The sequence below is a fragment of the Rhizobium sp. 10PS4 genome (assembly GCF_032464805.1).
Taxonomy (GTDB): domain Bacteria; phylum Pseudomonadota; class Alphaproteobacteria; order Rhizobiales; family Rhizobiaceae; genus Rhizobium; species Rhizobium laguerreae.
In genome coordinates this window covers 114,710-337,542 of the sequence record NZ_JAWDIW010000007.1, presented here as the reverse complement: position 1 = coordinate 337,542, position 222,833 = coordinate 114,710, and the positions used below count along the sequence as shown (strand labels likewise).

The following is a 222,833-nucleotide window of genomic DNA, read 5'->3' as shown; positions in this document are numbered from 1 at the left end:
AACATCAATACGCTGCTGGCGAGCGTCGATGCCGGCATCGGCGAGACCCGCCGCGTCATCGCAAGCCTTGCCGAAGGCGACCTCACCCAGACGATGAGCGGCAACTTCCAGGGCGCCTTCGCCGAGCTGCAGCAGAACGTCAACAATACCTTCGTCACCCTGCAGGCGACGATGCGCGAAGTGCGCGAAACCACGGAAGCGATGAACGGCAACACCGCCGAGCTGCGCAATGCCAGCGACGACCTGTCGAAGCGCACCGAGCAGCAGGCGGCCGCCCTCGAAGAGACCTCGGCAGCCCTCGACGAGATCACCGCCGTCGTCCAGAATTCCACCGAGCGGGCGCATGAAGCCACCATTATGGTGTCCGAAGCCAAGGAGAATGCCGGCCGCTCCGGCGTCGTTGTGGGCAATGCCGTCGAGGCGATGGGCCGCATCGAGCAGGCCTCGCGCGAAATCAGCCAGATCATCAACGTCATCGACGAGATCGCCTTCCAGACCAACTTGCTGGCGCTGAACGCCGGCGTCGAGGCGGCCCGCGCCGGCGATGCCGGAAAGGGTTTTGCGGTGGTCGCCCAGGAAGTGCGCGAACTCGCCCAGCGCTCGGCAAAGGCCGCCAAGGACATCAAGGCGCTGATCACTAAGTCAGGCAACGAAGTGCAGGTTGGCGTCAAGCTCGTTCAGGCGACCGGCGAGGCGCTGGCCGAAATCGGCACCCGCGTCATCGCCATCAACGACCATATCCATTCGATCGCCACGGCTGCGACCGAACAGTCGACGGGCCTTAAGGAAGTCAATACCGCCGTCAACCAGATGGACCAGGTGACCCAGCAGAATGCTGCGATGGTGGAAGAGACCTCCGCCGCCACGCACAGGCTTTCAGCCGAAGCCGGTGGCCTGGTGCGCCTCATTGCCCGCTTCAAGTTGTCCGATGATGCGCCGGCACCTGTGGCGCTCGTCCGCAACGAGCCGCAAAGGCCGGTTGCTTCGCCCGCCCGCCGGGCGATCGCCAAGGTCGCCCGCGCCTTCGGCGGCAATGCCGCTCCGGCCGAACAGAGCTGGGAAGAGTTCTAAGCTTTACTGATCACGCGCCTTTTAACGCCGCCTCCGGGCGGCGTTGGTTTTTTCTGCCCGGTCCGCGCCGGGCAAAGACCCCTCCCCAAACCCCTCCCCCCAAGGGTGAGGGGTTTAACCTGTCGCACTGGCGCATCCCACTTCGTCGTTTCATCCGCGGAAAGGCTGATATTTGCTGCGCGGGCGCCGCAAATTAGTCCCTCTCCCTTGTGGGGAGGGGTTGGGGAGGGGCCTTCCTCCTCTCGGGCGGCGTTTCTTTGTGACGACGTAACGCTGCTCGCAAAGATTTGAAAGCGGAGCATCTTGGTCTAATATAGAGCTCAACGGTAAGGGCGGCTGAAGTGCTGCCGATCGGGCGAGACGAGAATGCCGATAAGAGACCAGGGCGACAATCCTTCGGCGGAAATCCCGGCGGCCGGCGAGGCCGTAAGGGCGCGGTGCCCGCCTGCCCGGATGTTCGGCGGCCTCTCCGGCAAGCTGCTCTGGCTCACCGTCTTCTTTATCATGCTCGCCGAAATCCTGATCTTCTTTCCCTCGGTTGCCAGCATGCGCTTGCGCTGGCTGCAGGACAGGCTGAACACCGCCGCTGCCGCCGCCATCGTCATCGATGGGCTGCAGCCCGTCGAGCTGCCGCGGGCGCTGCAGAAGGAGACGCTGGAGGCGACCGGCACCAAGGCCATCGTGCTGCGCAAGGAGGGCACCTCGCGGCTCTTGGCGACGACCGATATGCCGGCCTCCGTCGATGAAGCCTATGATCTCACCGACGTGCCGCCGGTGACGGCGATACGCGACGCGCTCGACACATTGATCTTCGGCGGCAGCAGGATAATTCGGGTCTATGGCCCCGTCGGTGACACCAACACCGGCGTCGAGGTGGTGATGAAGGACAGGCCGCTGCGCACGGCGATGTTCGCCTATTCCCGCAACGTCCTCTTGCTTTCGGTGCTGATCTCGCTGTTCACGGCGACGCTGATCTTCTTTGCGATCAACCGTATCCTCATCGGCCCGATCCGCCGACTGACCGGCAGCATGCAGCAATTCTCCTCCGATCCCGAGAACCCCGCCCATATCTATATCGGCGACGGCGGCCGCGACGAACTGGCGGTCGCTGGCCGCAACCTCACCTCGATGCAGATGGAGCTGCAAAAGACGCTGAAGCAGCAGAAGAACCTTGCCGCTCTCGGCCTCGCGGTCTCCAAGATCAATCACGACATGCGCAATATCCTGGCCTCTGCGCAGCTGATGTCAGATCGGCTGGTCGATGTCGACGACCCGATGGTGAAAAGCTTTGCCCCGAAACTCTTGCGTACCATCGACCGCGCCGTCGGTTACACCACCGAGGTGCTGTCCTACGGAAAGGCGAGCGAATCCGCGCCGCGCCGCCGCCATATCCGCCTGTTGGAACTCACCCAGGACGTCAAGGACATGCTGGCGATCGATCCGCAAAGCGGCATCGAATTCGCAGAGCAGATCGGCGCCGAGCTTGAGGTCGATGCCGATGGCGAGCAGCTTTTCCGCGTCATCCACAATCTCTGCCGCAACGCGCTGCAGGCGTTGACATCAGGCGAGGGCGCTGCCGGCAGTGCCCGACGCATCACCGTTTCCGCCCAGCGCGTCGGCAGCGTCGTCAGCATCACGGTGGATGATACCGGCCCCGGCATGCCGCTGAAGGCGCGCCAGAACCTCTTTGCCGCCTTCCGCGGCTCCGCCCGTTCCGGCGGCACCGGCCTCGGCCTCACCATCGCCCGCGAGCTCGTGCTCGCCCATGGCGGCACGATCGCGCTGGTGGAAAAACCGACGGTCGGCACGCAGTTCCGCATCGAGATCCCCGATCGCCCGGTTTCGCTGGAGGATTACCGCAGCCGGACGCATATTGAAAAGTGACGGGGTTTGGCAAGGCGCGGCCGCGGGCAGACAAAGACGCGATTTTTTCAGAAATGCTCTTGCATTGTCCTGAAGGACGTTTTAGAGGATCGCCACGCAAGCGGCACCGCCGCATTTTGCACGCACCCGTAGCTCAGCTGGATAGAGCACCAGACTACGAATCTGGGGGTCAGGAGTTCGAATCTCTTCGGGTGCGCCATTCTTTTCCATGCAAAACCGGGCACTCCTGCCGCAGCCGCTCCGCTCATCGAGACGCTCCAGAACGTCCCGCCTTTCGCGGGTGCGGATTTCATCGACTTCGACCTGATCGATAACGGAGCGAAGATAGGCAGAAAGATATCGTCCTTGCGTTGCCTTCTCCCGCATGAGGCGGGGCGAACGCGTCGATCTTCTCCTCAGTCATGCGCGTGTCGGGGCGCAACTCGGCGAGCGCTCGCTCCAGCGCGGCCTTCGCGTGACCGCGCTCGTCCTTCAGCGAAGCGAGGCGGCCCTTTGAGAACCGTCAGCCGCCCTCACAAATAGCATCTTCAGAGTGACGATCGCTTGCACGAAGAGAAGCGGGCCTCTGGAATATACCCACTAAAGCAAGGGCTGCCCGTCTGTATTGCCGTCGCTCTCATCGGTGAGGCGATGGGGCGGCTCCAGACGAAGTGGAGGCCGGCGGACCGCCAACTGACGGACCGTCTCAATATTCACGCATTTATGAGCTGTAGTGATAACCGCTTTCCCAATTTCAGGACTAGTCTGAAGGATCGCTGCACACTAATTTTGGCAGTGCCGGCTTTGTGCCAAGCCCGTTGGGAGACTGAAATGCAACGCAAGCTCGCGGCAATCATGGCCGCTGATATCGTCGGCTATAGCCGGCTGATGGCCGAGGACGAGTCTTCCACCTATGCGGAGCTGCGCACTGTTTTTGACCACCTGATCGACCCCACTGTCGCCCGCCATGGCGGAACCACCTTCAAAACGACGGGTGACGGCTTCCTTGCGATGTTCCCGAGCGTCAACGCGGCCGTTGATGCGGCACTTGCCATCCAGCAAGGTTTTGACGACGGGCCTTTCAAGCTGCGTATCGGCATCAACCTCGGTGATGTCATCGAGGATAATGGCGATGTCTATGGCGATGGGGTGAACGTCGCGGCCCGGCTTGAGGCCATGACCGAGCCCGGCCAGATATTCGTCAGCGGCGCTGTGGTGATGGCCGCCGAGCGCAACCGCGGCGACCTGTTCGCTCGAGTCGGCCGCAGGCGCGCCAAGAATATTCCCGAGCCGCTTGAAGTGTACCGCGTAAGGCGGGCGGGCTCTCCCTGGTCGATCTGGCGGCAGGTGCCACATATCCTGCGCTGCAGCGCGGCGCGCTGGTCTTATGGCATTGCTGCCATCGCTCTCATTCTCATCGGCACCCAGATTTCACCTCTTCCGCTGGCAGCGATGGTGAGCGGCATCCCGGCTGCACTCTCTCTAGATCAGACCCGTGGAGACCCCAGGCCCTCGATTGCCGTCATGCCGTTCGCAACCATGAGCGGCAGCGGCAACCAGCCTTACTTTGCGGACGGACTGACCGAGGACGTGACCACGGCGCTCGCTCGTAATCCCGAGCTTCAGGTCATCGCCCGCGATTCCACTTATGCCGTGCGCAGTCAGGAGACGGATGTGCGTAAGCTCGCGGCAAAGCTTGGCGTTGATTACGTGGTTGAAGGCAGCGCGCGCCGGGAAGGCGACCAGCTCCGCGTTTCGGCGCAGCTCATTGATGTAGGCACGGGCGCGCACTTATGGTCGCGCAGCTTCGACAAGAAGGTTGCTGACGTTTTCACCGTCCAGAGCGAGCTCACCACGGAAATCGTCGCGCAACTCGCGCCCTATATCGGCCGAAGCGAAGCGGCAGCGGCGGCGCTGCGGCCGACGGATAGTCTGCAGGCCTATGATCTCGTCTTGCAGGCGCGCGACCGTTACCGGCACGGCGCCGCTGACCAGAACGCTATTCTCGTTGCCCGTGGCCTGTATCAGCGCGCCCTCGAAATGGACCCGGCTTATGCCGCAGCCCGCGCAGGCCTTGCGTTGACCTACATAGGCGAAGTGGCGCAAAGGTCCGGCAGTCAGGCCGCCGCGCCCGAACTAGATTTGGGTCTCAGCGAGGCGCGGCAGGCCGTGCGCCTCGATCCCAATCTCGGTTTTGGATATCAGGTAATCAGTTTCGGACTTGCGCTGCAGGCGGACTATTCCGGCGGACTTCAGGCGGCGCAGCGTGCGGTCGAACTGAATCCCAACGATCCCGACAGTATGATTGCGCTGGCCAAAGCGCAGGTCCGGTTCGGAGACTATCCGGACGCTGTCGCCAATGCGGAACGGGCGCGCCGACTGCATCCCATGGCACCGGAATACTATGCCTATGTGCATGGCCAGGCGCTTTATGCCGATGGCCGCCGCCAAGAGGCGGCCACGGTCATCAGCGAGTGTCTTGTCAGAGCGCCCCGCGATGAGAATTGCCTTCTCATCCAGGCCGCGTTGCAGGGTGGAAGCGGGGAGCTTGAAAAGGCGCAGGCTACCATGGCGAGCCTTGTCGAAGCCCACCCGGCATTCTCGCTGGAAGCGGAAAGGGCTTATCGCCGTTTTGGCGACAAGCCCTTGATGGAAGAGTTCCTGCAGGACCTGGCAAGAGCCAAAGCCCCGGAGGCGGCTTGACGTTCCTGGCGTCAATCTGGCCGTGCTTGTCAAGTCTGTGGAGGCAGCATTGTCGGGCCATTATGATGGCTGATCGCCTATAATCTCTTCATCACGCTGGATGGCGGGCCGAGATGACCGCTCGCCGTCCAGCGCCAGATAGGCGCCGCGCGGAGTTGTGGCCCTATTCCTTAATCGGGATTCCGGCTTCGATCGCAGCATCGATGAACGCCTGCCGCGCCTCTTCCCGGTTTCGTTTTCCTGCCATGACGTCGGCGCAAACCGTACAGGCTCTATCCAAGGCGGGCCCCTCTTCGGTCGGCCAGTCTTCGACCAGCGCCCATGTTGCGGCCTGGGTGGTCTGGATCACCACCCACTGATCCGGGCCTTCAAGGGCGAGCGTTACCGGCTTCTTCCAAATGGTTTGCATGATCTCAGGATCTCCGCTGCGTGCTTTCTGTAGGCTGCTCACATAACGCGGTTCATCCAGCGTGGCGAGGTGAGGGGATGAACGAGATGCTTTTCTCGAAGCAGTGAACTGCTGGGATGTGCTTTTCGAAAAGGGTTTCATGCCGCCGTTTTGCGCGCTTATGCGGAGCCTCTTAGAATTCCTGAACGAATTCATACGCCAGCAAGGTTTTGCCGGGCAGGCGTCTCCCTGGCGAGCAACGATGGAGACTTTTCCGGGTCCGGCCATACCGGGTTCTGGCTGCAGATCTGCCGGAAGCTCGCGTGAATAGCCCTTGCTACCCAAGGTTTAATCTCTCAGCTTCACTCTTCTCTTCCGTCTGGCCGTACTGATGGGTAGGATGAGTGGTATCGGATGCCGAGACGGAGATATCACAGGGCCGATCCGAGGGCAGGAAAGTCATGATCGCAGCCTATATCGATGAAATCATCATGTTTTGCGCCGGCCTATGGATGACATCCGTCGGCTTTGGTTATCTGCCATATCCAGGCAAGCCGGCACACCGGCCGCCGGTGGTTCGCCACTTCAAGTGGATGGGTCCTTTGCTGCTCGCGATCGCCGTCATTCTGGCCGCCGCCTCATAAGCCGCGTGCTCATGCTCGAGTGAAGCAATGACCAATATGTTGGCCTGCCCGTCCTGCGGATTTGACAAAACAGAATCGATGGTCCACCGCGGTTCGTACATTCTTCGATGCGCCGCCTGTTCGACCTTTATCGATCAGGGTCCCGGAAAACGGCCTCCGCCGGAGACGCTATCGCGCGTGGGCCACTCCGGCTGATCTCAACGGCCATCAGTGCTGTGGCGCGTAACGGAACTCTGGTCCTTCTGATTTCTAAAGCCAAGGAAGTCCCCCTTGGCGTTGGTTTACTCGTTTTACTTTACCTCTGGCTAACGAGCCAGAGACCCGAAGATGCGCCTTCATGGGCGCAACCGACAACTGGCTGCAGGGAGGACCAGCTGATCCGCCATCGAACCTGCTTCAGGTTTTCAAGATCGAGATCGGGAGATCAAGGTCATCGGCCGCTCCAGTTTCTGCCCCAAGGCGGCGTAACGAAGAACTATTGCGCGGTAGGGTAGTCTCTTGAATATGCTTCCCGTTCTTCCTTCCCGAACAAGGCTGAGTAATAGCCGCTGCAAACCAGATATGAGCACTCATCCGGGTTGCCCGTTTGCCATCCCGGCTGGCAGAGTACAACGCGATGGAATTTGGCGTTGCAAAGTCCGTGGTTTGCCAGCAGCCGCGGATCGTTTCCGAAATACGCGCTTATGGCTTTCTCGCGAGTCCATGCAGGCACGACTTTCCAATCAGCGTCGCCGCCCTCATCGGTCACGTTGGCGATCGCACAGAACGACCAGTTAGATATCATGATCGGCTGATCGCAGGAAAAAGCCGGGACGGCGCTTGCCAGTAAGATCGAAACCAATGCCGACAATCGCCGGACGCAAACGACCACGCTCTTCTCCCCCATACCGATTATTCGCATCGCGCTTCTACCCCAAGATTCATTGCAGGGATCCTAGCAGAAGGGACTGGATAATAGAAGATCATAACTAAGAATATTTTCCTAGTTCATGGATCGTTCTTGCGCTAGGTTTGCCGCCATTGCAACCACGGACTGTTAGATGCTGAGCAAATTTTTTCTCAGAGATGAGGTGATGGTGTGGACGAGCTTTGGCCGTCACGCGCTGCATGAACGGAGTTCCCGCAACAGGCTCGGGAGGGCGGGTGGATACCGACTGACAACGCGGGCGAGGGGCTGATGGCGGAATTCAATCCTCGCGACAAAGCCGAACCAGTCAGGGAAAGACGCGGGCGATGGTGCGCAAGCATACCGCTCCGCCGGGCGCGGCGGATGACAGCAGCCTTCGCTGGCAATGGTTCACCATTCAGTTGCTGGAATCCCCGGCCTTCACCACATTGAGTGCGAATGCTTGCCGCGCCTTCTTCCGCATCGTCATCGAGCACACGGTCCACGCCGCCTTGGAAAACGGCAAACTGATCGTGACCCATCCTCAGTTCGTGTCCTACGGCGTGACCGGCGAATATGTGGCCGATGCGATCGATGAGCTCGAATATAAGGGGCTGATAAAAGTTCGCCGCGGCCGGGCCGGCAGCGGTGTTGCGCATCCCAACCGGTTCACGCTGACTTTTGTCGGTGACCATGAGGGTGCGCCACCAACGGATGAGTGGAAACGGTGCACGGCGGAAAGATGCCGGAAATGGTCCGAGACCGACCGCAAGATTGCCGCCGACAAACGCGGTCGCGTCGGCAGGAAGAAAAAAGTCCCACTTCGGAATCCCGAAATCCCCCGCTTCGGGATTCCGAAATTCGCCGCGCTTCGTAAGGTGTGCAGGTGAAGAAACGTTGAATGATTTCAATGCCGCAACCAATTTCGGGATTCCGAGGTGCTATATAGATCTTGGTGGGGGAGTGCCCGGCATGAACCAAGGAAGCATTGCCTGGGACACATCCAGCTGCAGTCAGAACACGGTGTATCCAGGCGTCAGTGTGGCGAGCGGGTCGTAGCGCTGCTTGGCGTCATGGAGCAGCGACCATCTCGGCCCGAAATGATCCTTCCAGTCGTTCTGCGACATGGAAAACGCACTCACCGGATAGAGGACGCCGCCTGCGTCGCGAAGGCGCTCGTAAAGCGCACGGTTGCTGATGACCATGTGTTCCGCCTTGGCCGCATCCTTCGATGCCGGGATGCGAATGAGATTGAACGGGAAGGCGATGCTCTCATCCGGCATCCGGATAAGGGGCGTATGCAGCGCCTTTGTGAACATCGGGTAATAGGTAATCCGTCCGAAAGGACCGACATCCGAGTTTTTGAGCCCGGCCAGAATGTCGCCGGCAAGCTGCTCGGCGTTGGAGCCGCGCAGGAATGTCAGCAGCCACGGATGAGGATGAAACCATTGGCCATTCGAACGGAGCAGGCTTTCCAGGCGCGCAAACGCGCTGAGATCCTCGCTATAGGTCAGATCGGACATCACCGCCGCGCTGCGCTGATCCGACAAGCCGGCGAGCACGGCATCATTGTCGGGAGCCGCCTGGCCGTCGTAGTGGACGGCGCTCTCGAGCTGATATCGCCACGCGCCGGCGCCGTCGGGCAGAATGGCGCCCTGCAGTTGATCGAAACGGCCGTCGGTGAGCACTGTCCGCTGATCGGCCGTCAAGGAGCGCAAGTCGGTGTAAAATAGGTTGAACCGCCGAACCCGTTGCGGGGCTGGCACCAGACGCAAGATGGCCCGCGTGACGATGCCGCACTGGCCAAGCCCCGCACGGATGGCGTCGAAAAGATCCGGATTTGAGTTTGGCGAACACGTGAGGTGACGACCGTCACCGGTCACTACATCGAGGGCGAGAACATTGTCGGTCTGTATGCCGTATCGGAATGTCGTCGGGCCTATGCCGCCGACAGCAAGCGTGCCGCCCACGGAGAGTTCAAGATAATTCGTGAGCACCGGCGGCGTCAGCCCATGCGGCAAGGCGGCGTCGAGAACGGCGCTCCATGTCGCGCCGGCATCGACACTGATGCGATCCGGCTGGACATCATGGATCGTGCGCATCGATGTCATGTCGAGCACGACGCCGCCCTCCGCCATCGCCCGGCCGAAGACCGAATGGCCCTGTCCACGGGCCGCGACCTTCAAACCCCGGCTCGCTGCCCACGGCATCAACTCGGCGATATCGGCCGCCGATACCGGTTTGAGAACGGTCTGCGGTTTCCTATGAATGAGGTGGCCGAAATCCTCTGCCGCTGCGGTGACGGCGTCGCCGGCGACCGAGGGGGTCTCTTCCGCCTTCGCGGCCGCTGCCAGACCGGTGGCCTCTGCCGCCAGCGCTGCGGTCGCGGTGAGGCCTGCATGCAGCAGTGTCCGCTTGTTCGTGGTCATGATGCGCTCCTCTCTTGGATGACAGGCAAAAAGCGCGGCGGCACCAACCTTCCATTCTATATCGGGTGGCCGCCAGCCGAGACAACCGGCTGTGATTGACATAGACTCTTCCGAAGATCGGGAGAGTTTCGATGGACCGGTTGGATGATCTTGCAGCCTTCGTGGCGATTATCGAGAAGGGTAGCCAGACGGCCGCTGCCCGCGACTTGCGCCGGTCGCTGCAATCGATCAACCGGTCGCTGACGGCGCTCGAGCGCGGCGTGGGGATCGCCTTGATAAACCGCACGACGCGCCAGTCGACCCCCACCGAAGCCGGGCTTGCCCTCTATCGCCGCATCAAGCCAGCCCTGATCGAGATCAACGATGCCAAACGCGAAGCCGCCGACAAGCGCGCCGAACCCTCAGGCCTGTTGCGTGTCGGAGCCCCGGTCCTGTTTGCGCCCGCCTTCGTAGCGCCGGTGGTTTGCGATTTCCTGGAGCGGTATCCGGCGGTCGAGGTGGAGCTCAAGGTCTCGGATCGCCAGGTCGATCTGCTGGAGCAGGGACTTGATCTCGCCGTGCGTATCCGGGAGATGCCCGACTCCACGCTCAAGGCCAGACGCATCGGCGAATTGCGTGTCGTTATATTTGGCGCGCCAACTTATTTCGCCCGGTACGGCCGCCCCGGACATCCAGATGATCTCGAAAACCATCACTGCGTTCTTCACGCCGCCGATGATCCGGACATCGAGAAATGGCCGTTCCGTGTAGCAGGGAAGCATAAGAGCGTCCGCGTCCGTGGGCGCTTCAGGACGGATAGTGCGGCTGCCGCCCATGTTGCCGTCGCGCGCGGGCTTGGACTGGGCCGCGCGCCGCTCTGGCAGATCCGCCGCCTGGTCGACGACGGCGTCGTGGAGGTGGTACTCGCGGACTTCGAAATCACGAGGATTCCAATCCACGCCGTCTGGCCATCCACAAAGATACCCCTTGCGAAAACAAAATTGTTCACAGACGTCCTGGCCACCCGATTAAAGAGCGCGGACTTCTAATGCATGTCGCTCAAAAGTCTGCAGCGGTCATCCAATAGAGAGACCTAATGCGAAGAGACCGATCTGCTTTGGCCACGGCACTTGGCCACGATCAGGAACTCCGTCTCCCGACCCCCGATCTTGCCGGCTGAGGTCGTGCGAAGCAGAAGACCGAAAGCTTCATAGAGCCAATAAAGCGGGGGAATTCTATCCTTGAGCGCATGCACCTGCGTCGACACATATTCGCCGACAAAGACGACATCCATGCCGAGGTCTTTCAATGTCCCGGCAATCTCCGAATGGGATGCCTCCGCGGCGTGCTCGACGCGGAATGGGGCATAACCCGGCTTTCCGGCGTTTTTCTGCCGCAACACGTAGCGATAGAACAAGACGTGTGTCCACCAGGGCGTCAGATCGGTGAAGATCCCCTTGGCTGAATTCAGGATCGGACCCTTGACGAACACCAGGCCACCGGGAGACAGGGTATCATGGGCTCTCAACAAGGCAGAGCGCGGGCTTTCCAAATGCTCGAGAACGTCCCAGAAGACGCAGGCGTCGAAGTGACGATCTCCATAGTCGATGGTCTGAGCATCGCCGAGGATCCTCTCAGCGGCGTCCTGGTTCTTTTCGAGTTGCTCTTTGGAGATGTCGACAACGGTATATCGCGCTCCTTTCAAGGGGATATGCGTGCGAGAGCCGCCTCCGACCTCAAGGATATTTGTATCAGTCTTGCTGGAAAATGCTGATTGTGCGTGCGAGAGCGCGTCGTTTACCCACGGCGAAGCCATAATCTTTCCCTCCCGAAAGATTAGCGTTTACGACTATAAGTAAGCATTAATATAATATTTTAGCAATATTTCAACATGACTAGTCAAGTGGCGCGTCCGGCCGGAATGGCAGGCAAGCCCATCAGCCTAGTTTCGCGCAACCTTCCTGATGTATCCGCAGGTCTGATGATCTTTAAGGCGCTTCAGCCGGAGGAATGCATGGCGGTGGGAATTTTTCGAGCTCTGGCTGCCCTGGCGATGATGACGGGTCTTGGCGGCTGCATCGACCATGCCAATGATCCCGTGCTCCTGGCGGTCGGCGTGCCGGTCAATCCGCCGGTCGTTGCGCACGGCCTTTGCATGACCGACGGCAACGCCATGTATGACGAGGCGAGAAAGCAGTATCAGCTGCGCGCCCAGCTGACCGGCTATGCCGGGGCGGATGAGTTGGAAGCCGAAACCACGGCGCGCGCTGCCGCCCATCGCCAATATGTCGCTTGCCTCTCCGGCCAGGGTTACCGGACATTATACGCGAATTGAGAACAGAGAATTCACGTTTCGTCACCAGCGCCGTTCGAGCTCTTTGCTGATTGCGAATTTTCACGTTTTTCGGCGATTTAGTCACGCCGGATCGCCTGCAATCACGAGTTTTGGAATTGCATGTGAGCCATGGAACTCCGCTCGTCTGAAAGGCATTTTCCTAAGATAAATCCATAAGGAGGGTTTATCATGAAGATGTTCAGGCTTGCCCCATCCACCGCCGTGCTCGGCGCCCTTCTCGCCCTCACGTCGATCATCCCCGCGCAGGCAGCACCAGTTCAGACGGCTCGACCGCCCGCTGTCTCGGATGTAAAAATGGTGCAATATAAATCACATGCCGGGTCCTGGCATGGTTATCAGGGCTTTCGCACGGAGCGCCCCGGCACCCGCCGCCATTCCGATGGCTACTGGTATCCGCTTGCCGCCTTCGGCGTCGAGGCCGGCACCACGGGCTCCATCGTCCGCCAGCCGGTGAACAGGACGGCAGCTCGGGAAATGTGCAACCCTACGTTTTCCGGATCGATCGGCCCCGGCAGCATGCCTTGCGATAACGGCTATTGAGCCGGCAAATGAAAGAGGCGGCGATGAGCCGCCTTTTTCTTGATCGGGCCGCTGCTCACATGTCTGTGATGGCCGTTGCGGCGCCGTAGTATGTGACAGATCCGCTTCCTAACTCCGGGGCGTAAATTCCACGAATCCTCCCAAGGAGACGATTATGACCACGACTTTCAAGACCGGCCTGATGGCCGCTGCCTTCGGCGTAATCCTCGGCCTTTCGGCCTTCTCGGCCATGGCAGCTCCCCTCCAGTCGAGCGCGACAGAGCAAGGTTCAGCCGAGCGTCCGGTTGCCCAACAAGAAACCACGGTTGAGCATGACAGGCGCACCACCGGTTCGATCGGTGAGCGCGGCTCGGAAACCTCAGGTCGGATGACGCCTTACATGATGAACCCGAAGAAGCCCCTCAAGATGGATTGCAAGCTCGGCTTCAACCCGGGGAGCGGCTCCAGCTGCAACTATTGAGGACGCCTCGGCATCTCGCGATTTGAGCAGGGGCGGCTTCCGGGCCGCCCCCTTTCGCGTGTCGATTGGCAATCTTGCATTGACTGCAAAAATGCATTAGGTATAAATACTCGGGACGTGGCGGAAAAATCTGGGAAACGCCGCTCAGGCAAGCGATTGACGCCTCTGCCTTGGAATTGCCATGCTCGCCGCGATGGTCGCTTTTCATAATCAATCGAATTTCAGACGGGTGGGATAGTCATGACTGCAAAGGCCGCATGCTCCGATTTCCTGCATTTTTTTCGCTCCTGGGTCAGCAACCCGCTTCGGGTCGCGGCCATCGCGCCGTCGGGGGATTCGCTTGCCAGGATCATGACCAGTGAAATTGCCGCACTCGACGGGCCGATCATCGAGCTCGGCCCGGGAACCGGCGTCTTTACCCGGGCGCTGCTGGCGCGCGGGGTGAGTGAAGCGGATCTGACGCTGATCGAGTACGGTCCGGAGTTCATCTCATCGCTGCAGACGCGTTTTCCGACCGCGCGTGTGTTGCAGATGGATGCCGCCCATCTCGCCCATGCCGATATCTTCGAAGGCGAACCGGTCGGCGCGGTTGTCAGCGGCCTGCCACTTTTGTCCATGTCGCCGCGCAAGATCGCCTCGATCCTGGCCGGCGCCTTTGCCTATATGCGTCCGGGCGGCGCCGTCTACCAGTTTACCTATGGTCCGCGCTGCCCGGTGCCGCGGCCGATCCTCGACCGTCTCGGTCTGAAGGCAGTGCGCATCGGCGGCACGGTGCGCAACCTGCCGCCGGCCTCGGTCTACCGGATTTCGCGCCGCAAGCCGCTGGAACTGTCGCGCGAGCGCTTCAGTTATCGCCAGAGCGCGGCAGACATCGACGACGTCGCCGCCTTTTCCAACGAAACCGGCGGCTGAACGATGATGCCGGGCCGGAATGGCTAAGAACAAGCGGGCGGAAACGACGGAAGGCAGGCGGGAACGCAAGCGGCGGCAGACGCGCGAGCGCATCGAGCAGGCGGCGATGACCCTCTTCCTGCAGCGCGGCTTCGAGGCCACGACGATCGAGGACATCACCGAGGCGGCCGATGTCTCCAAACGCAGTTTCTTCGATTATTTCCCCTCCAAGGAAGAGGTGGTTTTCGCCTGGCAGGATGCCTTTGCCGATCGCCTGATGGCTGCAATCGCCGCAAGGCCGGCGAAAGAAACCTCCGTCGCGGCGGTCGAGGCGGCGATCACCGCAACCGTCATCGCGTCCGTCGATGAGCCTGGCCTGGCGCTTGGCGAACTCATCCATCGCACGCCGGCGCTGAAGGCCCGCGACCAGCTGAAATACGCCAAGCTCGAACAGAAGCTCGCCGAGGCGCTGCTGCTGCGCAAGGGAGGTGATCCGCTTGAGCGGCCCCGCATGCGCGTCCTTGCGGCCATCGTCATCGGTGCGCTGCGCGTCGGGGCTGAGCTCTGGCAGCAGCGCCCGCCAAGCGTTTCGCCGCAGGATTTCGCCCGGGAGATTTTCACCGACCTTTGGAAGATGCTGGCGGAATTGGGCGACGAGGCAAAGACCAGGCGTTGACGCGGGGGCCGCCTGCGCCTCCGTGTGCACTTCCGACCAGATCAGCTCGATGTCGATGTTTCCGCTCCATCCCTGTGATCAGGCCCTGTTATCGGAACCGGGCCGTCCTATATCTGCAAGCGTCGTAGCGGCCACATTCTGATGATCCCCGCGAGCAGATCTTCACCATGCCGGGCATCGCTTTCGATCAGGGCAGACATTCGCGCTCGAAGGCATCTCCGAAAGCCTCGGCATCCGTGCCGCGGCTGTTCAACCGCCTCCGACCGTTCCACCGATTTCAATATTTGATTGATAAGAGAGGAAAGACCATGTCCAGTCACAACGCAGCCCAATACAACGCAGCAAAGTCAGGCACCTTCAAGATCGGCGGCCATATCGAGGTCAACCGCCTCGGTTTTGGCGCCATGCGCGTCACCGGCAAGGGCATCTGGGGCGAGCCTTCCGATCATGCCGAATCCATCCGCACGCTGAAGCGCCTGCCGGAACTCGGCGTCAACTTCATCGATACGGCCGATTCCTACGGCCCCGATGTCTCCGAATGGCTGATCAAGGAAGCCCTGCATCCCTATGGCGGCGAGTCTGTCATCGCCACCAAGGGCGGCCTGACCCGCCACGGCCCCGATATCTGGCTGCCCGTCGGACGTCCGGAATATCTGATCCAGCAAGTGCATAAGAGCCTGCGCAATCTCGGCGTCGAGCAGATCGATCTCTGGCAGCTGCATAGGATCGATCCGAAGGTGCCGGCCAAGGAACAATTCGATGCGATCAAATCGCTGCTCGATACCGGCCTCATCCGCCATGCGGGCCTGAGCGAAGTATCCGTTGCCGATATCGAAGCCGCCTCGAAGCATTTCAAGGTCGCGACCGTCCAGAACCGCTACAATCTCGTCGACCGCACCAGCGAGGACGTGCTCGATTATTGCGCCAAGCACAATATCGGCTTCATCCCGTGGTACCCGCTCGCCGCCGGCGACCTCGCCAAACCCGGCTCGCTGCTCGATACCATCGCCAAAAAGCACAATGCAGCCCCCAGCCAGATCGCGCTCGCCTGGGTGCTGAAGCGCAGCCCGGTGATGCTGCCGATCCCCGGCACCTCCAAGGTCAAGCATCTTGAGGAAAACGTCGCCGCCGTCGACATCACCCTCTCGAACGAAGAATTCTCCGCCCTCGACGCCGAGGGCAGCAAGGTCTTCAAGGCTGCTTGACGAGGCGAGGAGCGGAAAGATTGCGGCATATCCTCTTCTCCCCTCGGGGAGAAGGTGCCGGCAGGCGGATGAGGGGCAAGCCCATCGCGATCCCCGAGGTCGCAATTTTCGGCATAATTTTGACCATCTGGTCAAACATGCTGCAAAATGAGGCGGTGGCGTGCCGCTTAGAAGGCAAGCATTGCGCTCAGCGCATTGCTGCATTGCGGTATTTTCGCTATTCCGAATCAAAAGAATTGGCTATACCTATCTTCGTAAGCAGCGCACTCCTCCTCCCAGCGCTCTTACATCGGACTGACAACACTCCTCCTCCCAGTTGTCAGTCAGGATCAAGAGCCCGGCGCACCTCCTCCCGCGTCGGGCTTTTTTCTTTTCCCCAATATCTCCAAGTCGAAATCGATCAATTGCCGATCCGGGCAACGCCGGTCCTGCCGTTGTCTCGGGTCCATTTAATCGTGTTGGCGCCGGCGCGTTCGAGTTCGAAGCACATCGGCTTGCCCTTGTTCCAACTCTGGAATTTCTGGCAGAGGCGGTTGGCGTCGATCCACCATTGGCCGGTATCGCTGGGTTTGACATAGCGGCCAAGGCCGATCGCCTGGCCGTTGCCGTCGACCTTGCCGGACGAGCGGAAGATCAGCGGCAGTTCACCGCCGAGCGGTGTGGAGAGGTAGACCGTCTTGCCGATGATGTCGCGGCGGATATCGGCCTCGCCAAGCGTCTCCGTCGAGCCGAGCGAAGGCATCAGCATCAATGTCGATAAGCATGTGATCCCGAGTAATTTCATCACCGTGATCCATCGATTGAACCTGATCGGGCAAAACGCCGCGGATAGCGGAAAAGTTTCAGGCGCAATTCCAGCAAAAGCGCGCAGTGGTTTTCGCAGGGGATTGCTCTTGTCCATCTCCCGAGGTTTGACTCGGCAAGCCTCGTCGGACTATTTGGACGGGCGCCGCCTGTCCGGTGGGTGAACCGATTGGAGTTTGGTCATGATCGGCAAAAGACGCGGCTTGCCCGCGGCTCTGACAGGTCTTCTGATTGCAACGATGGCGCTCGCCGGCTGCGGCGGCAGGCCGGTCGGTGTCATGCAGGCGGCCGGCACCGTGCCGGCCGGCACGTCGAAGGTCGATCTTCTCGTCGCGACGACGCGCGCTGCCGACGACAATCCTGCCGTGCTTTTCTCCGGCGAACGCGGCACCGGGCTCGCCGTCAATGCCGTCGACGTCTCGATCCCGCCGGAAGCCAATCGCAAGGTCGGCCAGGTGCAATGGCCAAGCCGCCTGCCGGCCGATCCGCTACGCGATTTCGTCACCGTTTCGGTCGATCCCTTGGAAGGCGAGCGGGCCGGCGAGACCTGGCTGAAGACCCATATGCCGAAGAGCCGCCGGGTACTGGTCTTCGTCCACGGCTTCAACAATCGTTATGAGGATGCCGTCTACCGCTTTGCGCAGATCGTCCACGATTCGCATGCCGACGTCGCCCCCGTCGTCTTCACCTGGCCGTCGCGCGGCAGCATCTTCGATTATAATTACGACAAGGAAAGCACCAACTATTCCCGCGACGCGCTGGAGGAGCTGCTGACCCGCACCGCCGCCAATCCGGCTGTCAGCGACATCACCATCATGGCCCATTCGATGGGCACGTGGCTGACGGTCGAAGCGCTCAGGCAGATGGCGATCCGCAAAGGTCATGTCGCACCGAAGATCAACAATGTTATCCTTGCCTCGCCGGATCTCGATGTCGATGTCTTCGGCCGCCAGTTCGCCAGCCTCGGCAAGGAAAGGCCGCACTTCACCATCTTCGTCTCGCAGGACGACCGGGCTCTGGCGCTGTCACGGCGCATCTCCGGCAATGTCGACCGGCTGGGCCAGATCGATCCCTCTGCCGAACCTTACCGCAGCAAGCTCGAGGCGGCCGGCATCACCGTGCTCGACCTTACCAAGCTCAAGGGCGGCGACCGGCTGAACCACGGCAAGTTCGCCGAAAGCCCGGAGGTGGTGCAGCTGATCGGCGACCGGCTGATTGCCGGCCAGACGATCACCGATTCCAATGTCGGTCTCGGCGAGGCCGTCGGCGCGGTGGCGATGGGCGCTGCCCAGACCGCCGGAAGTGCTGTCAGTGTCGCCGTCAGCACGCCGATTGCGATCTTCGATCCGCGCACCCGGCGCAACTACGACGCCCAGCTGAAACGTCTCGGCCAGTCGATGAACAACACCGTCGGTTCGGTCGGCGACAGCGTCGGCGCCGGCCTGCCGGAAAGCCAGTAAAAATTCCACAGAGCAATTCCAGCAAAAGTGCACAAAGAAATAGAGAATTTCCGTGATTCGGAGAAAACGGAAATTCTCTAGGCATTGCATCTTGATGTGATATATCAGATTCACGACGGCACTTCTGTCTGCCGTGCGATGGGTTGATGGCATGGCGGATGAGACGAAGAAGAGGGTAGCGGTCGTCGGCGCGGGCGTGATCGGCGCCTCGATCGCTTTCGAGCTGCAGCGGCGCGGGTTTGAGGTGACGCTGATCGACAAGGGCGAACCAGGTCGCGGCACCTCTTTCGGCAACATGGCAAGTATCGCGCTCGATTTTGCCGCCGGCTCCGGCCCTTCGACCTGGAAGAAGATTCCCGGCTGGCTGCTCGATCCGGAAGGTCCGGTCTGGCTGCGGCCTTCCTATGCGGCCAGGATGTTGCCTTGGTTCCTGCGCTTCCTCGCCGCCGGTCGGCCCTCGCGTCTCCGAGAGATCGAGGATGCCGGCATGAGCCTGTCGCACCGGGCGCTCGGTGACTTCAGAGAGATGCTCGAGGCGATCGGCGCACCCGAATTGATGACCGAGGAGGGCTGTCTGGCGATCTACGAGACTGAGGCGGAATTTGCTGCCGATCGCGGCCATCTCGCCATGATGCGGCGCTACGGCCTCGAATTCGAGGTTTTGAGCAATGGCGCCATCCAATATTACGAACCCACTCTGTCGCCGGCGATCGCCAAAGCCGTGTTGCTTCCCGACAACAAGTCGATCCGCGATCCCTACAAGCTGGTGGTGAAACTCACCGACGCCGCAAAGGCTGCCGGCACGACTTTCGTTTCCGGCACTGTGCGAAATATCGAGCGCAGGGGTGACGGCACCGCCGTCGTTCTCCTCGATGATGGCAGCCGCATCGAGGCGGGTTCGGTCGTGCTTGCCGCCGGCGTCCACACCCGCTTCCTCGCCGAAAAGCTCGGTGAGCCGATCCCGCTCGAAACCGAGCGCGGCTATCACACGCAGATCATGAAGCCCGGCATCGCGATGCGCTATTCGGTGATCTGGCCGCATCGCGCCTTCATGGTGACGCCGACGGCGGGCGGCATCCGGGTCGGCGGCAATGTCGAACTCGCCGGCCTTGATGCTGCTCCGGATTTCCGCCGTCCGCGGGTGCTGGTGCGCCATGCCCAGCGCGCGCTGCCCGGCCTCAAGGTCGAGGAGACGACGGAATGGATGGGTCATCGTCCGGCGCTGCCCGATACGATCCCGATCATTTCGCCGTCGTCGAAACTGCAGGGCGTTTTTTATGCGACCGGCCACGGCCATCTCGGCCTGACCTTTTCGGCAACGACAGCGCTGGTGATCGCCGATATGGTGACCGGGCTCAAACCATCCGTCGATATGACCCCGTTCCGCATAGACCGTTATTAGGAGGTCCCGATGTCCGAAACCACCAAACCCGTAGCGCTGATCACCGGCGGCGGCCGCGGCATGGGCGAGGCGATCGCCCGCGAGCTCTCCGCCCAGGGCTATCAGCTGGCGCTGATGTCGCCGTCGGAGAGCTGTGAAAAGCTCGCGGCCGAACTTGGCGGCGTCGCCTCGCGCGGCGTGGCCGAAAAGGCCGAGGATCTCAAGGCGATCTTCGACCTGACGATGAAGACCTATGGTCGCATCGACGCCGTCGTCAACCTGAGCGGCCATCCGCCGAAGGGCGACCTGCTCGATATTTCGGACGAGAACTGGACGCTCGGTTCCGACATGATGATCCTGTCGCTGGTGCGCGTGGCGCGGCTGGTGACGCCGGTCATGCTGAAACAGGGCAAGGGCGCCTTCGTCAACATCACCACCTTCGCCGCCTACGAGCCGACGCTGGTCTTCCCGGTTTCCTGCACCTACCGCGCCGCTGCCGGCGCCTTCACCAAGCTTTATTCCGATCGTTATGCGGCCGACAATATCCGCATGAACTGCATCCTGCCGGGTTATATCGACAGCCTCAACCACAAGCCCGGGACCGCCGAGACGGTCCCGATGAAGCGCATCGGCCATGTGGAGGAGATCGCCAAGACCGCGGCCTTCCTGCTCTCCGATGGCGCCGGTTATATCACCGGCCAGAATATTCGCGTTGATGGCGGCGTCACCCGTCACGTCTGATCTGGAGTTTTCGATATGAGATGGAAGCGCACGATCCAGCTGTTGGATGTCCATGCCGAAGGCGAGATCGGCCGCGTCGCTATCGGCGGCGTGCCGAAGATCCCCGGCGATACCATCGCCGCCCAGCTGCATTGGCTGAACACCGATCCGAAGGGCGACGAACTGCGCCGCTTCCTCTGCCTGGAGCCGCGCGGCGCGCCCATCGGCTCGGTCAACCTGTTGTTGCCGGCACGGCACCCGGAGGCGGACGCCGCCTTCATCATCCTGCAGCCCGACCAGGCGCATGCGAGTTCCGGCTCGAACTCGATCTGCGTCACCACGGCGCTTCTCGAATCCGGCATCGTCGAGATGAAGGAGCCGGAGACGATCGTCACGCTCGAAACCGCCGCCGGCCTCGTCAAGGCGACGGCGACCTGCCGCGACGGGCGCTGCGAAAAGGTCAGGCTGACCATGGTGCCTTCCTTCGTGCATGAACTCGATGTCGCAATCGACACGCCGCATTGGGGAAGGATCAAGGCCGATATCTGCTATGGCGGCATCTTCTATGCCCTCGTCGATGTCGGCCAGATCGGCCTGACGATCGAGAAGGCCAATGCCGCCGGCCTCGTCCAGGCGGGCATGATCCTCAAGGAGCTGATCAACCGCGACATCAAGGTCGTCCATCCCGAGATCCCGGCGATATCGGGCGTCGCCTATGTCATGTTCCGTGATACCGAAGCCGACGGCACGGTGCGTACCTGCACCACCATGTGGCCGGGCCGGGCCGACCGCTCGCCCTGCGGCACCGGCAATTCCGCCAATCTCGCCACGCTTTATGCCCGCGGCAGGGCCAAGGTCGGCGATACCTTCACCTCGAAATCGATCATCGGCTCCGAATTCGAAGTCGGCCTTCAGGCAGTGACCGAGGTGGCCGGCCGCCCCGCCGTCATCCCCACCATCACCGGCCGCGGCTTCACCTTCGGCCTGACCCAGGTAGCGCTGGACCCTTTCGATCCGCATCCGAACGGTTTTGCGCTGACGGATGTGTGGGGACCGTCGGCTGGGGAGATTTGACTGCGAGGGGCATGATGCCGGAAAGTGCGAGCGGTTTTCGGACGGTTCGCGTCGTTGGCTGCCCTCACTTTAGCTGTCCTCCGGCCTCGCCGAGGAGAAGAGGGAACCAGACGGCGGCATCCTCCAACGCTCCTCATCCTGAGGTGCGATCCGCAGGATCGCCTCGAAGGACACGTCACAACGCCGCTCCTTGCATCCGACTGACACCAGCGCGTCCGCCTCGTCCTTCGAGGCCCCTTCGGGGCACCTCAGGATGAGGCTCTCTTGAATGCCGGCGCTCCCGCGATGCTACGAAACTACCGCGACCGACTGATCAAAGCTGACGCAGGAGCATCCGCGTAACGATATTCGAAACGCGATCAGCCTCGCCTGTGCTCAGCATCCCCGGTTCGAGTGTCCCAACCCAGGATGGCCAGTTCGGCCACTGCCTCCAGTTCGCCGCGGGTCGCTTCGTCGCGGGCCAGGATCGACATGCCGTTCTGAACGGTCTGCACGAAGCGGGCAAGCGCGTGGACGTCGGTCGAGACCGGAATTTCGCCTGCTGATATCGCCTGGTTCAGGCGCAGCTTCAGGCGGTCGAGCGTGATGGCGCGGGCAGTTCGCACGAGTTCGCCGAGGTCCGCGTGGCCCTCGCTGCCGACCGAGGAGAGCGTCACCATGCAGCCGCGGGGAATATCCGCGACACAGCCGGTCAGGGCAGCGGCCGAATCCATCAGAAACGACATCACCGCTTCACGCGCCGTGCCCGCGGAAAAGAAGCCTGCCCAGACGAGCGCCTCGTTGTTGTCGCGATAGTGGCGCAGCGCCTCGGCATAGAGCGCCTCCTTCGAACCGAATGCCGCGTAAAGGCTCGGCGATCCGATCCCCATCGCCTCGGTGAGGTCGGCGATCGAGGTCGCCTCGAAGCCCTTGATCCAGAACAGCCGCGTCGCCTGCGCCAAGGCTGCTTCCCGGTCGAACGCCCGCGGCCGCCCGCGACTGCGGGCAGGGGTTTCATCGACGTTCGACATCTCGTCCGATTTTTGCATCGATCATTATATAAACCCATTGACACCCTATCGCAACGTGCCTAGCTATTTATGTGTCGATCACTATAGAAAGAGAAGATCATGACAGAACTGGCTGGAAAGCGTGCCCTCGTCACAGGCGGCTCGCGCGGCATTGGCGCCGCCATCGCATTGGCGCTTGCCGACAAGGGCGCCGATGTCGCCATCACCTATGAGCGTTCGGCCGACCGCGCCGCCGAAGTCGTCCGGGCGATCGAGCGCAAGGGCCGCAAGGCGCTTGCCATCCAGGCCGACAGCGCCGATCCGGCGGCGGTGAAGCGTTCGGTCGACGAGGCGGCCCAGGCACTTGGCGGTCTCGACATTCTCGTCAACAATGCCGCAATCGCGCTTTATGGTGCGATCGCCGACGTCAGCGTCGAGCAGATCGATGCGCTGCTTGATGTCAATGTGCGGTCGCCTCTGCTCGCTTCGCAGGCCGCCATTCCCTATCTGCAGGCGGGAGGCCGCGTCATTACGATCGGCTCGGTCGGCGCCGAACGCATCGTCGGTGACACCGGCACGGTCTATTTCATGACAAAATCCGCGCTCCACTCGTTTACCCGCGGCCTCGCGCGGGAACTCGGATCTCGCGATATCACCGTAAACCTGGTCCAGCCGGGTTCGACCGACACCGATATGAATCCCGCCGATGGCGACTTCGCCGATTTCCAGCGTGCCCTCATTCCACTTGGACGTTACGGCGAGCCGGAAGATGTGGCGGCGGCCGTGGCTTTCCTCGCAAGCCCTGCTGCAAGGCACATCACCGGAACCATCCTCACGGTGGATGGCGGCTTGAATACCTGAACCGGGACATGTTGCCGCGGGGCTGCGAAAAGACAGGGATCGACAGATATCGGTCCTTTTCTTTCGCGCAGGGGGCAGGGGTTGGGGGATATCGAGCCGTATCCGTGGTCTGGAGCAATCGACGAAGTGACGGACCCGCCAGCCCACGCACTAGCCGCACGGGGTGACGCTAGATCGTATCGGCGAGCCGGTGGCCGGGCGTGGCGGTTGCGTGCAATGCACGCTCCGCGTAGCTGTGCAGCAGCGCGGGATCATCGATCACATGTGCGGGAACGGCGTAGTAGCGGCGAACCGTGACCGTCCGGCCGGCAGCGCGGTAGCTGAACGGCTCGCAGCCATCTGCCTCGAACTCCGCGCCCATCGCTGCGTCGACGCGGAGATACAAAGTGCCCTTCATGACGAACCCTAACTGCGCGCCGTTTCGAACCAGGGCGGAGCCGCCGAAGAAGCGCCTGATATCGATGCATCCGGCTGGGGCAATCTGGCTCGCAAAGTCGAGCGCCAGCTGGCGTGTCGCCTCGCTATTCATGGTGCTGCTCCGCCAGAGGATCGAAGAAGCCGGTGATCGCGCCGAGCCGGCCATCGGAAATCACCCCGAAGCTCGTGCCGGTCTGCAAGACCCTCTCGTCTTCCTGGCGCAGTGCCCAGCGCGCCAGCGAACGGTCATTATGGTGGAGGACGCTCAATATCTTGAACCAGCCTCCCGGCATGCTCTCCTTGAAGCCGGCCATGTAAGCCGAGAGACCGGCGCGCCCGGCGATCGTTCCATTCGGGTCGCAATAGGTCACATCGTCAGCGAGGCAAGCCAGCATTTCCGGCTCGCGAGCGGAAGCATCCAGCGACCAGATGGCTGCATATCGATTCCAGAGGGCCTCAGGTGTCATAACATCGTCTCCAATTGATTGAATTCGTCTTCTATCGCCTGCCGCAGCCCGGCCTTGTCGTCACCGCCGCGAATGAGCACGAGAAGACCCTGATAGAAGGCCAGAAGGCGGGTGGCTGTTCTGTCCGCCTTGGCGCCATCGGCGTCCCGAACGAAGGTCGATGCCTCGGTCAGCCTTGAGCGGAATGTGGTGCGAAGGAGGCCGAGCGCCGCCTCGACACGGGGGTGCGGATCGGCACCACCGCCGAATTCCACCGCCATATTGGTGATCAGGCAGCCGAGCGAGCCATCGTCGGGCTCATGCAGGAGCGAAAGGAACAATTCGCGCAAGCCTTTAAGCCCGCTTCCCGGCGGCGCAAACCGCTCGATCCGTCCCTCCAGCACCGTGCAGTTGTAATGCCCGAACGCCGCGTCGAAGAGGCCGGCCTTGTCGCCGAAAGCGTGATAGATGCTTCCGCCTTTGAGCCCGGTCGCCTCCTCGAGATCCCGGATCGACGCCCCTTGATAGCCGTGCTTGCGAAAGATGTGCATCGCCCCCTTCAGCACTGCCTCCTCATCGAATTCCCGCGTTCGGCCCATTGTCGCCCCGATTCTTTATCAATTGTTCTAGAATGACTGCTCAAGAATGGAAATGCAACGGTCTCGGTGACTTTCGGCGAAAAATCTCGGCCCGGTCGAGTTCGGTCATCGCCGGCGAGCGCGGGATCGGCATGTAGCGAGGAGCGACTCGGGCTCATGACGAAGTTTGAAGTGAGAATAGACCATCCCGACCGTGGTGATCTTTGCACCCTTCCTGGCTCGAGCGATCCGCGTACCAGCCTGCGGGAGATGGTGTTTGATTCGGCTGAGAAAAATTCCGCTTGACAACTTTGATGACGAGTATCATTAATCCTATTATGATGACAGTTGTCATTAAAATGTAGAGCGACCGAAGCTGGGTGCTTTCTCTCCGACCCAGCCCTGCCGGTTCGGGCCGGATATTGGAGTAAACGATGAACACTTCTGTAAGATATCTTCGGTCTGCGACGTGTTATGCCGAGGCGCCCAACCTCTGGATCAATGTTGGGGAAACCCCTTTTGCCTATCGCGACCTTGGCCCCCAGGGTGGCGTGCCGATCATTCTTCTCAACCATTGGGGCGCGGTGTTGGACAATTTCGATCCCCGCATTGTCGATGGTCTCGCCACCAGGCATCACGTAATCGCCACCAATTACAGAGGTATCGGCGCCTCAGGCGGTACGGCCCCTCTGACCATCGACGAGATGGCACGCGACACGATCGCGTTGATCCGAACGCTTGGGTTCAAAAAAGTCGATCTGCTTGGATTTTCTCTCGGGGGATTTGTCGCGCAGGACATCACGCTGAAAGCCCCCGATCTCGTGCGCAAACTTATTTTAGCCGGTACCGGTCCCGCCGGAGGCCGGGGCATCGAGAAGGTGGGAGCGATATCCTGGCCACTCATTATCAAAGGTCTGCTGACGTTGCGCGATCCAAAAACCTATCTGTTCTTCACGTCCACCGCCAATGGTCGCCAAGCCGCGAAAGCCTTTCTGGATCGGCTGAAAGAGCGGAAGGCGGGAAGGGACAAGGGGCCAACTCCAAGGGCTTTCCTGCACCAACTCCAGGCGATCAAAGCCTGGGGGCGGCAGGCGCCTCAGGATCTCGGCCGTATCACTATCCCGGTCCTGATCGCCAATGGCGACGATGACATCATGGTTCCGGCCGTCAACAGCGCCGATATGGCTCAGCGCATCCCCGAAGCAGAGCTGGTTGTCTACAAGGACGCCGGGCATGGTGGGATTTTCCAGAACTACGCCGATTTCGTGCCGAAGGCTTTGTCCTTCCTTGGCGCCTGATACCGCAATAGACTTCGAATTGGAGAAAGCCTCGTGAGGGCATTCGTCGTTGATAAGTACAAGAAGAAGGGCGCTTTGCGTCTGGCCAACCTGCCCGAACCGGAATTGCAGGACAATGATGTCCTGGTCCGGATTCAGGCCACGGCCGTAAACCTCCTGGACTCCAAGGTCCGGGATGGAGAGTTCAAGCTTATCCTTCCCTATCGCCCACCCTTCGTCCTGGGGCACGACGTTGCCGGAACGGTCGTCAAAGCCGGATCCGGCGTCAGGCGGTTCAAGGTGGGGGATCAGGTCTATGCACGGCCGCGCGATCATCGGGTCGGCACATTTGCCGAATTCATTGCCGTCGATGAAGCCGACGTGGCGCTGAAGCCGAACAACCTCAGCATGACGGAAGCGGCGTCCATCCCGTTGGTGGGGCTGACCGCGTGGCAGGCGCTGGTCGAGGTGGGCAAGGTAAAACCCGGCCAGAAGGTCTTCATTCAGGCCGGCTCCGGCGGGGTCGGGACTTTCGCCATTCAGCTCGCCAAGCATCTTGGCGCGACCGTCGCGACGACGACGAGCGCTGGCAATGCCGAGCTGGCCAGAAGCCTCGGGGCGGATGTGGTGATCGATTACAAGACACAGGATTTCGAGAAGGTCTTGTCGGGTTACGATCTCGTGCTGAACAGCCAGGATCCAAAGACGCTCGAAAAATCCCTGGCTGTGCTGAAGCCGGGCGGCCAGCTCATTTCCATTTCCGGTCCGCCCGATCCCGCTTTCGCCGGGAAGCTCGGCCTGAACCTGTTTCTGAAACTGGTGCTGCGCCTGCTGAGCCGAGGAGTCCGAAAAAAAGCCAAGCGTCTCGGCATTCGCTACTCGTTCCTGTTCATGCGCGCCGAAGGGCAGCAATTGGATCAAATCACCTCGCTGATCGAATCGGGCGCGATCCGCCCGGTCGTCGACAAGGTGTTCCCGTTTGAGAAGACCGGGGATGCGCTGGCCTATGTCGAGACCGGGCGTGCGAAGGGCAAGGTGGTCATCACGGTCGCAGACTAGAACCCTTGGAGAGCTCAGCGGCTCACCGGATTTTCATGACCTCTGCGACGCTGGCCCCTTCCCAGCCGACTTTACGCCTATCCAGCAACACACGCGTTCAACGCAATTCAAGGAGCTGACAGCATTGCATATATTAAGAAGGTCCACCGTTTTCGCACTCACCGTCGTTGCGGCCCTCATGTCATCGGCGGCATGGGCTGACAATAGCTCGCCTGTTGGCTTGTGGCGGAATGTCGATGACGTCAGCGGCAAGCCGAGGGCCTTGATCCGAATTACCGAGTCAAATGGCACATTGCAGGGCAGGATCGAAAAAGTCTTTCTCGCCGCGAACGAAAGCCCGACCTGCGCGAAATGCGAAGGCGCGCTCAAGAACGCGCCGGTCGTTGGCTTGGTCATCCTGAGCGGCCTGAAGAAGGACGGCGACGAATATACCGGTGGCCAGATTCTCGATCCGGACAATGGCAAGGTCTACAGCAGCAAGATTTCCGTCACCAACGGCGGCAAGAAGCTCAACGTGCGCGGCTTTATCGGCGTGTCATTGCTCGGACGTTCACAGGTCTGGGAACGTCAGCAATAATTTCTAACTCCTTGTGAAAGTGACACATGACCAGCAAGATACTCTTTGAGCCCTCGGTGCTCGGCTCCCTCACGCTCTCCAACCGCATCGTCATGGCGCCATTGACGCGCAACAGAGCGGGCGCCGGATTTGTGCCGGGGCATCTCATTGCCGAATATTATGCGCAGCGGGCCTCGGCAGGACTGATCATCTCGGAGGCGACCCAGATTTCGCAGCAGGGTCAAGGCTATCAGGACACGCCCGGCATCTACACAGAGGCGCAGATCGACGGCTGGCGTAAGGTGACCGACGCGGTGCATGCCAAGGGCGGCCACATCTTCCTGCAGCTCTGGCATGTCGGTCGGGTATCGCATGTCGACCTGCAGCCGGATGGGCAGCCCCCGGTGGCGCCTTCCGCCATCAGGGCCGCAACCAAGACGTTTGTGAACAACGCCTTCGTGGATGTGTCGGCACCTCGGGCGCTCGAACCGGGCGAGATCCCCGGCATTATCAAGGATTTCCGTGGCGCCGCCGCCAATGCGATCGCCGCCGGTTTCGATGGCGTCGAAGTTCACGGCGCCAACGGCTACCTGCTCGACCAGTTCGCCAGGGATGGATCGAACACCCGAACCGACGCTTATGGCGGCTCGGTCGAAAACCGCGCCCGGCTGACGCTGGAGGTGACGGCCGCGGTCATCGAGGAAGTTGGAGCGCAGCGAACCGGCGTTCGGATTTCGCCGGTGTCGCCGGCCAATGGGATATCCGTAACCGATCCGCAGGCGCAGTTCAACTACATCGTCGAGCAGCTCGACGAGATGGGCATTGCCTACCTCCATGTCGTCGAAGGCGCGACGGGCGGGGCGCGCGACGTTGCACCGTTCGACTATGAGGCGCTTCGCCGCAGGTTCAAGAACACTTACATCGCCAACAACGGCTACGATCTGGAACTCGCGACGGCAAGGCTGGAGCAGGGACTGGCGGATTTGTTCGCCTTCGGCAGGCCGTTCATTGCCAACCCGGATTTTGTCGAACGCCTGAAGGCCGGTGCACCGCTGGCCAATCTCGATATGGCGACGCTCTATGGCGGAGGTGCTGCGGGCTACACCGACTATCCCGCCATGGCCGCGCCGGTCGACGCCTGACTGCATAGGGCCGCGCATGCGCGGCCCTATTGCTTGCGCGCGTGATTTCCGATGGCGTCACGGCAGTCGGCCCGGCAGGCATCCAGGATTTCATCCGCCAGGGAAGAATTGTCCGGGCAGGCTCTCGAAAGGACGATGGCGCCCACGGCCTGAGCAAGGAGGCTGATGGTCAGCGCGCGCGATCCGGCGCCGGAGGCGTGATCGCGCGCCATGTCGCCCTCGAACGTGCTGAGCAGGTTTTCGATTCCTGCGGCAAAAGCCGATCTCGTCTCATCCGGCAGCCGTGCTGCTTCGCAACTTAGTGCCGCAGCGGAGCATCCCTGGCCGCGCGCATCCCGGTGCTCGCGCGAGATATAGGCTTCGATGGCGGCAAGCGCATCATATCCTGCGTAGCGTTCCGCGGTCTCGCCGAAACCCCTGGCGGTCGCCGCTGCGATCAGCTCCTCCTTGGATCGGAAGTGGTTGTAGAAGCCGCCATGAGTGAGCCCGGCACGCTCCATCAGTTCCGCCACCGCCACGCCATCGTACCCGCGCTCGCGAAACAGTTCGGAAGCGATGGTGATAATCCGCTCGTAGTTTTCCTGCTTTTTTTCCTTGGTGATCCGCACTTCGCAGCCCTTTCGACGGCCATGCCCAAACTATGATGTCGTGCGTCATTATAGCTTGACTTATTGATGACGTATATCATTAATAATGTCAACCAATATAAGGATTACATCAGGGCAAGACGGACCTCACGGCATCCAACCCGCTGCAGAGGCGTCACAATCGTCGCGAAACGGGGAGCGAAGTATGTTTGAGGGTTTTGAAAGCGGCCGGATTGCCGTCGATAGCGTGGAGATCGCTTATGTCGCCGCGGGTGCGGGGGAGCCGCTGCTGATGCTGCATGGATTTCCGCAGACCAAGGCACTTTGGGCACGGATCGCACCAGAGCTGGTCGCGCTCGGCTATCGGGTGATCTGTGCAGATTTGCGCGGCTATGGCGCCTCCGACAAACCACCGGCTGGCGCTGATCTGACCAATTACAGCTTCCGCGCCATGGCAGCCGATCAACTCGGTTTGATGAAAGCGCTTGGACACGAGCGGTTTCACCTCGCGGGTCACGACCGCGGCGCCCGGGTGGCGCACAGGCTGGCTCTCGACCATCCTGCTGTTGTGGCGAGCGTCACTCTGATGGACATCGTGCCGACGGCCGTGATGCTGGGCGACCTGCGCCGCGAGGTCGCTCAAAGCTATTGGCACTGGTTCTTCCTCGCTCAACCCGCGCCGTTCCCGGAGCGAATGATCGAAGCCAATCCCGATCTCTTTTATGAAACCTGCCTGTTTGGATGGGGCGCGGCAGGCCCGCAGGATTTCGACGCCGAACAGCTCGCGGCCTATCGGGCTTCATGGCATGATGCCAAGGCGATTGCCGGCGGCTGCAACGATTACCGTGCGGCGCTGGCCGTCGATCTCGCCGACGATCTGGCGGAGCAAGGGAGACGTATATCGGCGCCTGCGCTGATCCTGTACGGCACCGCCGGCGCGATGGCCAAACTCTATGATCTCCCAGCCACCTGGGCGGATCGCTGCACGACCATGGACGCTCGCGCTGTACCAGGCGGACATTTTTTCCCGGACTCCGCGCCGGTCGAAGTTACAGAACAAGTGGCTGCGTTTCTTGGGCGTCATCCTTTTACCCCTGTGTCGGAGTAACGTCCGGACGATTGCACCGCCGCGCCGTCACGCTGTAAAACTTTGGACTGCTGCCTCGAGCAGCTCTCCGAGCGCCTGCGATATCACGCTTCAGTGGAACGGCCGGTCGGCCAGGGTGGACAGGGCTTGCTCGACAACGGCGACATACCGCAGGCATCAACCGTGTTGCAAAATCCTGGCGCTGACCTGGCCTGCGGCAAGCTCCTCGGCCGGCGCTGGCCTGCCAAGCAGATAACCTTGGCCGATATCGCAACCCAGGTCCTGAAGCCGCTGAAGCTGGCTCTCCTCTTCGATACCCTCGGCGGTTATCGTCACGCCAAGTCCCACACCGAGAGCGATGATCGCCCTGATCACCTTGTCTTGCTTATCGTCGGTTTCGAATGAAGAGACGAAACTCCTGTCGATCTTGATCTTGTCGAACCGGTAATTGGATAGTTGTGAGAGGCTGGAATAACCAGTTCCAAAGTCGTCGAGAGCAATCCCGACCCCGGCATTCACCAGATCATCGAGAACGATTCGTGCCGTAACGGCGTCCTGGATGATGGCGCTCTCCGTCACTTCCAGCTCGAGCCGGTGCGCGGGCAGACCGACATCGCCCAATATCTTGAGAATTCTGAGCCCCAGTAACCGATCGCTCAGTTGGATCGGAGAAAGGTTGAATGACAGGACGAGCTCACTTGGCCAGGAAAGCGCATCGGTGCAGGCGTGGCGAAGCAGTTGGTCGGTCAATTCGACGATCAGACCGGCTTCCTCCGCCACCGGAATGAATTCGTTCGGTGGGATGAATTCGCCGGAGGCCGTCTTCCAGCGTGCCAGCGCCTCGAAGCCGATAATCCTATTCGTTTTCAGGTCCACGAGCGGTTGATAGTAGGGAACGATCTCAGCCTTCTTGATGGCTGCTCTCAGATCAGCTTCCACCCGGACCCGCTTCGCCAACTCGTCCTGCATCGAGGGCACGAAGGGCTTCACCAGATTGCGCCCCTGCTTTTTGGCGACATACATCGCGCAGTCCGAATGTCGGATGACCTGGCTTAGGTCATCGCCGTTCTCCGGATAAAGCGCGAAGCCGACACTGGCGCCGAGGTCGACGGCGACACCATTGAATGTGAACGGCTTGCCGATCACGGTCACCATGCGGTTCCCCAACGCGACAAGATCGGGATTTCCGGTGCGCCGCGCCAGAACAACGAATTCGTCTCCACCAAGGCGGAAAACGTGTTCACGGGGAAAGAGGGAAGAGAGCCGCTGAGCAACAGTCTTCAGCACCGCATCACCGTGATCGTGCCCCAGGAGGTCATTGACCTTCTTGAAGCCGTCGAGATCGATGCTGAAAACGGCGTAGGTTTCTTCCCTTTGATCGGTCGTCGCCTGCGCGCACACGGAATCCAGAAACCTGCGGTTAGGCAGTTCGGTCAGCGTGTCGTGACAGGCAATCCAGTCTACGTTCTTTTCGGCCTGCAGCCGGCGATTGACCTCCCTCGAAAGATCCCGGATTCTCAGCGCGGAATAAATGAGCCCGAGAAACCCGGAGATATTGAGGGCGAGGAGGGCGTGGTCCAGCGGATAGTCATGATGCTTCTCGATGAACCGATCCAGCCCTTCATGCCATTGGAGGAACCAAGATAGGCAGAAGAGAACCAGGAAGACCGCGAGCCAGGCAACGATCTCCATCTGCGGTCTGGTTGGTTGGATGCGAGGCATATGAACAGGCTCCTGTTGTGTGAAGAGCCGTCATGGCCAGCTCGAAGGACCGCATCGTCCCCGACATGCTTTCAATCAACAGCCCACATGGCTGATGCTCGTGTCATCGAATGCCGCGTCGGGCATTGCAGTCGTTGATCAAGCTGCGCAGCACCGACAAGTCCGTAAGATCGTCCACCTTCGATGGTTAATGTCGCGTTTGCATTGACGAAGGTGCGGGCGTTTCGCTGCGTGAATTGGATATCTTTCCCGTAAATCGGATGAGGCTTCGATCCGATGGTGTCTGCCGGTCGCCGCCCCGCGTCTTTTCAGCATCCGCGCGTCGCCGGCGACCGCGAGCCGGCTCCGCAGTCTCGCCAGGGTAGGGCGCATCCCGGAGCCGATCAACCCGCCAGCATGGTGTCCGCCAGGCTGTAGCAGTGGCTTGCCTGATAGGCGTTCCGACCTCGGTTCATGTGCGTCACATTGAAAGTCCGGATGGCGCGCAGGATGCGGCGCTCCGCCAGGAATTTCCGGATCGAGGCCGAGCCCTTCACAGTGATGCCGAAAATGTCCTCGCCGCGCGGAAAAAAGTAACCGACGTCTTCGGGCGTCGTGACGCAGTCCTCGAGAAAGGCCTCGTCCACATCGCCCTGCGCCGGTGAATGATCCGTGGTGAAGTCAGAAAGATGCACCAGGAATCGTGCACGCAGACCCTCGCCGTCGGCGTAGAGCGTGAAAAGCTCCATCCAGCTCGCATTGACGCGGATGAGCGGCTTGTCGGAAGTCGAGGGCAGGCACGAAACCGACCAGTAGTGCCGCTCTGTCTTGCGCGGGATGGGGATGCAGGTTTGTCCGTATGCCCCGAGAATTTGCAGAAGGTCTTGCGCCTGCGGGCGACGAAGCAGCTTCTCGAACCGTGCGACGTACTTGAACCGCTGTTCCAGGGACTCCACGCGCTCTTCGGCGTCGATCAAGTCCGCCTTGCCTTCTATCCAATCGCGCTGCTGCTCAGGATCCAGAAACTTGCGCAAACCGGTGGTGCTGCGACGAGGAGTCGCGCTCATGTCAGGTGCCATGTGATCCGTGTCCTCATCGCTTCACCGGCTAATCCCGCACGTGCCCATGCAGCCGCTCGACGTCCGCTCCTGGTGTTGAGGTGCCGTTCGCAGCACTTGGCTTAACGAGCGATTTGGCGGCCTGGCCGACAGGACGCCAACGCACCGACCGCACCATAACATCTATCGAACGAGTGGCGAAAGTCGCCTGGGCGTCCGCCTCCTTGGGTAGATCATACCCTTGCGCAGGTTGGCATAAAACTTGGGCCGCCGGTCTGGATTACCGCATAGGCGGTCTTCACCGGCTGCCAATCCCGGCCGACGAGCGGCAGGCCTCCTTATGGCAAGGCCTCAGGCTGCTTCGGCGCCGATCCTGAACGGGTTTTGCCAATCGGTCGTTTTAAAGTTCCGCCGCTCGCAGCAGCTCGTTCAGGCGGGTGGCCCATTCCTTGTTGTCATCCCTGAACGGACCAAGCGCATCGCCGGCGGATTCGGAAAGGTCGCTGGCAGCCGCAGCAAAGCGGCGGGCCTGTTCACGATGTCCCGCGGCCATATGGCAGCACGCCTGAATGCGCAGAAGCGCCGGCCAGTCAGGCCGCGCCTTTAGCGCCGTACGTCCCGTTTCGAGTGCGCCCTCGACGTCGCCCGAAAAGAACAGTGCAAGCATCAGAAGGCTGAACCAAACCCCATTCTGCGGGTCATGGGGGTTAAGTTCGAGGCCGCGAGCCAGGGGCTGCCGCGCGCCGGCCGCATCCCCCGAAAAGAGACTGGCCATGCCGAAGACGAGATACCCCAAGGCGAAACTCGAACCGAGTTCGATGGACCGTTCCGCTGCGAGGATCGCTTGGTCAGCCCTGCCTGTGTAAGCCGACACAATCGCCAGCGCATAGTGCGAGTACGGGTTCCGCGCATCGAGATAGATCGCCCGAAGGGCCGCATCCAATCCTTCCTTCCCGTCCGCGGTGGGGTTATCAGTCCAGCCGTAGCCAATGAGGCCCGCATTGACCCGCGCCCGCCAGATCTGCGCCTCTGGAAGCATGGGATCGAGTTCCGCAGCCTCGCGGAAGAATCGCCGGGCGACAAGGTGAGTGGGCTGGGTGACCTTGTGGAAATTGAATGTACCTTGCCTTACAAAGTTCCAGGCAGTGATGTTGCCGGTGTGCGGAGCCATCGGAAGCCCATGACGCAACAGCAGCTCGGGCTCCACCGCTGCTGCGATCCGCTCGGCGATGGCGTCTTGCACTGCAAATACCTCGGCCACCTGAAGGTCGTAATGTTCGGACCAGACGGTGGCGCCTTTCACTGCGTCGGCGAGGTGCACCGATATCCGGATCTGATCGCGGGTATACCGGATAGCTCCATCCACCAGAAAATCGACGCCAAGTTCGCGCGCGATAGATTGCGGATCCCTCGAGCCATCCTTCCTTGTGAAACTCGCCCCACGTGAGGCGACGCGGAACCATCTGAAGCGAACGAGGGCCATGATCAGGTCGTCGGTAATACCGTCGGCCAGATACTGTCTTTCAGCATCACCGCCGAGATTTTCGAATGGCAGTACCGCAATCGCCGGCATCGAACTGGTCTGCGCATGCCATCCGCTTTCGGCTGCGTCGGTCCGGCTCTCCACAGGACCGGAAAATCGGTATCCGACCCGCGGAACCGTGACGATCCATTCGCTGCCGTCTGATGCAGGGCCGAGCAGCTTGCGAAGAGCGGCAATCTGAACGGAAAGATTGCTTTCCTCAACAATCAATCCCGGCCAAACCGCATCCATCAGGGCCGACTTGGAGACGACACCTCCCTGTGCCGAAAGCAGAGCGGCAAGCAGGGAAGCACCTCGGGCGCCGATAGCGACAGGCCTATTGTCGCGAAACAGGCATCCGTTCTCGGCAATGAACTCGAAGTGGCCGAAGGCAAGGTGCTGGGTGTTCATGGCCGAGATGATACGCGATTTCGCAACTTTTCGGAATTTTTCGGCCCCGCTTCAGGACTTGCGCCGGCCGAGCGCGCAGAGTCTGTTCCAGTGCAGCGGCTGAAGTGGTGAGAGCGATGAAGAACGAAGCAACGCACCCGAAAAATCCCCACGGATTAACCGCGAAAGTCGTACGCGGGAGCGGCAGCCATGTCGCCGAGCAAGGGTCGGTCTATCGCTCGGGCATCTCGGCACAAAGCGTCGGATCAAGCATGCTGTGGCTGGGGATGATTTCGCTACCGGCAGGCAGACGAACCAAGGCCCATCGCCATGAGGGACACGAGACGGCCCTTCTGATGACTGCGGGCCAAGAAATCGAGATCTGGTCGGGGCCGGAGCTCGAGCGGTGCGAATTGGTCCACGCCGGTGACTATCTGTTCATTCCGGCCGGCGTTCCCCACGTGGCCGTCAATCGCAGCACCGAAAGCGCCGAGTTCCTCGGTGCCCGCAACGACCCCGCAGCCAACGAGAGCGTCGTTCTGATGCCGGAGCTCGACAACATCGTACCTTAACCACACCGGGAGGTGCACCATGGCCATCATCGAACAACGTCTGGCCGAAATGGGTCTGGAATTGCCCGAACCTTTGAAAGTTCGCGAGGGGCTGCATATGCCCTTCGCCTGGGTTCGCTTGCGCGGCAGCCGCGCTTACATCTCGGGTCACGTCGCGTGCAACCGCGATGGGACATTGGCAGACCCGCTTGGCAAGGTCGGAGCGGATGTTTCGGCAGAGCAGGGTTACGCGTCAGCCCGGCTCGTTGCCCTGGCCCATCTCGCCAGTCTCAAACGTGCTGTCGGAGACCTTGATCGGGTCACGGCTTGGCTGCGCGTCTTCGCCATGGTGAATGTTGCTCCGGGTTTCAATGAGACGCCGCTGGTCACAAACGGCTATTCCGATCTGATACTGGAGCTGTACGGCCCCAGCGTTGGCGCCCACGCCCGCTCGTCCATCGGCATGGCCATCCCTTTAAATGCGCCCGTAAACTGTGAAGCGGAAGTCGAAATAGACGGGTGACCGCTAGAACAGGATGGTTTTAGGCCCGGTCGGCCCAAAATCCGAATCTGTTCTACATTATAGTTAGAGCATGATGTCGTCCGATAACCGCTCACACTTTCGGCATCATGCTTTAGTAGACGAAGGGATCAACCTCGGCATGGGCGTCCGCCTCCTTCGGATAGATCACGCCCTTGCGCAGGATGATATTGGCATAGAGCCTGGGCTCGCCGGTCTGGATCACCGCATGGGCAGTCTTCACTCGTCCGTAGAAATCCTGGCCGATCAGTGGCACCACCTGCCGGTGCGGTTCGTGGCGGGCGCAGCAGTCGATCATCTCCTCATGCACGGGGTCGAGCCTGTCGCGCTCGGCCTTGACGGTCGAGCGGAAGATCGCCTCCGCCACGAAATCGTCGATCGGCAGCACGCTGAGCACGGCGTTGAGAACCGGGATGAGGCGGTGGCCGTCGAGCCGGATCAGCCGGCGGGCATGTTCGACGCCCGGGTAATTGCCGTCGACGATCGCGATCTCGTCGCCGTGGCCCATGGCGCGAAGCGTCAAAAGCAGCTCCGGGCTCAACAGCGGATCAAGTCCTTTCAGCATGGTCTACCTCCTTGAAGAGTACGTTCTGATCGGTGAGGTAACGCGCGAAGATCGGCAGGCTGGCGCCGCCGATGGCGCGTGCCTGGGCGCCGACCGCGCCCTCGATGATTTCGGGCATGACGACGCCCTGCAGGTCGAGCTTGGCCGCTTCGTCGATGGTGGCCTGCACCACGCGGCTGCGCACCCAGCTGGGAAAGCCGCCGTCGATCACGGCCGCGCTGAAATCGAGGATCGAGGCGGCGGCAACGATCGCCTGCGCCAGCGCTTTGGCGCTGTCCTGGATCCAGGCTTCCATCGGCTCGCCGAAATCCACCCAGTCGTCGGCCGAATACCAGAGCGGCTCGGGATCGATGCCACGCTCGCGCAGCATGTTTTCGAGCACGAAGATCGAGGCGATTTCGAGCAGCTGCTTCGTCTCGCCGTTCTTGCCCCGCACCGGCAGCGGCCCGATCGCGCCCGCCGTGCCGGTGCGGCCGGAAAAAATCGCCGAATTGAGCACGATGCCGCCGCCGATGAAGGAGCCGATGAAGAAATAGACGAAATCCGGATAGGATGGCCCGACGCCGAAGACCAGTTCGGCGCCGCAGGCGCTGGTCGCATCGTTCTGCATGAAGACCGGATGGGAGACGCGGGAGGCGATGTCGGCCTGCAGGTCGATCTCCCGCCAGACCTCCATGGCGCCGGCCGGCGCGCCGACCTCTTCGGCCCAGTTCCAGAGCTCGAAAGGCGCGGCGATGCCGAGGCCGGCAATGCGGCCGCGCTGCTTGTCGTCGAGCCGTTCTTCGAGTTCGCGGATGCCTGATGTGACGAAGGCGAGGATTTCATCCGGCAGCGGATAGGCATAGGTCTTATGCAGCTGCATGCGGATGCGGCCGACGAAATCCATCAGCACCAGGTCGGCGCTGCGCCGGCCCATCTTCAGGCCGAAGGAATAGACGGCGTCGGGGTTGAGATGCATCGGGATCGACGGCTGGCCGACACGGCCGCGCACCGGTTCTCCCCGCGACAGCAGCCCTTCCTTTTCCAACACCCGCATGATGACGGAGACGGTCTGCGCCGACAGCCCGCTGCGGCGCGCGATATCGGCCTTCGACAGCGCGCCGTAGAGACGCACCAGCGACAGCACGAGCCGTTCGTTATAGGCTCGTACCCTGACCTGGTTTGCACCGCCGGCCGGATTCAGAATTGGTGGCGGGACCGGTATGTTTGCCGGTCCATCCAAGGACGACATGGCCGCTCCTCCCGATTGTTGGCCTATGCCCTAATTCGATGGAGCATGCCACATCGAATTAATAATTCAATTGGATTTATTTATTGACAAGCCAATTTCTTTTCGCTCTTAATTGCCGTCGTCAAGGGCACGGGACCGCTGGGAGGCATTAGCGATCCACGGCGAAGTGTCATATCTTAAGCTTCCGGCCCCGCAGGGGCGGCGCCGGCAAACTCTGGGAGGAGTTCCATGAAGAAATCTGTTCTCGCTTTCGGCGCGCTCGCGCTTGGTGTCACCTTTTCCGCTCCGGCGATGGCGGCTGACATTTCCGCCTGCCTCATCACCAAGACCGACACCAACCCCTTCTTCGTCAAGATGAAGGAAGGTGCGACGGCTAAGGCCAAGGAACTCGGTGTCTCGCTGAAGTCCTATGCCGGCAAGGTCGACGGTGACAGCGAAAGCCAGGTGGCCGCGATCGAAAGCTGCATTGCCGACGGCGCAAAGGGCATCCTGATTGCTGCTTCCGACACCAAGGGCATCGTGTCTTCGGTCAAGAAGGCCCGTGATGCCGGCCTGCTGGTCATCGCTCTCGACACGCCGCTTGAGCCGGCCGATGCCGCCGACGCCACCTTCGCCACCGACAACCTGCTCGCTGGCAAGCTGATCGGCCAGTGGGCCAAGGAAACGATGGGCGACAAGGCCAAGGATGCCAAGGTCGGCTTCCTCGACCTGACCCCGTCACAGCCGACGGTCGACGTTCTGCGCGACCAGGGCTTCATGATGGGCTTCGGCATCGATCCGAAGGACCCGAACAAGATCGGCGACGAGGACGATGCTCGCGTCGTCGGTCATGACGTGACCAACGGCAATGAAGAAGGCGGCCGCAAGGCCATGGAAAACCTTCTCCAGAAAGATCCGAGCATCAACGTCATCCACACGATCAACGAGCCGGCCGCGGTCGGCGCCTATCAGGCGCTGAAGGCCGTCGGCATGGAAAAGAACGTGCTGATCGTCTCGGTCGACGGCGGTTGCCCGGGTGTGAAGTCGGTCAAGGAAGGCGTCATCGGCGCCACCTCGCAGCAATATCCGCTGATGATGGCAGCCCTTGGCGTCGAAGCGATCAAGAAGTTCGCTGACAACGGTGAAAAGCCGAAGCCGACCGAAGGCAAGTCCTTCTACGACACCGGCGTCTCGCTCGTCACCGACAAGCCGGTTTCCGGCGTCAAGTCGATCGACACCAAGGAAGGCACCGACAAGTGCTGGGGCTGAGCCCTGATTGTTGAAAGCAGACCGGCCGGGGCTTGATCCCCGGCCGTTTTCGACGGACGATGTGCCGTCGCCTCACGAACCGGCTCAGCAAAGACCGGATGGATATCGGTGACGGCCCCCGCGCGAGTTCGGCGCGCGGTTGCGGAGGAGGAACCATGACCGGAACACAGGAATTTGAACGCGTCCTCGACGACAGCGACAAGAGCGTCGCCTCCTTCGAGCACGAGAATATCTCGCTGATCAAGCGCGCGCAGCATTTTCTCCACTCGACACCGGCCGCCGTGCCGCTGATCGTGCTGGTGCTGGCGATCATCATCTTCGGGCTCACCATCGGCGAACGGTTCTTCTCGTCCTATACGCTGACGCTGATCCTGCAGCAGATCGCCATCGTCGGTATTCTCGGCGCCGCCCAGACGCTGGTCATCCTGACCGCCGGCATCGATCTTTCGATCGGCGTCATCATGGTGATCTCGGCGGTTATCATGGGCAATGTCGCCATCACTTACGGCATACCGACGCCGATTGCAGTGGTCGCCGGGCTTGTCGTCGGCGGCCTTTGCGGATTGCTGAACGGCTTCCTCGTCGCCTATATGAAACTGCCGCCCTTCATCGTCACGCTCGGCACCTGGAACATCGTCATGGCGACGAATTTCATCTATTCCGCCAATGAGACGATCCGCGATACCGACGTCGACGAAAAGGCGCCGCTGCTGCATCTTTTCGCCGTGAGCTTCAAGCTCGGCAGCGCCGTGCTGACCCTCGGCGTCATCGCCATGGTGCTGCTCGTCTTGGTGCTCTGGTATGTCCTCAATCACACCGCCTGGGGCCGGCATGTCTATGCCGTCGGCGACGATCCGGAGGCAGCCAAGCTCTCCGGCATTCAGACCAAGAAGGTGCTGCTCACCGTTTACGCCATATCAGGCGTCATTGCCGGCTTGGCCGCCTGGGTCTCGATCGGCCGCAACGGCTCGATCTCGCCGTCCTCGGCGGTGACCGATTTTAACCTCCAGGCGATCACCGCGACGGTGATCGGCGGCATCTCGCTGTTCGGCGGCCGCGGCTCCATTCTCGGCACGCTCTTCGGTGCCATGATCGTCGGCGTCGTCTCGATGGGCCTCAACATGCTCGGCGCCGACCCGCAATGGAAAGTCCTTTTGACAGGCGTGCTGATCATCGCCGCCGTCGCCATCGATCAGTGGATCAGAAAGGTTTCGGTGTAATCATGGCTCGCGAACCCCTTCTCACCGCCCGCGGTCTCGTCAAGCGTTATGGACGCGTGACCGCGCTCGATAATGCCGATTTCGACCTCTATCCGGGTGAAATCCTCGCCGTCATCGGCGATAACGGCGCCGGCAAATCCTCGCTCATCAAGGCGATATCGGGCGCCGTCACCCCGGACGAGGGGGTGATCACGCTGGAAGGCCGGCAGGTGCAGTTCCGCTCGCCGATGGAAGCGCGCGACGCTGGCATCGAGACCGTCTATCAGAATCTCGCCTTGTCGCCGGCGCTGTCGATCGCCGACAACATGTTCCTCGGCCGCGAGATCCGCAAACCGGGCGTGCTCGGTTCCATGTTCCGCATGCTCGACCGGCCGGCCATGGAAAAGCTGGCGCGCAACAAGCTGTCCGAACTCGGCCTGATGACCATCCAGAACATCAACCAGGCGGTGGAAACGCTCTCCGGCGGTCAGCGCCAGGGTGTCGCGGTCGCCCGCGCCGCCGCCTTCGGCTCGAAGGTTATCATCATGGACGAACCGACGGCAGCGCTTGGCGTCAAGGAAAGCCGCCGCGTGCTGGAGCTGATTCTCGACGTGCGCGCCCGCGGCCTGCCGATCGTGCTGATCTCCCACAACATGCCGCATGTCTTCGAAGTGGCCGACCGGATCCATATTCACCGCCTCGGCCGGCGGCTGACGGTGATCGATCCGAAGGAATACACCATGTCCGACGCCGTCGCCTTCATGACCGGCGCCAAGGCGGTGCCGACGGAGCCGGTCGCCGCATGAACGCACGCATCGATGAAATCGCCGGCGAGGTGCTTGACCGCGCCGGCCATTCCAGGCGTTTCCTGGTCGCGATCGCCGGACCGCCGGGTGCCGGAAAATCGACCATGGCCGACAATCTGGCGGAAGCGCTGAAGGCCAGGGGCGAAAGCGCCGAAGTCCTGCCGATGGATGGCTTCCACATGGACAACGCCATCCTGATCGAACGCGGCCTGCTGGCGCGCAAGGGGATCCCCGAGACTTTCGATGTTCGCGGTTTCCTCGATATCATCCGCGCCGTCCGGCTGGCCGATCAGGAGGTTCTGGTGCCGGTCTTCGACCGCTCGCGTGAACTCGCCATTGCGTCGGCCCGCCCTGTTTCCCCCGATCACCGCTTCATCATCGTCGAGGGCAATTATCTGCTTTTTTCGCTCGGCAAATGGGCCGAACTCGAAGGCGTCTTCGACTTTTCGATCATGCTCGCGCCGCCGATCGAGGTGCTGGAGGAGCGGCTCTGGGCGCGCTGGCGCGGTTACAACCTGACCGAAGAGGCCGCCAGCGCCAAGGTCTACGGCAACGACCTGCCGAACGGCCGGCTGATCCTCGAAAACCGCCGCCCGGCCGATGTGACGCTGGAGATCGCGCTGGCGTGATGTCGCGGCGATTGTTTTCATGTAAAAGATAGTGTTATCGAGGCCGCAGACGCATCGCTTCGGAGGCCTGCCATGCAATCGATCACCATCCGCCGTCCTGATGACTGGCACCTGCATCTGCGCGACGGCGCCATGCTGGAAGGCGTGATCGCCGATACGAGCCGCACCTTCGCCCGCGCCATCATCATGCCCAATCTCGTGCCGCCGGTCGTCACCACTGCTGACGCCAAGGCCTATCGCGAGCGCATCCTCAAGGCCTTGCCGGAAGGCGATCATTTCCAGCCGCTGATGACGCTTTACCTCACCGAACATACCAGTCCCGATGACGTGGAGGAGGGGAAGAACAGCGGCCTCATCACCGCCGTCAAGCTTTATCCCGCCGGCGCCACCACCAATTCGCATGGCGGCGTCCGCGACATGGAAAAGGCGATGCCGGTGCTGGAGCGCATGGCAAAGATCGGCCTGCCGCTCTGCGTCCATGGCGAGGTGACGACGCCGGAGGTCGATATCTTCGACCGCGAGGCCGTCTTCATCGAGACCGTACTCGATCCGCTGCGGCAGCGCCTGCCGGAACTGAAGGTGACGATGGAGCATGTGACGACGTCCGATGGCGTCGATTACATCAAGGCGGCCAAGGGCAATCTCGCCGGCTCGATCACCACCCACCATCTGATCATCAACCGCAACGCCATCCTCGTCGGCGGTATCCGGCCGCATTATTATTGCCTGCCGGTCGCCAAGCGCGAAAACCACCGGCTGGCCTTGCGTGCAGCGGCCATCAGCGGCGATCCGCGCTTCTTCCTCGGCACGGATTCCGCCCCGCATGTCGATCCGCTGAAGGAATGCGCCTGCGGCTGCGCCGGCATCTATACTTCGGTCAATACGATGAGCTGCCTCGCCCATGTCTTCGAACAGGAGGGCGTCCTCGAGCGGCTCGAAGCCTTCGTGTCGCTGCACGGGCCGGCCTGGTATGGGCTTCAGCCGAACGAGGAGCGCATTACCCTGTCGCGGCAGGCCGAGCCGGTCGCCTTTCCCGCGAGGATTGAAACCGGCGCCGGTCCCGTGACGGTGTTCGATCCGATGTTTCCCCTGCATTGGCAGGTGATGCAGCAGGCGTAAGCTTTCAGTTTTCAATTTTAAATAGAATATTCATTTAAAAGTTCGACGCGATGTTAAACGCGTAGCATTTGCATTGTGCAGTGCATCATTTGTTAACGGATGCATAAGACATTCCTCCTCGCGGACCGATAAGCTGCCATTCGAAGCGACAATAGCTGCGGAGACTGAAAGCATGATGCTTGACTATAACTCCCTGTTGATGGCGCTCGGCGTCTCCGCGGCCTGCCTTGCGGTGACGCTGATGGGCAGCTGGCTTGTCCGTCGTTCGGAAACCGTGCTGTTGACCGCCACCGTCGGCCTTGTCCTCGTCGTCAGCGGCATTTTCGTCTATAGCGCCTATGTCAGCATGCCGGAGAAATGGCTCGGCATCGGCAATTTCGTGCTGTTTCATGCCGGTTTTGCCACCATCTGGGGGGCAGGCAAACAATTCCTCACCGGCCGCGTGTCTCTCATCGCCATCGGGATCCGTGCGCTTGCGGCGATGATCTTCTCCGTCGTGCCGATGTTGTCAGGTTATGACGGCCTGGCCTTCATCGCCGACAATCTCGCCATCGCCCTTTTGCTCTTTGCCACCGCCCGGCAATATTGGCTCGCCCGTGCCGAAGCACCCGCACCGCTCCTCGGCATCACAGCGCTTTATACGTTGACGGCGATCTCCTTCGTTCTCTGCGCCGCCGTGCTGATATCAGACGGCAAGCTGGTGCTCGGCAAAGCCCCCAGCAACTGGGCCGAAGATCTGAGCCTTGCCGTCTGCATCGCCGGCATGACCGGGATCGGCGCGCTGTCGCTGGCGCTGCATCAATGGCGGCTCGCTGCCCGTCACCGTCTCGATGCGATCACCGACCCGCTGACCGGCCTGCTCAACCGCCGCGCCCTCTTCGACCAATACGGCACGCGCCCGATGGGAACGACCACGGCCGTCATCGTCTTCGATATTGATCATTTCAAATCCGTCAACGATCGCTTCGGCCATGCCGCCGGCGACCGCGTGCTCACTGTCTTCGCCGGCGAACTTTCGGCCCATTGCCGCGCCGGCGATACCGCTGCCCGGTTCGGCGGCGAGGAATTCGTGCTGGTGCTGAAGGAGATCATGCCCGGCCGGGCGGAACTCACGGCCGAGCGCATCCGCCGGGCGTTCGAAGCGCGCGAGATCCATATCGACGACGAGGTGCTGACATGCACGGTCAGCGTCGGCGTCGCCCCCGGCCGCTCGAAGAGCTTGGATTTCGACGCCATGCTGAGTGCCGCCGACAAGGCTCTCTACGTCGCCAAGCGCGCCGGCCGCAACCGGGTCGAACTTGCCAGTTACCTCACGGCGGTTCCTGTCGAGGCAACGCGCACCGCGTCTTGATTCCTGATAAACCCTCTCATATTATCGTCTTCGGCCGGATGCGGCCAGCCGCCCCGCGACGCTTCTGCGTTATGGTGAATGCATCCAGACAACATCCTTCACATCCCTTGCCGTTTGGCGATCGATGGCGAACGGGTCAGCAGACGCGGGCACTGATCTTCCTGTTTGCCGCCAACGGAAGGATGACATCATGCGCGATTTTCGCGATGCCAAGCTCATGGCAAAGACACTGCGGCAGGCCCTTGCCGACTGCGATATTTCGCTGACCCACAGCGAGACGCTCGAAATCGTCGCCCGGCAGTTCGGGCTCGATCAATGGAATATCCTCTCGGCGAAAATAGAAGAGGCAGGCACCTCCCGCTCCGCGATCGGCATCGAACCGCCGATGCCGATCTTCCGCATCTTCTCGGTCGAAAAGGCCATGGAATTCTATTGCGGCTTCCTCGGCTTCCATCTCGATTGGGAGCACCGCTTCGGCGAAAACTTCCCGCTCTATTGCCAGGTCTCGCGCGACGGCATGGCGCTGCATCTGAGCGAACATTCCGGCGACGCCAGCCCCGGCGCCAAGGCCTTCGTCCGCGTCGCCAATGTGCGGGCCTATCACGCCGAACTCTCAGGCAAGGACTACCGCTACATGAAGCCCGGCGTCGAGGAAGCACCCTGGGGCCTCGAGATGACCGTCACCGACCCCTTCAGCAACCGCATCGCCTTTTGCCAGCAGACGTAGACGGTCAACTCCCCTTTCACCGCGCGTCGGCTAATGAGAGCCGCGGCACCTCCAATGTACAAGGATGAGGCTCTCTTGATTGCCGGCGCTCCGGGACGCTGGCGTGGGATGGCGCCATGTCCCACCCTCATTCCTGTGCTCGTCACAGGAATCCAGCAACCGCGCGTCCGCGCGGTGAATAACTCTGCGGCCGTTCCAAGTGTCTCCCGTGCCCAAGGACTTGGACACACTGGATTCCTGTGACAAGCACAGGAATGAGGGTGGGTGACCGCCTCCGTTCCCCGTATCCCGTTGCGCCGGCGACGAGTTTGGCTGGAACGTCACCGCGCATTCCGTCATTCTTGGCGCTAGCCATAGCTATCCAGTCTAGACAAGGACGCAACGCCGGAGCCATGGGGTCGCGGGCATGCCTGCCGAGAGGAGCAAAATGAAATACCTTCCAGTCTTCGTCTTAACGCTTCTGTCGATTTTTTTCGGATGGCTGTTCTATGAAAGGTACTGGAAGTTCCGAGATTGCATATCGCAAGCCTTATCCAGCTGCCTCACTCCCGAGGGTGACAACCTGACGCAAGGCGGTTCTCTGTGGGCTGGTTTGGCAGGCTTGTTCTTGCTGCTCGCCGTGATCTCCGCCTGGCGCGCTTTCCGGAGCCGGTGACCGAAGCGGGAGCGAAGCTGCGCCCCTCCAATTTGCCTCATCCAAGGCGCGATCCGCAGGATCTCCTCGAAGGACACGCCGCCACGCTGCTCCTTGAATGCCTCCGCCTTCCTCAGACGATCATCAACGCCCGCACGAAGGCCACCGAGGCAAGCAGCGAGGCGATGGTCCGCACATGGTTCCACCACGTCCAGTCCCTGAGATAGGTGGTCCAGAGCTGAACCGCTTCCGTCCCGTTGCCGCCGACCTTTGCCAGCGCATCGTTCATCGGCACGTTGAAGATGATGGTCGAGAGGAAGGCGGCGAAGATATAGAGGCCTGCACCCGCCAGCATCAGAAAGGATGCCCCGCCGCGCCAGTCGATCAGGGTGAGCACGGCGATGACGAGGCAGAGGATCGCCGTCGGCACGAAGAGGCCCATGAAGGGCGAGCGGACGATCGTCACGTTGATCGAGTTCATCGCCGCGATGCCTTGCTCCGTCGGGATGCGCGAGAAGGCGGTCATGATGAAGGTCGAGAAGGCGAAGAAGATGCCGGCGACGAGGCCGCTGCCGATCGCCGCGGCAACGAGTGAGGGGATGAGAATGATCTGCATGGTCAGGCGCTCCAGAGTCCGGTTGCCGCGGTCCGGCGGGCATATTCGCTGAAATCGGTGGCGGGACGGCCTAGAATTTCGGCGACACCGCCCATCACGCTGGAATTGCGCCCATCGAGCACCTGACCGAAGAGCTCCTCCAGAAGATCGACCAGGCCCTGCGGCAAGCCGGCATCCGCAAGCCCGCCGGTGAAATCCGCCATCGACACCTGCACATATTCGATCGGCCGCCCAGTGGCCGCGGCGATTTCGGCCACCGCCTCGCGAAATGTCAGCGCTCGCGGGCCGGTCAGTTCGTAGGTCCTGTTGCGATGGCCGGGATCGGTCAGGGCGGCGACCGCGGCCTCGGCGATGTCGTCGACATCGATAAAGGGTTCGCTGATCTCGCCCGCCGGCAATTGCAGGCGGCCCGCGAGGATTTGATCCAGGAAGGCGCCCTCGCTGAAATTCTGGCAGAACCAGGAGGCGCGCAGGATGGTGGTGTTTATGCCGGAGGCCTTGAGTGCCGCTTCGCTCCGCTGTGCGCCCTCTTCTCCGCGGCCAGAAAGCAGCACGATATGCTCGAGACGGCATTCCACAGCGACCTTGGCGAGCGCTTCGATCGCTTCCGCCGCCCAGGCGACGGCAAGATCCGGCTGGAAGGCGACATAGGCGCTCGATGCGCCCTCAAGCGCACCGCGCCAGGTCGACCTGTCCTCCCAGTCGAACGGCCGTGCGCTGGAGCGCGATGCGGCGCGGACGGTGAGGCCGCACTCTTCAAGGCGTTTGATGATGCGGCCGCCGGTCTTTCCCGATCCACCGACGAGGACGATTTCGGAAGTCTGCATGTCAAAACTCCTCCCAAACTTTGAAAACAAGAGAAACTCTCTCATTTGCAAAATGAGATAATGTCTCTTATTTTGTTTGTCAACGTGGAAAGGAGAAAGCATGTCGGAACAGCCGGTCGCGACGCGCAGGCGTCAGCAGGAGTCCACCGGCCAGCTGCGCCGCATCCCCAGCCAGCAGCGCGGCCGCGAGCGCTTCGAAAAGATCCTCGCCGTTGCCTCGCAGTTGATCGAGAGCCATGGCAGCGACGGCCTGAAGATGAGCGAGATTGTCGAGAAAGCCGGTCTCTCCTTCGGCGCCCTCTACCAATATTTCCCGGACAAGACCTCAATCATCCGCACATTGGCTGAGCGCTTCAACGAAGAGGGCAGGCGGTGCGTCGAAGAGGAACTGGCGAAGGTGACCGACGCTGCGGCCCTGCAGGGCGCACTCGCCAATATCGTCGACGAATATTACGCCTTCTTCCGCCGCGAGCCCGTCATGCGCGACATCTGGCATGCGACGCATACCGACAAGCTGCTGCAACAGGTCGATGCCGAGGACATGGAATTCCATGCCCAGGCATTTCTCGCGGTCCTTATCCGCCTATGGCCGGATCGCGACCGGAAGGAACTGCTCGCGATCGCCCGGCTGACGATGCAGCTGCTTGCTGCCGCCGTGCGTTATGCCGTGTCGCTGGATGCGGAAGAGGGCGCTCAGGCAGTCGCTCTGTTCAAGAAGATGCAGATCGTTGATATCGGCCGCCTGCTGCAGCAATAGCCCCGCCTTTCGTCTGGAAACGGCGGGCTCTTGCTGCTATTCCCGCAAGGATCCAAGCCAAAGGAGAGCCGCATGATCCAGACCACATTTCCCGACCGCGCCGTGATGGCCGAATTGCTGGCCAAGATGCTTTGGGAGATCAAGGCGGTGCATTTCAATGCCGCCCAGCCCTATAAACTCTCTTCCGGCATGGCGAGCCCTGTTTATATCGATTGCCGCAAGCTGCTCTCCTTCCCGCGCATCCGTTCGACGGTGATGGATTTCGCCGCCAGCACCCTGCTGCGCGATGCCGGCTTCGAGCAGTTCGATTGCATCGCCGGCGGCGAGACTGCCGGCATTCCCTTCGCCGCCCTGCTGGCCGATCGTCTCGGCCTGCCGATGATCTATGTCCGCAAGCAGCCGAAGGGCCATGGCCGCAACGCCCAGATCGAAGGCAATATGCCGGAAGGGTCGAGGGTGCTGGTCATCGAAGACCTGACGACAGCAGGCGGCAGCATGTTCAAGTTCATCGATGCCATCCGTGCCGCCGGCGGCATCGTCGATCACGGCATCGCGCTCTTCTTCTACGGCATCTTCGGCGAACAACGCTTTGCCGACGGCAAGGTCCGGCTGCATCACATCGCCACCTGGCGGAATGTTCTGGCCGTCGCCAAAGCGCAGAAGCTCTTCGACGACAAGACGCTGTCGGAGGTCGAGGCCTTCCTCGATGCGCCGCTGGCCTGGTCGGGAAGGAATGGTGGGGTTAGTGAGCTTTCGCTCTAGCTAGTTGACAAAAGCTCGCTTAATCGGTTGATGAACGTGGAAGTCCTGTTGGGAGGAATACGATGATTTTGTGCTGCGGCGAAGCCTTGATCGACATGCTGCCGAGAGATACCACCCTCGGCGAAAAGGGCTTTGCGCCTTATGCCGGCGGCGCGATCTTCAACACCGCAATCGCGCTCGGCCGCCTCGGCATCCCCACCGCCTTCTTCACCGGCATTGCCGATGACATGATGGGCGAAATCCTGCTCGAGACGCTGAAGGCGAGCAATGTCGATTACAGCCCATGCGCCATCACCCCGCGTCCCTCGACCATCGCCTTCGTCAAGCTGGTGAACGGCCAGGCGACCTATGCCTTCTACGACGAGGGCACTGCCGGCCGGATGATCACTACGGCCGACCTGCCGGATCTCGGCGATGATTGCGAAGCGCTGCATTTCGGCGCGATCAGCCTGATCCCCAGCCCCTGCGGCGAAACCTATGAAGCCCTACTCGACCGCGAAGCAGCTCACCGCGTCATCTCGCTCGATCCGAATATCCGTCCCGGTTTCATCAAGGACAAGCCGTCGCATATGGCCCGCATCAAGCGCATGGCCGGCAAATCCGACATCGTCAAATTCTCCGACGAGGATCTCGAATGGTTCGGCCTGCAGGGCGATCACGATACGCTCGCCGCCCATTGGCTGAACCACGGCGCCAAGCTCGTCGTCATCACCAAGGGCGCGGAAGGCGCTTCCGGTTATACCAGGGAGCGCAAAGTGACGGTGCCGAGCGAACGGGTCACCGTCGTCGACACGGTCGGCGCCGGCGATACCTTCGATGCCGGCATCCTGGCGTCGCTGAAGATGGATAATCTGCTGACCAAGCGCCAAGTCGCTTCGCTGGATGAGCAGGCGCTGCGCAACGCCCTGACCCTCGGCGCCAAAGCCGCCGCCGTCACCGTCTCCCGCGCCGGCGCCAATCCACCCTGGGCGCGCGAGATCGGCCTTTAAGGGTCGAGCCAGCCTCTGCCCCTCGCGCTTGCCGCTGGCGTCGCGAGACACGTCAATATGGGAAGGGTGTACCGTGCGGCCCCCTCATCCGCCTGCCGGCACCTTCTCCCCGAGGGGAGAAGAGACTTGCAGCAACATCTCGATTCCCTCTTCTCCCCAGCGGGGAGAAGGTGCCCGTAGGGCGGATGAGGGGGCCGACGAAGCCGGTCTTTCCAACAATACCCATGCGAGCTTCGACCGCGCCGGCATCGTCTTGACATCCTGTGCTCAAGCCTGCTCTTTCGCGCGGGTCCGCGCCTGGCTTTCCTTCTTGATCGGCCGACCGACCGGGGGCGATATTCAAGTGGAATATGCGCCTGATGGGAAGGAGTTTGCCATGAGCAGTATTTCCACGGGACGAATGATCGACAACGGGAGCGATCCGGTGAGGGGCAGAGTGGTCTGGATGCCCGCAAAGTCGATCTGGATCACCGCCATGACCTTGATTGCCATCATTGGTGGCTCACTGACCTTCACCTGGAGCGCCTTTGCCGTCTTTATCCTCTTGACCGCCATCACGATCTGCCTTGGTCATTCGGTTGGTATGCACCGGCTGCTGATCCATCGCTCATTCAGCACTCATATCTGGATCGAGCACTTTCTCGTCTATCTCGGTACGCTAGTCGGCATGGCCGGCCCCTTCGGTATGATTTACGCGCACGACATTCGCGACTGGGCGCAACGGCAGCGAGACTGCCATGACCTCTATGCCCATCGGCGGTCGTTCTTCATCGATGCCTTCTGGCAGATGCATTGCATTGTGGCGCTGGACCATCCGCCGCGTTTCGTCCCCGAGGAGCGCGAGCGGCGGGACCGCTTCTATCGTTTCCTGGAGGCGACATGGATGGCGCAGCAGATTCCCTTGGGACTCGCGCTTTTTGCGCTCGGCGGACTGCCATGGGTGGTCTGGGGTGTTGCCGTGCGGATATCGGTGTCGCTGACTGGACACTGGCTGGTCGGTCATTTCGCGCATCGGAGCGGCCATCAGGGCTGGAGTGTCGATGATGTCGCGGTGCAGGGCTATAACCTCCCGCGTTTCGGGCTGGTGACCTTTGGCGAGAGCTTCCACGGCAACCATCACGCCTTTCCGGATTCGGCGCGGCTCGGCATCGAGCCGGGGCAGCTGGATCTCGGTTGGTATTTCATTCGGCTGCTGGCAAGGCTCGGTCTGGCTTCGGCGATCAAGCTCCCACACACGATCGTGCAAAGGCGAGGGTTGAGACGCGTCAACGCAACTGAAACGGCGGGTGACAGTCATCCGCCGCATCACGCAGCAGGTCACGCGGAATCTCGCCCGTGATTGCCTCCTCCTTGCAGCAACGTCTCGATTCCCTCTTCTTCCCTCGGGTCCGAAGGACCTGTCGACGTCGATCGATCAGGAGACTATCCGGGATCACGCTCCGGGCGAAGGCTCGGGAGCGGGCACCAGATCCCCCAAGAAGTTTTCGCACCAAAGTGAGACGTCGTGGGTTAGCAGATGCTCCATCATCATGCTCCAGCGGTCGCGGCGCTCCTCCACCGACATGGAAAGGCCCCGGGCGATGGCATTGGCAGTGCCTTCGACATCGTAAGGATTGACCAGCAGCGCACCCTTCAACTCGCGAGCCGCGCCGGCGAAGCGCGACAGCACCAATACGCCCGGGCGATCGGGATCCTGGGCGGCGACATATTCCTTGGCGACGAGGTTCATGCCGTCGCGCAATGGCGTGACCAGCCCGATCGTCGCCAGCCGGTAGAGGCCGGCGAGCACGTTGCGGCTGATCGATCGGTTGACATAGCGGATAGGCACCCAGTCGACCGTTCCGATGGCGCCGTTCACGCGGCCGGCCTGTTCGGCAACCATCTTCTGCATATGCTCGTATTCCGGAACTTCCGATCGCGATTTCGGCGTGACCTGCAGATAGGTGACCTTGTTCTGGTAGCCAGGATTGCTGGTGAGGAAGCGTTCGAACGCTTCCAGCCGCTGAATGATGCCCTTTGAATAATCGAGGCGGTCGACCCCGATGATCATGTCTCGGCCTTCGATGCTGCGCCGGGTCTTCTGTACCATGATATTGCTTGCCGCTCTCTCGGCAAACTCGGCGAAACCCGCGGTTTCGATCCCGATCGGGTAGGCGCCGGCCTTGAATATCCGCCCATGGGAATCGAACAATCCATTTCCGAGGTCGTCGCCAATTCCCTCCCTTTTGAGATACCCGGCAAAGTTCTGGAGGTCGTAATCGGTCTGGAAACCGACGAGATCGTAATGCGAGAGGCCGCGCATGATTTCCTCATGGACGGGCATCGTGACGAGAATGTCGGCCGGCGGCCAGGGGATGTGCAGGAAGAAGCCGATCCGGTTTTTCAGGCCCATCTGGCGGAGTTCGGCTGCCAGCGGGATGAGGTGGTAATCATGAACCCAGATGATGTCGTCCGGCTCGATCATCGGCGCCAACCTGTGTGCGAAGAAGCGGTTGACGCGGAAATAGCCGGCCATTTCCTTACGGCCATATTCGGCGAGGTCCAGGCGATAATGGCAGATGGGCCAGAGAACGCGGTTTGCGAAGCCGCGATAATACTCCTCGACGTCGGTGTCGGTGAGATCGGTCAGCGCATAGGTGATGTTGCCCTTCTGCAGTTGCGACAACGGGCCAGGTTCCCTGTCCCCGCTCGATTCTCCCGACCATCCCATCCAGATGCCGCCACGTTCCTGCAGGGCTGCCTGCAGCGCGACGGCCAGGCCGCCGGCAGCGGCGCTCCCATCTTTGGCCGGCATGGGAACACGATTTGAAACGACGACAAGACGGCTCATGAGCTTCCTTTGGTGAAGATGAGACATGAAAACGCTGCGTGACGAGCGTCTTGAGACATCTCCTGAACTTGGGCAGGGGACCATGCAGTGATGGCGCCGACATTGACAGAGCCGACCCGGACGCGAGCGGCCCAAGGGGAACAACGAACGGAGCATTTTCTGCACAGATTTTGCTGAATCTAGGGCGATTCCCCCGGATTGAAAGAATTCATTCTACAATTTTTGATTAGAAGAACGTTCAATCCGGTTCCGCGTGGCCAAGCCCATCGTGTGGATGCACCGCGCCCGCTGATATCAGTGCGTCATTTGCGGCCGCAATGACGATGTTGGCGGCAGTCAGCACTGGGCGCGTGGGATCGGCCTTTGAGACGGGAGCCAGCGTCAGCCCCTCATCCGCCTGCCGGCACCTTCTCCCCGTCCTGACGGGGAGGAGGGAATATGCCGTGACCTCTCCGTTCCTCACTCGCCTTTCGCAGGGCACGTCCCCTCTCCCCGTCAGAACGGGGAGAGGGCTAGGGTGAGGGGCAATCTCGATCGCTTACTTCGCAAGCTTCGCCAACGCCGCAACCAGGCCCTGCGTCGAGGAGTCGTGCGATGCCGCACTTTCCTTGCCTTCGACGACCGGCAGCAGGCCCGTCGCCAGTTCCTTGCCGAGCTCGACTCCCCACTGGTCGAAGGAGTTGATACGGAAGAGCACGCCTTCGACGAAGACGCGATGTTCGTAAAGCGCGATCAGGCGGCCGAGCGCATAAGGCGTCAGCTTGTCGTAGACGAAGGTGATCGATGGGCGGTTGCCGGTAAAGACGCGGTGCGGCGCGATGAAATCGGCCTTTTTGTCGTCCATACCCTTGTCGGTCAGCTGCTTCTTGGCTTCTGCGAAGGTGCGCCCCTTCATCAGCGCTTCCGACTGGGCGAGAACGTTCGAGATCAGCAACTGGTGCTGGTGCCGCAGTTCCGCCTCGAAGGCGTTGGCGGCGATCATGAACTCGGCCGGGATGATGCTCGTGCCCTGATGGATGAGCTGGTAGAAGGCGTGCTGGCCGTTGGTGCCGGGTTCGCCCCAGACGACCGGGCCGGAATTGCCTTCGACCGGCGTGCCGTCGATGGTGACGCCCTTGCCGTTCGATTCCATGTCGAGCTGCTGCAGATAGGCCGGGAAGCGCGACAGGCGCTGGTCGTAGGGCAGGATGGCGCGGGTGGGGTAGCCGAGCACGTTGCGATGGTAGAAGCCGATCAGGCCGAGCAGCATCGGCAGGTTCTCGGTAATCGGCGCCTTACGGAAATGATTGTCGACGGCATGGGCACCGTCGAGGAACTTGCCGAAATTCTGAGGGCCGACGGCGATCATCAGCGGCAGGCCGATCGCCGACCAGATCGAATAACGGCCACCGACCCAGTCCCAGAAGCCGAAGACGCGGGCGCTGTCGATGCCGAAGGCGGCGACCTTGTCGAGCGCCGTCGAGACGGCGGCAAAGTGGTGCTGCACGGCCGCTTCGCCGAGCGCCTTGGCGATGAAATTGCGCGCCGTCTGCGCATTGGTCATCGTCTCCACAGTGGTGAAGGTCTTCGAGGCGACGATGAACAGTGTCGTTTCCGGCTGCACTAGCTTCAGGATGTCGGCGATATGGGCGCCGTCGATGTTGGAGACGAAATGCGCGCGCGGGCCGTCATGGAAGGGGGCAAGCGCCAGCGTCGCCATCACAGGGCCGAGATCCGAGCCGCCGATGCCGATATTGATGACGTCGGTGATCGCCTTGCCGGTAGCGCCCTTCAGCGTGCCGGAGCGGACGTCGTCGGCGAATTTACCCATGGCGGCGAGCACGGCGTTGACATCAGGCATGACATCCTCGCCGTCGACCAGAACCGGCGTGTTGGAACGGTTGCGCAGCGCGGTGTGCAGAACGGCGCGATCCTCGGTGAAGTTGATCGCCTTGCCGGAGAACATTTCCTCGCGCTTTGCCTCGACGCCGCCTTCTTCGGCGAGCTTTACCAGGAGCTTGAGGATGTCGTCATTCACCGCCGTCTTGGAAAAATCCATCAGCAGGTCGTCGAGCGCGACGGAAAAGCGCGAAAAGCGCTGCGAATCGGCGGCGAAGGCGGCACGGATATCGGTTGCCTTGGTGGCATCAGCGGTGCTTTTCAGCTGTTCGACGATGGCGTTCATGGGAGGCTCCTTTGGAGGCGGAAAGGTTGCGGAAACTATTCGCTTTCTCACCCGCAAATCAAGTTCAGCCACGGCTCGAAATAGAAAAAAGCCACCCGCGGCAAGCGGATGGCCGTCATTTTCATGACAGCGCCGCGCTTCCGAAAGACGCGCAAAGGACGCTGTAAAACTTTGAATTCGTCAAATTCAGCCGCGCAGGTCCTTGCGCAGGATCTTGCCGACCGGCGACTTCGGCAGCTCGGTGCGGAATTCGATGAAGCGCGGGCGTTTGTAGTTGGTGAGGTTGGCGATGCAATGGGCCTTCACCTCGGCTTCCGTCAGGTTCGGATCCTTCCTGACCACGAAGAGCTTCACCGCCTCGCCCGAATGTCCGTCCGGCACGCCGATGGCCGCGGCTTCGAGGATGCCGGCATGCATGGCGGCGACTTCCTCTATCTCGTTCGGATAGACATTGAAGCCCGAGACCAGGATCATGTCCTTCTTGCGGTCGACGATCTTGGTGTAGCCGCGTTCGTCCATGAAACCCATGTCGCCCGTGCGGAAGTAGCCGTCGTCGGTCATCGCCCGCGCCGTCTCTTCCGGCTTCTGCCAATAGCCGGCCATCACCTGCGGCCCGCGGATGCAGATCTCCCCGACGTCGCCGAGCGGCAGCGAATTGCCTTCCTCGTCACGGATATCGAGGTCGGTGGAGGGAAGCGGCAGCCCGATCGAGCCGGTGAACTCCGGCGAATCGAAGCGGTTGGCGGTGGCAACAGGCGATGTCTCGGAAAGGCCGTAACCCTCCGTCACCGCTGTACCCGTCATCTTCAGCCAGCGGTCTGCGACCGGGCGCTGGACGGCCATGCCGCCGCCGAGCGACATGATCAGCGAGGAAAAATCGAGCTTGGCAAAATCGGCATTGTTCATCAGCGCATTGAACAGCGTATTGAGGCCGGGGAAGATATGCACCTTCGATTTTTCGAATTCCTTGACGAGACCGGGAATGTCGCGCGGATTGGCGATCAGGATATTGTGGGCGCCAAGCGACATGCCCATCAGCGAATTCACCGTCAGCGCAAAGATGTGGTAGAGCGGCAGGGCGCAGAGGAAATTCAGCACCTCCGGCTCTTTCTTGCGCTCCAAGGCCGATCGCAGCCAAAGTGACAGCTGCGCCTTGTTGGCGAGCAGGTTCTCATGCGTCAGCACCGCGCCCTTGGCAACGCCCGTCGTGCCGCCGGTATATTGCAGGAAGGCGATATCGCTGCCAACAAGCGTAAGCGGCTGGAGCTCTTTTCCCGCACCTTCGCGCAGCACCTGGCCGAAGCTCTTGTGCTGAGGGATCGACCAGGAGGGAACGAGCTTCTTCACCTTGCGCACGACGAAATTGACGATCAGCCCCTTCGGTCCCAGCATTTCTCCGAGCGAGGTGACGACGACATGGCGAAGGTCGGTCTTGTTGAGGACCTGCTCGACGGTGCGGGCAAAATTCTCCAGCACGAAGATCGCCTTGGCGCCGGAATCCCGCAACTGGTGTTCGAGCTCGCGCGGCGTATAGAGCGGGTTGACGTTCACCACCACGAGGCCGGCGCGCAGGATGGCATAGGTCGCGATCGGGTTCTGCAGCACGTTCGGCATCATCACGGCAACGCGGTCGCCCTTCTGAAGGCCGGTGCTTTGCAGCCAGGCGGCGAGTTTGCGCGTCTGGCTCTCCAGCTCGCGGTAACGCATCGTCTTGCCCATGCTGGAAAAGGCGGTCCGGTCGGCGTAACGGGCGCAGGATTTTTCGAGCAGTTCGGCAAGCGAGGCATATTCCAGCGGCGGAATCTCTGCCGGAACGATATCGGGATAGCTGGCAAGCCACGGTTTGTCGGGCTTGGCTCCGTTCGGATGGACGGAAATGCTGTTCATCTTTGTCCTCTCTCCCTTGCTGTCACCGCCGGCGCCGAGCCGGCAACTGACTGGAAGAGTCCTCCATCTTCCAGTCCGGCAGCTTATGCCATTGCCTGAACGGTTCAAGCCGAATGACGCTATACTAACCTTGACGTAAACGTCAACATTCCGATGTCGCGCGATCTTGGGGAGAGTGGGAACTTTGAGTCCGCCATGGCGTTGATCCTGCACACTCATCATGAGGAACACCAAGAAGGAGGTACACAATGTTGAACCAGGATACCGACGCCAACCGCCGCGACCCGAATGTCAAGGATACACCGTCGCTGATCGCCAGCGACCGTGTCGAAGGTACCCGCGTCTATGGTGCCGACGGTAGGCATATCGGCTCGATTGAACGCCTGATCATCGGAAAGCGCGACGGCCGCGTCGCCTATGCCGTGCTGAGCTTCGGCGGCTTCCTGGGCATCGGCGACGATCACTATCCGCTTCCCTGGGAAAAGCTGAACTATGACACCCAGCTGGATGGCTATCGCATCGACCTGACCAAGGAGCAGATCGAAGGCGCCCCGAGCTATTCGGACGATGACGACACCTGGTACAACGACAATGGCCGCCGGGTCTATGACTACTACGGCGTGCCGCCCTACTGGATGTAACGTCGTCCGATAGACCGAGCTGGAAGGGTCCCGCGGATGCGGGGCCTTTTTGGTGTTTGGCGACGAGCTTCGCTCTTCCCCGAGGTCATTGGGCACTCGATCCGGCAGATGCTTGCTCACCCTCATTCCTGTGCTTGTCACAGGAATCCAGTGCGTCCAAGTCCTTGGGCGCGGAAGACTTTTTCGCTTGAGGTATCGGGTCAATTCACCGCGCGGACACGCGGTGGCTGGATTCCTGTGACGAGCACAGGAATGAGGGAGGTAGAGGACACAGCGGCTCCACCTTTTCAACCGGGAAGCCGACACAGCCCGGATGCGAGACCTCTTTAGTCCCCTGCAACAAGATCATTGGCCGAGCGCAGCACGGTGCCGACGGTGATGTCACCTGCTTCAATCGTCCTTGCCGTCCTCACAGTAAACACATGGCTCTCGCCCGGTAGCAGCGTCACCAGCATTGTGTCGACGACGGCCTCCGGATCCAGCCGGTCGGCCATCAGGCAGAGATCCTTGAGGAAGTTTTGCGCCGTCACCTTGACCTCGTACCCGCCGTCGATCCCGACGACATCGACAGTCAGCCGCGGCGCCTGAAGGTTGAGCTCGATATCCTCGACGAAATAATGCAAGGCCCGCCTGTCCAGCATCTGCACGACGATGACCTCGTCCTTCGGTAAGTCGGGGGTGACGATCTCTTCGGGTAGTGGAAATTCCTTTGCCTCGAAGCGGTCGCAGAGCAGGCGCCAGAATTCGAATTCGGCAAGCACGGTGCCGTCGAGCGTCATGCGTCTGCCGCTGATCTTCGCCCGCCAGAACAGCGTTCGTTCATTGACGGCAATTGCGGCAAGCCCGCCGCCGCGCGGCTGGATCGTCAGCAGGCGCGGATCATAGGCCGCCTTCAGCGCATACCAGAGCGGTTTGCGGCGCCCGGCCGAATCGAGTGCCGCCCAGGAGGTCACCGGCCAGCAATCGTTGAACTGCCAGACCACAGCACCCTTGCAGATATTGCGATGCGAGCGCATGTGCTCGACTCCGAAACGGATGGCGCGCGCCTGGTTGAGCTGGGTGGCGAAGTGCCAGTCGTCCATCGTCTTGGGTTCCGGCAGATGGCCGGACAGGCCGCGGATCAGCTTGTCATTACCATCAGTTGCCTTCTGATGGTGGAAGACGCCGTTCGATTGCGGTGTCAGCGGCGCGTCGTGCACGCTTTCTTCGATCGTCGCCCAGGCGGCCGGCGCCTGCCAGCCGAATTCGGAGCAGAAGCGCGGGATATAATTGCGGTAGACCTCGTAGCCGACATCGTTCCACACGTCCCAGATATGTTTGCAGCCATGTTCGTCGGCATTGGGTTCGATCTCCATCGAGCTGGAATAGGGACTGCCGGGATAATAGGGCCGGTCCGGATCGAGTTCGGCGCAGAGTTTCGGCAGTAGGTCGAGATAATAGCCGAGCCCCCAGCTCTCGCCCGCCTTGATGATCGGCCGCCAGCCCCATTCGTCGAAGCCCCAGATGTTCTCGTTGTTGCCGTTCCAGAGGACGAGCGAGGCATGCGGCATCAGCCGCACGACATTGTCGCGCACCTCCGACTCGACCTCGCTTCTGAGCGGCTCTTCCTCCGGATAGGCGGCGCAGGCAAAGAGGAAATCCTGCCAGACCAGCATGCCGGCGCGGTCGCAGGCCTCATAGAACTCGTCGGCCTCGAAGATGCCACCGCCCCAGACGCGCAGCATATGAATATTGGCGGCCTTTGCCTCCCCGATCCGCGCGGCGTAACGCTCGGCCGTGACCCGCGGGGGAAAACAATCGTCTGGAATCCAGTTCGCCCCGCAGATGAACAGCGGTACGTCGTTGATGACGAAGGTAAAGGCCGAACCGTGTTCGTCGGCCGAAGTATCGAGCCGCAGCGAGCGGAAACCGAGTTCGCGTTGATAGCTGTCGCGCACATCGTCGCTGGCCTCGTCGACCAGCCTGAGCGTCAGCGGATAGAGCGGCTGTGCGCCGAGATGGTGCGGCCACCAGAGCTGTGGCGAGGGGAGGGCAAGCTCGAAGGAAACCGTGTCTTCACCGGCGGCAATGGTCACCGTCTTAGTCGCGCCACCTATTGCGGCGACGAGCCTCAACGGCGTCTTGTCGCCATGCCGCGCCAGCCGGGCATGAACCGTCACCAGCCCATCGCCACCGGCAAGTATTGCCGATACCCGCGTCTCGGCAAGCCGCGCCCGATTCCAGCTTTCCAGCCGAACAGGCTTCCAGAGGCCTGCCGTCACCAGTGTCGGGCCCCAGTCCCAGCCGAAATTGCAGGCCATCTTGCGCATCAGATTGCCCGGGCCCGGATAGTTGTTGGGACGGTAGCCGTAATGTTTTTCCATCTCCGCACCATAGGCGTAAGCCGAGCGGAAGGTGACGGTGAGTTCGTTCTGGCCAGTCTTCAGGAGCCGGGAAACATCGAAACGATAGCTGCGGTGCATGTTGAAGGTGCGGCCGATCTCTTCGCCGTTGAGGGAGATCACCGCGATCGTATCGAGCCCGTCGAAGACCAGTTCCTGCACCCTGGCATCGTCAGGGATCGCCTCGAAGCTGCAGCGATAGGTCCAGTCGGTCTTGCCGATCCAGTCGTTGGTAATCTCGTTGACGTCGATATAGGGATCGGGGATCAGCCGGTTGGCGAGAAGGTCGAGATGCACGCAGCCCGGCACCGTCGCGGGAATGGTAGCCGGCAGGCCAAGCCTGGCTGTATCGTTACAGGAGAGCGTCCAGCCAGAATTGAGCGCAGTCTTTTCGATCATGGCGGGCTCCTGATGCATGCCGCTTGAAGCTGTGGGATTATCTGTGGTGTGGAATGTATCGGTGGTTCGGCGTTCGATGCCTCAGAGAAACCGGCCGTGGCGCTGCAGGACCTCGATCTTATAGCCATCGGGATCGCTGATGAAGAAGAACAGGCCGAAGAGCTTGCCGTCGCGGTTGAGCTCCACCAGTTCACCCGGCTTTAGCCCGAGCTTCGACAGCCGCTCGCGCTCGACCGCCACCTCTTCGACGGAGACGGCGAGATGGCCATAGGCATTGCCCGGATCGTAAGGCGCAGTCCGGCCCTTGTTGACGGTCAGTTCCAGCTCGAAGCCGGTCTCGGCATTGCTCATGTAAATCAGCGTGAAGGTTTCGAAATCGACGCGGTCGGCGACCGAAAGGCCGAATGCCCTCTCGTAGAATTCGACTGAGCGCGCCTCATCGAGAACGCGGATCATGGAGTGGATCATCTTCGCCAAGTCTGCCTCCCAATGTGCCGATCACCGCAGCCTTGGTACCCGTCCTTTTACGCCGCGCGCAAGCCGATTCTTCGCGTAATCGCCGCTTCGACGAGACCCATGGCGTCATAGATCAGCACCGCCATCAGGCCGACGATCAGGCCGCCCTGCAGGATGAAGGCGGTATTGTCGGAGATCAGCCCGGCAATGATGACTTCGCCGAGACCCTTGGCCGCAACCGTCGAGCCGATCGTCGCCGTGCCGATATTGATCACGGTCGCGACCTTCAGCCCTTCGAGGATCAGCGGCAGCGCAAGCGGCAGCTCGACGCGCAACAGCCGCTGCGTGCCGTTCATGCCCATGCCGTCGGCAGCATCGAGAACCTGCGGCGAAACCTGTTTCAGCCCGGCGACGGTGTTTTCGAAGATCGGCAGCAGGCCGTAGAGAAAGAGCGCGATCAGCGTCGGCATGGCGCCGAAACCGGTGGCGGGAACCGCGAGCGCCAGCACCGCGACCGGCGGAAAGGTCTGCCCGGCATTAGCGATGGCGCGCGACAGCGGCAGGAAGTCAGCCCCGCTTTCCCGCGTCACGAAGATGCCCCCGATAACGGCAAGCACGGCGCTGCAGACGATCGAGCCGATCACCAGCTGCAGATGACCGGCGGCCAGCGAAGCAAGGCTGTTTTGTATATAGACGGCGGGCGCATTGTTGCTGGTCAGCGGCACCAGCATGAAGGAAAGCCACTCCGTCCTGAACAGCAGGATAAGCAGCAGGGCCAGCGCCGCCAGGCGGAAGAGATTGGCGACGACGAGCTTCATGCCTTGCGGCCCAGTTCGAGAAGCCGCGTCATCGAGATCGAGCCCACAGGCGCCTTTTGCGCATCCTGCACCGCCGCCTCGTCGACCCCCTGCCAGATCATCTCGGCCAGCGCGTCGCGCAGGCTGAGCGATTGCGGCAAGGCATAGGCGAGACCGTTTTTGGCCGGCTCCATGCTTTCCTTCAGCGGCAGCAGCGACATCAGCTTCAGCGCCCGGTCGGAGGTGCCGGTCAATTGCTGCACGAAGGGATCGGCAGGTTCGGTGAGGATCTTTTCCGGCGTCGAGCATTGTAGCAATCTGCCCTCGCTCATCACCGCGATCTGGTTGCCGAGATGGAAGGCCTCATCCATGTCATGGGTGACGAGAATAACCGTCGTGCCGAACTGCTTCTGGATCGCCAACAGGTCGTCCTGCGCCTTGCCGCGGATGACGGGATCGAGCGCGCCGAAGGGCTCGTCCATCAAAAGCAGCTCCGGTTCGGCCGCCAGCGCCCGGGCGACGCCGACGCGCTGCTGCTGGCCGCCGGAGAGCTGGTGCGGATATTTGTCGGCAAATGTTGCCGGATCGAGGTTGAAAAGCCCGAGCAGTTCCTCGACACGCTTGGCGATGCGGGCGGAATCCCAATCGAGCAGCTGTGGCACGGTGGCGATATTCTGCGCTACGGTCCGGTGCGGAAAGAGGCCGTGTCCCTGGATCGCATAGCCGATCTTGCGGCGAAGCTCTGTCACCTCAACATCCATCACATTCTGCCCGCCGACTGAGATTTCGCCTTCGGTGATCGGCACCAGCCGGTTGATCATCCGCATCAGCGTCGATTTGCCGGAGCCCGACGTGCCGACGATGACGGTGATCTCGCCCTTCTCGACATTCATCGAGACGTCGTCGACGACGGTGGCCGCGCCATAGCGCTTGGTGACGTTCCTGATCTCGATCATGGTCATGCGGCAGATCCCCGGATGCTTTCGATGACCGCATCGAGGATGACGGCCGATGAGAAGGCGAAGAAGACGGTCGGCACGGCGCCGAGCAGAACGAGGTCCATGGCCGTCTGGCCAAGCCCCTGGAAGATGAAGATGCCGAAGCCGCCGCCGCCGATCAGTGCGGCGATCGTCACCATGCCGATCGCCTGCACCAGCACGATGCGGATACCGGTGAGGATAACGGGAAAGGCGAGCGGCATGTCGATGCGGGTCAGGATCTGCCAGCGTGTCAGCCCCATGCCGGCCGCGGCGTCCCGCACCGAGGGATCGACGCCCTGAAGGCCGACGACGGTGTTGGCGACGATCGGCAGCAGCGAATAGAGCACAAGCGCAATCAAGGCAGGCGCCGTGCCGATGCCGCGAATGCCGATCGCGGCGGCGAGCGGCACATGCGTGGCGAGATAACCGAGCGGCAGCATCAACAGGCCGAAGAGTGCCAGACTCGGGATCGTCTGAATGAGGCTGAGCCCTTGCAGCACGATAGCCCGAAGCTTCGGCACCCAGAAGCAGAGGATGCCGAGCGGCAGGCCGAGAAGAATGGCGATGGCAAGCGAGCCGAACGCCAAGAGCAGATGCGAGATCGCTTCGGTTTCGAACTGCGGGGCCCGTGTCGAAAATTCCTTCATGATCGAAAGGCTGTCGAGCAGGCCGGAAGAGAGCGAGATGAAGAGCAGCGCCGTATAGGCTGCCAGGGCTGCGATCCGCATCCACGGCGCCAGCCGGATCTTCACCAGCGCATCGGATATGACGAGCCCGATCACGGCAAACAGCACCCAGAAGCCGCCGCCGGGCGTCATGCGCGCCACCGTGCTGCCGGGTGGGGTCGCGGCGGTCGAGACGAGGCCGATCGCAACGATCAGCGCCGCAAGGCAGAGTGTGGCGATGGCAAGCCGGACGATCGCATGGCGTAGGAACAGCGTGGCGAAGGCGGTGAGAAGGAGAAGAACGGTCAGGATGATGACGGAAGACTGGGGAAGAAGCTGCATCAGCAGCATTGGCTTGCCGGCGGCGATGCGGTTTGCCTTCACGTAGATGAAAGGCATCAGTGCTGTCGCGGCGACGCCGCCGGCCACCAGAACCACGCCGAGCCGGTCCACCCTGCGGACCGCTAAGGTATCTTCCATGAATCCCGATCCTGTCTGGCCAACCATGTCAGCCCAATCCCATCAGCAAAGGGAGGCTCCGCCCGTAACCGGGCGGAGCGGACAATGACTACTTCAGGAAGCCCTTTTCCTTCAGATATGCTTCGGCGACCGACTTTGCCGGCTCGCCGTCGACCTGGATCTTGGCGTTGAGCTTGCGCAACTCGTCGGCAGTCAGGCTCTTGAAGATCGGCGAGAGCACTTCCTCGATCTTCGGATTGGCCTTCAGCACCTCTTCGCGGATGATCGGTGTCGGGGCATAGACCTGCTGCACGTTTTTGTCGTCTTCGAGAACGGTCAGTTCGGCCGCTTCGATAGCGCCGTCGGTGCCATAGACCATGGCGGTGTTGACGCCGTTCGTCTGATCGGCGGCCGCCTTGATCGTTGCCGCCGTGTCGCCGCCGGAAAGAACGACCATCTGGTCGGGCTTCAGCTGGAAGCCGTAGGTCGTCTGGAAGGCGGGAAGCGCGCCGGCCGAATTGACGAATTCGGCGGAGGCGGCAAGCTTGGCGGCACCGCCGCCGGCAACCCATTTGCCGAAGTCCGTGAGGCTCTTCAAGTTGTTCGGGCCGGCGACGTCGCTGCGCACGGCAAGCGCCCAAGTGTTGTTGGCAGGCGACGGCGTCAGCCAGACGATCTTGTTGGCGTCGTAATCGAGCTTCTTCGCCAGCTCATAGCCCTGGTCGATGTTCTTCCAGGCGGCGTCATCGGCCTTGTTGAAGAAGAAGCCGGCATTACCGGTATATTCCGGATAGATGTCGATTTCGCCTGATGTGATCGCCTTGCGCACGACCGGTGTCGCGCCAAGCGCGATGCGGTCCTGCGTCTTGATGCCGTTCGCTTCGAGCGCGAGCGCAATGACGTTGCCGAGCAGCGTGCCTTCCGTGTCGATCTTCGACGAGACGACGATGTCGGCGGCATGAGCCGCACCCGCTGCGAAGGCGGAGAGCGAAACGGCAAGTGCGAGTTTCTTCAGCATGGAAAGTCCCCTTTTTCAAAAACCGTTGACCTACAGCGCTGCACGTCTTTCGGACGTGCAGGGACGTTGTAGCACTTTGAATTGCTGCATAATTTTATCTTAAATCGATACCGATTTAAGGAATTATGCAGTGGCCCAGCCCCAGGCGGGAGGCCTGCGCATAGGAAATCCGCCGGCGAAGGCGGTGAAGCCGCCATCATGCCGGAATTGCGTGCGTGATGGAAATAGCGTGCATGCCCGAAAAATCGATGCAAGCCCCCTCCAGTATTTGCAGTCGCGGCACGATTATGGCGGCGAATGCACCTCCGCGCGCGGAAACGCATTCCCTTTTCCAAGGCCGGCGCGATTTGTTTTTGTTCCCTTGCGTGTTTCCACGATATTTCCCGGCTCTGTTGCGGATTCCCGCCGCCCGGATTTTTCTATGATCGAACGATAGCGCGCCTCTCCGGAGGCAGGGATATCTTTTTTCATGAACACATCATATCGTCCGGTTTTTCCAGCGCTTTCCGGAGGTGGCCGTTTGCATCTTGGCGCCCTGTTCATCGCAAGCCATGTCCTGACCTCCGGCTCGGTCCGCGAGACCGCGCGCCGTTTCCAGCTGTCGCCCTCGACCGTCTCGATGGCAATTCATAACCTCGAGACCGAACTGGCGATGAAGCTGACGGAACGCGCCTCCGGGGAGCTGGCGACGCTGATTGCGAGCGGCAGGGTGCTTGAAGGCCTGGAGCCGATCATGGCTGCGATCGCCGAACTCGGCCAATGGGCAGGTCATGACGGCGCCACCGCCGAGATCGACGAGGCCTGGGCTTCCCGCATTCCGGTCAAGATCGTCACGATGGAGCGGTTTCTCGAAGTTGCCGACCAGGGCAGCATCAACCGGGCCGCCCGCCGCCTTCGCCTCGGTCAGCCGCAGCTTTCGCTTCAGCTCGCCAATCTTGAGAAATTTCTGAGGCATCGCCTGTTCGAGCGGCAGGCGCAGGGTTCGGTGCTGACGGAGGAGGGCAGGCGCGCCTACCAGATCTTCATGGCGATCAGCCAGGCGTGGAACGATCTCAAATCGTCGGCCGACGAGCGTTATCGGCGCACCGCCCGGTCGCTGCGCATCGGCTCGATCATCCCGACCGGATCGGAAAGCTGGGTGGCGCGCTGCCTGGGCTCGCTGGTGTCGGAATGGAATATGCGCCGAAACAACAATGCGATTTCGCTGGTCTCGATGACCGCCGACGATCTGCGCGAGGCGCTGAAGAGCGGCCGCATCGACGTCGCTATCCTGGATTCGGTCTTCGGGCTGGAAAACTTTCGGCATCGCGAACTGCTGCAGACCGAGATGGTGGTGATCGCGCCGCCTGACAGTACCGAGACCAGCGTCGCCGAACTCGTTGCCGGCCACCCGATCTGCATGCCGAGCCCGCGCACCGGCCTCGGCCATGCGGCCATGGCCTTCAGCTACGAGCGCTCGCCCAACCGGCGGCGGCGCGGCCAGGATATCACCGCGGCAGATTCGCTGCCTGTCATCGTCGACCTCGTCGCCAATCATGGCTACGTTTCCTTCCTCGGCCGGGTCAGCGCCATGCCGATCGCCGACAAGGTGCGTATCGTCGATCTCGACGAGCATCTGCCGATGTCCTATCACGTCGCCTTCAACCATCGCAAAGCCGCCGCCGATGCCTGCACAATGATCATCGAGGCGGCGGCGAGAATTACGTCGGAAGCGGTCGTCAAAACCGCAGCCGTGGCTTAAGCCCCGGCGGAGTTAGGGAGACTGCAGCGTGACGATCTTGCTGGAAGTGTGCGTGGACAGCGCCGAAGGCCTCGCCGCCGCGATCGAGGGTGGCGCCGGGCGCATCGAGCTCTGCTCGGCGCTGGAGCTCGGCGGCCTGACGCCGCTGCCGAGCCTGATGCGGATCGCCGCCAGGGCACCTATTCCGGTTTATGCGATGATCCGCCCTCACGCCGGCCCTTTCATCTTTGGCGCGGCAGACGAGGAGGCGATGATGATCGATATCGATGCCGCGCGCGCCGCAGGTCTCGCCGGCGTCGTCATCGGCGCCAATCGGCCGGATGGCACGCTCGACATGCCGTTGATCCACCGTTTGAAGGCGCATGCCGCAGGCCTCGGCTCGACGCTGCATCGCGCTTTCGATCTGGTGCCGAATGCCGATCAGGCGCTGGAACAGGCGGTCGAACTCGGCTGCGAACGCATCCTGACCTCCGGCTGCGCGCTGAAGGCATCGGATGGTATCGAAACGCTGAAGCGCATTTCGGCAAAGGCCGCCGGCCGGATCGCCATCATGCCCGGCAGCGGCATCCGCCCGGCAAATGTCGGCGAAATATTGAAGGTGACCGGCGCCCGCGAGGTCCATGGTTCCTGCAGTTCCCCGGTCGAGAGCGCCGATCCGCGCGCCGTGGCTTTCGGCTTCGAGGCGAAAAGCACGAACAAGACGGACGTCACGGTCGTCAGGCAGATGCGCAGGGCGATTGAGGCGGCGGCAGGATAACGGGGCGCGTGAGAGCCTGCGTTTGTCGATGCCTCGCTGATGACGGAGTGCGGGGAACCTACGCAGCAGGTACCCGCGAACATGACAAAATAGGCGCCTAACGCTGTAGAGCTTTTCCGGCGCTGCTAACCACCAATACTGATCACCGCCTTGATCAGCCCATTCTTCTCATGCGCCCAGCGCGCGAGATCGCGCGGCGCATCGGCAAGCGTCGTGCGGTGGGTGATGAGTTTGTCCACCGGCACTAGCCCTTTGGCGATCGAATCCGCCACGTGCTCGAAATCGACGCGGGTGGCGTTGCGGCTGCCGATCACCATCATCTCGCGTTTGTGGAATTCGGGATCGGAGAAGCGGATATCGTCCTTGACGACGCTGACCAGCACCAGCGCGCCGCCATGGGCGACGAAGGAAAATGCCTTCTCCATAGAAGGGCCGTAACCGGTCGCGTCGAAGACCACGTCGAAACCATCGCCATTGGTCTTCTCCCGGACGGCATCCGCTGTCGCCTCGTTGGCAATGATGCCGGAGGTGAAGCCGAAGCGCTCCGACGCCATCTGCAGCCGCTCGGTGCTGGTATCGAGCAGCGTCACCTGATGGCCTGCGATGCGCGAGAAGATCGCCGCCCCAAGCCCGATCGGTCCGGCACCGATGACGAGCGCCCGCGCGCCGGCGCCGGTCATCGAGCGGCGCACCGCATGGGCGCCGATCGCCAGGAACTCGGTCGTCGCCGCCGCTTCGAGGCTTACACCTTTGGCGGCATAGAGGTTTTCGGCCGGAACCGAAATCTCCTCGCAGAAGGCGCCGTCGGTATGGACGCCGAGCACCTTGATATTGGTGCAGCAATTCGGCTTGCCCTGGCGGCAGGCGATACACTGCCCGCAGGAGAGATAGGGATTGACGATAACGGGCGTGCCGACCGCGATAGTGACGCCGTCGCCGGCTTCCAGCACCGTTGCCGAGATCTCATGCCCCATCACCCGCGGATATTCGAGGAAGGGATGTTTGCCCTCGAAGATATGATAGTCGGTGCCGCAGATACCGACATGGCTGACGGCAAGCCGCACCCAGCCGGCGGCGGGAGCCGCTGGCGAAGGACGCTCGACGATATCGAGCACGCCGGGCTCCCGGCAAAGAACTGCTTTCATGACGGATCTCGCATTCCTGGAATGGAAGAAGCCGGCTTGTTCAGGCCGGCTGCCTCTTGTCGCTCAATTGCTCCGGCGGCGGCGCAGCTGGTCGAAGAACACGATCACGATGATCAGCAGACCGGTGATAATACGTTGCCAGAAGGAGTTGACGTTCAGAAGGTTCGCGCCGTTGTTGATGGTGGCGAGAATGAAGGCGCCGATCAGCGGGCCGTGCACCGAGCCGACCGCGCCGAACAGGCTGGTGCCGCCAATGACGGAGGAGGCAATCGCCTGCAGTTCCCAGCCGTCGGCCTGCGTCGCATTGCCGATCGCGATGCGCGAGGCAAGCAGCACGCCGACGAAGGCGGCGAAGGAGGCAGACAGGATATAGGCAAGGTAGATCATGCCCTTGACGTTGACGCCGGAAAGGCGCGCCGCCTCGGCGTTCGAACCGACCGCGAAGAGATAGCGGCCCCAGCGGCTCAGATGCAGGAAGATGAAGGATGGGACCGCCACCAGGATGACCATCCAGAACAGGCTGGGAATACTGAGCAAATCGGCGCGGGCGAAATTGCTGAAGCCCTCATTGGTGATGTTGATCGTCGAACCGTTGGTGATCAAGAGGCCGATGCCGCGCAGCGATGTCAGGGTTGCCAGCGTGATGATGAACGGCGGCAGGCCCATATGCACGATGCCGAAGCCATGGAAGGCGCCGATCGCCACACCCATCAGCAGCGTCAGCGCGATCGCACCCCAGACCGGCACGCCCGCCTGCAGCAGCCAGGCGATGATCACGGTGCAGAAGCCGACAATGGCGCCGACCGAAAGGTCGATGCCGGCGGTGATGATGACAAAGGTCTGGCCGAGCGCGAGGATCGCCGTCATCGCACCCTGACGCAGCAGGTTGGAGATATTGAGCGGCGTCCAGAAGCTCGGGGTGACGACGCCAAGCACGATCCAGAGGAAGATCAGCAGGCCGATCAGCGTCAGGCCGAACAGGATGTTCATTTTCCGGCGCGGCGGCGGCGCGACGATTTCGGTGGGGGTGGCAGTCATGAATTTTCTCCCTCTTATTCTTTTGGCTCAGACGCCGATCGCTTCGCTGAGCACTTCTTCATGCGTCGCCGCGTGGTAATCATGGCTCGCGACGATTTTGCCGGCGCGGAAGACGTGCAGCCGGTCGGCCAGTTCGTAGACCTCGGGCAGGTAGGAGGAGATCAGGATGATACCGGCGCCGTCCTTCAGAAGCTTGGCGAACAGCCGGTAGATTTCCGCCTTGGTGCCGACGTCGACGCCGACGGTCGGCTCGTCGAAGATGAAAAGCCGGGCGCCATGGCTCAGCCACTTGCCGATGACGATCTTCTGCTGGTTGCCGCCCGACATGCTGGAGGCCGGAACGCGCCGGCTCGGCGTCTTGATGCTTAGATTGCGGATCTGCTGGTCGGCATTGGCCGATTCGCGCGCGTGATTGATCACCGGCCCGTGGCTCAGCCGCCCGAACACCGGCAGGTTGATGTTGAGGCCGATCGGCAGGTTGAGGCAAAGCCCCTGGTCGCGCCGGCTTTCCGGCGCCAGCGCAATGCCGAGCTCCATCGCCGTGCGTTCGTTGCGGATGTCGACACGTTTGCCCATCCATTCGACATCGCCCGATGTCGTCGGCTGGCGGCCGTAGAGCCCGAGGGCGAATTCGCTGCGCCCGGCACCGATCAGGCCGTAGAGCCCGACGATCTGTCCTGCCTTGACACTGAGCGACACATCTTCGAAGCCCGGGCCGGAGAGGCCGTTGACCGTGAGGATCGTCTCGCCGATCGCGATTTCTTCCTTGTGGTAGATCTGTTCGATCGAGCGATTGATCATCAGCGAGATCAGTTCGGCATCGTTGGTCTCGCCGATCAGGCGCGTGCCGACATGCGTTCCGTCGCGCAGCACCGAGACACGGTCGGCAAGCTCGAAGACTTCCTCCATGCGGTGGCTGATATAGACGATGGTGACGCCTTCGCCCTGCAGCCGGCGGATCAGCTTGAAGAGCTGCGCCGATTCCTGGCGAGTCAGATAGGCCGTGGGTTCGTCGAAGATCAGGAACTGCGTGCCGCGCATCGCCGCGCGTGCCGTTGCCACCAGTTGCTGCTGGCCGATCGTCAGCGAGCTCAACAGCGCACCGGCCGGCAGGCCGAAGCCGAGATCGTCGAGCACGGCCTGCGCCATCTTCTCCATCTGCTTCTTGCGCATCAGGCCGAAGCGGTTGACCTCGTCGCCGAGAAAGAGATTGGCGGCGACCGTCAGGTGCCGGCAGAGCACGACCTCCTGGTGGACGGCATTGATGCCGCGGGCGATCGCCTCGTTCGGCGTCGACAGCCCCACCGGCTGGCCGCACCACAGCACTTCGCCCGCCGTGCGGGTGATGACGCCTGTCAGCAATTTGATGAGGGTGGATTTGCCGGCGCCGTTTTCGCCGACGATGGCGTGGATTTCACCGGCGAGAAAGGTCAGCGTCGCTGGCTTCAGCGCCTGCACATGACCGTAGTTCTTCTGCAGGCCCTTGAGTTCGAGGATAGGCGATCCGGCGGGAATTCGATTGGCTTCTTTCAGCGTCGCACTGTCATCATGGCGATGACTGACCTCTTCCAGTCCGATCATGGGACCTCTCCTCCTTGTGTCGCGTCTCTCTCCATCCCCCGCAAAACATAGCACGGATGGAAAAGGCCGCGCCGGTTTTTGAAGCCGGCGCGGCCTGTCTGTCTTTGTTACTTGATCTTCGGGTTCAGCAGCGCGTCGATCTTCGGATCGGCCATATTCGCCTTGGTGACCAGGTTTGCGCCGGTGTCGACATTTTCTTCGACCTTCTCGCCCTTGGAGACGGCAAGCGCGGTCTTCACGCCGTCATAGCCCATGCGGTAGGGGTCCTGAACGACGAGGCCGGCAATCGCGCCATCCTTGAGGAAGCCGACCGTCTTGTCGTCGCTGTCGAAGCCGATGACCTTGATCTTGTCGCCGAGCTTGTTTTCGGCGATTGCCTGGCCAACGCCCTGCGCCATGATCAGGTTCGAGGCGAAGATGCCGACGAGGTTCGGGTTTGCCGTGATCAGGTCGGTCATCATGTTGAGGCCGGTCGTTGCCTGGCCGTCGCCGTACTTGTCGGCGATCACCTTCAGGCCCGGATACTTGGTCTTCACCTGATCCAGGAAGCCTTCGCGGCGCTGTTCCAGCGAGCCGACGCCCGGAAGATTGGTCAGGATGACGACTTCGCCTTCTTCCTTGCCCGACATTCCCTTGATGGCGGCAGCCAGACCGTCGGCTGCGATTCGGCCGCCCTGGACGTTGTCGGTCGTCAGGAACGACTTGAACGCCTTGGAGTCGGCGCCGGAGTCGATGCCGATGATCGGAACCGACTTGGCGGCTTCATCGATCGGCTTGCCGAGCGCCTTGAATTCGGTCGGCGAGATGACGACAGCGGCCGGCTTGCCGGCGACGGCGTTCTCCAGAATGCTGATCTGGCCGTTGACGTCGGATTCGGCCTGTGCGCCGAGTTCCGGCACGTTGACGCCGAGATCCTGGCCAGCCTTGCGGGCGCCGGCCAGAACGATCTGCCAGTAGAAGGACGTCGTGTCCTTGACGATGATCGGGATCGTCACGTCGGCGGCAAACGACGGTGCCGGCATCGCCGTGGCGATGACTGCGGCGCCCGCAAGCGCGGTAAAGGCGCGGCGGGACAGAAGGGATTTCACGATACTCATAAGGGTTCTCCTCTCAGGGTGCGTTCTCCTCCAAATAAATCGGCCGTTGAACGCAGGCGGACGATTTTTATCGATAAAAAACATTTGCCAGGTGAAGCTAGCCGAGGCGCAATCAAATTGCAAGAGCGCCAAACCGGCTTTTTTTCTTTGGTAAACTCCCGCCAAGCAACTGATTTTATTCCAATACCATGATATCCTAAAATAGGGATCAGGCCATGTCGATCTCGTGCGGATGGACGACGCCCTTTTTCAAAATTAGGTTGCCGTACAGTCGGAATTCCGTCGTCGCGACGATGTAGGTCGCCTTGCGCGCCATTGCGTAAAACGCAAAACGCTCCACCGGCACGATGCGGAAATCGCCGGCGTGCTTGGAAACGATCTTCTGGAATTCGGCGCAGACCTCCGGCACCGCATCGGGATCGCCGACCACCTCCATCCGCCATGCCGCTTCCGGCACGAAGGTGTCGAGCGGCATATGCGTCAGGATGGCCTTGGCCATGTCAGTGGCGCTGACGCCGTCGGCGCGAATGACCGGCGGGCCCATCGAGCCCGAGGGAAAATTGGCGTCCGATATGACGATGTCGTCGCCATGTCCCATGGTCTTCAGCGCATGAAGCAGGTCGGGGCCAAGCAGCGGATGAATACCTTTGAGCATAATTTCTCCTCAGACTCGCACCGCTTCGGCGCCGAGCGGCGGCGCGACCAGCGTATAGGGTTCGAATTCGGCATAGATGTCGTCGGCAAGCCGCGGCTCGACGATCTCCATGTTGCGCGTCAGGCTCGAAGGCTTCGCCGTGCCGATCAGCACCGATGCGACGATCGCCTCGCGCAGCGGAAACTGCAGGGCGGGAGCCGCCAGCGGCACGCCGTGGCGTTTGGCGATCGCCTCCATGGCGCCCACCTTGGCAAGCACGTCGTCATCAGCCGGCATATAGTCGAAATGCGAACCCGGCACCGGGCCGGTGGCGAGAATGCCGGAGTTGAAGACGCCGCCGACGACGAGCGACGTGCCCTTCTGCCGGCAAAGCGGCAGCAGTTCGGCGACGGCCGAGCGGTCGAGCAGCGTGTAGCGGCCGGCCATCAGGATGCAGTCGAGATCGGAATGGCGCATGACGTCGAGGCAGACCGGCACTTCGTTGACGCCGAGGCCGAAGGCGGAGATCGCGCCAGACGACTTGAGTTCCTCCAGCGCCTTCACGCCGGAATCGAGAAACTGCTTCTGGTGGACCGCATTCTTCGCCGCGCCGTGTGTGTAGACGCCGAGGTCGTGCACATAGAGGATATCGATGCGGTTGAGGCCGAGCCGCGCATAGCTGAATTCGACCGAGCGCATGATTCCGTCATAGGAATAGTCGTAATCGGCATCGAAGGAGAGCGGATCGACATAGCTGTAATCAGGCACGGTGCCGGTCGGCACCGGTCGAAGCAGCCGGCCGACCTTGGTGGACAGCACGTAAGAGCTGTCCGGCTGGTCGCGCAGGAAATCACCGACCCGCCGTTCGGCAAGGCCGAGCCCGTACCAGGGCGCCACGTCGAAATAGCGGATGCCGCTGTCCCAGGCCGCCTGCAGCGTGTCCATCGCCTGCTCGCGCGGGCAGGCGCGATAGAGACCGCCGAGAGCGGCTGCGCCGAAACTGATTTCGGTCACCTCCAGCTTGGTCTTGCCGATCCGTCTCGTCTTCATCATTCCTCCTCACGAAGAAGCTGAACTATCTCGAGCAATCCCAGGAAAAGTGTGAAGCGGTTTTCCGTCCGGGATTGCGTACTTCAAATCAATCCCGGGAGAAACTGTGAAGTGGTTTTCCGTCCGGGATCGCCTAAAAACAAAGATTACAGCGTCGCACCGAGATGCCACGGCACGAATTCATTGTCGCCGTAGCCGAAGATCTCGCTCTTGGTCTTCTTGCCCGAGGCGGTATCGACGATGAGATCGAAGATCTCGCGGCCCTTGCCGCTGATCGTCGCGTCGCCGGTGGCGATCGTGCCGCAATCGATGTCCATGTCCTCTTCCATCGAGGCATAGAGCGCCGAATTGCTGGAAAGCTTCAGCGACGGCGCCGGCCGACAGCCGAAGCAGCTGCCGCGGCCTGTGGTAAAGGCGATCATGTTTGCTCCGCCCGCCACCTGGCCGGTCGCCGAGACCGGGTCGTAGCCTGGTGTGTCCATGAAGACGAGGCCGGGGGCCGTGACGCGTTCGGCATAACCATAGACCGCCGTCAGCGGCGAACGCCCGCCCTTGGCGACGGCGCCGAGCGATTTTTCCAGAATGGTCGTCAGCCCGCCGCGCTTGTTGCCGGGCGAGGGGTTGTTGTCGAGCGAGGCGCCGTGCAGGGCGACGTACTGCTCCCACCAGGCGATTTTGTCGTCGAGCTTCTTTGCCACCTCGTCGCTGACGGCGCGGCTGCGCAGCAGATGTTCGGCGCCATAGATTTCCGAGGTCTCCGAAAGGATCGCCGTGCCGCCGGCTGCCGCCAGCAGGTCGGCCGCGACACCCAGCGCCGGATTGGCGGTGATGCCGGAAAAGCCGTCCGAGCCGCCGCATTGCAGGCCGATGATGATCTCCCCGACCGACATCGGTACGCGCTTTTCCTTGCCGACATCGGCGGCGATTTCGCGCAGCATGCCCATGGCGCGCTCGACAGCACGGCGCGAACCGCCGGCATCCTGGATGTTGAAATGCCGCTTTGAGGCGCCTGCACCACTTTGGCCGTAAAGCGTCAGCTGATTGACCTCGCAGCCGAGGCCGATCATCAGCACGCCGCCGAAATTCACATGCCTTGTGTAGCCGGCGAGCGTCCGGTGTAGCACGTTCATGCCGTCGCCGGTCGAGCTCATGCCGCAGCCCTGGTCGTGCACGATCGGCACGAAACCGTCGATGCCTTCATAATGCGGCAGGATCGTCCGGTTCGCCTCGTCGGCGATCGCCCGGCAGACCGTGGTGGAACAGTTCACGCTGGCGATGATGCCGATATAGTTGCGGGTCGCCGCCCGCCCGTCGGCGCGGCGATACCCCATGAAGGTGCGCCCGACGTCGTCGGCAGTGGCCGTTTCAGGTGCCGAATTGGCGGTCGCCGCCAGCCGGTCGTTTTCGAAATGCAGGTTGTGGCTGTGCACATGGTCGCCGGCCTTGACCTCGGCCGTGGTGCGGCCGATCGCCTGTCCGTATTTGACCACGGGTGAGCCGAGCGGAATATCCGCTATCGCCACCTTGTGACCGGGGTCGATCTTCTCACGGGTCTGAATGCCGGCAACCGTCGAACCCGGCGCGATTGCCGCCGTTGCGACCGCGACATTGTCACCGGCCGAAAGGATGATCCAAGGCAGTTTGTCCAATTTATTCTCCCTGGGAAACGCTCGCTGCATCGGCGAATGCGCATTGATTTTGTTTTTTATCTACAATAAACATTTTCAAGTCAACGGGAATATTGATCCTGTGGACGAGGGAGGCAATGAGCCGCAGGCGACCGGAAATAAGCTAAAGGTCGTTTGAACAAGCCCCGGTCTGTTCTGTCCTGCTTTGAAGTGGGGCGGTGGATACGAGGGCGGAAAGCGGGGTCTGGTGGCAAGGCAGAATACGGTCTTCAAGGAAGCCTATAACAGGTATGCCGTAGCCCTGCGCACGGATACCGCGCTGCCTTCGGAACCGGAGATCGCCGCCCAGCTCGGCGTCAGCCGTTCGACGGCGCGCGCCATCCTGACGCGGCTCAGCGAAGAGGGCATCATCCGCTGGAACAAGCGCCAGAAGATCGTGCTGCGCCAGCCGACAGACCACGACCTCTTTCCCTCCGAAGAAACCGACTCCCTGCATGATATCATCGAGCGCAGCTTCATGCAGCGCATCCTTGCCGATGATGCAGCACCCGGCATGCAGATCAACGAATTGGAGCTTGCCCGCGAGATCGGCACCGGCACCACCAGCGTCCGCGAATTCCTGATCCGCTTCTCCCGCTTCGGCCTCATCGAGAAACGCCCGAACAGCCACTGGACGCTCAAAGGCTTCACCCGCGAATTCGCGCTTGAGTTGGCCGATGTGCGCGAAATGTTCGAACTGCATTCCGCCGCAGAATTCGGCCGGCTTCCCAGGGATAATCAGAGCTGGGCCGATCTTGCCGCTATGCGCGACGAACATCACGCCATGCTTGCCGACATCAACCAGCGCTTCAAGGATTTCTCCGTCCTCGACGAGCGCTTCCACTTGCTGATCCATCGCGCCTCGAAGAACCGCTTCATCGCTGATTTCTACGACGCCATCGCCATCGTCTTCCACTATCACTACCAGTGGAACAAAACCGCCGCGCGCCAGCGCAACGAGCGCGCCATCCACGAACATCTGGATTATATCGCAGCCTTGGAATCCGGCGACCAGGCGGCGATCGAAACCGCCTGCCGCGCGCATCTGCACTCCGCCCGGCAGACCCTGCTGCAATCCCTGCCGCAGGTCGCCACCGAAACCGCCTGAGGGTGGGACATCTCGGCCCAGAGATCGCCGATGCCAGCCCCTCATCCGCCTGCCGGCACCTTCTCCCCGCTTGCGGGGCGAAGGGGATATTTTGCGACCTCTCGGTTCCCCACAGCCTCTCGCGGGGCACGTCCCCTCGCCCGGCGAGCGGGGAGAGGGCTAGGGTGAGGGGCAGCCATTCGTGCAAACGGGACAGCCATCAGTCTTATGAAACATTTCGATGTGTGAGCCGTTATCGCGCTTATGGCCGACGCTAAACTCAATCCGACATCGGTCGACGGTACCGAACCGCACGGTGCCGAAAAGACGCGCCAAGAGCAGGCATCGACTGTCGAGGTCGTGCCGCCGCCAGATATCATTGAACCCGATCCGGAGTTGACGCCCGAGGAGGCCGAGCACGCGCGCAAGCGCTATTTGCTCAAGCGCTTCTGGATCAGCGCGCGCCGTTTCTGGGGCCGTGGCGGTGACAAGCTCGCCTGGCCGTTGTCGATCGGGCTGCTTGCCATGATCTGCATGAATGTCGGCTTCCAGTATGGGATCAATCGCTGGAACCGCGCGATTTTCGACGCCATAGAGCGGCACGACGCCGGCACCGTCTATTACCTCAGTGGCGTGTTCGTGCCGCTCGTGCTCGGAACCGTCGCCCTTGTCACCACGCAGGTTGCTGTTCGCATGATGATCCAGCGGCGCTGGCGTTCCTGGCTGGCGACCGCAGTCATCGCGCGCTGGTTGGCAAACGGCCGATACTACCAGCTGAACCTCATCGGCGGCGACCACAAGAACCCCGAGGCGCGCATCTCGGAGGATTTGAGGATCGCCACCGAAGCCCCTGTCGATTTCATCGCCGGTGTCATCGCGGCGTTCCTGTCGGCCTCGACCTTCATCGTGGTGCTGTGGACGATCGGCGGCGCTTTGACGCTGCCGATCGGCGGGTGGACCATCACCATCCCCGGCTTTCTCGTCGTCACCGCGGTCCTCTATGCCGTGGTCACCTCCAGCGTCATCGCCGTGATCGGCCGCCATTTCGTGCAGGTTTCCGAGGTCAAGAACCAGGTCGAGGCCGAATTTCGCTATACGCTGACGCATGTGCGGGAGAACGGCGAGAGCATCGCGTTGCTCGGCGGCGAGGAAGAGGAGCGCAACGACCTCCACAAGACCTTCGGCAATGTGCTGAAGCAATGGGCGCTGCTTGCCCGCCAGCATATGCGCACGACGTTCGTGTCGCATGGGTCGATGCTGATTGCCCCTGTCGTGCCGCTCCTGCTTTGCGCGCCGAAATTTCTCGAAGGCAGCATGACGCTGGGCGAGGTCATGCAGGCAGCCTCTGCCTTCGCCATCGTTCAGACGGCCTTCGGCTGGCTGGTCGACAACTATCCGCGTCTTGCCGACTGGAACGCCTGCGCGCGTCGCGTCGCCTCGCTGATGATGTCGCTCGACGGGCTGGAGCGCGCCGAACAGAGCGACTCGCTCGGGCGCATCAAGCATGGCGAAACCGAAAGTGAGGCGATGCTCAGCCTCAACGATCTCGCCGTGTCGCTTGACGATGGCACTGCGGTGGTCAAGGAAACCCGGGTCGAGATCGAGCCCGGCGAGCGGGTGCTTGTGTCAGGTGAATCCGGTTCGGGCAAGAGCACGCTGGTGCGGGCCATCTCCGGCCTTTGGCCGTGGGGTGGCGGCAGCGTCGATTTCCACGCCGACAGGCGATTGTTCATGTTGCCGCAACGACCTTATATTCCTTCGGGGACGCTTGGCCGTGCCGTCGCCTATCCCGGAGCCGCCGATAATTGGCCGCCGGATGAGATCAAGTCGGCCCTCGACAAGGTGGGACTGGATTATCTGAAAGAGAGGATCGAGGAAGACGCGCCATGGGACCAGACCTTGTCGGGCGGCGAAAAGCAGCGGCTGGCCTTTGCCCGTCTCCTGCTGCACCAACCCGATATCATCGTGCTGGATGAAGCAACGTCCGCACTCGATGAGAAGAGCCAGGACAAGATGATGCAGATGGTGATCGATGAATTGCCTGATGTCACCATCATCAGCGTCGCGCATCGCGCTGAGCTGGAAGCCTTCCATAGCCGCAAGATCACCCTGGAGCGCCGCCGGGGCGGTGCAAAGCTTGTCAGCGATATCGATCTCATCCCGCGCAAAAGAAAGGGGAACTTGCTCTCACGCGTCTTGGAGAACCGCCGCACCCTGCCGAAGGGTAGCACGACCTCGAACAAGGCGCCGCAGCCCCGGAATGGAAATTGAAGGTCGCTCGCGGGCGAGCAACCATTGCCTATTGCGCATTCTGGGGCAGGTTGTCGGTGATGTCGTAGTAGTCGCCTTTGTCAGCGGCAAAGATATGCATTTTCAGCTTGATTTCGGTCGGGCCATCAAATGCACCCCATCGCGACAGCAATCCAGTCGTGATCAGGTGGGTCCCAAAACAGCGATGATCCACATACCCCGCAAAATCCACGCCTCACTTTTTCTGAGGATTGGTACCAAGTAACACTTTCACCTCCCTGGATCGCGATCTGACGCCTCGGCACGTCGGTTGAAGCGAAGAAGTGGCCGGATTGTTTTCGGCATTTGGAGCAATGGCACGCATCCGGCGCTCGCAGATCGCCTTCGATCTCGAAAGTTACCGCACCACACAGGCAGGACCCTTTATGCATAAGCCTTCCTCTCATAAGCCCAGTCGTGCTTCTAAGGCTGCGCCGAAGACTCTACGCTCGCAATCTGATCCAGATTTTCGATCAGCCGCTTGAGCAGATCGACAAGTTGTTCCGCATCCGCATCCGTGAAGCCGGTCAATGCCTCTTTATTCCCTCGGAACAAAGCCGTGATTGCCTCAGGCATGCGTTCCTGCGCGATTTTAGTCAGCACGATCCGGCTGCTGCGACCATCAGCCGGGTCGGGTGTCCGCTGGATTAGGCCATCCCTCTCCATGCGTGCGAGCATCTGAGCCATTGGCGGCTGCTCGACCCTGGCAAAGCGGGCGAGGTCGCGTTGCGTGCTGGCTTTGCCATTCTGCAGCGCGACCAGGACAGGCAACTGGCCGACACCGAAGCCGAGCGGTTTAAGGCGTGACTCGCTGAGGCGGGCAAAGCCCCGCGCCGCAAGACTGATGAGATGCCCCGGCGTAGAAAGCACATCTTCGTCCAATTCCGATCACCCCTTGTCTGCGCTTGACCGCTAGATATATATGTACGTATGTATATTGAGGTGCGGCATGAGGCAAGGCCGTTTCGATACCGCACAGCGAATGTTTCAATCCCCATCGAGGAAACGACATGTCTCAAAATGACGTCGAAATGATCAAGCGCATCTATGCCAGCTTCAACGCCAGAGACATAGACGCTATCCTTGCCGTCCTTTCCGATGATGTCGCCTGGGCCAACGGCATGGATGGCGGCCACATCAATGGCCGTGAGGCCGTGCGCGATTATTGGACACGCCAGTGGGCTGTGATCAGTCCGCACGTCGAGCCGGTGGCATTTGAAGAAACGCCGGATGGCGCTGTCGCTGTCGAGGTGATCCAGTCGGTCTTTGACCTCGATGGCCGGCCGCTGGAAGGGCAAAGTCATGGCCTTGAGGACAAGACGGTGACGCATATTTTTCGCATGGAAGGCGACAAGATCGTCCGCTTCGATATCCGGGATGGCCTGTAAGTTGGTACTCCCTATGCGGGGATGACCGCTCCCGTTGCGACGCGCCATTGTCAGGCCCGCCTTTCGGCCGTCGGACGCCCGGCTTGTGCGTTAAATTCGCGCTGAGCCGGCGGTATCTGTTCAGAGCTTGCGCGCTTCGAGACGCCGCTTGTCGCGCTCGACATAGTTGGAGCCGAGCTCCGTCAAACGGAATTGCCGTTTCTGAAATTCCCCGCGGATCAAGATGAAGCCTTGCTCTTCGGCTTCGTTCAATGTCTTCAGGCTGGTGCCTTTAGGGGGAGACTGCCAAGCCATGCCATCGGCGCTGTGCAGCAAGACCATGATCTTTATAATTTTGTTTCTCCATGGCTGATGCATACAGCCGGGCTGTATCGCTTCGGCAATCCGCTGGTTCCGCTTTCTTGATTTGACACCATCCAGGAGAAGCCCGTTGATTTATAAGGATTATTTTCGGCCAATCCGGAGTTTCGCAAAAGCTATTGTATAAAAGCTCCAATAGTCTTGGTCAATTCAATCACTCCGTCCCAACAGGTTGGGTCATGCCTGGCGATTGGCCCGATTGCGCTTATTTCCATTGAATCCCGCCATCAGCGGCGCATAGTGACGTTCCCGGCTTTGCCGGTTGAACGTAGGGGGAGCCGGTGCATGTCAGCAAATCTCGACGATATCCGTAACCAGCAACGTGAGACGTGGGACAAGTTTTCCGCCGGCTGGAAGAAATGGGACAGCTTGGTTCTCGGCTGGCTTGCGCCGTTTGGTGACACCATGCTCCGGCACGCAAATCTCTCCAACGGCTTTAGCGTGCTTGACATAGCCGCTGGCACTGGCGAACCCGGCCTGACGGCGGCGGCGGCAATCCCGGACGGCCATGTTGTCGTCACCGATCTCTCGGAAAATATGCTGACTGTTGCCGCAGAAAATGCGACCAAACGTGGCCTCAAAAACTTCGAAACTCGCCTATGCGATGCGGGAGCGTTGCCTTTTGCCAATGCCAGTTTCGACGCCGTTCTGTGCCGGTTTGGGTTTATGTTCTTCCCGGATATCGCTGCCGCCGCCAAGGAGATGGCACGCGTGGCAAAGCCCGGTGCGCGCGTCTGCGCCGCAGTCTGGAGCACTCCTGCCAAAAATTCATGGGCGACCACGATCATGGGCACGATCGCCCGCCACGTGGAAATGCCCTCGCCACCACCCGGCTCTCCGGGCCTGTTCCGCTGTGCGGGGGAAGGTATGATGGTCGAGACGTTCAGAGAGGCGGGCCTTCTCGATGTCGCCGAGGAAGAGGTGTCGGCGACGATGGTGCACGATACCCCAGCGCGTTACTGGGACTTCATGACTGAGGTCGCCGCGCCGGTTGTCGCTGGACTATCCAGGGCAGATGCGGCAACACGGGAGAAAATCCGCGGCGAGGTCCTGGAGCTAGCTCTCCAATCCGTCAGCGATGGCAAGGTTCGCCTTCGCTCGACGGCAACGGTCATCACAGGCACGCGATAGCCTCAGAATCTCGTCGACTCTCAAAACACAATCCACCGGTGTAGCAAAGCAGCGCAGAACAGCCCAGTCTACTAGAATTTCCACCATGGACGCTTTGGATCGGAAGGCATTAAAGGCTTAGGCGCGAGTATGGCTTTCGCCGGCGTCACGATGCTCTCGCCATCACGGCCATAATATTCTCCCTCTTCTCCCTGGACTTCGGCTTCGAGAGATTGGGCGATAAGCCACATTTTCCGCCGGATTTCTTGATCAGGATTTTTGACAACGATGTTGCCTCCGCTCCACCAAAGACATGCGGCGTTTTCCCGATTTTTGCCGGGTGAATATTCTTTCCAGACGCACATGCCCGTCTGTTCCACCCTTCCGGATCGTTGGCGACGTATTCGAGCCAATCGTCGAGAGTGATCGACGGAGACGCGTCGAACCAATTTACTTTGCGGGTGATGTGAAGGTCGTAACCCATCAGAGCCTCTTACCTAAGTCGCGCCGAACGGCTGAACCGCTTTAATGGGAGGGCGCCTCGCTGGCGACAGCCGCCCCCTCGCGCTTCTGGCTAGGCCCGACCGGGATCAGCCAGGTGGTGAAGAAGGTCAGCACCGCGACGACGACTACGCCCCAGAAACTCCAATGCAAGGCCGCGTTGAAGACCGAGCGGATCGCCGGATCGGCGGCGAGCGCCGAAAGCCCGGTCGGCTGGTTCAGCACCTCGTGCAGGCCTGCAGCCGCCTCGCCGCTCGCATAGTGGTTGATGCCGGCATTGAGGATGGCGCCGAGCACGGTGGCGCCGAGCGTATTTCCGAGGCTGCGCGCAAAGATGATCGAGGCGGTGGCGCTGCCGCGCATCGACCATTCGACGCTGTCCTGCACGAGCACGAGGCTGGTTAGGCTGATGAGACCCATGCCGAAGCCCATGAAGAAGGAGCCGGCGCCGGCAACGATCGGCGAACTGTCAGGGGTCAGGAACAACAGGAAACAGGCGCCGAAGGGAAACATCAGGCTGCCGACGCGCAGCGTGCGGCGGATGCCGAAGGCCTTGTAGAAGCGGCTGGAGAGCATCACCGCCAAGGGCCAGCCGACGACGAGCATGGTGAGCGTGAACCCCGCGACAAGAGGCGAGCGGCCGAGCACGCCCTGCACATAGAGCGGCAGGATTGTCGAAAGTCCGATCAGCGCCATGCCGGCCAGCAGCGTCGCCGCATTGCTGGTCGCAATCAGCCTTCGGCTCCAGAGCGGGATCGAAATGATCGGCTCCGGCGCCCGCTTCTCCTGGGCGAGAAAGAGCAGGCCCGTGACCACGAAGACGGCGAAAAGCGAAAGCAGGATCCAGACGCTGGCATCGGTTTCCGTCAGCATGACGAGAAGTGCCACGATCGAGATCGAAAACAGCACCGAGCCGAGGTAATCGATCTTTACCTGCTTGTGCGCCACGTCCTCCTTCAGGAAGACCATGAAGGCGATGATCGAGATGACGCCGATCGGCAGGTTGATCCAGAAGATCCAGGCCCAGGAGATATTGTCGACGATGATGCCGCCGGCAAGCGGCCCGACGACGGCCGAGGTCGCCCAGACGGTTGCCATCGCGCCCTGCACCCGGCCGCGTTCCTCCAGCTTGAAGAGATCGCCGATGATCGTCATCGTCACCGGCTGGATGGCGCCGGCGCCGAGCCCCTGCAGCAGCCGGAACAGCACCAGCGACATCATCGACCAGGCAAGCCCGCAGAGCAATGAGCCGACGAGGAAGACCAGGATGCCGCCGATCAGCACCGGCTTGCGCCCGAAAATGTCGGAAAGCTTGCCGTAGATGACCGTGGTCGTCGACTGCGCCAGCAGGAAGGCCGAAAATACCCAGCTGTAATAGGAAAAGCCGCCGAGCTCCCCGACGATGCGCGGCATCGCTGTCGCCACGATCGTCGCCTCGATCGCCACCATGAAGGTCGCGAGCATGATGGTGGCGACGATAAGCACGCGGTTCGAGCGTTGCGCTGCATTCGACATGACGATCCTCTTCGGGTGCTCCGCAGATGCCGGAAATATCGGCAGGCTGGCGAGATGTGGGGCGATGCGCCGCTTGCGGAGTGATGCCGCCCTTTTACGACCTCAAGCCCGGCCGGTAAAGCAGGCCGCGACCAGTTTCTGACAGCACCGGTTGTTTTCGCGTGATGTCAGGGAAGCGGCGGCCGAAAGCAAAGGCCCGGCGCCATTCCGCTCCGGGCCTTCGCTTTTCTGAAGGAAAGGCGATAATCGCCTCATCCTCATTGCGGGCATGCCTCGCCCAGCGAGCCGGTGTCGGCGCTGCCGCTGGTGCAACCCGGCGTCTGCTGCAGGTTGGGATTGACCCCGCCGGGATTGATCGTACTGCGACCGCTGTTGAGATTGACGCCGCCAGTGCCGGTCGTGCTGCCGGTGGTGCCGGAATCGGTCCCGACAGACCCTGTGCCTGTCGAGCCGGTGCCCACAGACCCGGTGCCTGTTGCACCGCCGCCGACAGAACCAGTGCCAGCCGACCCGGCGCCTGCGGAACCGGCGCCCGAACTCCCCGATCCGCCGATTACAGGCGCGACCGAAAGCCGCCCATTGGCATCCGCACCCCCGGCCGTCTGTGCCAGCGCCGGGCCGGCCAGACCGATCGAAAGCAGTGATATCGCGATGAACTTGCAGGACATGATTTTCTCCATGCTTGTTGTCTCACGGGAGAAAACCTGCTTGGCGGGGGCATTGTTCCTGTCGGGGTTGCGGTTTTCACGGTCGTTTGATCGGACGCTTTTCCGATCAGAGATCAGATCGAGTTCCTTGAAATCCGCCTCGCTGAATTGAGGGCCAGGCCGTGATCTTCATCCATCGATCCTGCATTTCCACTGATTCGAGTTCCCTATCCAAGGTGGAAAACTTCGTATCACCAAATGATTTCGCGACCGAGAGCAGGATGTCCTCAGAAAACCGGTTTGCCAAACGTTCATTGATCCACTTTCATGTCGTAGTGCGAACTGCTTTTGATTGATGATTATTACCAAGTCTCTGTGAGAGACCGCGGGCTTTTGGCTCCCCTCTCGGCGACAGCGCCGAAAACGTCAATCAGAAATGCCGGCCTGGGCGCCCGGGTGTTTGGCGCAACGAGGTACCGGAGTGCAAAACCGCTGTCCCGTCCGTGCAAGAAATTTAACTGATCAAGCGCGGAGTTCAGCTCTGCCTTCGGATCGCGGTCAAAGTTATCAGCCTGCCATCTTCCTGATACGCGAGGCTCTTCCCACGCTTCGTCGGCTCTTGCGAGCACCATCGGACGCACAACTTTGTTCGCATCGTGGTTCCAGAGCTTCACCAGGTCGTGGCCGTATTGCTTTCGGACGTCGTCAGGTGACAAACCTGATGAGAGCAATGAGTATTTCAGTAGGAGCTCTACGCCGTGCGCCAGTAGATGGATCGTTGGCGCCTGCAGAAGTTTCGCTCGTTCCGTCCATGTGAGGGAATCACGGAGTTCCTTCGCAGCGCATAAATAGCGATGCGCGCCCGCCAAGACCTGCCCTGCTGGAGTCTCAAAGAAGTCAACCTGTGTCATGCGATCAAGGCCAAGTTCCCCATAGTGACTCGTGTCGGACGAAGCTTCACATTTATGATCGCAAGGGTGCGATTAGTGTCTTTCGATTCCCCGAGCAGACGATCAGTGGAAACACTGAGTTTGCTGATTAGGTTATCGTCTTCCATCAGGCAGAAGATTTTCTGCTTCGTTATCGCACCGCTTGCCCTGAGGTTGTTTACCTCACTTTTGGTTGGCACTCTCAAGCCGTCGAAAAGTGTCTTGATGCGGTTATCTATATCTCCCACGTTTGAGACGAGCATACCAGGCGGCTGAGCGCGCAAGAGTAGGATATCTAGCTCAGCTTGTATGAAGAGGCCTTTTGAGACGATCGAAATGAAAACTTGTTCGTCAATTACGGTTCTAGCGCTCAGATTGCTTGGATTCTTCTCATCTTGCCACGCGGGAAGGTCAGAGAGCGGCTCGTGTTGCCACAACGCCTCCATCTGAGGATGAATTGTCATCCGGATCTGATGAATGTCTTGAAGGTTTGATCGCTTTCGTGGACGGAGGTCTCCGTCAAAAACAAGACGAAATTCCATTTGACTGTCCCTATAAAGTTCTCCGGCGTGGTCCTTGTACCAGTCGCACGCCGCACGTAGTTTTTTGCCGTCCACGGATATTGATGCTTGTCACTTCCAATGCGCGATGCTGACGTCAAGGCCTTGACAGTGATCGTCACCAGCTCGGAGTGGCGAAACACACGGCCGTGTGTGAGGCTGCCTTTCAGCTAACTACAGATCATCAGGGTCTATAGGGTCGTATTTTAAGTCCAAGCTCTCCGCCAAACGTTCAAGCTTGCTGAGGATGTCACCGATCGCTTTAACGTGCTTCTCGATCTTCGATACGGCTAGAGGCTGTTCCTTGCCTTGCCTGCCGAGCTTGTTCAGCGTCGGTGTAATCTTGCTCCCATCAATAGAGAGGCCGATAACCAGTGGCGCATGAATGATCTCGTTCCGCGCGCTAAGTAGATCAGCGGCCTTTCTTGTGAGTTCGAGTGAGGCAGCTCTTTCCTCCCGTGTGAAGCGGGAGGCGCCGATTGCGCGATTGAACGCATCCAATCGAGTTTTTCCAGATCCTGCTGCGTTGAAGATCAGGTCGTGGGCGGCCGGCCGGTTTTCGAGAGCTATGCTGAGAACGCCGACCAGCAGAAGATCAAGCGCCGCCCATCGCACGGAAACCTTACCGTACAGCTCCAGCACCTCGCGACGGTGCTCAATGTGCCAGACATCCGTTGAAACTATCGTCGACTCCATGACGAGCAAAGAGGGCGAAATGCATCGCCAACGACAGATAGGTACCGTCGCTCGTTACCCATTGGTGGTTACCAAAAACCAAGGGAAACAGCGTGTTTTCCCGGAGAATCTAAGGTCGTGAAAAGATAAATGGTGCCGCTTGCAGGACTCGAACCTGCGACCCCATCATTACGAATGATGTGCTCTACCACCTGAGCTAAAGCGGCGTTTCACGGCCGAAGCATGCGGCCTGCGATTTGCATGGCGCTGATACAGGCATTGTTGGAAGATTTCAAGCACCCTGTCATGGCTTTGGCAAAAAAGAGGGGAGGCGCGGGAGAGCGCCTCACAGCGTCAGCCGGGCGCGCGCCGCCCTGTATTCGGCCTCCAGCCGGGCGACGAGTTTGGCCACCGGCTCGACGGCCTTGATGGCGCTGATGCCCTGGCCGCTGCCCCATATGTCCTTCCAGGCCTTGGCGCCGCCGACAGCCTGCTCGAAATCCATCTTCGAGACATCGGCAAGCGGCAGGTTGTCGGGGTCCATGCCGGCAGCCACGATCGAGGGCTTGAGATAGTTGCCGTGCACACCGGTGAAGTAATTGGAATAGACGATATCGCTGGCGGCACCTTCGACGATCGCCTGCTTGTAGGCGTCCGCGGCGCGGGCTTCTTGCGTTGCGATGAAGGGCGAGCCGATATAGGCCATGTCGGCGCCCATCGCTTCTGCGGCGAGGATGGCGCCGCCGGTGGCGATGGCGCCGGCCAGCAGCAGCGGCCCGTCGAACCATTCGCGGATTTCCTGGACGAGCGCAAAAGGCGACAGCGTTCCGGCATGGCCGCCGGCGCCGGCAGCGACCGCAATCAGCCCATCGGCGCCCTTGCGGATCGCCGAATGGGCGTGGCGGTTGTTGATAATGTCATGCAACACGATGCCGCCATAGGAATGCACGGCGGCATTGACCTCCGGCACGGCGCCGAGCGAGGATATGACGATTGGCACCTTGTATTTGACGCAGAGCGAGAGGTCATGCTCCAGCCGCTTGTTCGACATGTGGACGATCTGGTTGACCGCGAAGGGCGCCGCCGGCCGCTCCGGATGGGCGGCGTCGTGGCAGGCAAGCTCCTCGGTAATCTCCGCCAGCCATTCGTCGAGCTGGCTTTCCGGCCGGGCGTTCAGCGCCGGAAACGCTCCGACGATGCCCGCCTTGCATTGCGCCAGCGTCAGTGCCGGATACGAGATGATGAAGAGCGGCGAGCCGATGACTGGTAGTCTCAGTTTATCCCTCAGGATCGGGGGCAGGGCCAAGGTCATCACCTCCATTGACGTTTACGAAAACGTCAATCTCATAACAGAGATGAAAAGGCGATAAAAGACCGGCTGCCATGCCTTCGTCGATTTCAGCCCGAATATATACGTCCGAGAAAGCTAATAGAATAAGGCCCATAAGCGGTGAAAGCTGCCGATATCTCCGTCGATCGATGGCAGCAGGGCCCGCAAGGCTTGCGGTTTGCCGCACTTGCCGTTACCGAATTTTGATGGAGAACGGCAGGGATTGCAGTCCGATGCCGAGTTCAAGTTGAAGGACTGGATGTGAGCGGATTAGAAACGGCCATCAGAACAGCGCTCGAGAATTCCGATCGCGACAATCCGGAGGTTCGAGCGAGGATCTATCAGTCGGCCCGCCAGGCGCTGGAAGCCGGTCTGCGCAAGCAGGATATCACCGACACCGAAGTCGTCGCCCATCACCGCCACCGCCTGGAAAGCACCATTCACGCCATCGAAGGCGAGGAGCGCGACCGCCTTCACCCCCGCCAGAGGCCGCCTGAAGTGCCCGTGCCGCCGGTCGTAGAAATGCCCGCACCGCCGGTTCCCCGCGGTGATGTGGCCGATATTGACAGCCTTATCGAAAATCCCGTGCCTGTGGGCGAAACCCGCACCCCTGAGGTGGCCTTCAGCCGCGGCGACGAGTCCAGCCTCCACGACGTGCATGCCGGCAATGCCGATCATCTGGCTGCCGCTCCCGTCGGCGAGGAACGCCTTGCCCGCGGTCAGCGCGCCACCAATATGGATTTCCGCCCGGAGCGGGCGGCAGGCCGCCGCAAGCCGCGCAAATTCTTTTCGCGGCTCCTCGTCTGGTGCGTCCTGCTCGCCTTCATTGGCATCGGCGCCTGGTGGGCGCATACATCGGGCCTGCTGATGACGGCGGCCGAGCGCGACACCAGCGTTGCCAATCCGCCGGCAAGCACGCAGCCGGAGGATTTTACCGGCAATGACGACAGCGCCGGGAATGCGGGCTCTCACACCGATCAGCTGGTGACCATCGATCCTCAGAACAGTTTTTCGGCCGATTGGATCCCGCTGTTCAAGCCTGAGGACGCCGACAAGATGCAAAGCGGCCCGCGGGCGCGCACCGAAAAGATCACCGAGAATGACGGCCCCGCCGTCCGGCTGATTTCCGAAAGCGGTGCAGCCGATGGCAATGTCTCGATCAGCGTGCCGCCATCGGTGCTGCAGCAGCTTGCCGGCAAATCCTCGACGATCGCGCTGACGCTGCAATCCACCACCGACGAGCCGACGCAGATCACCGTCGAATGCAATTTCCAGACGCTTGGCAATTGCGCCCGCCATCGCTTCAACGTCACCCGGGAAAAGTCGGATGCACTGCTGCAGGTCAAGTTCGACCGCTCGCTCGCGCCGAATTCGCCGGGCACGCTGACGATCAACAGCGATCTCGACGGCAAGGCGCGCGGCATCAACCTCTTCGCCATCCGCATCCTGCCGGGACAGTGACCCTGGTCCCGGCAGAGCCGGTGACCTCGGTCCCGGCGGAGCCGGTGACCCCGGCTTCGATTTGAGGAAGCCAGCCTGTTTCCGAAGCCCTATTTCAAAAAGCCAGGCCCTGAGCCGATGATCTCCGCGTCGACCGTGCCGAGCGCCTGTCTGTCCTTGCCGTCATAATCCATCTTGTTCAGCATGTGGCGGATGAGTTCGAGGCGCGCCCGCCGCTTGTCATTGCCATGGATCACCGTCCAGGGCGCGAAATCCGTATGGGTTTCCTTCAGCATCCGATTGCGCTTGTCGCTGTAATCGTCCCATTTCGTCAGCGCCGCGATATCCATAGACGACAGTTTCCAGACTTTCAGCGGATCGTGCCGGCGGTCGTGGAAACGCTTGAGCTGCATCTCGCGGCCGATATCGAGATAGAATTTGAAGAAGAAGATGCCCTCATGGGCGATGATCTTTTCGAGCTGCGGCGCCTGTTTGAGGAAATCCTCATATTGCTGCGGCGTGCAGAAGCCCATGACCGGCTCGACGCCGGCGCGGTTGTACCAGGACCGGTCGAACAGCACGAATTCGCCAGCCGTCGGAAATTGCGCGACATAGCGCTGGAAATACCATTGTCCCTGCTCGCGGTCGGTCGGCTTGGTCAGCGCCACGACCCGCGCAAGGCGTGGGTTCATATTCGCCGAGGAGGCCGAAATCGCGCCGCCCTTGCCGGCAGCGTCCCGTCCTTCGAACAGCGCCATCACCCGCTTGCCAGTCGCCTGCAGCCAGAACTGCACCTTGACGAGTTCGATCTGCAGCTTTTCCAGCTGCTCCAGATAGTCCTCCTCCTTGAGCTTCTTCTTGTGGGGAAAGTCGCCGGATTCCAGCGCGCGTTCGTCCACCCAGGCCGGCAGGGTGGGATCGTCGACATCGAAGATGCGCTTCTTGCCGCGGATCTCCAGCTCCACGGCCCTGTTTTCGACGTCCTCGTCCATATGATCCTCCTCAGCCTGATCGCTTTTCTCCCGCAGGCCAACATAGTTGCCGTTGAAAATCAAATCTTTCGCGACCCGCCGGCAATTATCCGCGGGTTTCGGCTGCGGTCTTTCGCATCTGAGCAGCAGCCCGAAAACTTCTGTCATGAATTGCCGCTATCAGGCAGAGTTCCAATATAAGAAAAACGAATCGACGCCGCGAGGGCACTTGCCAGACGAAACTCCATGGAGAAAAAGCCTGTTGGCGCGCATAAAGCGCGAACGGCCGGTGCTGCTTGCGGCAATCCTCAGCGCGCTCGCCGCGCTTGCCGCCGGCATGAACAAGTGGGTGGTGCTTGTCCTCCTGCTTGTGATGATCCTCACGGCGCTTTTCAACGAGGCGCCCACTATCGAGGCCGAGCCGGCACCGCCGGTGGAGATCGAGCCGGAAGCGCCACCAAGCCGGCTGCCTGAAGTTTCCGCCACGCTCTCCGGCCTCGATATCCCCGTCATGGTGCTGTCGGACGACGCCTCGGTGCTCTTCCAGAACCGCGCTGCCGAAAAGGCCTTCGGCGAGGTGGTGCTCGGCGCCCATATATCGGCCCGCATGCGCTCGCCCGGCGTGCTCGACATGGTGCGCGAAACCATCGCCACCAATGCGCCGAACCAGATAGAGCATGCCGAGCGGCTGCCCTCCGAGCGCGTCTATATCGTGCGCAGCGCGCCCATAGAATTCGCAGCCGAAGACGGGCCGCGTGAGCGCTATTTCATCCTGTCCTTCCGCGATATTTCGGAGGTCCGCCGCATCGACCGCATGCGGTCGGATTTCGTCGCCAATGCCAGCCACGAGCTGCGCACGCCGCTTGCCTCGCTGCGCGGCTTCATCGAGACCATCCAGGGGCCGGCGAAGAACGATCTGAAGGCGCAGGCGCGTTTCCTCAACATCATGCTCGACCAGACGACGCGCATGAGCCGGCTGGTCGACGATCTGCTGTCGCTCTCGCGCCTGGAGCTGAAATCGCATATCGCGCCGGATGAGAAGATCGATCTGGTGCCGCTGCTCGGCCATGTCAGAGATGCACTTGTACCGCTGGCAAGGGATGTCGGCGTCGACATCAATCTGCATCTGCCCGACGGCAAGGTCGAGGTGCTGGGCGACCGCGACGAACTCGTCCAGGTCTTTGAGAACCTGATGGAAAATGCCTGCAAATACGGCCAGGAGGGCAAGGTCGTCGATGTCTGGCTGAAGAACGGCACCGGCCAGCCGGTCGAGGTCAGCATCGTCGACAAGGGCCCGGGCATCCCGGCCGAGCATGTGCCGCGGCTGACCGAGCGCTTCTATCGCGTCAGCATCGAGGACAGCCGCTCAAAAAAGGGCACCGGCCTCGGCCTTGCGATCGTCAAACACATCCTCACCCGCCACCGGGCGCGGCTGATCGTCAAGTCGGAAGTCGGCAAGGGCACCGATTTTACCGTCCGTTTCTGACGATATGTCGCAACACTTTTACGTTGCATAATTTTATTGTTTTAAATCAATAACTTATATTGTCACAAATGTTTCATCGATTTGACATAAAAGGACGAGGCTTCAAGAGCTAAGAGAGTCCCGCCGATGAAAAAAGGCAATGCGAGGGCCTCTCTAAGGCCGCACTCACACAAGCCCAAATGCCGGGAGATTCAAATGAACACCTTCAAACTCACCGTTGCCGCGCTCGCTGCAACCGCTGCTTTCGCTGGCGCTGCCGTCGCCCGCGACCAGGTTCAGGTCGCTGGTTCGTCCACCGTCCTGCCTTACGCAAAGATCGTTGCCGAGTCCTTCGGCGAAACCTTCACCAACTTCAAGACGCCAATCATCGAATCTGGCGGCTCAAGCGCCGGCCTGAAGGAATTCTGCAAGGGCGTTGGCGAAAACACCATTGACATCGCGAACTCTTCCCGCGCTATCAAAAAAAGCGAGATCGACGCTTGCAAGGCTGCCGGCGTAACCGACATCCAGGAAGTCAAGATCGGCTACGACGGCATCGTCTTCGCAACCGACGCTTCCAACCCTGACGTCGCTTACGTTCCTGCTGACATCTACAAGGCCCTCGCAGCCCAGGTCGTCGTTGATGGCAAGCTCGTCGCCAACCCCTACAAGAAGTGGTCGGAAGTCAACCCGAAGCTTCCGGCTGTTGATATCGCTGCCTACATCCCGGGCGAAAAGCACGGCACCCGTGAAGTCTTCGAGGAAAAAGTCCTGGCAGCGGGCTGCGAAGCATCGGGCGCCGTAGAAGTCATCAAGGCCGCAGTGTCGGACAAGGCGGCTCAAGGCAGGACTTGCATCGCTGTTCGCAAAGACGGCGTTGCTGTTGATATCGACGGCGATTATACCGAAACGCTGTCTCGCATCGCCGCCAACAAGACCGGCGTCGGCGTATTCGGCCTTTCTTTCTATGAAAACAACGCCGACAAGCTCAAGGTTGCGACCATGAGCGGTATCGTTCCGTCCACCGAAACGATCGCCAACGGCACCTACCCGGTTTCCCGCCCGCTGTTCTTCTACGTCAAGAAGGCACATCTCGGCGCAGTTCCGGGCCTGAAGGAATACGTCAACTTCTTCGTGTCCGACCAGATGATCGGCCCTGACGGCCCGCTCGCCGAATACGGCCTCGTTGCCGCTCCGGATGCCGAGCGTGAAGCGATCCGCAAGGAAGTCGAAGCCGGTAAGGCTATGTAATGACTTTTGCCGGCGCGGTGCCTTTCATCCCGCGCCGGCATTGCTTATGTCCCTGCGCCGGCATGTCCGCTGCAGGGTTGAATTCCTTCTCCATGATTGGAAGCTGAAGGCAGCTGACGAAGCTGCCGGGCTTTTTGGGGCTATGGGCCTGGGGACGTAACGAATGAGCACATCCATCATACTTTTGTGCCTTGTGGTGATCGGAGTCGCCGCCTATCTGGTCGCGCGCAACCGTGCCACGGCGCTTGCCGGAGGCCGGTCTTCCGCATTGCATTCACGGCCGGCCTATTACGGCGCCTATGCGGCGATCTGGGCAGTTCTTCCCGCCCTCATCGTCCTTGGCCTCTGGCTCTCCATCAGCCCCGGCATCATCCAGTCTTCGGTTCGCAGCACTTTCCCTGACGACATCAAGGCTCAAGTCTCGGTCGAGCAGGATCTTGGCTATTCGACGGTGGCGACGGTCGCCCGCGGCCTGACGATGCTGACCTCGGATGAAACTGCGGCGGTCGGCAACGATCCGGCTGCGCTGCAGGCCAAGCTCCTCGAAAAGGGCGTGCCGCTCGCCGGCCAGCCGCTGCCTTACATGGTCGACGCCGCCAGGACGCTCAACGCCATGAGCATGACGAGCCGCATCGCCATGACGGCGGTCGTCTTCATCCTGGCCGTTGCCGGCGCCTTCTATGCGCTGCGCTCCATCGCTCCGCGCTTCCGCGCCCGCAACCGGGTCGAGCGCGTCATGCTCTGGGGCCTGCTGCTCGCCTCCTCGATCGCCATTCTGACGACGATCGGCATCGTGCTCTCCATGCTGTCGGAAGCCGCCCGCTTCTTTGCGGCCGTTCCCGCCATGGACTTCTTCTTCGGCACCGTCTGGGATCCGCGCTTTGCCGGCGCCGGCAGCTCGTCCTTCGGTCAGTTCGGCCTGATCCCGCTGCTGCTGGGCACGATGTATATCGGCCTGGTCGCCATGCTGGTCGCCGTGCCGGTCGGCCTGTTTGCCGCCATCTACATGGCCGAATACGCCTCGCCGAAGGTGCGCGGGGTCGCCAAGCCGCTCTTGGAAGTGCTCGCCGGCATTCCGACGATCGTCTACGGCTTCTTCGCGCTCGTCACCGTCGGTCCGTTCCTGCGCGACTTTTCCGCCCAGGTCAGCGGCCTTCTGTCCGGCAACTACAGCAATTTCATTCAGGCGCAGAGCGTTCTGACGGCCGGTATCGTCATGGGCATCATGCTGATCCCCTACGTGTCCTCGCTGTCGGACGATATCATCACCGCCGTGCCGCGGTCACTGCGTGACGGTTCGCTCGGTCTTGGTGCCACACGCTCCGAAACCATCAAGAAGGTGGTCTTGCCCGCAGCCCTTCCCGGCATCGTCGGCGCATTGCTGATGACTGCCTCGCGCGCCGTTGGCGAAACCATGATCGTCGTGCTGGCCGCCGGTGTGGCCGCCCGCATCCAGATCAATCCCTTCGAGCCGATGACGACGGTGACGGTCAAGATCGTCAATCAGCTGACTGGCGACCTAGAGTTCACCTCGCCGCAGACGCTGGTTGCCTTTGCCCTTGGCATCACCCTGTTCTGCATCACGCTTTGCCTCAATATCTATGCGCTCTACATCGTGCGCAAATACCGGGAGCAGTACGAATGACGGATATTGTTTCTCCCACATCAGGCGCCACCGTTTCCAAGGCGCCAGCGCGCCGCGATATCGGCATCAAGCGCCGCTATGCCGCCGAGCGCCGGTTCCAGGCCTATGGCATCGCCGCCATCACCTTCGGTCTCGTCTTCCTCTTCATCCTGCTGTGGACGGTGATCGGCAAAGGCTACACCGCCTTCCAGCAGACGGCGATCACCCTGCCGATCGAATTCGTCGAGAAGACGATCGACCCCGACAATAAGCGTGCGACCGATCCCTCGGCGCTGATCGCCGCCAACTATCCGGTTCTCCTGCGTGACGCGATCGTCAAGCAGCTGAACATCAATGCCTCGAGCCGTCCCGACGTGCGCGATGCATCCGCCATGCTGTCGAAGAGCGCGCCGATCCAGCTGCGCGATATGGTGATGGCCGATCCGTCGATCATCGGCAAGACGGTCAATGTCACGGTTCTCGCCGACGCCAATGTCGACAGCGCCAACAAGGGCCAGATCGACCTCTCGGTCGATGAGAAGAACCGCAAGGTCAACGACAAGCAGATCGGCTGGATAAACGAGCTGAAGGCGAGCGGCGCTCTCCACAAGCAGTTCAACACCGGCCTTTTCGTCAACGGCAATTCCAGCCGTCCGGAGGCCGCAGGCCTCGGCGTCGCCCTGATCGGCTCGCTCTACCTGATGCTGATTGTGCTCGTGCTCGCTCTGCCGATCGGCGTCGCCGCCTCGATCTATCTCGAGGAGTTCGCGCCGAAGAACAAGCTGACGGACCTGATCGAGGTCAATATCAACAACCTCGCCGCGGTCCCTTCGATCGTCTACGGTCTGCTCGGTCTTTCCGTCTTCATCAACTTCATCGGCCTGCCGCGCTCGGCCTCGCTGGTCGGCGGCCTGGTGCTGACGCTGATGACCCTGCCGACGATCATCATCGCGACGCGTGCGGCACTGCGCGCCGTGCCGCCGTCGATCCGCGCCGCAGCGCTCGGCCTTGGCGCTTCGAAGATGCAGATGGTGTTCCACCATGTGCTGCCGCTCGCCATGCCGGGCATCCTGACCGGCACGATCATCGGCCTGGCGCACGCGCTCGGCGAAACCGCGCCGCTGCTCCTGATCGGCATGGTCGCCTTCGTCGCCAACGCGCCGACGACACCGCTCGATCCCTCGACGGCTCTGCCCGTACAGGTCTATATGTGGGCCAACGAGGCAGAACGTGCCTTCGTTGAGCGTACTTCGGGTGCCATCATCGTCCTGCTCCTGTTCCTGATCGTCATGAACATGGGCGCCATCCTCTTGCGTCGTCGCTTCGAGCGCCGCTGGTAAACGGAGTTAAACATCATGAATATGCTGACGGAAGCTGCAGTTGAAAAGGCGCTGGATCAGAAGATGAGCAACGTCCCTTATAAGATGATCGGAAAGGATGTCTCGGTTTATTACGGCGAGAAGCGCGCGCTTTTCGATGTGAACCTGAACGTCCGCGAAAACACCGTAACCGCCCTGATCGGCCCGTCCGGCTGCGGCAAGTCGACCTTCCTGCGGTGCCTCAACCGCATGAACGACACGATCGACGGCTGCCGCGTCACCGGCAAGATCACGCTTGATACCGACGATGTCTATGATCCCGATATCGACGTCGTCGAACTTCGCGCCCGCGTCGGCATGGTCTTCCAGAAGCCGAACCCGTTCCCGAAGACGATCTATGAAAACGTCTCCTACGGCCCGCGCATCCATGGCCTTGCTAAGTCGAAGGCCGATCTCGACCAGATCGTCGAAACCAGCCTGCAGCGCGCCGGCCTCTGGAACGAGGTCAAGGACCGCGTGCATGAATCCGGCACCGGCCTGTCGGGCGGTCAGCAGCAGCGCCTCTGCATTGCGCGTGCCGTCGCCGTCAGCCCTGAAGTCATCCTGATGGACGAGCCCTGCTCGGCGCTCGACCCGATCGCCACCGCCAAGGTCGAGGAACTGATCCACGAGCTGCGCGAGAACTACACGATCGTCATCGTCACCCACTCCATGCAGCAGGCCGCGCGTGTCTCGCAGCGCACCGCCATGTTCCACCTCGGCAATCTCGTCGAGGAGAACGACACCGACAAGATGTTCACCAATCCCGACGATCCGCGCACCCAGGACTACATCATGGGTCGCTTCGGTTGATTTTGGCGACACCAAGCCTTCCCGTTATTCGAGGATAAAGCCCCATGGCATCGACACATATTTTTTCTGCCTACGATGATGATCTGAAGTTCCTGTCCAGGCGGATTTCCGAAATGGGCGGCCTGGCCGAGCAGATGGTCAGCGAAGCCGTCCGCGCCCTCGTCAACGGCGATACCGCGCTGGCGCAGAAGGTCATCTCGGACGATGTGATCCTCGATCACGCCGAACGCGAAATCGGCGACAAGGCGATCGTGACGATCGCCCGCCGTCAGCCGATGGCCTCGGATCTGCGTGAAATCATGGGTTCGATCCGCATCGCCGCCGATCTCGAACGCGTCGGCGACCTCGGCAAGAACACCGCCAAGCGCGTCATCGCCGTCCAAAGCACCGGCGTTCCCCGCAAGCTCGCCCGCGGCCTCGAGCATCTGTCCGAGTTGGCGCTCGTCCAGCTCAAGGAAGTGCTCGATGTCTACACCAATCGTTCAGCCGACAAGGCGAATGCGATCCGTGAACGCGACAACGAGATCGACGCGATGTACACCTCGCTGTTTCGCGAACTTCTGACCTATATGATGGAGGATCCGCGCAACATCACTAGCTGCACGCATCTTCTCTTCTGCGCCAAGAATATCGAGCGCATCGGCGACCATGCCACCAACATCGCCGAGACGATCTTTTACATGACGACCGGCGCACAGCCGGAAGGCGATCGTCCGAAGGACGACAGCGCCAACACCGTCGGCGCGGTGACGGAATAACCGCCCGGGCCAGTCGCCGGACCAGTCAATTGCGTGCGCGCCCGTCCGGGGCGCGCAAAGAGGTCGCAGCCAATTTCTGAATTTGCGCAGGATGAATTGCTTAAATCACCCCCTGATTTAAGGATGATGCGCGAGGAGACCGACACGCATGATCCCGAGAGTTGCAGTTGTTGAAGACGAGGAAGCCCTCAGCGTGCTTCTTCGCTACAACCTCGAAGCGGAAGGCTTCGAGGTCGATACCATCCTTCGTGGCGACGAAGCCGAAATGAGGCTTCAGGAGCGCACGCCCGATCTTCTCATCCTCGATTGGATGCTGCCGGGCGTCTCCGGCATCGAGCTCTGCCGGCGCCTGCGCATGCGGCCGGAAACCGAGCGCCTGCCGATCATCATGCTGACGGCGCGCGGCGAGGAGAGCGAGCGCGTCCGCGGATTGTCGACGGGTGCCGACGATTATGTCGTCAAGCCCTTCTCGACCCCCGAGCTCGTTGCCCGCGTCAAGGCGATGCTGCGCCGCGCCCGTCCCGAGGTGCTGTCGACCGTGCTGAAGTGCGGCGATATCGAGCTCGACCGCGAAACCCATCGCGTCCATCGCAAGAGCCGCGAAGTCCGCCTCGGCCCTACCGAATTCCGCCTGCTGGAATTCCTGATGTCGTCGCCGGGCCGGGTGTTCTCCCGCTCGCAGCTTCTCGATGGCGTCTGGGGCCACGATATCTATGTCGACGAGCGCACCGTCGACGTCCATGTCGGCCGTCTGCGCAAGGCGCTGAATTTCTCCAACATGCAAGACGTCATCCGCACCGTCCGCGGCGCCGGTTATTCGATGGAAGCCTGAGGGCTTCCATTCTGGTTACTGACAGAGTCGACCGACGACTTTTTCGTCGTGCTCGGGCTTGTCCCGCTGCTGTCCGGTTCGCGGCGATAGACCGCCCCTCATCCGGCTGCCGCCACCTTCTCCCGCTCGCGGGGCGAAGGGACCCGCTGCGACGTCTCCGTTCCCCGTCCTCCACCTCTCGTGTGGCAAGTCCCCTCGCCCCGTTTACGGGGAGAGAGTTAGGGTGAGGGGCAGCCATCTCGCAATAAGCGCTTCCATCCACTCGCATAAAAAAACGGGCCACTCGGCCCGCTTTCTGCATTCTAAACGATGTTCGCTCGTTCAGCTGGCCCGCGCCGCTGCCCGGCGGCGTTCATTCACCGGCTGGTAGGCGAGTTTCTGGTGATAGCCGCAATAAGGCGAATTGTCGGGGGATTCGCAGCCGCAGAAATGGAAGTCGTCCTTCAGCGGATCGCCGACTGGCCACTTGCAGGTGCGTTCGGTCAGTTCCGTCAGGCCGAGGCGGCGCGAAATCGGCACCACCACGTTGCCCCTCGGCACGTATTCCATTTCCTCGATCGTTTCGATCTCGATCTCTTCCTTCAGCATCGTCGCGCCCTGCTGGCGGGTGACGGTGCGGGTCGTGATCCGGGAGGCGTAGTTCGGTGCGCGCGGCGCCGATGTGTTGCGCTTCGGCGTTCGCGCCGCGGTGTTGGTGCCGCCGGCCTTGGCACGGCCGGGAAGGCACAGCCGGTGCACTTTGCCGATGACCGCGTTTCTGCTGACCCCGCCAAGCTGCGCAGCAATCTGGCTGGCGCTCAGTCCTTCGGCCCAAAGCTTCTTGAGTTTCTCGACCCGCTCGTCTGTCCAGTTCATGCCCTGTCTCCACCTTTTGCGTTGGTGATGGCAGAATCCCTCACCGTTGTCCCGGGAGCTCCGAAACAAGAAACGCTTGATCAATTTTGGTGACTAGTTCCGCCGCATGCAGTCTAGTAATTGATCTTTAACCTAGTGTGAGGCTGACTCCGTGACAAGAGTCGCATGAATCCGGATGAATCGAATTCGTAGTTTTCCCCAACTTGCTGCCCCTGCGTGTCATTTCTGCAATAATGCCTGTTGATGACTGAAAATGCCGCTGTACACCCTTGCTGCATACGCTAAGGGCGCCGTTTTGTTGACATTGCAGCGCGAAAAGGAAATAGTGCCACTCGCCGCCGCAAGGCGGCATTTTTGATTTTTCGGGCCTGGTTTCCTTAGCCGGAGTCATTGCCCGGCAACTTTGATGGAGATCGCGCCATGGCTGAAGCCGCGCTTTATGACACCTATTCTCGTGCCCCACTGCGGTTCGAGCGAGGCGAGGGCGTATGGCTGATCACCGAAAGTGGCGAGCGATATCTCGATTTCGGCGCCGGCGTCGCCGTCACCTCCGTCGGCCACAGCAATCCGCATGTGGTCGGCGCATTGAAGGAGCAGGCCGACAAGGTCTGGCACCTGTCGAACATCTATGAGATCCCCGGCCAGGAGCGTCTGGCAAAGCGCCTGACGGACGCCACCTTCGCCGACAAGGTGTTCTTCACCAATTCGGGTGCCGAGGCGCTCGAATGCGCGATCAAGACGGCGCGCCGCTACCAGTTTTCCAAGGGCCATCCCGAGCGCTTCCATATCATCACCTTCGAAGGCGCCTTCCACGGACGGACGCTGGCGACGATCGCCGCCGGCGGCCAGGAGAAATATCTCGAAGGTTTCGGCCCCAAGGCGCCGGGTTTCGATCAGGTGGCTTTCGGCGATATCGAAGCGGTCCGCGCCGCGATCACCGAGGCGACGGCCGCCATCCTCATCGAGCCGGTGCAGGGCGAAGGCGGCGTCCGTCCTGCCACTAGCGAGTTCATGAAGGCGCTTCGCCAGCTCTGCGACGAGAACGGCCTGCTGTTGATCCTCGACGAGGTCCAGACGGGCGTCGGCCGCACCGGCAAGCTCTTCGCCCATGAATGGTCGGGCATCACACCCGACATCATGGCGGTCGCCAAGGGCATCGGCGGCGGTTTCCCGCTCGGCGCCTGCCTTGCCACATCAGAGGCCGCCTCCGGCATGAAGGCCGGTACGCATGGCTCGACCTATGGCGGCAATCCGCTTGCCATGGCCGTCGGCAGCGCCGTGCTCGACATCATCCTTGCCGATGGCTTCCTCCAGCAGGTGCGCGACGTAGCACTCGTCTTCCGCCAGGGTCTCGCCTCGCTGAAGGATCGTTATCCCGATGTGATCGAAGACGTGCGCGGCGAGGGGCTTTTGCTCGGCATCAAGGCTGCCGTTCCCTCAGCCGAACTGCTGCAGGCGATCCGCGCCGCCCATCTGCTCGGCGTGCCCGCCGGCGACAACGTCATCCGCCTTCTTCCGCCGCTCGTGGTCACCGCCGAGGAAGCCCGCGAGGGCCTTGCCCGCGTCGAGCGCGCCGCCGAGAGCATCCGCGCTTCCAAGGTCAAGAAGACGGCTTGAAGAAATTGCCGCTTCGGGCGCAGCACAGGTACAGGTAAGTAGACGATATGAGCCCTAAACACTTCCTCGATCTTTCGGCGGTCACATCCGCCGATCTCAGAACGATCATGAACGATGCGCTCACCCGCAAGCAGGCCTTCAAGGCAGGCACGGGCGACAAGCCGCTCGCGGGCAAGATGCTGGCGATGATCTTCGAGAAGCCGTCGACGCGCACCCGCGTCTCCTTCGACGTCGGCATGCGCCAGCTCGGCGGCGAAACGCTCTTCCTGTCCGGCACCGAGATGCAGCTCGGCCGCGCCGAGACGATCGGCGACACCGCCAAGGTGCTGTCGCGCTATGTCGATGCGATCATGATCCGCACCACCGAGCATTCCAGGCTGCTGGAGCTTGCCCAGCATGCGACCGTGCCTGTGATCAATGCGCTGACGGATGACACCCATCCCTGCCAGATCATGGCCGATATCATGACCTTCGAAGAGCATCGCGGCCCGATCAAGGGCAAGACCATCGCCTGGACCGGCGACGGCAACAATGTGCTGCATTCGCTGGTCGAGGGTGCCGCGCGTTTCGGCTATCGCATGAACATGGCCGTGCCCCTTGGCTCGGAGCCAAAGGATCACTATCTGAACTGGGCCCGCAATGAGGGCGCCGAAATCATGCTTTGCCATGATGCCGACCGTGCGGTCGCCGGCGTCGATTGCGTGGTGACCGATACCTGGGTCTCCATGAATCAGGAACATCGGGCCCGGGGTCACAATGTCTTCCAGCCTTATCAGGTCAACGCGGCCTTGATGGCGAAAGCCGGCAATGATGCATTGTTCATGCATTGCCTGCCCGCCCATCGCGGTGAGGAAGTGACGGACGAAGTGATCGACGGTCCGCAATCCGTGGTCTTCGATGAGGCGGAAAACCGTCTTCATGCGCAGAAGTCGATTCTTGCTTGGTGCCTGGGCGCGATCTGAACCATAATCGGACGTCGAGAGTGAAAGATCTCGCGACCGCGCGAGCGACGGGCACGCTGACCCATCGCTCTGAACTAGGAGTGAAAGCCATGGCAGAAGCTGCAGCCGCCCTCGGCCAGTTCGATTTCGCCGGCGATGACCATGTCGTCCCTTTCCAGGTGGAGGGGCTGGATGTGCGCGGCCGCGCCGTTCAGCTCGGCCCGATGCTCGATGCGATCCTCGAGCGCCATCATTATCCCGCACCCGTTGCCCGGCTGCTTGCTGAAGTCGTCGTGCTGACGGTGCTGCTCGGCACCTCGCTGAAGTTCGACGGCAAGTTCACGGTGCAGACCAAGGGCGACGGCCCGGTCGATCTTCTCGTCGCCGATTTCTCGACGCCGGAAAACGTCCGCGCCTATGCCCGTTTCGATCAGGCGCTGCTCAACAAGGCGATCGAGTCAGGCGAAACCGAGCCGGAGCAACTGCTCGGCAAAGGCATTCTCGCCTTCACCATCGACCAGGGCAAGTTCAGCCAGCCCTACCAAGGCATTGTCGCGCTCGACGGCACTACGCTGGAAGAAATTGCCGGCGTCTATTTCCGCCAGTCGGAACAGATCCCGACGCGCGTCCGTCTTGCCGCGGCCGAGCTCTTCGATCGCGACGATGCCGGCAAGCCGCGCCATCGTTGGCGGGCTGGCGGCCTCGTCGCCCAGTTCCTGCCGGAAGCGCCGGAGCGCATGCGCCAGCCGGATCTGCACGGCGGCGACGGCGACACCAGCAGCCGCCCGCATGGCGAGGACGATGCCTGGCTCGAAGCCCGTTCGCTGGTCGAGACCATCGACGCCGATGAACTCACCGATCCGCTGGTCGGCACCGAGCGGCTGCTGTTCCGCCTGTTCCACGAGCGCGGCGTGCGCGTCTACGAACCGCGCGCGGTGTTCGACCGCTGCAGCTGCTCGCGGGACAAGATCAAGGGCGTGCTGAAGGGCTTTTCGGCCGAGGAGATCGAGGCCAGCCAGGAAAATGGCGAAATCGCAGTCACCTGCGAATTCTGCTCCACCACCTATCGCTTCGAGCCGACCGAGCTTCAGCCGGCCGAATAGGCTTGGTTAAGGACACGCACCGCGAACAATAAAAGATTAGCGATGATGCAGCACGGTGACTCGACTTTGCGTAGTCACTGTGCACCTATTCTGTTTCATTGGTTGTGGCCTAAGAAAGCGGATGGGGCATTGATGCGGCTTTTGTTTTTTGTACTCGCGCTCATAGCTGCGATGCCACGAATGAGTTTGGCTGATGACGGGACAGTCCCCTGGAAAGAGGTCGGGGGCTGGAGCGTGGCTGTCGACCCGACTTTAGACAATGGCTGTTTTGTTCTGACTTCCTTTGATGACGACACCATTTTTCGTCTTGGCTTCAATTTCCGCAAAAAGGACAACCCTCTTTACATTCTGCTCGGAAATCCAAATTGGAAATCCTTGGAGAAAGGTAAGCATTATCCCATCGAACTCTCGTTCGACCAGTCTAAACGGACGGCTGATGCGAGAGGTCTGGATCTCCCTGGCTTCAAATCATTATGGATTGATTTCAAGGATCCCGACTTGATTGAGGAATTCGCTGGTAAACTGAGTTTCCGCGCCAGCTTTAGAGGAAAGCAGATTGTTGCCCTCGGTTTGAAAGATTCCGCCAGGGCAGCGGATGAGTTGCTCGCCTGCCAAAAGGCGGTAAACGATGCGGTCGCAAAACATCCGGCCCCGCCACAATCAAAAGATCCGTTTGAAGCAAAGTCAGGCACCCAGGCGTCGGATCCTTTTGAGCTTTAGTAGATTGATGACTGGGCAACCCGAAGATCCACGGCCGCGCGTAGTCTTGCGGCAAGCATATCAACGTCGGCGCTACGCGCTCAATTGAGCACGCGCAGCAGCCCAGGCGAATCCAGCGAGAAAGCGGGGATGTCGACATCGAACATCTCGCCTTCGTCCGTTTCCATCTGGTAATGGCCGAACATCAACCCTGAGGGCGTGTCGAGCGGGCAGCCGGAGGAATATTCGTAGGTGTCGCCGGGGCTAAGGCGCGGTTGCTCGCCGACGACGCCGGGACCGGTCACCTCGTCCACCTGACCGTTCTGGTCGGTGATGTTCCAGTAACGATTGACCAGCCGAACGGCTATGCTCGAATTGTTGCTGATGACAATCCGGTAACCCCAGACATAGCGATCGTCTTCCGGATCGGATTGCTCCTCCAGATAGAACGGCTCGACGACTACTTCGATCTCTCTTGTGAGGGCGCGATACATGCCTTGCACCTTAGTCAAGATATGTTACCCGTATCTTATAAGAGGCCCTGTCCGTCAAGAAACGGAACAATTATCATCGCTGAAATGGCTGTGATCCGAAGGGTTTTCGATCGTTAAGCCTAATTGTCAGTGTTAATTCCGTTTCGGAACGCCGCGGAGGACGAACTTGTTCCCCCGTCTCACCTTGGTGAGATCCGGCACGGCCGAACTCCAGGTCCGGCCGCCTTATCTCTGGATCTGGATCAGGCCGAGACCTTGGCAAGCGCCTTCGCGAAATCCTCGATCAGGTCGTCGGTATCCTCGATGCCGGCCGAAAGGCGGACCGTGCCCGGAGAAATGCCGAGTTCGGCGCGCGCCTCCTCCGTCAGGTTCTTGTGCGTCGTCGTTGCCGGATGGGTGATCAGGCTCTTGCTGTCGCCGAGATTGTTGGAGATCTTGATGATCTCGAGCGCGTTCTGCAGCGCAAAGGCCGCATCCTTGCCGCCCTTCAGCTCGAAGGCGACCAGCGTCGAGCCGCCGGTCATCTGCTTGGCGATGATATCGGCCTGCGGGTGGTCCTTGCGGCCGGGATAGATCACCTTGGCGACCTTGCCCTGCTCGGCCAGGAAATCGGCGATCTTTGCGGCATTTTCGGTCTGCTGGCGCACGCGCAGCGGCAGCGTCTCAATGCCCTTCAGCAAAGTCCAGGCGTTGAACGGCGACATCGCCGGGCCGGTATGGCGGAAATAGTCGTGCAGGTTCTCGTCGATCCATTCCTTGTCGGAAAGCACGACGCCGCCGAGGCAGCGGCCCTGGCCGTCAATATGCTTGGTGGCGGAATAGACGACGATATGGGCGCCGAGTTCCAAAGGTTTCTGGAAGAGCGGGGTGGCGAAGACGTTGTCGACGACGACCTTGGCGCCGATCTGGTTGGCGAGCTTGGCGACGCCTGCAATATCGATCACTTCGAGCGTCGGATTGGTCGGGCTTTCCAGGAAGAACACCTTGGTCTTCGGCGTGATCGCCTTTTCCCAGCTCGCCAGATCCCGGCCGTCGATCAGCGTGCAGTCGATGCCGTATTTCGGCGCCAGCGTCTCGACGACCCAGCGGCAGGAACCGAACAGAGCACGCGCAGCGACGATATGGTCGCCGGCCTTGAGCTGGCAGAGGATCGCCGCGGTGACGGCGGCCATGCCGGAAGCGGTGGCGCGGGCGTCTTCGGCGCCTTCGAGCATGCACATGCGCTTTTCGAACATGTCGTTGGTGGGGCTGCCGTAGCGGGCGTAGATGAAGCCCTCCGTCTCGCCCTTGAAGCGGGCTTCGGCCGCCTCCGACGTCTCGTAGACGAAGCCTTGGGTGAGATAGATTGCCTCGGACGTCTCGCCATATTGCGAACGCAGCGTGCCACCGTGGACGAGTTGGGTTGCCGGGCGCCAGGTCTTGCTCATGCCATCACCTTCACATAACAAAAAAACCGGTCGCAAAAGCAGACCGGTTTCAACCCGGTCTTTTTAGCCACTTGTTTAACGTGGCTGCAAGCCGACCGGCCAAATCACCACGGGATAATTCTGCAATACTGCTGTTAGCTGCTTGCGTCAATTCCCCGAGTTTGGTTTTGTCGGCGGCAAATGATGGATGAGGCATGATGGCTCGCGAAACGGGAATTCTGGCGGATCGCGCGATCTCCGCGCTGTTCGAAACGGGGCGTCTGATCTCCGAACGGGAGCTGGACCGCGACCAGATCCAGCCGGCAAGCCTTGACCTGCGCTTGGGCGGCAAGGCGTTTCGCGTGCGTGCCAGCTTCATGCCAGGCCCCTCGCATCTGGTGTCAGACAAGCTCGACCGGCTGAGCCTGCACGTGATCGACCTCTCCGAGGGGGCGGTGCTCGAAACCGGCTGCGTCTACATCGTGCCGCTGATGGAGAGCCTGGCGCTGCCGGCCGACATGTCGGCCTCGGCCAACCCGAAAAGCTCGACCGGGCGCCTGGATATCTTCACCCGCGTCATCACCGATTACGCCCAGGAATTCGACAAGATCCCATCAGGCTATTCCGGCCCGCTCTATCTCGAAATCAGCCCGCGCACCTTCCCGATCGTCGTGCGCCGCGGCTCGCGCCTGTCGCAGATCCGTTTCCGCGTTGGCCAGGCCCTGCTCGGCGAGCCGGAACTGTTGAAGCTGCATGAAAGCGAAACGCTGGTCGCCAGCAAGCTGCCGAATGTTTCGGGCGGCGGCATCGCGCTGTCGATCGACCTTGCCGGAGACAAGGACGGCCTGATCGGCTATCGCGGCAAACATCACACCGCCGTCGTCGATGTCGACAAGAAGGCCGAGCACGACCTCTTCGATTTCTGGGAACCGCTCCACAGCCGCGGCCGCAACGAGCTGATCCTCGATCCCGACGAGTTCTATATCCTCGTCTCGCGTGAGGCCGTGCACGTGCCGCCGGATTATGCCGCCGAGATGACCCCCTTCGATCCGCTGGTCGGCGAATTCCGCGTCCACTATGCCGGCTTCTTCGATCCGGGCTTCGGCCATGCGCCTGCCGGCGGGCGCGGCAGCCGCGCCGTGCTCGAAGTGCGCAGCCACGAAGTGCCCTTCATCCTCGAAGACGGCCAGATCGTCGGTCGCCTCGTCTACGAGCATATGCAGGAAAGGCCCGCCAGCCTCTACGGCTCCGGCCTCGGCTCGAACTACCAGGCCCAGGGCCTGAAACTCTCGAAGCACTTCCGTATCTGAAGCTGGCCTGAAGGGTTGCGACTTGACAGCCGCCCCCATCTGTTGGAAATCTCGCTTCATCGCGGGTGTAGCTCAATGGTAGAGCAGCAGCTTCCCAAGCTGAATACGAGGGTTCGATTCCCTTCACCCGCTCCAGCTCCCGCAAGCCGTGCCTGATGCACCTAATCCCCAAAAAACCGGATCGGCTTGTATTGCCGGTGCGCGATGATCAGGCTGCGGTCGGGCTGGATGATGTAGGTTTCCTCCACCTGCCGGCCGTACTGGTCGATGAAATCATGCGGGAAGGCTGAGCCGGGCGGTGATTTGGTGAGTTTGGTGCGCGGCTGGCCGCTATAGGTAATGCTTCCGGGGATGGGTTCGAGGCCCGGTCCGCTGTAGCCGACGGTGCTGCATCCCGTCAGAACGAGCGTGCCGACGAGGCCGATGATTGCAGGTTTCATATCCATCCCTCCCAATGCCGCGAATAATATCACTCTGTGCCTTGCCGGATAGGGCGCACGATACGAATGCCCATGCCGCGCGTCAATTCTTCGGGAAAGCGTCGCCGGGGGACGACGTGATCGAGCGGCCGGCGGGGCGACATCCACCTATGGATATTAGGGTGAGAATCCCATTCCTCCAGTCGTGCACCGACGCATCCATTGCCGAAACCGGTGCCGTCTGCTAGATCGGCATCGTCGAAAAAGGCAGGATCGGTTGAGGTAAGCCCGATCCCTTCCGTTCGAGCGTCAAGCGCGCTCTCACGGAAGCTCTGCTCCGTGTCCTGGCACGAGAACCCGCGACGTGATCCGCATGAAGATGCGGGATCCCGGCGGCGTGCGGAGACGGCAAAAAGGCAGTCCCGGGATTTTTTCGAACGGAGACTGTCATGCGCCTGAACCATCTCGATTTCCACGTACCCGATATCGCTGCCACGGCGGATTTCTTCATCCGCCATTTCTGCCTGACGCTGAAGGATATGCGCGGCCAGAACGGCCTGGCGATCCTGGAAGACGATGCCGGCCTCGAAATCGTCCTCAGCCACGCAATCGCAAAATTCGGCACCGCCGATCAGGTGGAGATGGGGCGCCAGACCTATCACATCGGCTTCATCCTGCCTGCCAGGGCGGATGTCGATGCGGTCCATGCCGGGCTTGCTGCTGCCGGTGCTGATTTGTCCGGTCCGCCGGCCGCCATGCGCGGCGGCTGGCTGTTTTATTGTACTGCGCCCGGAAATATCCTCGTCGAGATCGGTTGGCGGCCGAGCTAGCGACACCCCAAAAGGAAAGTGCCGCCCTCTCGGTTCCCTCTTCTCCCCGAGGGGAGAAGGGGATATGCCGCGACCTCTCCATTTTTCGCCGACCCCTCGCAGGCCAGGGCGAGGGCAGGAAATCCGCGCGAACCTGACAGCCGTGCCTCGTGCCGAAGTCGGCTCAGAATTCCGTCCAGTCGGGATCCTGGCTTGACGATGTGCTGCTGCCGGCGCCGAAGGCGTTGGCGATTTTCTGGCCGAGCGCGCGGGCCGGTGAGGCGGCCGGGCGGGCAGTGCCTTCGCGGGCGACGCGGACCTGCGCCCTGGCTGCCGGGCGGGCGGCAGCGCGTGGTGCTGTGGCGATTGGCGCGCTGGCGGTGAAGCCGCCGGTGCCGGTCAGCCTGAATTGGCCGAGCAGGTTGTTGAGCGCTGCCGCTTCGGTGGCGAGGTTGTGGCTGGCGGCGGTGGATTCCTCGACCATCGCCGCATTCTGCTGCGTGCCCTGATCCATGGTGTTGACGGCGGTATTGATCTCCTGCAGGCCGATCGACTGTTCGCGGGAGGCCTCGGCGATGGCGTGGACGTGCTGGTTGATCTCCTGCACCTCTTGGACGATCGCGTCGAGCGCCTTGCCGGTTTCGCCGACCAGCGAGACGCCGGTCTGCACATGCGAGCCGGAGGTGCTGATCAGCGCCTTGATCTCCTTGGCGGCCTTGGCCGAGCGCTGGGCGAGTTCGCGCACTTCCTGGGCGACGACCGCAAAGCCCTTGCCGGCATCGCCGGCGCGGGCGGCTTCGACGCCTGCATTCAAGGCCAAAAGATTGGTCTGGAAGGCGATGTCGTCGATGACGCCGATGATGTTGGAGATCTCGCCCGACGACTTCTCGATCTGCTGCATGGCGGAGACGGCCTTGCGGACGACTTCGCCGGATTTTTCGGCACCGAGGCGGGTGCGGGCGACGAGCTGGCTTGCCTCCTCGGCCCGCTTGGCGGCGTCGCGCACCGTCGTGGTGATCTCCTCGAGCGCCGCTGCCGTTTGTTCGACGGAGGCCGATTGTTGTTCCGTCCGTTGGGAAAGCTGGTCCGCAGAGGAACGAATCTCGTTGGCGCCGGCACCGATCGCCCGGGCATTGGCGCCGACCGTATGCATGGTTTCGTTGAGTTTTTCGACCGAGTTGTTGAAATCCTCGCGCAGCGCATCGAGATGGGCGACGAAGGGCTCGGCGATATGCGAGGCGAGATCGCCGGCGGCAAGGCGGCGCAGGCCGTCGCCGAGTGCGGTGACGGCGCGGTCGAGTTCCGATGCTTCGCGGGCCTTCTGCGCCTCGCGGTCGCGGCGTTCGCTGTCGCTGACGTCGCGGTCCGCTTCGGCGCGCGCTTCGATCCGGGCACGCTCGATCGCATTGTCGCGGAAGACCGAAACGGCCTTTGCCATCTGGCCGACTTCGTCGCCGCGGTCGAGGCCGCTGACATCGCTTGTCGTATCGCCCTCGGCAAGCCGCGTCATGCGCTGGCGCAGCTGCATCATCGGACCGGCGATGCCTATCTGGGCCACGACCACGCTGAAGCCGACGGCAGCGAGAACGGCGATGCCGATCAGGACGAGGCAGAAGATGATCCGTTCGTTGACGGAGGCCGAGAGCGCGTCGCCGCCATCGTTGAGCATCGCCATCATCGCATCATTGTTGGCAATCATCTTCGGCGTCAGCGCATCAAGCTTTGCATTGATCAGGGCAACATTCGCCTGGGCGCCGGCGCCGTCTTTGGCTTTGCTCTGTTCGATGATCTTGTTCGCCAGCGTTTCGATCTCATCGATGCCCGCCTGGATTTCATCGATCGCCGGCTTGCGGCTGGGCATCAGCGCCAGCACCTGCTTCATGCGGTCACGCGCCTGCGGCAGCTTGCTCGGTGTGGCGAGCGCCGTCTGGAATTCGGGCGTATCGGGCTTCATGTCGGCAAGCAGGCTTACCTGCAGCACCGAGGCCACCGCCGATGCGCTGGCGCGCGCGCTCAGCATCGAGGCCTGCGCTTCATGATCGATGAAGGCGCTGTAGGCGGCATCCGCTCGGCGGAACTCGGAAATGACATAGATCAGCCCCGCCATCGTGATCAGCCCCAGGAGCGCCACCACCGATATGATTTTTGTGCGGATTTTTAGATGTTTCAGCATGGAAATGTCATCCGGTTGACGGGGCGTGCTCGCGCGCCCGGTGCTTTTGGAAATCAATTGTTGCAGAAAAAGCGCTGCTTCAATATCGCGGTTTGGGGATTACGTTTGGGCTGACGCTTGCATCATGCGATCGGCTGGCGGGGTCCGATGTCGTCGCAACAAATAAGAGGCGATATTCTTTAATTCCGCGCTAACAGAGGGTGGCGGATGACAGTGATTTTTAGGGGCTGACTTGTCCTCTTATGAGTTCGCGCGCGTCGTCGGCTCCCTCACTCCCACACATATTCCCTGCCACGCATGACTCTGATACATCTTGCCGACGCCGCACGCTTCGCGCTTAACCTGAGACCAAGATCAAGATGATGCAATTCAAGCTCGCATCCGTGACTCTGAACGGCTTTTTCGCGTTCGGGCTGTTGCTGGGCGCGCTTTTTTCAAGTTGCGCCGCGTCCGCCCAGCAGGCGGCACCTTCGCTGCCGCTGCTCTTCGACGCGCGCGAGCGCCTTGCGAGGCCCGATCTCTCCTCGCTGGTGCGCCTGCGCTTCCTGACGTCGGTCGATTTCCCGCCCTTCAATTTCACCGATCAGAACAGCAAGCTTTCCGGTTTCAATGTCGACCTCGCCCGCGAGATCTGCAGCGAGTTGGAGATTTCAGACAAGTGCCAGATCCAGGCGCTCCCCTTTGCCGACCTCAGGGATGCGCTCGCCGCCTCACAGGGCGATGCCGTCATCGCCGGTCTTGCCGTGACCCCGGAGCTGCGCCGGCAATTCGTCTTCTCCAGACCCTATCTGATGCTGCCGGCGCGCTTCGTGCGCAATCTCGCCGTGCCGCTCGACGGAAAGACCGCTGCCGCGCTTTCCAGCCACCCGGTCGGTGTCGTCAGGGGAACGGTGCATGAGTCGATGCTGGCAGCCTTTTTCCCCACGCTCAAGGCCGAGCCGTTCGACACGAAGGACGCCCTGCTGGCGGCGCTCAAGGACCGCAAGGTCGATGCCGTCTTTGCCGATGCGCTGCAGCTTTCCTTCTGGGTCTCTTCGCCGGCATCCGCCAAATGCTGCGCGCTGTTCGACGGCCCCTATCTCTCCGAGCATTTCCTCGGCGAGGGCATGACGATCATGCTGCGGCAGAAGGACAGCGTGCTGACATCAGCCATCGACCACGCGCTCGCCACGCTGTCGCGCAACGGCCGTCTCCAGGAAATTTATCTGCGTTATTTCCCCTACGGGCTCTATTGAAGCCGCTATCGCAAAACTGCCTCACAGTTTTGCGCGACATGCTTTGCCTTTCAGGCCTTGCGGAACCGGGCAATTGCGCTGCGCTCGATCGCCGCGCAGGTGAGCTTGTCGAGGCCGAGCCGGTCACGCAGCAAGCTGAGCAGCCGCAACTCCTCCGCCTTGACCGAGAGATCGGCGGATGCGACCTCGACGGCCAGCGCATAGGCCGTGTCGTAGAGCTTTGCGGGCAGGGTATCGCGCACGGTTTCGAGAACGACGTCGAGGCCTTCCGGCCCGGCCAGCAGCGCCGCGCAGTCGCGCGCCACCGCAATCAACTTGTCGTCGTCGAAATCCCGGAAAACCGGCAGGAATCCGATCAGTTGGCCGATCCTTGTCATCTCCCTGTCGTTCATCGTGCTGTCGACGGCGGATGCCATCACCATCACGTAGATCAGCGCGTCATGGGCGGAAAGCGGCTTGTTCATCTCTGATTCCTTTTTCGGTCAGCCCAGATTAGGAATTGGCGACAGCCATTACAAGGGATCGGCCCGATCCGGGGGTGTCCGACCCCTGTCGTGGCTGCCGGTTTAATTGCGGCGCGGATCATCGCCGTAGAGGCCTTTTCCCGCCTGCCTGGCCGTCTCGGCGATCTCCGCAAGCGGCGAACCCACTGCTGCTTCCGCCCAGCCGTTTTCGGCGAGCCATGAGCCGAGATCCTCTGTGCCGAGCCGGCAGGCAGCCGTTACTGTTTCCTTCCATTCCGCTGCCTCGAGATCGCAGCTGACGCTTCGGTTGCGCAACAATAGGCGCAGCGCCGTCTTCGCCATCATGCCGCAGGGCCACTGCCGGCCCGCCGGCCCGCATATCCTGTCGACCGGCGTCGGCACGATGCCGGCAAGTTGAAGCCGGCGCTCGCCGAAGGAAAGAATGCCGGCATTGTCGACCATCGGCCGCGCCAGCTCCATCGCCTTTGCCGTAGCCGGGCTTGACGTTTCCTCGGCCGCCGTCTCCGCTCGTTGCGGCGCATCGGCCGGTTTGGGTGTCCCGTCGTCACCTGTCCTCGGGGAGGGCGGAGTCGCCGGTTCCACTGAGCGAGCAATCATTTCGGCACGCTCGTCCGACATCGCCGCGGGTTCGCCGGGTTCGGGAGCAGCATCTGCCGCTGCCGTTGCCGCCTCTTCTGCGGACGCCGTCTCTTCGCCGGCCGTGCCGCCGCCAAGCCTTGCTTCGCCTGCCAGCAGCAGGCCGGCTACCACCGCCATCCCCGTGATACCTGTGATGAAGGCGGCAGGGCGCATGGAATATCTTCCTATTGGCTGGCCCAGATGATCCGGGCGATCCAGGCGACGTCGGAAAGCTCGAGGGTGCGGTTGGGATGTTCGGGATTGAGAGACAGCAGCTCGATCGACCGCGGGCTCTGGCGCAGCAGCACCTTGGCCATCACCTCGCCCTCGTTTGTGCGCACGACGACGCGGTCGTTGCGGCGCACCTGTGCCCCCGGCTCGACGATCAGCACGTCGCCGTCGCGGTAGAGCGGCATCATGCTTTCGCCCTGCACCTCCAGCGCATAGACGCCTGCCTTCCGTGCCGGGGCGGCCGGAAATTCCACCACGTCCCAGCCCTGGCCGGCCGGAAAGCCGCCATCGTCGAAGAAGCCGCCGGCGCCCGCCTGCGCGAAGCCGAGTAGCGGAATAGAGCCGCCTTGCTGGGGAAATGCGCCTTCCCGCTGTCCGGAAGAGCCGGCGTCCGGCCGCATGAAGGCCATAAACTGTTCCATGCTCGCCCCCGTGGCGTCGAGCACCTTGGCGATCGATTCCGTCGAGGGCCAGCGCAGCCGACCGTCGGCAGAAAGCCGTTTCGATTTGTTGAAGGAGGTCGGGTCGAGGCCGGCGCGGCGCGCAAGTCCCGATGGCGTCAGGTCGTGCCGTTCGGCAAGCCTGTCGAGCGCTTCCCAGATCTGGTCGTGTGACAGCATGCGCGCGATTCCGTCGCGGCTCATTTCAACGCCGCGCTTCAACCCGGCGCAATATTAATCGACCGTGCCGTCTGAGTAAAGATGAAAGAGGAATAAAATCCTGTTTCTAAAGGGAAATGTATCGCTCAGGCAACCATCGCCATATTGATCTTGCCGAGCTGGATGACGGCCTGCGTCCGGCTGTCGACGTCAAGTTTCAACAGGATCGCCGAGACATGGGCCTTGATCGTCGCCTCGGAGACGCCGAGTTCGTAGGCGATCTGCTTGTTCAGCAGCCCTTCGCCGAGCATGGTCAGCACCCGGCTCTGCTGCGGCGTCAGCGTATGCAGGCGGCGGATCAGGTCGGCGACATCGGGATCCTGCTCCTGCCCTTCGCGATAGCTTTCCGGCGTGGCGATATCGCCGGCAAGCACCGTCTGGATGCTGCGGCGAATATCCTCGATGCCGGAGGATTTGGAAATGAAGCCGGAGGCACCGAGTTCCAGCGCCCGGCGGATGGTCGTCGCATCGTCGGTTGCCGAGACGATGACGATCGGCAGGCTGGCGAATTCGGAGCGCAGCGCCATCAGGCCGGAAAAGCCGCTGACCCCGGGCATGGCGAGATCGAGCAGCATCAGGTCGGCATCCGCATGGGCGCCGGCGGCCCGGCGCGCGGCGGCGAAATCGCCGGCCTCGACGATCGACTGCCGGCCTTCCATGCCGATCACCGCCTGGCGCAGCGCGTCACGGAAAAGCGGATGATCGTCCGCAATGATGATGGTCTGTTCCTGCATCGAAAACTCCCTCCCAAGAGCCCGATCATGCCGGCATGTGCCTCCGCCCCTCCGCGTTGCACGCCAGCTTGCTCATAGTGACTATATCAGATCAGGTCTTCCGCGGAAGGGGATTGGTGTTTTCCTCGGCCTGGAACTCCTTCACCATCCCCATGAAACTCTTCATCATCCGCTCCATGATGCTGATGGAACGGTCGACCTCGGCATCGCTCGGCAGCGCGCGCTGGATGACGCCACCTTGTTCGAGCGCCGTCACCCGCTTCGCCAGCCGGTCGAGTTCGTCCTCATAGGCTGCCCGCTCGTCGGCCGCCATGCGGCAGACGAGGGCGCCGTCCTTGTCCTGGCAGATCGACATTGCCCCGGTCTGCCGGTCGAGCCGGACGAAATGGTCGCCGCTCTTCTCAAGCTGGAACCGGCCCGCATCGGGTTCGACCGCCGCGGCCGCCAGCGGCGTCAGAAATATGCCAAGCGTGATAACGAATGCCTTCATCGTCTCATCCTCCGGAATTTGCTTTTAGCGGTTCCGTTTTCGGCACCGGGGCGTGGACATCGCCGCCTCTTTCCGGCAAAGCCCTCGTGACCGAGGAACAGCCTATCGTGAGGCCATGATGACCCTGACACCCACCCTTTACAAGATCGTGACGGAAACGCTCTGGCAGCAAGCCAGACAAACCGGCACTTTTCATGGCGCCGGTATCGATCTCAAGGACGGCTTCATCCATTTTTCGACGGCGGAGCAGGTGAAGCAGACTGCCGCCCTGCATTTTGCCGGACAGTCCGGCCTGCTGCTGATTGCCGTCGATGGCAGCCGCTTCGCCGACAAGCTGGTCTTCGAGCCCTCGCGCGGCGGCGACCTTTTCCCGCACCTCTACGCCGATCTGCCGCTTGCCGCCGTGCTCTGGGAGGCGCCGCTGCCGCTCGACGAGGCCGGCGCCCATGTTTTCCCGGAGCTGCAGCCATGATCGATCCCTTCAAGCGTCTCGCCCGCAAGGGTCTCTTCCTGTTCGATCCGGAAACTGCGCACGGCATGTCGATCGCCGCCTTGAAATCCGGCCTCGTGCCCGCCTGCCAGCTGACGCCCGATCCGCGCCTGCGCCTGACTGTTGCCGGCCTTGCCTTTGAAAATCCGCTCGGCATGGCCGCCGGCTACGACAAGAATGCCGAGGTGCCGGAGGCGCTGTTGAAGCTCGGCTTCGGCTTTACCGAGATCGGCACGGTGACGCCGAAGCCGCAATCCGGCAATCCGCGCCCGCGCATCTTCCGCCTGGTCGAGGATGAAGGCGTCATCAATCGTCTCGGTTTCAACAATGAAGGCCATGATGTCGCCTTCGGGCGCCTCGCCGCGCTGAGGGGCGGTGGCATGATCGGCGTCAATATCGGCGCCAACAAGGACAGCGAAGACCGCATCGCCGATTACGCCGCCGGCATCCGCCGCTTCTATTCCGTCGCGCGCTATTTCACCGCCAACATCTCCTCGCCGAACACGCCCGGTCTGCGCGATCTGCAGGGGCGCGAAAGCCTTGCGGTGCTGCTGTCATCAGTGCTTGCGGCACGCGACGAGATGGCGGGGACATCCGGCCGGAAGATCCCGGTCTTTCTGAAGATCGCGCCTGATCTGACCGAGGAAGGCATGGACGATATCGCCGCGGAAGCGCTCTCGCATGCGCTCGACGGGCTGATCGTCTCCAACACCACGCTGTCGCGCAACGGCCTTAAGGATCAGCGCCAGGCGAAGGAGGCGGGCGGTCTCTCCGGCGTGCCGCTCTTCGAAAAGTCGACGGCCGTGCTCGCCAGGATGCGCAAGCGCGTCGGCCCTGATCTGCCGATCATCGGCGTCGGAGGCGTGTCCTCGGCCGAGACCGCGCTGGAGAAGATCAGGGCGGGTGCCGATCTCGTCCAGCTCTATTCTTGCATGGTCTATGAGGGGCCAGGCCTGGCCGGCGATATCGTCCGCGGCCTGTCGAAACTCCTGGACCGCGAAAAGGCCGGCTCGATCCGCGACCTGCGCGATACCAGACTGGATTATTGGGCGGCGCGAAAGGTCTGATCGGCCCGCGGTTTGACGAGCATCGCCAGGAAGAAACCGCGGAAGAGCAGGAAGGCGTTCATCGCCAGCCAGAGACCGTGATTGCCGAAGAGCGGCACGAAGGCCGCGAGCATCAGGAGATAGCCTGCAAAAGAGATCAGCATCCGGTTACGCATGTCGGCCGACCATGTGGCACCGATGAAGACCCCGTCCATCAGGAAGGCGAGTGCGCCGGTCAGGCCCGTCACCGCCGCCCAGGGCAGATAAATCTCTGCCGCCTGCCGCACCTCGGGTGAGGTCGTCAGCACCGAGATCAGCCAGGGGCCGGCGAGGAAGAAGAAGGCCGAGCCGATCGCCGCCAGCCCGAAGGACCACAAGATCGTCAGCTTCATCCCGCGGTCGAAGGCCGGCCGGTAATGCGCGCCGATCGCCCGGCCGGCGATCTGTTCGGCGGCATTGGCAAGCCCGTCGAGATAATAGCCGGACAGCAGAAAGAAATTCATCAGCACGGCATTGGCGGCAAGCGTCACCGCGCCGAAGCTGGTGCCGATCCGCGTCATGACGGTATAGGCGCCGAGCAGCACGAAGGTACGGATCAGGATGTCGCGGTTGAGGGCGAAAAGCTCGGCCAGCCGGTGCCGGGAAAAGACCTCCGCCCATTGAGGCCGCTCGGCCTTGTTAAAGCCGCTGAGTACGATGAAAAGTCCGGCAAGCGCGCCGACGGTTTCGCCAGCCATTGTGCCCCAGGCGACCCCGGCTACGCCCCAGCCGAGCGTCAGGCCGAGATAGATGGAGAGCACGATGTTGATGCCGTTGATGATTGCCTGCAGCAGCAGCCCGATACTGCCCTGGCCGCGCCCGAGCACGAAACCGAGGATGGCGTAATTCGCCAGTGCCGCCGGTGCTGCCAGGATGCGGATCGAAAAATAGGTGCTGGTCGCCTCTGCAATCGGCCCATGCGCGCCCATCAGCCTCAGCCCGGCGGTGATCAGCAGGGGCGAAAGGCAGAGCAGCGCCAGACCGCAGCCGAGCGCCGAAATCATCGCCCGGGAAAAGACCGCCTGCTGCTCGTGCTGGTCCCGCCGGCCATAGGCCTGCGCCGTCAGCCCTGTCGTCGAGGCGCGTAGGAAGTTGAAACTGCCCATGATGAGATCGAAGAGCATGGCGCCGATCGCCAGTCCCGCAAGCGCTTCCGGGTCGCCCATATGACCGACGACGGCAGTGTTCGTCAGCCCGAGCAGCGGCGTCGTCAGAAAGCCGAGCATCATCGGAATGGCAATCGACAGCACCATCAGGTGCGTCACGTCGAATGCCAGCGCATTGTCGTTGGTTCTGCTATCCATGCCTGCCTCGCCGCTTCGGCGCCGCGCGTTTTCTCAAACGCCCAAAGGACGCCGTACACTTTGAACTGCTGCAGGCGGAATCACCTCAGCTGGAAAGCACCATGGCCCAATAGGGCAGGTTCCTGGAAGATGTATTATGGGCGACGGCAACGCCAAGGCCGCCATAACGTCCCAGCATGTTTTCCAGGTGATGCGGCGAGTTGATCCAGGCCGTCACCACGGCATCGACGCTCTGCTGGCCCGACGCGATGTTTTCCGCCGCCGGCAGCCGAACGCCGCTCGCCTTGACGCGCGCGCCGAAACTGTCGGTTATACCCATCACATGCGCCATCTTGCCGGCGCTGGCCATGCGTTTTGCCTGGAAAAGAGCGGCAGTGCTCGCCGCCGGATCGACGGCAAGCGGCGGCAGGCCGTTTTTGGCCCTGAGCTGGTTGACGAGCGGCAGCACGCTCGCCGTCTCGTCCTCGCCGTCTGACGGCGTGCCGGCGAGCCGCGGGGTCGTGGTGCAGCCGGCGATGCCGGCTGCGAGCGCAAGTCCGGAAAGGCGCAGCAGGCTACGTCTGGAAAGATCGATGGATGTCATGTTACCGGCGGTAGCTGAAAAGACGAAGGATGATGAAGAGCGGGATGACGATCGTCGCGCCGAGGATCAGATAGTCGCCGACGCGCCCAAGCGCTGAGAAGCCCCGGTACCAGATCTCCAGGATGAAATCGCGTATGCCGTAGATGATGCCCCACGGCGTCAGGCCGAAGACGGTCATGACGAAACCGACGATCAGCGACACCACGATAAGCTTTATCAATGTGCGGCCGATTGAATCGCCGAGGAACCTGTTCGCCTGATCGGACATAAGCCATCTCCTGTTTGCCCTTGGAATAAGGTCGCGGCGCGGCGCCTGCAAGCCCTTTCCGGAATTGGCCGCTCCGCCTCTGAAATAGGACTTGAGTTTTTTTGTGGCCGCCGCCAAATGCGGGCGAACCAAGGTCAACTTATGCAGCCCCACCAGCTTTCCTCAGGCGACGTTATCGCCGACCGCCGCGCCGATTATGCCAGGATCCTCGAAGAAGGCGGCGAGCCGGAAGCGGCTGCCGAACTGATGGAACAGGCTCTCGAGCTCGTGCCTGCCTGGGCCGCCGGCTGGTATCGCCTTGCCACCTATCTGGAAAAGGCGGGCAGGGGCGAGGCCGCGATCGAGGCCTATCGCAGGACGCTTGCCCTCGATCCCGAGGACATTTTCGGCGCCGCCCTCAAGCTCGCCCTTCTCGGTGACGCAGCCACGCCTGACCTGCCGCCGAGCCGCTATGTCGAGCGCCTCTTCGACGACTATGCCGACCGTTTCGAATCAGCGCTTGTCGAAAAGCTCGACTACAGCGTCCCGCAGAAGCTCGCAGCGCTCATCGCCTCCACCGGCAGGCGCTACGAAGGGGCCGTCGATCTCGGCTGCGGCACCGGCCTGCTCGGCCTTGAAATCCGCGGCCGTGTCGGCCGCCTCGAGGGCTTCGATCTCTCGCAGAACATGCTGGCCAAGGCCGCCGAGAAACATGTCTATGACAGTCTCGCCCAGGCCGATCTCTCGCTCGCGCCCGAGCGCTCCGGCGTCTTTGCGGATGCCGCGCGCTATCGCGCCGACCTGGTGACGGCAGCCGACGTGCTGATGTATCTCGGCAATCTCGAGAGCGTCTTTGCCATCGTCGGAGAACTCGCTGCACCAGGCGGCGATATCGCCTTTTCCGTCGAGGATGCGGGGGAGGGCGAGGGTTTCCATCTCGCCCCGTCGCTGCGTTATGCCCATTCGGAAAGCTATGTCAGGATGCTTCTTGCCCGTCACGGCTTCCAAATCCTCAAGACCGTCAAATCGGTCATTCGCAAAGATGGCGGAAAACCGGTTTCCGGCATTCTAATCCTTACGCAAAAACCTGCTTGAGCGAACATTTCTTGCGATTTTTAGATAGGTCAGTATTGCTTACCTATTTCGCTTGATCCGAAGGACGAAAAGCCCGATACTGCATGGCATCGGCAGAGCGCCCGGCAATATCACGCCGAGGCGCTCGGGCTCCTTTCATGATCCAAAATTCCGCCGCGCCGGGTTTCCCAAGCGCGTTCTTGAACTCGTCTGCCGTGGAGACTGGCGACATGACACAGCTCATCAATGCCCTTGGTTTTTGGAATACGACTGCGACGCGCCACACTCCGATCGAAGACGTGCAGGGCATATTCTCCGGCAGCCTCGTTGCGGCGCTCGGCCTTTATGTGCTCGCCAGCGCCGGCCTTCTCACAGGCAGCACGGCCGGCGTGGCCTTCCTCCTGCATTATGCCTTCGGCGCCAATTTCGGTCTGGCCTTCTTCCTGCTCAACCTGCCGTTCTTCTATCTCTCCTGGAAGCGACTCGGCATGGCCTTCACCATCAAGACCTTCATCGCCATCGGCCTGATGTCGGTGCTTGCCGATGTGCAGTCGCGCTTCTTGTCCATTTCAAGCATTCATCCGGCCTGGGCGGCACTTCTCGGCGGCCTGCTGCTCGGCTTCGGCCTGCTGGCCCTCTATCGCCACCGCGCCAGCCTCGGCGGCGTCGGCATCCTCGGCATCTACCTGCAGGAGCGTTTCGGCATCCGCGCCGGCCTCGTCCAACTCGCCATCGACATGTGCGTGCTCGCCGCCGCCTTCTTCGTCACCACGCCGCCTGTCGTCTTCTATTCGGTGCTCGGCGCCGTCGTCCTCAACCTCTTCGTCGCCATCAATCACCGGGCCGACCGTTACATCGCGCTCTAACATTACCAATCCGTAAGCCATTCTAAATAAAACGTAACTTGCCTGTGATCGGTCTCGGCGCCAAACTCATCTCGCGCCGGATTTGATGAGGTGAACTATGTCAGATTTGGAAAAACTTGTGAGACGCCGTATGCAGGAAGAATACGCCAAGGGCGCTTCCGCAGAAGAAATTGCGAAAGTCGTCCGCGACCTGTTCAACAGCGTCGACATCTCGGGCAATCGGTTTGACGCCGTTGCCGTACGGGCCACCAGGGATCGCGAGTGACCCGATATTCGACCGACCCGAGATTTTCGGGTCGGTTGCCAGGATGAATTCCCTGCAAAAGCAGATTTCGATCACGCCGCCTTTTGCGCCGCATCAATCGGATGTTGCGAGCGGAAGCCGACGGCAAGCCGGTTCCAGATGTTGATGGCGCCGATTGCCACCGTGATCTTGGTCATTTCTTCCTCGGAAAAATGCGCCTTCAGCGTCTCGTAGTCGGCATCCGGCGCGCCTGTTTTGGCGATATTGGTCACTGAATCCACCCAGCCGAGCAGCGCCCGTTCGCGGGCGTCATAGACCGGGGATTCCCGCCAGACGCACATCAGGTTGATCCATTGTTCGGAGAGCCCATCATGGCGCGCTTCCTTCACATGCATGTCGACGCAATAGGCGCAGCCGTTGATCTGCGAGGCGCGCAGCTTGATCAGGTGGATGAAGCGGCGCTCCAGCCCGGAGGACTGGACATATTGCTCGAGCGCGGCGACTGCCCTGTAGGCGTCGGGAGCGGCTTTGGCGAAATTGAAGCGTGGTTGCATGCTCTTTCTCCTTTGTTGTGGCTCAACGAGCCGTCTTGCGTTCATGGATTTCAAGAAAGGCGCAGCCTCTGGCTGCGATCGATCCGTCGTCGACGGCGGCAAGTTCGATGCCGATATCGGCCAGGCTCGTCTTGGCGAGTTCGGCGCGATAGATCCGTTCGGCTTTCAGCATCGCCGCGTTGATGGTGCAGGGCTGGGCGAACAAGCGATCGGAGACCGGGTTCGGGCCGCGCTGGCGGATTTCGGCGCAGCGGAACGCTGGTTGAGACCCCTCGACCGCGAGCACGATGTCGAGCAGTGAAATCTCCTTCGGCGCTTTTGCCAGGCGATATCCGCCCTTCGGCCCCGGTACGGTATCCAGGATGCCGGCGCCCGACAGCGCCTGCAGATGCTTCAGCAGATAGCTCGTCGAAACGCCGTGGAATTCCGCCAGCGCGGCGGCCGAAAGCACGCCGCCTTCGGAGAGGCCGGAAAGCATCGCAACGCTGTGAATGGCCTGCTCGACCCCATCGCCCATCTTCATGCACCTGGCCTCCTCAATTCGTGGATAAAAAATATCCACGATTATGCCTGATGTCAAGAGGCGGGCTTGCTGCTTGCTACTTGCCTTTATCCTGACCCCGGATAGAAGACGGAAACGCCGACAGGGGAACAACATGGCATCCAACGCTTTCGCAGGCCTTCTGAATTCCAGCGCCGATCGTCACTCGCTCTTCGACGACGCCCAGGGCATCGTCGCCGGCAGCATGCTCGCCGTGCTCGGCGTAACGCTTCTCTCCGGCGCGGGGCTGCTTGCCGGCGGCACGGCGGGACTTGCCTTCCTCGCCCATTATGCGACGGGCTTCAGCTTCGGCCTCTGCTTCTTTGCCGTGAACCTGCCGGTCTATTATCTCGCCTTCCGCCGCTTGGGCGCCGCCTTTACCGTCAAGACCTTCGCCGCCATCGCGCTGACCTCGGTCCTGTCCGAATTCGTCTCGGACTTCATCAGCATGGCGCATGTCGATCCCATCGCCGGTGCGCTCTTCGGCGGCCTCGTCATCGGCGCCGGCATGCTGGCGCTCTTCCGCCACCGCGCCAGCCTCGGCGGCATCGGCATTCTCGCCCTCTATATCCAGGATCGCTTCGGCTGGCGCGCCGGCTTCGTCCAGCTCGGCTTCGACGGCATCATCCTGGCGCTCTCATTCTTCGTCGCCAGCCCCTTCATCATCGCCTGCTCCGTGCTTGGTGCGATCGTTCTCAACCTGACGATTGCCATCAACCACCGCAAGGACCGCTATATCGCCATGTGAATTGCTAAAGCGCGTCGCGATCTTTCAGATTCGCTCATCGCGCTTTAGGTCTTTGTTTTTACGCATGTCGTTATCGCAAAACCGCGGCACACTTTTGCGCGACATGCTTTGGCCGCTCTTCTTTTTCCCTGGCGTTTGACTACTTTCAGGACGTGGACCAGATCGATTCCGAAGCCCGTGCCCTGCTTCCTGCCGCCTTTACCCGCTGGTTTGCGGAAAAGGGCTGGCGCCCGCGTGTACATCAGCTGGAACTGCTTGCTCGCGCCGAAGCCGGGGAAAGCACGCTGCTGATTGCACCGACCGGCGCCGGCAAGACGCTCGCCGGTTTCCTGCCCTCGCTCACCGATCTCACCCGCCGCGGCAAGATCCCGCCCGGCTCCGCCTTCACCGGCATCCATACGCTCTATGTTTCGCCGCTGAAGGCGCTTGCCATCGATATCGAGCGCAACCTGATGAAGCCGGTCGAGGAGATGGGCCTGCCGGTCACCGTCGAAAACCGCACGGGCGATACGCCGAACGCCAAGCGCCAGCGCCAGAAGCTTAATCCGCCGGATATTCTGCTGACGACGCCGGAACAGGTCGCCCTGCTGCTGGCGAACCGGGAGGCCGAGCGCTTCTTCAAGGACCTGAAATATATCGTCCTGGACGAGCTGCATTCGCTCGTCACCTCCAAGCGCGGCCACATGCTTTCGCTCGGCCTTGCCCGCCTGCGCCGCCTTGCCCCCGGCCTCAGGACCATCGGTCTCTCGGCGACCGTCGCCGAGCCGATGGATCTGCAGAAATGGCTGGTCGGCCAGGAAGAGGGTAGCGAACATCATGCCGGCCTCGTCGTCGTCGAAGGCGGCGCCAAGCCCGATATCTCGATCCTGTCGACCGAGGAGCGTATTCCCTGGTCCGGCCATTCCGCCCGATATGCCATTCCAGATGTCTACCGCCAGCTCCTCGAACATCGCACGACGCTGCTCTTCGTCAACACCCGCAGCCAGGCAGAAATGCTTTTCCAGGCGCTCTGGACGATCAATGACGACAACCTGCCGATCGCCCTCCACCACGGCTCCCTCGATGTCGCCCAGCGCCGCAGGGTCGAGGCGGCGATGGCCGAAAACCGGCTGCGCGCCGTCGTTGCCACCTCCACCCTCGATCTCGGCATCGACTGGGGCGATGTCGATCTCGTCATCCATGTCGGCGCGCCGAAGGGCGCCTCGCGTCTTGCCCAGCGCATCGGCCGCGCCAACCACCGCATGGACGAGCCCTCGAAGGCGATCCTCGTGCCCGCCAACCGTTTCGAGGTCATGGAGTGTCAGGCCGCCCTCGATGCCAATTATATTGGCGCGCAGGACACCCCGCCGGTTGGCCGCGGCGCGCTCGATGTGCTCGCCCAGCATGTGCTCGGCATGGCCTGCGCCGAACCTTTCGACATGCTGGAACTCTACGATGAGGTCATCAGCGCCTCGCCCTATGCCGATCTGAGTTGGGAGACCTTCGAGCGCGTCGTCGATTTCGTCGCAACCGGCGGTTATGCGCTCCGCACCTATGACCGCTACGCCCGTATCCGCAAGACAGCGGAGGGCCGCTGGCGCGTCTCCAACCCTGCAGTCGCCCAGCAATACCGTCTCAACCTCGGCACCATCGTCGAGAGCCCGATGCTGAATATCCGCATGGTCAAGCGCGGCGAGGGCGGTAGAATCGGCCGCGGCGGCGCCACGCTGGGGAAGGTCGAGGAATATTTCCTCGAGCAGTTGTCGCCGGGCGATACCTTCGTCTTCTCCGGCAAGGTGCTGCGCTTCGAGGGCATCCGCGAAAATGAGTGCCTGGCGTCGCAGGCCTTTTCGCTCGATCCGAAGATCCCCTCCTACAATGGCGGCAAGTTTCCGCTGTCGACCTATCTCGCCGAGCAGGTGCGGGCGATGATCGCCGATCCCGATCGCTGGCGCCACCTGCCGGATCAGGTGCGCGACTGGCTGTCGCTGCAGGACGACAAGTCGATGCTGCCGAAGCGCGACGAGTTCCTGATCGAAACCTTCCCGCGCGGCAGCCGCGCCTATATGGTCGCTTATCCCTTCGAAGGCCGTCTTGCCCACCAGACGCTCGGCATGCTGCTCACCCGCCGGCTGGAGCGGATAGGCGCCAAGCCTCTCGGTTTCGTCGCCACCGATTATTCGCTGGCCATCTGGGGCCTCGAGGATATGGGACTGATGATCCGCAATGGCCGGCTCAATCTCTCCGACCTCTTCGACGAGGACATGCTCGGCGACGATCTCGAAGCCTGGCTGGACGAATCCTTCCTGTTGAAGCGTACCTTCCGCAATTGCGCCGTGATTGCAGGCTTGATCGAACGCCGCCATCCGGGCAAGGAAAAGAGCGGCCGCCAGATCACCGTCTCCGCCGATTTGATTTATGACGTGCTGCGCAGCCACGAGCCGGATCACATCCTCTTGCAGGCGACGCGGCAGGATGCGGCGACGGGGCTTTTGGACATTGGCCGTCTTGGCGATATGCTGAGACGAATCAGGGGCCACATCACCCACCGCGCCCTCGACCATATTTCCCCGCTCGCCGTGCCGGTGATGCTGGAAATCGGACGCGAGGCGGTGCCGGGCGAGGCCCATGATGCACTGCTCGCCGAAGCGGCGGACGATCTGATCGCCGAAGCTCTGGCATCATGACGACTAGGAAAAAACTTTGATGAACCGCCTGGCGCTGGCGCGCGACATATCGGGACTGGCCGCGACATCAGGCGTCGAAACGGCAGTCCATGGCATTGCCGCCGTCTGCGATCCGCTCGGTGCCCTCTATCTGCCGGATGCCGGCCTGCTCGTCGTCTCCGACCTGCATCTGGAAAAGGGCGCAGCCTTTGCGCGCCGCGGCATGATGCTGCCGCCTTACGATACGCTGGCGACGTTGACCGTCCTTGCCGCCGTCATATCTCGTTACGATCCGAAGCTCGTCATCTCGCTCGGCGACAATTTCCACGACCGCATCGGTTCCAAGCATCTGCCGGAGAATTTTCGCGCCCTGATCGTCGAGATGGCGCGCGGCCGCGAATGGATCTGGATCAACGGCAACCATGATCCGGATGGCATCGTCGATCTGCCGGGCACATCTGCCGACGAGATGCATTATGCCGGCCTGACCTTCCGGCACGAGCCGAAGAACGGCTTGCAGAGCGGCGAAATCGCCGGCCACCTGCATCCGTCGGCGACCGTCCGCCGCCGCGAGAAATCCGTCCGCCGCCCGTGCTTTGCCACCGACGGCGCCCGCCTGCTGATGCCGGCCTTCGGTGTTATGAGTGGCGGTCTGGATCTCGGCCATCAGGCGATGAAGGGCCTGTTCGACAAGGCTTTGCTGGTGGCGCATCTGCTCGGCAAGGACCGGATTTATTCTGTCAGGTACGGGAATTTGTGGGGGTAGTGCCCCTTCATATTTGGACGGCGTGCCGTGTCCGCCCCCTCTGCCCTGCCGGGCATCTCCCCCACAGGTGGGGAGATCACAAGTGGCCAAACCTTCGCGTCCCTCCAAGGTTTCACCGGGCTGTGACGCTGGTTGTTTGGGGAAGCCAGTGAGCCCAGCCAATCTCCCCACCTGTGGGGGGGATGCCCGGCAGGGCAGAGGGGGGTACCACACGGCACGCCCTTGAATACCCTCAATCGCACTCCTGCAACTGCCGCTGATACGTCCCCGCCATCCGCGCAAACTTCTGGGCCGTCTGCTGCAATTGCCCGTTCGAGCGCCAGTCGCCGCGTTTGTACCCCGTCGGACCTGAGTAGTATGCAAGGTAAAGATTATAGGCATCGTTCAGCGGAATGCCGGTCTCCACGCTGTTCTGGTAGTGATACCAGCCGATGAAATCGATCGCGTCGGCGAAGTTCGCCCGCCGCGCGGTCCAGTTCCCCGTCTGCGACTGGTAGTGATCCCAGGTCCCGTCGAGCGCCTGCGAATAGCCGTAGGCCGTCGAAGGCCGGGTCCAGGGAATGAAGCCGAACAGCTTGGTGCGTGGCGGCCGCGCATAGGGCTGGAAGCCGGATTCGGTATACATCGTCGCCATCAGGATCGGCACGGGCACGCCGTATTTCTTCTCCGTCCGCTCGGCGGCGCTCTGCCAGCTGGAGAAGAGCCCGTCGCGCTCGTCGAAGACGGCACAGATGTTCCTCGTCTGCTTCGGCGCCGTCGCGCAGCCGGCAAGCAGCGCGAGACCCACGGCCGTCAGAACGATACGAGTACGCATGACAAAACCTCTCGTTTCCGAGAGATTACTAACTCGTAAATGTTAAAAACCGGTTTTTAGTCGAATGCGAACTTCCCCGACTGCTTCCTTGTGCGGCCAGGGATCGATACCCTGGCCTGACCATCGGGACGGCATCCCATCCACTACGCTTTGACGGGCTCGTAGCGCAGGATCATCGCGCCGCCTTCCGTCGTCGAGGATTCGATGAGCTTCAGCGGCATCTGGCTCTCTGCCGGTTTGAAAAGCGGATTGCCGCCGCCGAGGATCACCGGCACCAGGCAAACCCTGATTTCGTCGATAAGGCCGGCTTTCAGCAGACTGTCGGCAAGCTCGGCGCTGCCGAAGATCAAGATCGTCTTGCCATCCTCCTGCTTGAGCCTCGTCAATTCGGGGATCGGATCGCTGACGACGCGGGCATTGTTCCAGCCGGGCTCGCTCATCGTCCGCGACACGGCGATCTTGGCGATGCTGTTCATATAGGCCTTGATCTCACCTTCGCCCTCGGCGGTCGGCCAGTAGGCGGCCATGCCCTCATAGGTCTTGCGGCCAAACACCAGCAGATCGCTTTCCCTGCCGAACTGTTCGGCATAGCGCTGCAGCTCGGGTCCCCAGGCGAAATTGTGGAAGTCGATATCCCAAGGCTTCGTGCCTTCGAAATAACCGTCGAGCGTCATCAGGTTCCAGACAACAAGCTTTCTCATTTCCATCCTCCTTCTGAATTGCCATCCAACAAAACTGGTTGCGTTTAGCAACTGGTTGGAAGTTAGGCCGACTGATTGCGATATGCAAGCGGTTTTTTTGGAGCACAACATTCAAGGCAAGCGGCTGCTCCCGCAGGCCTTCGTGCTCAGCGCCTTGCCAAACCTATTTTCGGAGGAAATCCTGAGCGCCTTGGCTGTGGATCAGTCCTTGCGGAAGATCAGGCTCGCACCCCAGCCGGTGATGACGGCGAGCAGCACGGCAGCAAAGCCGTAGAGGATCGGCTGATCATGCGCCGCATCGGTGATCGTCTGCTCGATGCCGGTTTTGATGACCCGCAGCGGCAGCGATTTGTCGGTCACGAAAATCCCGCTCTTGAACAGATAGGCGCGCACGGTGTGCACGCCGTTCGGAATGTTTGCCGGCAAGCGCAGGCTCGCCTTGAAGAGGTTGGAGGAAACGAACCGCACGCCGCTCGGGTTGCGGTCGTAGAGCCCGCCAACCTGCTGCAGTCGCCGGAAGGCGTCGCGGAACTCGCCGAGATTGCTGCCGTCGCCGACGAAGCCGACCGGCGTCAGCGGGATGTGGTCGATGCCGATCCCCTGATCGGTCAGCTCGAGCGGTGTCGTCAGATCGTCGATCATGCGCGAGCTCGACATCGAATAGGAATGCGGCACCGCTTCGAAGGTCATCGAGCGGGTGTTCACCCAGATGCCGAAGACGCGTTCCTTCCTGCGCACCGTCGCATCCTCGCGCGGGCCCTCCAGCACCACGACCACGTCATATTGGCCGATGGCGAGCAGCAGCTGGTCGGTATTCGAGAGCGCCCCGAAGATGGTCAGATCCGCACCGTGGAAGTCCGAGGTAATGGCGATTTCGCTGGTCGACGTGCCGATTTCTAACCCTTCACGCACCGCTTCCGTTGCTTGCCCCGGCAGCCACTGCGCTCCGGCAGAGGCCGGCAGCAGGCAAAGCAATGCGATGACAGCGGCAGCCAGGCGCATCAATTGCCCGCTCCCATCACCACCGAATAAACGTCGGCCGGCGTCACCACCAGAGCGATCGCAAGACGCACGCCGACGGCGAGCACCAGCAGGCCGAGCAGGGCGCGCAGCTGTTCGCCGCGCAGTTTTTGGCCGACGCGCACGCCGTATTGTGCCCCGATGACACCCGCCACCATCAGAATGAAGGCGAGCACGATGTCGACGGAAAAGTTCGTCGCCGCCTGCACGATCGTCGTATAGGCGGTCACAAAGATGATCTGGAACAGCGAGGTGCCGACGACGACGTTGGTCGGGATACGCAGCAGGTAGATCATTGCCGGCACCATGATGAAGCCGCCGCCGACACCCATGATCGAGGTGAGGATGCCGATCGCAAAGCCGAGCGCGACGATCGGAATGACGCTGAGAAAGATCTTCGATTTCTTGAAGCGCACCTTCAGCGGCAGCTTATGCACCCAGTGCTGGTGACCGGGCTTGCGCGGTGCGGGCGGCTCGTTGCGCGCTGCCCGCCGCATGGCATTGACGCTTTCGAGCAGCATCAGTCCGCCGACGGTGCCGAGGAAGATGACATACATCAGCGAGATGATGAGATCGAGCTGGCCGATGGCGCGCAGTAAAGAGAAGATCCAGATGCCGACCGTCGCACCCGCAAGGCCACCGACCAACAGCACCGTGCCGAGCTTGACGTCGAGCGAGCCGCGCCGGAAATGCGTGATCGCGCCCGATATCGACGACGCCACGACCTGGTTGGCGCCGGTCGCGACGGCGACGACGGGGGGAATGTTGTAGAAGATCAACAGCGGCGTGATGAGAAAGCCGCCGCCGACGCCGAACATTCCAGACAGGAATCCGACGGCCGCCCCCATGCCGAGAATGATGAAGATGTTCACCGACAATTCTGCGATGGGCAGATAGATTGTCACAGCCGACCCCGAATGATGACCGCTCCTGCCGGGCGGTTTCTTGTCACGTCCCCGTTCGAATGCGCACCATACTGAGAAATCGTTGCCAGAGGCTTTCGATCGGCCCCGTGATTAGCCATAGAGATTGGCGGAGAGATCGGTGGCAGAGGATTCGCCGGATGCGCGGATCGATATGTCCGGGCATAATCCGGCTTTTTTCAGGTTTTGTGACAGGCGACAGCAAAATTGAAAAAAGCCTTGCGGCATAGTGCCGCCAGGCGTTTTTCATCGCCCGCAATAGAGAGACACTCCTGCGTCAACGCGACGCGGGCTTCAGATTGCCTTGCTGCCCTGTTTGTTGCGTTCGAGCAGCGCCTTCACGGTCGCATCGGTCACCTTGCCGTCCGGCTCCTGGCCGACGGACTTCTGGAAGTTCTTGATTGCGGTCACGGTCTTCGCGCCCATTTCGCCATCCGGCACGCCGGCGTCGAAGCCGTTACTGTTGAGGATCGCCTGGATGTTGCGGATCGCCTTCTTCATGTCGACGCTCGCCGTCTTGACGCCGGTGCCGGCCCATTCGTCGGGGATGTCGATGGCGTTCGTGCGGTGGTCGACCGGCTCCGCCTTCCAGAGATCGGCCTTGGCGCGCGCCCGTTCGAGCTGGTCGGGCTTCATGGCTTTGGCCACTTCGTCGCGCTTCTGCGCCGCATCCTTGTCGCCGCCCTTGGCGGCGATCGCAAACCACTTGTAGGACTCTTCGAGATCCGCCGGAACCCCGTTGCCGCGTGCGCAGAGGATTGCCAGGTTGAACTGGCTGTCGGTGATGCCGAGGTTCGCAGCCTTGGTGAACCACGAGGCGGCCGTCGCATAATCCTGCTGGCCGAGCGCGCCGGAGGCGTAGAGCACGGCGAGATTGTGCATCGCGCTGGCATTGCCCTGGTTTGCCGCCTGCTCGTAAAAACCCTTCGCCTTGGCGATGTCGCGTTCGACGCCATTGCCCTTTTCGTACATGCTGCCGAGCCGGTATTGCGCAGGCGCAAAGCCCTTATCGGCCGCAAGCTGGTACCAGTTCGCCGCCTGCTTCTGATCGACCGTCATGCCGTTGCGGCCGTCGGAATAACGCGCGCCGATCTCGAACAGTGCCAGCACATCGCCGCCGCTGGCCGCATCGGCAAGCGATTTCGGCTGGACGGTGTCGGGAATGGTGATGGCCGGTGCAGGTGCCGGAGCGAATCCCGATGTTTCCTGTGCCGCGCCGGACGGACCGGGAGCGGCAAAGGTCGCTGCCCCTTCACCGTCAAGCGGTGTCTCGTCGGTCAGATGGTCGCCGCCGATCGGTGGGGTTGCTTCCGGCCGCGCCTGTTCGGCGGCTGGCGGCGTGGCATCCGCTGCCGGAGCGGTCGTTCCGAGAGAGGCGGCATCCGGCTGGGCAGGTGTCGCGTCAGGCAAGGCCGGCGACGGATTTTCGGCGCCGGTCAGCGCCGAGACTTCTGCTGGCGGCTGCGGCGCGCGCTCGCCGCTTGTCAGCGTTCGGGCAAGCGGAAAGGCCATGATGGCGAGCAGCACGGCGCCGACCGCCAGCAGGATCGGCCGCCGGTAGCGCGAAAAGGCGCTGGTCTTGCCCGTCTTGTCAGAAGCCTTGCCGGCCTTGTCGGCATTCGCGCCCTTCTTCTCGGCCTTGCCGGCTGCCTGCTTCGGATTGGCATCCACCTCCATCGCGGCCGCCTGCGCCGCACGGCGCGCAGCAGCGATATAATCGGCGCGATCGGTTTCGCCGGCAGGTTTGCCGCGCGCCGCACTCTGGCTGGCGCGAACCCGTTCAAGGATCTTCTTCACGTCTGGCGCGCCCGAGCCCGGCTCGAGCAGTTCGTTTGCCGCATCCGTCGGCACCACGTCGGTGGGATCGATCGACGGCGCGGGGTCGATCATCGGCCGTTCGGTCGTCCGGCTCTCGGCCTTCTTGCCGGGCAGCAGCCGCTTGCCGAGGTTGGCGAGCAGGCTGGCCTTTGCCGGTGCCTGTGTCCCTGCCGATGTCGCTGCTGTCTCCGTCGTCCTGGTCGCGGCTTCGATGGCGATCGCGCTCGTTCCGCTCATGGCGTTGGTTTGTGCCGGGGCGGTGGCTTGTGCCGGGGCGGCAGCTTCGGCTGCGACCTCGGCCGTACGGATAACAGGAGAAGCCTTCGCTGTCGGGGCAGCGGCCGGCGTCGTGTTCATGTCGGCTTCGGCCACCATCAGCGCATAGGGATCGACATCGAAATCGACGTCGGCGATCGGCATCTGGGCGGCCGGCCGGCCGCGATCTCCCATGCCGTCGAGGCGGTCGGCGATATGCACCAGCGTCTCGTGCAGCGCCTGGAAAGTCTTGTGCGTACGCTCCTCGCTGTCGCGGCTGAGATCCTCGAGGTGGCGCAGATCCTCGGCCAGCGCCGTCAGCGCCGACATGTCGGCGGCGGGCATGACACCCTGTGGACCGCCATGGCGCGAATAGGCTTCGACGACGGCCTCTGCCGCCTGGCGTGCCGCCTCGATGATATATTCATCGCTCGTCGCCATATAGTCTTCGATCGCGCCCATGCGCTGGTCGAGTTCGGGGGGTATTACGGCGCTTTCGCGCGGCGCGCTCATCAGCGCCGACAGATTGGCAATCTGGTCTTCGAGGTTCTTCAGTGCGCGCGGATCGGTCGGCGCTGCCGATGTGCTCTCTTCGAGCCGGGCGGCAATGTCGCTCAGCCGTCCTTCGAGACGCAGGAAGGCGCTGTCGTCGGCCACAGCGGCCGGCGCCTGCTGCTGATAGGCCATCTCGTCGATGCGCCGGGCGAGATGGTCGAGCCGCTGCGCCAGCACGTCGTTGACGGCGCCATTCTCAAGCGCGTCGATCTTGCGGGAAATGTCGGAAAGCGTGCCGGTGAGGTCGGCCTGCGGCGCCGTCTCCTGCTTGCGCTCCAGCAGATAGGATAGATGTTCCAGCCGTTCGTCGAGCCGCGACGTCGCTTCCGCCTTCGTCAGCTCCTCGACGCGTCCCGTCAGCGCCTCCAGCCGCATCGCCAGCTCGTCGGCCGGGTTCACGCGGCTGGCCGCATCATGGCTCATCAGGTCGATCTGGTCGGCGAGCGCCGCAAGCCGGCTTTCCAGCCGCTGCATCAGGCCCGGATCATTCGCAGTGGCCGTGCGCCCGCTTGCCGCAATCGCCCGGCTGATCTCGTCGAGCCGGATGTCCATGGCGGCGAACTGCTCGGACATGACCCGGTCGTGCGGCTGGATCATGTTGCCGAAATGCTCCATCGCCGTGGCGATCGATATCAGCTTGTCTTCCAGCGCCCGAACGGCCGGGCTCTCGCCCATGCCGCCGATATGGCGCTTGATATCATCGAGCCGATAGGCGAGCGAAACGAGCTCTTCCTGCAGCCCCTCGGTATCGAGCGCCGCAAGCCGGTTTTCGAAGCCGTCCCAGCGGTTTTCCATATGGCGCAGCGAATCTTCGCGCGCCAGCCCGTCCATCAGCGAGCGCAGCTCTTCGAAATCTTCACGAAGGCCCGTGGCCTCCGGTGCGGCGGAGCGACCGGTCAGCTGAGTGATGCTCTGGGCAAGGCGGCCCATATCGGCGCGCATGTCGTCGGCGAAACGGCCGTCTCCGGCATTTGTCTTGATCTCGCGCAGCTCAGTGCGCAGCGCATTCATCTCGCGGGTGACGCCCTCGGAAATGTCGCGCTTCAGGTCCTGCCGCAGGTTGACGAGCGCCTGGGCGATCTCCGTCATCGTGTCGTCGCCGGCGCGCAAGGCCGGTGCCGGCACTGGGGCGGCGGCGCGTGGCGTGGGTTCACGAAGCTGAGGAGCCTGCTCGCGTGCGTAAGGCCGCTCGCGGCCGGCTTCAAGCGCGCGCTGGCGTTGACGAATTTCGGCAAGCGGATCCGGCCGCAGCTCGGGCGGGGCCTTTGCGGGCCGGGGGGCATGGGAAGCGGCATAAGGATCGCGCTCGGCCGTTGCCGTGCGCGGCCGCTGTTCGCGCCCGCTGCCCATCAGCCCTTCGATGCGCGCCTCCAGCCCTTCGATCGTGCGGTTCAGCGCATCGAGCGAGGTCCTGTCGGACTGTCGGGAAGGATTTGATCGCGATCCGTTCATCTTCTTGCTCGCTTCGACTGCTCGACCCCTCGTCAGAGCTCGATCGTTGGCTTTTCGTCTGCTGCCCGCTTTACGCGGGCCTGAGCGCACCATTCATAAGACGATAGTCAATTAGACTTTCCTCAAGCTGAACGATGTAGCGGCATCCTAAGGGAACGCGAGACGGGGGAAAGGATGCGGATCACTACTGCTCAATCCGCACCTTTCACGAAACGTGGTAAACAAGCCGTTAATGCCGATGCGAATTTTTTAACGTTTGTGTTCCAAACGCCGTTTTTGGCGGCAATTGCCCCCGAACGCGTCATATCGAATGGCCGCTCGCGCGCTCAGGCCGGCCTGGATATTGCAGCTCGATCTTCACGCCTTTAGGGCCATAGACGAAGACCTGGCCGAGATCGGTGTCGGGAATATCGTAGTATTCGTAGCGATAGCCGCCCGCCAGCAGGGCTCAGAAGCTCTCCGTCCAGGGCCGAACTTCCACCTCCAGCGACCACGCGCTGCGGTGCTGGCGAAGCACATCGATATAGGTCTGGGCGATCGCATCCGGCAGCAGCGTGCCATCCGGCTTCTCCACCCGGTCCGGCCGGATCTGCGAGCGCACCGCGCCGTCGATGACAAAATGCGCGACATGGATGCCCATCGGCCCGAGTTCGCGGGCGGCACTCTGGGCAAGGCCGCGCAGCGCGAACTTGCCCATCGCGAAGGGGGCCGATTGCGCAAAGCCCTTCACGCTTGCCGACGCGCCGGTGATGAGGATGGCGCCGCGGCCGCGCGGGATCATCCGTCGCGCCGCCTGCTGCACCACCAGGAAACCGCCGAAAGCAGTGGTCGCAATCGCCTTCTCGACCGCGGCGGGATCGAGTTCGGCCAGTGGGCCGCGCTGACGCGCGCTGGCGTTGAAGATCACCACGTCAGGCCCGCCGATTGCGGCGGCGGCTTCTTCGAACAGTGCTGCGACGCTCGCCGGCTGCGAGACGTCGGCGGTAAAGGCGCTGGCGCCCGTTTCATCGACCAGCGCCTCGAGTTTTTCGACATTGCGGGCGGCGAGCCCGACCTTGACGCCCTGCGCCGACAATTGCCGGGCAAGCGATGCGCTGATGCCGTAGCCCGCGCCGACAATCAGCGCGCTCTCATAGGGAAAGTCGGTCATGATGTCTTCCTCGATGGATCGTCCCACAGACTTAGGACGTCGGAACGACCTGCGCTACTGCCCGGCCGACACTTCGTTCTGCGATGGACAAGGAAGATGAGATGGCGTCTGCTCCGCCAGTGCTTCATCGCCGCGGATTCGTGCTCTCGAATTTTTTCAGGAAAAGACGGCACAAGCGCAGAATTTGACGTTTACGCAAACGTCAATATTTTGTAAGACAGTGCCCAAGGCCGGCGCGATCCGGTCAGTCGAATGGGAGGAATTTGAGAGATGCCAGTCTACAAGGCCCCGGTGAACGATACGCTTTTCGTCCTGAACGACGTACTGGGTCTCGAGCGCTACAACAATCTGCCGGGTTTTGCCGACGCGACCCCCGATATGATCGAAGCGATCCTCGGCGAGGCCGGAAGGGTTGCCGAGGAAGCTCTCTTTCCGTTGAACTATTCCGGCGACCAGGAAGGCTGCACGCGTCACGACGATGCCAGCGTCTCGACGCCGAAGGGCTTCAAGGAAGCCTATAAAGCCTATCGCGACGGCGGCTGGATCGGTCTTGCGGTGCCGGAGGAATTCGGCGGGCAGGGGCTTCCCTATACGCTGCATACCGCCGTCGGCGAATATACTTCGGCCGCGAACATGTCGCTGATGATGTATCCGGGCCTGACGCAGGGCGCGATCGCGGCACTCCTCGTCCACGGTTCCGACGAGCAGAAGGCCACCTATCTGCCGAAGATGGTGGACGGCACGTGGTCTGGCACCATGAACCTCACCGAGCCGCATTGCGGCACCGATCTCGGCATGCTGCGCACCAAGGCGGTGCCGCAGGCTGACGGCAGCTACAAGATCTCTGGCCAGAAGATCTTCATCTCCGCCGGCGAGCACGACCTGACCGACAATATCGTCCATCTGGTGCTGGCCCGTATCGAGGGTGCGCCCGAAGGCACCAAGGGCATCTCGCTCTTCATCGTTCCGAAATTCCTCGTCGGCAAGGACGGCGTGCTCGGCGCCCGCAACACTGTCTCCTGCGGCGCCATCGAGCACAAGATGGGCATCCACGCCAACGCCACCTGCGTGATGAATTACGACGAGGCGACCGGCTTTCTGATCGGCGCCGAAAACCGCGGCCTCAACGCCATGTTCGTGATGATGAACGAGGCCCGCCTGATGGTCGGCCTGCAGGGCATCGCCATTTCCGAGATCGCCTATCAGAACGCCGCCAGCTATGCCCGCGACCGCATCCAGGGCCGTTCGCTGTCCGGCCCCAAGGCGCCGGACAAGAAGGCCGATCCGATCATCGTCCATCCGGATATTCGCCGCACGCTGATGACCATCCGCGCTTTCAACGAGGCCGGCCGCGCCTTCCTGCTCTGGACCGCGCTCAAGTCTGATATCGCCCACCGCGCTAGCGACGAGAAGGAGCGGCAGACGGCCGACGATATTCTCGGCCTCGTCACCCCGATCCTCAAGGGCGTGATGACAGATAAGGGCTTCGATCATGCCGTCATGGCTCAGCAGGTCTTCGGCGGCCACGGCTATGTCGAAGAGCACGGCATGAGCCAGTATGTGCGCGATGCCCGCATCGCCATGATCTATGAAGGCGCCAACGGCATCCAGGCGCTCGATCTCGTTGGCCGCAAGCTCGCCTTGAACGGCGGCCGCGCCGCCATGGCCCTCTTCAAGGAGATCGGTGATTTCTGCGAGGAGAACCGCAGCAACGAAAAACTCTCCTTCTTCACCAAGCATCTCAAGAAGGGCTTGAACGACGTCCAGGGCGCGACCATGTGGTTCATGCAGAACGCCATGGCCAAACCCGACAATGCCGGCGCCGGCTCGACCGACTACATGCACCTCTTCGGCCTCGTCATTCTCGGCTATATGTGGGCGAAGATGGCCAAAGCCGCCGAAGACGGCCTTGCATCCGGCGATGCCGCCCGCGAGGATTACCTGAAGAACAAGCTGGTCACCGCCCGCTTCTTCATGGAACGCCTCATGCCGGAAACCGCACTTCGCAAGGCCCGCATCGAAGCCGGCGCCGACACGATGATGGAACTGGCCGCCGAAGCGTTTTGAGCCGGTTCTCCCTCCCCCTTGTGGGGAGGGCTGGGGAGGGGTCTTATCTCCTCCTTCCAAGATTTGAGGCAAGATAGATTGCCGTCAGGGAGATGAGACAATGACCGAGGTTTTCATTTACGACCACGTGCGTACGCCGCGCGGCCGCGGCAAGAAGGACGGCGCCCTGCATGAGGTGCCCTCCGTCCGCCTTGCGGCAAAGACGCTGGAGGCGATCCGCGACCGCAACGGGCTCGATACGGGAACGGTCGACGACATCATCATGGGCTGCGTCGATCCGGTCATGGATGCCGGCGCCGTCATCCCCAAGGCCGCCGCCTTCGAAGCCGGTTACTCCACGAAGGCGCCTGGCATGCAGATTTCCCGCTTCTGCGCCTCCGGCCTCGATGCCGTCAATTTCGGTGCCGGCAAGATCGCCCAAGGGGCCGACGATATCGTCATCGCCGGCGGCGTCGAGAGCATGTCGCGCGTTGGCCTCGGCATGTCCGGCGGCGCCTGGTTCATGGACCCGTCGGTAAATTTCCCGGCCTATTTCATGCCGCAGGGCGTCTCGGCCGATCTGATCGCCACCAAATACGGCTTCAGCAGAACCGATGTCGACGCTTACGCGGTCGAGAGCCAGAAGCGTGCCGCCCATGCCTGGGAAAAGGGCTGGTTCGACAAGTCGGTCATCCCGGTCAAGGATCAGAATGGCCTGACGATCCTGGCAAAGGATGAACACATGCGCCCCGGCACCGACATGCAGGCGCTCGGCTCCCTCAATCCGTCCTTCCAGATGCCCGGCGAGATGGGCGGCTTCGAGGCCGTCGGCATCCAGGCCCATCCTGAGATCGAGCGCATCAACTATGTTCATCATGCCGGCAATTCCTCCGGCATCGTCGATGGCGCCAGCGTCGTCCTGCTCGGCTCCAAAGCCGGCGGTGAGAGCATGGGCAAAAAGCCGCGCGCCCGCATCAGGGCTTTCGCCAATATCGGCTCCGATCCGGCCCTGATGCTGACCGGGCCTGTCGACGTCACCGAGAAACTGTTGATACGATCAGGCATGAGCCTTGCCGACATCGACCTCTTCGAGTTGAACGAGGCCTTCGCTGCCGTGGTGCTGCGCTACATGCAGGCCTTCGACATCGATCACGACAGGATCAACGTCAATGGCGGCGCCATCGCCATGGGCCATCCGCTCGGCGCCACCGGCGCGATGATCCTCGGCACGGTGCTGGATGAACTTGAACGCCGCGACCTCAACACTGCGCTGGTGACGCTTTGCATCGGCGCCGGCATGGGCACGGCAACGGTTATCGAGAGGGTTTGACGATGGGCTTCAACACCGGCACGATCGAAACCGAATATGCCGAGGTCAGTGAGCACTGGTCGCCCCGCGTCATCGCCGATCTCAACGGCCAGAGCGTCAAGCTTGCCAAGGTTAAGGGTCAGCTCGCCTGGCATTCGCACCGCGACGAGGACGAGCTCTTCCTCATCTGGAAGGGAGCGCTGACCATCGAATATCGCGACCGCCCGCATGTGCATCTGAACGCCGGCGATTTTCATGTCGTGCCGAGGGGTGTCGAGCATAATCCGGTTGCCGAGGAGGAATGCTGGATCGTGCTTTTCGAGCCGTCTGAGACCAAGCATACCGGCGATGTCGTCACCGAAAAGACGAAGACCTTAGACGCGCAGCGCAGCCATTTGCCGGCCTGATCGGGGAGGAAACCCAATGACCTACACCAATTTCACGCTCGAAACCGACGCCGACGGCATCGCTCTCGTCACCTGGGACATGCCCGGCAAATCGATGAACGTCTTCACCGCGGAGGTGATGGTCGAACTCGACGCGATCATCGACGCCACGACCGCCGATGCGGCCGTCAAGGGCGTCGTCTTCACCTCGGGTAAGTCCTCCTTCTCCGGCGGCGCTGATCTGTCGATGATCAAGTCGATGTTCAGTTCCTACCAGGAGGAGAAGGCAAAGAGCCCAGAGACGGCGGTGCAGAACCTCTTCGGTCTGGTCGGCCGCATGAGTGGCCTGTTCCGCAAGCTCGAAACATCGGGCAAGCCCTGGGTGTCCGCCATCAATGGCACCTGCATGGGCGGCGCTTTCGAACTGTCGCTCGCCTGCCACGGCCGCGTCGCCTCCAATGCCAAGAGCGTCAAGATCGCACTGCCCGAGGTGAAGGTCGGTATCTTCCCCGGCGCCGGCGGCACCCAGCGTGTGCCGCGGCTGGCGAATGCCCAGGATGCGCTGCAGATGATGACGACGGGCCAGTCGCTGACCGGCTCCCGCGCCAAGGCGATGAACCTCGTGCACCAGGTGGTCGAGCCGGATCAGCTCATCCCCGCCGCCAAGCAGATGATCAAGGATGGCCTGAAGCCGGTCGCCCCCTGGGACGAGAAGGGCTTCAAGGCGCCCGGCGGCGGCATCTGGACGCCGGCATCTGCCCAGCTCTGGCCGGCAGCTCCGGCGATCCTGCGCCGGGAAACATCGGGCAATTATCCGGCAGCGCTTGCCATCCTGCAATGCGTCTATGAAGGCCTGCAGGTGCCGTTCGACACGGGTCTGAAGGTCGAGCAGCGTTATTTCACCGAGGTGCTGCAGACCCGCGAAGCCTTCTCGATGATCCGTTCGCTGTTCATCTCCATGCAGGAGCTCGGCAAGGGCGCCCGCCGCCCGGCTGGTCATGCGAAGACCGAGCTGAAACATGTCGGCGTCGTCGGCGCCGGCTTCATGGGGGCCTCGATCGCTTATGTCACCGCCGCCGCCGGCATTCCCGTGACGCTGATTGATCGCGACATCGAAGCAGCGACCAAGGGCAAGGCCGTCTCCGAAGGTCTGGTCAAGGATTCTGTCGGTAAGGGGCGTCTTACGCAGGACGAGGCGGCTGCACTGCTCTCCCGCATCACGCCCTCGGCAGACTATGCCGACCTCGCCAATGCCGATCTCGTCATCGAGGCGGTGTTCGAGGATCGCGAGGTGAAGAAAGCAGTCATCGAGGCGGTCGAAGCCGTGTTGCCGGAAGGCGCGGTCTTCGCCTCCAACACCTCGACCCTGCCGATATCGGGTCTCGCCAAGAATTCGAAACGCCCGGCCGATTTCATCGGCATCCACTTCTTCTCGCCTGTCGAGAAGATGATGCTGACCGAGGTCATCCTCGGAAGCGACACCGGCGACAAAGCGCTGGCTGTCGCTCTCGACTATGTTGCAGCCATCAAGAAGACGCCGATCGTCGTCAACGACACCCGCGGCTTCTTCGTCAATCGTTGCGTGCTGCGCTACATGTCGGAAAGCTACGACATGCTGATCGAGGGTGTGCCGCCTGCCATGATCGAGAATGCCGCCAAGATGGCCGGCATGCCGGTCGGTCCCTTGGCGCTCAACGACGAGGTCGCTATCGACCTCTCGCTGAAGATCCTCAAGGCCACGGTCGCCGATCTCGGCGAAAAAGCCATCGACCCCAGGCATATGGAACTCATCTCCCGCATGGTGGAAAAGGAGGGCCGTTTCGGCCGCAAGAATTCCAAGGGCTTCTACGACTACCCGCCGAAACGGGCGAAGAAGTCCCTCTGGCCAGACCTCAAGACCTTCTATCCGCAGAAGCCGGCGGATGAGGTTGACGTCAACGTCCTCAAACAACGTTTCCTCGTCACCATCGCGCTGGAAGCCGCCCGCACGGTCGAGGAAGGTATCGTCACCGATCCGCGCGAGGCGGATGTCGGCTCGATCCTCGGATTCGGCTTCGCGCCCTATACCGGCGGGGCGCTGAGCTATATCGACGGGATGGGTGCGAAGGCTTTCGTGGAATTGGCGGAAAAGTTAGCTGATGCTTACGGAAGTCACTTCAAGCCGACGCCGCTGCTGAAGGACATGGCCGCCAAGGGCGAGACGTTCTACGGTCGGTTCGACCCCTATGCGAAGGTGGGGAAGGCGGCATAAGGGTCTTTGCCATCGTGCCGTGGCCACCCCCTCTGCCCTGCCGGGCATCTCCCCCACAGGTGGGGAGATTGGCTGGGCGCACCGGCTTCCCCAAACAATCGGCGTCCAGCACGACGAAACGACAGATGGATACGAAGTTCAAGCCACTTGTGATCTCCCCACCTGTGGGGGAGATGCCCGGCAGGGCAGAGGGGGCGGCCACGGCACGACATTCAAGAATTATTCGACTTCACCTCGCCAGCTGAATTCGACTTTCCCTTGCTGCGGCCTTGTCACGGACACAATTTCCGATTACATATTCGCGCATCGATCTTGCTAGATGAACTTTGAAACGACCTCGCGTCGTTCCTGGCGAACTTCCTCCAAAATCGGTTTTCATCGCCGCTCGGCATTTATTCGAGCTGCAATCTTCTATGAACGATTCGAAAAGGATATCGTCATGAGCACAGGTACCGTAAAGTGGTTCAACGCAACTAAGGGCTTCGGCTTCATTCAGCCGGATGACGGCGCAGCCGACGTTTTCGTCCACATCTCCGCCGTCGAACGCGCTGGCATGCGCGATCTCAAGGATGGCCAGAAGCTGTCTTACGAGCTCGTCCGCGACAACAAGTCCGGCAAGATGTCGGCAGACCGCCTCCAGGCGGCCTGAGCCTTCAAAGGCTTTGAATATCATCTCCGGATCGTGACCACGGATGTACTGGCACGGTTCGTTGAGATAGCAGGGAAGGTCGGGTTCACCCGGCCTTTTTTTGTGTTTGGTTGGCTGATGTTGTGCCCGATTGGCGGAGTAACCGGCATCGCCTTGGCAGATAGGTCGTGCCGTGTAATCCCTCCTCTGCCCTGCCGGGCATCTCCCCCACAGGTGGGGAGATCACAAGTGGCTTGAATTTCGTATCCATCTATCGTTTCGTCGTGCTGGACGCCGATTGTTTGGGGAAGCCGGTGCGCCCAGCCAATCTCCCCACCTGTGGGGGAGATGCCCGGCAGGGCAGAGGGGGGCGGCCACGGCATGACCTTAGAGAATCTTTCGCATCGCCAGGCCGAGTGCGTGCTAACGACAACAAGTCCCTCAACCGCCTGCCGCCTCGCCACCCTCCAGCATCTCCATGACCCGCGCTATCACTGCCCGCGCCGCATCGAGCTCGGCTGACGTAAACGCGGCGCCCAGCCCGTCGGCCCAATCGGCTTGCGCGACCTCGATGACGCCGAGCCGCGCCGCTCCTTCTTCCGTCAGCCGCACCAGCTTGGCGCGCTGGTGCAGCGGGTTGTCGGCATAGGCGATCAGACCTTCGCTTTCCAGCACGTCGGCAAGCCGCTGCACGCCCTGGCGGGCGAGGCCGAGCGCGCGGGCGATCTGCGCCACCGACATGCCGCCGCGTCGTGCCGCGGCCAACACCTGCCAGCGCGCGCTCGTCTGTCCCGCCGGCTTTGCCAACTGGTCGCCCGCCGCCGTCAGATGACCGGCGAGGCGAAGGGCGGTGATTGCGAAAGCGGAAAAGGCATCCCCCTCCATCGTCCGCTCCGGTCGATCTTGTTTGACAACATGTTGTCGATTTTGTATCTCATCCATAATGACAACATATTGTCATATCAGTAGACTGAAGGCAACGCCGAAGGAGGAAAGCGCCGTGAAGAAAACCTACAAGGGAAGCTGCCATTGCGGCAAAGTGCGTTACGAGGTGGACATGGACCTCGAGGAGGGCACCGGCCGCTGCAATTGCTCGATCTGCGCCAAGCGGCGTTATTGGGGCGCCAACGTCAAGCCGGAGGACTTCCGGCTGATGTGCGACCAGGCGGAAACCTCCGACTATCAGTTCAACACCATGAGCGGTCATCACCGCTTCTGCCGCACCTGCGGTGTGCCGGCCTATGGCGACGGTTATGTCGAAGCGATCGGCGGCGCCTATGTGTCGATCAACATCGCCTGCCTCGACGATATCACCCCTGAGGAACTGGCAGCACTGCCGGTCCGTTATGCCGACGGCAGGCACGATGCCTGGTGGAACGAACCGGCGGTGACGAGTTATCTCTAGAGCATGATGCCGAAAAGTGTGAGCGGTTTTCGGACGACATCATGCTCAGCTCGAAGTCGATGTCGGATCGTCGTCCTCCCCTTCGTCCTCTGTCCATAACGCAGAAGGAGAACGATTGTGAAAGACGAAGCGAATGCCAGGATCGAGGAAGAGGCGATCATCGCCATGCTGATGATGCGGGCCAAGGCGCTGGGCGAAAAAAATGCCAAGGATGCGCTTTCCTACGAGACCGAGGATGAGATCGAATTTTCGCTGGCGCCGCCGCTGGTCTATTACGGCAAGGACGAGGCGGGCCTGCAGGCCTGGTTCGATACCTGGGAAGGCCCGATCGGCGGCGATGTGCGCGATGCCAGACTGACGGTTGGCGAGGATGTCGCTTTCTGGAGCGGCCTCACGCGCATGACCGGGACCAAGACCAACGGCGCCGCCGTCGATCTGTGGTTCCGCCAGACGCTCGGCCTCGTCAAGCAGGATGGCCGATGGCTGGTTGCCCACCAGCACGCCTCGGTGCCCTTCGCCATGGACGGCAGCGGCCGGGCGCTGCTCGATCTCAAACCGTGAGGAATGTCAGGCAGCACTCCCCGCGACCTTCCGCCGGTCGGCGCGAATGCTCATCACTCCGACGCCCATCAAAAGCAGGATCGCCGTCGCATAGATATCCGTCGTCAGCGCGTAACCGGCTGACTTCGCCAGGAACCCGGCCAGGATCGCCGGCAGGCTGAAGGCGAGGTAGCTCTGGACGTAGAAGGCCGACAGCAGCCCGGCCCGCTCGTCCGCCTTGGCAAGCGGCATGATAGTGCCGATCGACCCGAGGAAATTGGTGCCGAAACCGACGCCGGTAAAAATCGTGCCGACGAGCAGCAGCGGCACATTGGCAAGATGCACGCCGGCAACGACCGTCAGGATGCCGAGCGTTTTGGCCGACACCCCGAAAACCAGATTGGCCGAGGCCGTCTTGCTGCGCCGGAGATAGACGGCGATTGCTCCGCTCACCATCAGCGCGGTGACGACGGCCCCGCCGGTCAGCGGCGCGCGGCTGCCGGTTGTGCTGGCGACCAAGGACGGGACCAGCGAGAGATAAAAGCCGGCAAGCGTCCAGTTGGCGATGTTGATCGGCGTCACCAGCGAGAGCGGCCGCTTCACCTGCTTGGGAACGGTGACCCGCGGTATCAGTGAGCCGAGAGCGCCCGGCCGCCTGCCGCCGGTCTCGCCTGTCAGCCAGATGGCCGCCGCCTGCAGCGTGAAGGCGGCAAGCAGCAGCGCATAGACCAGATGCATCGGGAAGGGGCCAAATTGGATCAGGGCGCTGGTGCCCACTGCCCCCACCGCCATGCCGCAAAGCGGTGCGATCGAGTTGACGATCTGTCCCTTTGCCCGGTCGACATCGACGAGCGCCGCTCCGATCGAGGCGCCGGCGATCCCCGTTGCCAGCCCCTGCACGATCCGCGCCGCGATCAGCCAGCCGGGACCGCTCGCGACAACGAAGAGCGCCATGGCGACGATTTCGAGAACGAGGGCGAAAAAGATCACCGGCTTGCGGCCGAGATGGTCGGAGATCGAACCGGCGATCAGCAGCGCCGCCAGCAGCGCGAAGGCGTAGACCGCGAAGATCACCGTGATCAGCACCGGCGAGACGGAGAAGTTTTCCTGATAGATCCGGTAGAGCGGCGTTGGCGCCGCGGAGGCGCCGAAAAAGGTCGCGAGCGTCAGCGCATGAAAGCCGATCGAGGGGCGCGGCGAATTCTCGGTGGATTTGGCTGCGGCGAACATATATAAGCCCCTTAAAGCTAAGCCGTTGCGTTAGCTTATGTAGAGGGGACATTTCATAAAAGCAAATTATTTGCATTAATAGGTCAGTCAAAGATTTTGAACCATCGGTGTCAAGGAGTGAAAGTCGGGTTGCACGCATGACAGTGAAAGAGAATCTTCGTCCGGGCGGCAGAAGCGCCCGGGTTCAGGCATCGGTGCACAAGGCGGTCCGTGAGCTGATGGCCGAGATGAGCCGCGCCGAGGTGACGATCCCGCTGATTGCCGGCAAGGCGGGGGTAACGCCGTCGACCATCTATCGCCGCTGGGGCGACCTGCAGGAGCTTCTTGCCGATGTCGCCGTCGATCGGCTGCGGCCGGATATGGAGCCGATCGATGCCGGTAGCGGCAAGGCCGATCTTCAAGCCTGGGCCGAGCAATATGCCGAGGAAATGTCCTCCGGGCCGGGCCGAGAGATGATCCGCGACGTGCTGGCGGCGCAGGCGGGCGCGAACGCCTGCAAATGCGCTGAATTTACCCGCCAACAGATCGGCGTCATCGCCGAGAGGGCAAAGGTCCGCGGCGAGGTCTTTCCGGATGTCGAGCGCGTCATGGACCAGGTCGTGGCGCCGATCATATACCGCATCCTGTTTGGCGATGTGCCGGCGACAAGGCGCGTGCGTGATCTGGTTGCGCGTGTCATGAGCGCAACGGACTAGAGCAATCCCAGCAAAAGTGCGTAGCGGTTTTGCGTCCGGAATTGCGTGAAAACAAGAAGATAGAGCATCTTCGTGTTTCGGAGAAAAACGGAAATGCTCTAAGTTTTTGTATTACTCCGCGGCGGCGCGCTTGAGGCCGGAAATCTGGGTGATATAGGCGCGCAGCGCCGCCGGCCGCACCGGCTTGTGCTGAACGGCGATACCGTATCGCTCGGCCTCGCTGCGCACCTCCGGCGTGCGGTCGGCTGTGATCAGCAAAGCGGGGATATCGGCGCCGAATTGCCGGCGCAGATGCAGGATCGCGGCAATGCCGGTGCCGTCGCCGAGGTGATAATCGGCGATGACGATGTCAGGTGGTCCCTCCTGGCCATCGACGGTGGTGACCTCGGCGAGGCAATTGAGCGCCTCCACCTCGCAGCCCCAGCCGTTGATCAAGAGCCGCATGCCTTCGAGGATCTTCGGCTCGTTGTCGATGCAGAGGATCTTCAGCCCGCTGAGCGGCTGGCCGGGACGGTCGGCAGGCGTAACCGCTGCTGCGGCCGCGGCCGGACGCGAGACGTCGAGCGGCATGGCGATCCGGAATTCCGTGCCCTTGCCATGCGTCGACTGCAGCTCGACCGGATGGTTGAGCACCCGGGCGATGCGATCGACGATCGACAGGCCGAGCCCGAGGCCGGAGGCGGTCTTCGCGCCTTCGTCCAGCCGCGCGAACTCCTTGAACACGGTGCGGAATTTCGACGGCGGGATGCCGATGCCGGAATCGATCACCTGGATGATCACCTGGTTGCCGCGCCGCCGCGCCCCGACCAGCACCTTGCCGGTGATCGTGTATTTGATGGCGTTGGAAACCAGGTTCTGCACCAGCCGGCGAAGCAGGTTGGGATCGGAGCGGACGCGCAGCGACGTCGGCATGATCATCAGCTTCAGCTGCTTTTCGCGGGCGATCGGCGCAAAGTCGGTCTGGATACGCTCCAAGAGGTCGGAGAGCGCGACGGAGGCGAGCCGCGGCCGCATGGCGCCGGTATCGAGCCTGGAGATATCGAGCACCGCGCCGAGAATGGTTTCGACCGATTCCAGCGCGGAATCGATGTTGCGCACGATCGGGCTGTTGTCGGATTGCGCCATGCGCTCGACCAATGCCGAGGAATAGAGCCGGGCGGCGTTGAGCGGCTGCAGAATATCGTGGCCGGCGGCGGCGAAAAAGCGTGTCTTGCCGATATTCGCCTCGTCGGCGGCGGCGCGCGCCTCGCCGAGTTCACGGTTGACGCGGGTAAGCTCGGCCGTACGTTCGGCAACGCGCTGCTCCAGCGTCTCATTCGCCTGTTTCAGTGCTCTGTCGGCACTGACACGCTGGGTGATGTCGGTGAAGGTGGCGACGATGCCCTTGTCGGGCATGGCATTGGAGCGCACCTCGATGATCCGCTCGCCGCCGCCGAGCACCAGCGAAAAAGGTTTGTCGAGCGTCAGGAAATGCCGCACCGTCTGGCTGAGATCGCCGGGCGCGATGTCGCCGCGCTGGCTGAGCGTGGTGACGATTTCGGACAAGGGAAAACCGACCTGGCCGGCACTTTCCGGCAGATCCAGCAATTGCCGGAAACGCCGGTTCCAGATCGTCAGCCGGTTGGAACTGTCGAAGACGGCAATGCCCTGGTCCATCTGCGAAAGCGCCGTCTGCAACATGTCCTGGTTATATTGCAGCGCCTCGCTCGCCTGGTCGAGCAGCCAGGCAGTGTCGGAAGAGGCATCCTCGATCTTCTGCAGGATCAATGACAGCACCAGCCGGGCCGAGGACGAGCCGATGGCGCTGCCGAGCAGCTGTTCGCTGAAGTGGATGAGCGCCATGTCGGCCGGCTGCTCGTCTTCCAGCTTGCGGCCGGAGCTTTGTTCGTAGGTCGTGAGCGAGCGCTGCATGCGCTCTTCGCCGAGATAGCGCGAGATCGCTGCCTTGAGATCGCCGACGCTGATGCGGGTCTTCCAGCCGCGCGTGGCAAATTGCGAACGCGAATGCCGCTTGACGAAGATGCCGGCCTGAATGCGCTCCAGCGGCTTGGCGTTGCGGGTGAGCGAGCCGACGACGAAGAAGGCGCTGTTGACCATCAGGCTCATCGCCGTCGCATTGACCAGCGGATCGGCGTCGGGCGCGGTGAACAGCGTGGTCCCGGGAAAGATGAAGCCGAGCACGGCGCTCGCCACATAGGAATAATCGGGGCCGCCGAGCGAGGGCAGGAACAGCAGGTAGATCCAGATGACGAAGCCGGAGGTCAGCCCGAGGATCGCGCCGCGCGCATTCGCCCGCCGCCAGATCAGCCCGCCGAAAAGCGCTGGGGCGATTTGCGCGATCGCGGCAAAGGAAAGAAGGCCGATCGAGGCAAGGCCGGCGGTGCTGTCGGTCGAGCGGTAATAGGCATAACCGAACAGCAGCACGGCGAAAATGGCGCTGCGGCGGATGTTGAGCAGCGTCTTGGCAAAATTGTCGCGCTGGCCGGCGCGGCCGGCGAGTTTGCGCCTGAGGAAGATCGGCATGATGATGTCGTTCGACACCATGATCGACAGTGCGACGGAATCGACGATGACCATCGCCGTTGCGGCGGAGAAACCGCCGATGAAGATGATCAGCGAAATGACGGGCATCTGGCCGGCAAGCGGCAGCGACAGCATGTAGAAATCGGCATTGCCGGTGCCGCCGAAGGTCAAGAGCCCGCCGATTGCCACCGGCAGCACGAAGAGATTGATGGCGATGAGATAGGCGGGAAACAGGAAACCTGCGAGTTTCAGCTGTTTCGGAGTTCGGTTTTCGACAACCGTCACATGGAATTGCCGCGGCAGCAGGATAATCGCAAAGGCCGACAAGATGATCAGGGTGATCCAGCGGCTGATCGGCGTATGGTAGCTGAGCGCCGACATGACCAGCTCGTTGTCGACGGTCTTGCGCCAGAGATCAGTCGGACCGTCGAACAGAAACCAGACGACGCAGACGCCGGCTGTCAGGAAGGCGACGAGCTTGACCACTGATTCCATAGAGACGGCGAGGATCAGGCCATCCTGATGCTCCGTCGCATCCGTATGCCGCGTGCCGAACATGATGGCGAAACAGGCAAGCACCAGCGTCGCGGCGAGCGGCAGGTCGAGGAAATAGAGATTGCCGCTGCCTATGCCGTAATCGGACGGATTGACCATGGCGCTGACGGTGCTCGAGATCGCCTTGAGCTGCAGCGCGATATAAGGAATGGCGCCGATCAGCGAGATCAGTGCGACGATCGTGGCGACCGTCGGGTTCTTGCCGTAGCGCGCCGCGACGAAATCGGCGACCGAGGTGAGCTTCTCCGCCTTGGCGAGCTCGATGATGCGGCGAAGCAGCGGCATGCCGAGCGTGAAGACCAGGATCGGGCCGATATAGATGCCGGCAAATTCAAGGCCGCGCTGCGCCGCAAGCCCGACGCTGCCGAAATAGGTCCAGGAGGTGCAGTAGATCGCGAGGCTCAGCGCATAGACCACCGGCCATCCGCCTTCCAGCGTGCCCAGGCCGAGCGTGCCCTGGCTGCGGTTCTTGCGGTCGCCATAGCTTGCCACGGCGAAAAGCAGGAGCAGATAGCCGAAGGCAGACGCAAATATAACCCAGCCTGGAAGCATTGACCCTCCGCCGGCGGAAAACACGCCGGGACCTCCCGCAACGTGGGCAGCTTAAGTCATTTCAGGCGCTTTGAAAATTGCTGGCATATAGGCCTTAAGTCAAAGACCGCGGGGGAGGTATTGCCGATAATTGCGATTGCCGATTGATTAATTGCAATGAAGATGTAGCTAATAAAAACGATTGTATCGAAGGGAGACGGATCCGATGCTCAACGAGTTCAAGGCCTTTATCGCCCGCGGCAATGTCATGGATCTTGCCGTCGGCGTCATCATCGGCGGCGCCTTCGGCGGCATCGTCAAATCTTTGGTGGATGACCTCATTATGCCGATCGTCGGGGCCATTTTCGGCGGCTTCGATTTTTCGAATTACTTTCTCCCACTCTCGACGGCCGTCAACGCGCCGACGCTTGCCGCCGCCCGCGCCCAGGGAGCAGTGTTTGCCTATGGCAGTTTCCTCACCGTGCTCATCAACTTCCTCATTCTCGCCTGGATCATTTTTCTGATGGTCAAGGGCGTGAACACCCTGCGTGCCCAGGTCGAGCGCCAGGAAAAGGCTGCACCGGAAGAGCTGCCACCGCCGCCGGCAGACGTTCAACTGCTGACGGAAATCCGCGATCTTCTCGCCACGCGCCCGACGGCTTGATCCCGTCCGCTCCGGCCGGGCTCAATCATCACCAAAATCGATATGCCATCACTGGATATCATGAGATTTGCCGGCGCAAGTCCGCTATGAAGGCGGAAACCGGAGATATGCATGTCGATCGTCAGCAGCCTCAGCCCGCGCGCCCTGGCGGCGCCCGAAAGTGGGATCGTCGAACTCGTCAACTATGCCCGTGGCCGCGAAGGCCTGCTGCCGCTCTGGGTGGGTGAGGGTGATCTGCCGACGCCCGATTTCATCAGCAGGGCGGCGATGGAGGCGCTTGCCGCCGGCGAGACCTTCTACACCTGGCAGCGCGGCATTCCCGAGCTTCGTCAGGCGCTTTCCGATTATTACAACAGACATTTCGGAATCCGGCTTCCGGTCGAGCATTTCTACGTCACCGGTTCCGGCATGCAGGCGATCCAGATCGCCGTGCAGGCGTTGACCTCGCCGGGCGACGAACTGGTTTACCTCTCTCCTTCCTGGCCGAATATCGCTGCCGCCCTGGAGATAGCAGGTGCGTGCTCGCTGAGTGTCGAGCTGCAGTTCGAAGGCGGCAAATGGGCGGTCGATCTGAACCGCATCGAAACCGCGATCACCCCGAAGACCAAGGGCATCTTCATCAACACGCCGTCGAACCCGACGGGCTGGACGGCAACGAAGCAGGATCTTGGCGATATCCTGGCGCTTGCCCGCAAGCATGACCTCTGGATCCTGGCAGATGAAATCTACGCCCGCTATTATTTTGCCGGCGGCCGCGCGCCCTCTTTCCTCGATGTGATGGACGAGGGCGACAAGATCATCTTCGTCAATTCCTTCTCGAAGAACTGGTCGATGACCGGCTGGCGCGTCGGCTGGATCGTCGCGCCCCCTGAAATGGGCCAGGTGCTCGAAAACCTCATTCAGTATTCGACATCGGGGGTGGCGCAGTTCATGCAGAAGGGCGCCGTCGCAGCCCTTGATCAAGGCGACGATTTCGTCGCTGCCAATATTGCCAAGGCGGCCCGCTCCCGCGATATCCTCTGCGATGCGCTAATTGCCACGAACCGCGTCGAGACGCTGAAACCGGATGGCGCGATCTATGCTTTCCTGAAGATCGACGGCGTCGCCGACAGCCGCAAGGCAGCGCTCGACATCGTCGACAAGACAGGCGTCGGGCTTGCACCCGGAACAGCCTTCGGACCGGGCGGCGAACTCTTCCTGCGCGCCTGCTTCCTACGTGACCCCACGCAGGTTGCGGTCGCGGCCGAGCGCCTCTGCAACTATATCCTCAAGCTCTGAGAAGCGTCGGCCAAGCCGATTTTGTGCCGAAATCGCCGGATTGATAAAACTCTAGCAAAGCCCGAAATCGGCCTCTAACCACGACTCCAAACATACCCGTTCAAAGGCCTTCCAAAGGCCGTGCGATAAGAAAATTGGAAAGAAAAACCGGCGCCTGATGCCCCTGCTTCTAAAAAACGAAAGCAGGGATGCGGGACATGGCGGTTTTGGTGACGGGCGGGGCCGGTTATATCGGCAGTCACATGGTTTGGGCGCTGCTGGATGCAGGCGAGGATGTGGTCGTGCTCGACCGTCTCTCCACAGGCTTTCGCTGGGCCGTGGCGCCGGCGGCGCGTTTCTATCTCGGCGACGTTGCCGACCCCGATATATTGAAAAAGGTCTTCATCGAAAACGACATCGAGGCGATCATCCATTTCGCCGGCTCCGCCGTCGTCCCGGTCTCGGTCGCCGATCCGCTCTCCTATTACGACAACAATTCCGGCAAGACCCGGGCGCTGCTGAGCGCGTCGATCAAGGCCGGTATCCGCAACTTCGTCTTCTCCTCGACGGCGGCCGTCTACGGCCAGCAAAAGACCGACCTGCCGGTGAAGGAGACGGCCCCCCTCAATCCGGAAAATCCTTACGGCCAGTCGAAGTTGATGACCGAGTTCATGCTGCGCGATGCCGCCGCCGCCTATGATTTCAACTATGTCGCGCTTCGCTATTTCAACGTCGCCGGCGCCGACCCGCACCACCGTGCCGGCCAGTCGACCTCAGGCGCCACGCACCTCATCAAGGTCGCCTGCGAGGCAGCGCTCGGCAGGCGCGACAGCGTCAATGTCTACGGCATCGACTATCCCACCCATGACGGCACCGGCGTGCGCGACTACATCCATGTCGGCGATCTCGTCGATGCACATCTGAAAGCGCTGCAGCACCTGCGCCGAGGCAAGGGCTCGCTCGTTGCCAATTGCGGTTATGGCAGCGGCTATTCCGTGCTCGACGTGCTGAACATGGTCACCCGCCTGCACGGACATTCCTTCAAGATCCACATGGCGCCGCGGCGCGCCGGCGATTCGGCAAGCGTCGTCGCAGACGCTTCGCTCGCCCGGCAGGTACTCGACTGGAAGCCCAGATACGATTCTCTGGAAACCATCGTCCAGAGCTCGCTCGATTGGGAACTGTTCCTGTCGAACAAGAATGTCGACGACCTGCACAGCATCCACCGGGCACTCGCCGCAGCGTCCTTCTGATGCAGGGACCCGTTTGCCACCCCCGCGCCTGCGGGGGTCTGCATGCCGTTACGTGAATAAGGAAAAAAGCCTTCTCTGGCTGGCTCGGGCCAACGGAAAGATGGCGCTGCTTGCCATGATCACCCGCTCCGGCATTGATCCAAAGCGCATCGAATTCGAGATTACCGAGACCGCATTGCTCTCCGATTTCGACACCGCCGACCAGGTGATCACGATGCTGCGCGCTGCCGGCATCTCGATCGCGCTCGACGATTTCGGCACCGGCTATTCGAGCCTCAGCCATATTCATCGTCTCGGCTTCGACAAGCTGAAGATCGACAAATCCTTCTGATGAATTTCGATCGCGACGCCCGTTGCATGAACATCACCCGCTCGGTCGCCAATCTCTGCCAGAATCTCGGCATCGCCTCCGTCGCCGAAGGCGTCGAAAGCGAAGAGATCGCCGAGGGATTGAAGGCGATGGGCGTTCGTCTTGCACAGGGCTATCATTTCTCGCGGCCGCTGCCGCTGGAACTTGCCATCGATTACGCCACCCGGTGCGAGGCCGAAGCCTCCGCCCGCAATTCGCTGTCTGCCTGAACGATCGATCTCGATCCGCCGCAAATCGACTGGAGCGATGCCGCGGGGTCGTCTATTCATGGTCAGAAGCAATTCCAGCAAAAGTGTGCAGCGGTTTTGCGTCCGGAATTGCGCAAAAACAAAAAGCCAGAGCATTCCGTCAATCGGAATGCTCTGGCAGATGAGGTGAACCATGCAGGATGGCGAACGGCAAGGCGAAGTCATCATTGAGCGGCGAGGGACTGCTGCTATCATCCGCCTCAACCGGCCGCGGGCGCTGAACAGCCTGACCCTGCCGATGATCCGGGCGATCACTGCGGCCCTTCACGACTTTGCCGGTGATCCCGAGGTGGCGAGCGTCGTGGCGACGGGAGAGGGCGAACGCGGCTTCTGTGCAGGCGGCGATATCCGCGCCCTGCATGAGAGCGCCCGCGCCGGCGATGGCCTGGCGGCAAGCTTCTGGCGTGAGGAGTTCCGCCTCAACCATATGATTGCCGCCTATCCCAAACCCTATGTCGCGCTGATGGACGGCATCACCATGGGTGGCGGCGTCGGCCTGTCGTCGCACGGCCGCCACCGCATCGTCACCGAGCGCACCCGTCTGGCCATGCCCGAAACCGGCATCGGCTATGTCCCGGATGTCGGCGCCACCTGGCTGCTGCCGCGTGGCCCCGGCGAGGCCGGGACATGGCTCGGCCTGACAGGGCTCGATATTGGTGCTGCCGATGCGATCCACGCTCGCCTTGCCGACCTTCAGCTCGCCTCGTCGCGGCTCGGCGAAGCGATCGATGCTCTCTCCGGCCTGCCGCGCGCCAGCTCATCCGGCGATGTCGATGCCGTGCTGCAGGCGCTTTCGGAGCCTCAGGGAGAAAGCCGGCTTAAGCAGAACGCGGCGACGATCGATCGCGCATTCCGTTTCGACAGCGTCGAGGAGATCCTGGCAGCGCTTGCCGAGGAGGAAGGCGAATTTGCCGTCGAGACGCGCCGGGTGATGCTGACGCGTTCACCGACCAGTCTGAAGCTCGCTTTGCGGCTGCTCAGAGCCGGCCGCCGCAGCGCCTCGCTTGCCGAATGCCTCGGCCGCGAACTCGGCGCCTGTCTGCAGATGCTTGATAATCCCGATTTCTTCGAGGGCATCCGCGCTGCCGTCATCGATAAGGATCGCAATCCGCAATGGTCGCCGGCATCAGTCGAGGCTGTGGACGTGGCTAGGGTCGAGCAATTCCTGAAACCGGCCGAGCCGCCGCTTTCACTCTAAACACTATCCAGTTATCGCCACATGCCGCGCATGCGGGCGCCGACATCGATGCGCACCTGCCGCGCGTGCTGCTGGGCGACGCTGCCGGATTTCACCTGCGGCCAGCTGCACGCTTCGAAGAACTGCAGCAGGGTCGCGGGAATGAAGCGGCTGCGCGAGGCATAGACATGCCGGTCGCCCTGCGAATTCTGCCCGTAAGTGAAGAAGCGTTGCGGCACGACGAGGTCGAGACCATCCCGGGCGCGCGTCATCGCCACGTAGAGCAGCCGGCGTTCCTCCTCGATTTCCGCGGTGGTGCCGACGGCGAGATCGCTCGGTATGCATCCGTCGACGACGTTCAGCATGAACACCCTCGTCCATTCCTGGCCCTTGGCGGAATGGATCGTCGACAGGATGAGATAGTCTTCATCGAGAAGCGGCACGCCCGCCTGGTCGCTGGTCGCGTCCGGCGGATCGAGGGTGAGCTCGGTCAGAAAGCGCTCGCGCGAGGCATAACCGCTAGCGATCTGCTCGAGCTGCAGCAGGTCTGCCTGCCGCGTCGCTGCGTCCTCGTGCAGCCGTTCCAGATGTGGCGCATACCATTGCCGTGCCAGACCGATCTCTGCCGGCCAGCCGGCCTTGCCGGTCTTCAGCTCCTGCAGCATCGAAACGAACATTGTCCAGTCCTCGCCGGAGCGCGGCGGTGCCGGCATGGCAGCGAGAGCAGAAATCGGGCTTGCATCCTCGGCCATCAGATCGAGCGCCTTCTGCGCGGTCGACGGCCCGACGCCCGGCAGGATCTGCATCAGCCGGAAGCCCGCCACCCGGTCGCGCGGGTTCTGCGCGAAGCGAAGGGCGGCCAGCATGTCCTTCACATGCGCGCTGTCGAGAAACTTCAGCCCGCCGAACTTGACGAAGGGAATGTTGCGCCGGGTCAGCTCGACCTCCAGCGAACCGCTGTGATGCGAGGCGCGGAAGAGCACGGCCTGCTGCTTGAGCGTGAGGCCTTCCTCGCGATTGTCGAGAACCATGTCGGTGATGTAGCGCGCCTGCTCGGCCTCGTCGCGCACCGTGACGAGGCGCGGCCGCTCGGACGATTGCCGCTCGGTCCAGAGGTTCTTGGTGAAGCGCTCCGAGGCGAGATCGATGACGGCGTTGGCGGCCGCGAGGATCGGCTGCGTCGAGCGGTAGTTGCGGTCGAGCGTGACGATATTGGCGGCCGGGCTGAAGGCGGCGGGAAAATCGAGGATGTTGCGCACTGTCGCGGCACGGAAGGAATAGATCGACTGCGCATCGTCGCCGACGACCGTCAGCCCCTGGCCTTGAGGCTTCAGCGCCAGCAGGATCGAGGCCTGCAGCCGGTTGGTGTCCTGATATTCGTCGACCAGCACATGGTCGAAGCGGCTGCCGATATCCTCGGCAATCATCGCTTCGCCGACCATCTGCGCCCAGTAGAGCAGCAGATCGTCGTAATCGAGCACGTTCTGGCTCTGCTTGGCCTCGACATAACAGGCGAAAAGTTCGCGCAGCTGTTTCTCCCACGTCGCGCACCAGGGAAAGACGTCGCGCAGCACGAGGTCCAGCGCGGTTTCCGAATTCACCGCCCTGGAATAGATGGCAAGGCAGGTGCCCTTTGTGGGAAAGCGGCTTTCCGTCTTCGAGAAGCCGAGGTCGTGCCGGATCAGGTTCATCAGATCGGCACTGTCTTCGCGGTCGTGAATGGTGAAATCGGGGTCGAGGCCGATCTGCTGGGCATAATCGCGCAGCAGCCGCGCGCCGATGCCGTGGAAGGTGCCGGACCAGGAAAGCGCGTCCGCCATGACGCCGGCATTCGAACCAAGCACATCGCGGCAGATGCGCTCGACGCGCCGCGCCATCTCGGCGGCTGCCCGGCGCGAGAAGGTCATCAAAAGGATGCGGCGGGGATCGGCGCCTTTGACGATCAGATGGGCGACGCGATGCGCCAAAGTATTCGTCTTGCCGGAGCCGGCGCCGGCAATGACCAGCAGCGGCCCGGCAATATGGCTGCCGTCGGTGAGCGTGCCGTGCTCGACGGCCATGCGCTGCTGCGGATTGAGCTTTTCGAGATACATCCAGCCGTCCGGTCGGGCTCCCGCAGAATCACCGCGGAAAGATTAGATGTTCCTTGAATGTTCGCGATTGCCGCCGCTGTCAAGCGATCTGGCGCGCGAGCAACATCTCAGTCGGGGAAATCGGGGCCGATCTCGCGCCGCACCAGCTTCAGGCTGCGGTCGGGCTGAAGGATATAGGTTTCCTCCACGCGCTGTCCCGTCCCGTTGTAAAACTGGTTGTAGACGGCGCTGCCGACCGGCGACTTGGCAAGCTTCGTTCGCGGCTGGCCGCCATAGGTAATGCTGCCGGGAATGGGTTCCAGCGCCGGCGTATCGGCCGAAGAGCAGCCGGCAAGCAATGCCCCGGCAAACAAGGCGGACAGAAGCGCTTTCATCGTCATCATCCCTCTTTCGACTGCAGCCAGATATGGAAGCCGCGGCGCCTTTCGCCAAGGGGTGTCCATGCCAGGGTCCACAGCAAGAGCTCTCGAATAGGCTCCTCCATGCGTGGCCCACCGCAACGAAATGCCTCGGCGCGGGTTAACTGATATCAACTGACATCAGGAGACGGTCACTGTGCTCAGCTTTGCAGCATTCACGAACTATGGCGAATCCGGCAGGCAAGATCACAACGACGCGGCAACACGCGCTTCGGTAGAGTGCGCCCTTCATGCTGCCTGCGATATCGAAGCCATAGACATCAACGTCACCACTTTAGGCTCATATGTCATCCTGGAAGGTTTCGTGCGCCGGCGGGGTGATGTCGAGCGGGCGATGGAGATCGCAGAGAGCGTCGTCGGACGAGGCTATGTGCGCAGCCGCCTGCTGCGACGCTGAAGTCGAAAGATCGGATGCTGCGCCTGCCCTGTGCTCAACTGTCCTTGCAATGCATAAAGGGAACCAAGTGCTCTCCCGCGTGTTGAAATGCCGGACCTAAACGCTGGAGACTCCCATGCAGCTGCTTCCTCGCCTCTGGGCAACGACCGTAATAGTGGGTTGCGGTGCCCTTGCCGGCTCCGCCCATGCCGCGCTCGAAACCGGCACGAATTATTCCGCTTTGCCGAAGGACCAGATCGCCCTCAACGAATATACCGGGACCGTCGCCTGCGAGCCGGTAGAGCCGCACTATCTCCCCTCCTTCATCCGCGCGGCGGACGGCACGATCATCGGCGTCGGTTATGTCGAGATCGAGAATGAGAGCGGCGCGGATTGCTGAAAAAAGATGGTCCTGCTCGAACTGCGTTTTCGCAGAGGTGACGAGCCTCTAACCATCATCACGATGGCTGGTCGTCTTCTATTGATGCACCTGTAGCAGGCGCAACGCCCCTTGCACCAAAAACCGGCGCGCACTTGTTGCAGGGTTAAACCAAAATTGAAGAATTGCTCCATTCCGGCACGCTTGCGCGCCCAGAAGGCGAAAATCGCCCCAAATTCTTTGCCGACTGCTAATGCAGCTTCAGCTTCGCCTCTTCGGCTGCCGCCAGGAACTCGGCTCTTGCTTCTTCCACGCTCTTGCGCCCATCGAGCGCTGCCCGGCAGGCGCTGCGGGCCTTGATATAACGAAGCCCGCGCATACTTGGCCAGAGATCCGCCAGGCACTTCAGCGCATCGAACGGCCCATTGACCGTTCGCGCATCGGCACCTTCGAAGCCGACCGTGACCGGGCTGTTCCATCTTTCAGTTGCCATTGACGCTCCTCCACGATTGTCGACAGAAACGAAGCGCAGCATCTCCCAGTTCCTCCGGGGAGACTTTGCGATAGTTAATAGTCTAGCGTGATTTTTGCGGTCAGCAATGGTGGAATGCATTGGGGCTGATGAGGCGAAATGTCCTCTTGATGAGATTCACCAAGCGATCGGTGGGCGCGGGCCAGGAATTCCATTGGAATCTGCAATCATGACTCCCAACCCGAGGGGAATTTTTGGAGGGTGCAACCAAATCGCATGGCGCCGGCGCGGCATCATCGCTACCATGCTGTCGAAGCTGAGGGCTCCACATGGGTTTCGGTCGAAATCTGATCCAGACTGCTTTTCTCTGTGGGGCCTTGGCAATGCCGGTCCTCGCCCGCGGGGCAGAGGTGTCTGCTGAAGACGCTCTGCTGACGCGTCTCTCCATTGAAACCGTGCCACGACTCCAGCGGGAATATTTGCGGGCGACCCTGACACCCCAGGATGAAGGCACGGCGATAGATGTTGCTGCCTATGTTTTGTCTAAGACTTTTGATCGGTGGTATGTCGAAGGTATATTCGATGGAACTTTTTCGTGGCTTCACGCGCCAATTAAGGACGAAGTGTTGGTCACCAGAGAACTGATTGAACTGTGGCAGTTTTCGCCGTTTATATCTTACTATCTCGAGGTAACCGAGATTCCCGACTGCGCAAACAACAGCGTGCTGCTTCCCAGCTGTCACTAGTTTTGCCGAGGGGCGCAAAGGGAGGTCATATTCTTACCGAAAAACTGGTGCTGCCGAGTGGGATTAACCACCGACCTCACCCTTACCAAGGGTCGCCTGTGGTCCGTCGACAATTGTCCCCATCGTTGATCGCCCCTTGAAGGGGTGGTTTCTTATTGCTTGTTTCTGAGCAGGAGATTTGTAGTGGGTTGGCACGCATACATTGATGAAAGCTACTCGCCGGATAAGGATGCCTACGTTATTGGCGGCTGCATATCAACCAAGGAGGAGTGGGCTTCGTTCTCTACGGAGTGGCAATCCTACTTATGGCGATTTGGTCGGGTGGACGAGTCTGGGCTTCGATATTTTCACATGCAAGAAATGGCTCACAATCTTGAAGAGGTCGGCTTTTTCTATAGCGTAATGCAACTTTATGTCGCAGCGTACATTTCAGCGCGCTTCCATAAGTCTGATTTTGAACGAGCCATGAGGCGGATCTATATTCCTGGTAAGATCGTGGAATGGGATCGCCCGAACTATTACTGGATCGCGTTTCGCTGCCTGTTGGACAAATTCCATCTTGAAAGAGAGAAGCTTGCAGACTTGATCCCCTTGGATGAAACGGTTCAGTTTCACATGGTCAAATCTCAAGCGGGAAAGTGGTTGATAAGCTTTGGCCAGAATACATGCAGAACCGAAGCGACATGATGCGAGAGCGCTACGCTGGAATACCCACCTTCGAAAGCGACAAGAACTCTCTTCCGCTGCAGGCAGCAGATCTGTGGGTATGGTGGGTCCGTAAATGGTGCGATCTTAACCAGACCCACCGCATAACCGCTCATGATTTTGACGGCTTTGCGAAGTCCGCCAAACGGCGAACTCCGAGGGTGACGGTCGATATATCCTTTTCGGAAGATGAATTCTTGCCTACCATGGAGAGATGGGCAAAATCCCAGTCAGGGGGAAACCAAGTCATGGTTTTACCAAGGGGCGCGGCGGAGTTTGATTTGCCGCAATTCTCTTCACAATCGCATTTTAGTATTGCCCGATATCCGTAGTGTTCATGGGGGACTTCGGCGTTGATCGTAGTGAAACGTCGCTTGAATTTGCTCAAGGGTTCACGAACCTTCCCAAGCTGAATATCCATTCAGGGCCGCCACGAGTACTCTTGATGCTGTTTTGTGCGAGATCGCGCCGGACGCGTTGCCAGTCTTCCAACTGAATTTGTTGAAAGAAAACTGGTGCTGCCGAGTGGGATTGAACCACCGACCTCACCCTTACCAAGGGTGTGCTCTACCACTGAGCTACGGCAGCAGGACCAGGACCCGTGCGAGCCGTGTGGCTCAATCGCGAGAACGGGGGGCTATTGCCACAGCTTGGCGGCCAGCGCAAGCCGCAAATTCCAACTTCGCGTGGATTGAGATGCAAGGGCCTTTTGGATCGGCGCGAATTCAGCTAATCCTGTCGCATGAATGAAAAGACCGAAACCGGCCAGCAGAGCCGCAAACAGGCGATCGAGGCACAGGCGAAACTGCGCCGCGAGCGCGCCGCCGAAAAGCTCCGAGAAAATCTGGGGCGACGCAAACAGCAGGTCCGCGCCCGCCGTTCGGGCCAAGCCGATGAAACAAATGGGCTGCCCGCCGCAAAATTGGACGAATCGTAATGTTCCGTCCGTCGCGAATTGAAGCGTGTCGATAAATCCCCTAAACACCTCACTCCTTATTCCAAGGCAGAACTTTCAGGAAAGGCGGGCGCTGCCCGTAAGCGCACATGGATCGTATCAGAATCGTCGGCGGTAATGAGCTGAATGGCATCATTCCGATTTCCGGCGCCAAGAATGCCGCACTGCCGCTGATGATCGCCTCGCTTCTGACCAGCGATACGCTGACGCTCGAAAACGTGCCGCATCTGGCCGATGTCGAGCTGCTGATGCGCATCCTCGGCAATCACGGCGTCGATGTCGCCGTCAACGGCCGCCGCGAGCGCCAGGAAGATTCCTATTCGCGCACGATCCATTTCACCTGCCGCACGATCGTCGATACGACCGCATCTTATGAACTGGTCTCGAAGATGCGCGCCTCCTTCTGGGTCATCGGCCCGCTGCTGGCGCGCGAAGGCCATTGCCGCGTGTCGCTGCCGGGCGGCTGTGCGATCGGCACGCGCCCGGTCGATCTCTTCATCGAGGGCCTGACCGCGCTCGGCGCGACCATGGAGATCGATGCCGGTTATATCAACGCCAAGGCGCCTGCCGGCGGCCTGATCGGCGCACGCTACACCTTCCCGAAGGTTTCCGTCGGCGCCACCCATGTGGTGATGATGGCGGCAACGCTTGCCCGCGGCACGACGGTCATCGGCAATGCCGCCCGCGAGCCTGAGGTCGTCGATCTCGCCAACTGCCTGAACGCCATGGGCGCCAAGATATCGGGCGCGGGTACTGCGACGATCACCATCGAAGGCGTCACCTCGCTCTCCGGCGCCCGCCATCGCGTCCTGCCGGATCGTATCGAGACCGGCACCTATGCGATGGCCGTCGCCATGGCCGGCGGCGACGTGGTGCTCGAAAATACCGATGTGGCGCTGCTCGAAACCGCGGTGGAAACGCTGCGCCGCGCCGGCGCGGAAATCTCGTCGACCAACAACGGCATGCGCATCAAGCGCAACGGCGCCGGCATCAGGCCGGTCGATATCGTCACCGATCCTTTCCCGGGCTTCCCGACCGATCTGCAGGCGCAGTTCATGGCGCTGATGACCCGTTCTTCCGGCGTCTCGCATGTCACCGAGACCATCTTCGAAAATCGTTTCATGCATGTGCAGGAGCTTGCCCGCCTCGGCGCCAGGATCTCGCTGTCCGGCCAGACGGCGAAGATCGAGGGTGTCCAACGCCTGCGCGGTGCGCCTGTTATGGCGACCGATCTGCGCGCCTCCGTCTCGCTCGTCATCGCCGGCCTTGCCGCCGAGGGCGAAACCACGGTCTCCCGCGTCTATCACCTCGATCGCGGTTTCGAACGGCTCGAGGAGAAGCTGACCCGCTGCGGCGCCATCGTCGAGCGCATCAGCGAGTAAGCACCGTTCATCCCGGTTGCGTAATTGGTCGCCGCGCCTTATTTCCCTTGTCTGACGCATCGCCATTCTGGCGGTGCCCGGCCTAGGCCGGTAATGGGATGAGGCTGAATGACCGACCTGAAACTTGTTGCGCTCGATAACGAGGATCTTGCGATCATGTCCGCGCATATGCAGGACAGCGTCTTCAAGGTCGGCGACATCGACTGGTCGCCGCGCGGCGCGCAGTTCGCGCTTGCCGCCAATCGTTTCGTCTGGGAAGGTGCCGAGCGCAAGCGCAAGGGTTTCGAGCGCCGCCGGGCTGCCCTGGTTTTCAAGCGCGTGCTTGCCGTCCGCTCGCTCGGCATCGATCGTGGAAAACGCGATGAGGTGCTGTCGCTGCTGGCGCTGCGCTTCGAGCAGAAGGGCGAGGGGCCGGAGGGCACGGTCGAGCTGTCGCTGTCCGGCACCGCCTCGATTGCGCTCGATGTCGAATGTATCGAAGTCCAGCTGGCCGATATCGGCGGCGCCTGGGAGGCTTCCTCTAAGCCTCGCCACCGCTAATGCATGTTGCCCGGAAGTGTACAGCGGTTCCGGGATAACGACATGCATAAAACAATGAGTGTTTGACGCCCTAAAGTTTGAACATCGCAGTTTCGAGTTGAGAAGGAATATCGGCTTTGGCAATCTGGCTGGATCAGGCATCGGAAGGTTTCGAGCAGCATTTTGCCGCCTTTCTGACGACGAAACGTGAAGTCTCCGAGGATGTGAACGTGGTCGTTCGCGCCATCATCGATGACGTGCGCGCCCGCGGTGATGTGGCGCTGGCCGAATATTCGCTGAAATTCGACGGCATCGATTACGCCACCGTCCCGATGCGCGTCACAGCTGAAGAGATCGACGCCGCCGTCGATGCGGTGCCTTCGGAAGTGCTGGGGGCGCTGAAGCTCGCCGCACTGCGCATCGAGTCCCACCATCGCCGGCAGCTGCCGAAGGACGATATCTACGAGGACGATATGGGTGTCGGTCTCGGCTCGCGCTGGACGGCGATCGAAGCGGTCGGGCTCTATGTTCCGGGCGGCACCGCGAGTTATCCGAGCTCGGTGCTGATGAATGCCGTGCCGGCCAAGGTCGCCGGCGTCGATCGCATCGTCATCGCCGTTCCTGCCACCGGCGGCGCCGTCAATCCGGCGGTGCTTGCCGCCGCCAAGCTTGTCGGTGTCACGGAGATTTATCGTGTCGGCGGCGCCCAGGCGATCGCGGCTCTTGCCTATGGCACCGAGACGATCGCTCCGGTCGCCAAGATCACCGGCCCCGGCAATGCCTATGTCGCCGCCGCCAAGCGCCATGTCTTCGGCACCGTCGGCATCGATATGATCGCCGGCCCCTCCGAGGTGCTTGTCATTGCAGACAAGGACAACAATCCGGATTGGATCGCAGCCGACCTCTTGGCCCAGGCCGAGCACGACGTCAGTTCCCAGGCGATCCTGATCACCGACGATGCCGCATTCGGCAAGGCGGTGGAGCAGGCGGTCGAACGCCAGCTGAAGACGCTGAACCGCGCCGAGACGGCGGCGGCAAGCTGGCGCGATTTCGGCGCAGTCATCCTCGTTTCCGACCTGAAACAGGCCATTCCGCTGGCAAACCGTATCGCTGCCGAGCATCTGGAGCTCGCCGTCGCCGATCCGGACCGGCTGCTCGACGGCATCCGCAATGCCGGCGCGATCTTCGTCGGCGCCCACACGCCCGAGGTGATCGGCGATTATGTCGGCGGTTCGAACCATGTGCTGCCGACGGCGCGTTCGGCGCGCTTCTCCTCCGGTCTTTCGGTGCTGGATTTCGTCAAGCGCACCTCGGTCCTGCGCCTTGGACCCGAACAGCTCCGCACCCTCGGCCCGGCGGCGATCGCCCTTGCTGTCTCCGAAGGCCTCGATGCCCATGCGCGGTCGGTTGCGATCCGCCTCAACCTCGAAAGGTGAGGGCATGGCGAAGGGCGAATTCCGGCTTTGCGACGTCGTCCTTGACGATACGATCGGCCGTTCGACGCCCGATGTCGAGCATGAACGCGCCGTCGCCATCTTCGATCTGATCGAGGAGAACAGGTTCGAGCCACTCGGCCATGTCGGCGGACCTTATCGGCTGAACATCTCGCTGGTCGATTCGAAACTGGTTTTCGCCATCACCACCGAAGAGGGCGGCGGCGTCGCCACCCATATCCTGTCGCTCACGCCCTTCCGGCGGATCGTCAAGGATTACTTCATGATCTGCGAGAGCTATTACGAAGCGATCCGTTCGTCGACGCCGAGCCGCATCGAGGCGATCGACATGGGCCGGCGCGGCATCCACAATGAAGGCTCGCAGACGCTGAAGGATAGGCTGGCCGGCAAGATAGAGGTCGATTTCGATACCGCCCGGCGCCTTTTCACGCTGGTCTGCGTGCTCTACTGGCGCGGATGACGGCAATGGAGCGCGCCGCCGATGTCGAGGAGGGAAAGCGGCCGGGCGCCATCCTCTTCATGTGCGGGATGAATGCCATCCGCTCGCCGATAGCCGAAGCGATCGCCCGTAGCATTCTGCCGGCCAATACCTATATCAGGTCTGCCGGCGTTCGCGCCGGCGAGCGCGATCCGTTCGTGGATGCCGTGCTCGAGGAGATCGGGCTTTCCCTCGGGCGCCGCCAGCCGCAGACGCTGGAAGAGCTCGAGGACGATTATTTCGATCTGATCATCACGCTGTCACCGCAGGCCCATCATGCGGCACTCGAGCTGACCCGGTCGAATGCGGTCGATGTGGTCTACTGGCCGACCATGGATCCGACGGTTGCAATCGGAACGCGCGAGCAGATTCTGGAGAGCTACCGCGAGGTCCGCGATCACCTGGCCGGCCTCATCGAAAGCCGGCTACTCAAACGAAATGGCATTGCCGCGCAATCGGCATGAAAACAAATAAAGGAAAGCCTGATCAACGAGGTTCACAAACCTGCGTTGATTGTGTAGTTTCCGCCGAAATTTCAAGGCGCGCGCTGCGCTGCCTATTCAACGCACAGGAAGAAAACACTTATATGCCTAAAGAAGAAGTCCTCGAATTCCCGGGAATCGTCACCGAACTTCTGCCGAATGCGACGTTCCGCGTGAAGCTCGAAAACGAACACGAGATCATTGCCCACACCGCGGGCCGCATGCGCAAGAACCGCATCCGCGTTCTCGCCGGCGACAAGGTACTTGTGGAAATGACGCCCTACGATCTGACCAAGGGCCGCATCACCTACCGTTTCAAGTAAGTTTGCCCGAAGGTCCCCGCAAGGGTTTTTGCTCCCGTCTGACGATGGTCGAGGTTCCATGGCGCTGAAATACAAGCTCATTCTGGCCTCGGGCTCGCCCCGTCGCGTCGACCTGCTCAACCAGGCCGGCATCGAGCCGTCGCGCCTTATGCCGATGGATATCGACGAGGCGCCGAAGAAGTCGGAGCACCCGCGTTCGCTCGCCCGCAGGCTTTCGGCGGAGAAGGCGGAAGCAGCCCTTGCCGCCATCAAGAGCGATATCACCTGGAAGGGCAGCTATATCCTCTCTGCCGATACGGTGGTCGCTGTCGGCCGGCGCATTCTCGGCAAGGCAGAGTTCGCCGACGAGGCGTTGAACTCGCTGCATCTCTTGTCGGGACGCAACCATATGGTCTACACCGGCGTTTGCCTGGTGACCCCGGATCGTAAGGTCCGTCAGAAGATCGTCGAGACCAAGGTGCGCTTCAAGCGTCTCTCCGGCTTCGAGATCGAGAACTACCTGGCCTCCGGCCAGTGGCGCGGCAAGGCAGGCGCCTACGGCATCCAGGGCCTCGCCGGCACCTTCGTACAGAAGATGGTGGGCTCCTACACCAATGTCGTCGGCCTGCCGCTTTATGAAACCATTTTGCTTTTGACCGGCGAGGGCTTCGATGTGCATAGCCGGTGGCCCGAGGGCTGAGCCCGACGGCTAATCCCATAGGATGAACCGATATGCCTGAAGACAAGAAAGCGGCCGCCAAGGTCGAACCGCTGCGCAAGACGCGCCCTTGCCCCGAATGCGGCAAACCTTCCCACCGCGAACATTATCCCTTCTGTTCCAACCGCTGCCGCGAGGCCGATCTCTCCCGCTGGCTGACCGGCGCCTATGCCATTCCGGTTGCCGACGACGAGACGAAGGCCGATTATCCGGATGAGGAAAACTAGAGAAATCCGCCCGCGAAGCTCTTATTTTTCCTCATGAATCCGCAAAGCCGGCAAGACCGTCAAAAAAGAGTCATTTGACGCTTGCCATGGGCGAACAAGATGCTATAACCCCGCTCGCTTCCGGGGTGAACCAAGGCCCCATGGTTCCTTTCTTGAAAGGAGCCATTGGAAGCAGGTTAGCCCAGGTAGCTCAGTTGGTAGAGCAGCGGATTGAAAATCCGCGTGTCACTGGTTCGATTCCGGTCCTGGGCACCACTTTGATTTCCTTGCATAATTAGCGAACTTTTGGCCTTGGAAAAAGGCGTCTGCTTGGCGGCCGTGGTAGCACATTGGTAGCCGCGCCAAACGGGGTGGAGAGGGCCAAAAACAGCGTGGCCGGCGCGATGGCGGGCCGTGTATCGACGGGGCGTTCGTTTCAACGGGCCTCATATCGTGATGGCCTGGAACAGGGAAGACCCGACCACCTCGCGTGACGACATCATCGATATCGCACGCTCGCTGGTGCCGCCGGCCAGGTGAGCGCATGGAACGTCAGCCGTTTCGCCGGGTCGGCCTCTTCACCTTAACCTTGATCTACGCGTTACATTGTGGACGAGTTCGCTGATGGTCGCGAACTCACCGAATAAAGCAGTAAGCTTGGCTTGCTCCTTGCCATCCAATCGGTGCTGCGAGCAGAAGTCCGCGATGCACCAGACCTTCGCCGCTGCGATAGGCTCGGCAGTAATCGAATCAATGTGTCGCATTGTAGTCCTCCCGCAAAGGAAGCTAACGAAGTTCAAATTAGCTTTCAATGAAATAAGAGGTCTTCCAAAAACTGCGGTTCCCATTGCCCGACGCGCCGCCGCTCTCGTTTCTACGCCGCGAAACGGCGTGCAGCCTTGTCGGACCATATCAAGCACGCTGCCGCTGGTTCCTGACGTCGAAGACGGACTGAGCGACGTCTGGGGTCGCGCGGTGCCACGGATCGGCAGACCTCTCAATTCTCAGAGGTCCTACGATATTCCGTCGGTGCGCAGCCAACCGCATTTTTGAATTGGCTGGAAAAATGGAAGGCGGAATGAAAGCCGAGAAGGCCGGCGATTTCTTTTACGGATTTGTCGGTGTTTACCAGGAAGTCGCGTGCTCGCTGAACGCGGACGTTCATTTGATACTGTTTCGCCGACATCCCGGTTTGCTCACGAAACAGCCGGCGAAAATAGGGGTAGCTCACCCCCATCTCTGCTGCGAGATCCTCGACCGATTGTGAAGTTCCGCAGCGCTCCATCAGGATCATGCGCGCCCGATCGACGAGGCGCGCGCCGGCGCCGCTTGCCAGATCGTCCGGCCGGCAGAGCAGCGCAAGGAGCTGCAACCCGAGCGTGGATATCACCAGCTGATGAAGCACAGGATCCTGCCGCGCCAGGTCATGGATGGCGGCGAACACATGATTGATCTCATCGCTTGCCGGGTTGAGCGGGCGTTCGACATGCAGGAGGCCAGCATCCACTGCAAAATCGAAAGCGGTTCCCCGGCACTCTATCCAGTGCTCGGTCCAGCCGGTTCGCCGATCGGGCGCGAACCTGTGCCACACGTCTGGGAACAGGAGAAAAATCGATCCTTCCGTGACGCGCACCTGTCGGCGCAGGTTGCCGAATTCGAGCTTCCCGCTGCCGGCGCTGATCAGCACGACCTGATAGGCCTGAAGGATGCGGCCTCGAGACCAGCTGAAATGATGGTCGTCCGGATGACGGCTCGGAGGGTAACTGGAGTGCGGCGCAATGACCGAATAGCCCGTCGAGACAGCGGTGCAGCCCCATGCTGCAGAAATTCTGCTGTCAGGCATGTAGACGAAGTAGTTTTCCGTCATTTGACGTCGCCTTTTTAGGATCATTTTTTGTATGCAAATGATCACTTTTGTGGATTTTGGCGTCGTGTCAACAGGTGGGGCCGATGGTACCGTCATCAGGTCAGGGCAAAGTCGATCGAATTTGCCGAAACGCTGATTGCATCAGCTATCGCCGCTGCCGGGGAGGGTAGGGGCTGGGAGGAGAATAGATATGAAAACTCACGCCAGACTGCTGGTCGCAGCCGCTTGCCTCGCCGCATCTGCTGCCCATGCCGATGATTTCCACGGGTTCGATCCCGCGAAGTTCGACGGCAATATGCTTTCGGCCGAGGCTCTCAAGGCCATGGCCGCCGACGCGTCGAAAGTGACGCCTCCGAAAAACGGCAGCAAGTACAGCATCGGCTTCGCCAATCTTCAGCGTGACATCGCTTTCGGCGTGCTCGTGGAGAAAGGCATTCAGGCAAACGCCGATGCTGCCGGCGTGGAACTCGTTGTCGCCGACAACCGGCTCGATGGGCCGACCGCGCTTGCCAATGCCAAATCTTTCGCCGAACGCAAGGTTGACTACGTCATCGAGTTTCAGACCGACGCAAACTTCGGTCAGACCGTGATGGACGTGTTCAAGCAAGACGGCACCAAGGTCACGGCAATCGATATCCCCATGCCCGGTGCAAGTTTCTTCGGCGTGAACAATCCGAAGTCCGGTTTCATGGGCGGGTCCTACCTTGCAACGGCTGCGGCAAAACAATTTGGCGCGGACACGGTAAAAAGCGGCTATCTCGTCATCGGCGCACTGCCCCAGTCGGGCGTCATCCCGCGCATGCGCACGGAAGGTCAGCGCGCCGGCTTCCTGGCCCTGACCAAGGATTTCCCGGCCGACCACATCATCGAGATCGATACGAAGAATACGCTGCAGGAATCCTATACCCAGATGAACAACGTACTCGGCCGCATTCCGCCAGGAGCGCCGATCCTGATCATCGCGATCAACGACCAGGCGACCATGGGCATGCTGCAGGCCGTCCGAGCAGCCGGACGTGTTGATCAGGCCATCGCCGTCGGCAACGGCGCGGATGAAGCCGAGGCGCTTGCCACGGACCCGAAACTCGTGGCGGCGACGGGTTCGTTTCCAGGCAGCTACGGGAATTATCTCATTCCGATTGCGCTGTCTGCGCTCGCCGGAAAGGCCGTGCCGGAGGCAACCTTCGTCACCCATCAGATGGTAACCAAGGCAAACATCTGCAAATTCTACAAGGAATTCGCGTGCGCCGGCGAAGCCGACGGTTACACGTTTCCCGAGGCAGAGTTCGCAAGCTACCTCTCTGGTCTGAAAAAAGAGGATTGGTTGAAGGGGTACGAGGCAATTCTCCCCAAGCAATGATCTGGGGTCGGAGGCGATTCTGATGCAGACTGTATCGAGCACGGAGAACCGCGTGGCGCGGCTCCAAATCACCAACGTCACGAAGTCCTTCTCCGGCGTGCAGGTCCTGAAAAACGTCACCTGTTCGGCCGATGCTGGCGAGGTCGTGGCGCTGCTCGGGGCTAACGGTGCAGGCAAATCCACGCTGATGAAGATCCTGTCCGGCGTCTATTCCTGCGACGCCGGACAGATACAGATCGATGGGGCCGCAGTCGACATCACGTCGGCACGTGCGGCCATAGCATCGGGCATTCGCCTGATGCCGCAGGAACTGTCCGTGCATCCGGACTTGTCGGTCGCGGAGAACATCGCGTTGGGATCGATGCCCCAGCGCAAGATCGCCGGCATAAGTTTCGTCGACCGTGCCGCCATGCAGAGGCAGGCGACGACGCTGCTCGGCCGACTGAAGCTCGGTCATGTCTCTGCGAGCCGGAGAATGGGATCGCTATCGCTTCCGGAGCAGCGGATCGTCGAGATCGCCCGGGCATTGGCCGGCCAGGCTCGTATTCTGATCATGGATGAACCGACTGCTGCACTCGGAGAAGCAGATGCCGAAACCCTGTTCGGGGTGATCGACGCGCTTCGCGCCGACGGCGTCACGATCATCTATATCTCCCACTACCTCGACGAGGTGTTTCGCCTCTCCGACCGGATCGTCGTGTTGCGGGACGGCGAGGTGAGCGGCCAGTTCCAGACGAGCGCCACCAGTCACGAAGAGGTGCTGCGGGCGATGCTCGGAAGCGATCTCGGCGATCTTTTTCCGGCAAAGTCGCAATTCCTGCCGGACGAGACGATCCTGACTGTCGAAGGACTGTCGCTGCCAGGCTGGCTCAGCGACGTGTCCTTTTCGGTGCGCCGCGGCGAGGTCCTGGGTGCGTTCGGCCTGATCGGCTCCGGGATTGAGAAGGTCGGCAGAGCCATTTATGGGGCGGAGCCCAGGGCGAAGGTCCGTTCAATCCGGATGGGGACAGCCGAAACGGCGTTGTCGAACCCGCGGGCAAGCATTCGAAGCGGTATCGGTTTCGTTGCAGCCGAGCGCAAGCGGCAAGGCCTGATTGCCAACCTCACCGTCCGTACCAACACGACCCTTCCTTACCTCACGCGGTTTACGCGCTTCGGGCTCGTTGATGACAATCGGGAGCGGGTAATGTCGCAACACTGGATCCGCACCCTGCGCGTCAAGACGACGGGTCCGGAGCAGGAGATAAGACTCCTGTCCGGCGGCAACCAGCAGAAAGTGTGCCTGGCGCGATGGCTGCTCGGCGACCCCAAGCTGCTCATTCTCGAGGAACCGACCCGCGGGGTCGACCTCGGCGCTCGACGAGAGATTTATGAGGAGATCCGCCGGCTCGCAGCGAACGGATTGGGCATACTCCTCGTCTCATCGGACGCTGAGGAGGTCGCCGGTCTTGCCGACCGAGCGATCGTCTTCGAAGAAGGCCGGGCCGTGGCCACACTGGGAGCCAATGCATCGGCCGCCGAGCTGATGCAGGCGGCGGAGTCGCACTCCGTGTCTGCTGCGAACGAATTGGAGAAAGCATGAACAAGTCAAACTCGATCGTTGCGGGCGAACCCAAGCCGACCAGCCAACGCCAGTCGATGACGGAGATCCTTGCCAGACCGGTCGCCGGGATCGTGGTCCTGCTGGGCTTCTATGTCATCCTTCTCGCGGCTTTCGCTATGCTGTCGCCGTTCTTTCTGTCGGTGAGCAATCTTGCCAATATCGGCACGAACATGGCCTTTATCGGGCTCATGGCCGCAGCCGGAACGCCGCTGATCATTGGCGGTGGACTCGACCTGTCGGTGGCTGCCGTTGCCGGACTGGCCGGCGTCATCGTCGCATTGATGCATTCCAACGGGATCAATATCTGGGTTGGATGCCTGACAGCCTTGGTCATCGGCGCCGGGGTCGGAATTTTGAATGGCGTGATCGTCACCAAGCTGCGCCTCAATCCCCTGATTGTGACACTCGGGACGATGAGCATCTTCTCGGGCCTGTCGATGGTCATGACGGGTGGCTTGAGCAAGCCGCTTTTCGTGCCGGCCTTCAACTGGCTTGGTTCAGGTCGCATCTTTTTCGTGCCGTTTCCCGTCATCGTCATGCTGATCGTCTTTGCCGTCCTTTGGCTCGTGCTTGCCAAGACGCCGTTCGGACGGTTTGTGTACGCAACCGGCGGCAATCCCGAGGCCAGCAGCCTTCTCGGCGTGCCGGTCGAGCGCACCCAGATGATCCTCTACGTGATCTCGGGCATTTCAGGCGCTGCCGCTGGTATCATTCTTGCAGCAATGCTCGGCGCGGCAGCCCCGAATGCAGCAAGTCAGCATCTGCTGACGATCATCGCCGCGATCATTCTTGGAGGCACGAGCCTCTTTGGCGGGCGGGGAAGCGTCTGGGGTACGCTGATTGCGGTGCTGATCCTCGGAACTCTGAACAACGGCCTGACCCTCATGAACGTGTCCAGTTTTTGGCAGGATGTCACGCGCGGTGTCGTGTTGCTTCTGGCCGTGGGCCTCGACCAGCTTCGTGTCCGCCTGCAGGGCTGACCCCGCTATAATTCCAGGAGAAAATGGAATGTCTGATCGCCCTTTGAAGGCCGGCCTGTTCGGGATCGGTCTGAAGGCCTATTGGCCGCAGTTTGACGGCCTCGAAGCAAGGCTGCGCGGATATGTACATGTCGTCGCGTCCAAGCTGGAACGGCCTGGGGTCGAAGTCGTCAATCTTGGCCTCGTCGATACGCCGGAGAAGGCCGTCGATGCCGGCCATTTGTTTCGCCAGGCCGATGTCGATATCATTTTCCTTTACATCACCACCTACGCTCTATCGTCGACCGTCTTGCCGGCTGTTCGGCGTGCAAAGGTGCCGGTCATTATTTTGAATCTGCAGCCGGCTGGTGCGATCGATTACGCGTCCTTCAACGCACTCGGCAATAGGACTGCCATGACCGGCGAGTGGCTGGCGCACTGCGCTGCATGCCCGGTGCCCGAGATTGCCAATGTGTTCACTCGAGCGGGCATTCGGTTCCACCAAGTAACAGGCGTTCTCAACGATGACCCGTTTGTCGACAACGAGATCGAGGAGTGGATCGAGGCCGCACGGGTAGCCCACGTCATGTCGCATAATCGCCTTGGCGTCATGGGGCGCTATTACAACGGCATGCTCGATATCTATTCCGATCTCACAGCTCAAAGCACGGCATTCGGGACACACATCGAAGTGGTGGAGATTGACGAACTAGCACGCCTCAGACGCGACGTTGGCGAGGCGGAAGTGGCGGCCTGCTTGGACAGAATCCGAACGGAATTCGACGTGCAGCCGGATTGCGATCCGGACGAACTGGCGCGGGCGGCAAGAACTGCTGTCGCGCTGCGCAAACTCGTCGACGCGAAGCGTCTCGGCTCGCTCGCCTATTATTATGAATCGGTGTCCGGGCATGAATACGAGGACGTCATCACGTCGGTAATCGTTGGTTGTTCGATGCTCACCGCCGAAGGCATACCCGTTGCTGGCGAATATGAGATCAAGAACGCGCAGGCCATGAAGATCATGGACAGCTTTGGCGCCGGAGGTTCCTTCACCGAATATTATGCAATGGATTTCGATGCAGATGTGGTCCTGATGGGCCATGATGGCCCAGGCCATACCAAAATTGCAGAGGGTCGAACCAAGATCCGTCCTCTGGAGGTCTATCACGGTAAGGTCGGCTCCGGCGTTAGCGTCGAAATGTCGGTTAAGAATGGCCCGGTCACACTGCTCTCCGTGGTGGAGTGCGCCGGAAAAGTGAAGCTGTTGTGCGCCGAAGGACAATCGGTGCCCGGGCCGATCCTGGAAATTGGAAACACCAACAGCCGCTATCAATTTCCAATCGGGGCGCGCGCGTTCGTCGAGAATTGGAACGCCGAAGGACCGGCGCATCATTGCGCAGTCGGCGTCGGACACATTGGGAGCAGCATCGAAAAATTAGGAAAGCTGTTGGAGGTCGAATTCGTGAGAATTTGCTAATTGTCAAAATATTTCTCGATGCGGGAACTGCTTGACGAATAAAAAGCCAGTCGAAACGATCGCAGCTCCTCTACCCATCTTGCCGGCGTTGCTCTGGAGCCTCAAGGGGTGCGCCTGAGCCAGCGCGTTGAAGGCTCCCCGGGCATGAACACTTATCGCGCCGGTCGCGATAAATGTGGCCGCTTTCGTGTTTGGCGGCCGTAGTGGCGTGCTGGTGGCAGCGCCTAACCCCGCAGCGAGGGCAAAAATCAGCTTGGCGGGCGCGATGCATGGCCGGGTATCGACGGGGCGGTCGTGTCAACGGGTCTCATATCGTGATCGCCTGATGGGAACCGCGACTCCGCCCGTCCGTTACCATTGAGCAACGGAGGAAATGGACATGCGCAAGAAAAAAGCCATCGTCGAGGCGGCGCTCGAGTCCGAGTACGAGCGCCAGGCACTGGGGATCATGAATACGGAGCAAGCTTTGAAGCTTGAGGATTCCGACGGTCTTGTCTTCAGTCATCTGGATAAGGAGGCAGGAGTGACGGATCACTTCGTTGATCAAGATGAGCTGCGCCGGTTGGTGCGGCGGTCTACCTCGCCGGTTCCCGTATTGCAATCGCAGGATCGTACTACTCGGCAGGGCCGGACTGCACGTTAGTCCTGAACTTCAGGCAATCATGTAACCGCCGTCCACCGGCATCGATATGCCGTTCACCATGGCAGCCTGGTCGGACAGCAGGAAAAGAACAACCTCGGCAATGTCTGCCGGCTCCGCGAAGCGTCCGACCGGAATTCGCTTCATCATCCCCGCGGCCTTTTCGGGATCGCTCCATGCCTTCACCGCCATTGGCGTCAACGTCACCGTCGGGTGGACGCCGTTCGCGCGGATGCCGTGAGGCGCGAGCTCTTTTGCCATGACCCGCGTCAAGCCATCCAATCCACCCTTGGACGCGCAATAAGCGGCGTGATCGGGGATGCCGACGAAGGATGCGACCGACGAGACATTGACGATGGCGCCTGGACGGCCTTCCTTGATCAGCGAACGGGCATATTCCTGGGCGACGATCATCGGAGCGCGCGTATTGACCGCGACAAGACGGTCGAATGCTTCGACGGTTGTCTCCAGGAACGGCTGAAGCTCGGTCGTGCCGGCGCAGTTGATAAGGAAATCTGCGGGAAGGGCAGCGATCGCCGCCTCTTTGGTCGCATCGGCATCCGCGAGATCGACCTGGATTGCCCGGCAGCCGAATTCCCCTCGCAGCGCTTCGACGTCGGCGCCGCTGCGGGTCAGGGCGACGACCTGCGCACCCCGTTCGACGAGCATCCTTACAATTTCACGTCCGATGCCTTTGCCGGCGCCGGTCACGATCACCGTCTTTCCTTTGAACTCCATGCGTCGTCCTCCTACAGTCTCTGGCCTGTTTCCCGATCGAAGATATGCGCACGTCGGGGATCTATGTGGAAGTACATCGTCCGTCCGGGATCGACCTCGATGCGCTCGCGGATCAGGGCGTCGATCGGCACGCCTCCCGTGCGACCGAAGATCAATGTCTCTGAACCCGTCGGCTCGAACACCGAGACTTCGACCGGAACGCCTTCTTCGCCGATCGTGATGTGCTCCGGTCGGATACCGTAGGTCACGGCTCGTCCTTCATCCGCATTTGTGTCCGCCAGCGGAAGAGTGATGCCCTGGTCGGTGACGACGATCTTCCTGCCGTCGCTTGTGGCTATGCGGCCCTGAAGGAAGTTCATCGATGGGCTGCCGATGAAGCCGGCGACGAAGAGGTTGACCGGGAAGTCGTAGAGATCAAGAGGCTTGCCGATCTGCTCGACCCTGCCGTCGCGCATCACCACGATCTTGTTGGCCATCGTCATCGCCTCGATCTGATCGTGCGTGACGTAGACGGTGGTGGTCTTCAGCCGCTGGTGAAGCTCCTTTATCTCGACGCGCATGGTGACGCGGAGTTTGGCGTCGAGGTTCGACAGCGGCTCGTCGAACAGGAAGACCTGTGGATCGCGGACGATGGCGCGGCCCATCGCCACGCGTTGACGCTGTCCGCCCGACAGTTGCTTCGGATAGCGGTCGAGATAACGTGTCAGGTCGAGGATCTCGGCTGCCCTGCCGACCTTCTCGGCGATCTCCGCCTTCGGTCGCTTGGCCATCTTTAGCGGAAAGCCCATATTCTCGGCGACCGTCTTATGGGGATAGAGCGCGTAGCTCTGAAACACCATCGCGATGTCACGCTCCTTCGGGGGAGCATTGGTGACGACACGGCTGCCGATCCGGATATCTCCGCTGCTGACCGTCTCCAGCCCGGCGATCATCCGGAGCAGGGTGGATTTGCCGCAGCCGGATGGACCGACCAGCACGACGAATTCGCCGTCCTCGATGTCGACGCTGACGCCATGCATGACCTGAAGAGAGCCATATTTCTTGGTGACGTCGCTAACCTGTACGTTTGCCAATGTCGTTCCCCCTAAAGCAGCACGATTTGTGACTTGATGTCGTTGACGGAATTCATCGCCTCATCCCTTCCAGACGATATAGGCGCCAAGGACTGCCGAGATTGCCGCCGCGAACCATACGGAAAGCCCGAACGGCTCGATGAACCGCATCCAAAACAGGGAGAGCGCGACCCAGATCACGATCGAGATGAAGAGCCGGTCGAACCAGTTCGTTTCGATTGGCAGGAAGCCTGGCTTGGGTTCGTTATTTTCTGATTGAGACGTCATCGCTTCATCCTTTCACGGCACCGAAGGTCAGGCCGGCGACGATGTGACGCTGGACAACCGAAAAGACGATGAGCGCCGGAACCAATGTCAGCATCGAGATCGCGGCCATGATGCCCCAGGCCGTCCCCGTCGTCGTCACATATTCCGACAGGCCGGTGGTGAGTGTCCGCGCATGGAAGTTGGTGAGCGTCGCCGCCAGCAGATATTCGTTCCACGCAAACACCCAGGTTAGGATCAGCGTCACCGCAAGTCCGGGCCGTGCCAAAGGAAAGATGATATCATAGAGCACGGTCCATGGGCTCGCGCCGTCCATATAGGCCGCCTCGTCCAATTCCTTCGGAATGCCTTCCACGGTCGGGCGCAGCGTCCAGATCGCGAAGGGAAGGTTGAAGGAGCAATAGACCAGGATCATGCCCAACTTGGAATCGGCGAGCGAGAAGTCGCCGATCCTGTAGACCTGCGTCAAAAGCAGGAAAAGCGGCAGGAGGAAAACCGCCGGCGGCGCCATGCGGTTGGTGATCGTCCAGAAGAAGATGCTTTCCTTGCCGGCGAGGTCGAAGCGCGTCAGGGCGTAGCAGGCAAGGAAGCCGAGCGTGGTGACGAGCAGCGCGTTGCCCGACGAAATGATCAGCGAGTTGAGCATGTATCCGCGCAAGGTCGGATTGGTCAGCACGTCCTGGTAATTCTTCCAGAAGAAGCTCCGGAGAATGACATCGGGCGTCGAAAACAGGTCGAACGGCTGTTTCACCGATATGACGAAGAGCCAGTAGATCGGGAAAAGGGTGACGAAGCTTATCAAGGTCCAGAGGACGACCGGAAGCCAGGGAAAACGGGTCTTCATCGCTTCAACCTCTCTTCACGCGGGGTGCAATCAGGCCGACATAGAGCAGCCAGCAGACGACGATGGTGAGATAGAGGACGATGACGGAGATCGCCGAACCGTAGCCGTAATTCGTCTTGGGAAAGACTTCCCTGAAGATATGGACGCCGATGTAGCGCGTCGATGAGCCCGGGCCGCCGCCGGTCAGCATCAGGACTTCGTCGACGGTGCGCAGTGCGTCCATCAGCCTGATGAACACCGTGGCGAGCAGGGCCGGGCGGATCAGGGGCAGCGTTATGTGCCAGAAGATCTGGCTCTTGCCGGCGCCGTCGATCTGCGCCTGCTCGAACGGGTCTGATGGAAGCGAGACAAGTGCGGCGATCAGCGAGAGGGTGACGAGCGGCGTCCAGTGCCAGATATCCATGATGACAGTGACGGTGAAGGCCGCAACGGCGCTCTGGCCGATATTCAGATCGTAGCCGAACCAGCTCCTGAGAAGATAGGGAATGATGCCGATCGACGGCGTGGTCATCAGCTTCCAGACGGAGCCGACGATGATCGGCGCCATGATCAGCGGCAGAGTATGGATCGTGCGAAACACCGCTTTTCCGGGAAAGTCCTTGAGCAGCGCCTGGGCGAGGATGTAGCCGAGGACCAGCTCCGAGATGACCGCGAAGAAGACGAATGCCAGGGTTATGCCGAGCGATGCCAGGAACTGCGGGTCGAAGACGAGCCGCCGATAGTTCTCAGCCCAGTTGAAGATCATGCCCGGATTGGCAGCGAACGGGTTCCATGAATGGAAAGAGACCCAGAGGACGTAAATGAACGGAAATATCCCGAACAGTCCGAGGATCACTATGGTCGGTGACAGCAACAGCCACCCGAGCTTCTGCGAATGCATCGCCTATCCCCCATTGAACACTATGTGGACGTCCGCTCCATCAGGAGCGAAAGGTGACGGGTCGTCGGAACGACCCGTCAGTTGGGGAGGATGCTTTATTTGCGATAACCGAGCGAGGTGAGCTCTTCTTCGGCTTTGGCCGCCATCTGGTCGAGGCCTTCATCAGGCCCGATGTTGCCGGTCAGGATGTCGTAGAAGATAGGCGCGGTCGCTTCACGCACCTGCGCATGGAAGGGGTAGGGGGGAGCGCCGGCGAAGAGCTTGCCGTCGTCCTTCAGCATTGTATAGAAGCCGCCGAGCTTGACGTCCATCTCCTTCACCTTCGGATCGTCGAACGTCGCCGTATTGGTGATGCGCGGTGCGGCGATCGCCCAATCGGGCTGCACTTCGTTCTGGCCGATGAATTCGAGGAACAGCAGTGACGCTTCCTTGTTCTTGGACGTGACCGGCACGCCGAAGGCACCGCCATCGTAGTAGCCGATATAACCCTTTCCGGCTTTCGCGTCGTCCAGCACGCCGGGCTCGAGCGGCGGCAGAGCGAAACCGACCTGGCCGACCACTTTCGACTGCGCCGGATCGCTTGCGATCCAGGCGGCGTTCTCACCATAGATCAGCCCCTGGGCGACACGGCCCGCGGCGAAGGTCGTTGCAGTTTCCGTCCAGGTTGACTGCGTCGATTCCGGAGGAGCGATGTCGCGCAGGTGCAGCCAGTACTTCAAGGCGGCCTTCGCCTTGTCGCTGTTCATCGCGCCGCCATGTTCGACCGTCGCCGCATAGTTGTTCTTGGCGTCGATGCCCCAATTGTAGACACCGAAGGTCGGCACGATGGACTCGAAGAATTCATACCAGGACGCCGGATGGCCTGTATGTGCCTGAGCCGTCGTGCCCCAGAGCTCCATGCCGTTGTCCTTGCCGTACTTCGTGAAGAAGTCGGCGATCTCGGTATATTCCGCGTGTGTGGTCGCCGGCTTCAGGTCCTTGCCTGTTTCCTTCTTGAAGGTTTCCTTGATCTTCGGATCGTCGAAGAGGTCCTTGCGATAGAGATACGCCTTCAGGAAGGCTTCCATCGGAACGCCGAAGAGATCGCCGCTCGAGTCCTTGAAGTAGTCGGCAAAGCTGGTGAAATTGGCGTCGTCGTAGGTCGGCGCCTTCAGATCCGGCTGGTCTTTCAGCGTCTTCGTGATGTCGACGAGGAAATTCCTGGCCAGATAGGAGTAGATGATGTCCTGCTCGATATAGACCATGTCATAGATGCCGGTCTTGGCTTCCATGTCCTTGATGGCCTTGTCATACATCTGATCCCAGGACGTCGTCTCGATGTCGACCTTGATGCCGGTCTTTTTTTCGAATTCCGGAGCGAGCACGGTCCTGATGTAGTTCGATGGCGGGGTGCTCTCGGTGACGCCGTGCAGTGTCACACCCTTGAATTTGGCGCCGGCGTCGGACCAGAAGTCAGCCCAGGCCGGCGAAGCAGTCGTGGCGAGGCCGAGCGTCAGCGCAAGCGCGCTGGCCTTCAAAGCATAATTCATTTTCAATCCTCCCAAAGTGCAGCGAGATCATTTCGCCGGTCCTTTGTGTAGGCCAAAAAAACTGGCGACGCAACATTTGTTGTCTAAACATGCAAATCGTTGATCTATCCCATTGATTTTTGCAGAAACTAATTTCCGGCGGAGGGTGTGATGCAAATCGCAAGAAGTGTAATATATTGCATTGCAAGGTAATTTCGCAAAGCAGCACAAAAATTACCGTTAAAATTATTTGTTGTCTTGCCAAACTAAATGGCATAGCACTGTCCACAGCCAAAGGCATTTTTTGGAGGAAAAGGCTATGCGTCGATTGGGTATCCATTCATTTGTATGGACAGGCGGCCAAACGCAGGAAGGGCTGGAGATGGCCCTGAACAAGACGGCCGAACACGGATATCGCACCATCGAATTTGCCTATCTGCGCCCCGAGAAATTCAATCTCGATCGACTTGCAAAGCTTGCGCAGTCGCTTGACGTCGAGATTGGCGTGACGATGGGTCTGCCGCTCGACAGGGACGTATCGAGCGAGGACGCTTCTGCCGTGTCTGCCGGCAAGCAGACGCTGGCCGACGCCGTTCGTGCGGTCCGTGATATCGGCGGCAACAAGCTGGGTGGAATTCTCTATTCCGCGCACACCAAGTACAATCGCCAGCCGACGAAGAGGGGCTGGGACAACAGCGTCGCCGCGATCGCCGCGACAGCCGAAGTCGCGAGGCAAGCGAACGTCGACCTCGTCCTGGAAATTGTCAACCGGTTCGAGACGAACCTGCTGAATACGGCGGCGCAGGGGCTGAAGTTCATCGCCGAGACCGGATCGGAGCATGTCCGTCTCCACCTCGACACGTTCCACATGAATATCGAGGAAGCCAATCCGGCCGCGGCGATCCGCCTGGCCGGCGACAAGATCGGTTACTTCCACATCGGCGAGAGCAACCGCGGTTACCTCGGCGACGGCGTCATCAACTTCGATCTGATCTTCGACGCTCTGCTCGACATCGACTACAAGCGCGACATCGTGTTCGAAAGCTTCTCGACGACGGTCGTGGACGAAGGCCTGTCGCTCGCCTGCGCGATCTGGCGCGACACCTGGGAGGATAATGATCCGCTCGCGGCGCACGCGAAGCGCTACATCGAGCTGAAATATGACGAGGCCAAGCGCCGCCGCGCCACAAACGCGCGGCCCTGATTATCCCTCTGACAGCCTGTTCCAGTCGTGTAAGGGTTGGGCCGACTGAAGGGAATTGAAATATGAACGACACCGTCTCCATCGGAAGTTCGCCGCGCAGGATCCGGCAGAATAATATCGTCGCCGCCTTGCAGACGATCTATGCCCACCGAAGCCTCAGCCGGGCGGATCTCGCCCGGAAGCTCGGGATGAATCGCTCGTCCTCGGGAGAGATCGTCGCCGAACTCACGGAAGGCGGGTTCGTTCAGGAGTCGGACGAGAGCGGCAAGCAGCGCCTGGAACATTCCCGTGCCGGGCGCCCGGGCATCATGCTCGAACTTGTCCCCGATGCCGCATTCTTCGTCGGGATAGAGATTGGCGTCGAGCATATATCGGCTGCAGTTGTCGATCTCTCCGCTGAAGTCCGGGCATGTCGGAAAATCGCGTTCGACACGCCGTCGTCGACCGTGGAGGAGGCCGTGGCGCAGGGCGTCGAGCTGATCATAGGCGCAATGGCGAAGGGGATGATCGGACGGTGCAAGGGTCTCGGCATATCGGCGCCGGCCCACATCCGGCCGGACGGAATCGTCACCCTCGCACCCATCATCGGCTGGCGGGAGGTGTCGTTGAAGGAGGTTGGGCGGTCTGCTTTCCCGGCCACCGTCCCGATCGCGGTTGAAAACGACGCCAACGCCTTTGCGATCGGCGACAGCTATCGTCACGGCGTCTCAGGCGTGACCCTGTTCCTGCTGATGGAAACCGGCGTCGGCGGCGGCATCATGATCGATGGCAAACTGTTCCGGGGCGGCCACGGCCTGGCGGGAGAAATCGGCCACACTCTGGTGCCGGGAAGCGGCGGTCAGAAGTTTGAGCAGCTGATCGGTCGCGAAGTGCTGATCAGGCAGTATCGCGAGGCTATTGGACGTAAGCACGTCGATCTGCAGGAGTTCCTTGGCGACGTTCATGATCGCGTCCCGGCCGCGGTCAATATCGCCGAAACCTGGTCGCGCCATCTCGCTTACGCATTGCTGCAGGCCTGTCGTTTGCTCGACCCCGACAGGATCGTGCTGGGTGGCTCCGTGGCATCCCTCTACCCGATGGTGGCCGCCCGCGTGGCGGTCCACATGTCGGAGGGCCAGAGCATACCTTTCCCCACGCCTGACATCGTCGTGGACGATGATGCGGAGTTCGGTTCCGCCTTCGGGGCGGCGTGCATGTTGCACCAGCGCTTTCTGTCATTGGAGAGCGAGGAATTCGGCGGCGAGGACGGTGCGCCGATCCAGTCGGCGACGAGTTGACGACAAGAACGATCGAAAGCAGGATTGCAAATGACTTCAGTACTGGCTCCGGACCCGCTTGGTCCCACCGTTTGCGTAGGGGAGATCCTCGTCGAGATCGTCGCCACGACGGTCGGAGACGGGTTTCTCGAAGCCCAGCCGCTCGTCGGTCCGTTCGCGAGCGGAGCGCCGGCGATCTTCATCTCCCAATGCGGCCGCCTCGGCGGTAAGGCCGCAATGGTCGGCGCCGTCGGCGATGACGATTTCGGTCGTGTCAATACCGATCGCCTCAAACGCGACGGCGTCGATGTTTCGACGATCTCGATCGATCCGGACTATCCCACGGGAAGCGCTTTCGTTCGCTACCGCAAGGATGGCTCCCGGGATTTCGTCTACAACATCGCCACATCAGCAGCTGCGCGCTTCGGCTGGTCTCAAACGGTCGGCGATCTCATCCATCGGAGCGGGCATCTTCACGTGATGGGTTCCGCGCTGTCGGTCCCCAGTGCGCGTGAGGTGATCGACAAGGCGGTCGACATCGTCAAGGCACGCGGGGGAACGCTCTCGGTAGATCCGAACATTCGCAAGGAATTGAAGCTGGATGAGAATACCGAGCGCCGCTTCTCCAAGCTTGTCGCTGCCGCCGATCTGCTTCTGCCGTCCGGAGAGGAGCTTGAGCGTGCCGCAGGTGTCGAAGGGGAGGCAGACGCGATCCGCCGCTTGTTCGAGGTGGGCGTCAAAGAGATCGTGCTGAAGCGCGGAGCCGAAGGCGCGACCTATTTCGGCAGAGACGGAGACCGCATCGACGCTCCGGCATTTGTCGTTCAAGAGGTCGACCCCACCGGCGCCGGCGACTGCTTCGGGGGTGCCTATCTCACCTGCCGGCGGCTCGGAATGTCTCCGCAGCAAGCTCTGACCTATGCCTCCGCCGCCGGCGCCCGCAACGTGACGGTCCTCGGTCCGATGGAAGGTGCCGGCACTCAGCAAGAACTCGACGCGTTTATCGCTTCAACGGAAAGGCGCCCGTGATGCAGGTGCATCTCAACGAACTGGCCAGGCTGAGGATCGAAGGCCACCCCAGAGGCGTGACCTCCGTATGCTCGGCCCATCCCATCGTGCTTCGAGCAGCACTCCGACACGGGCGGCAACAGGCAAGCACCGTCCTGATCGAAGCGACCTGCAACCAGGTCAACCACGTCGGCGGCTACACCGGGATGACGCCAAGCGACTTCGCGTCCCTCGTCCGCAAAATAGCAGTCGAGGAGGGGTGCCCCGAAAATCTGATCGTTCTCGGTGGCGATCACCTCGGCCCCAATCCTTGGCGCGACCGCCCGGCCGAAGAGGCCATGGCCGAGGCGGAGAAGATGGTTTCCGCCTATGTCGAGGCAGGGTTTCGCAAGCTTCACCTCGACGCCTCGATGGGCTGCAGGGGCGAGCCGGCGGCGCTCGACGACGAAACCACCGCCCATCGCGCCGCCCGGCTTGCGGCGGTCGCCGAGGCGTCGGCGAAGAAGAGCGGCGGCGCAATGCCGGTTTACGTCATCGGCACCGAAGTGCCACCGCCGGGTGGAGCCGACCACGCCCTGACAACGATCGAACCGACGGCGGCCGCAGCGGCGCTGAAGACGATCGGAGTCCACCGCCGGATCTTTGCGGAGGCCGGACTCGGGCAAGCGATTGGACGGGCCATCGGTCTGGTCGTTCAGCCGGGCGTCGAGTTCGGCAATCAGAATGTCATCCATTATGATCGCAGCAAGATAGACGCGCTGAAATCGGTGCTCACCGAGGAGCCGCAGTTCGTCTTCGAGGCGCACTCGACGGATTATCAGGGGACCCGGCCGTTGACCGCCCTGGTGGAGGACGGCTTTCCCATTCTGAAGGTCGGTCCCGAGCTGACTTTCGTCCTGCGCGAGGCGCTCTACGCGCTGGATGCGATCGCTTCGGACCTTTTGCCTGATTACGGCCAGCGTCCGCTCTACCAGGCGATGGAAGCGCTGATGCTCGATCAGCCGGGCAATTGGAGCCGCCACTACCACGGCACGAACGCCGAGATGCGCTGGCTGCGGCACTATTCGCTGTCTGACCGCATCCGCTATTATTGGGCGTCGGCTGAAGCGCAAGATGCCGTCCGACAGCTGTGCGAGGCCCTTCGAGGGCAAACCGTACCGCTGCCATTGCTTTGGCAGCACATGCCGGCCGCACAGGATTTCGCAGATGCGCCGCTCGATCCGGAACAGGTTTTGATCTGGAGAGTGACGAAGAGTCTTGCGGACTATCATGCCGCTTGCGGCGTCGCGAAGAATTGACAATCAGGATCAAGACAGGAGGAAAAATCGATGACGGAATTGAATGGGAAGATCGCGGCGGTCACGGGTGCTGCGTCCGGAATAGGGCTCGCTTCGACGGAGGCAATGCTCGCAGCTGGCGCGACGGTCGTGCTGGTGGACCGCGATGAGAAGGCCCTTGAGACGGTTTGTGCCCGGCTTGGCGAGCGCGCTATTCCGCTGGTGCTCAACTTGCTGGATCCGCACCAGTGCGCGGGATTGCTCGAGGGCATCCTGTCGAAGACGGGCAAGCTCGATATCCTGCATGCCAATGCAGGCACCTATATCGGCGGCGACCTGATGGAGACCGATCTCGATACCATCGATCGGATGCTCAATCTCAACGTCAATGTCGTCATCAAGAACGTTCGAAACGTCATTCCGCACATGATCGAACGCGGCACCGGCGACATTGTCGTCACCAGTTCCGTCGCCGGACACTCGGCGATTCCATGGGAACCGGTTTATTCGTCGTCGAAATGGGCGATGACGTGTTTTGTCCAGACGATGCGGCGCCAGCTTCTGAAAAGTGGCATTCGTGTGGGATCGGTTTCTCCAGGGCCGGTGATCAGCGCTTTGCTTGCGGATTGGCCGGAGGAAAACCTTCGCAAGGCCAAGGAGGCCGGAGCCTTGATCGAGCCCAAGGAAGTCGCCGACGCGATCATCTTCATGCTGACCCGGCCGCGCAACGTCACCATCCGCGATATCGTCGTGCTGCCAAGCGCCTTTGACATTTGAGGAGACGTGAGATGAGCTACCAGCAGAAATTTCGCCTCGACGGCGAACGGGCGGTGATCACCGGAGGAGGGCGCGCAATTGGGCTCTGCTGCGCCGAGGCGCTGGCGGAGGCGGGCGCCGCCGTCGTCGTCATCGAACGCAGCGAGGCCGACGCTGAGCAAGCGCTTGCGCTGCGCGACCGAGGCTACGACATCGAAGTCCGGGTCGGCGACGTCACCGACGCGGCCCGAATGGACGCAATCGCAACCGAGCTTGCCGATGGCGGGCGGCCGGCGACCATCCTGGTGAACAATGCCGGAATTGGCCAAAGCGGCATCCCGGCGCAGGATCTCACCGACGCCGATTGGCTGCGCATGATGGACGTCAATCTCAACGGCGTCTTCTGGTGCTCGCGCGCCTTCGGTCGTTCCATGATTTCGATGAAACGCGGCGCCATCGTCAACCTCGGCTCGATGTCGGGGCACATCTGCAACCGGCCCCAGCCTCAGACGGCCTATAACGTCTCCAAGGCGGCGGTCCATCACCTCACGCGTTCGTTGGCCGCCGAGTGGGCGCATCACGGCATCAGGGTAAACGCCGTCGCGCCTACCTACATCGAAACGCCGATGGTGGTGGCCGTCGAAGCCAATCGCGAGCGTATTCCGCTCTGGCTCGCCGACACGCCGATGGGAAGAATGGGAACGCCGGAGGAGGTTGCCAGCGCGGTCCTCTTCCTTGCATCGGGCGCCGCCAGCCTCATGACCGGGGCGATCGTTAACGTCGATGCAGGGTTCACCTGCTGGTAGTCGGTCCCGGACGAGGTGCGAGCGGCACCTCGTCCACACCTGGAAACCAGTATGGAAACGTTACCACATTATCTTGACTCATATTCCTGCTGCGTTTATCCAAATGTGGAAACGTTACCATATTGGGAGGAAGTTTGATGAAATCCGCGCGATTGAACCGACTTTTCGGCGTGTCTGGAAATTGTTTTGACGTTGCTATCGATCACGGCATGTTCAATGAACGAACCTTCCTTTCCGGCATCGAGAACATGAAGACGGCGATCGAGGTGATCGCGGACGCGGCGCCGGATGCCATTCAGCTTCCGCCGGGGACGGCACCCCTTCTGCAGGCTATTCCGGGCAAACATCGCCCGGCACTGGTGCTGCGCACCGACATCGCCAACATCTATGGCAATCCCCTGCCGTCTCAGTTGTTTTCCGAGATGATCGATAGGGCGGTGGAACAGGGCGTTGCGTTGGATGCCGCCTGTGTCGTCGTCAATCTTTTGATGCTGCCGGACCAGCCGGAGGTCTACCGCGCCTGCGTGCGCAATGTGAACAGCCTGAAGCGCGAATGCGAGATCTACGGCATGCCGCTGATGGTCGAGCCGCTCGTCATGCAGGACAATTCCAAGGGCGCCTACATGGTCGACGGCGCGATCGACAAGATCCTGCCGCTCGTGCGCCAGGCGGCCGAACTCGGCGCTGATATCATCAAGGCCGACCCCTGCGACAATGTCGAGGAATATCACCGCGTGGTCGAGATCGCCCAAGGCCTGCCGGTGCTCGTGCGCGGCGGCGGTCGCGTTTCGGATCAGGAAATCCTGATCCGCACCAAGCAGTTGATGGAGCAGGGCGCACGTGGCATCGTCTATGGCCGCAACGTCATCCAGCATCACAATCCCGGCGGCATGACGCGGGCCTTGATGGCAATCGTCCATGACAAGGCTTCCGTCGAGCAAGCCTCGCTGCATATTGGCTGACGCGCGTCTGGGAGGAGATGTCATGACGAAAATATTCCGCTTCGGCGTCATCGGCTGCGGTCTGATGGGGCGCGAGTTCGCGAGCGCTGCGGCGCGCTGGCTGCATCTGGCCGATGTGAACGCGCGACCGGAAATCGTCGCCGTCTGCGACACCAATGCGACGCTGCTCGACTGGTTCAGGGATCATGTGCCGACCGTTCGGCAGTTCACCGCCGACTATAAGGAGCTTCTGGCCAATTCCGAGGTCGATGCGGTCTATTGTGCTGTCCCGCATGTGCTGCACCAGCAATTCTACGTCGACATTCTGAAGGCCGGAAAGCATCTTCTCGGCGAAAAGCCCTTCGGCATGGACGCCGCTCAGAACCGGGAAATCATGGCGGTTCTCGCCGAGCATCCTGAACTCCTGGTCCGCTGCTCTTCGGAAATGCCTTTCTTCCCCGGCGCACAGAAGGTCATCGCGCTCGCAAAAAGCGGCGAGATGGGGGATATAATCGAAGTCGAGGCGGGTTTCCTGCACTCTTCGGATATCGACCGGCAGAAGCCGATCAACTGGAAGCGCATGGCCGAGGTCAATGGCGATTATGGCTGCATGGGCGATCTCGGCATGCATGTGCTGCACGTGCCGCTGCGTCTCGGCTGGCGCCCGACGACCCTGCATGCGCAATTGGTCAAGAAGGTCACCGAACGTCCTGACGGCAAGGGCGGCATGCTGCCCTGCACCACCTGGGACAATGCCACGATCAGCAGCCGTGTGCGCACCGGGGATCAGGATTTCCCGATGGTGCTGAAAACCTGGCGCATCGCGCCCGGCGAATCTAACACCTGGTACATCCGGGTTCTCGGCATGAAGAAGAGCGCGTTCTTCAGCACGAAGTCGCCGCGCCAGTGGCAGTGGATGGACTATAATGGCGGTGCCCAGGCCTGGAGCACCGAGGATCTTGGTTATGGCTCGCTGTTTCCAGCCATAACAGGCAAGATCTTCGAATTCGGTTTTGCCGACGCCATACAGCAGATGTGGGCGGCCTTCGTCGATGAGCTTGCCGGCGGCAATGCCAACGATTTCGGCTGCGCGACCCCGGCGGAGGCGCAGGCGCATCATGCGGTCCTGACGGCAGCCCTCAAATCCGGCCGCGAGGACGTCGTGGTGCCGGTCGACTATGACGGGGCATCCGCCTGATGAAGCGCTCCGAGATCAACGCCGCGTTGCTGCAGGCAACCGAGACTCTCGAGCGTTGGCACTGGTCCCTGCCGGCATGGGGCTCTTGGACGGCGGCCGATTTTGCCGCTCATCCCGAGGCCTCAGCCTATTTGCGCGCCCATCAGCTGGGTTGGGATGTCACCGATTTCGGCTCGAACCGCTTCGCCGAATGCGGCCTCGTGCTGTTTTGCCTGCGCAATGGCATCGTTGATATCTGGGGTGAGCGGACCTATGCCGAAAAGCTGCTCTTCGTCGAGGAAGGGCAGCTCACGCCGACGCACCGTCATGCGGCGAAGATGGAAGACATCATCAATCGCGCCGGCGGCGATCTCGTCATCGAATTCGCCGCAACCGATGCCGATGGCAATGTGCTGACGGAGGATGTGACGGTGCCGGTAGACGGGCTACCGCACCGGCTCGCGGCATGGGAGCCGCTGGTTCTCCGGCCGGGCCAGAGCGTGACGATCCGCACCGGGCTTTACCATCGCTTCTACGGCAAGAAAGGCGGCGGACCTGTCCTTGTCGGCGAGGTCAGCCAGGTCAACGACGACAACAGCGACAATTTCTTTCTGGAGCCGATCGCACGCTTTGCCGCGATCAAGGAAGACGAGCCGCCGCTGAGACCTCTGTGGAACGAAGGAGTCAGCTGATGCGAGCCGGGGAGGAGGTTCACGATCGCGACAGTCAAAAGCAGGGCGGCATCGTTTGCGCGGGAAACTTCATCGTCGATCGCGTCCACACCCTGTCCTATTGGCCCGAACAGGGCAATCTCGCGCATATCCTGCACCAGGATCTGGGCGTGGGGGGCGGGGCGGCCAACGTCGTCACCGATCTGGCCTCGCTCGGATTTCCGGGAAAGCTGGCGGCAGCAGGATGCATCGGCGCCGATCAGGACGGAGAGATCGTCAAGGCCCGTCTTGCGGTTGCCGGCGTCGATGTCGGGGGGCTCACCGCGCTTGCCGACCGGGTGACGGCGCATACGCATGTCATGAATGTGCCCGGCCAGAACCGGACCTTCTTCTATCATGGTGGCGCCAACGATGCCGTCACGGACAAGCTTGTCTCACCCGTGGTCTTCGCCACGGCCGGCTACCGGCTGTTCTATCTCGGTTATCTCATGCTGTTGCCGGGTCTCGACCGCATTGGCCCTGACGGCCGTTCGGGAGCATCGCGCCTGCTGGAAGCGGCGCGGCGCGCCGGCCTGACGACCTGCGTGGATTTCGTATCGAGCGAAGACCCGGAATTTGCGGCCAAGGTCGGCGTCGCTCTGCCCTTCTGCGATTTCCTGATCATCAACGAGATGGAGGCGGGGCGGGCAACCGGCGTTATCGTTCGCGATGCGAAGGGAGATTTGATCGAGGCGGGGCTTTTGGAAGCGGGCGAGCGCCTGCTTGCGGCGGGCGTCGCCAAGGGCGCGATCATCCATGCGCCGGAAACCTGCTTCTGGTTTTCGCCCGACGCTTCTCCGATCATGACGCGTTCACGACCCGTCGATCCCGATGACATCGTCAGTACCGTCGGCGCAGGAGACGCTTTCTGCGCCGCCGTGCTCTACGGCCTGCATGAGAACTGGCCGGTCGAGCATATCTGCGCCGTCGCCCATGCCGCAGCTGCGCGTTGCCTCAAGGGGGCGACGGCCACCGATGGCATCCCCGACATGTCTGTCCTTATTTGCGAGGCGAAGGAGACGAACCCGGAATCCGCTTAGCCCATTGGCGCGGCCTCAGGAGGGCGGCTCCGATTATCGTTCAGTCAAAAGGGGAGGAGCAAACATGAAGCTATTCATTATGGCAGCCGCGCACGGCGCCTTTGCCGATTTAGGCGCGACCGGGGAGGCAGTGCGATGACCCATACGGAAACGGCGCGGCTCTCCGGCAAGGTGGCATTGGTTACAGGAGGAGCGAGCGGCATCGGCAAGGCGGTCTGCGAACGCTTTGCCGCCGAAGGCGCCAGGGTTGTCGTGGCGGACCTCGACGGTGAACGATGCGCACGGGTCGCCGAAGCGATCGGCCCGCAGGCCTGGGGTGTGGCGCTTGACGTGACCAGCCAGGACAGCATCGAAGAAGCTGTACGCTTCACCATCGCCACCGCCGGTCAGACCGACATCCTGGTCAACGCCGCAGGCATTTACGACGTCGAGTCCATCCTGGAAATATCCCGGGAACGGACCGCGAAGGTATTTCAGGTCAATATCGAAGGCCTGATCTTCATGACGCAGGCCGTTGCCCGGCACATGGTGGAGAGAGGGGAAGGTGGACGCATCATCAACTTCTCGTCCCAGGCTGGGCGCCGGGGCGAAGGACCGGCCGTGGCTTACTGCGCTTCCAAGGCGGCCGTCATCAGCATCACCCAAAGCTGCGCTCTTGAGCTGATCCGTTACGGGATCAACGTCAACGCCATCGCTCCCGGCGTCGTCGATACGCCGATGTGGGACGTCGTCGATGCAAAACTCGGCAGCCGGGAAGGTTTGAAACCCGGCGACGTCAAGCGCCGCGTGGCCGCCGCCGTGCCCGCCGGACGATTTGGCGCCCCCCAAGAACAAGCTGCCATGGCCGCCTTCCTGGCCGGGCCCGATGCAGCATATATCGTGGCGCAGTGCTACAATGTCGATGGCGGCAATGTCATGAGCTGAGCGCTTGAGCCGTGCCCGGGATGGTCGATGCCGCGGGGCGGACGTGTGATCAGCACAATCACTTGTGGTCTGGAGGGGTGGAATGAGAGCTGTACGTTTAGAGTCGATCGGGTCTTTGACCATGCGCAGCGTCGAGAAGCCGGTTGCCGGCCCGGGCGAGCTGCTTGTCCGGGTTACAGTGGCCGGCGTCTGCGGTTCCGATCGCCACATGTACAAGGGTGAGTATCCGACGGCTATCCCCGTGACGCTGGGCCACGAATTCTGCGGCATAGTCGAAGCGATCGGCGATACCGTTACCCGCTTTACCGGTGGTGAGCTTGTGACGGTGGACCCGAATATTGCCTGCGGCACCTGTCGGGCTTGCACGCAGGCGCGGCCGAACTTGTGCGAGAGCTTGACTGCCATCGGTGTGACACGGGATGGCGGCTTTGCCGAATATGTGGCGGTGCCACAGGCCCAGGCCTTCGTCCTGCCGGCTGACCTCGATCCCGTTCACGGCGCCTTCAGTGAACCGCTGGCCTGCTGTATCCACGCCATCGACAAGGCAAAGATCCGTCCGGGCGACAGCGTCGCTATCCTCGGCGGGGGAGTGATCGGCCTGCTCATGGTGCAACTGGCCCGCCTGGCTGGGGCAGGCGGGATTATTTTGATCACGCGGCAGCAATCGAGACGCCAAACCGCTCTGCGCCTGGGGGCGACGCACGCCTTCGACCCGGCCGGTTCAGACACAATCGCTTCCGTTCGAGAGGTCACCAAAGGCGGCGCCGACGTGGTCATCGAGTGCGCCGGCGTCAGCGACACGCTTCAAAACGGGCTGAAAATGGCGCGGCGCGGTGGCACTTTTGTGCTTTTCGGGGTGACGCCGGCGGGTGTCGAGGTGCCGGTTCTGCCCTTCGATCTGCTGGTCAACGAAGTCGACATCAGGCCGGCCTACCTCAACCCTTTCACTCATTCGCGTGCTGCGGCAATGGTCGCGAGCGGGGTGTTGGAACTGGACGCATTGGTCACCAAAACCATAGGTCTCGAGGAGGTCGCCGAGGTGGTGGGCAGCGCGCCATTGCCAGGCGAGATCAAGGTCATCGTCCGGCCCTAGCTTCGGGGTCCGACCTCAGTTGCGGACGAGACCGGTGGAATCGCGCTCGATCAGCGTGACCGGCACTTTTACGATCGCACCCTGTCGAGATTCGTCTCCCGTGTGGTGCTCGTCGATCAGCGCTTCCAGCAGCCGTGCTGCCTGCCGCCCGACGTCGCGGATCGGCTGTGCGACCGTTGTCAGCCGTGGAAAGACGTAGGCTGCCTCCGGCAGGTCGTCGAAGCCTACGACCGAATAGTCGCTCGGAACGGAAAATCCGCGATCCTGGATGGCATGGATTGCCGCAATCGCCGAAACGTCGGTAGTGCCGATGATCGCGGTGACCTCAGGTCGAGACGCCAGCAGCTCCCGCGCCAGCCGGTAGGTCTCTGCAAAGCTGTGCTCTTCGGCCATCGCCACGATGGCGGGCGCGATGGCGTCTTTCGCCATCTCGGCCGTGATGCCTTGCAGGCGAAGCTGGATCGGCTGGCTGTGGGCCGGCGCGCCGACGATGGCGATTGCCCGATGGCCGAGATCGATCAGATGGCGCGCCATCAGCCGTCCGCCTTCCTCGTGATCGGCCATGACAGCATCGTCGGCAATGCCGCTCAGCTCGCGGTCAATGGCGATGATCGGAATGCGAGCGTCCCGTAGCACCCCGAAATGCTCGATGCTGCCGAAGGCGCTTGCCACGATAACGCCATCGACGCGCTGGGCGAGCAGCATGGAAATATAGCGCACCTCATGGTCCATATTTTCCGCCGTGCTGCAGATCAGCGTCTGATAGCCGTGCTGGAACAATTCCTGTTCGATCGCATGGGCCAGGATGCCGAAGAAAGGCACTTCAATCGACGGCAGCATCAGTCCGATCATCCGGCTTGGTGCGCCGCGCAGCATACGGGCACCCTTGCTCGGCGTGTAGTTCAGCGTTCGGATAGCCGCCTCGACCCGCTCCCTGAGCTCCGGCGAGGCGTAACCGCTGTTGTTGAGCACGCGCGAGACCGAAGAGACTGACGTGCCTGCAAGTTTAGCGATATGTCGGATGCTGGTCGTCACGTGCACGCATTTCTTTCTCTACAGCGCCGCGCGTCCTTTTCAGACCCACAAAAGACGCTTGCATAGGAGCGATCGAACATTCATGAGACGGCTGCTGAAGTTCACCTTGATTTCATCATCCACTAGATCACTAGCGGGACGCCGCATCAAGCACGCCGCTATTCGAGAACGTCTGCCGTTCGTGACAAGCGTCACCTTGAGAGCTAGAGGATAGGCGCCTGATCGATGCAGCCCGTTGAGCGGATACTGATGAACGACACAGTCCTCCTGTTTCACGGCATTGCCCGGACGAAGAAAAGCATGGCGAAGCTCGCCGGCTTCCTGTCCGGCCACGGTTATCGGGTTGTGAATGTCGGTTACCCCTCCACCAAGTTTTCGATCAGCGACCTCATCGACATCATCCGACCTGAGATCGACGACGCTGCGAAGGAGGCAGGCGAGGGCCGGGTCCATTTCGTCGGTTATTCGATGGGCGGGCTGATCATCCGTGCTTTTCTCACGCGTTATCGCCCAGCCAATTTAGGCAGAGTGGTCATGGTCGGAACGCCGAACAACGGCAGTCAGATTGCCGATTTCCTCAAGAATTGGCCACTATACAGAAAGGTCTATGGACCGGCGGGGCAGCAGCTGATTACCGATCAAACCGCCATGACCGAGCTGTTCGGCACGGTCGATTTCGAACTTGGCATCATTGCCGGGAACCGAACCATCGACCCGGTCTCTTCGCTTATCATCGGCGTCAGGCTTCCGAACGATGGAAAGGTTTCGGTGGAGAGCACCCGTCTCGACGGCGCGGCAGCGCATATCGTCATTCCGGCAAACCACACTTTCTTGCCCGTCAACAAGATGATGTGGAGCCAGACTCTGTCGTTTTTGAAAGATGGGCGGTTTACAAGCTGAATTTCCAAATATTCAAACATCCGCCACATGCCCTCTGCTTAATTCCCCGCGGCACCGGTATCGAAGGAAATGCAATGACCGCCATCCTGCGAAAGAAAGTTCACGGCGCGTCTACACGCGGCCAAGTCATCGATGGTGCGCCCGATGTCGGCGTCGCCTATCAGGTGTTTTCCGATACGGTGATCGAAGACGTTATCGTCAAGAATTCTCCTCGAGGCTTCAAATTTCACAATGGCAAGAATCTCACCGTCAGGCGCTGTGAAACGGAGAATGTGAACGGCGACGGCATCTACCTGACGAAGACGACGCACGTGTTGCTGGAGAATAATCGCATCGGCGCAGCACCGGGCGAGGGAGCAGACTGCTGCCAGTTCGCCTATCAAAACAGCGACGACAATATCAGCTCCGATATCGTGATCCGCGGCAACCTCTTCCTGCAGTCGCCGGCGAGCGCATCGAACAAGGGCGCGCTGGTCTGCGACAAAACGCGAAATTACCTGGTCGAGTACAATTTCATCGGCGGCAAGAATTTCTCCTTTTCGTCGATCGGCGATGACGCCGTGGTGCGCAGCAACATCATGCGCGATGGCAGGATGAATGACTATTCCTTCGGCTACGGCGTCGGCGACAAGGCCGACCACGCCGGCCATCACATTTATGACAACTGGATCGAGAACACCAATCGTGGCGTCAGCCTGAGCGGCTTTTCGGATAAGGAGCTGGCATTTCGCAAAGACATCGATATCCACGACAACGTCATTAGCCAATGCGACATCGCGTTCTTCGTCAATCGTCGGTGGTCCGGCAGCTTTCGGCGCAACATATTTCTGCGGTGCGAACAGGACATCGTTCTCAAGGGAAACGGCAAAACGACTGCGGGTGATATCGATGGCAACTATCGCAACGATGGCAGCTTTCTGAATGTCACTCCGCCGCCGCTTCGCTTCAAGCCCGATGGTAACGCGTCCGTTGCCTCCGGCGAATGGACATCCGAGCCCGACGAAATCCGCATCCAGTGGCGGAACAAGGGGATCGATATCCCAGGCGCCAACCGGCCCTCGATCGCGGTCGAGCCCGGCATGGAATTGTCATGCGTCCTGCTGGCCCGCAAGGCGCAGAACTGGATGCTGGCGATCGCCGAGACTGCCTATGACGATTTCACGCCGCGCGCATGGCAGGAACACATGCTGCCTTGGCGCAAGCGCTATCTCTCGATTTAATCGGCGTATCGCTTGGCTGCACGACGATTAGAGCGCCGTGCGTCCTTTCGGACGCACAAAAGGCGCTCTAACTCTTTCAATCCTCGCATCGCGCCAAAATCAGGATCGACGCCAGCGAAGCCTCATGGCCTTTCCTGCGCTGAGCGCTTTGCGAACCGGTTCATCGTAGAGGCGGGTGACGACAATGGCCAATACGACGATCAGCGGAAGAACGATGGCAAAGATCGCCCAGGCCGGCGGTTGTCCCAGGCCAGCGGCTTTCCAGGCTCCCAACAGCAATCCCAGCAGCGGAACATGAATTGCATAGAGCGCGTAGGACGCCTCTCCCGCAATAAGAAGGGGCTGCCGCAGCACGCCATCGAAGTTGGCTGTGTAAAGGACAAGCACGGCGAGAGGAAATAAAGCAGTGATGACAATCAGGTCCTTTATGCCAACCAGGGCGGCTGGCGCCTGGAAGACGAGGAGAGCAGTCGCGACGACGATTGTTGTCACTGCGGCGGCTTTTCCGATGCCTGAAGGGGAAAGCCTCTGACGGTAGCGGTACATCAGGATACCGAGGCTGAAAGAAAAGAGAACGCGGGGAAATCCGGAGAGCAAAGCGCCGTCGAGCGGGATCAGGTCGGCGCTTCCATGGGCCAGCGTTTGCGCCGCCAGCCAAACCCATGACGCAAGCAGGATGACAGCGAGCACACCGTTGGACAGCAATCTCGCCGCATAGCCGTAGGCGAGGTTGATCACGATCTCCAGGAATAGAGACCATGACGGACCGTTGAAAGGGAACAGGTTCGGCGCCTTTAGCGATGTTCCCCCGATCGCCGGCAGGAAGAACATCGACGCAATCAACGAGGTGGCAAACAGCATGGGATCCATTTGCTGATTTCTGCTGAGCGACATGCCTGCATATGCGAGGACGCCGAGCAGCAAACCGAGCAGATAGAGGGGATACAGGCGGATGAGACGCTTGATGGCGAAATCATTGGCAGAGAGTGAAGACTCTTGAATGAGTTTCCTCTCATAGGCGTGGCCGATCACGAAGCCGCTGAGACAAAAAAACAGATCGACGGCGAGATAGGCAGCAGGTGCTGCATCAAATCCGACAAAACCTTCAGTGTGATGCACTGCCACACAAATAGCCGCCAAGCCACGAATCCCATCGAGGCCAACCAGTCTACGATTATTTGAAGTCATCTTTTTAGCCTGATGCATGTTGCGCGCCTGCCTGGTTCGGCTTGCGGAAGCGGGACAGGAACTCCGGGCCAAGGCTCGAAAGTGCGATCACGGTATGGGGCCATAAGATGAAGGGGGCGAGCATCATTCCGGCTTCGGTAAATGCGCCGATCAGGATCAGGAGGATAATGACAACCTCCTTTCTCTTGGTGATGGCGAGCGCTCGATTGAGAGGCGACGAGGTCATCTTCGCCACGAGCCGCACCACGACGAACGACGTCCAGATGATGGTTGCGGGTATGCCCATGTTCAGCGCAAGTTCGATATAGGTGTTGTGGGTGGATTGAGCGTCCCACGTAAGGCGAACATATTGCTCCATGATATCTGGCTGTCGGAACAAGGCAAATCCCCAGCCTGTAAGCGGCCGCTCGTAGATCAGCGGCAGCAGCTGTTCCCAGACATTCGTACGTCCGCTGAGCGTAAGGTCTTTCCCGAATGACTCGGCAATCGCCTGTGCCACACCCATCAACGCGACGGAGACCACGAAGCCCAGCAGAGCGAATGCAAGAAGAACGACGAAGGATCTGAATATGCGGCCTGGAAAGCGCTGAATCCAGCTCATTCCGTAGTATACAGCTATTCCAATTGAAAGCAGGATGATCGCCGTTGATGATTTCGCCAGCACGATGAGCACGAGGTAGAGCAGCATTGCCGCCCATCGCAGGAGATCATAATAGCGCAGACGCCACATCGGCAGGGCTGGAAGCAGCAAGATGAAGTTTATTGCCGAAAACTGGCCGAGCATGTTTTTGTGGTAGAACGCCCCTTTCACCATCCCGGCATAGCTGCCTCTCATCACCGCAAACCGGGGAAAGGCTGCCGTGTAAAGAATATTGATGAAAGCCGTCGCGATGGCAAATTTCGCCAGGCTTTCAAATGTGTCAACGGCTCCGTAACGGGCTCTGTAAAGAAGGGGTCCAGCTGTCAGCAATGCGACGGCCACGAGAGCTCGGATCGAGGCTGTAACGCTGACGGAAAAAGCGATCGAGAGAAAGACGCATAAGCAGACTATGCCGAGCAGCGGCGAGGCGCTGCGGAGCAATTCAACGACTCGCCTGGGCTCCAGCAAACAGTAGAGGCCAATGAGTGGAACGAGCGACATCAGCAACAGTCGCATTGGCATGGGATCTTTGCCGACACCCTCCTGGAAGTCGGCGGGCAGCCCGTACCACATGCCGGTCGCTCTCCAGAGGGAAATATAAAATATTGCCGAGAGGAGGATCCGAACGAGGGTTTCACGCCGAATACGATATTGCGCGCGAGCTCTGGGTCTATGTCTTTGCAGGCCAATCGGTTGGTAGCTGTCAAATGAGGTGCTCATGACATTCCGCCTTACGTTTTGGTAACCACCTGAGCGGCAAAAATCAAAGCTGTAGACCCGCTGCGGCGAGGAAGCTCGTGATCAGCTTGTATGCCCCTTCATTGAAATGAAGATGGTCAGGCTTGTAGTTGGAACAATCCTTATCGCTTGGCTTACCGCACCGCAACATATCATCGTTCATTTGAACGAAGGTGACACCCGGCATTTCAGCCAATGACGATGCGACAAGTTGGTTGGCCGGAATTCTGACATCCTCGTAGAAGGCATAGCGCTTGCCCCGAGGCGGTATGGATAACGCGTAAATATGGGCGCCCGGCCAAAGAGCGCGAACCTTGCTGACAACAGCCACGACACCAGCTGCCACTGCGCATGGCGCGGTTTTCGCACCCAGGTTGTTCGTGCCGATAAGTACGACGACGTCCGCGGGATGGAAATCCGGAAGGTCTAAACCCTCGAGACGGTACAATGCATTTTGCGTGGTGTCGCCGGCGACCGCGAGGTTCATCACCGGGCGGGTGGGAAAGCTGTCCTTGATCCAGGGCTGCCAGAGTTCGACGAGCGAATCGCCGACAAGAGCCAGATTGTATCGGGCCGATCTGGCGCGATAGCTGGGAAGAGCGCGATTAAGTCGCTTGCTTGCCTGCTTTTGCTGGGCCGAGGCATTCGTAGCTTTTGTCGGGTCAGGGCATTCCTGTGCGAAGGACGGGCCAGCATTGCCGACGATGAGAAAGAAATTGCATGCGAGGACGATGAGGAGGTTGGCGAAAAGTCGCAACATTCAGATTACCGATATCCTGACGTCTTGGGGCTTTCATTATTGAAGAGGAAAATGGCGGTGGCAAGGAAAGAGTGGCTCTGGTCCCTCCGCCTGCAATGCGCGGTCCCACGGCAACCGATACATGAATGGAATGCACCTGCCGGAACCAAAGGCCGAACCCGCCGTTGATTGCCATGCCCAACCGTGTCCGGGAGACAGGACAGACATGGCACGTCAGACATTCTGGAAAGGTTATCTCAAGCTATCGCTCGTCACCGCCGCCGTCTCGCTGACGCCGGCGACGACCGAAAGCAACAAGGTCCGTTTCCACGTCCTCAATCGCCAGACCAAGAACCGCGTCGAAAGCCACTATGTCGACAGCATCACCCACAAGCCGGTGCCCGAGCGGGACCAGGTAAAGGGCTATCCGCGCGGCGAGGACGACTATGTGCTTCTCGAGGACGAGGAGATCGAGCAGGTCGGGCTCGAAAGCACCCGCACCATCGAGATCGACAGTTTCGTGCCGCGCGGCTCGATCGATTGGATCTGGTACGACAAACCGCATTTTCTGGCGCCCGAGGACAAGGTGGGGGTGGAAGCCTTCTGCGTCATCCGCGAGGCGATGAAGGCAAATGACGTCGTCGGCATCGCCCGCCTTGTCCTTTATCGTCGCGAGCGTGCGGTGCTGCTGGAACCGCTGGGCAAAGGCATCGTTCTCTGGACCCTGCGCTATGGGGACGAGGTGCGTGATCCCGTGGCCGAACTCGACATCAAAACTGAAATCGACAGCAAGCTGCTGACGCTGATGACGCAACTGGTGAAGGAAGAGACGAAGAATTGGAGCCCGGCCATGGTGCAGGATCCGATCCAGAAACGCCTGAAGTCGATGATCCGCGGCAAGCAGAAGAGCCTGAAGAAGGCGGCGCCCGCGCAAAAACCTGCACCGGTGAAATCGACCGGCAACGTCATCAATATCATGGATGCGCTGAAAAAGAGCTTGGCGGCCGAAGGCGGCGAGAAGCCGCGCCAATGAAAAAGTGGCCAGCGATTTTGGGAAACGACATACATAAATCAAAGACTTAAAGCGCATCGCGGGAATCCACTTTGACGCGCTTCAGGTCCAGCCGGCTTCGCCGGCGCGATTAACCGACGCATTCGCGCGAGGTCGGGTGCGTCTGAGATTGCCCATCGCCCGCCGGGGGCGAGGCCATCTCAGCTTGCCTTCTTGCTGCGGCTGTCGCTGCGCGCCGGTGCCTTCTTCTTCGCCAGGGCCTTCCTTGCTGGGGCGTTGCCGCTCATCTTGGCGCTCTGGCGCAGGGCTTCCATCAGGTCGACGACCTTGCGTTCCTGGGCCGGTTTCTTCTTCGGTGGCGCCCGGCCCTCGATCTTCGCCTTCACCAGCTCGACGAGGGCAGCCTCGTAGCGATCTTCGTATTCGCTCGGTTCGAAGCTGCCTTGCTTGGTGCCGATAATATGGCCCGCAAGCGCGATCATCTCCTTGTCGAACTTGATGTCGGGAATGTCCTTGAAAACCGTATCGGCCGAGCGCACCTCGTAGTCGAAATTCAGCATGGTCGCGACGATGTAGTCGTCATGCGGACGGATCAGCAGCGTCCGGTTGCGCCGGAAAAGCACGGTTTGGGCCAGAGCCGCGACCTTGCCGTCGCGCATGCCCCTGGCGATCAGCGACAGCGCCTCCTCGTCATGTTCGTCGACGGGCGCGAGATAGTAAGGGCGGTCGAAATAAAGCTTGTCGATATCGTCATAGGCGATGAAAGCCTTGATATTGAGGATCTTGTCGCTTTCCGGCATGATTTCGGCAATCTCGTCACCCTCGATGACGATGTAGTCGCCATTCTCCATCTGGTAGCCCTTGACCTGGTCGCCCCGCTCGACCGGTTTGCCGGTCTCGCTGTCGACGAATTGCCGTTCCACCCGGTGGCCGGTCCTGCGGTTGATAATGTTGAAGGAGACGCGGTCGGAGGAGGAAACGGCGGTGTAGAGCCCGACGGCACAGGCAAGGTCGCCCACCTTCAGATGACCCTTCCAGCTTGCCCGAGCGGCCATTCCATCCTCCGTCGCAGATCAGAGCCGGCTGCCGCTCTTGTCGGTTTCGAGTTCCTGAAATGCCCAGCCGCGGCCGTCGGGCGCGGGATAGGCCAGCAGCGCATCGCCATCGCCGATCTTCTGGCGCGATGCGGCGTCTTTGGCATGGATGATCGCTTCATCCGCTGTCGCATAGGTTTCCGAAAGTGTGTCGCCGAGCTTATAGGCCCAGCCATTGTCATGCGGCACGACCTGATAGGTGATATCGGCCATTTCGGATCTCCTCTTCTCACTCAAATAGGGTGCATGATGTCGTCGGCTAGTTCCGATTTGCTTTGCGCCGTTCGTCGAGCGCAATGATCTTCTCCAGCGACGCGATATCCTCGCTGGTGACGACGGGAACCGGATCGGCAGCGATGGCTTCCAGCACCTCCTGTGAGACGGCGCCGTTGCGGATCGCCCATTCCAGCGTTTCGCGGGTTTCCCGCTCGGCCTTCAGCTGCGCATAGAGCGCAACGATCAGCCGATCGCGAGCATCCATCCGCCGGCCTTGGTTACCCGTGCTGCGGATGTCAGGCATCGCAATCCACCTTTGTCACTGATTTCGTTCAGGTGTATTCAACTGATGACGGATGGAAAGGTTCCGAAACCCATGGGCGGCGTTTGCCATTGCCGCGCCGGGTGAAATCACCATCTGCAAGAGGTTCGCAAGAGGATTTCAACATGGCCGATCTCAAGGCTCGTCCCCGCCCGACTGGTGCCACCGCCGTTCTCGGCCGTACCGGTTTTCCGCACGTCACCTCCGCCACCAAGGGCGAGATCGATATCGTCACCGCGCCGTCGCAGCCGGGTTTCAATCCGCTCGATCTGCTCTATTCCTCGCTCTCGGCCTGTCTGGTGCTCAGCGCCCGCATCGCCGCCAGCCAGATGGGCGTTCTCGACAAGATCAGCGAGATCACTGCAGAGGTCACCGGCGAGAAGGCGACGGAAGGCCTTTCGCGCGTTGCCAAGTTCAACGTCGTTTTTTCGATCGAGGGCGATATCGACGAAGAAACCCGACAGAAAATCGCCCATGCCGCCGAAGACGAGATCTGCACGGTCAGCAACACCATCCGCGGCAATCCCGAGTTCTCGACGACGATATCGGGGTGAGGCTAAATCTACATAATAATTATAGACAATCGAGAGCGGAGGATTGCGTGAGTACTGCCCCGCTTCTATGCTCGGGCATCGAAAGCAATGATCCCGGCCACCATGCAGCCCAAGCCTCTCCCGACGTCTGAACAGCCCGTCGTTGCCATCATCGGCGGCGGTGTCTCCGGCGCTGGCGTCGCCTATCATCTCGCCAGAGCCGACTGCGGCGAGCGCCCTGCCATCGTGGTCTTCGAGCCGCGCGCCGAGCTTGGCCGCGGCCTTGCCTATGACACGGCCGATCCGGCCCACCGCATCAATGTTCCAGCCGCCAAGATGAGCCTGCAGCCCGACGACCCGGGCGAATTCCTGGCCTGGATCGAAGCTCGCGACGCCGTCGCCGGCGACCCTGAGGCCTCGCAGCCAGATGGCTCGCTCTTCCCCCGGCGCCGGCTGTTCGGCGATTATGTCGCCTCGCTGCTGAAGCCGCTGCTGGAAGACGGTAGCGTGTGTCATTGCCGCGCTGCGGTGACGGCTGTCGAACGCCGTGCCGGCCGCTGGTCGATCCTCGACGACAGAGGCGGCGTGACGGAGGCCGATATCGTCGCGATCGCCACCAGCCATCCGCCGCCGGCAGCCCCCGGCCGGCTTGCGACCCGGCTTGCCGCCCATCCCCGTTTCGTCGCCGATACCACCAAGCCGGGCGCGCTCGACGTGATCCGCCCGCAGGACCGGGTGTTGGTCATCGGCAACGGCCTGACGGCCGCCGATGTCATTGCCTCGCTTGCTGAGCGCGGGCATGATGGTCCGGTGACCGCGATCTCGCGCCGCGGTCTGCGGTCTCGCGGCCATCCGTCGGTACCGCAGGAGCTCTTCGGCGATTTCGTCTCCAGTGCAGCCCATTCCGCCGTGTCGCTGCTGAGAGGGATCCGCGCCGCCATAGGTGCGGCGAAAGAAGAGGGCATAAGCTGGCATGGGGTGATCGATCAGGTGAGGGCGCAGGGATACGATCTCTGGCAGGCGCTACCGGTTGCCGAACGACGCCGTCTCGTTCGCCATCTGCGTCCCTATTGGGATGTGCATCGTTTCCGGATCGCCCCGCAGGTCGAGGCCGCGCTCGACGCAGCTGTTGCTGCGGGCCGTCTCGATATACTGGCCGGCTCCGTCGCCGATGCGCGCATCGAGGGCGAGCTCATTCTTTGCACTCTGCAGCCGCGTCATCAGCGCCAGCCGTTAGAGCGAAGCTATGACGCCGCCGTTGTCACCACCGGGCCGGCGCATGGCGGCATTCTCGAAACCCAGCCCTGGCTCGCCGCACTCGCGGCAAGCGGCCACCTGTCGCTCGACCCGACCGGCCTCGGCCTTGCCTGCACCGAACGTTCGGAGGCGATCGGCCCGTCAGGAAAAGCAGATCCCTCGCTGCTGATCTCCGGTCCGCTGGCGCGCGGCACCTTTGGTGAGCTGATGGGACTGCCGCAGGTGACCGAGCATGCGTTCTTCATCGCCGGCGAGATCGCCGAAAAGCTGCGGATCAGCGCGACGAATAGGCATCCTGCCTGATTTTCCACCGATATGTCGCTCTTCGGCTGTCCCCGGTGATCGACTTCTGATAGTCCCTTGGCCATCACTGCATAATTCCTTAAATCGAAATCGATTTAAGGATAAAATTATTCAGCAATTTAAAGTGTTACAGCGTCCTTTGCGCGTCTGAAAAGACGCGCGGCGCTGTATCCCGTCGGCCCGGCATTCGGGCGACCAGAAATATCGAGATCATGTCGCAGGCCGCTCCCACCCTTTCCGAAGCCTCGCCTTCCAATCGTTTCGCCCTTGCGGCGCTCCTTCTCGGCGGGGCGGCGATCGGCGGCTCGCCGATCTTCGTCAGGCTGTCCGAAGTCGGTCCGATGGCGACGGCCTTCTGGCGCGTAGCGCTGGCGCTGATCCCGATCGTCATCGTCTCGCTCTTGAAGAAGGAAAGGGGGCCGAAGCCGCAAAGCCTTTCCGACTATGGCATGCTGGTTCTCCCAGGCGTGATGTTGGCGCTCGACCTCGCCGCCTGGCACCTTTCGCTCACCATGACGTCGGTCGCCAATGCGACGCTACTTGCCAACCTCGCACCGGTTTTCGTCACGCTGATCGCCTTCGTCTTTTTCAGCGCGAGGATCAGCCGCGTCTTCGCGCTCGGGCTTGTCCTGGCACTGTCAGGCGTCGTCATTCTGAAGGGCGGACCGGCAGCCATCGGCAATGGCGACCTTCGCGGTGACGGCATCGCGATGATCGCCGCCTTCTTCTATGCCTGCTACATCCTGGCGATCGGCAGGTTGCGCAGCCGCTTCGATACGATCCGCATCATGCTGTGGAGCACGGCCTGCGCTGCCGTCTGCATCTTTCCGATCGGCCTGATCTACGAGGGGCATATGCTGCCCGCGAGCGTCTATGGCTGGTCGATTGTCTTCGGCCTCGCCTTTATCAGCCATGCCGGCGGACAGGTGGCGATCACCTATGCGCTCGCCTATCTGCCGGCGGCCTTTTCATCGCTGACGCTGCTGCTGCAGCCGGTCGTTGCGGCAATCCTTGCCTGGGCGCTGCTCAACGAGGCGATCGGAACAATGCAGGCGCTCGGCGGCGCCGTCGTTCTTGCCGGCATCATGGTTGCCCGGACGTCTCGCGCGCCGGCTTAACCGCTTGCTGCTCCAGCGGCTGTGGATCATCACCCATCCTCTGCAGCAGCCACTTCTGGATGATCGGTACATCGGCATCGCCGAGGTCATGACCACCGGGGATGACGTCGGAATCGACGGTGGCACCCGAACTTTTCAGCCTCTCTTCCAAGTCGCTCGCATATTTGCCGTAAGCATCCGTCTTGCCGCTGATGACGAGCAGGTCGGTGCCCTTGAGATCGGCATGCGGATAGTCGCTGAGAACCGGCATGGAGCGTAGCAGTACCGCCTTGTGAACAAGGTTCGGGTGCAGGTAGAGCAGAGAGTTCAAGAGGTTGGCGCCGTTGGAATAGCCGACATAGACCACCTTCTTGGGATCGAGGCCGTAGGATTTGACAGCGCCTTCGATGAAGGCCGCGAAGGCTTCGGCCTCAGTCTTGATGTCGTTCTGATCGAAGGAGAAGGGTGTAATGCGCTTGTACCAGCGCGGAAAACCCTCTTCCGTCGCGCGCCCTCGCACGCCCATCAGGGTTGCTCGAGGCGCCGCCTTGTTCAGGAGCGGCATTAGCGTCGTCTCATTGCCGCCCGAGCCGTGGAGGAGCACGAAGACACTGCCGTCGGGATTCGGCGGCGTATAGAAGCGATGGACGAACGGCAGTTCGCGGTAGTTGATGCGGGGCTGGCCGGGCATCGAAAACTGCGGCAGAATCACCTTCAGGTCGTCGAGATTGGTGATTGTTTCCGGCGGCGGGAAGAGCTTAGTGCCGAGGGATGCATGCTCTTCGTCAACAGTCATGCCGGGCTTGTCGGTTGCAAGCTCCACCAACGTGCCGCCAGGCTCGCGGGCATAGAGCGAGCGGAAATATTTGCGGTCATGCATGTTGGTCGGCGATGCCTCGGTCGTCTCCAGAGCCTTGGATACCGAACGTAGCGCGTCTTCATCAGGGGCCCGGAAGGCGACGTGATCGACCGTGCCGGTGCCTGGCGCACCGGACCAGAAGCCGCGTGCATCGCGCACGTCGATGACGTCGCCCGATTCCGAAACCAGCCTGTCGATCGTGCCGCGGTTGGTCTGGAAGCGGTAGCCGAAATGGCTCTCGAGGAAGTTGCGGCTTTCGGCGGGTTTTTCCGTCAGCATGGTGGCGCCGCGCACGCGCTGGATCGTATGCTCGGCCGGGATCGAGGCACCGTCCCAGGCGGACGGCGATGTCAGGTTCTTTGCGCCTGCGAGCTTGAGGATGATGTTGTCAGGGTCTTTCAGCCGCAGGACGGGCTCGCCGAATTCGTCGGCCGGTCCCTCGGATCTCAGACCGAAGCTCATGGCCCGCGTCAGCCAGTAGCCAATGCTGGCGGGGTCGATCGCCAACGAAATTTCGCTGATCTGGCCATAGCCGGCCCGGCCGGGCGCGCCATCTTCCCAAGCGAGGAAGGTGAGGAGGGATCCCGGCGTTCCCGCCGCATCGCCGTAGAAGAGATGAAGTTGCGTCGCGTCCTCGTAACCGGCCGTCTGTTTGACGAGCCGCATGCCGAGAAACCCGGCGTAGAAGTCCACGTTCGCCTGCACCTTCCGGGTGATGGCCGTAACGTGATGTATGCCTGATACCATCGAGAGCAGTCCTGATTGAAGCGGCGTCGTCAGGAGCGCGAGTATGAGAGCTGCGAAGGTCATACCGTTGCCAATGACCATCGCTTAATTTTGTTCCGCACAAAGCGCAAGCGAATCGCCGCGCTGCAACAACTCCAAATGTTCGACATCTTCGAGCGCCTCTTCCAATTGCTGCAGGGTCGGCGGCTTGACCATATAGGCGCGCGCGCCGAGATTTTTGGCCCGGCGCATGTCGGTCTCGTCGCTCGATGTGCTGAGGATGCAGACGGGAATTCGCCTGAGGCGGGCATCGACGGAAAGCGCATGCAGCACCTCGAAGCCGTCCATGATCGGCATGTTGATGTCGAGCAGCATCAGGTCGATCTGCGGCACATCGGCGATGCTGGCGCGTTCGTCGAGCAGGCGCATCGCCTCGCGTCCGTTGGTGGCGACATGCAGGTTGAAATTGACCTTGTCCCGCCGCATCAGCTTGATCTTCAGAAGCTGGATGTCGGCCGGGCTGTCTTCGACCAGCAGCACTTCGGCGAGCCTGCCCGAACACTCGCCTGGCTGCTCCGCGGGCCTTGTGCTGTGCGGCACGGCCGATGCGGCTGATGGCACGGGCCTCGCCTCGGCGAGCGGCACTTCGAGACTGAAGGTGGCGCCGGGTCCATTTTCCGCCTCGCACCAGATCGAGCCGCCATGCATCTGCGCGATGCGGCGGCAGATGGCAAGGCCGAGCCCGGTGCCTTCGATGCCACGCCCGACGAGACGCTTGAACGGCTGGAAGATCAGTTCGCGGTGCTCGGGGTCGATGCCGGGCCCGTTGTCACGCACGGTGAGGCGACAGGTATCGCCCTGCGCTTCGCCTGTGATGCTGATCTCCGGAACCTTCTGCTCGCAATAGCGGATGGCATTCGACACCAGGTTCTGCAGGAGCTGGGTCAACAGCGTCGCATCGCCCATGACCTCCGGCAGCGCCCCGCGGATGATGACGGCGCCGCGGCTTTCGGTCTGCTGGCGCAGATTGTCCTCCACCTGGTCGAGCACATTAGAGAGCGAGACCGGCTTGAGCTCCAGCCCGCCGGAGGCCTCGAGCTTGGTGAAGCCCGAGACTTTGACGATCAGATCTTCCATATGGTCGGCGGCGCTGAGCACGTAATCGAGCAATTCCCGGTCTTCGGCCGGAAGCGCTGCAGAACCGTGCAGGATGCGGCTGAAGGATTTGATCGTCCGGAGCGGCTCCTTCAAATCATGAGCCATGGCGCGGGTGAAGATCTCAAGCGATTGCCGCTTCTGCTCCAGCTTCGCTTCCAGCATGCCGTGCATGATGGCGTTCTGAATGCAGCGATGCAGTGTCTCGGGCGAAAGCGCATCCTTCGTCAGATAGTCGCGTGCCCCGCTCTTCATCACCTCGACGGCCACGGTTTCGTTGCCCTGGCCGGTCAGCATGATGACGTTGGCGGCGGGATCATCCTCCAGGATATCGGCAAGAACGCCGAGCCCGTCGCGCCCCGGCAGCGAATAGTCGAGCAGGATGCAGTCCGGCCGTTTCCGGCCGTTCAACGCACGACCCTCTTCGCCCGTTTCCGCCTCCACGACGGTATAGGCAGTGCTGGAAACGCGGCCCAATATGCGGCGATAGACCTCGAGATCGTCGATGTTGTCGTCGATGATGAGAATGGAGCAGTGTTCCGCCAATCTGTCAGTCCTCGAGTGGCAGGATCGCGATTTCGAACCAGTATTCCTTCAGCCGCTGGATCGCGGCGAAGAGCCCGTCGAGATCCACCGGCTTCTGCACATAGGTATTGGCGCCGAGTGCATAGCAGCCTTCGATGTCACGTTCGTCGTCGGAGGTCGTGAGGATCACCACCGGGATCTTGCGCAAGCCGGCGTTCGACTTGATCGCCTCCAGCGTCTTGCGGCCGTCAAGGCCCGGCATGTTGAGGTCGAGCAGGATCAGCCCCGGTTTCGGCACCATCTCGGCGAGCATGTCGAGCGCTTCCTGACCGGAGGCTGCCCAGCGGATCGAGTTGCGCAGGTTGGTGCGCTTGAAGGCGCGCATCGTCGCTTCGAAATCGTCTTCGCTGTCCTCGACGATCAGGATCGGTTGCGTATCACGCTGCTGCATTCTGCCCCTCGCGCTTTTTTCCCAGAGTGAAGTAGAATGTCGTGCCGGTGCCGACCTCGGATTCCAGCCAGATATCGCCATTGTGCCGCCCGATGATCTTGCGAACGAAGGTGAGGCCTGCTCCGGTCCCGTCGTCGGAATCCTGGGACTTTTCCAGCCGTTTGAAAATGCGGAAAATATCCTCGTGGAATTCCTGCGGAATGCCCTTGCCGTTATCCTTAACGAAAAACACGTTGCGGGCAACCGTGCCGTCCTTGCCGACGAACCGGTCAAGATAGCCGATCGAGACGAGTGGCGCCGGTTTGTCGTTGTATTTGATCGCATTGGTGATGAGATTGCGGAACACTTCGGTCAGCCGTGGCGCGTCGCAAACCACCTCCGGCAGCCGGCCGTCGATGATGACCTTGGCGTGCCGTTCCTCCAGCAGCAACTCCATCGTCGCGACGACATCCTTGACGATCAGGCCGATATCGGTGCGTTTGACCGCCAGCTGCTGGCGTCCGAGCCGGGAGAAATAGAGAAGCTCGTTGACGAGCTTTTCCATGCGCTGGCTGAGACGCACGAGCCGGTTCAGCCGGCGCACGCCGTCCGCATCGAGCTTGTCTTCATAATCCTCCAACAGGAAGCGGGAGTGGTTGTGCAGGCCGCGCAGCGGTTCCTTGAGATCATGCGAGGCGATATAGGCGAATTCATCGAGGTCGTGGTTGCTGCGCTCGAGCTCGGCCGTATAGGCCTCCAGCTGGGAAAGCGTCGTTTTCATCCGTTCTTCCTGCCGGACGCGCTCGCTGATGTCGCGCACGATACCGACGAAGGTTTTCGTATGGCCGGTGACGACGGCGCTGATGGAAACATCGATCGGAAAGACGATGCCGTTCTTGCGTCGTCCGGAGACCGTGCGCGTCGTGCCGATGATGCGCTCCTCGCCGGTCTGCCGGTAATGGGCGAGATAGCCGTCGTGCTCGGAATGGTAGGGTTCGGGCATCAGCATCTTGATGTTCCGGCCGATCGTTTCCTGCGGGGCGTAGCCGAACATGCTTTCAGCCGCCGGATTGAAATTCTTGATCGTTCCACGCTCGTCGATGACGACGACGGCATCAGGCGTGCCGCGCACCAGCGCGCCGAAGCGGACGCGCTCGGTCTCGAGGTTATAGTTGTTGCGCATGAAATAGAAGACGAGGAGCGCGATCAGCCAAAGCGTCGCAGCCGTAATGGTGCGGTTGGCGATCTCCTGCCAGAAACCGGCCTCGTCGTGCTTGACGGCGAAGAAGCCGAGCATCAGGAGCACGGTACAGGCAAAGGCGAAGAAAAGCGGCGCATTTCTGTTGCCGAACCAGAGCGCCGTCAGCACCAGCGGTACATAGAGAATGCCGTTGGCGACACCCAGCGGTGTATAGAGATCGACGAGAAGGCCGGTGAAGCAGACCGCAGCCGGGATCCAGAGTGGGATCTGCGCCCGGTTTGCCGGCTGCATCCACCAGGAGCGGGCGAGAAGCCCGGAGCCGAAGATCACCATGCCGACCGCCGTATGCAGCGCCATCGCCGCATAGGGCCCCCAGCGGTAGCCCTGTTCGGCATCGGTGACATAGCCGGCCAGTGCGATCATGCCGAGCGTGATAACGACATAGCTCGTCAATTCCTGCACCACCTGGCTTCTCGACCTCTCCACCTGGAGCGAGAGCAGCAGCGAGAGATTGGCGATCAGGAAGACCAGCGCCGTGTTCGGCCCCATGCCGCCGCCGATCTCGGCGATGAAATCCGGCGAAACCAGGAAGCGCGAGATCAACACGTCGACATTATGAAAAGTCCGCCCGATCATGACGATTTCCACGAGCCGGGCGGCGGCGATCGCCGCCGCAAGCCCTGCCGTGATCGCCGCCGTTGCTCGAAAACGGCGCGCGGCGAGTGTCGAAGCGGCAAGCCCCACGCCGGAAAGCACGAAGCAGAGCGCGGTATTGAAGGCCATCGACGGAAAGCCGGGAACCAGCGAAATGACAATCTCGACCTGCAGCAGCCAGCCGGTAAGCGCCGTCACGCCGAGAAGAAACATCAGGCAGCCGACGGCAATCGCAAAGGCTCGGTAGTGCCGCCTTGGCTGGTCCTGCAGGTCCACGTTGCCCTGATCCTGCACCCGTGTGTCCTCCTTCGGTTTGCGCGGCCATCTTTTCCGAAATCGAGGAATACTCAATAGGCAAGGCAGGGCGGCGCCGTGCTTTTTGCGAAGTGATCTGCGATGAGGTATATCGAATAGTGGAACCGCGGTATCGTGATGTCGAAGGACAGCGAGGTTCATTCGAACAATATCCAAATCACGGTGCTGGATGACCACCCTATTTTATGTCGACGACAGCAAGGATGACCTCTTCTATGTCGACTATATGAGCAAAAAGCAGCAGATAGACGTCGATCTATTCTGTTTTTCGACCGCCGAAATGGCACTGGAGGCACTGGAGACGCGCGCGGCGGAAGGCAACACCTCGCCTGATCTGCTGGTCGCCGATCTCTACATGCCGCTCGATAGCGGCATCGGCCTGATCACTCGGTTGCGCCTGGATGATCGTTTCAAGGCGATGCGGCTTGCTATCTGCAGCGGATCGGATGCTGCCGAGGACCGCGCGCGCTCACTCGATGCCGGCGCCGATTTCTATCTGGAAAAGCCACTTGACCTTGCCACGGTCATTCTCAATCTTGACATGTAGAAAACGGCGAAAGCCGCATGCCCTATTCCTCCTCACTCGTCCCAACCATTTGACAAACCGCAATTGACAAGGGCGAGGACGCATCACAAGATGCAACCGAAGCGAAGAATATAGAACGCAAAATAAGCGCTGAGAGAACCGATCAACCCGCGTTCGCCGCCACGAACATCAGCCAACCCCTTAGCTGAATAGGTCTATCGGCTCTCTCGCGCTTACGTCTGGCACTGCCTTCTCGCATTCATGGATGTTGAATGCAGGAAGAATACGATACCCAGGTAAGAGCTACTGCCCCTCAGTAAAATCTGCCCGTGCATCACCTGTCGTTTGAGATAATTGATGATTTCCGCCTTACATATCGAAAGTCCCCGTTTTCGATATCTCTCATCAACCGTCTCGCAATTTTTGTAGCTCTTCGCGTTTAAGACGTATATCCCAAGATTTCGGGATTGGAGGCATGGGGGGAGGAGAGGAAGAGTGGGAATGAACAATGCCCCGGCAATTCCCTTTCATGCCGGACCGGAACTAAGCCGGGCGATCAACCGCACCGATTTTTTCCGTCTGCTGAAATCGGCGGCGCAGCATTACAACTTCGACAATTTCGCGCTGGCCCGCATTTCCGAGGCTTCGGCCCCTTTCGGTGAACGTGATATCGTCATCACCAATGTTGCCGAGCGGCGTGTCGGCCTTTTCATCACCACGTTGAAGGAAGCGCTGGGCACCGTCCGGGCGAAGACCGCCCAGTTCCTGGCAACGCCGGTCCATGGCCGGAACGCACAGCCGGCAGATTATCCGTCCGATCTTGTTTTCAACGAGTTCCTGAGCGGCGTCTTTCTCTTCATCCCGCTTTTCACGCCGGAAGGGCGGCGATATTGCCTCGTCCTCAGCGGCGAGCGCCAGGAGCCGGATCAGAGTGAGATCGCCGACATGCTTCTCGACGCCATGCGTATTTTCGACAAGCTCTACGAGGAAATCCTGACGCCGGAAATGTCCGGACGGCTGACCCAGCGCGAATCGGAAATCGTCAAATGGACGAGCGAAGGCAAGACATCGGCGGAAATCGCGATCATTCTCGGTCTTTCCGAACATACGGTCAATTCGCACATCACCGCGGCCGCGCGCAAACTTGACGCTGTGAACCGCGTTCATATGGTGGCGATCGCCTTGAGGAATGGTTTGGTTTCGTGAAGTTGGTTTCGGATTGGGGAAATGAGACGATGATCACCGAAACGAGCCGAAGGAATGTCGTAAAGGTCCTCTTTGTCGACGACGAATTCATTGAATTCCGCGCGCTCAAGAAGAAGATCGCCGATCTCTCCGAGCCGGCCGTCGAGGTTGAATATTCGCAATCGATCGGTGACGCGCTGGAAAAGATCCGCGCGGCGCGCTTCGATCTCATCCTGCTCGACAATCGCCTTTTGCCCAATGCCGATTTCCGCGACACGGTGCCGGAGCTGCGCGGCATCGGTTATACTGGTCCCATTGGCGTCGTCTCGACCGATATATCGGGCGGCTATTTCCAGGAATTCCCGGATTACGGCGTCGATTTCCGCATCGGCAAGGACGAAATCGATGCCCAGACGCTGCAGCACATCATCCGCGAATATGTGACCTATGACGTCCCGGATTTCTGGAAGGACGATTACAGCATCTGATCTCAGGCAATCGGAAGGCGGATGATGAAGCGACTGCCGCTTTCATCCGAATGTTCGAGGCTGATATCGCCGCCGAGCGCCGTCAGAAACTCCCGCGCCGTGGTCAATCCGAGACCGGCGCCCTGGACCGTTCCCGGCTTCGGCAATTTCCAGAAAGGCTCGAATATCCGCTCCCGGTAGGCGGGATCGATGCCCGCCCCATTGTCGGAAATCCGGAAGAACCAGTCCGTTCCCTCGCGCTCCGCGGCAATGGCCACATGCGGCGCCGCTTCGCTGCGATAAATGAGGGCATTCGTCAGCAAGTGCCGCAGCACCAGGCCGAAGAGGGCAGGGTCGGTCCGGATGGAGGGCAGGCCGTTGCTTTCGAGCGTCGCCTCGCCGACCGCCGTCTCGTCGGTCAGTTCGCCCCAGACATTTTCGGCGAGCGCCTGCAGATCGACCTCTTCAGGCGTCACCTGGGGTGTGCCACCGGCAAGGCTCATCAATGCCTTGGTGAGGCGCTGCGCCGTCTGCGCCTTTTCCATGATCATCCGCAGGCTCTGAAGCTGTTCGCCGTCGAGCGTTTCCTCGAGATCGTCGAGCAGTAGCTCGGCATACATGGCGATATGGCGGAGCGGCGATTGCAGGTCGTGCGAAGCGGTCGCGAGAAAACGCTTGATGCGCTCCTCGCTGTCTCCGGCAAAAGTGGGTTTCGTCGGGTAAGATGACATCTGACGGTTTCCCCGATCTTTCTACAGCGCGGCGCATCTTTTCGGGCGCGCGAAGGACGCTGTAACTCCTTGAAATGGCAAATAATGCAGTAGCCGACAATAGAAAGAGGGCGCCGGCTCTGCAACCGGCGCCCTATTAAGGATGTGTTAACGGGATTTTAGCTCGCGGATTTGCGCGGGCGACCCTGTTCCGGCGGAATGATCTCGACTGCCTCATCTGTTGCCGGTGCCGCCTTGGCATGGCGGCGGCGCCAGTCGCCGAGGAAGAGCAGGATGGGTGCCGCGATGAAGATCGACGAGGCGCCGGCCACCAGAATGCCGAAGACCATCGGGATCGCGAAGCTCGAGACCGCGCTGCCGCCCCAGATCGCCATCGGCACCAGCGCGAGGAAGGCCGTCGCATTGGTGTAAAGGCTTCGCGCCAGGGTCTCGTTGATCGACTTGTCGATGATCTCGCGCAGCGGCATCGACTTATAGAGCCGCATGTTTTCGCGCATGCGGTCATAGACGACGACCTTGTCGTTCACCGAATAGCCGACAAGCGTCAGGATGGCGGCGATCGCTGTTAGGTTGAAGTCGAGGCCGGTGATCGCGAAGAAGCCGATCGCCTTGGTGACGTCGAGCACCAGCGTGACGATGGCGCCGACGGCAAACGGCCATTCGAACCGCACCCAGATGTAGATGAGCATCGCAAAGCTTGCGATCACCACCGACAGGATACCGGCCCAGGCAAGCTCGCCGCTGACCTTCGGACCGATGACGTCGGTGCCTTCGACGGTGGCGGTTGGATCGATCTTGGTGACTTCGGCCTTCAGCTTGGTCACCGCCGCGGTCTGCGCTTCTTCGCCGCCTTCCTGTCGCTGGGCGCGAACGAGAATGCTATTGTTGTCGCCGAAGGACTGCAGCGTGATTTCGCCGAGGCCGAGACTATCAAGACCTTCGCGGAACTTCGCAAGATCGGCCGTGCCCTGGGTCTTGACGGCCATCTGGATGCCGCCGCGGAAATCGACGCCGTAGTTGAGACCGGGATGAATGAAGAGCACGACGGAGGCAATCGACAGCAGCGCCGAGACGGTGACGCCGAAGAAGCGGGCCTTCATGAACTCGATGTGCTTGTCATAGGGGCTGAACGGGATTAGCGGCCGGATATTCAGCACTTTGAGTTTCTGGCGGCGGGTGATCTCGATCATCGCGACACGCACGAAGGCGACCGAGGTGAACATCGAGATGATCAGGCCGAGCGCCATGGTCACGGCAAAGCCGCGAACCGGCCCGGAGCCGAACCAGAACAGGATGGCCGCGGCGATCAGCGCCGTCATGTTGCCGTCGATGATGGTCGAATAGGCGCGGCGGAAGCCGGTATCGATGGCGGCGAAGGCGCTCTTGCCCTTGCGCGTTTCCTCGCGGATGCGCTCGTTGATGAGAACGTTGGCGTCGACCGCAAGGCCGATGCCAAGAACGACACCGGCAATGCCCGGCAGCGTCAGTGTCGCACCAACCAGCGTCAGCGCCGAGAAGGTCAGGATCGTGTGGATCAACAGCGCGATATTCGCCAGGAAACCCCAGGTTCCGTAGAGCACGAAGATGAAGAGCGCGACGAGAGCAAAGCCGACGATGCCGGAATAAATGCCCATCTTGATGGCGTCGGCGCCAAGATCGGCTCCGACGGTGCGCTCTTCGATAACTGTCAGCTTGGCGGGCAGGGCGCCGGCGCGCAGCATGGCGGCCAGCGTCGTGGCGCTGTCGGCCGAGAAACTACCGGAGATCTGGCCCGAGCCGCCGGTGATCGGCTCGCGGATGACGGGCGCGCTCAGCACCTTGTTGTCGAGGACGATGGCGAAGGGATTGCCGACGTTCTGGCGGGTGATCTCGGCAAAGCGGGTGGCGCCGGCGCTGTCGAAGCGGAAGCTGACAATCGGCTCACGCGTATTCGGATCGAAGCTGACGCGGGCATCCGAAAGGCGGTCGCCGGAGATTTCGACGCGGTCGAGAATCGGATAGGACCTGCCCTCATCATCGTTCAGCATGGTCACACCGGGTCCGGGCGCATTGTTCGGCGACAGCATGTGGAACGACATCTTGGCGGTGGAGCCGAGAAGTTCGCGCAGGCGCGACGGATCCTGCGCGCCCGGAAGCTGGACGAGCACGCGGTTGGCGCCGATGCGCTGAATGGTCGGCTCGGAAACGCCGACCTGGTCGACACGCTGGCGGATGACTTCAAGGCTCTGCTGGACGGCGTTGTCGACATTGGCGGAGATGCCGGCCCGCGAGAAGCCGACGGTAATGGTCGCTCCGTTCGCCGTGACATCAAGATCCGCCTGGCCGGCGCTGAGGCCGGTGCTGATCGGGTTGGCAAGCGTCTTGAGTTCGGTGACGGCAGCATCGCTCTGCGCGGCATCGGCAAGCGTCACGACGATCTGGTTCTGGCTGCGGACCACGGCTTTCGGCTGGATGCCCTTCTCGCGCAGCACGCGGCGCGCGTCCTGAAGCAGCGATTGCAGCCGCTCCTTGGTAAGGTCGGCTTCGTCGACTTCCAGAACGAGGTGCGAACCGCCGCGAAGGTCGAGGCCGAGCGACACTTGCTCATGCGGCAGCCATGCCGGCACGCGCTGGAGGACGGATTGCGGCAGGACGTTCGGCAGGGCGATCAATAGGCCGAGTAGGATGATCACCGTATAGGTGAGCACCAGCCATGGTGAAGTACGCATGTTGTATTCCTTGATATCGAGGGCCGGCGCTCGGGCGCTGGCGGCATGTCGTCAATGGTCGGAAGCGCCGATCGGCGCAAGCGTCAGGCAGCAACCGGCGGTGCGCGCGGTTGATGGGTCCTGGAGACTGCGGCATGAAGCAAAGCTTCGAGTGCCGGAAAAGGCGCGGCCATGGTCCAGCCGGAAAAATCGGCAGCCGGGGCGGCGGCCAGGGCAAGCGGTCCGGCGTCATGCGCCGCCTGCTTCGGCGCAAGCTTGCGTTCAGTGGCAAGCAACCCGCGCACGGCATCGCGCGCAGTCAGCTGCGGCGGATGCGAATCCCGATCGGAAGAGGAAAGCGTATTGGCGGCGGCGACCGGCGAGATCACCAGATTGCCGCCGAAAAGCAGGCCGAGATAGGCAAGGACGGCGACGAGGAGGGAAGCCGCGATACGGCCCGTCAGACGGCGCTGGTCCAGCTCCATCTTCTCCGTCCCGGCGATGTCACTCCCGTATCGGCTCAAAAGCGCGCCAATCTCTCATTCTCTTTCCGGCGGAGGGTCATCCGTCGGCATAATTGTATCAGGCCCATGCCCGTCTTCATAGGGCACACTCTCATGATGCACTTGGGCGAGCCGGTCAACCATGCCAAGCGCGATTTCACGCTCGCCCATGATGACTGCGTCGGCGCCATATTGCTTCAGCTCATCGACCTCCGCGTCGGAATGGGCGCGGGCGACGATGAGGATCGATGGATTGACGCTGCGTGCCTGCTCGGCGATGCGGCCACGATTGTCGAAATCAAGGGCGTATCGTGTGGCATCCGTGTCTCCCGATCTGGAAATCCCGTTCGCAATATGACATATATGGTCTATATCGACCAATATGGGCAACTTGAAATCATGGGTCAAGGCGCAAGGGAAACAATTCTCACTCCCGCTCTCTGCCGCGCGGCGCGCGGCCTGCTCGACTGGACCCAGACCGACCTTGCCGAAAGGGCCGCCGTTTCGCGCAGCACCATCCGTGATTACGAGGGCCGGCACCACGACATCCATCGCGCGACGGAGGCGCAACTGCGCCTCGCCTTCGAGGAAGGCGGCGTCAAATTCGTGGAGATCGAAGGGGCGGGCACCGGCCTCTGCCTGCCCACTGCATAAAATCATGCAGCCATTCAAAGTGTTACTGCGTCGCACCTCTGAAAAGAGGTTTGGCGCTGTTGTCGGGCAGGCTGAACACGCTCAGGGTGCCAGGCAGGCGGCAGAGACCTTGTAGATGGAAAGCGTCTTGCCCTTGTAATTGCCCTCCGTCGGCTGCCAGTTCTTCAGCACTTCCGGCGTCTCGGTGGCGCAGGTGAGGCCCCCGTCCGTCAGGAACAGCACCTTGCCGGTGATGCCGGCGGGCAGAGCGAATTCCTGCTCGTAATAGCTTTCCGGCAGGCCGGCGGGCGCCCGCGCATAGATCCTGTAGGATGCATCGCGGAGCGTATAGAAAAGATCGGCGACCATATCGCGATTGTCGGTGACGATGATATCGGTGCCGGCTTGAGCTGCGAGTGCGGCGGCCTCGCGGCTGACCTCGGCGCGGCCGAGATAGCGCTTCATCAGCGCGTCGCCGTTCGGCAGCAGCAACTGATGCGGAAAGATCGTCGCCAGCGGAAAGAGCAGGCTGGCAATGCCGTTGATGGTCAGCGACAGCCTGAGCCCCTTCGGCCACATCCGATAAAGCAGCCAGACGGCAAGGATGGTGCCTGCGACATAGGCGGTCACCGCCCAGTTCGCGTAAGCCTTGGCGACCGTTGCCTGCAGCGTGATGAGCAGCACCACCGGCATCGACAGCCAGACCAGCATCTTTTCCCGGTCATCGCTCCTGCCCTTGGCCATTCGGTAGACCGCCCAGAGCATTGCGAAGAAGATGATCGGTCCGACGACGCCGAACTGGGCGGCGAAGAATTCAAGCCCGGGACGGAGATTGATGCCGAGCTCGCTCCAGTGGGCGATATCCTGGGTATGCCGCACCGTGGTGTTGTCGTGCTGCAGGTTCCACCAGAGATTCGGCAGAGCGACGACCGCCGCGACCGCGACCGCGATGATGAAATCGCGAATGGCGATGCGCGCCGCCGGAATGAGGAGGAGGGCAATCGCGCCGCCCGGAACGACGAACAGCACGGCATATTTTGTCAGAAAGGCGAGGCCGACGCCAAGGCCCATGACCAGCGCCAGCCCGACCGAGCGCCGCTGCGTCAAGCCGAAATAGGCAAGCAAGGCGATCGCGATGAAGAACAGCAGGATCACGTCGGTCGAGAAGAACACCGAAGAAAGCGCCACACCCGGGAGCGTGATGTAGGTGGCGCCCGTCCAGCCTTCGATCTCCGGCCCGACGAAACGTTTTGCCGTCTTCATCAGCACCAGTGCTGCTGCCATGTGGATCAGCGGTCCGAGCAGCCTGATCCAATAGATGGCGTTGGAGCCGGAAAGCTCGGTCATCGCCCGGATCACCCAGGCAATCATTGGCGGCTTGGAATAATAGCCGAGATCGAGATTCTGCGACCAGAACCAGTACTGCGCCTCATCGACGAAAAGGTCCGTCGCATCGAAATTGAGCGTGACGACGCGCCAGAGCGTGAAGCCAAGAACGATGAGGAGACCAGATCTGGGGGACATGAACCGATAGTTCCGCTGACATGAAAGGCGCGAGTGCGATACACCAAAGGTGCCGGACTGCCAACGGGGAAGGGTGGGTCTAAAGCATGTCGCGCAAAAGTGTGCAGCGGTTTTGTGATAACGACTTGCGCAAAACAAAGAGCTAAAGCGCGGAGCGTATCTGAAAGATCGCGACGCGCTTTAGAACACTCGAAGGGCGCGGATATCGCGGTTTGCGGCGAGGGAATCGAGGCGGGCGACGGCTGCAAGCAGCGTCATTGCAATCAAGCAGGCACCCAATCCGAGAACAATCATTGCTCTGTCCTTGTCGACGTCATGTCTTGGTTATCGACCGGCATATAACACGGAGCTTGCGTGTGCCTTGTAGCAGCCATGCAACTCCGCAACAGTATTTGCTGTGAACGGCCTTGAATTGCTTCAAAAGCCTGTCCTCCAAAAGGGTTATTAACCTTCAAGCAAGGAATTAACCATAAACATTGATGTACACGTCGGAATGGGAAGATGCACTCGTTCCCACCAGGCATGACGCCGTCCCGCCGTACCGGGTTGATCCGGTATCCATCTCTTCAGGCAGCTCCGAAACATGGCTGATCAGGGGGGTTCGATCCGCCGGTTGTAACCGGTGGCGAGGACCGTCTTAACGCTTCGCGTTCAACGGATGCTGCGCAAGTTTTTGGCCGGGCCTTCGTCCGGAAAGTGGTTGGGGACAGGTGTTGAGGCAGGATATGCCATCAGATCAGGCTCGTGGAGCGCAGGCAGGCAGCTTGCGCGACCGCCTGCGCTTTGCCGGTCTCGATGCCGAGCAGTGCGAGCTGGTGCGCCGTAACCGGCCGGCGCTCGAAGCGCATCTGAAGGCAGGTCTCCGGGATCTCTTCCACAGGTTCCAGTCATTCCCCGACGCCTCGCGCAATTTCGAGAGCGAGCGCCAGGTCGAGCGCCTGCACGATCTGCAGTCCTCGCATTGGGACGTGCTGACCGATGCACGGTTCGACAGTCTCTATGCTGAGCGCGTCAAGGTTCTCTCCGATACCGAAAGCAAGATGGGCCTCGACCCGCGCTGGCACGTGGCCGGCCATGGCGTCATGCTGGAGCATGTCGTTTCCGGCCTCGCCGAGCAGATTGCCGGTCGTCCGCTGCTGCCGTCGGCCAAGCGCCGCACCCGCGAAATCTCCGATCTGATGACGGCGATCATCCGCATCGTCATGGTCGATGTGGAAATTGCTGTCTCGCTCCGCTTCAATGCGCTGCGCGCCGCCCAGAGCCGCGCGCTCGCCGACCAGCGCGCCGACAACGAGGCAGAGATCATCAGGATCTTCGGCGATGTCATCGAAAGCCTCTCCGCACGCGACCTGACGCGCCGCGCGCCGGTCGACGGCGACGGCGCCTATGGCGGCATCGCCGTCGCGCTGAACGGCGCGTTGGACGGCCTCCAGGCCGAGTTCACCACTATTACCGAGCGCACGGCCAAGGCCGAAGCGGCGACAGGCTCGCTTGCCGGCCTGTCGCGGCAGTTCGCCGGCACGGCTTCCGCCCAGGCCGACCGGTTGCAGCTTTCTGCCGCTGCCCTTGCCGGCATCGCCGGCAGTGTCCGCAACGGTGCTGCCGACAGCCGCGCTGCTGAACAGGCGGCCGCCTCGACGCGCGCCGCCATCGAGGAAAGCGGCGAGGTCGTCGGCCGCGCGATTAGCGCCATGGCCGATATCGAGCATTCGGCCGAAAAGATCGGCCAGATCATCGGCGCGATCGACGAGATCGCCTTCCAGACCAATCTTCTGGCGCTGAATGCCGGCATCGAGGCCGCTCGCGCCGGCGATTCCGGCCGCGGCTTTGCCGTCGTCGCCCAGGAAGTCCGCGCCCTTGCCCAGCGTTCGGCCGAAGCCGCCCGCGAGATCAAGACCCTGGTGACGACGACCAAGGCGCAGGTCGACGCCGGCGTGCAGATGGTCGGCCGCACACAGGATTCGATCGGCAGCATCGTGCGTCAGGTCACCGACATCAACGCCGCCATATCAGGCATCGCCACCCGAACCGGCGAACATGCCGCAAGCCTCGACAGCGTGACATCAGACGTCAAGGGCCTGGGTGGCGAGGTGGCCGATAGCGCCGGCCTTGCGGAGCGCTCGGCCGAGGGCGCCGACCACCTCCACACCGTCATTCTCGAGCTCGGCCAGACCATTCGCGAATTCCGCATTGCCCGGGAAAACGACACTGCCCGGCGCCCGGCGCCGGTGCGCGTGACGTCGCCGCGCGCTCTTGAGGGCGCTACCCGCCCGGCACCTGTCGTGGACGAATACGAAAATGACGATTTTGGCCTTCCGCAAGCCTTCGCAAGCGTCGGAGGTGGGCGGAATGTTTACTAACCTATCGGATGATTGCCTCAGCTCGTCTTTTCGGGCCGGGGACAAGGGGACAAGGAAAAGCTGATGGCAGCAAAGAAGAGTGGCAAGACGTTGGATTTGACAGCGGTGCTCGACCTCAACGAGGCTTCCGCCTTGCGCGATAAACTCCTCTCTCTCAGGGGTAGCGGTCTTTCGATAGACGCTTCCGGCGTCGAACGGATCGGTGCTCTTTGCGCCCAGGTTCTGATGTCCGCCGAGAAGACCTGGGAGCAGGACAAGCAGCCGTTCACCTTCTCCAAGGTGTCCGACGCATTTCAGAAAACCATGCAGCTGGTTGGCGTCAATATTGACCACCTGCTTGCCAAGGAGATTCGGCAATGAAGAAAAAAGTGCTGACCGTGGATGATTCCCGCACTATCCGAAACATGCTTCTCGTGACGCTGAACAATGCCGGCTTCGAGACGATCCAGGCGGAAGACGGCATCGAGGGCCTCGAGATCCTCGAAGAGTCCAATCCTGACGTCATCGTGACCGACATCAACATGCCGCGCCTCGACGGTTTCGGCTTCATCGAAGGTGTCCGCCGCAACGAGAAATATCGGGCGATCCCGATCCTGGTCCTGACCACCGAAAGCGACGCGGAAAAGAAGAACCGCGCCCGCCAGGCCGGTGCCACGGGCTGGATCGTCAAGCCTTTCGACCCGGCCAAGCTGATCGATGCCATTGAGCGTGTAACCGCTTAAACCCAGGATTTGCTCCTATGGATATGAACGAAATCAAAGAGATCTTTTTCCAGGAGTGCGAGGAACAGCTCGCCGAGTTGGAATCCGGTCTTCTGAAATTGAATGATGGCGATCGCGATCCGGAAACCGTCAATGCGGTGTTCCGTGCGGTGCATTCGATCAAGGGTGGCGCCGGCGCCTTCGGCCTTGACGATCTGGTTGCCTTCGCCCATGTCTTCGAGACCACTCTCGATTGCGTTCGATCCAACAAGCTTGAGCCGAACCAGGACGTCCTGAAGGTGATGCTGAAGTCGGCCGACGTGCTCGCCGACCTGACGAATGCTGCGCGCGACGGCGGCAGCGTCGATGAAAGCCGCAGCCGCGGCCTCGTCAAGGAGCTCGAGGCGCTGGCCAACGGCGAATTGCCGTCTCCCTCTGCGTCAGCCGAGGCGCCTGCGCCGAAGGCCGCCGCAAAGGCTGCTCCGGCCGCTCCGGCGCCGACCCCCACGCCGACTGACGACAGCGGCTTCCAGCCGGTCCCCTTTTCCTTCGACGACTTTGGCGGCGAAGACGATGCGGGCGGCATGCCGACCTATGAAGTCATCTTCAAGCCGCGCTACGAACTCTATTCCAAGGGCAATGACGCCACCCTGCTGCTGCGTGATCTCTCGCGCCTGGGTGAAATGACGATCTATTGCAATACGGATGATCTGCCGGGCCTCGATGAACTCGATCCGGAAGGCGCTTATTTCTTCTGGAACGTCACGATCAAGACGGACAAGGGCGAGGACGCCATTCGCACTGTCTTCGAATTCGCCGAGTGGGATTGCGAACTGACGGTCAAGCCGGTCGAAGAAGCAAGGGCCGACGCGACCAGCAATGACGAACTGCCGATGGTGCCGGTTCCCTTCGATCTGTCGATCCTGGACGAAACGGGCGCAATGGAAGAGGTTTCCGCCTCAGACGCGCGGGCCGAGGAGACGGCCGCAGCCGTTGCCGCCGCCGAGACTGCCTCCAACGTCACGCAGATTGTCGCCGCCCGCGTCGAGAAGAAGGAATCGGCAGCCGCCGCAGCGGCAGCAGCAAGTGCCGCCGCCCAGAACAATGCCGCCGGCGCCGGCCAGACGATCCGCGTCGATCTCGACCGTGTCGACCGCCTCATCAACCTCGTCGGCGAATTGGTCATCAACCAGGCGATGCTGTCGCAGAGCGTCATCGAGAATGACACGACCGGCACCTCCTCGATCAATATGGGCCTCGAGGAGCTGCAGCAGCTCACCCGCGAGATCCAGGACTCGGTCATGGCCATCCGCGCGCAGCCGGTGAAGCCGGTCTTCCAGCGCATGTCGCGTATCGTTCGCGAAATCGCCGACATGACCGGCAAGTCGATCCGCCTGATCACCGAGGGTGAAAACACCGAAGTCGACAAGACGGTCATCGACAAGCTCGCCGAACCGCTGACCCACATGATCCGCAATGCCGTCGACCACGGCATCGAAACGCCCGAAAAGCGTGCAGCCGCCGGCAAGAACACCGAGGGTACGGTCCGCTTGACCGCCAAGCATCGTTCGGGACGCATCCTGATCGAGCTTGCCGACGACGGCGCCGGCATCAACCGCGAGAAGGTCCGCCAGAAGGCGATCGACAACGACCTTATCCCGGCCGATTCCAACCTGTCGGACGAAGAAATCGACAATCTGATCTTCCTGCCGGGCTTCTCGACGGCCGACAAGATCTCCGACATCTCCGGCCGCGGCGTCGGCATGGACGTCGTCAAGCGTTCGATCCAGGCGCTCGGCGGCCGTATCAACATCACCTCGAAGCCGGGTCACGGCTCGGTCTTCACCATGAGCCTGCCGCTGACGCTCGCCGTCCTCGACGGCATGGTGGTCACCGTCGCCGGCCAGACGCTGGTCGTGCCGCTGACGGCGATCGTCGAAACCCTGCAGCCGGAAGCGGCCGCGATCCACTCCTTCGGTGCGAACCACCGGCTGATCTCGATCCGCAACAGCTTCTGCCCGCTGGTCGATGTCGGCCGCATCCTGAACTTCCGCGCCACCCAGGCCAATCCGGTCGAGGGCGTGGCGCTTCTGGTGGAATCCGAAGGCGGCGGCCAGCGCGCCCTGATGGTCGATGCCATCCAGGGGCAGCGCCAGGTGGTCATCAAGAGCCTGGAAGCGAACTACACCCATGTGCCGGGCATTGCCGCCGCCACCATCCTCGGTGACGGGCGCGTCGCTCTCATCCTCGATGTCGACGCGGTCGTCGGCGCCTCGCGCGGCCAGTCGCTCAAAGCGGAAATGTCGTTAGCAGCGGTGGGATAAGGGAATGTCGTACACTGTAAAAAATCTGAACGAGGGGGATCGCGAGCTGATCGCGTTCCGCATCGGGGATCAGGAATTTTGCGTGAACATCATGTCGGTTCGCGAAATCCGCGGCTGGACCCCGGCGACCGCCATGCCGCACTCGCCTGGCTATATGCTGGGTGTCATCAACCTGCGCGGCGCGGTGTTGCCGATCATCGATCTTGCGGCCCGGCTCGGCATGAAGCCGGCCGATCCGACTGCCCGTCATGTCATCATCGTCGCCCAGGTCCGGCGCAAGGTCGTCGGCCTGCTGGTCGATGCCGTTTCCGATATCCTGACGGTGACCGACGAAACCATCCAGCCGACGCCCGAGATCTCCTCCGAACTCGAGCGTCAATTTGCCCGCGGCGTTCTCGCCATCGAGAAGCGCATGATCTGCCTGATCGAACTCGAATCCCTCTTTCCAGAGACCGAAAGCGAAGCCGCATGAGTGTAATGGGCGCAAGAGATCAAAGGCAGGGATCCGACGAGGTCCTGGCGAGCGGAGAATATCCGCTGACGCGCCGCGACCTCACCGAGATCGCCGCGATGATCTATTCGGATGCCGGCATCTTCCTCAACGAGACGAAGGCGTCGCTCGTCTATTCGCGCCTGTCGAAGCATATCCGCAATCTCGGCCTGTCCGGCTTCCGGGAATATTGCGACCTCGTCGCTTCGCCGGCGGGTGCTGCGCCGCG

At 61.3% G+C, this 222,833-nt stretch carries 217 protein-coding genes, 5 tRNA genes, 6 pseudogenes and 1 riboswitch (2 of these 229 running past the window's edge); of the genes and pseudogenes, 131 read left to right on the top strand and 97 right to left on the bottom strand.

Annotated elements, in window-relative coordinates:
• The 4 genes from RWJ89_RS16190 to RWJ89_RS16175 all read left to right on the top strand — a co-directional run.
• Positions 1-1,071, top strand: the 3' portion of a protein-coding gene (locus tag RWJ89_RS16190) for a methyl-accepting chemotaxis protein (protein ID WP_168283914.1). Its footprint begins 927 nt before the window's first position; the window shows 1,071 of its 1,998 coding nt (coding positions 928-1,998); its start codon lies off the left edge, out of view; its stop codon occupies positions 1,069-1,071.
• A 366-nt stretch (positions 1,072-1,437) separates the two neighbouring features.
• Positions 1,438-2,955 carry an ATP-binding protein gene (locus RWJ89_RS16185; RefSeq protein ID WP_168283751.1) on the top strand — a complete coding sequence of 506 codons (1,518 nt, stop codon included), beginning with the start codon at positions 1,438-1,440 and terminating at the stop codon, positions 2,953-2,955.
• Positions 2,956-3,077: 122 nt separating this feature from the next.
• Positions 3,078-3,154, top strand: a tRNA-Arg gene (locus RWJ89_RS16180).
• Between the two features lie 611 nt (positions 3,155-3,765).
• Positions 3,766-5,637, top strand: a complete 1,872-nt coding sequence (locus tag RWJ89_RS16175) for an adenylate/guanylate cyclase domain-containing protein (protein WP_316031134.1) — start codon at positions 3,766-3,768, stop codon at positions 5,635-5,637.
• Between the two features lie 163 nt (positions 5,638-5,800).
• On the opposite strand, the gene RWJ89_RS16170 is transcribed toward RWJ89_RS16175, so the two are convergent.
• Positions 5,801-6,046 carry a DUF982 domain-containing protein gene (locus RWJ89_RS16170; protein ID WP_168263380.1) on the bottom strand — a complete coding sequence of 82 codons (246 nt, stop codon included), beginning with the start codon at positions 6,044-6,046 and terminating at the stop codon, positions 5,801-5,803.
• A gap of 440 nt (positions 6,047-6,486) precedes the next feature.
• On the opposite strand from RWJ89_RS16170, the gene RWJ89_RS16165 reads away from it, so the two are divergent.
• Both RWJ89_RS16165 and RWJ89_RS16160 read left to right on the top strand, forming a co-directional pair.
• Positions 6,487-6,669 (top strand): hypothetical protein, encoded by a 183-nt coding sequence (locus RWJ89_RS16165; RefSeq protein ID WP_168283842.1) that lies wholly within the window; start codon positions 6,487-6,489, stop codon positions 6,667-6,669.
• Positions 6,670-6,696: 27 nt separating this feature from the next.
• A pseudogene (locus RWJ89_RS16160) lies at positions 6,697-6,932 on the top strand (hypothetical protein); the annotation flags it as partial.
• Between the two features lie 212 nt (positions 6,933-7,144).
• On the opposite strand, the gene RWJ89_RS16155 reads toward RWJ89_RS16160, so the two are convergent.
• Positions 7,145-7,570, bottom strand: a complete 426-nt coding sequence (locus tag RWJ89_RS16155) for a hypothetical protein (protein WP_168283753.1) — start codon at positions 7,568-7,570, stop codon at positions 7,145-7,147.
• Between the two features lie 276 nt (positions 7,571-7,846).
• Here RWJ89_RS16155 and RWJ89_RS16150 point away from each other — a divergent pair.
• Positions 7,847-8,432, top strand: a pseudogene (locus tag RWJ89_RS16150) (hypothetical protein).
• A gap of 136 nt (positions 8,433-8,568) precedes the next feature.
• On the opposite strand, the gene RWJ89_RS16145 reads toward RWJ89_RS16150, so the two are convergent.
• Positions 8,569-9,984, bottom strand: a complete 1,416-nt coding sequence (locus RWJ89_RS16145; protein ID WP_246732159.1) for an FAD-binding protein — start codon at positions 9,982-9,984, stop codon at positions 8,569-8,571.
• Positions 9,985-10,115: 131 nt separating this feature from the next.
• Between RWJ89_RS16145 and RWJ89_RS16140 the strand changes: the two genes are divergently transcribed.
• The gene (locus tag RWJ89_RS16140) at positions 10,116-11,012 is read left to right on the top strand and encodes a LysR family transcriptional regulator (RefSeq protein WP_168283756.1); all 897 of its coding nucleotides are present in this window, start codon (positions 10,116-10,118) and stop codon (positions 11,010-11,012) included.
• A gap of 44 nt (positions 11,013-11,056) precedes the next feature.
• Here the strand turns inward: RWJ89_RS16140 and RWJ89_RS16135 are convergent, their stop codons facing one another.
• Positions 11,057-11,779 (bottom strand): class I SAM-dependent methyltransferase, encoded by a 723-nt coding sequence (locus RWJ89_RS16135; protein WP_020048253.1) that lies wholly within the window; start codon positions 11,777-11,779, stop codon positions 11,057-11,059.
• A 198-nt stretch (positions 11,780-11,977) separates the two neighbouring features.
• On the opposite strand from RWJ89_RS16135, the gene RWJ89_RS16130 reads away from it, so the two are divergent.
• The 6 genes from RWJ89_RS16130 (at position 11,978) to RWJ89_RS16105 (ending at position 16,091) form a co-directional block, all read left to right on the top strand.
• A complete protein-coding gene (locus tag RWJ89_RS16130; protein WP_168263374.1) occupies positions 11,978-12,298 on the top strand; it encodes a hypothetical protein in 321 nt (106 codons plus the stop codon).
• A gap of 189 nt (positions 12,299-12,487) precedes the next feature.
• Positions 12,488-12,859 (top strand): cell surface protein, encoded by a 372-nt coding sequence (locus tag RWJ89_RS16125; protein ID WP_316031133.1) that lies wholly within the window; start codon positions 12,488-12,490, stop codon positions 12,857-12,859.
• A gap of 154 nt (positions 12,860-13,013) precedes the next feature.
• A complete protein-coding gene (locus RWJ89_RS16120) occupies positions 13,014-13,319 on the top strand; it encodes a hypothetical protein (RefSeq protein ID WP_168283757.1) in 306 nt (101 codons plus the stop codon).
• A gap of 240 nt (positions 13,320-13,559) precedes the next feature.
• Complete coding sequence (locus tag RWJ89_RS16115) at positions 13,560-14,231, top strand: class I SAM-dependent methyltransferase (RefSeq protein ID WP_168283758.1); 672 nt, start codon at positions 13,560-13,562, stop codon at positions 14,229-14,231.
• 19 nt (positions 14,232-14,250) lie between these two features.
• Positions 14,251-14,886, top strand: coding sequence for a TetR family transcriptional regulator (locus tag RWJ89_RS16110; protein ID WP_316031132.1), 636 nt, complete (start codon positions 14,251-14,253; stop codon positions 14,884-14,886).
• Positions 14,887-15,194: 308 nt separating this feature from the next.
• Entirely contained in the window at positions 15,195-16,091 is an 897-nt protein-coding gene (locus RWJ89_RS16105) for an aldo/keto reductase (protein ID WP_221998586.1), read from the top strand.
• Between the two features lie 400 nt (positions 16,092-16,491).
• On the opposite strand, the gene RWJ89_RS16100 is transcribed toward RWJ89_RS16105, so the two are convergent.
• On the bottom strand, positions 16,492-16,875 hold the full coding sequence (locus RWJ89_RS16100; RefSeq protein WP_027666198.1) for a hypothetical protein: 384 nt from the start codon (positions 16,873-16,875) through the stop codon (positions 16,492-16,494).
• Positions 16,876-17,077: 202 nt separating this feature from the next.
• On the opposite strand from RWJ89_RS16100, the gene RWJ89_RS16095 reads away from it, so the two are divergent.
• The 4 genes from RWJ89_RS16095 (at position 17,078) to RWJ89_RS16080 (ending at position 21,530) form a co-directional block, all read left to right on the top strand.
• Positions 17,078-18,355 carry an alpha/beta hydrolase gene (locus RWJ89_RS16095; protein WP_221944484.1) on the top strand — a complete coding sequence of 426 codons (1,278 nt, stop codon included), beginning with the start codon at positions 17,078-17,080 and terminating at the stop codon, positions 18,353-18,355.
• 151 nt (positions 18,356-18,506) lie between these two features.
• Positions 18,507-19,757: an NAD(P)/FAD-dependent oxidoreductase gene (locus RWJ89_RS16090; protein ID WP_131663005.1), complete on the top strand. Its 1,251-nt coding sequence runs from the start codon at positions 18,507-18,509 to the stop codon at positions 19,755-19,757.
• 9 nt (positions 19,758-19,766) lie between these two features.
• Positions 19,767-20,477 carry an SDR family oxidoreductase gene (locus RWJ89_RS16085; protein ID WP_131663006.1) on the top strand — a complete coding sequence of 237 codons (711 nt, stop codon included), beginning with the start codon at positions 19,767-19,769 and terminating at the stop codon, positions 20,475-20,477.
• Between the two features lie 15 nt (positions 20,478-20,492).
• Positions 20,493-21,530: a 4-hydroxyproline epimerase gene (locus RWJ89_RS16080; protein WP_316031131.1), complete on the top strand. Its 1,038-nt coding sequence runs from the start codon at positions 20,493-20,495 to the stop codon at positions 21,528-21,530.
• 359 nt (positions 21,531-21,889) lie between these two features.
• Here the strand turns inward: RWJ89_RS16080 and RWJ89_RS16075 are convergent, their stop codons facing one another.
• Complete coding sequence (locus RWJ89_RS16075) at positions 21,890-22,558, bottom strand: TetR/AcrR family transcriptional regulator (protein ID WP_206105853.1); 669 nt, start codon at positions 22,556-22,558, stop codon at positions 21,890-21,892.
• Between the two features lie 81 nt (positions 22,559-22,639).
• Between RWJ89_RS16075 and RWJ89_RS16070 the strand changes: the two genes are divergently transcribed.
• Positions 22,640-23,380 (top strand): SDR family NAD(P)-dependent oxidoreductase, encoded by a 741-nt coding sequence (locus RWJ89_RS16070; RefSeq protein WP_018447709.1) that lies wholly within the window; start codon positions 22,640-22,642, stop codon positions 23,378-23,380.
• Between the two features lie 169 nt (positions 23,381-23,549).
• Here RWJ89_RS16070 and RWJ89_RS16065 read toward each other — a convergent pair whose 3' ends face one another.
• From RWJ89_RS16065 to RWJ89_RS16055, 3 genes are read right to left on the bottom strand one after another with little or no spacing between them, the layout of a single operon-like run.
• Complete coding sequence (locus RWJ89_RS16065) at positions 23,550-23,909, bottom strand: TfoX/Sxy family protein (RefSeq protein WP_316031130.1); 360 nt, start codon at positions 23,907-23,909, stop codon at positions 23,550-23,552.
• A complete protein-coding gene (locus tag RWJ89_RS16060; RefSeq protein WP_077977420.1) occupies positions 23,902-24,264 on the bottom strand; it encodes a nuclear transport factor 2 family protein in 363 nt (120 codons plus the stop codon). Before RWJ89_RS16060 ends, RWJ89_RS16065 begins: the two co-directional genes overlap by 8 nt.
• Positions 24,261-24,842, bottom strand: a complete 582-nt coding sequence (locus RWJ89_RS16055) for a TetR/AcrR family transcriptional regulator (RefSeq protein ID WP_077977421.1) — start codon at positions 24,840-24,842, stop codon at positions 24,261-24,263. The genes RWJ89_RS16060 and RWJ89_RS16055 overlap by 4 nt, the downstream gene beginning before the upstream one ends.
• A gap of 156 nt (positions 24,843-24,998) precedes the next feature.
• Here RWJ89_RS16055 and RWJ89_RS16050 point away from each other — a divergent pair, with 156 nt between their 5' ends.
• The 5 genes from RWJ89_RS16050 to RWJ89_RS16030 all read left to right on the top strand — a co-directional run bounded on the left by RWJ89_RS16050 (position 24,999) and on the right by RWJ89_RS16030 (position 28,855).
• A complete protein-coding gene (locus tag RWJ89_RS16050) occupies positions 24,999-25,127 on the top strand; it encodes a hypothetical protein (RefSeq protein WP_276508026.1) in 129 nt (42 codons plus the stop codon).
• A 128-nt stretch (positions 25,128-25,255) separates the two neighbouring features.
• A complete protein-coding gene (locus tag RWJ89_RS16045; RefSeq protein ID WP_222060432.1) occupies positions 25,256-26,119 on the top strand; it encodes an alpha/beta fold hydrolase in 864 nt (287 codons plus the stop codon).
• Positions 26,120-26,152: 33 nt separating this feature from the next.
• Positions 26,153-27,157 (top strand): NADP-dependent oxidoreductase, encoded by a 1,005-nt coding sequence (locus RWJ89_RS16040; RefSeq protein ID WP_168283764.1) that lies wholly within the window; start codon positions 26,153-26,155, stop codon positions 27,155-27,157.
• Between the two features lie 178 nt (positions 27,158-27,335).
• A complete protein-coding gene (locus RWJ89_RS16035) occupies positions 27,336-27,734 on the top strand; it encodes a DUF2147 domain-containing protein (protein ID WP_206111877.1) in 399 nt (132 codons plus the stop codon).
• Between the two features lie 26 nt (positions 27,735-27,760).
• On the top strand, positions 27,761-28,855 hold the full coding sequence (locus RWJ89_RS16030) for an alkene reductase (protein WP_316031129.1): 1,095 nt from the start codon (positions 27,761-27,763) through the stop codon (positions 28,853-28,855).
• A 26-nt stretch (positions 28,856-28,881) separates the two neighbouring features.
• Here RWJ89_RS16030 and RWJ89_RS16025 read toward each other — a convergent pair whose 3' ends face one another.
• Complete coding sequence (locus tag RWJ89_RS16025) at positions 28,882-29,463, bottom strand: TetR/AcrR family transcriptional regulator (protein ID WP_131639857.1); 582 nt, start codon at positions 29,461-29,463, stop codon at positions 28,882-28,884.
• Positions 29,464-29,647: 184 nt separating this feature from the next.
• Here RWJ89_RS16025 and RWJ89_RS16020 point away from each other — a divergent pair, with 184 nt between their 5' ends.
• Complete coding sequence (locus tag RWJ89_RS16020) at positions 29,648-30,550, top strand: alpha/beta fold hydrolase (RefSeq protein WP_168283766.1); 903 nt, start codon at positions 29,648-29,650, stop codon at positions 30,548-30,550.
• Between the two features lie 156 nt (positions 30,551-30,706).
• On the opposite strand, the gene RWJ89_RS16015 is transcribed toward RWJ89_RS16020, so the two are convergent.
• From RWJ89_RS16015 to RWJ89_RS16005, 3 genes are all read right to left on the bottom strand, one after another.
• Complete coding sequence (locus RWJ89_RS16015; RefSeq protein ID WP_168283767.1) at positions 30,707-32,251, bottom strand: putative bifunctional diguanylate cyclase/phosphodiesterase; 1,545 nt, start codon at positions 32,249-32,251, stop codon at positions 30,707-30,709.
• Between the two features lie 383 nt (positions 32,252-32,634).
• Positions 32,635-33,309: a hypothetical protein gene (locus tag RWJ89_RS16010; RefSeq protein WP_131663015.1), complete on the bottom strand. Its 675-nt coding sequence runs from the start codon at positions 33,307-33,309 to the stop codon at positions 32,635-32,637.
• A 379-nt stretch (positions 33,310-33,688) separates the two neighbouring features.
• Positions 33,689-35,221 carry a winged helix-turn-helix domain-containing protein gene (locus tag RWJ89_RS16005; RefSeq protein WP_316031128.1) on the bottom strand — a complete coding sequence of 511 codons (1,533 nt, stop codon included), beginning with the start codon at positions 35,219-35,221 and terminating at the stop codon, positions 33,689-33,691.
• A 116-nt stretch (positions 35,222-35,337) separates the two neighbouring features.
• On the opposite strand from RWJ89_RS16005, the gene RWJ89_RS16000 reads away from it, so the two are divergent.
• Together RWJ89_RS16000 and RWJ89_RS15995 are read left to right on the top strand one after the other, a co-directional pair.
• Positions 35,338-35,772 (top strand): cupin domain-containing protein, encoded by a 435-nt coding sequence (locus RWJ89_RS16000; protein ID WP_168283770.1) that lies wholly within the window; start codon positions 35,338-35,340, stop codon positions 35,770-35,772.
• Between the two features lie 19 nt (positions 35,773-35,791).
• Positions 35,792-36,274: a RidA family protein gene (locus tag RWJ89_RS15995; RefSeq protein ID WP_168283771.1), complete on the top strand. Its 483-nt coding sequence runs from the start codon at positions 35,792-35,794 to the stop codon at positions 36,272-36,274.
• A gap of 112 nt (positions 36,275-36,386) precedes the next feature.
• On the opposite strand, the gene RWJ89_RS15990 is transcribed toward RWJ89_RS15995, so the two are convergent.
• Entirely contained in the window at positions 36,387-36,857 is a 471-nt protein-coding gene (locus RWJ89_RS15990; RefSeq protein WP_168283772.1) for an RbsD/FucU family protein, read from the bottom strand.
• A complete protein-coding gene (locus RWJ89_RS15985; RefSeq protein WP_222060428.1) occupies positions 36,841-38,088 on the bottom strand; it encodes an ROK family transcriptional regulator in 1,248 nt (415 codons plus the stop codon). Before RWJ89_RS15985 ends, RWJ89_RS15990 begins: the two co-directional genes overlap by 17 nt.
• Before the next feature lie 228 nt (positions 38,089-38,316).
• Here RWJ89_RS15985 and RWJ89_RS15980 point away from each other — a divergent pair, with 228 nt between their 5' ends.
• From RWJ89_RS15980 to RWJ89_RS15950, 7 genes are all read left to right on the top strand, one after another.
• Positions 38,317-39,336 (top strand): sugar ABC transporter substrate-binding protein, encoded by a 1,020-nt coding sequence (locus RWJ89_RS15980; RefSeq protein ID WP_168283774.1) that lies wholly within the window; start codon positions 38,317-38,319, stop codon positions 39,334-39,336.
• A gap of 155 nt (positions 39,337-39,491) precedes the next feature.
• A complete protein-coding gene (locus RWJ89_RS15975) occupies positions 39,492-40,556 on the top strand; it encodes an ABC transporter permease (RefSeq protein ID WP_077977436.1) in 1,065 nt (354 codons plus the stop codon).
• A gap of 2 nt (positions 40,557-40,558) precedes the next feature.
• Positions 40,559-41,341: an ATP-binding cassette domain-containing protein gene (locus RWJ89_RS15970; protein WP_003556145.1), complete on the top strand. Its 783-nt coding sequence runs from the start codon at positions 40,559-40,561 to the stop codon at positions 41,339-41,341.
• Entirely contained in the window at positions 41,338-41,970 is a 633-nt protein-coding gene (locus RWJ89_RS15965; RefSeq protein WP_163881620.1) for a nucleoside triphosphate hydrolase, read from the top strand. Before RWJ89_RS15970 ends, RWJ89_RS15965 begins: the two co-directional genes overlap by 4 nt.
• A gap of 72 nt (positions 41,971-42,042) precedes the next feature.
• Positions 42,043-43,089: a dihydroorotase gene (gene pyrC / locus RWJ89_RS15960; protein ID WP_316031127.1), complete on the top strand. Its 1,047-nt coding sequence runs from the start codon at positions 42,043-42,045 to the stop codon at positions 43,087-43,089.
• A gap of 172 nt (positions 43,090-43,261) precedes the next feature.
• Entirely contained in the window at positions 43,262-44,440 is a 1,179-nt protein-coding gene (locus RWJ89_RS15955) for a GGDEF domain-containing protein (protein WP_316031126.1), read from the top strand.
• A 190-nt stretch (positions 44,441-44,630) separates the two neighbouring features.
• Positions 44,631-45,167, top strand: coding sequence for a glyoxalase superfamily protein (locus RWJ89_RS15950; protein ID WP_131663024.1), 537 nt, complete (start codon positions 44,631-44,633; stop codon positions 45,165-45,167).
• 767 nt (positions 45,168-45,934) lie between these two features.
• Here the strand turns inward: RWJ89_RS15950 and RWJ89_RS15945 are convergent.
• Positions 45,935-46,417 (bottom strand): anthrone oxygenase family protein, encoded by a 483-nt coding sequence (locus tag RWJ89_RS15945; RefSeq protein ID WP_131639847.1) that lies wholly within the window; start codon positions 46,415-46,417, stop codon positions 45,935-45,937.
• 2 nt (positions 46,418-46,419) lie between these two features.
• Positions 46,420-47,244, bottom strand: a complete 825-nt coding sequence (locus RWJ89_RS15940) for an NmrA family NAD(P)-binding protein (protein ID WP_131663025.1) — start codon at positions 47,242-47,244, stop codon at positions 46,420-46,422.
• A 100-nt stretch (positions 47,245-47,344) separates the two neighbouring features.
• Here RWJ89_RS15940 and RWJ89_RS15935 point away from each other — a divergent pair, with 100 nt between their 5' ends.
• The 4 genes from RWJ89_RS15935 to RWJ89_RS15920 all read left to right on the top strand — a co-directional run bounded on the left by RWJ89_RS15935 (position 47,345) and on the right by RWJ89_RS15920 (position 51,091).
• Positions 47,345-48,001: a TetR/AcrR family transcriptional regulator gene (locus RWJ89_RS15935; RefSeq protein WP_131661706.1), complete on the top strand. Its 657-nt coding sequence runs from the start codon at positions 47,345-47,347 to the stop codon at positions 47,999-48,001.
• Between the two features lie 72 nt (positions 48,002-48,073).
• Positions 48,074-48,763 carry an orotate phosphoribosyltransferase gene (locus tag RWJ89_RS15930; RefSeq protein ID WP_003545085.1) on the top strand — a complete coding sequence of 230 codons (690 nt, stop codon included), beginning with the start codon at positions 48,074-48,076 and terminating at the stop codon, positions 48,761-48,763.
• A 62-nt stretch (positions 48,764-48,825) separates the two neighbouring features.
• Positions 48,826-49,752: a carbohydrate kinase family protein gene (locus RWJ89_RS15925; protein WP_221944413.1), complete on the top strand. Its 927-nt coding sequence runs from the start codon at positions 48,826-48,828 to the stop codon at positions 49,750-49,752.
• Positions 49,753-50,128: 376 nt separating this feature from the next.
• On the top strand, positions 50,129-51,091 hold the full coding sequence (locus RWJ89_RS15920) for an acyl-CoA desaturase (RefSeq protein WP_316031125.1): 963 nt from the start codon (positions 50,129-50,131) through the stop codon (positions 51,089-51,091).
• A 93-nt stretch (positions 51,092-51,184) separates the two neighbouring features.
• Here the strand turns inward: RWJ89_RS15920 and otsA are convergent, their stop codons facing one another.
• The 3 genes from otsA to RWJ89_RS15905 all read right to left on the bottom strand — a co-directional run bounded on the left by otsA (position 51,185) and on the right by RWJ89_RS15905 (position 56,633).
• Positions 51,185-52,582, bottom strand: a complete 1,398-nt coding sequence (gene otsA, locus RWJ89_RS15915; protein WP_221998630.1) for an alpha,alpha-trehalose-phosphate synthase (UDP-forming) — start codon at positions 52,580-52,582, stop codon at positions 51,185-51,187.
• 538 nt (positions 52,583-53,120) lie between these two features.
• Entirely contained in the window at positions 53,121-54,746 is a 1,626-nt protein-coding gene (gene pgi / locus RWJ89_RS15910) for a glucose-6-phosphate isomerase (RefSeq protein WP_316031124.1), read from the bottom strand.
• 186 nt (positions 54,747-54,932) lie between these two features.
• The gene (locus RWJ89_RS15905) at positions 54,933-56,633 is read right to left on the bottom strand and encodes a long-chain fatty acid--CoA ligase (RefSeq protein ID WP_316031123.1); all 1,701 of its coding nucleotides are present in this window, start codon (positions 56,631-56,633) and stop codon (positions 54,933-54,935) included.
• 248 nt (positions 56,634-56,881) lie between these two features.
• On the opposite strand from RWJ89_RS15905, the gene RWJ89_RS15900 reads away from it, so the two are divergent.
• Positions 56,882-57,274 (top strand): PRC-barrel domain-containing protein, encoded by a 393-nt coding sequence (locus RWJ89_RS15900; RefSeq protein WP_168283781.1) that lies wholly within the window; start codon positions 56,882-56,884, stop codon positions 57,272-57,274.
• A 326-nt stretch (positions 57,275-57,600) separates the two neighbouring features.
• Here RWJ89_RS15900 and RWJ89_RS15895 read toward each other — a convergent pair whose 3' ends face one another.
• The 7 genes from RWJ89_RS15895 to RWJ89_RS15865 all read right to left on the bottom strand — a co-directional run bounded on the left by RWJ89_RS15895 (position 57,601) and on the right by RWJ89_RS15865 (position 64,900).
• A complete protein-coding gene (locus tag RWJ89_RS15895; protein WP_316031122.1) occupies positions 57,601-60,054 on the bottom strand; it encodes a glycoside hydrolase family 2 protein in 2,454 nt (817 codons plus the stop codon).
• 81 nt (positions 60,055-60,135) lie between these two features.
• Positions 60,136-60,531, bottom strand: coding sequence for a VOC family protein (locus RWJ89_RS15890; protein ID WP_018484671.1), 396 nt, complete (start codon positions 60,529-60,531; stop codon positions 60,136-60,138).
• 47 nt (positions 60,532-60,578) lie between these two features.
• Positions 60,579-61,328 (bottom strand): ABC transporter permease, encoded by a 750-nt coding sequence (locus tag RWJ89_RS15885; protein ID WP_131661699.1) that lies wholly within the window; start codon positions 61,326-61,328, stop codon positions 60,579-60,581.
• On the bottom strand, positions 61,325-62,269 hold the full coding sequence (locus RWJ89_RS15880) for an ABC transporter ATP-binding protein (protein WP_131663032.1): 945 nt from the start codon (positions 62,267-62,269) through the stop codon (positions 61,325-61,327). The genes RWJ89_RS15885 and RWJ89_RS15880 overlap by 4 nt, the downstream gene beginning before the upstream one ends.
• Positions 62,266-63,432, bottom strand: a complete 1,167-nt coding sequence (locus tag RWJ89_RS15875; protein WP_131663033.1) for an ABC transporter permease — start codon at positions 63,430-63,432, stop codon at positions 62,266-62,268. The genes RWJ89_RS15880 and RWJ89_RS15875 overlap by 4 nt, the downstream gene beginning before the upstream one ends.
• A gap of 88 nt (positions 63,433-63,520) precedes the next feature.
• On the bottom strand, positions 63,521-64,429 hold the full coding sequence (osmF, locus tag RWJ89_RS15870) for a glycine betaine ABC transporter substrate-binding protein OsmF (RefSeq protein WP_131663034.1): 909 nt from the start codon (positions 64,427-64,429) through the stop codon (positions 63,521-63,523).
• Positions 64,430-64,714: 285 nt separating this feature from the next.
• Positions 64,715-64,900 (bottom strand): acetyltransferase, encoded by a 186-nt coding sequence (locus RWJ89_RS15865; protein WP_206112583.1) that lies wholly within the window; start codon positions 64,898-64,900, stop codon positions 64,715-64,717.
• A gap of 49 nt (positions 64,901-64,949) precedes the next feature.
• On the opposite strand from RWJ89_RS15865, the gene RWJ89_RS15860 reads away from it, so the two are divergent.
• Both RWJ89_RS15860 and RWJ89_RS15855 read left to right on the top strand, forming a co-directional pair.
• The gene (locus tag RWJ89_RS15860) at positions 64,950-66,170 is read left to right on the top strand and encodes a LysR family transcriptional regulator (protein ID WP_316031138.1); all 1,221 of its coding nucleotides are present in this window, start codon (positions 64,950-64,952) and stop codon (positions 66,168-66,170) included.
• Between the two features lie 28 nt (positions 66,171-66,198).
• Positions 66,199-66,927: a copper homeostasis protein CutC gene (locus RWJ89_RS15855; RefSeq protein WP_316031121.1), complete on the top strand. Its 729-nt coding sequence runs from the start codon at positions 66,199-66,201 to the stop codon at positions 66,925-66,927.
• Between the two features lie 125 nt (positions 66,928-67,052).
• Here RWJ89_RS15855 and RWJ89_RS15850 read toward each other — a convergent pair whose 3' ends face one another.
• From RWJ89_RS15850 to RWJ89_RS15820, 7 genes are all read right to left on the bottom strand, one after another.
• Positions 67,053-68,072: a zinc-binding alcohol dehydrogenase family protein gene (locus tag RWJ89_RS15850; RefSeq protein WP_316031120.1), complete on the bottom strand. Its 1,020-nt coding sequence runs from the start codon at positions 68,070-68,072 to the stop codon at positions 67,053-67,055.
• Between the two features lie 63 nt (positions 68,073-68,135).
• Positions 68,136-69,110: an ABC transporter permease gene (locus tag RWJ89_RS15845; RefSeq protein ID WP_003545129.1), complete on the bottom strand. Its 975-nt coding sequence runs from the start codon at positions 69,108-69,110 to the stop codon at positions 68,136-68,138.
• Positions 69,111-69,137: 27 nt separating this feature from the next.
• Positions 69,138-70,691 carry a sugar ABC transporter ATP-binding protein gene (locus RWJ89_RS15840; protein WP_316031119.1) on the bottom strand — a complete coding sequence of 518 codons (1,554 nt, stop codon included), beginning with the start codon at positions 70,689-70,691 and terminating at the stop codon, positions 69,138-69,140.
• Between the two features lie 107 nt (positions 70,692-70,798).
• A complete protein-coding gene (locus RWJ89_RS15835) occupies positions 70,799-71,788 on the bottom strand; it encodes an ABC transporter substrate-binding protein (protein WP_020048315.1) in 990 nt (329 codons plus the stop codon).
• A 208-nt stretch (positions 71,789-71,996) separates the two neighbouring features.
• Positions 71,997-72,443 (bottom strand): RbsD/FucU family protein, encoded by a 447-nt coding sequence (locus tag RWJ89_RS15830; RefSeq protein ID WP_168283786.1) that lies wholly within the window; start codon positions 72,441-72,443, stop codon positions 71,997-71,999.
• Positions 72,444-72,452: 9 nt separating this feature from the next.
• Positions 72,453-73,472, bottom strand: coding sequence for an aldo/keto reductase (locus RWJ89_RS15825; RefSeq protein WP_168283787.1), 1,020 nt, complete (start codon positions 73,470-73,472; stop codon positions 72,453-72,455).
• Between the two features lie 146 nt (positions 73,473-73,618).
• Positions 73,619-75,121, bottom strand: a complete 1,503-nt coding sequence (locus RWJ89_RS15820) for a UxaA family hydrolase (protein ID WP_131627949.1) — start codon at positions 75,119-75,121, stop codon at positions 73,619-73,621.
• A 226-nt stretch (positions 75,122-75,347) separates the two neighbouring features.
• Between RWJ89_RS15820 and RWJ89_RS15815 the strand changes: the two genes are divergently transcribed.
• Complete coding sequence (locus tag RWJ89_RS15815) at positions 75,348-76,247, top strand: GntR family transcriptional regulator (protein WP_003556178.1); 900 nt, start codon at positions 75,348-75,350, stop codon at positions 76,245-76,247.
• 243 nt (positions 76,248-76,490) lie between these two features.
• Entirely contained in the window at positions 76,491-78,497 is a 2,007-nt protein-coding gene (locus RWJ89_RS15810; protein ID WP_168283788.1) for an ABC transporter ATP-binding protein/permease, read from the top strand.
• Between the two features lie 28 nt (positions 78,498-78,525).
• Here the strand turns inward: RWJ89_RS15810 and RWJ89_RS15805 are convergent.
• Positions 78,526-78,907: pseudogene (locus RWJ89_RS15805) on the bottom strand (GFA family protein).
• A 31-nt stretch (positions 78,908-78,938) separates the two neighbouring features.
• Positions 78,939-79,397: a MarR family winged helix-turn-helix transcriptional regulator gene (locus RWJ89_RS15800; RefSeq protein WP_316031118.1), complete on the bottom strand. Its 459-nt coding sequence runs from the start codon at positions 79,395-79,397 to the stop codon at positions 78,939-78,941.
• 128 nt (positions 79,398-79,525) lie between these two features.
• Here RWJ89_RS15800 and RWJ89_RS15795 point away from each other — a divergent pair, with 128 nt between their 5' ends.
• Positions 79,526-79,903, top strand: coding sequence for a nuclear transport factor 2 family protein (locus RWJ89_RS15795; RefSeq protein WP_316031117.1), 378 nt, complete (start codon positions 79,526-79,528; stop codon positions 79,901-79,903).
• A 120-nt stretch (positions 79,904-80,023) separates the two neighbouring features.
• On the opposite strand, the gene RWJ89_RS15790 is transcribed toward RWJ89_RS15795, so the two are convergent.
• Complete coding sequence (locus tag RWJ89_RS15790) at positions 80,024-80,260, bottom strand: hypothetical protein (protein ID WP_246706501.1); 237 nt, start codon at positions 80,258-80,260, stop codon at positions 80,024-80,026.
• A 288-nt stretch (positions 80,261-80,548) separates the two neighbouring features.
• On the opposite strand from RWJ89_RS15790, the gene RWJ89_RS15785 reads away from it, so the two are divergent.
• Positions 80,549-81,394, top strand: a complete 846-nt coding sequence (locus tag RWJ89_RS15785; RefSeq protein ID WP_077977467.1) for a class I SAM-dependent methyltransferase — start codon at positions 80,549-80,551, stop codon at positions 81,392-81,394.
• Positions 81,395-81,539: 145 nt separating this feature from the next.
• Here RWJ89_RS15785 and RWJ89_RS15780 read toward each other — a convergent pair whose 3' ends face one another.
• The 7 genes from RWJ89_RS15780 to RWJ89_RS15750 form a co-directional block, all read right to left on the bottom strand.
• Positions 81,540-81,857 (bottom strand): hypothetical protein, encoded by a 318-nt coding sequence (locus RWJ89_RS15780; RefSeq protein WP_316031116.1) that lies wholly within the window; start codon positions 81,855-81,857, stop codon positions 81,540-81,542.
• 41 nt (positions 81,858-81,898) lie between these two features.
• Complete coding sequence (locus tag RWJ89_RS15775; RefSeq protein WP_221981613.1) at positions 81,899-83,389, bottom strand: MDR family MFS transporter; 1,491 nt, start codon at positions 83,387-83,389, stop codon at positions 81,899-81,901.
• A 257-nt stretch (positions 83,390-83,646) separates the two neighbouring features.
• Positions 83,647-84,057, bottom strand: coding sequence for a hypothetical protein (locus RWJ89_RS15770; protein ID WP_170268752.1), 411 nt, complete (start codon positions 84,055-84,057; stop codon positions 83,647-83,649).
• An 886-nt stretch (positions 84,058-84,943) separates the two neighbouring features.
• Positions 84,944-85,507, bottom strand: a complete 564-nt coding sequence (locus RWJ89_RS15765; RefSeq protein WP_131619449.1) for a hypothetical protein — start codon at positions 85,505-85,507, stop codon at positions 84,944-84,946.
• Between the two features lie 192 nt (positions 85,508-85,699).
• The gene (locus tag RWJ89_RS15760) at positions 85,700-86,230 is read right to left on the bottom strand and encodes a hypothetical protein (protein ID WP_131619448.1); all 531 of its coding nucleotides are present in this window, start codon (positions 86,228-86,230) and stop codon (positions 85,700-85,702) included.
• Positions 86,231-86,351: 121 nt separating this feature from the next.
• Positions 86,352-86,427, bottom strand: a tRNA-Thr gene (locus RWJ89_RS15755).
• A gap of 119 nt (positions 86,428-86,546) precedes the next feature.
• A complete protein-coding gene (locus RWJ89_RS15750) occupies positions 86,547-87,506 on the bottom strand; it encodes an NAD(P)H-dependent flavin oxidoreductase (RefSeq protein WP_316031115.1) in 960 nt (319 codons plus the stop codon).
• Between the two features lie 285 nt (positions 87,507-87,791).
• Here RWJ89_RS15750 and RWJ89_RS15745 point away from each other — a divergent pair, with 285 nt between their 5' ends.
• Positions 87,792-88,991: a regulator gene (locus RWJ89_RS15745; protein WP_316031114.1), complete on the top strand. Its 1,200-nt coding sequence runs from the start codon at positions 87,792-87,794 to the stop codon at positions 88,989-88,991.
• Positions 88,992-89,080: 89 nt separating this feature from the next.
• Here the strand turns inward: RWJ89_RS15745 and ppk2 are convergent, their stop codons facing one another.
• Entirely contained in the window at positions 89,081-89,962 is an 882-nt protein-coding gene (gene ppk2, locus RWJ89_RS15740; RefSeq protein WP_020048334.1) for a polyphosphate kinase 2, read from the bottom strand.
• Between the two features lie 241 nt (positions 89,963-90,203).
• Here ppk2 and phoR point away from each other — a divergent pair, with 241 nt between their 5' ends.
• The 7 genes from phoR to phoB all read left to right on the top strand — a co-directional run bounded on the left by phoR (position 90,204) and on the right by phoB (position 98,042).
• On the top strand, positions 90,204-91,427 hold the full coding sequence (phoR, locus tag RWJ89_RS15735; RefSeq protein WP_077977473.1) for a phosphate regulon sensor histidine kinase PhoR: 1,224 nt from the start codon (positions 90,204-90,206) through the stop codon (positions 91,425-91,427).
• A gap of 195 nt (positions 91,428-91,622) precedes the next feature.
• On the top strand, positions 91,623-92,657 hold the full coding sequence (locus tag RWJ89_RS15730) for a substrate-binding domain-containing protein (RefSeq protein ID WP_168283802.1): 1,035 nt from the start codon (positions 91,623-91,625) through the stop codon (positions 92,655-92,657).
• Between the two features lie 163 nt (positions 92,658-92,820).
• Positions 92,821-94,302, top strand: coding sequence for a phosphate ABC transporter permease subunit PstC (gene pstC / locus RWJ89_RS15725; RefSeq protein WP_316028765.1), 1,482 nt, complete (start codon positions 92,821-92,823; stop codon positions 94,300-94,302).
• Positions 94,299-95,621, top strand: a complete 1,323-nt coding sequence (gene pstA, locus RWJ89_RS15720) for a phosphate ABC transporter permease PstA (RefSeq protein ID WP_168283804.1) — start codon at positions 94,299-94,301, stop codon at positions 95,619-95,621. The genes pstC and pstA overlap by 4 nt, the downstream gene beginning before the upstream one ends.
• 15 nt (positions 95,622-95,636) lie before the next feature.
• A complete protein-coding gene (pstB, locus tag RWJ89_RS15715) occupies positions 95,637-96,452 on the top strand; it encodes a phosphate ABC transporter ATP-binding protein PstB (RefSeq protein WP_017958848.1) in 816 nt (271 codons plus the stop codon).
• 44 nt (positions 96,453-96,496) lie between these two features.
• Positions 96,497-97,210, top strand: a complete 714-nt coding sequence (gene phoU / locus RWJ89_RS15710) for a phosphate signaling complex protein PhoU (protein ID WP_003556199.1) — start codon at positions 96,497-96,499, stop codon at positions 97,208-97,210.
• Positions 97,211-97,358: 148 nt separating this feature from the next.
• Positions 97,359-98,042, top strand: coding sequence for a phosphate regulon transcriptional regulator PhoB (phoB, locus tag RWJ89_RS15705; protein ID WP_010068798.1), 684 nt, complete (start codon positions 97,359-97,361; stop codon positions 98,040-98,042).
• A 321-nt stretch (positions 98,043-98,363) separates the two neighbouring features.
• On the opposite strand, the gene RWJ89_RS15700 is transcribed toward phoB, so the two are convergent.
• Positions 98,364-98,897 (bottom strand): GcrA family cell cycle regulator, encoded by a 534-nt coding sequence (locus tag RWJ89_RS15700; RefSeq protein WP_025393034.1) that lies wholly within the window; start codon positions 98,895-98,897, stop codon positions 98,364-98,366.
• 420 nt (positions 98,898-99,317) lie between these two features.
• Here RWJ89_RS15700 and RWJ89_RS15695 point away from each other — a divergent pair, with 420 nt between their 5' ends.
• The 4 genes from RWJ89_RS15695 to RWJ89_RS15680 all read left to right on the top strand — a co-directional run bounded on the left by RWJ89_RS15695 (position 99,318) and on the right by RWJ89_RS15680 (position 103,278).
• Positions 99,318-100,514, top strand: a complete 1,197-nt coding sequence (locus RWJ89_RS15695; RefSeq protein WP_316031113.1) for an aspartate aminotransferase family protein — start codon at positions 99,318-99,320, stop codon at positions 100,512-100,514.
• Positions 100,515-100,561: 47 nt separating this feature from the next.
• Positions 100,562-101,476 carry an ornithine carbamoyltransferase gene (gene argF, locus RWJ89_RS15690; RefSeq protein WP_025393036.1) on the top strand — a complete coding sequence of 305 codons (915 nt, stop codon included), beginning with the start codon at positions 100,562-100,564 and terminating at the stop codon, positions 101,474-101,476.
• Positions 101,477-101,565: 89 nt separating this feature from the next.
• Positions 101,566-102,558, top strand: a complete 993-nt coding sequence (locus RWJ89_RS15685) for an Hsp33 family molecular chaperone (RefSeq protein ID WP_316031112.1) — start codon at positions 101,566-101,568, stop codon at positions 102,556-102,558.
• Between the two features lie 132 nt (positions 102,559-102,690).
• Positions 102,691-103,278 carry a hypothetical protein gene (locus RWJ89_RS15680; RefSeq protein ID WP_168283843.1) on the top strand — a complete coding sequence of 196 codons (588 nt, stop codon included), beginning with the start codon at positions 102,691-102,693 and terminating at the stop codon, positions 103,276-103,278.
• Between the two features lie 80 nt (positions 103,279-103,358).
• Here the strand turns inward: RWJ89_RS15680 and apaG are convergent, their stop codons facing one another.
• Entirely contained in the window at positions 103,359-103,751 is a 393-nt protein-coding gene (gene apaG / locus RWJ89_RS15675; RefSeq protein ID WP_168273194.1) for a Co2+/Mg2+ efflux protein ApaG, read from the bottom strand.
• A gap of 242 nt (positions 103,752-103,993) precedes the next feature.
• Complete coding sequence (locus tag RWJ89_RS15670; protein WP_131663055.1) at positions 103,994-105,178, bottom strand: O-succinylhomoserine sulfhydrylase; 1,185 nt, start codon at positions 105,176-105,178, stop codon at positions 103,994-103,996.
• Positions 105,179-105,220: 42 nt separating this feature from the next.
• A riboswitch (SAM riboswitch) is annotated at positions 105,221-105,299 on the bottom strand.
• 73 nt (positions 105,300-105,372) lie between these two features.
• Here RWJ89_RS15670 and RWJ89_RS15665 point away from each other — a divergent pair.
• Both RWJ89_RS15665 and RWJ89_RS15660 read left to right on the top strand, forming a co-directional pair.
• Entirely contained in the window at positions 105,373-106,467 is a 1,095-nt protein-coding gene (locus tag RWJ89_RS15665) for a 2'-deoxycytidine 5'-triphosphate deaminase (RefSeq protein ID WP_165504401.1), read from the top strand.
• 61 nt (positions 106,468-106,528) lie between these two features.
• Positions 106,529-106,602: transfer RNA gene (locus tag RWJ89_RS15660), tRNA-Gly, on the top strand.
• Positions 106,603-106,628: 26 nt separating this feature from the next.
• On the opposite strand, the gene RWJ89_RS15655 is transcribed toward RWJ89_RS15660, so the two are convergent.
• Positions 106,629-106,907, bottom strand: coding sequence for a hypothetical protein (locus tag RWJ89_RS15655; protein WP_168283810.1), 279 nt, complete (start codon positions 106,905-106,907; stop codon positions 106,629-106,631).
• Between the two features lie 428 nt (positions 106,908-107,335).
• Between RWJ89_RS15655 and RWJ89_RS15650 the strand changes: the two genes are divergently transcribed.
• Positions 107,336-107,716, top strand: coding sequence for a VOC family protein (locus tag RWJ89_RS15650; RefSeq protein WP_168283811.1), 381 nt, complete (start codon positions 107,336-107,338; stop codon positions 107,714-107,716).
• Positions 107,717-107,879: 163 nt separating this feature from the next.
• On the opposite strand, the gene RWJ89_RS15645 is transcribed toward RWJ89_RS15650, so the two are convergent.
• On the bottom strand, positions 107,880-109,868 hold the full coding sequence (locus tag RWJ89_RS15645; protein WP_316031111.1) for a methyl-accepting chemotaxis protein: 1,989 nt from the start codon (positions 109,866-109,868) through the stop codon (positions 107,880-107,882).
• 359 nt (positions 109,869-110,227) lie between these two features.
• Between RWJ89_RS15645 and RWJ89_RS15640 the strand changes: the two genes are divergently transcribed.
• Entirely contained in the window at positions 110,228-111,103 is an 876-nt protein-coding gene (locus tag RWJ89_RS15640; protein ID WP_316031110.1) for a transporter substrate-binding domain-containing protein, read from the top strand.
• Positions 111,104-111,153: 50 nt separating this feature from the next.
• Here the strand turns inward: RWJ89_RS15640 and RWJ89_RS15635 are convergent, their stop codons facing one another.
• The 5 genes from RWJ89_RS15635 to RWJ89_RS15615 form a co-directional block, all read right to left on the bottom strand.
• Positions 111,154-111,567 (bottom strand): tellurite resistance TerB family protein, encoded by a 414-nt coding sequence (locus RWJ89_RS15635; protein ID WP_168283814.1) that lies wholly within the window; start codon positions 111,565-111,567, stop codon positions 111,154-111,156.
• Between the two features lie 102 nt (positions 111,568-111,669).
• Positions 111,670-112,380, bottom strand: coding sequence for a thermonuclease family protein (locus RWJ89_RS15630; protein WP_168283815.1), 711 nt, complete (start codon positions 112,378-112,380; stop codon positions 111,670-111,672).
• 11 nt (positions 112,381-112,391) lie between these two features.
• Positions 112,392-113,057 carry a S24 family peptidase gene (locus RWJ89_RS15625; RefSeq protein ID WP_221945034.1) on the bottom strand — a complete coding sequence of 222 codons (666 nt, stop codon included), beginning with the start codon at positions 113,055-113,057 and terminating at the stop codon, positions 112,392-112,394.
• Positions 113,058-113,182: 125 nt separating this feature from the next.
• Complete coding sequence (locus RWJ89_RS15620) at positions 113,183-113,830, bottom strand: response regulator (RefSeq protein WP_168283816.1); 648 nt, start codon at positions 113,828-113,830, stop codon at positions 113,183-113,185.
• Between the two features lie 91 nt (positions 113,831-113,921).
• Positions 113,922-114,320 (bottom strand): hypothetical protein, encoded by a 399-nt coding sequence (locus tag RWJ89_RS15615; RefSeq protein WP_168283817.1) that lies wholly within the window; start codon positions 114,318-114,320, stop codon positions 113,922-113,924.
• Between the two features lie 118 nt (positions 114,321-114,438).
• Between RWJ89_RS15615 and RWJ89_RS15610 the strand changes: the two genes are divergently transcribed.
• Positions 114,439-114,792 (top strand): DUF952 domain-containing protein, encoded by a 354-nt coding sequence (locus RWJ89_RS15610; RefSeq protein ID WP_168283818.1) that lies wholly within the window; start codon positions 114,439-114,441, stop codon positions 114,790-114,792.
• Positions 114,789-115,877 carry a quinone-dependent dihydroorotate dehydrogenase gene (locus tag RWJ89_RS15605; protein WP_316031109.1) on the top strand — a complete coding sequence of 363 codons (1,089 nt, stop codon included), beginning with the start codon at positions 114,789-114,791 and terminating at the stop codon, positions 115,875-115,877. The genes RWJ89_RS15610 and RWJ89_RS15605 overlap by 4 nt, the downstream gene beginning before the upstream one ends.
• On the opposite strand, the gene RWJ89_RS15600 is transcribed toward RWJ89_RS15605, so the two are convergent.
• From RWJ89_RS15600 to RWJ89_RS15590, 3 genes are all read right to left on the bottom strand, one after another.
• The gene (locus RWJ89_RS15600; RefSeq protein ID WP_221976826.1) at positions 115,853-117,199 is read right to left on the bottom strand and encodes an MATE family efflux transporter; all 1,347 of its coding nucleotides are present in this window, start codon (positions 117,197-117,199) and stop codon (positions 115,853-115,855) included. The genes RWJ89_RS15605 and RWJ89_RS15600 overlap by 25 nt on opposite strands.
• An 85-nt stretch (positions 117,200-117,284) precedes the next feature.
• A complete protein-coding gene (locus tag RWJ89_RS15595; RefSeq protein ID WP_222043127.1) occupies positions 117,285-117,782 on the bottom strand; it encodes a CAP domain-containing protein in 498 nt (165 codons plus the stop codon).
• A 1-nt stretch (position 117,783) separates the two neighbouring features.
• Complete coding sequence (locus tag RWJ89_RS15590; RefSeq protein WP_026154422.1) at positions 117,784-118,050, bottom strand: DUF6460 domain-containing protein; 267 nt, start codon at positions 118,048-118,050, stop codon at positions 117,784-117,786.
• Positions 118,051-118,191: 141 nt separating this feature from the next.
• On the opposite strand from RWJ89_RS15590, the gene RWJ89_RS15585 reads away from it, so the two are divergent.
• From RWJ89_RS15585 to RWJ89_RS15575, 3 genes are all read left to right on the top strand, one after another.
• Complete coding sequence (locus RWJ89_RS15585; RefSeq protein WP_168286264.1) at positions 118,192-119,124, top strand: class I SAM-dependent DNA methyltransferase; 933 nt, start codon at positions 118,192-118,194, stop codon at positions 119,122-119,124.
• A gap of 209 nt (positions 119,125-119,333) precedes the next feature.
• On the top strand, positions 119,334-119,969 hold the full coding sequence (locus RWJ89_RS15580; RefSeq protein WP_316031108.1) for a YitT family protein: 636 nt from the start codon (positions 119,334-119,336) through the stop codon (positions 119,967-119,969).
• Between the two features lie 97 nt (positions 119,970-120,066).
• Entirely contained in the window at positions 120,067-120,234 is a 168-nt protein-coding gene (locus RWJ89_RS15575) for a hypothetical protein (protein WP_155256802.1), read from the top strand.
• Between the two features lie 71 nt (positions 120,235-120,305).
• Here the strand turns inward: RWJ89_RS15575 and RWJ89_RS15570 are convergent, their stop codons facing one another.
• Together RWJ89_RS15570 and RWJ89_RS15565 are read right to left on the bottom strand one after the other, a co-directional pair.
• Complete coding sequence (locus tag RWJ89_RS15570; protein ID WP_316031107.1) at positions 120,306-120,767, bottom strand: carboxymuconolactone decarboxylase family protein; 462 nt, start codon at positions 120,765-120,767, stop codon at positions 120,306-120,308.
• A gap of 22 nt (positions 120,768-120,789) precedes the next feature.
• Positions 120,790-121,290 (bottom strand): RrF2 family transcriptional regulator, encoded by a 501-nt coding sequence (locus RWJ89_RS15565; RefSeq protein WP_077977495.1) that lies wholly within the window; start codon positions 121,288-121,290, stop codon positions 120,790-120,792.
• 133 nt (positions 121,291-121,423) lie between these two features.
• On the opposite strand from RWJ89_RS15565, the gene RWJ89_RS15560 reads away from it, so the two are divergent.
• The 3 genes from RWJ89_RS15560 to pdeM all read left to right on the top strand — a co-directional run bounded on the left by RWJ89_RS15560 (position 121,424) and on the right by pdeM (position 125,467).
• Positions 121,424-122,056, top strand: coding sequence for a YitT family protein (locus tag RWJ89_RS15560; protein WP_222043129.1), 633 nt, complete (start codon positions 121,424-121,426; stop codon positions 122,054-122,056).
• Between the two features lie 152 nt (positions 122,057-122,208).
• Positions 122,209-124,722, top strand: coding sequence for a ligase-associated DNA damage response DEXH box helicase (locus RWJ89_RS15555; RefSeq protein WP_316031106.1), 2,514 nt, complete (start codon positions 122,209-122,211; stop codon positions 124,720-124,722).
• A gap of 19 nt (positions 124,723-124,741) precedes the next feature.
• Entirely contained in the window at positions 124,742-125,467 is a 726-nt protein-coding gene (pdeM, locus tag RWJ89_RS15550; protein ID WP_221944340.1) for a ligase-associated DNA damage response endonuclease PdeM, read from the top strand.
• Positions 125,468-125,699: 232 nt separating this feature from the next.
• Here the strand turns inward: pdeM and RWJ89_RS15545 are convergent, their stop codons facing one another.
• The 5 genes from RWJ89_RS15545 to RWJ89_RS15525 all read right to left on the bottom strand — a co-directional run bounded on the left by RWJ89_RS15545 (position 125,700) and on the right by RWJ89_RS15525 (position 133,005).
• Positions 125,700-126,281 carry a transglycosylase SLT domain-containing protein gene (locus RWJ89_RS15545; RefSeq protein ID WP_003545252.1) on the bottom strand — a complete coding sequence of 194 codons (582 nt, stop codon included), beginning with the start codon at positions 126,279-126,281 and terminating at the stop codon, positions 125,700-125,702.
• 143 nt (positions 126,282-126,424) lie between these two features.
• Positions 126,425-126,982: a dihydrofolate reductase family protein gene (locus RWJ89_RS15540; protein WP_221944338.1), complete on the bottom strand. Its 558-nt coding sequence runs from the start codon at positions 126,980-126,982 to the stop codon at positions 126,425-126,427.
• A 201-nt stretch (positions 126,983-127,183) separates the two neighbouring features.
• Complete coding sequence (locus RWJ89_RS15535) at positions 127,184-127,984, bottom strand: TIGR02186 family protein (RefSeq protein ID WP_221944336.1); 801 nt, start codon at positions 127,982-127,984, stop codon at positions 127,184-127,186.
• Complete coding sequence (locus RWJ89_RS15530; protein ID WP_003545257.1) at positions 127,984-128,907, bottom strand: sulfite exporter TauE/SafE family protein; 924 nt, start codon at positions 128,905-128,907, stop codon at positions 127,984-127,986. The genes RWJ89_RS15535 and RWJ89_RS15530 overlap by 1 nt, the downstream gene beginning before the upstream one ends.
• A gap of 312 nt (positions 128,908-129,219) precedes the next feature.
• A complete protein-coding gene (locus tag RWJ89_RS15525; protein ID WP_316031105.1) occupies positions 129,220-133,005 on the bottom strand; it encodes a peptidoglycan-binding protein in 3,786 nt (1,261 codons plus the stop codon).
• 174 nt (positions 133,006-133,179) lie between these two features.
• On the opposite strand from RWJ89_RS15525, the gene RWJ89_RS15520 reads away from it, so the two are divergent.
• Complete coding sequence (locus tag RWJ89_RS15520) at positions 133,180-133,374, top strand: hypothetical protein (RefSeq protein ID WP_316031104.1); 195 nt, start codon at positions 133,180-133,182, stop codon at positions 133,372-133,374.
• A 79-nt stretch (positions 133,375-133,453) separates the two neighbouring features.
• On the opposite strand, the gene RWJ89_RS15515 is transcribed toward RWJ89_RS15520, so the two are convergent.
• Positions 133,454-134,155: an SDR family NAD(P)-dependent oxidoreductase gene (locus tag RWJ89_RS15515; RefSeq protein ID WP_221944333.1), complete on the bottom strand. Its 702-nt coding sequence runs from the start codon at positions 134,153-134,155 to the stop codon at positions 133,454-133,456.
• A 270-nt stretch (positions 134,156-134,425) separates the two neighbouring features.
• On the opposite strand from RWJ89_RS15515, the gene RWJ89_RS15510 reads away from it, so the two are divergent.
• From RWJ89_RS15510 to RWJ89_RS15490, 5 genes are all read left to right on the top strand, one after another.
• A complete protein-coding gene (locus tag RWJ89_RS15510; RefSeq protein ID WP_168283827.1) occupies positions 134,426-136,222 on the top strand; it encodes an acyl-CoA dehydrogenase C-terminal domain-containing protein in 1,797 nt (598 codons plus the stop codon).
• A 100-nt stretch (positions 136,223-136,322) separates the two neighbouring features.
• On the top strand, positions 136,323-137,531 hold the full coding sequence (locus tag RWJ89_RS15505) for an acetyl-CoA C-acetyltransferase (protein ID WP_131663079.1): 1,209 nt from the start codon (positions 136,323-136,325) through the stop codon (positions 137,529-137,531).
• 2 nt (positions 137,532-137,533) lie between these two features.
• Complete coding sequence (locus RWJ89_RS15500) at positions 137,534-137,917, top strand: cupin domain-containing protein (protein WP_168283828.1); 384 nt, start codon at positions 137,534-137,536, stop codon at positions 137,915-137,917.
• A gap of 16 nt (positions 137,918-137,933) precedes the next feature.
• Complete coding sequence (locus RWJ89_RS15495) at positions 137,934-140,147, top strand: 3-hydroxyacyl-CoA dehydrogenase NAD-binding domain-containing protein (RefSeq protein WP_316031103.1); 2,214 nt, start codon at positions 137,934-137,936, stop codon at positions 140,145-140,147.
• 439 nt (positions 140,148-140,586) lie between these two features.
• Positions 140,587-140,796, top strand: a complete 210-nt coding sequence (locus RWJ89_RS15490; RefSeq protein WP_003545273.1) for a cold-shock protein — start codon at positions 140,587-140,589, stop codon at positions 140,794-140,796.
• A gap of 420 nt (positions 140,797-141,216) precedes the next feature.
• On the opposite strand, the gene RWJ89_RS15485 is transcribed toward RWJ89_RS15490, so the two are convergent.
• On the bottom strand, positions 141,217-141,660 hold the full coding sequence (locus RWJ89_RS15485) for a MarR family winged helix-turn-helix transcriptional regulator (RefSeq protein ID WP_316031102.1): 444 nt from the start codon (positions 141,658-141,660) through the stop codon (positions 141,217-141,219).
• A 115-nt stretch (positions 141,661-141,775) separates the two neighbouring features.
• Between RWJ89_RS15485 and RWJ89_RS15480 the strand changes: the two genes are divergently transcribed.
• A complete protein-coding gene (locus RWJ89_RS15480) occupies positions 141,776-142,180 on the top strand; it encodes a GFA family protein (protein ID WP_131663082.1) in 405 nt (134 codons plus the stop codon).
• Between the two features lie 117 nt (positions 142,181-142,297).
• Positions 142,298-142,741: a YybH family protein gene (locus RWJ89_RS15475; protein WP_131663083.1), complete on the top strand. Its 444-nt coding sequence runs from the start codon at positions 142,298-142,300 to the stop codon at positions 142,739-142,741.
• A 6-nt stretch (positions 142,742-142,747) separates the two neighbouring features.
• Here RWJ89_RS15475 and RWJ89_RS15470 read toward each other — a convergent pair whose 3' ends face one another.
• Positions 142,748-143,950, bottom strand: coding sequence for an MFS transporter (locus tag RWJ89_RS15470; RefSeq protein WP_131663084.1), 1,203 nt, complete (start codon positions 143,948-143,950; stop codon positions 142,748-142,750).
• Between the two features lie 137 nt (positions 143,951-144,087).
• On the opposite strand from RWJ89_RS15470, the gene RWJ89_RS15465 reads away from it, so the two are divergent.
• On the top strand, positions 144,088-144,645 hold the full coding sequence (locus RWJ89_RS15465; RefSeq protein WP_316031101.1) for a TetR/AcrR family transcriptional regulator: 558 nt from the start codon (positions 144,088-144,090) through the stop codon (positions 144,643-144,645).
• A 111-nt stretch (positions 144,646-144,756) separates the two neighbouring features.
• Here the strand turns inward: RWJ89_RS15465 and RWJ89_RS15460 are convergent, their stop codons facing one another.
• Positions 144,757-148,275: a PAS domain-containing hybrid sensor histidine kinase/response regulator gene (locus RWJ89_RS15460; RefSeq protein WP_316031100.1), complete on the bottom strand. Its 3,519-nt coding sequence runs from the start codon at positions 148,273-148,275 to the stop codon at positions 144,757-144,759.
• Positions 148,276-148,480: 205 nt separating this feature from the next.
• Here RWJ89_RS15460 and mscL point away from each other — a divergent pair, with 205 nt between their 5' ends.
• The 5 genes and pseudogenes from mscL to RWJ89_RS15435 all read left to right on the top strand — a co-directional run bounded on the left by mscL (position 148,481) and on the right by RWJ89_RS15435 (position 153,244).
• On the top strand, positions 148,481-148,918 hold the full coding sequence (gene mscL / locus RWJ89_RS15455; RefSeq protein WP_168283833.1) for a large conductance mechanosensitive channel protein MscL: 438 nt from the start codon (positions 148,481-148,483) through the stop codon (positions 148,916-148,918).
• Between the two features lie 111 nt (positions 148,919-149,029).
• Positions 149,030-150,196 carry a pyridoxal phosphate-dependent aminotransferase gene (locus RWJ89_RS15450; RefSeq protein WP_221998391.1) on the top strand — a complete coding sequence of 389 codons (1,167 nt, stop codon included), beginning with the start codon at positions 149,030-149,032 and terminating at the stop codon, positions 150,194-150,196.
• Between the two features lie 197 nt (positions 150,197-150,393).
• Entirely contained in the window at positions 150,394-151,428 is a 1,035-nt protein-coding gene (gene galE, locus RWJ89_RS15445; protein ID WP_168283835.1) for a UDP-glucose 4-epimerase GalE, read from the top strand.
• Positions 151,429-151,528: 100 nt separating this feature from the next.
• A pseudogene (locus tag RWJ89_RS15440) lies at positions 151,529-152,007 on the top strand (EAL domain-containing protein); the annotation flags it as partial.
• A gap of 172 nt (positions 152,008-152,179) precedes the next feature.
• Positions 152,180-153,244 carry an enoyl-CoA hydratase/isomerase family protein gene (locus tag RWJ89_RS15435; RefSeq protein WP_316031099.1) on the top strand — a complete coding sequence of 355 codons (1,065 nt, stop codon included), beginning with the start codon at positions 152,180-152,182 and terminating at the stop codon, positions 153,242-153,244.
• Between the two features lie 11 nt (positions 153,245-153,255).
• Here RWJ89_RS15435 and RWJ89_RS15430 read toward each other — a convergent pair whose 3' ends face one another.
• A complete protein-coding gene (locus RWJ89_RS15430) occupies positions 153,256-155,316 on the bottom strand; it encodes an ATP-dependent helicase (protein ID WP_316031098.1) in 2,061 nt (686 codons plus the stop codon).
• A gap of 107 nt (positions 155,317-155,423) precedes the next feature.
• Positions 155,424-155,690, bottom strand: a complete 267-nt coding sequence (locus tag RWJ89_RS15425; RefSeq protein ID WP_131639780.1) for a hypothetical protein — start codon at positions 155,688-155,690, stop codon at positions 155,424-155,426.
• A gap of 181 nt (positions 155,691-155,871) precedes the next feature.
• On the opposite strand from RWJ89_RS15425, the gene RWJ89_RS15420 reads away from it, so the two are divergent.
• Positions 155,872-156,132: a BON domain-containing protein gene (locus RWJ89_RS15420; RefSeq protein ID WP_131639779.1), complete on the top strand. Its 261-nt coding sequence runs from the start codon at positions 155,872-155,874 to the stop codon at positions 156,130-156,132.
• Positions 156,133-156,247: 115 nt separating this feature from the next.
• Positions 156,248-156,511: a hypothetical protein gene (locus RWJ89_RS15415; protein ID WP_131639778.1), complete on the top strand. Its 264-nt coding sequence runs from the start codon at positions 156,248-156,250 to the stop codon at positions 156,509-156,511.
• A gap of 229 nt (positions 156,512-156,740) precedes the next feature.
• On the opposite strand, the gene RWJ89_RS15410 is transcribed toward RWJ89_RS15415, so the two are convergent.
• The gene (locus RWJ89_RS15410; RefSeq protein ID WP_131639777.1) at positions 156,741-156,983 is read right to left on the bottom strand and encodes a DUF982 domain-containing protein; all 243 of its coding nucleotides are present in this window, start codon (positions 156,981-156,983) and stop codon (positions 156,741-156,743) included.
• Between the two features lie 308 nt (positions 156,984-157,291).
• Between RWJ89_RS15410 and RWJ89_RS15405 the strand changes: the two genes are divergently transcribed.
• Complete coding sequence (locus RWJ89_RS15405; protein WP_131639776.1) at positions 157,292-157,708, top strand: hypothetical protein; 417 nt, start codon at positions 157,292-157,294, stop codon at positions 157,706-157,708.
• A 183-nt stretch (positions 157,709-157,891) separates the two neighbouring features.
• The gene (locus RWJ89_RS15400) at positions 157,892-158,395 is read left to right on the top strand and encodes a hypothetical protein (protein WP_316031097.1); all 504 of its coding nucleotides are present in this window, start codon (positions 157,892-157,894) and stop codon (positions 158,393-158,395) included.
• 130 nt (positions 158,396-158,525) lie between these two features.
• Here RWJ89_RS15400 and RWJ89_RS15395 read toward each other — a convergent pair whose 3' ends face one another.
• Both RWJ89_RS15395 and RWJ89_RS15390 read right to left on the bottom strand, forming a co-directional pair.
• Positions 158,526-158,834: a hypothetical protein gene (locus tag RWJ89_RS15395; RefSeq protein ID WP_316031096.1), complete on the bottom strand. Its 309-nt coding sequence runs from the start codon at positions 158,832-158,834 to the stop codon at positions 158,526-158,528.
• Between the two features lie 92 nt (positions 158,835-158,926).
• A tRNA-Thr gene (locus tag RWJ89_RS15390) sits at positions 158,927-159,001 on the bottom strand.
• Positions 159,002-159,155: 154 nt separating this feature from the next.
• Between RWJ89_RS15390 and RWJ89_RS15385 the strand changes: the two genes are divergently transcribed.
• The 11 genes and pseudogenes from RWJ89_RS15385 to RWJ89_RS15335 form a co-directional block, all read left to right on the top strand.
• The gene (locus tag RWJ89_RS15385; RefSeq protein ID WP_003545311.1) at positions 159,156-159,350 is read left to right on the top strand and encodes a hypothetical protein; all 195 of its coding nucleotides are present in this window, start codon (positions 159,156-159,158) and stop codon (positions 159,348-159,350) included.
• 107 nt (positions 159,351-159,457) lie between these two features.
• On the top strand, positions 159,458-160,750 hold the full coding sequence (gene murA, locus RWJ89_RS15380) for a UDP-N-acetylglucosamine 1-carboxyvinyltransferase (protein ID WP_064246934.1): 1,293 nt from the start codon (positions 159,458-159,460) through the stop codon (positions 160,748-160,750).
• Between the two features lie 108 nt (positions 160,751-160,858).
• Positions 160,859-161,290: a DUF2948 family protein gene (locus RWJ89_RS15375; RefSeq protein WP_020048400.1), complete on the top strand. Its 432-nt coding sequence runs from the start codon at positions 160,859-160,861 to the stop codon at positions 161,288-161,290.
• 116 nt (positions 161,291-161,406) lie between these two features.
• On the top strand, positions 161,407-162,705 hold the full coding sequence (gene hisD / locus RWJ89_RS15370; protein WP_316031095.1) for a histidinol dehydrogenase: 1,299 nt from the start codon (positions 161,407-161,409) through the stop codon (positions 162,703-162,705).
• Positions 162,706-162,709: 4 nt separating this feature from the next.
• Positions 162,710-163,183 carry a UPF0262 family protein gene (locus RWJ89_RS15365; RefSeq protein ID WP_018493697.1) on the top strand — a complete coding sequence of 158 codons (474 nt, stop codon included), beginning with the start codon at positions 162,710-162,712 and terminating at the stop codon, positions 163,181-163,183.
• Positions 163,180-163,665 (top strand): arsenate-mycothiol transferase ArsC, encoded by a 486-nt coding sequence (locus RWJ89_RS15360; RefSeq protein ID WP_197729311.1) that lies wholly within the window; start codon positions 163,180-163,182, stop codon positions 163,663-163,665. Before RWJ89_RS15365 ends, RWJ89_RS15360 begins: the two co-directional genes overlap by 4 nt.
• 122 nt (positions 163,666-163,787) lie before the next feature.
• A complete protein-coding gene (gene infA, locus RWJ89_RS15355; protein ID WP_003545338.1) occupies positions 163,788-164,006 on the top strand; it encodes a translation initiation factor IF-1 in 219 nt (72 codons plus the stop codon).
• A gap of 58 nt (positions 164,007-164,064) precedes the next feature.
• Positions 164,065-164,685: a Maf-like protein gene (locus RWJ89_RS15350; RefSeq protein ID WP_020048403.1), complete on the top strand. Its 621-nt coding sequence runs from the start codon at positions 164,065-164,067 to the stop codon at positions 164,683-164,685.
• A 32-nt stretch (positions 164,686-164,717) separates the two neighbouring features.
• Complete coding sequence (gene yacG, locus RWJ89_RS15345; RefSeq protein ID WP_012755993.1) at positions 164,718-164,930, top strand: DNA gyrase inhibitor YacG; 213 nt, start codon at positions 164,718-164,720, stop codon at positions 164,928-164,930.
• Positions 164,931-165,109: 179 nt separating this feature from the next.
• Positions 165,110-165,185, top strand: a tRNA-Phe gene (locus RWJ89_RS15340).
• Between the two features lie 180 nt (positions 165,186-165,365).
• Positions 165,366-165,449, top strand: a pseudogene (locus RWJ89_RS15335) (LysR family substrate-binding domain-containing protein); the annotation flags it as partial.
• Between the two features lie 457 nt (positions 165,450-165,906).
• Here the strand turns inward: RWJ89_RS15335 and RWJ89_RS15325 are convergent.
• Positions 165,907-166,776, bottom strand: coding sequence for a helix-turn-helix domain-containing protein (locus RWJ89_RS15325; RefSeq protein WP_245006886.1), 870 nt, complete (start codon positions 166,774-166,776; stop codon positions 165,907-165,909).
• Positions 166,777-166,966: 190 nt separating this feature from the next.
• On the opposite strand from RWJ89_RS15325, the gene RWJ89_RS15320 reads away from it, so the two are divergent.
• The 5 genes from RWJ89_RS15320 to RWJ89_RS15300 all read left to right on the top strand — a co-directional run bounded on the left by RWJ89_RS15320 (position 166,967) and on the right by RWJ89_RS15300 (position 172,818).
• On the top strand, positions 166,967-168,136 hold the full coding sequence (locus tag RWJ89_RS15320; RefSeq protein WP_025393098.1) for a sugar ABC transporter substrate-binding protein: 1,170 nt from the start codon (positions 166,967-166,969) through the stop codon (positions 168,134-168,136).
• 22 nt (positions 168,137-168,158) lie between these two features.
• Positions 168,159-169,718 carry a sugar ABC transporter ATP-binding protein gene (locus tag RWJ89_RS15315; protein WP_168283505.1) on the top strand — a complete coding sequence of 520 codons (1,560 nt, stop codon included), beginning with the start codon at positions 168,159-168,161 and terminating at the stop codon, positions 169,716-169,718.
• Positions 169,715-170,719, top strand: coding sequence for an ABC transporter permease (locus RWJ89_RS15310; RefSeq protein WP_132613084.1), 1,005 nt, complete (start codon positions 169,715-169,717; stop codon positions 170,717-170,719). Before RWJ89_RS15315 ends, RWJ89_RS15310 begins: the two co-directional genes overlap by 4 nt.
• 28 nt (positions 170,720-170,747) lie before the next feature.
• A complete protein-coding gene (locus RWJ89_RS15305) occupies positions 170,748-172,175 on the top strand; it encodes an L-arabinose isomerase family protein (protein WP_316031093.1) in 1,428 nt (475 codons plus the stop codon).
• Between the two features lie 373 nt (positions 172,176-172,548).
• Complete coding sequence (locus RWJ89_RS15300) at positions 172,549-172,818, top strand: hypothetical protein (RefSeq protein WP_316031092.1); 270 nt, start codon at positions 172,549-172,551, stop codon at positions 172,816-172,818.
• A 9-nt stretch (positions 172,819-172,827) separates the two neighbouring features.
• On the opposite strand, the gene RWJ89_RS15295 is transcribed toward RWJ89_RS15300, so the two are convergent.
• The 6 genes from RWJ89_RS15295 to RWJ89_RS15270 all read right to left on the bottom strand — a co-directional run bounded on the left by RWJ89_RS15295 (position 172,828) and on the right by RWJ89_RS15270 (position 178,143).
• Complete coding sequence (locus RWJ89_RS15295) at positions 172,828-173,553, bottom strand: SDR family oxidoreductase (RefSeq protein ID WP_132613080.1); 726 nt, start codon at positions 173,551-173,553, stop codon at positions 172,828-172,830.
• 11 nt (positions 173,554-173,564) lie between these two features.
• Entirely contained in the window at positions 173,565-174,626 is a 1,062-nt protein-coding gene (locus RWJ89_RS15290) for an ABC transporter ATP-binding protein (protein WP_131642148.1), read from the bottom strand.
• Between the two features lie 60 nt (positions 174,627-174,686).
• Entirely contained in the window at positions 174,687-174,893 is a 207-nt protein-coding gene (locus tag RWJ89_RS15285; RefSeq protein ID WP_003545406.1) for a DUF2160 family membrane protein, read from the bottom strand.
• Between the two features lie 4 nt (positions 174,894-174,897).
• Complete coding sequence (locus tag RWJ89_RS15280) at positions 174,898-175,734, bottom strand: carbohydrate ABC transporter permease (protein ID WP_017958929.1); 837 nt, start codon at positions 175,732-175,734, stop codon at positions 174,898-174,900.
• Positions 175,735-175,738: 4 nt separating this feature from the next.
• Positions 175,739-176,614, bottom strand: coding sequence for a carbohydrate ABC transporter permease (locus tag RWJ89_RS15275; protein WP_027666335.1), 876 nt, complete (start codon positions 176,612-176,614; stop codon positions 175,739-175,741).
• A 95-nt stretch (positions 176,615-176,709) separates the two neighbouring features.
• Positions 176,710-178,143 carry an extracellular solute-binding protein gene (locus RWJ89_RS15270; RefSeq protein ID WP_316031091.1) on the bottom strand — a complete coding sequence of 478 codons (1,434 nt, stop codon included), beginning with the start codon at positions 178,141-178,143 and terminating at the stop codon, positions 176,710-176,712.
• Positions 178,144-178,441: 298 nt separating this feature from the next.
• Here RWJ89_RS15270 and RWJ89_RS15265 point away from each other — a divergent pair, with 298 nt between their 5' ends.
• The 12 genes from RWJ89_RS15265 to RWJ89_RS15210 all read left to right on the top strand — a co-directional run bounded on the left by RWJ89_RS15265 (position 178,442) and on the right by RWJ89_RS15210 (position 190,314).
• Positions 178,442-179,326, top strand: a complete 885-nt coding sequence (locus RWJ89_RS15265) for a sugar phosphate isomerase/epimerase family protein (protein ID WP_017958932.1) — start codon at positions 178,442-178,444, stop codon at positions 179,324-179,326.
• A gap of 62 nt (positions 179,327-179,388) precedes the next feature.
• On the top strand, positions 179,389-180,603 hold the full coding sequence (locus RWJ89_RS15260; RefSeq protein WP_077977533.1) for an ROK family transcriptional regulator: 1,215 nt from the start codon (positions 179,389-179,391) through the stop codon (positions 180,601-180,603).
• 30 nt (positions 180,604-180,633) lie between these two features.
• Entirely contained in the window at positions 180,634-181,611 is a 978-nt protein-coding gene (locus RWJ89_RS15255; protein WP_131642146.1) for a tagatose kinase, read from the top strand.
• A complete protein-coding gene (locus RWJ89_RS15250) occupies positions 181,611-182,888 on the top strand; it encodes a D-tagatose-bisphosphate aldolase, class II, non-catalytic subunit (protein ID WP_316031137.1) in 1,278 nt (425 codons plus the stop codon). Before RWJ89_RS15255 ends, RWJ89_RS15250 begins: the two co-directional genes overlap by 1 nt.
• A gap of 30 nt (positions 182,889-182,918) precedes the next feature.
• Complete coding sequence (locus RWJ89_RS15245; protein ID WP_003545418.1) at positions 182,919-183,644, top strand: SDR family oxidoreductase; 726 nt, start codon at positions 182,919-182,921, stop codon at positions 183,642-183,644.
• 11 nt (positions 183,645-183,655) lie between these two features.
• Entirely contained in the window at positions 183,656-184,429 is a 774-nt protein-coding gene (locus tag RWJ89_RS15240; protein ID WP_077977539.1) for an SDR family NAD(P)-dependent oxidoreductase, read from the top strand.
• Positions 184,430-184,566: 137 nt separating this feature from the next.
• Positions 184,567-185,391 carry a class I fructose-bisphosphate aldolase gene (locus RWJ89_RS15235; protein ID WP_221950478.1) on the top strand — a complete coding sequence of 275 codons (825 nt, stop codon included), beginning with the start codon at positions 184,567-184,569 and terminating at the stop codon, positions 185,389-185,391.
• A gap of 22 nt (positions 185,392-185,413) precedes the next feature.
• Positions 185,414-186,568: a Gfo/Idh/MocA family protein gene (locus RWJ89_RS15230; protein ID WP_316031090.1), complete on the top strand. Its 1,155-nt coding sequence runs from the start codon at positions 185,414-185,416 to the stop codon at positions 186,566-186,568.
• Positions 186,568-187,239, top strand: a complete 672-nt coding sequence (locus tag RWJ89_RS15225; protein ID WP_316031089.1) for a D-lyxose/D-mannose family sugar isomerase — start codon at positions 186,568-186,570, stop codon at positions 187,237-187,239. The genes RWJ89_RS15230 and RWJ89_RS15225 overlap by 1 nt, the downstream gene beginning before the upstream one ends.
• Positions 187,239-188,297 carry a carbohydrate kinase family protein gene (locus RWJ89_RS15220; protein ID WP_316031088.1) on the top strand — a complete coding sequence of 353 codons (1,059 nt, stop codon included), beginning with the start codon at positions 187,239-187,241 and terminating at the stop codon, positions 188,295-188,297. The genes RWJ89_RS15225 and RWJ89_RS15220 overlap by 1 nt, the downstream gene beginning before the upstream one ends.
• Positions 188,298-188,432: 135 nt before the next feature.
• Entirely contained in the window at positions 188,433-189,221 is a 789-nt protein-coding gene (locus RWJ89_RS15215; RefSeq protein WP_316031087.1) for an L-iditol 2-dehydrogenase, read from the top strand.
• Between the two features lie 82 nt (positions 189,222-189,303).
• Positions 189,304-190,314, top strand: coding sequence for a zinc-dependent alcohol dehydrogenase family protein (locus RWJ89_RS15210; protein WP_221966276.1), 1,011 nt, complete (start codon positions 189,304-189,306; stop codon positions 190,312-190,314).
• Between the two features lie 15 nt (positions 190,315-190,329).
• Here RWJ89_RS15210 and RWJ89_RS15205 read toward each other — a convergent pair whose 3' ends face one another.
• Entirely contained in the window at positions 190,330-191,349 is a 1,020-nt protein-coding gene (locus RWJ89_RS15205) for a LacI family DNA-binding transcriptional regulator (RefSeq protein ID WP_316031086.1), read from the bottom strand.
• 249 nt (positions 191,350-191,598) lie between these two features.
• Here RWJ89_RS15205 and RWJ89_RS15200 point away from each other — a divergent pair, with 249 nt between their 5' ends.
• Both RWJ89_RS15200 and RWJ89_RS15195 read left to right on the top strand, forming a co-directional pair.
• A complete protein-coding gene (locus tag RWJ89_RS15200) occupies positions 191,599-192,249 on the top strand; it encodes an esterase/lipase family protein (protein ID WP_316031085.1) in 651 nt (216 codons plus the stop codon).
• A gap of 74 nt (positions 192,250-192,323) precedes the next feature.
• Entirely contained in the window at positions 192,324-193,469 is a 1,146-nt protein-coding gene (locus RWJ89_RS15195) for a right-handed parallel beta-helix repeat-containing protein (RefSeq protein WP_131644391.1), read from the top strand.
• A gap of 99 nt (positions 193,470-193,568) precedes the next feature.
• Here RWJ89_RS15195 and RWJ89_RS15190 read toward each other — a convergent pair whose 3' ends face one another.
• Genes RWJ89_RS15190 through RWJ89_RS15180 form a run of 3 tightly spaced genes read right to left on the bottom strand, consistent with a single transcriptional unit; the run spans position 193,569 to position 196,795 of the window.
• The gene (locus RWJ89_RS15190; RefSeq protein ID WP_168259433.1) at positions 193,569-194,675 is read right to left on the bottom strand and encodes an acyltransferase family protein; all 1,107 of its coding nucleotides are present in this window, start codon (positions 194,673-194,675) and stop codon (positions 193,569-193,571) included.
• Positions 194,662-196,017 carry an O-antigen ligase family protein gene (locus tag RWJ89_RS15185; protein ID WP_025393123.1) on the bottom strand — a complete coding sequence of 452 codons (1,356 nt, stop codon included), beginning with the start codon at positions 196,015-196,017 and terminating at the stop codon, positions 194,662-194,664. Before RWJ89_RS15185 ends, RWJ89_RS15190 begins: the two co-directional genes overlap by 14 nt.
• A 43-nt stretch (positions 196,018-196,060) precedes the next feature.
• Positions 196,061-196,795, bottom strand: coding sequence for a GDSL-type esterase/lipase family protein (locus tag RWJ89_RS15180; RefSeq protein ID WP_077977564.1), 735 nt, complete (start codon positions 196,793-196,795; stop codon positions 196,061-196,063).
• A 205-nt stretch (positions 196,796-197,000) separates the two neighbouring features.
• Here RWJ89_RS15180 and ku (RWJ89_RS15175) point away from each other — a divergent pair, with 205 nt between their 5' ends.
• A complete protein-coding gene (ku, locus tag RWJ89_RS15175; protein ID WP_168259431.1) occupies positions 197,001-197,807 on the top strand; it encodes a non-homologous end joining protein Ku in 807 nt (268 codons plus the stop codon).
• A 179-nt stretch (positions 197,808-197,986) separates the two neighbouring features.
• Here ku (RWJ89_RS15175) and ku (RWJ89_RS15170) read toward each other — a convergent pair whose 3' ends face one another.
• The 3 genes from ku (RWJ89_RS15170) to RWJ89_RS15160 are packed head-to-tail and all read right to left on the bottom strand — an operon-like array spanning position 197,987 to position 199,400.
• A complete protein-coding gene (gene ku, locus RWJ89_RS15170; RefSeq protein ID WP_168259429.1) occupies positions 197,987-198,841 on the bottom strand; it encodes a non-homologous end joining protein Ku in 855 nt (284 codons plus the stop codon).
• Between the two features lie 18 nt (positions 198,842-198,859).
• The gene (locus tag RWJ89_RS15165; protein ID WP_012756027.1) at positions 198,860-199,093 is read right to left on the bottom strand and encodes a DUF2188 domain-containing protein; all 234 of its coding nucleotides are present in this window, start codon (positions 199,091-199,093) and stop codon (positions 198,860-198,862) included.
• 46 nt (positions 199,094-199,139) lie between these two features.
• The gene (locus RWJ89_RS15160) at positions 199,140-199,400 is read right to left on the bottom strand and encodes a hypothetical protein (RefSeq protein ID WP_168259427.1); all 261 of its coding nucleotides are present in this window, start codon (positions 199,398-199,400) and stop codon (positions 199,140-199,142) included.
• Positions 199,401-199,543: 143 nt separating this feature from the next.
• Between RWJ89_RS15160 and RWJ89_RS15155 the strand changes: the two genes are divergently transcribed.
• From RWJ89_RS15155 to RWJ89_RS15145, 3 genes are all read left to right on the top strand, one after another.
• The gene (locus RWJ89_RS15155; RefSeq protein WP_077977570.1) at positions 199,544-199,972 is read left to right on the top strand and encodes an OsmC family protein; all 429 of its coding nucleotides are present in this window, start codon (positions 199,544-199,546) and stop codon (positions 199,970-199,972) included.
• 87 nt (positions 199,973-200,059) lie between these two features.
• Entirely contained in the window at positions 200,060-201,511 is a 1,452-nt protein-coding gene (locus tag RWJ89_RS15150) for an FAD/NAD(P)-binding protein (RefSeq protein WP_206118382.1), read from the top strand.
• Between the two features lie 212 nt (positions 201,512-201,723).
• Positions 201,724-202,629: a DMT family transporter gene (locus tag RWJ89_RS15145; RefSeq protein ID WP_025393129.1), complete on the top strand. Its 906-nt coding sequence runs from the start codon at positions 201,724-201,726 to the stop codon at positions 202,627-202,629.
• Here RWJ89_RS15145 and RWJ89_RS15140 read toward each other — a convergent pair.
• The 4 genes from RWJ89_RS15140 to RWJ89_RS15125 are packed head-to-tail and all read right to left on the bottom strand — an operon-like array spanning position 202,595 to position 208,614.
• A complete protein-coding gene (locus RWJ89_RS15140; protein WP_316031084.1) occupies positions 202,595-204,277 on the bottom strand; it encodes a VOC family protein in 1,683 nt (560 codons plus the stop codon). The genes RWJ89_RS15145 and RWJ89_RS15140 overlap by 35 nt on opposite strands.
• 21 nt (positions 204,278-204,298) lie before the next feature.
• The gene (locus RWJ89_RS15135; RefSeq protein WP_316031083.1) at positions 204,299-205,894 is read right to left on the bottom strand and encodes a response regulator; all 1,596 of its coding nucleotides are present in this window, start codon (positions 205,892-205,894) and stop codon (positions 204,299-204,301) included.
• A gap of 4 nt (positions 205,895-205,898) precedes the next feature.
• Positions 205,899-206,324: a response regulator gene (locus RWJ89_RS15130; RefSeq protein ID WP_017958959.1), complete on the bottom strand. Its 426-nt coding sequence runs from the start codon at positions 206,322-206,324 to the stop codon at positions 205,899-205,901.
• Complete coding sequence (locus tag RWJ89_RS15125; protein ID WP_206105899.1) at positions 206,311-208,614, bottom strand: sensor histidine kinase; 2,304 nt, start codon at positions 208,612-208,614, stop codon at positions 206,311-206,313. Before RWJ89_RS15125 ends, RWJ89_RS15130 begins: the two co-directional genes overlap by 14 nt.
• Positions 208,615-208,642: 28 nt before the next feature.
• On the opposite strand from RWJ89_RS15125, the gene RWJ89_RS15120 reads away from it, so the two are divergent.
• From RWJ89_RS15120 to RWJ89_RS15110, 3 genes are all read left to right on the top strand, one after another.
• A complete protein-coding gene (locus tag RWJ89_RS15120; RefSeq protein WP_316031082.1) occupies positions 208,643-209,020 on the top strand; it encodes a response regulator in 378 nt (125 codons plus the stop codon).
• A 480-nt stretch (positions 209,021-209,500) separates the two neighbouring features.
• Positions 209,501-210,205 (top strand): response regulator transcription factor, encoded by a 705-nt coding sequence (locus tag RWJ89_RS15115; RefSeq protein ID WP_168329795.1) that lies wholly within the window; start codon positions 209,501-209,503, stop codon positions 210,203-210,205.
• 29 nt (positions 210,206-210,234) lie between these two features.
• On the top strand, positions 210,235-210,672 hold the full coding sequence (locus tag RWJ89_RS15110; protein ID WP_222010026.1) for a response regulator: 438 nt from the start codon (positions 210,235-210,237) through the stop codon (positions 210,670-210,672).
• A 2-nt stretch (positions 210,673-210,674) separates the two neighbouring features.
• On the opposite strand, the gene RWJ89_RS15105 is transcribed toward RWJ89_RS15110, so the two are convergent.
• The 4 genes and pseudogenes from RWJ89_RS15105 to RWJ89_RS15090 form a co-directional block, all read right to left on the bottom strand.
• The gene (locus RWJ89_RS15105) at positions 210,675-211,382 is read right to left on the bottom strand and encodes a sensor histidine kinase (RefSeq protein ID WP_168269036.1); all 708 of its coding nucleotides are present in this window, start codon (positions 211,380-211,382) and stop codon (positions 210,675-210,677) included.
• Positions 211,383-211,540: 158 nt separating this feature from the next.
• Positions 211,541-214,090: a protein translocase subunit SecD gene (secD, locus tag RWJ89_RS15100; RefSeq protein ID WP_316031081.1), complete on the bottom strand. Its 2,550-nt coding sequence runs from the start codon at positions 214,088-214,090 to the stop codon at positions 211,541-211,543.
• An 83-nt stretch (positions 214,091-214,173) separates the two neighbouring features.
• A complete protein-coding gene (locus RWJ89_RS15095) occupies positions 214,174-214,554 on the bottom strand; it encodes a hypothetical protein (RefSeq protein WP_221947287.1) in 381 nt (126 codons plus the stop codon).
• A 54-nt stretch (positions 214,555-214,608) separates the two neighbouring features.
• A pseudogene (locus RWJ89_RS15090) lies at positions 214,609-214,854 on the bottom strand (NAD-binding protein); the annotation flags it as partial.
• A gap of 72 nt (positions 214,855-214,926) precedes the next feature.
• Between RWJ89_RS15090 and RWJ89_RS15085 the strand changes: the two are divergent.
• Entirely contained in the window at positions 214,927-215,226 is a 300-nt protein-coding gene (locus RWJ89_RS15085; RefSeq protein ID WP_017990271.1) for a helix-turn-helix transcriptional regulator, read from the top strand.
• A gap of 81 nt (positions 215,227-215,307) precedes the next feature.
• On the opposite strand, the gene RWJ89_RS15080 is transcribed toward RWJ89_RS15085, so the two are convergent.
• Positions 215,308-216,729 carry an ArnT family glycosyltransferase gene (locus RWJ89_RS15080; protein ID WP_168283526.1) on the bottom strand — a complete coding sequence of 474 codons (1,422 nt, stop codon included), beginning with the start codon at positions 216,727-216,729 and terminating at the stop codon, positions 215,308-215,310.
• 725 nt (positions 216,730-217,454) lie between these two features.
• Between RWJ89_RS15080 and RWJ89_RS15075 the strand changes: the two genes are divergently transcribed.
• The 6 genes from RWJ89_RS15075 to cheR all read left to right on the top strand — a co-directional run.
• Positions 217,455-219,089 carry a globin-coupled sensor protein gene (locus RWJ89_RS15075; RefSeq protein ID WP_316031080.1) on the top strand — a complete coding sequence of 545 codons (1,635 nt, stop codon included), beginning with the start codon at positions 217,455-217,457 and terminating at the stop codon, positions 219,087-219,089.
• A 63-nt stretch (positions 219,090-219,152) separates the two neighbouring features.
• A complete protein-coding gene (locus tag RWJ89_RS15070) occupies positions 219,153-219,449 on the top strand; it encodes an STAS domain-containing protein (protein ID WP_003545491.1) in 297 nt (98 codons plus the stop codon).
• Positions 219,446-219,811, top strand: a complete 366-nt coding sequence (gene cheY1, locus RWJ89_RS15065; RefSeq protein WP_017958972.1) for a chemotaxis response regulator CheY1 — start codon at positions 219,446-219,448, stop codon at positions 219,809-219,811. The genes RWJ89_RS15070 and cheY1 overlap by 4 nt, the downstream gene beginning before the upstream one ends.
• Before the next feature lie 17 nt (positions 219,812-219,828).
• Positions 219,829-222,114, top strand: a complete 2,286-nt coding sequence (locus RWJ89_RS15060; protein WP_131664708.1) for a chemotaxis protein CheA — start codon at positions 219,829-219,831, stop codon at positions 222,112-222,114.
• A 4-nt stretch (positions 222,115-222,118) separates the two neighbouring features.
• Positions 222,119-222,586: a chemotaxis protein CheW gene (locus RWJ89_RS15055; protein WP_003545496.1), complete on the top strand. Its 468-nt coding sequence runs from the start codon at positions 222,119-222,121 to the stop codon at positions 222,584-222,586.
• Positions 222,583-222,833: the start of a protein-glutamate O-methyltransferase CheR gene (cheR, locus tag RWJ89_RS15050; RefSeq protein ID WP_168304739.1), read on the top strand. 658 nt of this gene lie beyond the right edge of the window; 251 of the gene's 909 nt are visible here — the first part of the coding sequence; it begins with the start codon at positions 222,583-222,585; its stop codon lies off the right edge, out of view. The genes RWJ89_RS15055 and cheR overlap by 4 nt, the downstream gene beginning before the upstream one ends.

What these genes read in the sequence shown, in the direction of transcription:
- RWJ89_RS16185 (WP_168283751.1), top strand. Translation starts at nt 1,438, where the DNA reads ATGCCGATAAGAGACCAGGGCGACAATCCTTCGGCGGAAATCCCGGCG.
- RWJ89_RS16175 (WP_316031134.1), top strand. Translation starts at nt 3,766, where the DNA reads ATGCAACGCAAGCTCGCGGCAATCATGGCCGCTGATATCGTCGGCTAT.
- RWJ89_RS16170 (WP_168263380.1), bottom strand. Translation starts at nt 6,046, where the DNA reads ATGCAAACCATTTGGAAGAAGCCGGTAACGCTCGCCCTTGAAGGCCCG.
- RWJ89_RS16165 (WP_168283842.1), top strand. Translation starts at nt 6,487, where the DNA reads ATGATCGCAGCCTATATCGATGAAATCATCATGTTTTGCGCCGGCCTA.
- RWJ89_RS16155 (WP_168283753.1), bottom strand. Translation starts at nt 7,570, where the DNA reads ATGCGAATAATCGGTATGGGGGAGAAGAGCGTGGTCGTTTGCGTCCGG.
- RWJ89_RS16145 (WP_246732159.1), bottom strand. Translation starts at nt 9,984, where the DNA reads ATGACCACGAACAAGCGGACACTGCTGCATGCAGGCCTCACCGCGACC.
- RWJ89_RS16140 (WP_168283756.1), top strand. Translation starts at nt 10,116, where the DNA reads ATGGACCGGTTGGATGATCTTGCAGCCTTCGTGGCGATTATCGAGAAG.
- RWJ89_RS16135 (WP_020048253.1), bottom strand. Translation starts at nt 11,779, where the DNA reads ATGGCTTCGCCGTGGGTAAACGACGCGCTCTCGCACGCACAATCAGCA.
- RWJ89_RS16130 (WP_168263374.1), top strand. Translation starts at nt 11,978, where the DNA reads ATGGCGGTGGGAATTTTTCGAGCTCTGGCTGCCCTGGCGATGATGACG.
- RWJ89_RS16125 (WP_316031133.1), top strand. Translation starts at nt 12,488, where the DNA reads ATGAAGATGTTCAGGCTTGCCCCATCCACCGCCGTGCTCGGCGCCCTT.
- RWJ89_RS16120 (WP_168283757.1), top strand. Translation starts at nt 13,014, where the DNA reads ATGACCACGACTTTCAAGACCGGCCTGATGGCCGCTGCCTTCGGCGTA.
- RWJ89_RS16115 (WP_168283758.1), top strand. Translation starts at nt 13,560, where the DNA reads ATGACTGCAAAGGCCGCATGCTCCGATTTCCTGCATTTTTTTCGCTCC.
- RWJ89_RS16110 (WP_316031132.1), top strand. Translation starts at nt 14,251, where the DNA reads ATGGCTAAGAACAAGCGGGCGGAAACGACGGAAGGCAGGCGGGAACGC.
- RWJ89_RS16105 (WP_221998586.1), top strand. Translation starts at nt 15,195, where the DNA reads ATGTCCAGTCACAACGCAGCCCAATACAACGCAGCAAAGTCAGGCACC.
- RWJ89_RS16100 (WP_027666198.1), bottom strand. Translation starts at nt 16,875, where the DNA reads ATGAAATTACTCGGGATCACATGCTTATCGACATTGATGCTGATGCCT.
- RWJ89_RS16095 (WP_221944484.1), top strand. Translation starts at nt 17,078, where the DNA reads ATGATCGGCAAAAGACGCGGCTTGCCCGCGGCTCTGACAGGTCTTCTG.
- RWJ89_RS16090 (WP_131663005.1), top strand. Translation starts at nt 18,507, where the DNA reads ATGGCGGATGAGACGAAGAAGAGGGTAGCGGTCGTCGGCGCGGGCGTG.
- RWJ89_RS16085 (WP_131663006.1), top strand. Translation starts at nt 19,767, where the DNA reads ATGTCCGAAACCACCAAACCCGTAGCGCTGATCACCGGCGGCGGCCGC.
- RWJ89_RS16080 (WP_316031131.1), top strand. Translation starts at nt 20,493, where the DNA reads ATGAGATGGAAGCGCACGATCCAGCTGTTGGATGTCCATGCCGAAGGC.
- RWJ89_RS16075 (WP_206105853.1), bottom strand. Translation starts at nt 22,558, where the DNA reads ATGCAAAAATCGGACGAGATGTCGAACGTCGATGAAACCCCTGCCCGC.
- RWJ89_RS16070 (WP_018447709.1), top strand. Translation starts at nt 22,640, where the DNA reads ATGACAGAACTGGCTGGAAAGCGTGCCCTCGTCACAGGCGGCTCGCGC.
- RWJ89_RS16065 (WP_316031130.1), bottom strand. Translation starts at nt 23,909, where the DNA reads ATGAATAGCGAGGCGACACGCCAGCTGGCGCTCGACTTTGCGAGCCAG.
- RWJ89_RS16060 (WP_077977420.1), bottom strand. Translation starts at nt 24,264, where the DNA reads ATGACACCTGAGGCCCTCTGGAATCGATATGCAGCCATCTGGTCGCTG.
- RWJ89_RS16055 (WP_077977421.1), bottom strand. Translation starts at nt 24,842, where the DNA reads ATGGGCCGAACGCGGGAATTCGATGAGGAGGCAGTGCTGAAGGGGGCG.
- RWJ89_RS16050 (WP_276508026.1), top strand. Translation starts at nt 24,999, where the DNA reads ATGACGAAGTTTGAAGTGAGAATAGACCATCCCGACCGTGGTGATCTT.
- RWJ89_RS16045 (WP_222060432.1), top strand. Translation starts at nt 25,256, where the DNA reads ATGAACACTTCTGTAAGATATCTTCGGTCTGCGACGTGTTATGCCGAG.
- RWJ89_RS16035 (WP_206111877.1), top strand. Translation starts at nt 27,336, where the DNA reads ATGTCATCGGCGGCATGGGCTGACAATAGCTCGCCTGTTGGCTTGTGG.
- RWJ89_RS16030 (WP_316031129.1), top strand. Translation starts at nt 27,761, where the DNA reads ATGACCAGCAAGATACTCTTTGAGCCCTCGGTGCTCGGCTCCCTCACG.
- RWJ89_RS16020 (WP_168283766.1), top strand. Translation starts at nt 29,648, where the DNA reads ATGTTTGAGGGTTTTGAAAGCGGCCGGATTGCCGTCGATAGCGTGGAG.
- RWJ89_RS16015 (WP_168283767.1), bottom strand. Translation starts at nt 32,251, where the DNA reads ATGCCTCGCATCCAACCAACCAGACCGCAGATGGAGATCGTTGCCTGG.
- RWJ89_RS16010 (WP_131663015.1), bottom strand. Translation starts at nt 33,309, where the DNA reads ATGGCACCTGACATGAGCGCGACTCCTCGTCGCAGCACCACCGGTTTG.
- RWJ89_RS16005 (WP_316031128.1), bottom strand. Translation starts at nt 35,221, where the DNA reads ATGAACACCCAGCACCTTGCCTTCGGCCACTTCGAGTTCATTGCCGAG.
- RWJ89_RS16000 (WP_168283770.1), top strand. Translation starts at nt 35,338, where the DNA reads ATGAAGAACGAAGCAACGCACCCGAAAAATCCCCACGGATTAACCGCG.
- RWJ89_RS15995 (WP_168283771.1), top strand. Translation starts at nt 35,792, where the DNA reads ATGGCCATCATCGAACAACGTCTGGCCGAAATGGGTCTGGAATTGCCC.
- RWJ89_RS15990 (WP_168283772.1), bottom strand. Translation starts at nt 36,857, where the DNA reads ATGCTGAAAGGACTTGATCCGCTGTTGAGCCCGGAGCTGCTTTTGACG.
- RWJ89_RS15985 (WP_222060428.1), bottom strand. Translation starts at nt 38,088, where the DNA reads ATGTCGTCCTTGGATGGACCGGCAAACATACCGGTCCCGCCACCAATT.
- RWJ89_RS15980 (WP_168283774.1), top strand. Translation starts at nt 38,317, where the DNA reads ATGAAGAAATCTGTTCTCGCTTTCGGCGCGCTCGCGCTTGGTGTCACC.
- RWJ89_RS15975 (WP_077977436.1), top strand. Translation starts at nt 39,492, where the DNA reads ATGACCGGAACACAGGAATTTGAACGCGTCCTCGACGACAGCGACAAG.
- RWJ89_RS15970 (WP_003556145.1), top strand. Translation starts at nt 40,559, where the DNA reads ATGGCTCGCGAACCCCTTCTCACCGCCCGCGGTCTCGTCAAGCGTTAT.
- RWJ89_RS15965 (WP_163881620.1), top strand. Translation starts at nt 41,338, where the DNA reads ATGAACGCACGCATCGATGAAATCGCCGGCGAGGTGCTTGACCGCGCC.
- pyrC (WP_316031127.1), top strand. Translation starts at nt 42,043, where the DNA reads ATGCAATCGATCACCATCCGCCGTCCTGATGACTGGCACCTGCATCTG.
- RWJ89_RS15955 (WP_316031126.1), top strand. Translation starts at nt 43,262, where the DNA reads ATGATGCTTGACTATAACTCCCTGTTGATGGCGCTCGGCGTCTCCGCG.
- RWJ89_RS15950 (WP_131663024.1), top strand. Translation starts at nt 44,631, where the DNA reads ATGCGCGATTTTCGCGATGCCAAGCTCATGGCAAAGACACTGCGGCAG.
- RWJ89_RS15945 (WP_131639847.1), bottom strand. Translation starts at nt 46,417, where the DNA reads ATGCAGATCATTCTCATCCCCTCACTCGTTGCCGCGGCGATCGGCAGC.
- RWJ89_RS15940 (WP_131663025.1), bottom strand. Translation starts at nt 47,244, where the DNA reads ATGCAGACTTCCGAAATCGTCCTCGTCGGTGGATCGGGAAAGACCGGC.
- RWJ89_RS15935 (WP_131661706.1), top strand. Translation starts at nt 47,345, where the DNA reads ATGTCGGAACAGCCGGTCGCGACGCGCAGGCGTCAGCAGGAGTCCACC.
- RWJ89_RS15930 (WP_003545085.1), top strand. Translation starts at nt 48,074, where the DNA reads ATGATCCAGACCACATTTCCCGACCGCGCCGTGATGGCCGAATTGCTG.
- RWJ89_RS15925 (WP_221944413.1), top strand. Translation starts at nt 48,826, where the DNA reads ATGATTTTGTGCTGCGGCGAAGCCTTGATCGACATGCTGCCGAGAGAT.
- RWJ89_RS15920 (WP_316031125.1), top strand. Translation starts at nt 50,129, where the DNA reads ATGAGCAGTATTTCCACGGGACGAATGATCGACAACGGGAGCGATCCG.
- otsA (WP_221998630.1), bottom strand. Translation starts at nt 52,582, where the DNA reads ATGAGCCGTCTTGTCGTCGTTTCAAATCGTGTTCCCATGCCGGCCAAA.
- pgi (WP_316031124.1), bottom strand. Translation starts at nt 54,746, where the DNA reads ATGAACGCCATCGTCGAACAGCTGAAAAGCACCGCTGATGCCACCAAG.
- RWJ89_RS15905 (WP_316031123.1), bottom strand. Translation starts at nt 56,633, where the DNA reads ATGAACAGCATTTCCGTCCATCCGAACGGAGCCAAGCCCGACAAACCG.
- RWJ89_RS15900 (WP_168283781.1), top strand. Translation starts at nt 56,882, where the DNA reads ATGTTGAACCAGGATACCGACGCCAACCGCCGCGACCCGAATGTCAAG.
- RWJ89_RS15895 (WP_316031122.1), bottom strand. Translation starts at nt 60,054, where the DNA reads ATGATCGAAAAGACTGCGCTCAATTCTGGCTGGACGCTCTCCTGTAAC.
- RWJ89_RS15885 (WP_131661699.1), bottom strand. Translation starts at nt 61,328, where the DNA reads ATGAAGCTCGTCGTCGCCAATCTCTTCCGCCTGGCGGCGCTGGCCCTG.
- RWJ89_RS15880 (WP_131663032.1), bottom strand. Translation starts at nt 62,269, where the DNA reads ATGACCATGATCGAGATCAGGAACGTCACCAAGCGCTATGGCGCGGCC.
- RWJ89_RS15875 (WP_131663033.1), bottom strand. Translation starts at nt 63,432, where the DNA reads ATGGAAGATACCTTAGCGGTCCGCAGGGTGGACCGGCTCGGCGTGGTT.
- osmF (WP_131663034.1), bottom strand. Translation starts at nt 64,429, where the DNA reads ATGCTGAAGAAACTCGCACTTGCCGTTTCGCTCTCCGCCTTCGCAGCG.
- RWJ89_RS15865 (WP_206112583.1), bottom strand. Translation starts at nt 64,900, where the DNA reads ATGAAAAAAGATATCCCTGCCTCCGGAGAGGCGCGCTATCGTTCGATC.
- RWJ89_RS15850 (WP_316031120.1), bottom strand. Translation starts at nt 68,072, where the DNA reads ATGAAAGCAGTTCTTTGCCGGGAGCCCGGCGTGCTCGATATCGTCGAG.
- RWJ89_RS15845 (WP_003545129.1), bottom strand. Translation starts at nt 69,110, where the DNA reads ATGACTGCCACCCCCACCGAAATCGTCGCGCCGCCGCCGCGCCGGAAA.
- RWJ89_RS15840 (WP_316031119.1), bottom strand. Translation starts at nt 70,691, where the DNA reads ATGATCGGACTGGAAGAGGTCAGTCATCGCCATGATGACAGTGCGACG.
- RWJ89_RS15835 (WP_020048315.1), bottom strand. Translation starts at nt 71,788, where the DNA reads ATGAGTATCGTGAAATCCCTTCTGTCCCGCCGCGCCTTTACCGCGCTT.
- RWJ89_RS15830 (WP_168283786.1), bottom strand. Translation starts at nt 72,443, where the DNA reads ATGCTCAAAGGTATTCATCCGCTGCTTGGCCCCGACCTGCTTCATGCG.
- RWJ89_RS15825 (WP_168283787.1), bottom strand. Translation starts at nt 73,472, where the DNA reads ATGAAGACGAGACGGATCGGCAAGACCAAGCTGGAGGTGACCGAAATC.
- RWJ89_RS15810 (WP_168283788.1), top strand. Translation starts at nt 76,491, where the DNA reads ATGGCCGACGCTAAACTCAATCCGACATCGGTCGACGGTACCGAACCG.
- RWJ89_RS15795 (WP_316031117.1), top strand. Translation starts at nt 79,526, where the DNA reads ATGTCTCAAAATGACGTCGAAATGATCAAGCGCATCTATGCCAGCTTC.
- RWJ89_RS15790 (WP_246706501.1), bottom strand. Translation starts at nt 80,260, where the DNA reads ATGCATCAGCCATGGAGAAACAAAATTATAAAGATCATGGTCTTGCTG.
- RWJ89_RS15785 (WP_077977467.1), top strand. Translation starts at nt 80,549, where the DNA reads ATGTCAGCAAATCTCGACGATATCCGTAACCAGCAACGTGAGACGTGG.
- RWJ89_RS15780 (WP_316031116.1), bottom strand. Translation starts at nt 81,857, where the DNA reads ATGGGTTACGACCTTCACATCACCCGCAAAGTAAATTGGTTCGACGCG.
- RWJ89_RS15775 (WP_221981613.1), bottom strand. Translation starts at nt 83,389, where the DNA reads ATGTCGAATGCAGCGCAACGCTCGAACCGCGTGCTTATCGTCGCCACC.
- RWJ89_RS15770 (WP_170268752.1), bottom strand. Translation starts at nt 84,057, where the DNA reads ATGTCCTGCAAGTTCATCGCGATATCACTGCTTTCGATCGGTCTGGCC.
- RWJ89_RS15765 (WP_131619449.1), bottom strand. Translation starts at nt 85,507, where the DNA reads ATGGAATTTCGTCTTGTTTTTGACGGAGACCTCCGTCCACGAAAGCGA.
- ppk2 (WP_020048334.1), bottom strand. Translation starts at nt 89,962, where the DNA reads ATGGACGAGGACGTCGAAAACAGGGCCGTGGAGCTGGAGATCCGCGGC.
- RWJ89_RS15730 (WP_168283802.1), top strand. Translation starts at nt 91,623, where the DNA reads ATGAACACCTTCAAACTCACCGTTGCCGCGCTCGCTGCAACCGCTGCT.
- pstC (WP_316028765.1), top strand. Translation starts at nt 92,821, where the DNA reads ATGAGCACATCCATCATACTTTTGTGCCTTGTGGTGATCGGAGTCGCC.
- pstA (WP_168283804.1), top strand. Translation starts at nt 94,299, where the DNA reads ATGACGGATATTGTTTCTCCCACATCAGGCGCCACCGTTTCCAAGGCG.
- pstB (WP_017958848.1), top strand. Translation starts at nt 95,637, where the DNA reads ATGAATATGCTGACGGAAGCTGCAGTTGAAAAGGCGCTGGATCAGAAG.
- phoU (WP_003556199.1), top strand. Translation starts at nt 96,497, where the DNA reads ATGGCATCGACACATATTTTTTCTGCCTACGATGATGATCTGAAGTTC.
- phoB (WP_010068798.1), top strand. Translation starts at nt 97,359, where the DNA reads ATGATCCCGAGAGTTGCAGTTGTTGAAGACGAGGAAGCCCTCAGCGTG.
- RWJ89_RS15700 (WP_025393034.1), bottom strand. Translation starts at nt 98,897, where the DNA reads ATGAACTGGACAGACGAGCGGGTCGAGAAACTCAAGAAGCTTTGGGCC.
- RWJ89_RS15695 (WP_316031113.1), top strand. Translation starts at nt 99,318, where the DNA reads ATGGCTGAAGCCGCGCTTTATGACACCTATTCTCGTGCCCCACTGCGG.
- argF (WP_025393036.1), top strand. Translation starts at nt 100,562, where the DNA reads ATGAGCCCTAAACACTTCCTCGATCTTTCGGCGGTCACATCCGCCGAT.
- RWJ89_RS15685 (WP_316031112.1), top strand. Translation starts at nt 101,566, where the DNA reads ATGGCAGAAGCTGCAGCCGCCCTCGGCCAGTTCGATTTCGCCGGCGAT.
- RWJ89_RS15680 (WP_168283843.1), top strand. Translation starts at nt 102,691, where the DNA reads ATGCGGCTTTTGTTTTTTGTACTCGCGCTCATAGCTGCGATGCCACGA.
- apaG (WP_168273194.1), bottom strand. Translation starts at nt 103,751, where the DNA reads ATGTATCGCGCCCTCACAAGAGAGATCGAAGTAGTCGTCGAGCCGTTC.
- RWJ89_RS15670 (WP_131663055.1), bottom strand. Translation starts at nt 105,178, where the DNA reads ATGAGCAAGACCTGGCGCCCGGCAACCCAACTCGTCCACGGTGGCACG.
- RWJ89_RS15665 (WP_165504401.1), top strand. Translation starts at nt 105,373, where the DNA reads ATGATGGCTCGCGAAACGGGAATTCTGGCGGATCGCGCGATCTCCGCG.
- RWJ89_RS15655 (WP_168283810.1), bottom strand. Translation starts at nt 106,907, where the DNA reads ATGAAACCTGCAATCATCGGCCTCGTCGGCACGCTCGTTCTGACGGGA.
- RWJ89_RS15650 (WP_168283811.1), top strand. Translation starts at nt 107,336, where the DNA reads ATGCGCCTGAACCATCTCGATTTCCACGTACCCGATATCGCTGCCACG.
- RWJ89_RS15645 (WP_316031111.1), bottom strand. Translation starts at nt 109,868, where the DNA reads ATGCTGAAACATCTAAAAATCCGCACAAAAATCATATCGGTGGTGGCG.
- RWJ89_RS15640 (WP_316031110.1), top strand. Translation starts at nt 110,228, where the DNA reads ATGATGCAATTCAAGCTCGCATCCGTGACTCTGAACGGCTTTTTCGCG.
- RWJ89_RS15635 (WP_168283814.1), bottom strand. Translation starts at nt 111,567, where the DNA reads ATGAACAAGCCGCTTTCCGCCCATGACGCGCTGATCTACGTGATGGTG.
- RWJ89_RS15630 (WP_168283815.1), bottom strand. Translation starts at nt 112,380, where the DNA reads ATGCGCCCTGCCGCCTTCATCACAGGTATCACGGGGATGGCGGTGGTA.
- RWJ89_RS15625 (WP_221945034.1), bottom strand. Translation starts at nt 113,057, where the DNA reads ATGCTGTCACACGACCAGATCTGGGAAGCGCTCGACAGGCTTGCCGAA.
- RWJ89_RS15620 (WP_168283816.1), bottom strand. Translation starts at nt 113,830, where the DNA reads ATGCAGGAACAGACCATCATCATTGCGGACGATCATCCGCTTTTCCGT.
- RWJ89_RS15615 (WP_168283817.1), bottom strand. Translation starts at nt 114,320, where the DNA reads ATGAAGGCATTCGTTATCACGCTTGGCATATTTCTGACGCCGCTGGCG.
- RWJ89_RS15610 (WP_168283818.1), top strand. Translation starts at nt 114,439, where the DNA reads ATGACCCTGACACCCACCCTTTACAAGATCGTGACGGAAACGCTCTGG.
- RWJ89_RS15605 (WP_316031109.1), top strand. Translation starts at nt 114,789, where the DNA reads ATGATCGATCCCTTCAAGCGTCTCGCCCGCAAGGGTCTCTTCCTGTTC.
- RWJ89_RS15600 (WP_221976826.1), bottom strand. Translation starts at nt 117,199, where the DNA reads ATGGATAGCAGAACCAACGACAATGCGCTGGCATTCGACGTGACGCAC.
- RWJ89_RS15595 (WP_222043127.1), bottom strand. Translation starts at nt 117,782, where the DNA reads ATGACATCCATCGATCTTTCCAGACGTAGCCTGCTGCGCCTTTCCGGA.
- RWJ89_RS15590 (WP_026154422.1), bottom strand. Translation starts at nt 118,050, where the DNA reads ATGTCCGATCAGGCGAACAGGTTCCTCGGCGATTCAATCGGCCGCACA.
- RWJ89_RS15585 (WP_168286264.1), top strand. Translation starts at nt 118,192, where the DNA reads ATGCAGCCCCACCAGCTTTCCTCAGGCGACGTTATCGCCGACCGCCGC.
- RWJ89_RS15580 (WP_316031108.1), top strand. Translation starts at nt 119,334, where the DNA reads ATGACACAGCTCATCAATGCCCTTGGTTTTTGGAATACGACTGCGACG.
- RWJ89_RS15575 (WP_155256802.1), top strand. Translation starts at nt 120,067, where the DNA reads ATGTCAGATTTGGAAAAACTTGTGAGACGCCGTATGCAGGAAGAATAC.
- RWJ89_RS15570 (WP_316031107.1), bottom strand. Translation starts at nt 120,767, where the DNA reads ATGCAACCACGCTTCAATTTCGCCAAAGCCGCTCCCGACGCCTACAGG.
- RWJ89_RS15565 (WP_077977495.1), bottom strand. Translation starts at nt 121,290, where the DNA reads ATGAAGATGGGCGATGGGGTCGAGCAGGCCATTCACAGCGTTGCGATG.
- RWJ89_RS15560 (WP_222043129.1), top strand. Translation starts at nt 121,424, where the DNA reads ATGGCATCCAACGCTTTCGCAGGCCTTCTGAATTCCAGCGCCGATCGT.
- pdeM (WP_221944340.1), top strand. Translation starts at nt 124,742, where the DNA reads ATGAACCGCCTGGCGCTGGCGCGCGACATATCGGGACTGGCCGCGACA.
- RWJ89_RS15545 (WP_003545252.1), bottom strand. Translation starts at nt 126,281, where the DNA reads ATGCGTACTCGTATCGTTCTGACGGCCGTGGGTCTCGCGCTGCTTGCC.
- RWJ89_RS15540 (WP_221944338.1), bottom strand. Translation starts at nt 126,982, where the DNA reads ATGAGAAAGCTTGTTGTCTGGAACCTGATGACGCTCGACGGTTATTTC.
- RWJ89_RS15535 (WP_221944336.1), bottom strand. Translation starts at nt 127,984, where the DNA reads ATGCGCCTGGCTGCCGCTGTCATCGCATTGCTTTGCCTGCTGCCGGCC.
- RWJ89_RS15525 (WP_316031105.1), bottom strand. Translation starts at nt 133,005, where the DNA reads ATGAACGGATCGCGATCAAATCCTTCCCGACAGTCCGACAGGACCTCG.
- RWJ89_RS15520 (WP_316031104.1), top strand. Translation starts at nt 133,180, where the DNA reads ATGCGGATCACTACTGCTCAATCCGCACCTTTCACGAAACGTGGTAAA.
- RWJ89_RS15515 (WP_221944333.1), bottom strand. Translation starts at nt 134,155, where the DNA reads ATGACCGACTTTCCCTATGAGAGCGCGCTGATTGTCGGCGCGGGCTAC.
- RWJ89_RS15510 (WP_168283827.1), top strand. Translation starts at nt 134,426, where the DNA reads ATGCCAGTCTACAAGGCCCCGGTGAACGATACGCTTTTCGTCCTGAAC.
- RWJ89_RS15505 (WP_131663079.1), top strand. Translation starts at nt 136,323, where the DNA reads ATGACCGAGGTTTTCATTTACGACCACGTGCGTACGCCGCGCGGCCGC.
- RWJ89_RS15500 (WP_168283828.1), top strand. Translation starts at nt 137,534, where the DNA reads ATGGGCTTCAACACCGGCACGATCGAAACCGAATATGCCGAGGTCAGT.
- RWJ89_RS15495 (WP_316031103.1), top strand. Translation starts at nt 137,934, where the DNA reads ATGACCTACACCAATTTCACGCTCGAAACCGACGCCGACGGCATCGCT.
- RWJ89_RS15490 (WP_003545273.1), top strand. Translation starts at nt 140,587, where the DNA reads ATGAGCACAGGTACCGTAAAGTGGTTCAACGCAACTAAGGGCTTCGGC.
- RWJ89_RS15485 (WP_316031102.1), bottom strand. Translation starts at nt 141,660, where the DNA reads ATGGAGGGGGATGCCTTTTCCGCTTTCGCAATCACCGCCCTTCGCCTC.
- RWJ89_RS15470 (WP_131663084.1), bottom strand. Translation starts at nt 143,950, where the DNA reads ATGTTCGCCGCAGCCAAATCCACCGAGAATTCGCCGCGCCCCTCGATC.
- RWJ89_RS15465 (WP_316031101.1), top strand. Translation starts at nt 144,088, where the DNA reads ATGACAGTGAAAGAGAATCTTCGTCCGGGCGGCAGAAGCGCCCGGGTT.
- RWJ89_RS15460 (WP_316031100.1), bottom strand. Translation starts at nt 148,275, where the DNA reads ATGCTTCCAGGCTGGGTTATATTTGCGTCTGCCTTCGGCTATCTGCTC.
- mscL (WP_168283833.1), top strand. Translation starts at nt 148,481, where the DNA reads ATGCTCAACGAGTTCAAGGCCTTTATCGCCCGCGGCAATGTCATGGAT.
- RWJ89_RS15450 (WP_221998391.1), top strand. Translation starts at nt 149,030, where the DNA reads ATGTCGATCGTCAGCAGCCTCAGCCCGCGCGCCCTGGCGGCGCCCGAA.
- galE (WP_168283835.1), top strand. Translation starts at nt 150,394, where the DNA reads ATGGCGGTTTTGGTGACGGGCGGGGCCGGTTATATCGGCAGTCACATG.
- RWJ89_RS15435 (WP_316031099.1), top strand. Translation starts at nt 152,180, where the DNA reads ATGCAGGATGGCGAACGGCAAGGCGAAGTCATCATTGAGCGGCGAGGG.
- RWJ89_RS15430 (WP_316031098.1), bottom strand. Translation starts at nt 155,316, where the DNA reads ATGTATCTCGAAAAGCTCAATCCGCAGCAGCGCATGGCCGTCGAGCAC.
- RWJ89_RS15425 (WP_131639780.1), bottom strand. Translation starts at nt 155,690, where the DNA reads ATGAAAGCGCTTCTGTCCGCCTTGTTTGCCGGGGCATTGCTTGCCGGC.
- RWJ89_RS15415 (WP_131639778.1), top strand. Translation starts at nt 156,248, where the DNA reads ATGCAGCTGCTTCCTCGCCTCTGGGCAACGACCGTAATAGTGGGTTGC.
- RWJ89_RS15410 (WP_131639777.1), bottom strand. Translation starts at nt 156,983, where the DNA reads ATGGCAACTGAAAGATGGAACAGCCCGGTCACGGTCGGCTTCGAAGGT.
- RWJ89_RS15405 (WP_131639776.1), top strand. Translation starts at nt 157,292, where the DNA reads ATGGGTTTCGGTCGAAATCTGATCCAGACTGCTTTTCTCTGTGGGGCC.
- RWJ89_RS15395 (WP_316031096.1), bottom strand. Translation starts at nt 158,834, where the DNA reads ATGGATATTCAGCTTGGGAAGGTTCGTGAACCCTTGAGCAAATTCAAG.
- RWJ89_RS15385 (WP_003545311.1), top strand. Translation starts at nt 159,156, where the DNA reads ATGAATGAAAAGACCGAAACCGGCCAGCAGAGCCGCAAACAGGCGATC.
- murA (WP_064246934.1), top strand. Translation starts at nt 159,458, where the DNA reads ATGGATCGTATCAGAATCGTCGGCGGTAATGAGCTGAATGGCATCATT.
- RWJ89_RS15375 (WP_020048400.1), top strand. Translation starts at nt 160,859, where the DNA reads ATGACCGACCTGAAACTTGTTGCGCTCGATAACGAGGATCTTGCGATC.
- RWJ89_RS15365 (WP_018493697.1), top strand. Translation starts at nt 162,710, where the DNA reads ATGGCGAAGGGCGAATTCCGGCTTTGCGACGTCGTCCTTGACGATACG.
- RWJ89_RS15360 (WP_197729311.1), top strand. Translation starts at nt 163,180, where the DNA reads ATGACGGCAATGGAGCGCGCCGCCGATGTCGAGGAGGGAAAGCGGCCG.
- infA (WP_003545338.1), top strand. Translation starts at nt 163,788, where the DNA reads ATGCCTAAAGAAGAAGTCCTCGAATTCCCGGGAATCGTCACCGAACTT.
- RWJ89_RS15350 (WP_020048403.1), top strand. Translation starts at nt 164,065, where the DNA reads ATGGCGCTGAAATACAAGCTCATTCTGGCCTCGGGCTCGCCCCGTCGC.
- yacG (WP_012755993.1), top strand. Translation starts at nt 164,718, where the DNA reads ATGCCTGAAGACAAGAAAGCGGCCGCCAAGGTCGAACCGCTGCGCAAG.
- RWJ89_RS15325 (WP_245006886.1), bottom strand. Translation starts at nt 166,776, where the DNA reads ATGACGGAAAACTACTTCGTCTACATGCCTGACAGCAGAATTTCTGCA.
- RWJ89_RS15320 (WP_025393098.1), top strand. Translation starts at nt 166,967, where the DNA reads ATGAAAACTCACGCCAGACTGCTGGTCGCAGCCGCTTGCCTCGCCGCA.
- RWJ89_RS15315 (WP_168283505.1), top strand. Translation starts at nt 168,159, where the DNA reads ATGCAGACTGTATCGAGCACGGAGAACCGCGTGGCGCGGCTCCAAATC.
- RWJ89_RS15310 (WP_132613084.1), top strand. Translation starts at nt 169,715, where the DNA reads ATGAACAAGTCAAACTCGATCGTTGCGGGCGAACCCAAGCCGACCAGC.
- RWJ89_RS15305 (WP_316031093.1), top strand. Translation starts at nt 170,748, where the DNA reads ATGTCTGATCGCCCTTTGAAGGCCGGCCTGTTCGGGATCGGTCTGAAG.
- RWJ89_RS15300 (WP_316031092.1), top strand. Translation starts at nt 172,549, where the DNA reads ATGGACATGCGCAAGAAAAAAGCCATCGTCGAGGCGGCGCTCGAGTCC.
- RWJ89_RS15295 (WP_132613080.1), bottom strand. Translation starts at nt 173,553, where the DNA reads ATGGAGTTCAAAGGAAAGACGGTGATCGTGACCGGCGCCGGCAAAGGC.
- RWJ89_RS15285 (WP_003545406.1), bottom strand. Translation starts at nt 174,893, where the DNA reads ATGACGTCTCAATCAGAAAATAACGAACCCAAGCCAGGCTTCCTGCCA.
- RWJ89_RS15280 (WP_017958929.1), bottom strand. Translation starts at nt 175,734, where the DNA reads ATGAAGACCCGTTTTCCCTGGCTTCCGGTCGTCCTCTGGACCTTGATA.
- RWJ89_RS15275 (WP_027666335.1), bottom strand. Translation starts at nt 176,614, where the DNA reads ATGCATTCGCAGAAGCTCGGGTGGCTGTTGCTGTCACCGACCATAGTG.
- RWJ89_RS15270 (WP_316031091.1), bottom strand. Translation starts at nt 178,143, where the DNA reads ATGAATTATGCTTTGAAGGCCAGCGCGCTTGCGCTGACGCTCGGCCTC.
- RWJ89_RS15265 (WP_017958932.1), top strand. Translation starts at nt 178,442, where the DNA reads ATGCGTCGATTGGGTATCCATTCATTTGTATGGACAGGCGGCCAAACG.
- RWJ89_RS15260 (WP_077977533.1), top strand. Translation starts at nt 179,389, where the DNA reads ATGAACGACACCGTCTCCATCGGAAGTTCGCCGCGCAGGATCCGGCAG.
- RWJ89_RS15255 (WP_131642146.1), top strand. Translation starts at nt 180,634, where the DNA reads ATGACTTCAGTACTGGCTCCGGACCCGCTTGGTCCCACCGTTTGCGTA.
- RWJ89_RS15250 (WP_316031137.1), top strand. Translation starts at nt 181,611, where the DNA reads ATGCAGGTGCATCTCAACGAACTGGCCAGGCTGAGGATCGAAGGCCAC.
- RWJ89_RS15245 (WP_003545418.1), top strand. Translation starts at nt 182,919, where the DNA reads ATGACGGAATTGAATGGGAAGATCGCGGCGGTCACGGGTGCTGCGTCC.
- RWJ89_RS15240 (WP_077977539.1), top strand. Translation starts at nt 183,656, where the DNA reads ATGAGCTACCAGCAGAAATTTCGCCTCGACGGCGAACGGGCGGTGATC.
- RWJ89_RS15235 (WP_221950478.1), top strand. Translation starts at nt 184,567, where the DNA reads ATGAAATCCGCGCGATTGAACCGACTTTTCGGCGTGTCTGGAAATTGT.
- RWJ89_RS15230 (WP_316031090.1), top strand. Translation starts at nt 185,414, where the DNA reads ATGACGAAAATATTCCGCTTCGGCGTCATCGGCTGCGGTCTGATGGGG.
- RWJ89_RS15225 (WP_316031089.1), top strand. Translation starts at nt 186,568, where the DNA reads ATGAAGCGCTCCGAGATCAACGCCGCGTTGCTGCAGGCAACCGAGACT.
- RWJ89_RS15220 (WP_316031088.1), top strand. Translation starts at nt 187,239, where the DNA reads ATGCGAGCCGGGGAGGAGGTTCACGATCGCGACAGTCAAAAGCAGGGC.
- RWJ89_RS15215 (WP_316031087.1), top strand. Translation starts at nt 188,433, where the DNA reads ATGACCCATACGGAAACGGCGCGGCTCTCCGGCAAGGTGGCATTGGTT.
- RWJ89_RS15210 (WP_221966276.1), top strand. Translation starts at nt 189,304, where the DNA reads ATGAGAGCTGTACGTTTAGAGTCGATCGGGTCTTTGACCATGCGCAGC.
- RWJ89_RS15200 (WP_316031085.1), top strand. Translation starts at nt 191,599, where the DNA reads ATGAACGACACAGTCCTCCTGTTTCACGGCATTGCCCGGACGAAGAAA.
- RWJ89_RS15195 (WP_131644391.1), top strand. Translation starts at nt 192,324, where the DNA reads ATGACCGCCATCCTGCGAAAGAAAGTTCACGGCGCGTCTACACGCGGC.
- RWJ89_RS15190 (WP_168259433.1), bottom strand. Translation starts at nt 194,675, where the DNA reads ATGCATCAGGCTAAAAAGATGACTTCAAATAATCGTAGACTGGTTGGC.
- RWJ89_RS15185 (WP_025393123.1), bottom strand. Translation starts at nt 196,017, where the DNA reads ATGAGCACCTCATTTGACAGCTACCAACCGATTGGCCTGCAAAGACAT.
- RWJ89_RS15180 (WP_077977564.1), bottom strand. Translation starts at nt 196,795, where the DNA reads ATGTTGCGACTTTTCGCCAACCTCCTCATCGTCCTCGCATGCAATTTC.
- ku (WP_168259431.1), top strand. Translation starts at nt 197,001, where the DNA reads ATGGCACGTCAGACATTCTGGAAAGGTTATCTCAAGCTATCGCTCGTC.
- ku (WP_168259429.1), bottom strand. Translation starts at nt 198,841, where the DNA reads ATGGCCGCTCGGGCAAGCTGGAAGGGTCATCTGAAGGTGGGCGACCTT.
- RWJ89_RS15165 (WP_012756027.1), bottom strand. Translation starts at nt 199,093, where the DNA reads ATGGCCGATATCACCTATCAGGTCGTGCCGCATGACAATGGCTGGGCC.
- RWJ89_RS15160 (WP_168259427.1), bottom strand. Translation starts at nt 199,400, where the DNA reads ATGCCTGACATCCGCAGCACGGGTAACCAAGGCCGGCGGATGGATGCT.
- RWJ89_RS15155 (WP_077977570.1), top strand. Translation starts at nt 199,544, where the DNA reads ATGGCCGATCTCAAGGCTCGTCCCCGCCCGACTGGTGCCACCGCCGTT.
- RWJ89_RS15150 (WP_206118382.1), top strand. Translation starts at nt 200,060, where the DNA reads ATGATCCCGGCCACCATGCAGCCCAAGCCTCTCCCGACGTCTGAACAG.
- RWJ89_RS15145 (WP_025393129.1), top strand. Translation starts at nt 201,724, where the DNA reads ATGTCGCAGGCCGCTCCCACCCTTTCCGAAGCCTCGCCTTCCAATCGT.
- RWJ89_RS15140 (WP_316031084.1), bottom strand. Translation starts at nt 204,277, where the DNA reads ATGACCTTCGCAGCTCTCATACTCGCGCTCCTGACGACGCCGCTTCAA.
- RWJ89_RS15130 (WP_017958959.1), bottom strand. Translation starts at nt 206,324, where the DNA reads ATGCAGCAGCGTGATACGCAACCGATCCTGATCGTCGAGGACAGCGAA.
- RWJ89_RS15125 (WP_206105899.1), bottom strand. Translation starts at nt 208,614, where the DNA reads ATGAACCTCGCTGTCCTTCGACATCACGATACCGCGGTTCCACTATTC.
- RWJ89_RS15120 (WP_316031082.1), top strand. Translation starts at nt 208,643, where the DNA reads ATGACCACCCTATTTTATGTCGACGACAGCAAGGATGACCTCTTCTAT.
- RWJ89_RS15115 (WP_168329795.1), top strand. Translation starts at nt 209,501, where the DNA reads ATGAACAATGCCCCGGCAATTCCCTTTCATGCCGGACCGGAACTAAGC.
- RWJ89_RS15110 (WP_222010026.1), top strand. Translation starts at nt 210,235, where the DNA reads ATGATCACCGAAACGAGCCGAAGGAATGTCGTAAAGGTCCTCTTTGTC.
- RWJ89_RS15105 (WP_168269036.1), bottom strand. Translation starts at nt 211,382, where the DNA reads ATGTCATCTTACCCGACGAAACCCACTTTTGCCGGAGACAGCGAGGAG.
- secD (WP_316031081.1), bottom strand. Translation starts at nt 214,090, where the DNA reads ATGCGTACTTCACCATGGCTGGTGCTCACCTATACGGTGATCATCCTA.
- RWJ89_RS15095 (WP_221947287.1), bottom strand. Translation starts at nt 214,554, where the DNA reads ATGGAGCTGGACCAGCGCCGTCTGACGGGCCGTATCGCGGCTTCCCTC.
- RWJ89_RS15085 (WP_017990271.1), top strand. Translation starts at nt 214,927, where the DNA reads ATGACATATATGGTCTATATCGACCAATATGGGCAACTTGAAATCATG.
- RWJ89_RS15080 (WP_168283526.1), bottom strand. Translation starts at nt 216,729, where the DNA reads ATGTCCCCCAGATCTGGTCTCCTCATCGTTCTTGGCTTCACGCTCTGG.
- RWJ89_RS15075 (WP_316031080.1), top strand. Translation starts at nt 217,455, where the DNA reads ATGCCATCAGATCAGGCTCGTGGAGCGCAGGCAGGCAGCTTGCGCGAC.
- RWJ89_RS15070 (WP_003545491.1), top strand. Translation starts at nt 219,153, where the DNA reads ATGGCAGCAAAGAAGAGTGGCAAGACGTTGGATTTGACAGCGGTGCTC.
- cheY1 (WP_017958972.1), top strand. Translation starts at nt 219,446, where the DNA reads ATGAAGAAAAAAGTGCTGACCGTGGATGATTCCCGCACTATCCGAAAC.
- RWJ89_RS15060 (WP_131664708.1), top strand. Translation starts at nt 219,829, where the DNA reads ATGGATATGAACGAAATCAAAGAGATCTTTTTCCAGGAGTGCGAGGAA.
- RWJ89_RS15055 (WP_003545496.1), top strand. Translation starts at nt 222,119, where the DNA reads ATGTCGTACACTGTAAAAAATCTGAACGAGGGGGATCGCGAGCTGATC.